Below are 230,686 nucleotides of genomic sequence, written 5' to 3'. Positions count from 1 at the left end.
AATTTTCAAGCATCATGATATTTTCATCAACATTTCTCTCGCCGGAGAAAAAAAGCTTCATTAAAAATGCGCTGCGGATTTGAAACTCGCTGTCCAGACTGCTTTCATCCAGCCATTTGTACAGCTCCGCTTTCCCCATATCGGTAATGGAATATTGCCTTTTGTTTGGCTTATCGGTTTGGAACACGATTTCCGATGTGAGCCATCCAAGCTTTTCCATAGCGTTGAGTTCACGATAGATCTGGCTTGTCTGGGCCTGCCAGAAAAAGTTGAGAGAATCTTTAAACGTCTTATCAAGCTCATATCCCGTCATCCGGCCGTAGCTCAGAAGGCCTAAAAGGCCGTGCTTCAAAGACATAGCGGCACCTCCAATTTTATATTATACAAATATTATATTACACAAGTATAATATAGTCAAGGAGATATAAAGATATCGGCAGGCTATCATATATTTTTACGCTTTTCAGCTCTTTCTGAAGCGACATAAAGCTCGTCTCTCTCAGGCGGTGTGATGGCTATGCAGTCATCCTCCGAGATCAGGAGCTTATCTTTTTTCGTGACCTTTCCTATTATAGAGGCATCGATGCCGTTAGCTGCCAGGGCCTTCAGCACTTCATCGCCTTTGGGTGCGCATATGAGCATTGAACCGCTGGAAATAAGCCCAAGGGGATCGATCCGGAAAAAGTCGCAGATAGCTCTGGTTTCGGGCAATATGGGGAGCTTCTCCTTTATTATCCTTACTCCTACTCCGGAAGCTTCGGCTATCTCATAAACAGCCCCAAGGAAGCCGCCTTCGGTTATGTCATGCATAGCTGAGGCTCCTGCTTTGGCAGCGGCAAGCCCATCCTCAACAGCTCCTATTTTTTTGATAAAGCTTTGAGCTTTATGCAGCAGTTCAGGTGACAGCTCCGCTTTCAATATATCCTCATAGTCTGATGCCAGTATTGATGTCCCTTCGAGGCCAAGAGCTTTGGTAACGATCACATCATCACCGGGCCTGGCTCCCGAAGAGGTCACATATTCGTTCTTTTTTGCTATTCCCAGGGCAGTCACAGAGATCACCGGCTTGATAACCGCATCGGTGATCTCGCTGTGTCCTCCCAATATCTCTATCCCTATCTGGCGGGAAGCATCGTGTATGCCCTCCATCAGATCCTTCAGCATAAGCTCGTCGGCACCGGCGGGCAGAAGCAACGTAACCAGTATCCCCAGAGGGTTTGCTCCGCAGGCGGCTATATCGTTGCAGGAAATGAAGACCGAAAGATATCCGCTGTTTTTATTGGCGCCGGTTATGGGATCGGTGGAAGCCACAGCCACATTTTCACCAAAGTCGATAATGCTGCAATCCTCACCAAAGCCGGAGTGAACCAGCACTTCTTTTCTCATACTCCCCAGATATGGATAAACAGAGCTCTTCAATATCTCGGGAGGCACTTTTCCTATTTTCAAGAATGATCACCTCTAAAATTTATCACTATTAACATGCGGTGCCCGCACAACGTTAAACAAAAGCAATTCATAGCAATGAAGCTTCGTTCAAACCATACAATAAAAGTATACATAGAAATCTTTATAATGTAAACAAACCATATGGAAAGATAAAGGTTTTCAATTCTCCTTAAGCATATTTAATTTGATTTTATTATAAAATCAGACAAAATCAGACAAGAAAAATCAAAAAACCTTTAAAATAGACATAATCTATATGAGTTTAGCATTAGATAGATTATATAAATTTGTATATTAAATGGTGAGATGATATATTTAATATGCAAAATGGGTTGTGTATGTAATTTCAAAAAAAGTTTGACTTAAAGTTATTAGGGGGCAGCCTGCGTGATCAAAATTGTAAATTTGCATAAACATTTTGAAGGATTAAATGTACTTAGGGGAATCGATTTAACAGTTGAGACAGGGCAAATTTATGGCCTAGCTGGACGCAGTGGTGCTGGAAAATCAACGCTTTTGCGGTGCATCAATGGGTTAGAAACCTATGATGAAGGCAGCTTGTGTATAGATGGAATAGAAGTTTGTGAATTAAAAGGGAAACAGATTCGGATTTTCAGGAAAGATATTGGAATGATATTCCAGAACTTTTCGCTTTTGGGACAACTTACTACATATCGTAATATTGCGTTTCCGATGGAGTGCTGGAGGTATAAAAAATCATATATAGATAGAAGAGTAAAAGAATTAGCAGAAATGGTTGGGATATCAGACAAGCTAAATGCTTACCCAAGTCAGCTTTCCGGCGGACAAAAGCAACGAGTTGCCATTGCCCGAGCTTTGGCTATGAGTCCTAAGCTTTTACTTTGCGATGAGGCAACTTCTGCGCTTGACCCAAATACGGCAGCATCATTTTTAAATCTCTTAAAGCAAATTAATGAGCAGATGAATATTACCATTATCATAGTAGCTCATCAGATGGCTGTTATCCGTTCTATATGTCACAGCCTTTCAATCATAGAGAATGGCCGGATTGCTGCAAGCGGCACTGTTGAACAAATTTTTCTCGAGGAACCGCTTGCGTTGAAAAATCTTATTGGAGAAGAAAATAATAAAGCACCTAAACCAAAAGGGACAACACGATTAAAGGTTATATCTTCTGGTGAGTTAGCTAATCAGCCGGTATTGGCAAAAGTGGCACGAAGCTTGAATATTGATTTCAGCATTATTAGTGCTTCGATGGAACGAGTAAATGAGGTAACTATACAATCGAGCATTATTGACGTGTCAGATTCAGATTCGGTAGATTTGACTCAGAAATTAAAAGAATATGGAGTCATTTGCAGTTGCTTAAATGAATCGGCTTTAAAGGAGAGTAGCTAATGTGAATAGTGAATTTTGGATAAATTGGCTGCAAAAATTTAATCGGCTAATGTGGCCGGCCATTGTTGCTACCATCCGTATGATGTCTATTTCTATGATTTTAGCTACCATTCTGAGCTTTATCATAGCGATTATATTGGTGATGACGAATCCGACTAAAGGGCTTAGGCCATGTAAATGGGTCCATAGCACTCTATCGTTTATTGTTAATACAGTGAGAAGCTTTCCCTTTATAGTTTTGATTGTAGCGATTGCTCCGGTGACACGCTTAGTAATGGGAACAATGATTGGAGAAGCTGCTGCAATTTTTCCTTTAACCGTTGGAGGAGCACCTTTTATGGCGCGTATTATTGAAAATGCGCTTTTAGATGTTGACCCACAACTAATAGAAGCTGCTAAAGCTTGCGGGGCCAGTGATTTACAAATTGTTTTGAAAGTCATGCTGAGAGAAGCAATTCCAAGTGTTATCAACGGGTCCACTTTATGTGCAATTAATTTCCTAAAGTCTACTACAATGGCAGGTGCTGTTGGAGCAGGCGGGTTAGGTTCTGTCGCACTCAATTATGGTTTTTATAGCTTTAATTATTCCGTTCTATATACCGGCGTAATTTTATTATTAGTCATGATTCAAGCGATTCAGCTGTTTGGTGATTATTTATACAAGCATAGTATAAAATAGCAAGTTTTATTTCATTTTAACTTAAATAATTGAATCAAAATTCTTAAGAAGTGAGGAAGATAAAAATGGGAAAAATTAAAAAGTTATTATCTCTTTTATTGGTTTGCGTATTAGCATTATCTATGTCAGCATGCCAAGTTAAACCGGCAGAATCGCCTGATGTCCCGTCTAATGGAGAAATTGCAGAAGCAAATAAGCCGGCGGAAAAGAAAACTGTAAAAATTGGTTGCGTTTCTGCTACCGAACCTGCTGCAGATTTGATGAAAACTGCGTTAGAGGGGACTGGAGTTGAAGTGGAGGTTGTTGTTTTCGATGGTAACAATCTTCCTGCAGAAGCATTAAATGCAGGAGATATAGATGGTTTATTCTGCAATAGCTTAAAATGGATGAAAACCTTTAATGATACAAATAAAGCAAATCTGACAATGCCGATGCCGTATTATTATTCTTACAGCGGTCTTTACTCTACTAAATGGAAGTCTCCTGAAGAATTTCCCAATGGAGCGAAAATTATTATTGCTCAAGGCTTAGCCAATATCGATGGATGCTTGACCATGCTGGAAGACACCGGCTTAATTAAGCTTAGTGATAAGCCTTCTGAGAACAATTTTTATTCTTTTTTAGATATCGTTGAAAATGCTAGGAATATTGAAATAATTCCCACAGAGCTAACTACTACTATGAGCTCAATTGATGATGTCGATGCCGTTATTGCCTCTGCAGTTATTGTTCGTGATTCGGGTAAATTAGATCCAAGCTCTCATATGGCAATCAGCAAAAAAGAAAATATGACACCACAGGGATTAATAGTGAGAAGTGAAGACGAGAATGCAGATTGGGTAAAATTAACTATGGAAAAAATGCAGACTGAAGCCTGTTACAAAACGTTTAATGAAGCATTTGGCGGGACTTTTATTTTGTACTCCGAAATTGATAAATATTTCAAATAAACTAATAGGAGAGTTGTATGATGTTTGATCAGAATGCGGTAAGGCGAGCAGTTATTAAAGCAAATTGTGCACTGGAATTTGAACGTTCTATTGTTGGAATAAAATTTTTATTTACTCAGAAAGAGTTTGAAATGGCAAATGCACCTCAGCTTCAATCCCAAAAGTCTTATTGTGCTATGGTTGTTCATGCCGCACATGGGAAAAAGCTTAAAGCTGACTTTTCTAATTTCGGTTGTTTTGGAGGGGCAAGAGCTTTAGGAATTGTGGCTCTTGATGAGTTTTATACTTCTGGACGCTTTTTCCAGAATAGAGGGCTTTATACTGATTTGACAACATCCAAAGAAGTAAGCAATCATATTTCGATTTGTAAGCACAGGGCATATGGTGTCCAAGTTATGCCTGTTGAAGAGTTTACAGAAGCTCCGGATGTAGTAATCATTGTATCGAATCCACGCAATATTATGCGTTTGGTTCAGGGATATACACATTTTTTTGGAACTCACAGTACATTCAAAATGATTGGTAATCAGGCGATTTGTGCCGAATGTACCGCAGAACCATATGAAACTAATGACATCAGTATGTCTGTGTTATGTGCGGGACCACGTTCGGCAGGTATGAAAGAATATGAAATGGCTATTGGTATGCCTTTTGGTAAGTTTGAAAGAATTATTGACGGCTTATGCATCACTATTACACCTGTAGAACATACAGATATTAAATTAAAGATTATTGAGCGAATGAAACAAAACGGTATAGATGATGTACCTATTATATTAAATAGAAATTATGGCGGCCCTGTATTCTATCAGCGAGATAGTGTATATTTTGAAAAACAACGGGAATTGAAACCAATGGAACAAGAGGAAAGACTTCCTGATATTTGGAATTTAGATGAAAAATAAAAAATACTGAATCTTTGCATGAAAAAGCATAATTTTTAATTACATTTCAAGAAAGGCTTCGTTGATTTTCGGAATACCTAGCATAGAAGCCTTTCTTGTTGTGTGGGAATCATGATTTGCTAAATAACGGGATGTACAAGAGCGTGGAGTTCCAGACTTTATAAAGGTTTTCAATTCTACTTAAGCATACTTAATGTTATTGCCCAAATAGCTCCTTATATTTGATATCTGGCCAATGATTTTTCTTGCCACCTCAGGCTTGTTCATCGTATATAGATGTATCCCGTCCACACCCGAAGAAAGCAAGTCTATGATCTGTTCCGTTGCATAGGCTATGCCCGCCTCCTTCAGGGCTTCCGGGTTGTTTTCATATTTATCGAGTATGCGTTTGAACTTGGCAGGTATGCTGGCGCCGCAAAGTCCTGTTATCCTCTCTATCTGCTTTTTGTTTATTACGGGCATGATGCCTGCGGATACAGGTATATTGACCTCTATCAAATCCAGCTTTTCTTTAAAATCATAGAAAAAATTATTGTCCAAAAACAGCTGGGTTATGAGGAAATCCGCTCCGGATTTGACCTTGGCCTTCAGGCTGCGCAGGTCTGAGAGGCTATCCCCGGCTTCTATATGGACCTCGGGATAGCAGGCAGCTCCTATGGAGAATCCTCCGAAATTCCGTATATGGGCTATGAGATCCCTTGCATACTCGTATTGGGCTTCTTCTGAAATGCAAGTGTCATTTTGGGGTCTGTCTCCTCTTAGTGCAAGCACATTTTCTATACTGGAGCTGCGCAGTCTTGTCAGAATATCCTCCACTTCTTTTTTTGTAGAGCTTATGCAGGTCAAATGGGCAAGGGCTTCAATGCCGTATTTGTTCTTTATGATATCTGCGATCTGTACCGTGTGGGATTTGCTGCTGCCTCCCGCTCCGTAGGTGACGCTGATAAAATCGGGCTTCAGATCGGATAATGCATCTATGGTGTTGAGGACTGTATCTATGGAAGCCTCGGGCTTTGGAGGAAATATCTCCAGGGATATTACCGGGCTTTTATTGAATAATTCTTTTATTTTCATTTCCAGTTCTCCTTTCAAGGTTTGATCAGATTTATATTGCCGAAGGCGCCCATTTTATCTCCCACTATTATGAGGACGCCTTCCACTCCGGGAATAGACATGGCTGTTTCTATCCCCTTTTCTATATCCTTTTGGTCTTTTACCGCATTGCCTGCAGCAGTAGCGGCAGCATCTGCCAGCACTGCATCCCTTGCAAGTATCACTGCCGCATCGGCTTTGCCGAAGCTTAGGGAGTGGCCTACAGTGCCGCTGGAGGTACAGATGCCCAATTCTTCATCACTGCCGGGTATTAGGAGGGCAATCTTGTTTGAAAAGGGAGAGCTTCCTGCGTATATGGAAATCCTTCTGTCTATCCTGGTCTTAAGAAATATATCTCCCCCATTTTCAATGATTATCTCCTCGGTATGCTTCAGGAGGGAAAGCCCTACATATTTGGATACGGCTCCTGCCACTGCCGCCATAGGCCCCACCTTTGCAGACTCTGCTGCGCGGCACATTTGCTTTACTATTTCGGGACTGTTTTTTTGAGGTTTAATGGAATCAAGGCTCGTAAGAAAATGCGGATTCTTACGAATATATTCATGAAGCTGGCTTCTGCATTTTATTAAAGCCCTCCTGGTTTCTTTCTCCAGATTATCCTTAGCAAAAATCTGAAGGTCCGATTCGCCTTCGGTCACATTAAAGCAGAGCAGATCCCTGGATTTCATTATTTCTCTGTAAAACCGTTCTTCATACATAAAGCCACCTGGTGGACATATCTATCGTAATGGCTCTCAAGGGGCAAGCCTTTATGCAGCTTTCACAGCCTGCGCAGCGGTCCTTATCAAAGGACAGGGTGCAATCCTTGCCTTCCATCCGGAGCGAATCGGAGCCGCATGCTGCGGTACAGGCTCCGCAATGTACGCATTTTTCTTTATTTATATATATCTTGTTCATTATATCCCTCCATCAACACTTTCCTTCAATGAATTAAGGGCTGAAACTTTTGGGAAAGCTTCTATGGGCTCCTGAAGTGTGAAGCCTTCCTCTGCCACCCATCTTTTGAGCTCCAGGGCAATCTTTCTCGCCTTATAAAGGCTGGAAAGGGGTGCGGTTTTTATTGTATTGCCGTCGAGGACCAATTCTCCGCTTCTCAATTCACCGTAGCTGCATTTGCCGAGGACGGGCTTGTTAAGACGGGACACGCTGTAGTCCACAATATTTGTATATATATCCTTGTTTTGCACCGACAGGTTATGGAGCAGATCCTTGTCGAGAACGGGTATAGGTATTCCTATGCCTACGAACAGGGAGGTGCCGTATTTTTCAAAAACCGCAGGCTTGATATATTCTGTGCTCATCTTCTTCAAATCACCTGTGACCGCAAGGGTGCAAGCTGGTGATAACGGTATGCCGTTTTCTCCCCTGGGTTTTTCGGTGACAAATTGTGTACCTTGCCAGGAGACATATCCTGCAGCGCCTGCCAGAAATATTTTTGTCCCTATGCCTATGGTCCTCAGGTAGGGATCATTCAATAAAGGGCTCAATTCCCCGGAAGTAGAGTAATTTATATTCTCCATATGGGGCTTCAGCACTCCCATATATGTGTGAAGGAGCCTGTCGGAAGTATTTATCGCTGCGGAATAGTTCTGATAGCAATTTCTGGGATTATAGAGGTAGGCTTCATTTATTAAATCCTTGGTAATATAGGTGTCTATCTCCTTCCTGGGATAGCAATCTGTCCCCGGGGAATAGGCCTTAAGATGCACAGGCTTACCATCTATCAGATCGCATATTACATGGGCTCCTCCGTATTCGATGCCCAGATCCTGTGAGGGCTCAGTGGCCCCTATATATGAATCTACTGCAGCAAGGCCGCCGTATGCATTGACATTGTTGAGCAAAATCTTAGTCATCCTTATTGGCGGGTCTGAATGGCCGAAGTTTATGAAGGCTCCGGAAGAACACATAGGGCCAAAGGTTCCGGTGGTCACCACATCAACATATTTGGCTGCATCTTGTATTCCTTTTTCTTCTGCTATGCTTATTACCTCTTCTGCCGTAACTACCACTGCCGTACCTTTCCTGATCTTCTCATTGATTTCTTCATAGCTTTTTTTAATGGACATATATGATTCTCCTCCTCTAATTTTTTTATCACTGAACTAACCCGCTCTAAGGCCCCCACCTCTATAGGCGGCGGGTGCCAAAAGCGGCTAAGTCCAGTATGGACTCGACTAACATTCAGTGGGGGTTGAATCCCCCTCTGAATGAAGTCTCGTTCAACAGAGACAAGGCGGAGCAAATTAAAAAGCTGCTCTCAGATAAGAAAGCAGCCGGCTGCAGGCTAATAAAGTACGATATACTTTATGCTATCCTTATCTCTCAGAATTTAAGCAAAATTCTGCAGGAATTGACACCGCTGCATTCGAATGAGAATGCCGGTTGTCGGGCTTCATTGGGCCAGTCCCTCCACCTCTCTGGATAAGATCTTATTCAATTATAAAGGTTTAAAAGAAATTTTATGCCAAATATGAGCATTTGTCAAGTAAAATTTTAAAAAGACCATCTTGCATTTTATATATATTAAAGTGTAATATATTCTAAACCGGAGGGATTTTTTTATGCATATAAACAGGAAAGAAGTTTTAAGATATTTGGGCCATAAGAATCAATATATGGATGAGAAGCTTGAAAAGCTTTTGACGGAATGCATTGCCGAGATGACCGAAGCTTTGAGGAAAAGCTTTGTTTATAATGTTTATGATATTGAAAGAGACGGGGATAAGATGGCTTTGAAGGATACAAACTTGATTTTTCAGAGCAAGGATTTGACCATGCATTTCCGGAATTCGGATAAATGTGCGCTGATGGCAGCCACATTAGGGCTTGAAGCGGATAGGAGGATCGCATACTATTCAAAAACAGACCTTACCAAGGGTATAGTGATGGATGCCTGCGCTTCTGCAGCCATTGAGGCTCTTTGTGATGAGGTACAGGAAGAAATAAGGATAGAGGCTCTAAAGGAAGGATACTGCTGTACTTCAAGATATAGCCCGGGCTATGGAGATCTGCCCATAACCCTTCAGAAGGGAATAATTGAGCTTCTGAAGGCATATCCGAGGATAGGGCTTACTGTTAATGAAAGCAGTATTATGCTGCCGCGAAAGTCGGTAACTGCATTTATAGGATGGCAGAGGCAGGAGAGCACCTCTGAGGGGAATAAATGCAGCAGGTGCAAGGACAGAAATTGTATATATAGAAAGTGTGGGGATATTAATGACTAAGGCTGTAAATTTTGACGGATTTCTCTTGTTTGACGGAGGGATGGGAACCATGCTCCAGGCTGCCGGAATGAAAGCCGGAGAATTGTCTGAGAGCTACAATATCCAAAGGCCGGAGGTCATAGAGCACATACATAGGGCCTATATAGATGCGGGAGCGGATGTGGTCACCACCAATACCTTCGGGGCCAACAGATACAAGCTGAAGGATATGGATTTTTCTTTGGATATGGTGATAAGAAGAGGCGTGGAGATAGCAAGGACTGCCGCAGGAGATAAGCTGGTGGCTCTGGATATCGGCCCTCTGGGCCAGCTTATGGAGCCCTATGGCAATCTGAGCTTTGAGGCTGCCTATGAAGCCTTCAGAGAGCAAATAACCGCCGGCACATCCGCCGAAGCTGACTTGATCCTTATCGAGACCATGTCCGATATATACGAAGCTAAAGCAGCTATACTGGCGGCCAAGGAAAATTCCAGCCTTCCGGTGATCTGCACCATGACCTTTCAGGCTGACGGAAGGACTCTGACGGGCACTGATCCTTTGACCATGGTAAATATATTGCAAAACCTGAATCTGGATGCCCTTGGCCTTAACTGCTCTTTAGGGCCTGAAGAAATGCTGCCTCTCATAGCTGAGGTGCTGAGGTATTCCAGATTGCCTGTGATAATCCAGCCCAATGCAGGCTTGCCGAAGATGGTAGGAAACAAAACCGTCTATGATATAAGCCCTGAGGATTTCGGCAGATATGGGCGCAGCATGGCCGAGCAAGGGGTAAGGATATTGGGAGGATGCTGCGGCACCACGCCTGAGCATATAAGAGCCTTGCAGAAGGCTCTGGAAGGGCTGAAGCCTGCCTTCACCAAGGCGGAGAGGATCACTGCCGCCAGCTCTGCTTCCTGTACGGTGGTTCTGGGCGAGGAGGTAAAAATCATAGGAGAGCGCATAAACCCTACAGGCAAGAAAAGGCTGAAGGAAGCCCTGATAAAAGGCGATATGGATTACATATTGAGGGAAGCGGTAAACCAGAAGGATAACGGAGCCCATATGCTGGATGTAAACGTGGGCTTGCCTCAAATAGATGAGAAAGCGCTGATGGTCAGGGCTATCAAGGAGATACAGGGCATTGTCAGCCTTCCCCTCCAGATAGACAGCGTGAGGCCGGAGGTGGTTGAAGCCGGGGCAAGGATCTGCAGCGGCAGGCCTATAATAAACTCTATAAATGGTGAGGAAAAGAGCATGGCAGAGCTTCTGCCCATCGCCAAGAAATACGGATGCCTGGTGGTGGCTCTGACACTGGATGAAAAGGGCATACCCAAGACTGCGGAGGAGAGGCTTCAAATTGCAGAGCGCATGATCGAGAAGGCTGCTGAATACGGCATAGGGAAGGAAGATATAATAGTGGACTGCCTTGTGCTAACGGCTTCGGCCCAGCAAAGAGAGGTGCAGGAGACCATAAAGGCTGTAAGGCTGGTCAAGGAGAACTTAGGAGTCAAGACTGCCCTTGGGGTCAGCAATGTATCCTTCGGCCTGCCGGCGAGAGGCCTTTTAAACAGGACGTTTCTGGCAATGGCCCTTGAAGCGGGCTTGGATGCACCCATCCTGAACCCTATGGAAGAGGATATGATAAGCACCATAAGAGCCTTTAATGTGCTGTCCAATGCGGATAAGGACAGCAAAGCATATATAAAAGCATATTCTGCCATAGAACAGAAGCCCGCCGATATTGGGGTCATGAGCAGCAGAGATCTGAAAAAGGTCATTATAGACGGGATAAAGGATGAAGCAGCTTCCCTGGTGAAGGAGCTTCTCAAGGAGTCAAGCGGTCTGGAGATTGTGGACAATTATCTCATACCTGCTCTGGATATTGTAGGGCAGAAATATGAAAGGGGAGAAATATTCCTGCCCCAGCTTATACAATCGGCGGAGACGGTCAAGAGAGCCTTTGAAATTCTCAAGGATAATATGGATGCAGGTTCGGGCAGTGATTCTCAGATAGAAAAAGGAAAGATAGTAATCGCTACGGTGAAGGGCGATATCCATGATATAGGGAAGAATATTGTAAAAATATTATTGGAAAACTACGGCTTCCAGGTTTATGATCTGGGAAAGGATGTCCCTATAGAAAAGGTTGTGGAAAAAACAGCGGAGGAAGATGCTCCTTTGGTGGGCTTGAGCGCATTGATGACTACAACTGTGCAAAATATGGAGGATACCATAAAAGCCTTGAGGAGCAGCTGCCCCCATTGCAGGATAATGGTGGGAGGCGCAGTGCTTAATGAGAGCTATGCGGAGATGATAGGAGCCGACTTCTATGTGAAGGATGCAAGGGAATCGGTGAAGGTTGCCCAGAGCATATTCGGAAAATAGGATCAGGAATAGCCTCTGGCTTCTGGTATTAGGGTAGGCCGTTGAGGTTATTATTGCTATGAAAGTCAAGTTCCATTGAATATTCTATCTTCATATTTCTCCAACACCTTCATAAGGGGATATCCAAAACCATAGCAAGCTATTATCTGGCCTGCAGCCACCCAGCCCATTGTGATCAGCAGAGGCAAGCCATACAGATAATTCAGTATATAGCCTACTATTATTCCGTTTACAACGACAGGCGGCAGGGGAACGAGCCATTTCTTCGGCATTTTGTAGGACAGGTACGCTGCCATGAGAGTGGCAAGGCTTCCGAATACTACATCTATTATTCCGCCTCCGCCGTATAGGTTAGCCACTATGCAGCCTACAAATAATCCGGGTATGGCAGCCGGTGTAAATGCCGGAAGGATTGTAAGGGCTTCGGCAACCCTGACCTGGATCTGGCCGTAGCTTATTGGCGCCAGTGCTATGGTTATTGCTGCATAGATAGCGGCTATAAGCGATGCCTGCATCAGAAAAACTGTTTTTTTCATTTTTTATACCTCCCTAGTTTTGTTTTAAGTCAGGATGGTTTCGAACTGACTGATCTTTGGGACTCTTCAATAATACCATTGATAATACTATGTTTTCAAGTATTGATTACTTCCTTTATCTTGTTTATTATATACCTTTTCTTTGCAAAACTAACTTCCGCCTTTCGCTTGTGTGGGTGTGGAAATTACTTTTTCAATGCAAGCATGCAAATATATTTAAATTTTCTGAAAATTAATGTATTATTTTTATTGATTATGTGATATACTATAAACAAGGAAGATGCGATACATCTTTCCTGCAGACTCTAATTCAACCAACATGTAAATTTATCAGATTTCTAGTGATAGGTCAATCTATTGGTCAGTTAGGTAAGTATATTCTGGTTATAGCAAGTTGGATAATAGTGTAAATTGGTTTAGGGTTTGTAAGGTTAGTTAGAAAGTTGTTTGGTTAGAAAGGTAACGAGGTAAACTAAGTTTGGTTGATTCAGGTATCTGTGTTGAATTAGAGTCTGTTTCATAAGCTGGCTAAATTTTTAATAAGAATTTAGCCAGCTTTTATTTTTTGACGAAGGCATGGGATAGCCATAGAAATAATAAATATCCTCCCGGGCTTTAATCGATTTTATCTATTTGGATTAGGATGATGCTATACCTATAATAGAGATGGCAAGTAACTTATTAGCTGCATAAAAATGGAGGAAGAGAAATGAAGAGAAAGATCTTAGCATGGATGCTTATTTTAGTCATGGCATTGTCTTTGACGGCTTGTGCCAACAAGAGCGGAGAAGCTGCAAATAATAACGGCGAGCCGGAGAAAAAAAGTCTGGAAGGCACTGTTTTAAAGGTGGTCGCTGCCTATGGCGGAAAAGAAATAATATTTGAGGAGTTTACAAAGGCAACAGGTGTTAAGGTGGAATTCCTTGACATGTCCTCCGGTGAGGTTTTGGCAAGGGTCGAAGCAGAAGGCGGGAAGCCTATGGCTGATCTTTGGTTCGGCGGCGGCGTTGACAGCTTTATAGCTGCAAAGGATAAGGGGCTGCTGGAGCAGCATTTTTCGCCTGAAGCAAAGAGCATACCCGACAACTGCAAGGACAAGGACGGATACTGGAACGGCATATCCTATGTGCTGGTAGGCTTTATGGTCAATAATGATGTGCTGAAGGAAAAAGGGCTGGAAGCCCCCAAGACATGGGCGGATCTTTTAGACCCCAAGTATAAGGATGAAATCCTCATGGCAGACCCGGGCATATCCGGAACCAACTATGCTATGGTGAACGGCATGCTTCAGGATATGGGCGAAGAAGAGGGATGGAAATATTTTGAGGCATTGGGTAAAAACGTGCCCTTCTTTGCCAAGAGAGGCGGGGAACCTCCCAAGAAGGTCGCCGCGGGAGAGGCTGCAATAGGGATAATCCCTATGTCCGGCGAATTCATAGCTATGGAGGATCAGTTCCCGGTGAAAACCTATTATCCCGAGGATGGAATTCCGTGGGTTCCTGCTACAATGGCAATATTCAAAAATGCGGATAATGTTGATGCAGCAAAGGCTTTTGTAGATTGGGCACTGTCTGTCAAGGGGCAGGAGATCATCAGGGATGCAGACCCCAGAGTTATGATGAGGCCTGAAGTTGCTGATCACGATATGATGAAAGATGTGCCGATGGATAAATTCTTAAAAGTAGATTTTGAACTCTTTGGCCAGCAAAGAGATGAGATCTTGAAGATATGGAATGAGAAGCTTGCTAAATAATCTTAAAAACAATAAGAGGGTATTCTTAAAAAAGGATACCCTTATTTATGATTTAATTGAGACAATACTAATTATTGGAGTTGTCTTATCGGTGCTTATTTTTATACTTGGCCCTGTGGCGGCTGTTCTGAAAGAGAGCTTTATGCATAAAGGGAATCCGGATTTAAAGAATTTCCAGTATGCTTTCAGCAGGGGAGGCAAGCTCCTGTTAAACAGCGTTTTTTCAGCAGGGCTTGCAACGGCCCTGACCTTGATTTTTGCTGTCTGCATCGCTGTTTACGGTACTTTCTCCCGGGGATTATTAAAAAAAATAATGCCTTCAATGCTCATGCTGACCATGATATCCCCGCCTTTTGTCGCATCTTTGGCTTATATAACCCTATTCGGCAGGAGGGGGCTCATCACCCATAAGCTGCTGGGCCTTACCATCAATCCCTATGGCTGGCACGGGGTTGTTTTGATGCAAGCCCTGGGAAGCATATCAATAGCCGCCTTGATAATATTGGGAACCCTCAAATCCATGGACGGAAGCCTTATTGATGCTTCCTCGGATCTGGGGGCAGGGCATTGGCATACGGTAAAAAATGTGGTATTGCCTGCTGCCCGGCCTGGAATAATCGCCGCAGGCTTTCTAACCTTTATCCGGTGCTTGTCCGACTTCGGCACACCCATAATAATCGGAGGAAAGTTTAATGTTCTGGCTACCCAGGCTTATCTCGAAGTCATAAGCAGCTCCAATCTGCCTGCTGCTTCGGCCATGAGCGTACTGCTGCTGCTGCCCGCATTGCTGGCCTTTGCCTATTATAATCACAGCATAAAAAGCCTGAAGCTTCATGGAGGCAGCAATACCAAGTCACAGCTCAGAGAAGCTTCATTGAGGCTTGACGGACCCATCGGCTTTGCGCTGAAGCTCATATGCTGGCTTTATATCGGGGCCATGCTTGCGCAATACGGCTCCATACTTCTGTCTGCCGTCTCGTATTACCGGGGAGGGAGCATAGTGTTCACCCTGGAGTATGTTAAAGCCATGAGGTACGGAAAGCTCCGTAGCTTCTTCAGAAGCTTATGGTATTCCTTTGTTGCAGGCATTACAGCAGGACTGCTGGGAAATCTCTTTGCCTATTATACTGTAAAGAGGCGGATTTGGGGGAGCAAGCTTTTAGATTTTGCCGCATCCCTGCCTTATATAATACCGGGCACTTTTTTCGGAATAGGATATATATTGGCTTTCAGGGATTATCCTCTCAAGCTGACGGGTACAGGCATGATAGTGCTGTTGAATTGTATTTTCAGGCAACTGCCGACAGCAAGCAAAGCAGCTTCTTCGGTGCTTGTGGGCATCAATCCGGACCTGGAGAACGGAGCCAGGGACTTAGGAGCGCCAAAGCTGCTTGCGCTGAAGGATATAGTATTCCCTTTGCTCAGACCGGCTTTTGCCGTGAGCTTTATAAATACATTTACTGCTACTATGACTACAGTTGGGGCGATAATCTTTATAATATCCCCGTCGGCAAAGCTGGCTACGGTGGAAATGTTTGACACCCTGAGAAACGGCGACTATGGAGTGGGAGCGGTAATAGCAAATATGATAATATATTCAACATTGATAATAAATATATTGTTTTCGAGATTCGTGCTTAAAGAAAAGTCGGTAAAGGGGGTAATGAGCAATGTTTCTTCAGATAAAAGGTTTGGCCAAGCGCTTTGATGATGTTCCGGCCGTTGACGGAATAGATTTGGATATAGAGGCCGGAAGGCTAGTATCCATCTTAGGTCCCAGCGGCTGCGGAAAGACTACGACCCTGAGGATGATAGGAGGCTTCGTAAAACCTGACAGGGGCAGCATAACACTGGATGGTGAGGATATAACCGGCATGTCTCCTGAAAGGAGGCCCCTTTGCACCGTTTTTCAAAATTATGCTCTTTTTCCCCATATGACAGTCATGGGAAACATATATTACGGGCTGCGCTTCAAAAAAAATCAAAGCAAGCAGGAGAGAATGGAAAAGGCGCTGAACATGATAAAGCTTGTAGGATTATCGGGAATGGAAAACAAAAACATCGGGCTTTTGAGCGGCGGGCAGCAGCAAAGAGTGGCATTGGCCCGCGCCTTGGTATTGGACCCAAAGCTGCTGCTTTTAGATGAACCCTTAAGCAACCTGGATGCAAAGCTCAGGATGCGGGTGAGGGAGGAAATCAAGGCCGTGCAGCAAAAGCTGGGCATAACCATGATCTTTGTAACTCATGACCAGGAGGAAGCGATGAGTATGTCCGACAAGGTTGTGGTGATGAATGAAGGGCGCATAGAGCAAATAGGGAGCCCAAAGGGAATTTATGAAAATCCCGTAAATCATTTTGTAGCGGATTTTATAGGGCGGATCAATATGATAAAAATGGGGGAAGCCTTGATAGGCGTGCGGCCTGAGCATGTAAAAATAACCTGTGATGAAGGAGCTATGCGGGGAGAAGTAATACAAAAGCACTACATGGGCTCTTATACCATATATATGATAAAAGCGGAGGACCAGGTTCTCCAAGCAGACATCCCCAACGGCGCAAATGAAGATTTTCAAGCAGGGGATAAGGTGGGCATAGCATTTCAAAGGCAAATTTGTTTTAACAGTTAATCGAAATCAATGATATGCAGGGGGCAATTATGCCCCTCTATACCAGGAATCGTCTAAGATTATGGGCTCAAGATACGGAAATTCGTATTGGGACATTTCAAGCTCTTGCAGGACCTGTATAGCTTCTGCTAAATTTCCGTGCAAGGTCAGGCTCCTTTCGGAAAGGACATGCTTCAGGCCTTCATTTTCCCAATCCAGCCATCGGGAATACTTAAGCCTTTCTTCCTCATAATTTTGAAAAAGCTCATATGATTTGGCTGCCTCTGTAATTTCCCTGCATATGAAAAAGTTGCATACAAAGGTCCTGTATCTGGGGGGCAAAGTACATCCCTGGCCTGCTTTGACGAAAGGACATGCTCTGAAAAATATGGTGTGATCTTCTATATAATCCGTCTCCGCAAGCGTTTCGCCTTCCATATACTTCTCATACTCAGCTTCATCAAAGAATCCTCTGGCCTGCATATAGTAGTTATAAATTTTGGTGTTGGGATTATCTATGATCCTGTTCAAAACCTTTAAGCCTTCCGGCGCTTTTGTCATCCTCTGAATGTCAACAAGAGAAAATTTAGGAAAGTACCAGCAGCAGCCCCTGCTTTTTACCTTGCAAAGGCTTTTGCCGATGAGGCTCCCGCAAGCACTGCAATCTGTGCAGGCATATCTCGGGACATCACGATCTGTTTCAGTATAAATTTTTCCCATGGTTTAACCTCAATTCTATATCGGATGGAAGTTCACTTAAACATTATAATTTCCTGAAAAGCAATAAAACAAACATGATAATAGTCGATTTTGGTCAATATAGATTTATATAAGGCGATGTAGGCAAGCCAGATTTTTCGTTCTTTTTGCAGCTTTATTTTTTTATCGCTGCAGCTGCATTGATTCTTTAAGCCATTTGCTGTATTATTCAAATAAGATTATGGGCCGAAAAGAAGGTGAAGATAAATGAAATATAGGGTACTTGTGGTAGATGACGATCAAAACATTGCGGAGCTTATAAGGCTTTATCTTGAAAAGGAAATGTATGAGGTCAGGATCGCCTATGACGGTAAAAAAGCTATGAGCATTTTTTATGAATGGACGCCGGATCTGGTCATTTTAGATATCATGATACCCCAGATGGACGGCTATGAAGTTTGCAAGCATATCAGGAAAGCGGGAAATATACCGATCATAATGCTTACTGCAAGGGGTGAAGTCATAGACAAGGTGCTGGGGCTGGAGCTTGGAGCAGATGATTATATAGTGAAGCCCTTCGAGCCCAAGGAGCTTTTGGCGCGAGTCAAGGCAGTGCTGAGGAGGACTCAAAACAGCGACATGATAAAGGAAGAGAAGCTGGTATTCCCGGGTATAAGCATAGATAAAAACGACTATACTGTGACATTCAAAGGCAAACGCATAGAAATGCCTCCCAAGGAACTGGAGCTTTTATATTTCCTGGCCTCCAGGCCTAACCAGGTATTTACCCGGGAGCAGCTTTTAGAGAAGGTATGGGATTATGATTATATAGGGGATTCAAGAACCGTAGATGTTCATATCAAAAGGCTCAGAGAAAAGCTTCACGACGAGATGGGAAGGTGGGATATCAAAACCGTGTGGGGCGTAGGCTATAAGTTTGAGGTGCAGAGATGAAAAAGGGGATTTTCAAAAAGCTTTTTATAACCTATGGCATCACGATCATACTGGGCTTCGGTATTTTGGCTTTGGTGCTTATGAAGCTTTTTTCCCAGTACTTCATAGACAGCAAAAAGGACCTGCTTTTGGAATATGGGCAGAAGATAACCCAGGATATTGCCATAGGCATATATGCAGGGAGGCTGGACAGACAAACCTTGAATGAAGACTTGAAGGTTTTGGATAAATTTCTTGATGCCAGGATTTGGATAATAGACAAAGAAGGGACCATATTCGGCGTATCAGGCACCAATGAAGAGCAATACCTGGGTCAAAAAGTGGACGGCAGCCGGCTTGGCGTGCTCTACAGAGGCAGAAACATAATCGAGACCGGCAACTTTGGGGGCAAATTCAAAGAACCGGTGCTGACTGTGGGATATCCCATATTTTACGAAAATGAATTTGAAGGCGGAGTATTTATACATGCTGCCATGCCCGGCATTCAGAAGACCTTCAGGGATGTATACAATATGACTGTTCTGGCTATTGTTTTTTCCGGGCTTTTGGCCTACGGCATTTTGTATTTCCAGATAAAGCGCATTTCGGTGCCTTTAGGGGAAATAAGCAAGGCTGCCAAGGTCATATCGGGGGGGGAATTCCAAAAAAGATTGGAAATAAAGACCGGAGATGAGATAGAGGAGCTGGCTGAAAGCTTTAATGATATGGCGGAGTCCTTGGAGAAGATAGAGGAAAACAGGCGGAACTTCATAGCCAATATTTCTCATGATCTCAGATCTCCCATGACCTCCATAAGGGGCTTCGTAGGGGGCATAATGGATGGGACCATACCGCCCGATATGCAGCAGCACTATCTGGGTATAGTAATGGACGAATGCCAGAGGCTTATAAAGATGACCAACGGGCTGCTGGAACTCAACAATATTCAGCAAGGCCGGGTAGAGGCCAATAAGACGAATTTCGAGTTCAATGAATTGATACGCAGAAAGCTCATCAATTTTGAAAAGGATATAACCGAGAAAAACCTGGACGTGCTTCTGAATTTTTATGATGATGCAACTATTGTGAATGCGGATAAAGCGATGATGGAAAGGATCATAACCAATCTGCTGGATAATGCGGTAAAGTTCACCGTTGAAAAGGGCAGCATAAGCCTTAAAACCCGGGAGGAAAAGAATAAGGTAATAGTGGAGATAACCAACACAGGTGTAGACATAAACAAAAATGAACTGAAAACTATGTGGGAGAGGTTTCACAAAGGCGATCCCACCAGAGGGGTATATAAGTCCGGCTTTGGTCTGGGACTGGCAATAGTAAAAGAGATGATAATCCTTCAAAATGAGGAAATCTGGGCGGACAGCTCCGATAATTATGTAAGGTTCTCTTTTACCGCAGAAAAAGGCAAATAATTTACATTTCATTCATAATCTATTCAAAAATGTATTTTAAAATAAAGACATAAGAAACCAAGGAGGGATTGGTATGGATTATGAGGACATCAGAAAAGACATAAACGAGGATGTGCCTATTGAAAATACAGAGGCGGCAGATATGACAGGAGAGATGTATGAATGCGAAGAGAGCATTGAATATGAGGTTCAGGCAGATGAAAATGAAGTAAAACCCGCATTTTACAGAGAAGTCATTGAAAAGAAGCCAAAGAAGTGGGGCAAGACGGCAATAGCTCTGGCCCTGGCAATAGGCTTAGCCTTCGGTTCTGCTTTCGGCTTTATTGCAGACAACATATTGGATGACATGAACGGTAAAAATATCGTATATGCAAGCGAAGGAGCCAAATACAACTATACCATAGACAAAACTGTTTCGCCGGTAGTGCCTATAGCTAAAAAAGTATCCCCTTCCATAGTTGCTATCAAGATAAAAAAGAATGTTCGGGATTTCTTCGGAGACAGCTATTTGAGCGAGGGCACCGGCTCAGGCATAATAATCAATGCTCAGGGCCATATTGTTACTAATAACCACGTGGTGGATGGCTCAAATGATATAATAGTTGTCCTGAAGGATGGGAAGGAATTGCCTGCAAAGATAGTAGGCAAGGATGCCCAGACAGATCTGGCCGTTATAAAGGTTGAAGAAAAGAACCTGCCCTATGCAGAATTGGGGGATTCATCAACCCTTGAAGTCGGAGAGCTTGCAGTAGCTATAGGCAGCCCTATGGGAACAGATTATGCAGGCTCTGTCACCGCAGGAATAATAAGCGGCTTGGATAGAAAGATATTTGTAGGCGACAAGAACATGACCCTTATCCAGACAGATGCAGCCATAAACCCCGGCAACAGCGGCGGCGCTTTGGTAAACTCTGAGGGCAAGGTTGTAGGCATAAACACGCTGAAGCTTATAGAGAGCAAAGTTGAGGGTATGGGATTTGCAATACCCATAAATGAAGCGAAACCGATAATACAGCAGCTTATAGAAAACAAGAAAGTAGCAAGGCCCTATCTTGGAATTCAGGGCTCAACGGTAGATGCTCAGACTGCCAAGCAGTACAACGTGCCGCAGGGAATACTGGTCAGAGGCGTTGTACAGGGAAGCGGAGCTGAAAAGGCGGGACTCAGGATTGGGGACATAATAACCAAAATAGACGACAAAAAAGTTGATACTATAGAGCAGCTGATTGAAATCATTAGAGGCCATAAGGTAGGAGATGTCCTTAAGGTAGAGGCCTATGGCGAGCTTAACAGGTATAAAACCATCCAAGTAAAATTGACCGAAAGCTCAGACTAAAGTTGAACGAGACTTCACCCAGTGTTAAAAGCAGGCAGGTTTGCCTGCTTTTTCAATATTTTAGTTTTTGATGGTCCAAAATTATGATATAATCATTACAATAAAACGAGGCTTCATTGCTATTAATGCCTGTCATCCTGAAGGCTTTGCCTGAAGGATCTTATTCAAGCTTTCCCAGGATGGCGGGAAATACTGTTTTCTAAAGCTCATATGGAGATATAGAGCAAAAATACTGTTATATTATTAGGGGGGATTGCATATGTCTTATAAAAACTGCAATGATGTAGACTTTGAGTTGGTGTACAAATGTTTTAATGAAGGCTTTTCAGACTATATCGTAAAGCTGCATCTGCCTTTGGAAGCCTTTAGAAAAAGATTTTTTGGCTGCGAAGGCAATGAACTGAAAAATTCCTTTATCGCAGTAGAAGAAAAAGGTCCCGCGGGTTTGGTCTTCGGAGGAATAAAAGATTATCAGGGGATAAAAACTATGAGGTGCGGAGCTTTATGCATAATCCCTGATTATAGAGGAAAAGGAATTGCAGATGAACTCTTTTATCTTCACAAGGAAAGAGCAATCAGCGAAGGCTGCAGTCAGATGATGCTTGAAACCATCGTAGGGAATGACAGGGCTATGAACTTTTATAAAAAGCATGGCTATGAAAAAGTCTATGATTTGCAGTACTTTAAATTGTCGGATTTGAGCAATTTGAAACACTTGGATAAAAAGCATTATATAAGACCCATTGATTTTAATGGATTGGAAGAATCAAGAGAGCTTATGGGTGATGTCCATATCAACTGGCAGAATGATTTCCCTTATATTGAAAGATCAGAAGGGCAGCATAACTACGGAGCATTTGATGGGGATAAACTGATCGGAATACTGAGCATAAATGAATTCGGCAGGATTAATTTGATTTGGGTAGATAGGAAACATAGAGGAAAAGGAATTGCAACAAGCCTTTTAAGCGATGCAGCGGAAAGATTGAATTTGATAAAGCTTGGTGCAAGCTTTCCAAACAACTATGCTCTCTACGGATTTTATAAGAAATTGGGCTTTGAAAAAGAAAAAATAGAGCAATATGAGATGTATTTACCGCTTTGATAAATTTTCATGTTGCCAATTAGATTTTTTTTTAGTATAATAACATAGTGCGAGCAGCAAACGGAGAGATGGCTGAGCTGGTCTAAGGCGCACGACTGGAAATCGTGTGTAGGCTAATACCCTACCGAGAGTTCGAATCTCTCTCTCTCCGCCATTATGAATTAAGGGTTGTAAGGTTTTATATCTTGCAACTTTTTTTAATTTTCCGTGCCTGTAATTGTGACATTATTGTGACATTTTTCATTTTTGAGAGAAATGACGTTATCAATGGCTACTGATGCTTTTTTATAAGGAGGGGGCTGTTGCACAACTAACAAATAGTTAGCTGTGTAGCAGCTGTTTTTTTATGTATTCATAATAGGTGGATGCAGCTAAGCCGACAAAGTTAAGTATCAAGGATATATCATAACCTCTGTTTATCCACCCTAATGCAATTGCAACTTTATCGGCTACCTGGGGTTTGCTCCGTGCAATGCCTGCTATTTATCTTGCATCATCACCTTGGATGGCGGGCATGATATAAGATAACTCACCATTCAGTTAACGATTTACTTAAAGCACACGGTATCCTGATGAATGATCTGGTAAAAGAAGCAGGGCGCTTTCGTTCTGGCGGTGTAGGCGTATTTAAGGGAGAAAAGGTTATACACATGGCGCCGCCAGTTGATCTGGTGTCTCAGCATATCGCCAACCTCCTGCGTTGGACAGAAACCACAAAGGTGCATTCTCTGATTAAAAGCTGTGTATTTCATTATGAATTTGAGTTTATCCATCCCTTTGCAGATGGGAATGGCCGCATGGGAAGAATGTGGAACACTCTGTTACTGTACCAATGGAAGCCAATATTTGCATGGATACCTGTAGAAACAGTCATACAAGAAAGGCAGGATGTTTATTATGCTGCTCTTAGTGAAGCGGACAGGATTGCAAATGCCACGCCGTTTATAGAGTTTTTGCTGCAAGCAATTCTCGACACCCTTATAGAGATTGAAGGCGATCAAATGCCTACTGAAAGAATCAACCCGTATATTCAGCTATTCTTAGATAAACTGGGCAATGATGAGCTATCGGCTGGCGAAATCATGAAGCGCATGGGGCTAAAAAACCGTCCGGCTATCCGAAAAACATATTTGCAGCCCGCTTTGAACTCCCAGCTAATTGAGATGACGCTTCCTAATAAGCCGAACAGTAAAAATCAATGGGCAGATCATTACCTACAATGCGAACAATACTGATATTGTCGTTGGAAAGGTTACGCTTGACGGCACCGCGCCGGAATATATTGACGGCTGTTTTTATGTTCCAAGCTATACCTTTATGCAGCTATTAGATACGACGGTAGATTTTACCTCTTGTATTGAAGATACATCCTATCTATATGACATGCAGCTGGATTATTTGCATAAGCAAACCCTTATGATCATTTACCGGCAGCTTAAAAATAGACGGCAATAAAGGTGATTAAGCCTGAGTAAAAAAATTGTTGCCAACAGAATACAGGGGAAAATATATAAAAAGGCTGCTCGGCATATCATATGATGCCAAACAGCCTTCTTATTATGATAATGATTATTTCAATCTCATCATAAAAGCCTTTATGGTGTTATTCTATCCCTGTCCCTCGGGAACAAAGCGGCTTCTCTCACATTGCCGAGGCCGATAATCTGAGCCGTCAAACGCTCGAGCCCGATAGCCAATCCCCCGTGAGGAGGCATGCCATATTTGAAAACCTCCAGGTAGTCGCGGAACTTCTCAGAATTTAACCCTTTGCTTTCAATACTCTTTTTCAGCATATCGAAATTATGGATCCTTTGTCCTCCTGTAGTTATCTCAAGGCCTCTGAATATAAGGTCAAAGCTGTGAGTAAGGCCGTCATCTGCGGGCATGGTATACATGGGCCTCTTTTCCATGGGATAATGGGTCAGGAATACGAATTCGCTTCCATATTCCTTCTTTACATGCTCATAAATAAGCTTTTCACCTTCGGGGTCGATGTCTATATCCAGCTCTTTACCATATTTGTTATTCAATATTTTAATCGCTTCCGGCAACGGTATGGACGTTATTTCCTCACCGATTTCAGGGAGTTTTGCTCCCAGGATATTCAGCTCATCGGCACACTCATTCTTAAGCTTATGCAGCATACTTTTCAGCAGCCTGGTTTCAAGCATCATTATATCCTTTTCATCCTCGATGAAACCCATCTCCAGGTCCAGGCTTACATATTCATTCAGGTGCCTGTTTGTATTATGCTTTTCAGCCCTATAGACATGGGCTGTCTCAAATACCCTTTCATAGCCTGCCCCCACCATCATCTGCTTATAGAATTGAGGGCTTTGAGCAAGGTATGCCTTTTTCTCAAAGTATTTCAGCTCAAAAAGCTCGGTGCCTCCTTCTGCACCTTCGGATACAATCTTCGGTGTGAAAATTTGCGTAAAGCCTTCAACTTTGAGAAACTCAATAAAGCCTTGAGTCAAGCAGGCCTGTATTTTAAAGATACTATTGAGCGACTGATGCCTCAAGCTCAGCACCCTATGATTCAAGATAGTATCAAGGTTTACTTCAATATCCTTTTTATTGATTTCAAAGGGAAGCTCCTCTTTGACCTCGCTGATAAGCCGAATGTTCTCCGCCAATATTTCCACATTCTCATCATTTTTCACAACGGTGCCTGTAATTTCAACCACGGATTCAAGCCTTAAGCCCTTTATATCTACTTCCCTTGTATTTACTACGCATTGGACCAGGCCGGAATGCTCCCTCAGGATCAGAAATGCTATTTTGCCCAGCTTCCTCAGCCTGTGCACCCATCCTTGAAGCTTTACGGTTTCTCCAATCTTTGAATTTAAGCCCTTTATTAATGTTCGATTCATTTTATTTCCCTCCTGATTTTGCACATTCATATATAAATTAATCCGGCCAGAATAATTTCAATAAAATAAAAAGCCCCTTAACATGAACTGCTAAGGGGCGGATCAATTCCGCGGTGCCACCCATATTGACCAAAATAGATTGATGAGCAGGTAAATACATAAAGCGGTAAATAAAAAATCCCACTCCATAAAGGAGTGAGACATATATCCCACGGTACCATCCTGCTTAACCATTCTATCGGTTCTCTTTGCTCCTGCTAACGGCGGAATTCCGAGCTATCCTACTTTTTGTTTCAGATAACCAGCTCCGGGATGTCCTTCGGCCTATGCTTGCTGTCAGGCTTTCACCATCCCTGACTCGCTTATGAGCTCGCTAAAAGCGTACTCTTCCCTTCCTTGCTTTTTATATTTGATTGAAATCATACTACTTTATTATATATATGTCAATAAGAATATTAATAAAGGTGTATTATTGGCGATTTATGGTACATAACATAAATTCATCTTAATATAGAGTAAAATGACAATATTACATAATAAAGAGGGATTATAGTGTATTTGGAGAATATTAGAAATATAAATATTATAGGAGGCTTTATAATGAAAAGGAAGACATTTATCTCTATATTGTTATGTTCCATTCTTATAGTGAGCAGCTTTACGGGTATTACATATGCTGACAAGAGCTCAATTGAGCGTGATATGAAAATACTTACATCAAAAGAATTTATGGGCAGGCTTGTTGGAACAGAAGGGAATGAAAAGGCTATAGATTATGTAACCGATAGATTTTCAGAAATTGGCTTAGAAGCATTTGATGAAGACTATCATCACGTATGCAAGCAAACTGTTTATGATCCGGAAAAACAAATTCACTGCCTTGAAGTTATATTTCAGAATGGTAACACAAAACAGTATGAATACGGTAAAGATTTTTGCGATAAAATAGCTATTAAAAAAGTAGATATTTCGGCTCCTATAACATTTGATAAAAATGATCAAGATATGGACAAAAAGATAATGGTAATAGGAGAAGATGATAAATCATTTGATTATAATAATAAATGCCAAGCTGTATTTCAAAAGACGAATTCCTTTTTTAAAGCTGCTATTGTCAGACCCAAGGGGACACCTAATATAGAAATTTCAGAAAAGCTTTATAATACATTATTAAGCGAGAAAGTAAAAGAAGTTAAGCTTATAACAAAACATATATCAGATGAAGTTGACATAAAGCAGCCTATAGGAAAAATATCCGGTAAAGATCATGAGAAGCTTTTAGTATTATCAGCTCATATGGATCATTCAGGATGGGCAGGTAAAACTATTTTTTATGGTGCAGTAGATAATGCAGCAGGAACTTCCACTATCATTGACATAGCCGAAAAGCTTAAGAAACAGTCTGAGAAGAAGCCTTTTAATATGGATATTCTTATATGTGCTTCAAATGGAGAAGATTCTATGCTTACAAATCTTGATGATTTATTAAATGAACTGAAAAGTGAATATGATGAGATTTATGATATAAATATTGATACTATTGGGAAAAAAGATGGAGGCATGATTTGCTTAAATGGGGATAAGGAGCAAAATAAGGAATTAATAGAAGATTTGATGAAGTGCTTCTCAAAAAATAACTATGAGGTGTTAGATGAATACTATGGAGCAAGCGATCATGTTATATTTAATAACCAAGGCTTCTGCGGAATAACAGTAGGTCAGAAGGATGTGTTCGGTGAAAATAATACTACCAGTATTCATACTGAAGAAGATACATTACATATAATTAACTATGATCAATTATATAAAGTAAGTGACATTATCTATGATTTTATTGTTATTAATGATGGTAAAATATATAAGCCTGATAATAAATAATTAGATAAAATAGACCGGATAGATGGTTTCTATCTGGTCTATTTTGTTCTTATGTATAAGCTAAATAATAGCTGGATACCAATTTCTTCTTTCATAACTATGAGGGGTGCATAGAATCTTGTAAATTTGCCTGCTTGTAGTTCTACTTGCTTCAGGAAGCCCTGATAATAGAAGGGAATAGAAAGTGAATGTCGAATTTAAAATCATTATCTGCCTATCAGGCAATATATTATCGAGGAGGATAGAGCATGGATTCTTTTAACGATAACCGGACTTTTATGAAAAGCGGATTTGATCTTCCTGAACGAGAGTTTGTCTCTGATCAAGAACGCGGCATGCCGCCGCCACCCCTTGGAAAAACAATTGACAACAATTTAAAAATTATTGAGCTTCCAGCCGTAGATAAAAATATAATTCAGAATAGTGACTTGTACTCTTGCCTTGATAACCGCAGAAGCAGGCGGAATTATACAGATGGTCCAATTACATTGGAAGAGCTATCCGTTTTGCTATGGTCGACTCAAGGTGTGCAAAGAATTATACCAGCATATAAAAACACAGGGCATATAACTCTGCGTCCGGTTCCTTCTGCAGGCGGCAGGCATACCTATGAAACATATCTTGCAGTTAATAATGTAACAGGCTTGGAAAAAGGCATCTATATTTATTTGCCCTTAGAGCATAAGCTTGCATTTTGGAATTCTGTTGATGACCTGCAGGATAAGCTTGCCTATGCTTACGGAGGTGAGAATTATCAAGATGAAGCCAAGTGGTTTGGACGAGCACCTGTTATATTTTTATGGTCTTGTATTCCATATCGAGGGGAATGGCGATATCACTGTGAGGCACATCGATTAATGCTGATAGATATAGGGCATGTATGTCAAAATTTATATCTGGCATGTGAGGGCATCGGATGTGGCACTTGTGCGATTGGAGCATATGTCCAAAAGGCTTTTGATGAGCTGCTTCTTTTAGATGGACAGGATGAATATGTTGTTTATATTTCTGCTGTTGGTAAATTAGAACGAAAGGATACACTCTAGCTTGCCAAAACAGCCTTAACCCAAAAAGTATATAGACTAATACATCATCTGGCTTTCCAATGGCTGTATGGGATATAAGAACTGACGTCCCAATTATTTGAAATAAGCGAAATAAGTGAAATAAATGCCAGGCTCAGAGGTTATTAGGTTATTGCATCTATTAATTTTAGTAATCTAATAACCTCTACGCACCTGACACCTTAAACCTTATCAGCTAGAAAAATTGCTGGCAGAAAACGACATATTGATTAAGCCTGGAGAGTACTCTTGCTTAAAGGGCAAGAACATAAAACTGTTTTAGCCTCTGCATATCAGGTATTCCTTAGTATTGCAATAGCTTTGAGGTTTATCAATATAAGTTTTTTATATTTTTATGATATAATATTGGAAAATGGCTCCTGTTTAAAAAACAAATATTTGATAACGGCATTATAAACAAAACACAGACAAGAGGAGATACGGCAAATGATTACAGGTGAAATCAAAAATAAAATTGACAAGATATGGACTGATATATGGGCGGGAGGAATTACTCAGCCTCTTACAGTAATTGAGCAGCTGACCTATTTGATGTTCATCCGCTCATTGGATGAAAAAGAAATTGAAAATGAAAGCCTTGAAGCGCTGGGCCTAGAGGCCGCTAAAAAGGTTTTCCCTCAGACAGACGGAGGACAGGCAATGCGCTGGTCCAAATTTAAGGATAAGGATGCAAGGGAAATATACGAGATAATCGGACAAAGGGTATTCCCTTTCATAAAAACCATGAATAATAACGAATCCTCTGCCTTTTCAAGATATATGGGAGATGCCATGTTCCTTATTCCAACACCTCAGGTATTGCAGAAAATCATTACCGGTTTGGATGAGTTGTATGAGCATGATATCAAGGATCATGATATGCAGGGAGATTTGTATGAATATATGCTAGGTAAATTGTCTGTTGCTGGTCAGAACGGACAATTCAGAACTCCTAAGCATATTCGTGATATGATGGTTAAATTATTAGCACCTACACCCGATGATAGGATCTGTGATCCGGCTTGCGGAACTGCAGGCTTTTTGGTTTCCTCTGCTGAATATATCAGGCAGAAGTATGAAAGCCAAATGACGGCAGAGCAGTGGCAAAGGTTTGAGGGAGATGCTTTTACTGGATTTGATACGGATAGGACCATGCTTCGATTGTCTGCAATGAATCTTATGCTGCACTCCATTACAAATCCACATATTAACTATGCAGACAGTGTTTCAAAGCGAAATGATATTTCTGATGTCTATGACGTTATTTTGGCAAATCCACCCTTTACAGGTACGATAGATGAAGAGAGCATACATGATAATCTGAAAGCAGTCTGCAATACTAAAAAGACTGAATTGCTATTTGTTGCCCTGTTCATCCGTATGCTCAACATTGGCGGAAGATGTGCCTGTATTGTTCCGGATGGAGTATTATTCGGCACAACAAAGGCACACAAAGCACTAAGGCAGGAGCTGGTTGAGAATCAGAACCTGCAAGCAATTATCTCTATGCCCAGCGGTGTATTTAAGCCATATGCGGGAGTTTCTACTGCAGTATTGGTATTTTCAAAGACCAATGCAGGGGGAACGGATAAGGTATGGTTCTATGATATGAAGTCTGACGGATTTTCCTTGGATGATAAGAGAAATGATTTGGGCAATGACGGGGATATATCGGATATTGTTGCCAGATTCCATAACCTTAAGGATGAAGCAGACAGAAAGAGAACAGAGCAGAGCTTTCTTGTTGATAAGGAAGAAATCAAGAGCAATGACTATGATTTATCCATTAACCGATATAAAGAGATTGAATATGAGAAGGTAGAATATGATCCCCCAGAGGTTATAATGGCTCGCCTTGATGAATTGGCTATTGATTTAGGCAGCAAGATGGAGGAACTGAGGGGGCTGTTGGAGAATGAGTAAGTGGAAGCTGGTTAAGTTGGGGGAAGTATGCGAATTTATCAGAAATGGTGCGAGCATTAAGCAAGGTAAAAATAGAAATGGATATCCTATTACACGTATTGAAACTATCTCAAACTGTATAGTTGATCGGAACAAAATGGGATATGCTGGAATTGGGGAATTGGGAAAATATAAGGAGTATGTATTAAATTCAGGTGATATTCTAATGTCACATATTAATAGCGAAAAACACTTAGGAAAAGTTGCTTATTATGAAAATAGGAATGAAGAGACTATAATACATGGTATGAATTTGCTTTGTTTGAGACTAAAACAACAAAAGGTTAGATATAAGTATGTATTCTATTTTTTAAATTCTTCATTTTTTAGAAGACAAATTCCTAATATAACAAAGAAATCTGTTAATCAGGCTAGTTTTACGGTAACTGCATTAAAAGAATTAATTATGATATTACCACCCCTTGACATTCAAAAGCATATTGCGGACACCTTAGATAAGACAAAGGAAATAATAGATTGTCAAAAAAAACAGATTGAAGAACTTGATAATTTGATTAAAGCAACTTTTTATGATATGTTTGGTGATCCGGTTACCAATGAAAAGGGGTGGAAATTAGCAAAGATCAAAGATTTGGCAAAGAAAATACAATATGGTACTAGTGAGAAAGCCACTACTGAAATATTAGAATATGCAATTTTGCGTATGAACAATATAACTTATAACGGCGAATGGGATTTTGGTGATTTGAAATACATTAATTTATCTAGTGCTGATAAAGAAAAGTATTTAGTTCATAAGGGTGAAATGCTTTTCAATAGAACAAACAGCAAAGAATTAGTAGGTAAATCAGCAGCGTATAGGAATGAATATCCGATGGCGTATGCAGGATATTTAGTGAAATTAACACCAAATGAAAGAACTAATAGTGAATTCATTTCTGCTTTTTTGAATTCCAAATATGGAAAAGCTCTTTTAAAATCAATGGCAAAGAATATTATAGGTATGGCTAATATCAATGCAAAAGAACTTGGCAATATTAAAATATATGTTCCCCCACTAGACCTCCAAAACAAATTTGCCCAAATAGTAACCAATATCGAACAACAAAAATCCCTGGTAAGACAATCAATCACAGAAAGCCAAAACCTATTCAATAGCCTTATGAGCAAATATTTCGATTAGGAAAGCAGGTGTTTATATGGCAGCAAATTTTGAATTTCTAAAAAATATAGCCGAATATCAGTTATTTGCTGATGCTTGCATTGATGCCGAAAATGTCCTGCCAATTTCTCCCGCTATGTCGGCTGTAGCAAGCAGGAAAGCCTTTGAATTAGCTGTGAAATGGGTATATTTTGCAGATTCAACTATTAATAAGCCATATAAGGACAACCTTCAGGCTTTGATTCACGAAGAGTCTTTTAGATATGCAGTAGACCCGTCCACCTGGGCGAAGCTGCAGTATATTATAAAGATTGGCAATCTGGCAGTTCATACAGAGAAATCTATCTCTCAGAGTGATGCCGTTCTTTCTCTTTCCGTTTTATTTGAATTTGTAGAATGGATTGATTATTGCTATGGCTCAGATTATCAAGAGAGAAAGTTTAATGAAGCACTGATACCAAAAGCAGCGGATAACATAGAATTGGCTAAGAGAATTAAAGCCAAATTATCAAATCAAATAAAAGAATTTAAAGAGAAGACAGATAAGCTGATAGATGAAAAGGATAAAGAAATCGCAAGACTTGTGGCAGAGCTGCAGAAAAAAAGCGCGGAGTATACTGCTAACAAGGATGAACATAAGACGGATAGGGAGTTCACACCGGAAGATTTGTCAGAATATGAAACAAGAAAAAAATATATTGATGTAGACTTGAAAGCTTTGGGTTGGAAGTTTTCCCAAAGTACAAGAAGAGATTGTGTAGAGGAAGAAATGTCTGTTGTGGGTATGCCAAAGGAATTAGGCTCCGGCAGCGGATTTGTAGATTATGTCCTTTGGGGTAAAGATGGAACGCCTATTGGTCTGATTGAAGCCAAGAGAAGCTTTAAAGATGCAAGGAAGGGCACACATCAAGCCTGGTTATATGCCAATTGTATCGAGCAAATGACAGGATATAGACCTATTATATTTAATACCAATGGTTATGATTGGTTCATATGGGATGATAAGACCGGACCGCAAAGACGTGTCAGCGGTGTATTTTCAAGAGATGATCTACAGAGAATTTTCAACAGAAGGTTTTCAAAAAAGAAACTTGATGAAATAGAAATTGATGATAAGATTACGGACAGATACTATCAGAAGCAGGCAATTAGGGCTGTATGCGATAACATAGAGAAAGGTCATATGCGCTCACTTCTTGTCATGGCTACGGGAACAGGAAAAACCAGAACTTCCTCAAGTTTGACGGACGTTCTTTCCAGAGGCGGTTATATTACAAATACATTGTTTTTGGCAGACAGAACCGCATTAGTAAGACAGGCAAAGGATGACTTCAAGAACTATCTTCCTGATATGTCCCTTTGCAACCTTTTATCCAATAAAGACGATAAGAATGCAAGGATAGTGTTCTCCACCTATCCGACAATGCTTAATGCTATTGACAGCGCCAGAAATGAGGATGGCAGCCGATTGTTTACTCCCGCCCATTTTGACCTTATCATCGTGGATGAAAGTCATAGAAGCATATTCAAAAAGTACAAGGCTATTTTTGACTATTTTGATGCCTATCTGGTAGGGCTCACAGCCACTCCAAGAGCAGATGTACATAGCAGTACCTATGAGTTTTTTGAGGTTGAAAAAAATGTCCCTACTTTTGCTTATGACTATGATACGGCAGTTAATAAGGATCATGTGCTGGTCCCTTTTCACAACATAGAAGTCACCACGAAATTCTTGTCAGAGGGCATTGCCTATGATGATTTGTCACAGGAGGATAAAGAAAGATATGAGGAAGATTTTACAGACGAGGATGGGGAAATGCCAGAGGAAATTCCTGCTCCGGAAATTAATAAGTTCATTTTCAATCAGAATACGGTTGATAATGTTATCAATGACCTGATGACAAATGGATTGAAGGATGAGAGCGGAATGAGATTGGGAAAGACTATAATTTTTGCTCAAAACAAGACTCATGCCCAGTTTATTGTTGATAGGTTCAACGCACTGTATCCGGAATACAAAGGAGAATTCTGCAAACGGGTTGTATGTGATGATGATTATGCTCAGGATTTGATAGATCAATTTAAGAATCCCGCAAAGGAGCCTCATATAGCGGTATCCGTTGATATGCTGGATACGGGTATTGATGTGAAGGAAATAGTGAATCTTGTATTTTTTAAGCGTGTACGTTCAAAAATTAAGTTTTGGCAAATGATAGGAAGGGGTACAAGGATAAGACCTGATCTTTTCGGCGAGGGAAAGGACAAAGAGTGCTTTTATATCTTCGACTATTTAGGCAACTTTGAATATTTCAGAGAGAATAAGAATGGTATTGAACCGAGCAAAAACATTTCTACACAGGCAAGTATATTTTCAAAGAGAATAAAATTGATTTTTCACATGCAGGATTCAGCCTTTACAGATGAAGAATACCAGGCATTCAGAGCTGCTCTTATTGATGGAGTGTATGGCCAGATAGCAAGGCTTGCATTGGATAGAATCGATGTAAAGATGAAAAGGAAATACGTCGATAAATATAAATCCCAGGATGCTTTTATCTGCCTTTTCGAACAGGATAAATCAGATCTAATAGGAAATATTGCCGATCTTGTAACAATGACTGACAATGATGATAAAGCAGTTGAATTTGATAATCTGATGTATGGGATCATGCTGGCACAGTTGGAGGGTTCTAAGAGCCTGACAAGATTTAAAAATGCTGCTGTTTCAAAGGCTTCTATACTTTTGAAAAAAACTACAATCCCGCAGGTTAAAGCTAAAGTACCTATACTAAAAGAAGTTATAGAGGATGAATTTTGGGATAAACCGGATATTTTAAATTTTCAAAGAATCCGTATAGAGCTTAGGGACTTAATGAAGTTTGCAGTAACCGACGGGAGAGGTATATTTTATACAAATCTTCAGGATATGGAAACAGAACGTATCGAGTGCAAGGATTTTGAAATAAAGTATGATCTGGATAATTATAAGCAGAAGGTTAATAAATATATTGAGGAAAACAAGAACAATATAGCGATTCATAAATTGAGAAACAATATTCCTCTTACCAAATCTGATTACAAGATATTAGAAAAAATCTTTACAGGAGAGCTTGGCACCAAAGAGGATTACGAAAACAATTTTAAGGATACCCCATTTGGTCTGCTTGTCCGAAGAGTAGCAAAGATGGAGAGGGATGCCGCAATGCAAGCTTTCTCCTCCTTTATAAATGAACAGAATCTAAATGCAAATCAAATCGTATTTGTAAATAAAGTTATTGATTACATCGAACAGAACGGCTATGTGGAGAATGTGGCGGAGCTGACCAAACCACCCTTTGATAAGCCGCAAAACTTCATAAAGTTATTTGATGCAGACAAACAGAAAAAGTTTGTTAACATAATTAATGAAGTTAAGGATAATGCGACGAAGATTATCAGTTAGTCTTTTTACTAAGCCGGGAATCATTAAGCAATTAGGGTACAGCCAGCAAGCGCGTATGCGGAATCGCTTAAGGCATTTCGCTTTACTCGTAGGGACAAGGCGCTCACCCTGGCATGCTTCAAAAGATCCTGCGCCTTGTCCACATCCGCATTGAATCCAAAAGGCCAGCTGCATGACCCTATCCCGTGACGGATTTCTTGAGCCTCTGAAAAGCTAATGCTCAAATTGTTCACGCCATAACTTGGTTATCAAGGCTTACATCTATGCTTATGATAAATGATGGATGATTTGAGCTAATATTGCATATGAAAAGAATAAATGTCGTATTGTTAGTACTGATAAAAAATGAGCAAGTTAGAAGCAAAATGAAAAATTTTCTTAAAGTCGCAAAATTAAATATTTTGTCTAATTTTGACGATATAGAATTTGAGAAGAATAGAGGCATAAAAGTTTTTGAAGCGCGAATAATTTATGAAGGAGATTGCTATGAGAAATTTATGGAAATCAAAATTATCTGTTAGAAGAAGCATCAAAGCTAAAATCACCATATTTTTCATAATTATTGTGTTGTCAATTACTACTTTGCTTTCGGCTATACTATATTGGCAATGCGATAAGATGGTAACAAAAGAGGCGGCAGACCGGGCATATAAAACAGTGGAAGAGGCCGGCAAAACGATTAATATTGATGAGTTTATTAAGTTGAAGAAAGTAGAAGATGAAAGCAAGACCTCATATATTCAAATGAGAAAAAATCTTGAATATATTAGGGAGATAAGCGGAGCTAAATACCTCTTTACCATGAGAAAAAATGATGAAGGCAAATTTATGTATGTGGTTGACGGCTCTCCCATTGAGGAAATATCACATATTGGAGATACTGAAGAACCTACACCGGAAAGAGAAAAGGCCTGGAGCGGTGAACCATATATTGCTGAAAAGATTCACTACGAGGAAGGATGGGGTTCATTTATCAGCTCGTATTATCCCTTGAAGGATGATCAGGGCGCAGTTGTAGGCTTTATAGGCGTTGACTATGATGTTGAAAGCGTTTATCTGGGACTTAACAAGTTCAAAAATATAAGCATTATAACACTTATGATGTTTGTTGTAATAATCTTTGTTGTAGGCCTAATATTTTCCGGCAGCATTTCAAAACCTGTTATGAATGCTGTAGAATACTCAAAGGAGCTTGCAAATTTAGACCTCCGAAACGATGTACCCCAGAAGGATTTGAAGCGGAAAGACGAATTTGGGGATTTGGCTCAGGCATTACATAGTATTGCAGACAGCTTTAGAAGTATTATAGGTAAAATCAGTACTTTTTCCGAACAATTGGCAGCAACCTCGCAGGAAATTACTGCAAACTCTCAAGAAGCGGCTACTGCAATAGAGGAAGTGTCAAAAACCGTAGAAGAGGTAGCCAACGGAGCAGCAGATCAAGCGCAAAATACGGAAAAAGGTGCTTCAAGGGCAGTATTGCTGGGAAATATTATAGATAATGATTTGGAATATGCAAGAAATATAAACAACACTGTGGGAGAGGTTATGGAAGCTGTAAATGAAGGACTCGCTGAAATTGAAAATCTTTCTAAGATCACGGAAGAAAACAATGTAGCCAGTAAGAATATTTCTGATGTGATCCTAAAAACAAATGATAGCTCAAATAAAATAAGCGAGGCAAGTAACTTTATTGCTTCTATTGCAGAGCAAACAAATTTATTAGCCCTAAATGCCGCCATAGAAGCAGCCAGAGCGGGCGAAGCGGGAAAAGGATTTGCAGTGGTATCGGATGAGATTAAAAAGATGTCCAATCAATCGGCAGATTCCACACGTGTCATCGAAGAAATCGTAAATGAACTGCAAATGAATTCACGAAATGCAGTAGATACAATGGGACGTATATCTGAAATCAAAAACCAGCAGACCCAAAGTGTTAAACAAAGCAATGAGCGATATAAACTCATAGAAAAAGCTATGAAAGAATCTCAAAATGCTATACTGAAATTAGATGCTTCAGGGAAAGAAATGTATGACATGAAAAATGAAATATTGGCTAATTTACAAAATTTATCTGCCATTGCAGAGGAAAATTCTGCAGCTACCCAGGAAGTAACAGCATCTATAGAAGAACAGGCTGCATCTATGGAGAATATTGCAACCGCCAGTGAAAATCTGTCTCAAATGGCTCAGGAACTAAGAAGTGCAATTATGAAGTTTAAAATATAAGCATTGACAACTATGAAACGGGCAGCCGAATGGCCGCCCGTTTCTGTATATAATTTAAATAATTTCTCAAATTGATACATTTCGTTTACAATTTCGATATAACCTTAGTACCCGGAACCTTAAATTTTTTTAATAAAAAACTTTCTGATATGGTTTCTATAACACTTAAAAGTGTTTAATAGAAAGTAATAAATTAAAGTATAACATTGCCGGTTAGGTAATATTATGCTTTTTTTATTGCAATGTTATGTTTATAAAGATTTAGATATACAAATATTTGATGAATTATATATTAAGATCTTTGGTATTGATAGCTTACTTGATGGAGAACGGTACTATTTAACTGGTGAGAAAGGTGCCGGAAAAACCGCTATGCTTATTTATACTGCTCTAAAAGCTGAGCAGTTATCTAAGCAGCCAATCCATCAAGTTCAGATGACGGATTCCGTTATAGTTTGTTCCGGCTCCGATTTCATCCAGTGTTAAAAGGATCTTAGGATAATGATCCGGAATTTTCTCCAATGGCTCCGATTCACGTTTTGCTACATCCTTTATAAGAATAGTGTTGTAAATTCCATCGATGTAAGGAATTATAACAGAGTCATTGTGCTCAAGTTTTGCTACATAAGGGAAGGAGCCAAAATGAAGATAATCATTGAAGTTTTCTCGTGTGCTTTTTCTATTTCCATCAACAGCTTCACAGTATTCTTTGAATGAAAGAGGCAGCATATCCACGGTAATGTATCGCCCTGACAGCAGTGTAGCAAGCTCACCGGACAGCATATAAGCATTGGAGCCTGTAATATAAATGTCTGTATTTGGCTTAATAAAAAGGCTGTCTACAGCTTTTTCAAATCCCATGCAGAAAAAAGTATAGGATTGTATAAAGTTTTTATTGAAGGGAGATTACTGCTAAGGCCAGAGCAGCAGAAAAGCATTATTGCATGAAAAATGGGGCAAGTGGTTTTCCCTTTATCGAGGACGGAAACTTCGTTGAAATATTTAGAAGGATTGCTGGACTAAGGGGAGACAATATTGTCATGTGATATGGATAAGGAGGATGTTATAGTGTGTACAAAGTTTTGATAACAAAAAATGGCCATGCTACATATATAGTAACAGGGGAATAAATATTAAGGAGAAGGGGGTGATACTTTGGAAAGAGTATACGATTCCCGAGGCAGAGTATATGGCTATGTTGATGAAGATGTTATCTATGATGGAGACAACCGTATTGCTGGCTACACCGATGGTTCTATGATATACGATGCATATAGAGTTCCTATGGCATATGTAGGTGATGGATATGTTTATACAATGGATGGTATGCCTATAGGGCAGTACAGAGGATACAATTTATATGATATGAGCGGCAGTTATTTAGGATATGGAAATCAGGGATTTAGGGGATTGTTAGGTGCCATCCTTCTTCTATTGCTTCTTAGACGAGCTTTCAGACCCAGATTTATATTCTAAATCCTATGATGTTGCATGATTAATAGGACAAAGCTGCAATAGTAGTCCCCTGCTTTGCAGCAGAAATCTTTCACTAACAAAATATACTATATAGACTTGTCCTTATTGAGATAACACCTCTGGATTTTTTCCTCGGGGTGTTATCTTAGTTTAATACCCCATTATCTATCCGGCTTTTATGCTATAATAAAATAAGCATAAATTGCTTGAAAAAGCAGGAATATGAAGACTACAAAGATTATTGATGCAATTATGAAGCTGCCGAAAGGAATTTGAGAATGAAATTAAGCGTTGAATATGGCACACAGACAATTGAGTTTGAGGTAGAGTACAAAAAGAGAAAAACCTTGGGTATCAGAATAGCTCCGCCAGGAGTTATAAATATAAAAGCTCCGGTAGGTGTCGGAGAAGATAGAGTTTTGGAAATCGTCAAATCAAAGGCAAAATGGATAGTACAAAAACTATCTGAGATAAAGCATTTGGAAGGTCAGAAAAGGAACAGGCAATATGTAGACGGCGAATCTTTCCTATATGCGGGGGCAGACTATCTGCTTCAGATTATATATGATGAAGCGTATAGGAAACCCGTGGCCAAGCTGGAAAATGACAGCCTCTGTGTTTATACCGGTGCTAAAGGCGAAGAACTAATAAAGTCAGCGTTAACAGACTGGTACAAGGATAAAGCCAAGGAAAAAATCTGCGAGAGAATAGAGTATTATCAGCCTTTCTTCAAAATTACACCTGCACAGATAAAGGTAAAAGAGCAAAAGAAGAGATGGGGCAGCTGCACCTCTAAAAGAGTTCTGCTTTTTAATTGGAGGATCATCATGGCGCCGCTGAATGTGATGGACTATATCATAGTCCATGAAATGTGCCACCTTATACATATGGATCATTCCAAGAATTTCTGGAGTCTGGTGAAGAGCATATTGCCGGATTATGAAGAGAGAAAGCTGTGGCTGAAGATTAATGGAACCGGCATGAGTTTATAAATAGCAAAGCTGGGGTAACCTTGCAATGCGGTTTTTTAATGCTTATAAACTTTGAAGGAAATGGTTGGATATTGTCGAATACTTAGTATCAGCAGATAATTTGGAGGGATAGTGAGAATGTTCAGCCTTGCAGAAATGGATACAGCCAGGCCTATAATAGATGGGTTTAAAGAAATGCTTTTGACAGGGGATTATAATATATGCATTGAGTATATCAAGCGTCAAGACCAGTTAGAGCAAATTCTTATTTCAAATTTTGATAGGAGCAAAAGAGTCAGGGAAATAATGCGCCAAATAAAGCCTTTAGAGAAGGAAAATACGGAGCATTATATATTATTCAACATGCTTATGATCAGGCACGATGAATACTGCTATCAACCCTGGATTGAAATGTACGAAGCCTTTGGAGAAGGTTCACTGCTACATTCCTTTGAATGTCTTCTAATATATCACAATTTGCGGAACAAGGAGTTTTCGCGTCCGGGCGCTGAAGAATTGAAAGTAGATCTTTTCAGGAAATGGGAAAAGCTAAAGGATTTATGCATAAAAAATAAACTATGGATAGAGGCATTTTATGCGACCTTTCAGCAGGCTTCTATTTCAGATGAGTATTTGATAAATTTTATTACTTTGATAGATTATAATATGGACAAGCTAAACAGCACTCCTGCATTACAGCATTTGGAGAAGGACCGATTTGTTGTAGAAAGCAAGAGCTTTTTAGAGAAAAGGATCGGCAATAAAAAGCTTGGCAACTGGATACAGGCTATTTTATATGAATTGGATGGAGAACTGGATAAATCTATAGATTGCAGGGTAAGGGATTATAGGAAACACAAGAATCCTATGATATTGATAAGAAAGCTTTATTCCATAAAGGAGTTTGATAGACTGCAAGCTTTTCTGAAAGAGGAATTAGAGACAGAGCCTCAAAACAACGAAATAGCAAAAAGCCTAAAAAGGTTTGAAATACTAAAGATAGCTTCCGCTCTTGAAGATGAAGAAACTGCCAGAGCTTTGGAGGAAGCAGTATTTAAAGGATCGGAGGTACCCTCAGGCGAGAAGCTGAACGAATTATGCAGCAGCTTAAACAAACCTGAAATGCGGGAATCCGGTGTCCAAATATTTAATCTGTTTCAGCAGTTATTTCCTTTGGACCATGAAGTATGCAAATACTATGGGAAAATTCTTGAGGCAGACGGTAAAATTGAGGAAGCTTTCAAAGCCTATGATTTAATGTTGATGTCTGCTTTTGATGAAAAAAGAGCAATAGCGGATATAAGGATAGTTGCAATATCGGCCCTTATAAATGAATGTCATGAATATGCGCTGAAAGTCTTTTCAAAACTGGATGAAATGGTTGAGCTGCAAGAGGAAATAGACAGGCTGAAAAAATCCGATAAGAGATATGGACTTAATGATTTGCATAAATTATACATACAGGTTAAGGCTGAGCTTTCAGCTCTCATAAGCTTATATGGAAAAGTGACTGAAGCTCAAAATGGAGAAGATCAAATATTAAAACAGTCCTTCAAATCAATTTGCGCAAAGGCAGAAGAATATGATTGCTTGGGTATTGCAGATGAGCTTCTGGGCGAGAAGCATTCAAAGCTTCTGGATTTTGAAGAGGTAAGGACCATATTGAATATAACTGCGAATTTTTCAAAAAAGGATTTTCCTTTAAAGTTCTATATTATTGATAGATTTATTAAATGCATTGAAAAAGGATGCGGCGGGTATGAACGAATACTAAATGTAGCAAGCTGCGTAGAAAGAGCCTTATCTACTGCTCTTAGCTTTGTTTATGACAACAAAGCTTCTACATTTCCATATGTTAAGGAGGCTATTGGCAAGCTAAGCTCATATAATGAGGTAAATGCCACACTAAATGCTTGTATCGACTTGCTGCATGATTCAAAGGACCATAAGGAAAGGAAATTTGTCATGCTGTTGATGACAAGTTTGTTCAACTGCAGCAGAAATATAAAAAGCATTTACGAAAGCAATTATGATAAGGAGCAAAATAAGAAGCTAATAATTGAACTAAGCAAAATATATGTTGAAGATTTAAAAAAGAATACATATTTTCATATGAAGTTAGGCTTTGATTTGCTTGGGTGCTTTTATGCGGAGGAAGCAAGATCCTACTTTGGATATGCTATGAACAATCTATCTGAGGAAGAAAAGGGAGAATCTACTTCCATATTGATGTATCATGTTTGTGATTTGCTGATGAAGATGGAGCGCGGAATGAACATAGATCCTGCAGACTATGATAAAAAGAGCTTTTTCGCAAAAGCATTATTGTCTATTGTCCAAAAAACCGAATACTCCGGTTATGTATCAAAGTATCTTTCCTGCAATGAGGATGATAAAGACAGCACCGTTGTTATCATACATGCTTATAAAGCAGCGTTGAATGGAGATTATGATAAGGCACGGAGTATGCTAAAGAGTCTAAGAGACGAATATGAGATATACGAAGCCTGCGAGATTCAAATCAGCAGCTTGTCTGTGAAGAAAAATCATAGCACAGGTGAAGCGGTCAAAGCTGATAATATAGAACTGCAAGACTCTGTTAAGAAAGAAGGGGCAGCTGCAAAAGACGAATCGGCTGAGATGCGCTTTGTAAATGAATTTCTAAAAATATTTGACAATATGGATAATGCAGAGGATGTTATAGAAGAATTGCCCCGATTTGCCCCTGTATTGGCAGAAGCATTATCCGGATGTGAAATTGCTGATAAAGATTTGGAAGGACAGTATAAAGTATGGGCAGGCGTTGTTGACAGATATGTGGGCAATGTAGAAGCTTTATCCATTCCGGAATTAAGCAGAAGAAGCGATGCAAGCTTAAAGGCCGCAGCTGCAGCCAGAATCTTAGGAATGTATAATGAATTTTTTAAATATCTTGCAGAATATTGTGAGACTGAGCTGGAGCGATCCACCAGGGGTCAAAAGATTTTTAATTCTCAAGTTGCCTTAGCCTATGAAAGTCATCTTATTTGGTATGCCAAATACAGATGCCTCATTGATAAATCCTCTAAAAAACTGAACAGCTATCATATGGCATTTTTTAAAGCTCATACCCTTATAGATGATTTTTCTGCTCTGCTGCAGAATATTCAATATGGTAAAAGAATCAATTTGCTTTTTTCCAGGCTGGGTTATAGATTCTTTACAGTGTATCAGGAGGAATATAGAGATAAAAAAGAGGGCATTTTGAATTGCTTTTACTTATTTGCAGCCGCAATAGAAAAATATGCAAATGCTGAGAATTCCAATGAAAAAAGAATATACATAGATGATGCGGTAAATCAGATTAAAAAAATGGATGAGATTGCAGAGCAGCAATTCTATAAAAGAGATAAATATGATATTAATGCATTTACAAACAACCTATTGTTTGCATGCAATGAAGAAATAAAGAAGCTGGAGAATAAGCCTGTTATCAAGGTGACTTTTTTGAACCGCCAAGATATTCATACAAAAAGGATAGATAATGGAACGCAGCAAAACAAGCTTCAAAGCAGCTTTCACTTTTTAGCAGCCAACGAGGGAAAGGCAAAGGCTGATGAGTTTGTCTGTACCTTTAAGATACTGAAGGATAATAAGCTGTTGGGGACTCCTTATGTGCAAGAAAAGCAAACTCTAAGAGAGGGCGAAAAGCTTGCGGTAGGATTTAAGTATATTTTTGAAGAAGAAGGAGATTTTGGGATTTCCGTTGAAACCAGCTTTTCTGATGGAGAATTTCAAACCTTTAATTATTGCATTGAAGTAAAGAGCCAAGAATTTGTGTTCCAAAGGATCAGCGAAAACACATATCCAACAGCCCCAATTGATGATGAACGCAAATTCTTCGGACGAAAAGCTATTTTAAACAGGATAAAGGATTGCCTCTATGATGACGGGGATCGCACCACCTTCCTCATATATGGTTTGAGAAGAGTTGGAAAAACTTCACTTCTCAATCATGTGGAAAGCATTATGAAAGACAAGTTTTATCCTATTCAATGTGATTGCCAGAATGTTTTTGATGCTGACAACACAGGTCAGCTCATCTATCAGCTTTTTGTAGAAAACATAGTTTACGGATTGTCTGATGATTACGGTATTGACATAGAGATGCCTTCTGAAGAGGCTTTTGAGGCCAGCCCTCTTCGTCAGCTGAAGAGATTTTTTATGAATGTGGAAAGAAATATAGGGGACAAGTCCCTGCTTCTTTTGATTGATGAATTTGACGAGGTTGTAAAAAAAGTAGAAGATGGTATATATTCAGATGAGTTGTTTGATTTTATTAGAACAAAAATGCAGCATTCAAATAAAACCAGATTTATCATTGCCGGAGGAGAGTATTTGCTTAATATAATGAAGAAGAAGGCTCTGAAGATATCGGATACCGCCAAACCCTTAGAAGTAGGATTCCTTGAGCCTGACGAAGCCAGGGAGATGGTAGAAAAGCCTCTTGGGCTGAAAGGCATCAAATGCCTGCCCGGTGCGGTGGAAAGATTTTTGATAATAACCTGCAGACACCCATATTTCCTAACGGCTGTAGGAAACGGAGTTGTAGAGCTGTTGAACAGGGAAAAGGAAAGATATGTAGTCTATCCCGATGACGTAGAAGCTGTTTCGGAAAAGTTGATAGATATGACACAAAAGAGCATGTATGAGCATTTCTGGAACTCTCTGGACTCCGGATACAAGAAGCTTGTGGTGGCCATAATTGCTGAACAATCACAAGCCTATGATGATTATATAGACATAGATAGATTATATGATAGGATGAAAGAGCTTCATTCTGCCGGAGGTATATCCGGCTTGTATAAGGATAAGGTAAGAGCAATTGTTAACGAGCTTATAGCAGGAAGGATTCTATCCAATGAAAATAAGGATGACCTGGCAGTTTGCATAGCCGTGGAACAATTGCGCAGATGGACAAGAAGGTGGAAGAACGCAGATGAAGTCTTGAACGAGATACAAGGGGGGACAGGGGTATATGTATAGCAAGCCGGAATTAATAGGCAGGGGAGAAATAATTAAAAGAATTTATGATAGAGTAAACGCACAAGACAGCGTGTCCATAGTAGGTTATGACGGCATGGGCAAATCCTCTTTGCTGAACTATATCATTTCATATTTTGACAAATCCGATACTCTTATGGTGGAGATATTTGATTCTGAGCCCGCAGATACGTTGGCATTCTATCAAACTCTTTTTGAAAGCTTGGAAAGAGAGGTTGAAGAAAGCAACAATATTGACATCAATATAAAATATGAGTTAAAAGAGAAGTTTTTTAAGTATGAAAACTTTCAAGAGGTACCCATTCTTAGAAAAACTTTAAATGATGCTTTTTATAGACTTAGGAGAAATGGTATATATACCGTACTTGTAATTGATGATTTTGACAGGATGACCAAATGTATAAACGAAGGGAAAAAAGAAGATGCCATAGAAAACTTTAAGTACCTGAGAAATCTGGCAAATAACAACAGAATAAAGGTCAGATATATTGTGACAAGCAAAAAAAGCATTGAGGCGATTTCTGATGAATGCAAAGTATCCGGGCTTCCCGGCATATTCAATAACCCCATAAAGCTGGAACTGTTGGAGGACATAGACATAAAGAAATATATACTGAGGTGCATATCTCAGTATCAATACAGAATAAGCAGCTATGAAGACATGCTTATCATGAGGGCTGGGGGAAGGGTGCCCGGCATTTTGAAGCCTGCTGTGGAGATTCTTTTGGACTATAAGCATTCAAAAAAAGAATTGAATAAAGAGACTGAAGCCGAATTTATGGAAAAGGCTGCAGAAAGCTGCGATTATATATTCCAGTCCTATTGGAAATCCATAACCTACGAAGAGCAGAGGCTCTTGAAGCATATAGCCTGCGGTGAAGATATTTCCGACATAAAGGAATCCTTGTTGGAGGTTGCAAGGTCTTCTTCCTTGGACATGAAGCTTCTTAATGAAGATTATACTTTTGTATCGGAGGCTTTTATGTATTATGTAAAGAATGCTGAAGTGGTACAGAAGGATTACCCGGATATGCAAACCATAATAGACAACTATAAGGCTTCTAATGATATCATGAGAGCATCCTTCGAGGAGCTTTGGAAATCCTATGATGATGCAAAGAAAGTGCTTGTGGATAGTCTATCTTCGGATGCGAAAATAAGCTCCATGGAGTTTGATGAAAGAGAAGAATACAACGAATATATAAGCAGCTTTTTTAAGGGCCAATTTGAAAAATACAGGATAGACTTGGATCAACCTGAACTTTTACAGGGTTTGAATGTCCAGAAAGTTTGGCCTAAGCTGGATGAGGATATTCGAAAACAAATTGTACAGGCTGAGCTCTTGGCCCGGGTTTACAGGGATACGGAATTCGACCAATCTCCTTCCTGCAATCCGTACTGCACTGCCTTTGAAGCCATTATAAAGAGAACGGTGCTGAAGCCTCTCTTCGGTGCTATGCAGTATTTGAGGCCGGATTTTGAAATAAGAAAACCCGGAAAACCCGGCAAAAACGAAGATGACTTACAAAACAGAATTATGATAGGCGACTTCAAAGGTATTATGAATGATTACTTCTTTTATGTGCAAAAAAACTTTCCTAACAGCTTACAATTTGATCCCATAATCACAGTATACAATCTTAAGTTCAAAACTAAGCTGGATGAAATACACAGAATAAGAAATAAGTGCATGCATTGGGAGGATACATCAGAGGGACAAAGAATAAAGGTAGAGGTTGCTGATCTGGACCTTTTGAGAAAGCAGATGCTTGATAAGGATGAAAAGCTTGGCAAGGATGACATGAGCTGTATCGAATATTTGCTGAAGCTTGCAGAAGCATGTGAGCAATGGGTAAGTAAAGTAGTGGAGGATTAATTCACCACTACTTTAAATCATTCATGGAATACTTGAATATTTTTCTTTTAGCTGCTGCAATCGTTTTATTATCTCGGCTTTGATATCTTCAGGTTCAACAACAATAGCGTGTTTACCCAATGAAAATATGCGGGATATAACCTCTTCCCTTTCGAACTCATAATAAAAAATTGACAATAAATAAGCATCACTTTCTTCAATATAATCCAACTCTCTTTCAAAGCAAGAGAACTGGAACAAGGCTCTTTCCAAAGTATTATTTACATCTTTTATTCTTAAAAGGATAGGTTTTGCAGCTTTTTTGGCATCTATTGATTTTTGAATTTCCTCAGGGGATATATTGTATTCCACTTCCAAATTCATTAGCTTAATGTCTTTGAATCCGCTCAACAGGCTCTTTATGGGCCTTTTATCTTCAAGGGAATAAGATATCAGATAAAAGCAATCTTCCTTCATGGAGTATTCTATCTTATAGGGTATGCCTCTGCAGTTTTGCAGCAATTCATTGCTTCTCGTTGTATAGGAGTATTCTATGCCTTTGTTCTCAAGGATTGCTTTTACGAGGAGCTTAAAATTTCTGCTCAGGCCCTCCTCAACTTGCTGAAGCTGGATGCAAGGTCTGTTGATAGTCAAAGCATCTTCAGAAACTATATCATCATAATCCGCCAGTAAGGCTTCTAGTTTTGTGATAGTGACATCCTCTAAGAACAATTTGAGCTTTGGATTTTTTAGTATATGCTTAAGCCACTGCTTTTGGATTTTATAGGGCTGGATGGGAACGCTGCTTTCTATATGCAGGGAGTAATCCCCATCAATATTTTTATCCAAGAGATATAGATTATAGGGCTCGTTTTCGTTCATCAGCGACTGGGAGAGATTAAATTCCGCGGAGATGCCGTATCTTTCAGCCATATCGCTTATTTCGCTGCGGGATAAAGACTTTTTGCTGCCGAAATAAAGGGAATTTATTAATTCGAGCATCAGGGCATAGTTTTTATTTTTGCCCTCAAGAAATAATTCCATAGCTTTCAAGCATTTCACCCCATTCATCATGCAGTTCTTCCCTCAAATCACATAGAGTGCTTTCAATGACTTCGGCATAATGACCAAAGCTCCGTATCCAAGGCTTGATCTCCTTAGCGTCATTTATCTTTATTGTATATATAAAGCTTTTGTCATTAATATCCGTTATGGTACCCCATTTGCCTTCCCGCTTAACCTTGTTCAGCAAAAAGGTTAGATCTTCATTGGCAGAAACACTGAATCTGATCCTTATTATTGAAGGAATGTCGCCTTTCTGAGTAGTGCCTATGCACCAGCTGTGCCGGAAGCAGTTGTCAAGCTCCTCCTTGGTATAGGGTGTATCACAGCTTGATTTCAATACCTTAAAATCTATGATTTTATCAAGCCTATATATGTTTATGGGATGCATGTCTGTGCTTCCTATCAGGTACCATCTTCCGTAGTAAATATCTATTACCAATCTCCGAGGCATGATGACTTTATGTCCGATACCGTTTTTAAAGAAATATTGGAGCTTTATTTCTATGCTGTTATTAATGCACCATAATAATTTCCACGCAGTATCCTCTTCCAGTACGGTATGGAAGTTTTTAAACCTATACAGAAAAATATTTTTGGAGGAAGCACTCTTTTCTCTATAATACTTCATATATTTCTCTATAGTATTGCTCAGGTAATAACCTGGGATGGAAGGGAACTCAATGTTGCAGAAGAATTCAACGGCAGTTTTCAGCTGCCCCAGCTCATCATCTGTCAATGCTGCAAAGAAATCCTTCTTAGGCCGGTAATATAGCTTTCCGTTTCTTTTATGCTGCACCTTTTCTATCAAATCCCATTGAGCCATTTTGTCAAGCTGCCTGGTTAAGGTTTTTATGTTGAAGTCATCGGATAGCGTAGGGATTTTACCATTGATTTCATTAACATCCATTTCCCTTTTCAAAATCTGGAGGATCAAAAAATAAAGAGATATCTGAAGCTTAGTGGAGGACTTGGCATAATAGGATTTAACCAAATAGTTTTCGGTATTTTGATAATAATTATAATTCATCCTGAACCTGGTCTGTTTGGGAGTTTTTTTCTTAAAATGCTTTGCACCGAGAATGCTTAACAAGCGCTTATAATCCTTGTCTACAAGGCTCTCACTATAATTCAGCCTTTCTACGAAATCATCCTTGGTATAGCAGCCATATAAAAAAGCATAACGAAGAAAAGTTCGCAGCTTATTATAATCTAAAACGCTGCAGTTAAAGGTTTTTCCATATTTATTACTGTTGCTCATTGAGACACCTCCTAGCGCTGTAGTTTATAGTTTCTATGCCTATATGAAAAAACCTTTATTTTTCATTATTGCATGAAAAATGGGATAGATGGATTTTAGAAGAGTCTATAATCATATACATAACGAATGAAATTTTAATTATGAAAGGATGAACGTTAATGGAAAAACTATTTGATTTTGAAATACTTAAACAGGTGATATACAACTACTTTAATGCAATTGCAAACAAACTCGAGTACAACGATTATATCCAAAAAAACATTGTGCTCATATGCGGCATTATCAAAAGCTTGCCTCAGTTCAGCCATACTGTTATAGGAGAAAGCTTCTATAATCTGATGGTGGCTATACCAAGACATAGCGGAGCAGAGGACCTTCTGCCTGTTACTATATCTGAAAGAATGCTGGACTTGAACAGCCTTTCCATTGGGCAGACCATATCCTTGACAGGGCAGTTCAGGTCCTATAATCAAGTGAATGAAAGCGGCAAGCTGAGGCTGATCCTTACCGTGTTTGCCAAAGATGCCGCAATTATAGAACCTGGCGAATCCGTCAGGTATGAAAATGAGATATTGCTTGACGGCTATATCTGCAAAGCGCCTACATACAGGCCTACCCCTTCCGGCAGGGAAATATCGGATGTAATGCTGGCTGTTAACCGAAGCTACAACAAGACAGATTATATACCCATCATCCTTTGGGGCAGGAATGCAAGATATTCCGCAGGCTCACAGATAGGGGAGAGGATGGTTGTGGTAGGCAGGATTCAGAGCCGCAGCTACGAAAAGGCTTTGGAATCAGGTGAGACTGTGAAAAGAACAGCCTACGAAGTATCGGTCTCCAGCATGGCCATCACCGGCCAGAACAACTGCAGGCTGGAGGAGCAAGACTCCCCCGGTTCGGCAGCCTAGGCTTTAGAAGGAGTAAGAAAGCCTTGTGTTTGTAATGTTACAGAAATATTCTGTCAACGAGCACTTGACAGTAAACTTCTTTGGGGTATAATCTTAATTGTCGAGACTTTTCAAATTATTATATAAAATTTTATATTTTTTTGTAAATTTAAATTGAACAGCGAAGGTACATATATGAGACATTTAGTTTTAAAAGAAAAAGCATATCAAATTATTAAAGAGAGACTCTTAAATGGTGAAATAAAGCCGGGTGAGAGAATCAGAGAAGACTTGCTTGCAGAAAGCATATCCATGAGCAGAACTCCCGTAAGAGAGGCAATCAATAGACTTTCGGCAGAAGGCTTTGTATTAAACGTTCCAAGAAAAGGCATATTCACTGCAAAATTTAATCGTGAAGAGCTTATTGATATCATTGAATTAAGGGTATTGCTGGAATCCTATGCCGCCAGAAAGTGCTGCAAGCATATTACTGACGATGAGATTGCTGAATTAGAGGATATTTTCAATAAATTAAAGGAAGCCCTTTTAAACAGGGATTCAGTTAATGCTGGAGTATATGACGGCATGTTCCATAAAAAAATTGCTGAATATTCCAGAAATAAAAAGGCTATAGCATTTGTTGATGAAATAGAGGATTTGGCTATATTTGCAAGGAGAATGGAAGTATACAATATAAGATATGAATACACAGAAGAAAAATCCATAGAGCAACATGAGGCAATTCTCATAGCTATTAAGAATAGGGATGAAGAAGCTGCAGCAAAAGCAATAGAAAAAAATACAAAAGAATTGTTGAATCGTATGATGTACTAAATATTTTTTATTTTTTTTATTTTTTTTACATTATACATTATAATTTATAAATTATAATGTATAATGTTCAGAAATGACACACAATTAAATTCAAATAAATTGTGTATGCAGCCTTGAGACGGAAAAAGGAGGTGTTTGTATGATGAATGGCAAGGCAGTTATACTAGACTACAGCTATTTAGGAGGACTGGAAAACTTTCTTATAGAAGCTGAAGAGTTAAAGAACAACAATATAGAGTTGGTGTTCGCTGAATGCAAAACTGAGGATGATATAATAGGTGCAGCTCATGATGCAGATATTATTCTCTGCTGTGGTAACCCGCCTATTACTAGAAGGGTCATCAGCTCCTTAGCAAAATGCCGGTTTATAATCAGATATGGTATTGGAGTCAATTCAGTAGACTTGGATGCAGCAACGGAGTATAAAAAATTGGTTTATTTTATGCCTGGTTTTTGTGGAGAAGAGCTAGTAATACATGCAACAGCTTTAATTCTGAATTTATTAAGAAATGTAAGCTTCTATGACACCAATATCAGAAGGGGAAATTGGCCTAAGGCAAAAGGTCCTCTCCCTGATAGGTTGTCCAATATGGTAATAGGTTTATATGGATTTGGCGGTTCAGCAAGACCTATGTCTCAGGTATTCACAAAAGGGTTCAATAGCAAGGTTATTGCCTATGATCCTTTTGTAAGCGAGAGTATATGTAAGGAATACGGTGTCGAAAGGGTTTCCTTTGATAAACTCCTGACTGATTCCGATGTTATATCTATTCATGCTCCGCTTAATAAAGATACATATCATGTGTTTAATAAAGAGGCCTTCAGCAAAATGAAGAAGACATCAATGATAATAAATATTTCAAGAGGGCCATTGATAGATGAGAAGGCTTTGATTGAAGCCTTAAGATCCGGTGATATAAAATACGCAGGCTTAGATGTGTTTGAAAAGGAACCTATTGATAGAGACAACCCTTTGCTTAAAATGGATAATGTAGTTCTTACTCCGCACTCAGCTTTTTATGGGAAAGAGTCTTTGAAAAATCAGCATTTAACTGCAGCGCGGCTGACCGTATGTTCGTTGGTCGATAGACAGATTATAGAAGAGAATGTAGCTAATAAGGAAGTTATCAAATTTTTATAAAGAGAGAGGGATACGTATGTCAAATTTGGGATTCAGAATTTTTACTGAGTTTGAAAGACCTAGCAGAGAGCTTATTGAAGGTTTTATGGACCTTCCGGTAGCAAACCTGGCAGATAATATGGGAAGAATATCCTGTGTGGATTCAGCAATTAAGCCTTTTAATAAAGGAAAGCTATTGGGCTGTGCTTTTACAGTAAAAGCCCCTGCAGGAGACAATCTGATGTTCCATAAGGCCTTAGACATGGCTCACGAAGGAGATATAATAGTTGTTGACGGCGGAGGATATATGGAAAGATCTTTATGCGGTGAAATAATGATGAGATATTCAATGATGAAGAAATTAGGGGGATTTTTATTGGATGGCTGCATCAGAGATGTAGAAGCTGCAAGAGATCTGGACTTCCCGGTATACGCAAGGGGAGTAAATCCTAACGGACCATATAAAAATGGGCCCGGAGAGATAAATGTTCCCGTCAGCATAGGTGGACAAGTAGTATTTCCCGGGGATATAATCGTTGGGGATGAAGACGGCGTAGTAATTGTAAGACCTGAAGATGCAAAGGAGCTTATTGAAAAAACAAAGAAGTTCAATGACAATGAAACAGTTATCCTTTCTAACCTTAATAAAGGGATTGGTATGGACAGAGCCTGGATAAGCAAGGCTTTATCAGAAAAAGGCTGCGAAATACTTTAATAAAAAAAGGAGATGTAAAGATGGCAAAGCTTCAACTAAAAGGTGTATTTCCTCCAATGATAACACCGTTTAAAGAAAATGGAGACGTAGATTTTGACGGTTTTGTATCCAACGTACAAAAATGGAACGAAGACAAGCTGGCAGGATATCTGGTTTTAGGCTCAAACAGTGAAACTGTTTATCTTAATGAGAAGGAAAAGCTAGAGCTTATAAGGCTCACTGTAGAGAATAAAAAGCCAGGCAGGCACGTAATTGTAGGCAGTGGAATGGAATCGCTAAGGGAGACTATAGAGCTGACCAACAAGGCTGCAAAGCTGGGAGTAGATTCGGCCCTTGTTCTTACTCCGTTTTATTATGGAAATAGCATGACAAGTGAAGCATTGATAAAATATTTCACACAATTGGCAGATAACAGCGATATTCCGATATTGATTTATAATGTTCCTAAGTTTACTCATGTAAATATAAAAGCTGATGCAGTTGCAGCATTGTCCAAGCACCCCAATATCATTGGCATGAAAGACAGCTTGGGAGATGTTCCACAGCTGGCAACATTCAAGAGAATAGTACCGGAAGACTTTAACCTGCTGGTAGGAACTGCATCCGCATGGTTCCCGGCATTGACACTGGGTATTAAAGCAGCAATATTAGCTCTGGCAAATTCAAATCCAAACGAATGCGCCTATGTACAGGAAAGCTTTGATAATGGAAATTGGGAAGAATCCAGAGCAGTATACCAAAGAGTATTTCCAATAAATACTGTTGTTACAGCAACTTATGGCATAGCAGGGCTTAAATATGCTTGTGACAAGCTGGGCTACACCGGCGGATTTGTTCGCAGTCCTTTGCTTCCAATTAGAGATGCTGACAAGAAGGCCATAGATGAAATAATCGAAAAAGCCCTCGGCGCTAAATAGATAATTAGGAGCTTGGATTATGGAGAAAATCAAAATTGTTAGTATGGACTTCGCAACAGAGGATGTTTATGAAATAATAAGAGGTCAATTGCCTGAGCAATTTGAATTAGTGACTCTTGAAACAGGAACATTGGAGGACAGGATAAACAAAGTCAAAGACTGTGAATTTATTATAGCCGCTACAGGAAGCATACCAGGGGAAGTCATAAAAGCGGGCAATAAACTCAGGATGATTCAGCAGCAGGGCGTTGGCTACGATAAGACTGATGTAGCTTTAGCAACAGAGCTGGGCATAGAGGTATGCATAACCCCCGAAGGCACCTCGGTAGGAGTGGCAGAGCATGTTGTGCTCCTTATACTTGCTGTATACAAGAACCTTATCAAGGTGTCAAAGGACATGGAAGAGGGAAGATTCCCCATGTGGGAGTACCGGACCCATGCCTATGAAATATACGGCAAAACTGTAGGATTTATAGGCTTTGGAAGGATAGCGAGAGAAGCGGCAAAGAGACTCCAAGGCTTTAAGGCAAACATAGTATTTTATGACAGCTACTTGCAAATGTCCAAGGAAGAGCAGGAGGAATTAAAAGTTACTCAGCTTTCTTCCATGGATGAATTACTAAAGGTGTCAGATATTGTGAGCGTTCATGTGCCATCTAATGAAGAAACCAGAGGCTTTATAAATAAAGACTTCTTCAGCAAGATGAAAAATAGCGCAATCTTTATCAATACAGCCAGAGGCGATTTAGTAAACGAGAAAGATTTCTTTGAAGCAATAAATAATAAAGTAATTGCAGGGGCAGGCATAGATGTTTACCCTGTGGAGCCACTGCCGGCAGACAATAAATATAAAACCTTGGAGAATGTAACATTAACTCCCCATATATCAGCTGGAACAGTTGATGCATTAAAAACGAAGATCAATCATGTTGTTATGAATATATTGAGATTTATGAATGGAGAAGAAACACTTCATTCACTAAATAAAGATCAAATCAAAAATAAAAGAAGAGAGGGAATGAAATGAAAACAAAAAAAATCTTGGCTTTCATACTGACCATTACTCTAATCATGGCCTTAGCAACAGGCTGTGCAAAACCGGCAACTGAAGATCCCAAAGCCCAGGCTGCTAATACAGCTGGAGCTGCATCAACTGATTACCCCACAAAACCGATAACCTTAATGCTTGGCTTCTCAGCCGGCGGTTCATCTGACGTTATGGTCAGAATTCTTGCTTCCACCATGGAAAAGTACATAGGACAACCAGTAGTAGTAGTTAATAAGCCTGGTGCAGGCGGTTGGGTGGCTTGGGAGGAACTGGCCAAGTCCGTAAAGCCTGATGGATATACATTTTCATTAGTTAACTCACCTAATATCAGCTTGGGTGCATATGACCCGGTAAACCCGAGAAAATTTACACTGGATGATTTTGACTTATTAGTGAACCACGTAACTGACTATAGTGTCATAGCTATTAGAAAGGACGAAACTCGTTATACAGATCTTAAATCTTTGATAGAATATGCTAAAAACAATACATTGTTATCAGCTTGCTCAGCTTTAGGCATCATATCCGATGACGCCACAGTAACAGAAAGATTTAATATGGAACTGGGAACAAAGTTTGAAATAGTTCAGACAGGCGGAGCAAAAGAAAGTGAAACCATGTTTATAAGCAAAGACAGTGATGTATTAGTAGCAAACATTGCAGATACTTTCACAGCGCACAAGAATGGAGATTTTAAAATTATAGCGGTATTTGCACCGGAAAGATCAGAAATAATCCCTGACGTTCCTACTGCTGAAGAATTAGGATTTGGAAAGATGTACGGCTTCTCTGCCAGAGGATATGCTCTTCCAAAGGGTGTGGATCCGGCTATAAGAGAAAAGCTATTGGATGCACTGAAGAAATCAATAGAAGATCCGGCTGTTAAAGACAAGCTATTAGAACTAGGTGCTCAAACTCACTTCCTTGAGGGACAGGCTTACAGAGATTTCTTAAATGAGAATATAACAAGTGCTAAGAAAATCTATGGCATTCAATAATATGGGAGTATTTTATGAGCAACATGTTTACTCATAAAAGCACACTTAAGATTAAATGCTTTAGGGGTAAGGATTTACCCCTAAAGTTACACTATTAGGCTCATAAAAAAGGAGTTGAAATAATGAAATCAAAAGTGGTAAACCAAGATGTCTATATAAGCATTGTACTATATGCAGTTATAGCCTTTTTCTTTACAGTATCCTCAAAGCTGCAAGGGGATTCGGCAATATTTCCGAAGATGATATTAACAGTCTTTACTATATTGAATACAGTGGTGCTGTGCAACGGAATCAAAAAAACCAAACTGATGAGAGACGGGGATACCTCAATAACTAACTCTATAAATTTTGCAACGATAAAGGTACCTTTAATAATCTACTCCATTCTAGTTGGATATGTAATAATATTTAAACTGACAAATTATTTTATAGCTACGACCATTATGCTGCTTGCTGTTATGTTGTACTACAGGGTGCGTTCATGGAAAGTCATTGCATCAGTAATAATTGTATATAATCTGTTTATTTATCTACTATTCGTATTACAGCTAAAGGTTCCTTTGCTATAGGGGCCTAATATGCGGAAGGAGTGAAAACATGAATATACTTGCAATGTTTAGTAATCTGTTTACATTAGATGTGTTGATAGCTTTACTTGTTGGTACAACCGGAGGCGTTATTATAGGAGCATTACCGGGCTTAAGTGCAAGTATGGGAGTTGCACTGCTCATACCGATGACCTTTGGCATGGATCCGGTAGCAGGGCTCGTAATGCTTACAGCGGTATATACATCAGCGATATATGGGGGGAGCATAACAGCAATACTCATACATACTCCCGGGACTCCCGCTTCAGCTGCCACAGCCTTAGACGGCTATGAGATGACAAAACAAGGTGAAGGATTAAAAGCAATAGGTACAGCAACAGTTTGCTCTGTAATAGGAGGTACAGTTTCGGCCTTTGCATTAATGTTCCTAGCTCCGCCTTTGGCTGCTATTTCTCTCAAATTCAGCTCTATAGAATATTTCCTCATAGCTGTTTTCGGATTATCCATAATCGGGAGCTTGGCTGGTGATTCTATGGCAAAGGGTGTCATGTCAGGACTTCTGGGACTTTTTGTCGGCATAGTGGGTCTGGACCCTATGAACGGAGTGCCTAGATTTACCTTCGGCTTTCTGCCTCTAGAAACCGGAATAGCACTTGTGCCGGCAATGATAGGAATGTTCTCTATATCCCAGGTAATGATCGGAACGGAGGATATTGTAAAGGGAAAGACCAATATACTGGATAACCCGGAAAAGCTTCTTCAAGGGAGATTTTTTCCGACGAAAGAAGAGTTTAAAAGAATTATACCCACTATTATTAAATCCTCCATCATAGGAGTGATCGTGGGAATATTGCCCGGAGCAGGTTCGGATATAGGCTCCTGGCTAAGCTATAACGAAGCTAAAAGATCCTCAAAGAATCCGGAGAAGTTCGGCCATGGTTCTATAGAAGGGATTGCTGCGTCTGAAGCAGCCAATAATGCGGTAACAGGAGGAGCTTTGATACCGCTTCTGACATTAGGTATACCGGGAAGCTCGGTAGCTGCAATATTATTAGGCGGTTTGATGATCCAAGGCCTTTTGCCTGGGTATGAGTTATTTAGCAAATATGCAGATGTGACATATGCAGTAATGGGTGGATTTTTAGTAGCCAACCTGGTAATGGGGGTCATAGGTTACTTCGTATCGAAGCAAGCGGTTAAAATTTCTATGGTTCCTATGACGGTGCTATCTCCAATAATAGTGGCACTTTCCACAATAGGCGCTTATGCCATATCAAACAGCATGTTTGATGTTTATGTAATGCTGGCTTTTGGACTTGTGGGATACTTTATGAGAAAAACAGGCTTTGGTTCTGCCCCGACTATTCTGGGAATCATTCTTGCAGTTATGGTAGAATCAAGCTTTAGAAGAGCCTTAGTGCTATCAAAAGGCAATCTTATTTCTTATTTCTTTACTCGTCCCATAGCCATGTTTTTATTTGTGCTGGTTATAGCGGCGTTATTTGCACCGGTTATTATGAAGGGTGTAAACAAGAAAATGAGCAGTGATTTAAAACTTAAAGATGATCCTAAAGCGTATGAATCTAAGGATGTAGATTAAATTTTATAGGAGTTTGCTATGAAGATATATATAACTGATCCTATTCATGATTTGCCTCTTGCTTTTGCAAAGAAAAGCAATGAAGAAATAATTACATGGAATGATCCGAGAATAAATGATTGGACGGAAGCAGAAGCGATATTGGTTCGCACCGCAAAGGTAACCAAGGAAAAGATGCTTAGCTCACCTAAATTGAGAATTATAGCTAAGCATGGAATAGGTACTGATAATATAGATTTAGATGCGGCCAAAGAATTGGGAATAATTGTAACAAACACACCTCATGCCAATATGGAGTCTGTTGCAGAAATGGCAGTAGCCCTTATACTTTCTGTGGCAAGATGCATACCCAGGTCTGTACAAATGATAAGAAATGGACTGGACAAGCTGGCTCCAAAGGAGTTAATCGGTATGGAACTGGGGGGGAAAACTGTCGGCTTAGTAGGCCTCGGCAGGATAGGCATAAAAGCGGGAAGCATCTTAAAAAATGGATTTAACATGAAGCTCATTGGCTTTGATCCATATGTTGCAAAAGAGAAGGCCATGGAGCAGGGCATAGAAAAATATGAAAATCTGAATGAGATGTTGGCCGTGTCCGATGTGGTAAGCATTAGTGTGCCATTGCTTCCTTCAACAGTAAACTTAATAGGCAAAGAACAGCTTGAGATAATGAAGGAGTCTGCAATTTTAATCAATACGTCAAGAGGAAAGATTGTAAATGAAGCGGATTTATATGAAGCTCTTGTAAATAGTAAGATCTGGGGGGCAGGCCTTGATGTATTTGAAATAGAACCACCAAGGAAAGATAACCCTTTATTCTCATTAAGCAATTTTGTAGGAACGCCTCATGTAGGAGCGGCTACAGAAGAAGCTCTTATAAGAATGGGAATGACCTCCCTTGAGGAAATATTCAGAGTAAGAGATGGAGTGAAACCATTATATTCAGTCAAATAGGAATATAGAGCCTCTAGTATATAATATAGAGTCTTGCATAAAAAGTTACTTTCCATAAGTTGTTCGAAAGAAAGGGAAGTAACTTTTATAATTTTTTGTTATTATTAGATATAACGAGGATTAAATGAAAAGAGGCGGGATTAATGAAAATAATCATAGCATCAGACTCATATAAAGGCAGCTTGAGCAGCAGTGAAGTTGCCGACGCCTGTGAGGCGGGCATTAAAAAGGTAATAGAAGCCGAAATTGTAAAAATGACCATAGCTGATGGGGGAGAAGGAACCGTAGATGCGTTGGTAGAAGCAAGAGGGGGAAGCTATGAGCATCTGGTTGTATCGGACCCCATTGGAAGAAATATAAAAGCAAAATACGGCGTAATAGGTGACGCTGCAGTAATAGAGATGGCTGCTGCTTCCGGTCTTACCCTCCTTAAGGAAGATGAGAGAAACCCTCTCATAACCACTACATATGGAACTGGTCAGCTTATAAAAGGGGCATTGGACTCAGGCTGCAGGAGAATATATATCGGCATAGGCGGCAGCGCTACAAATGACGGAGGCATGGGGATGGCTCAGGCATTGGGTGTATCCTTTACCGATATGGTGGGAAATGAGCTTGGGAACGGGGGAGGCGAACTGAGCAAATTATATGATATCGATATAAAAAACCTTGACCCCCGCATTTTAGATACGGAAATAATAATAATATCCGATGTGACAAATCCCCTGTGCGGTGAGAAGGGAGCATCCAATGTCTACGGGCCTCAGAAGGGTGCAGATAAGGAAATGATAAAGATCCTTGATAATAATTTGCTGCACTACTCAAATATAATAAGAGAAAGGCTCAATAAGGATATATTGGATGTTCCGGGTTCCGGAGCTGCAGGAGGCCTTGGAGGAGGACTTATCGCTATATTGAACGCCAAGATTTGCCGAGGCATAGAAACAGTTCTCGATCTAATCGGCATAGATGAACACTTAAAAGATTCCGATTTAGTTATAACGGGAGAAGGTAAAATTGATGGACAGTCTATATTCGGCAAGGTGCCTGTAGGTGTGGGCAAAAGAGCTATGAAATACAATGTTCCTGCCATAGCCATAGTAGGCAGCGTTGGAGAAGATTATGAAAAGGTATATGAACATGGTATAAATGCGGTAATAGATATAGTAAACAGGCCTATGAAGCTGAGTGAAGCCGTAGAAAATGCTTCTTGTTTAATTGAAAAAGCTGCAGAAAATGCTATGAGAATATACAGTATAAACAGAAGAGCCTAAAATATAAAGGGGCTGTTGCATAGCGCAATCAGCCTGTCACTCCCTTTGGTTTAAAAAGCTTCGTATATGGCCTTGATGGCTTTTTCAAAGTCGGCATTCTCAATGCCTACGATTATGTTCAACTCGCTGGAGCCCTGGGTGATCATCCTTATATTGATGCCTTCCGTAGCTAAAGCGGTAAAAACCTTGGCGGATATACCCTTGGTCTTTATCATGCCTCTTCCTACCACAGCTATGAGAGCCATATTGGGATAGCATATGATTGAATCAGGGTTGCAATAAATACGGATTTCCTCCATCACCTTTTCCAATTTGGAATTCAGCTCTAAATCAGAAATTATCAACGATACGGAATCTATTCCGGAGGGCATATGCTCCACAGCGATATCATTGGTTTCCAGTATGGACATTAGCTTGCGGAAAAAGCCTTTGTCTGCTCCCATCAAGGTCTTTTCGATGGATATAACGGTGAAATCTTTTTTTCCGGCCACTCCTGTTATTGTACCTGAGTAAGTAACCGGAGATAAATCATTGAGTATCATTGTACCCGCATCTTCCGGCGAGTTGGTATTCTTTATGCTGATGGGTATGCCCGCTTCCTTTGCGGGGAAAATAGCTTCCTCGTGAAGCACCGAAGCACCCATATAGGATAGCTCTCTAAGCTCCTTATATGTGATCCTTTCGATGCCCTTGGGATTTTTTACGATACGGGGATCTGCCATGAGAAAGCCTGATACATCAGTCCAGTTTTCATAGAGCTCTGCCTCTACTCCTCTGGCGACGATGGAGCCTGTTACATCAGAGCCTCCCCGGGAGAAGGTCCTGATCTGGCCATCGGGCATCGAACCATAAAATCCGGGAATTATTGCGTGAGATACTCCTGCCAATCTGGACTGCACTTTTTTCTGAGTGGCTTCCGAATCAAACTTGCCTCTTTTATCGAATAGAACTAATTCTGCAGCATCAATAAATTCATAGCTCAGATAATGAGAAAGTATGATTGCATTCAAATATTCGCCCCGGCTTGCTGCATAATCCCTGGAGGCGCCCCGTTGAATTTTTTCCTTAACATCATTTAGAATACCATCGATACCGAAATGCAAATTTAGATCCTCGCATATATCCTTGTATCTTTTTTCGATGATGCAATAAACCTCATCGAAGCTGAGTTCGTGAGCTGCAAGCTGCTGGCACATATAAAGCAGATCTGTGATCTTATGATCCTTTTTATCACGCTTGCCGGGTGCCGAAGGGATGATATACCTCCTTCTGGCATCGGATTCCACAATTTTTTTTACTTTTGCAAACTGCCGGCTGTCGGCCAGAGAACTGCCGCCGAATTTTGCTACAATTATATTCTTCAATTTAATTGCCCCCTAAACATCCAAATTAAAAATAATATAAAAAGCACCCATCCCGGATAGGATGAGAGCTTATATAGGCTCTTTCCAATCATTATTTTCTATTTTATGACGATTGATCCACTGTGTCAAGCTGCAAATTACATTTGTGCGCCAAAATGGACAATAACTTAGAAAAATCTGAATTTCGCAGGAAAGCAGTATGAATAAATACTAAAAAGGTAAAATATGTAATAAGTTCGGCTATATAAACAATATATGATATAATATAATCAGCAGGCGCATTGTATTTTAACTTAATTTGTTGTGCTAACTTATGTTAAGCATATAGGAGTTAGGCGGAGCTCAATATCCGTATGCCTGGCTCTTGTTTTTTAATATTGATAAATTTGGAGGATATGAAGAATGAATTTAGAATTGATATTTAATTTACAGCAGAAAGAGGCAAAGGGTATTTTGCCGACAATATTGGAAAAGATTAAAGATAAAGAGGGATTTGTAGCAGAAATACAGGCTAATGCAATCAAGGGCGATTTTACATCTTTATATATTGTTTCCAGAAACAAAGATTTTTTTGACCAGGGGTTTGTTAACAGCAATGATTTCAGGTTAAATGCCATAAGTGAAATAATAAAAATAATCAAAGATGAAGGGAGAGATGCTTCATTTCAAAACCAAATCATAAATTATATCATGCAGGTGAGAGAGAATAATTTTCTAATATATGTCTTAGACAACATATTATATAAAGAAGAATACTTTACCGCCAAAAATATTCAAGTTTTCATTTCAACCTTATCCGGTGAGTTTAAGGCTTCCAAAATAGATGATGAGCAGAAAGAAAAACTGCAATCTGTAATATATAAGCATTTCATAAATTTACAGGCGGAAACACAAGAATCACTTTTGAGAATGCTGGAAGCTTTAAAAATAGTTGACTTATATAAAACTGCAGTGCTTTTTAATACTGCCGGAGGGACTATCAGAAAGAATCTGGCGGATACTGTGAAGAACTATATACCTTATGAAAAGGGCTCCGAGATCATAAACGATTTAAATATATTGAATGCTGATTCGGCTGTAGATGAGAACAGTATGCTGATATTCATTATAGCTTTGGGCAAATATGAACCCGGTAAAATTGCCTCCATCATAAAGAAGCTTAAGATCAATAGTATTGTATACGAATATGCTGTAAAAAGGATAATAGAGCTGATGGATGAAAGGATAATTGATGAGAGCAAGTTTTCCAATGTTTTGAAAATGATTTAGCAGGAATAGAAGAGAGATTCCATTAGTTGGAATCTCTCTAAGAAACCTTTTCTTTAAAGAAATCTGTGTTTTCGATTCTGCTGAATCCTACTGATTCATAGAACTTAATGAGCCTGTTTTTTAAAGCAACCATCTTCTCGTCTTTCGGGTTCATTATATATTCTACTTTACCGTCTATTTTCTCCAAGGGGCCTGGCATAAGATAGATATATAGTATCCTTTTACTGATGCCATGCAAGAAGTCAGGAAGGACTTGAAAAATCTTTTTACCCAAGCCTTGGCCTCTGAACTCCTTTTCTATAAACAGTTCAGTAATATAAAAGGCTGTGCCTGCTGATTTATTTCTTGATAACACTTGCACAAAGAAGCTTTTGATCTCTTCTTCATCTTCCTTGTCCTTAAATTTCAGGACTTTTAATGCTTCATCACCTTTCAATTCATTGAAAATATTGCTTACATCCAGCAATACTCCCCTGATATAACCTACCTTCTGGTTTTTTTCAATGATATGAATGGTCATCTGTTTTTTATACTCCCATAGCTTTAAGATTTTCTTATCGCTATGGTCATTACTGGGGTCGTCCGTTTCCATAAAAAATTACACCTCTAATCTGATTTCTAAATATATGTTAGTAGATTTTCATCAAAAAAACAAAGCCCATTTTTTCGGAAAAGCTATCAAATATCAGAAGCTTTCATCGTTTGATTTGTAAAAATATCAGCAGGGTCATATTTATTCCGTATATCTAAAGAAAGTATAAGTTTTCACAGTAAAATATATGATAATATATAAATGAAAAGGAAAGTCATACAAAAGTGTTGAAGTATATAATATACGATAAAATGAAAGATTTTCTTGGGAAAGGAGGATTCCATGAAGAGGATTGTTGCATTTACCGGCGCCGGCATATCCAAAGCCAGCGGCATCCCTACATTTCAGGATATGGATGGAATCAGAGAAAAGCTGAGCTTAGATTATTTCATGTCAAATACGAAGGATTTCTATGATGTTTTGCAGGGGATGAAGAGGAATGTGGATAAAGCTCTGCCAAACGCGGCCCACATAGCCATAGCCCATCATGATATACCTGTAGTCACTATGAATATAGACGGGCTTCATAAAAGAGCGGGAAGCAAAAAGGTCATTGAAGTCCATGGGAATCTGGATTATGTTTTGTGCATGAAATGCGGAAAGGAATATGACTTTTCATGCATCGACAATTCTATATACTGCAGACAATGCAACGGATTGTTGAAGCCGGAGGTTGTTCTTTACGGAGAGATGATCGCAAAATACCATGAGGCCATTGAACTCATAAGCTCCGCTGACGAGCTGCTGGTGGTTGGGACATCTTTTTACACCTCTACTTCATCGATCATGGTGGAAGCGGCGCAGATGTCGGGAGCAAAGGTCACAACCATCAATATGGACGCGGAGACTGAAGTGCCCAGATATTTGCGCCGCTGCATAGAAGGGGAATAGCGATGTATAATACATTATTAATAAAATTCCATTGAAAGGCAGTGATATCATGAAAGAAATATATACCAGAAGAAGTATAAGAAAGTATGATAATAAACCTGTGACAGATGAGCAAATCCATGAGCTGCTGCGGGCCGCCATGTATGCGCCGTCTGCTGGAAACGAGCAGCCCTGGCATTTTGTTGTTATCAAAGATCGCTCCGTCTTAGATGAGATTCCGAAGCATCATCCCTATACCCAGATGCTGCTGGAGGCTCCCCTGGCTATCATCCCTTGCTGCGATTCCAGCAATCTGAAATATGACGGAGCTTTCTGGATTCAGGACATGGCTGCATCCATACAAAACATATTGCTTCAGGCAGAGTCCATGGGTCTGGGCACATGCTGGTGCGGAGTATACGCCAGAGAAGAGCTGGTGGAGAAGATCTCCGGGATGCTGAATTTGCCGGAGCACATCATACCGGTAGCGGTCATAGCTGTAGGATATCCGGGAGAGAAAAGGGAAGTAGGGGGAAGGTTCAGGCCGGATAGAGTACATTATGATAAATGGTAAGGGAAGAACATGATAATAGATAGCCTGGACAAAACCTCCCGGCAGTGTTGCTGCTCAGGAGGTTCATGCTTTTATTGGGCATTACTTGTTCACAACATTGATGGGATTCCCTGATAAAAAGCGGGCCAGGCTGTCTGCTGCCATATCCATGATCCTCTGTCTTGCTTCCTTTGAAGCCCATGATATATGAGGCGTTATTATGCAATTCTTTGCTTTAAGCAGTACATTGTCTTCTTTTATAGGCTCGGATGACACTACATCAACAGCAGCTCCTGCTACCTTTCCGCTATTCAGGGCCTCTGCCAGGTCTTCTTCCACGATGAGAGCTCCCCGGGAATTATTGATGAGTATTACTCCATCCTTCATCTTAGCTATGGAATTCTTATTTATCATTCCTTTTGTGCTTTCATTGGAAGGGCAATGCAATACGATAACATCTGAGGAAGACAGCAATTCATCCAGATCCGCATATTTCATGGTCTCATTTTCCAAGCTCTTGTTCTTGCTGGGATTGTATGCCAGCACATTCATACCAAATGCCTGAGCGGCTTTTCCCGTAGATTGCCCTATCCTGCCGTAGCCTATGATGCCCATAGTCTTGCCCGCCAGCTCAATGATGGGGTAGTGCCAGTAGCACCAATCTGGCGAGTTGGCCCAGTCACCCCTATGTACGGATTCATCATGCACTCCCACATGATGGCATATTTCCAAAAGGAGTGCGATGGCCATCTGTGACACTGTGGCTGTGCCGTAGCTGGGTATGTTTGTTACAGCAATCCCCTTTTGGGATGCAGCCTTGACATCCACCACATCGTAGCCTGTTGCCAGAACTCCTATATATCTCAGTTTTCCAGCTTTTTTTATAACATTTTCGGACAATGGGGTCTTATTGGTAAAGACTATATCCGCATCCTGGATCCTATCCAAGATCAAATCGTCATCACTTTTGTCAAATGAGGTCCTATCATATACAACCAAATTCCCGAAATTTTCGATGGCCCTCCAAGACAAATCTCCCGGGTTTAATGTATATCCATCCAATACAACTATTTTCATATATCATACTCCTCTCTAAATCAATCCGATAGCCTAGTGCCACTATAGTTATATTCAATCTCATACTAATGGTTAACAGGGATAAAATCAACCATAATATATAATATGTAAAAGAGGTTTTATGGGCTATGCATAGAAATTCTAAAAGATGGCAAAACCAAGGGTACAAATGTATCGATCAAGCTTAAGGATGAAGGTGCAAATATGAAACAGGTAACAGCAGCAATAATAAAAGATGATGGCAGATATCTCATATGCCAGCGTGGAGCAGATGACGAATGTGGACTCTTGTGGGAGTTCCCCGGGGGGAAGCTTGAAGAGGGTGAAAGCCTTGAGGAATGTATTATCCGAGAAATCAAAGAGGAGCTGGAGCTGAATATAAGAGTGCTGGGGGTTTTTACCACCAGTGTATACCGTTTCGACAGCAAAGAAATCCTCTTTACCGTTTTTAATGCGGAGATAATCGGCGGTAGCATGAAGCTTAATGTCCATAACGATGCAAAGTGGGTAACCTTGGAAGAGATGCCGCTATATGAATTTATGCCTGCGGATGTTAATTTTGTTGAGAAGCTATTAAATAGGAAGTAGAGTATAAAGATACCTACGCTTTTTCGGCGCAGGGTTTTTATGCCCCAAGTTTTGTCATATTGACGAAAGGAAGGCGCAATAGCAAATGAGAAAAAAGGATAAGATTTCTGGCATACAGTTCCGAAGAATAATTATACACATAACAATTGATGTATTAATATCAATAATGTAATATAAAAGTGTAAAGTATGATTATTGAAGGAGGTTTAAAAATGAAAGGTTATGCAATGTTAGGAATTGGCAAGACTGGTTGGATTGAAAAGGCATATCCTAAATGCGGCCCATTAGACGCAATAGTTAAGCCCATCGCTGTTTCTCCATGCACTTCAGATGTGCATACTGTTTGGGAGGGAGCCATTGGCGAGCGAAAAGACATGATTCTTGGGCATGAAGCCGTTGGCGAAGTAGTAGAAGTCGGTGAACTTGTTAGAGACTTTAAGCCCGGTGACAAAGTAATTGTTCCGGCTATCACTCCTGATTGGAATTCCCTCCAGTCCCAGGCAGGTTATTCCATGCATTCCGGCGGCATGCTGGCAGGTTGGAAATTTTCAAATTTCAAGGATGGAGTTTTCGGTGAATTTTTCCACGTCAATGATGCAGATGGGAATCTGGCCATTTTGCCTGAAGGTGTGGATGCAGCCGCCGCAGTTATGCTGAGCGATATGGTTCCTACAGGTTTTCATGGAGTTGAGCTGGCTGATATCCAGTTTGGTGATGATGTTTGTGTCATAGGTATAGGTCCTGTTGGATTGATGGCCGTAGCCGGTGCTGCTCTTCGTGGTGCATCTAATCTATATGCGGTAGGTTCACGTCCAAATTGTGTAAAGATTGCCAGGGAGTATGGGGCAACTGATATTATCAACTATCGGGAAGGCGACATTGTAGAGCAAATCATGGAAAAGACCCATGGCAAAGGTGTTGATCGCGTAGTTATTGCAGGCGGAGATGTGGATACCTTTATTCAAGCCATTAAGATGGTAAAACCGGGCGGAAGAGTTGGAAATGTAAATTACCTGGGTTCCGGTGATTATGTAAAAATTCCAAGGGCTGAATGGGGATGCGGTATGGGTCACAAAGTGATCGCCGGAGGATTAATGCCCGGCGGCAGACTCCGTATGGAAAAGCTTGTTACTTTGATGCAAACGGGCAGATTAGACACAAGTAAGCTTCTCACCCATAAATTTAAAGGCTTTGAAAAAATGGAAGAGGCATTAATGCTCATGAAAGACAAGCCGAAGGATTTGATTAAGCCTATTGTTATAATATAGGCCAGATCCGTTAAAAAAAAGACTTATCCCGGATGGAATAAGCCTTTTTTAAATTCATCAGTCGTTTTGTACCTGATCGATCTTGGCCTTGGTTTCTTCAATTTCTGCATATTTGGCACTTATGCTGTCACAGAGGGCGACGACTTGTTCGCTGGGTGAGCCTTGACCGTTGATATAGGCATTATAGACGACTTCTCCGATTTCACCCTTGAGCTTTTTGATATCTCCTTCAAGCTGAGAAATATGCATCTTTAGCTTGCCTATTTCCATCAAGTCCTGAGATTTATTGCCTACGACTTTAGCTGTGTTCAAGGCTTTGTCTCCTAAATTCTTAAGAAAGCTCATATATTTCAACTCCTTATATTGGGATTTAACTTAATATTCGCCAAAATCAAGTATTTTCCTGCTACACTTATCTATTCCACTTCGATTTTATATTCCGTCCAATTGTTGTTTTCATCAGTTTCCGATACGCCGTAATTGCTGTCCACTTCGTAGATTATGGAATGTACGCCGGGGGAGAGCTTGCCTATGCTTATATTCCAAAAACGGCAGATTTGCCCTGACTTTATAGGGCCTTTGTATGTGAAAAATATTTGCTTGCCGTCTACCCAAAGGGATAATCTTAGAGGTTTATTTGTCGATTGTCCATAATTGGTGGCTGCAAAGGCGATGTAAAGATGATCTGAGGATTTGAAATATGCATCGGTAACTATGTCGCTATATGAATCGTATATTTTGTTTTTATATATGCCCCCGCATATTTTTGTGCCTCCGAAGCGGTATACAGACAGATCCGGCTTTGGCAGCGCATTAAAGAAATCCTGGGAAAAAAACTCATAGGTAAGAGGCGCATTTTTTTTCAGCGCAGCTTTTGTATCCTCATCGAATAAGTACATTGAATAACACTCAGCAAAGTATTCGTTGCAGTGGTCTATGAAATATTGGTTGTTCTCGAATAATATAGGGGCTTCAGCCTTCCACAGCTTCTTAAAGTCATAGCCGTCACTGATCCTTGTGCTTTCTATGGCATTGATCCTGTGAGCTACCTCATGCAGCTCCAGGCATACGCTGCTGTGGCTCTTGTCCCTGCCGCCGCAGGATTCTATCCTCACCACTATGGGATTGCCTCCTATGCCGGGCACATCATCCCAGGTGCAGCCCGTATCCTCCCACCCTCTCGGAGTTTTTCCTTTAAGGTATTCATATTCAGGCTCATCGGTAAGACGGCCGTTTATAAGCTTCATTTTTTCATTCTTTGCTATGAGCCTGTCTATGAGCTTGGGGGGAAAGACCGATATTCTATCTATAATGGAATTGACTTTTTCCACATCGTATTCTTCATTGGGAAGGTTGACAAAGATCCTGTTCAAGGATATAAATTCGGATCTGTATCCGGGCGGGCTTAGGGGGGCATCGAATAAGCCTAAAGGAGCCATACACTGTATAGCGATCAGCAGCATATATGAGAGAAAGGTTTTTTTGCTTTTCACAACATGCCACCTCCTTACCACTCCACTTGAATAATGCAGCTTTATAGAGGTTGTTAAAAAATTATCGTTTATTATTATTATAGCATCAAAGAGCGTATAATGAAACATAAATGATACAGATAATAATATTGCTATAGGGGAAAATAATACATATGCTATAATAAAATAAAAAAATATTTTTCTTGCAAGGAGGGGTTAGCTTGATTGAAAGGGACATTATAAAGGATATTTTAGGGAAAGCCTTATCTACCGGGGGAGATTTCGCAGAGGTATTCATAGAGGATACTGAGAGAAGCTCTTTAGGCTTGGTCAACGGTAAGATTGAGACCGCTGTTTCAGGCAGGGATTTCGGAATAGGTATAAGGATATTAAAAGGTTTGAGAAGCATATATGCCTATACCAACGATACTTCCAAAGAATCGCTTTTGAGGACTGCCCATAATGCAGCATTGGCCCTGGGGGATATAAAAGAGGACATGGCAGTGGAGTTGATAGAGAGGGTCAATGCCAATATTAACCCCGTAGCTTATGTACCAAAGGGAATCGATATCGCCAGGAAGGTTTCAAAGCTTAAGGAAGCCTATAAGGCGGCTAAGGATTACAGCCAGGAGATAGCCCAGGTCATGTCAAGCTATGTGGATGTGGATCAGAGAGTCGTTATAGCCAATAGCGAAGGCCTATATACCACGGATAGAAGGATAAGATCCAGGTTCGCTGTTCAGGCCATTGCCAGCGACGGCAAAGAGAACCAAACAGGCTACGAAGCCCCAGGCAGGAGCATGGGCTTTGAATTGTTCGATATAATCGATCCTGCAGAGTGCGGCAGAGAAGCTTCAAGGATTGCGGTAACAATGCTCCATGCGCCCTTGTGCCCGTCGGGCAAGATGATAGTTTCCATAGATAACGGCTTTGGGGGAGTCATATTCCACGAAGCCTGCGGACATTCTCTGGAAGCTACGTCAGTGGCAAAGGGCAATTCGGAATTTGCAGGAAAGCTGGGGCAGAAGATCGCATCGGATAAGGTCACTGCAATAGATGACGGCACTCTTTCCAATGCATGGGGTTCCATAAATATAGACGATGAAGGTAATCCTTCCAGAAAAAATATCCTCATAGAAAACGGGATATTGAAGGGTTATATGATAGATAAGCTGAACGGAAGAAGAATGGGGATGGAAGCCACGGGAAGCTCCAGAAGGCAGTCTTATAAATTCGCTCCCACTTCCAGGATGACAAACACCTACATAGCACCGGGCAATGATGAGAATGACAATATAATCAAGTCCATGGACTACGGGCTCTATGCGAAAAAAATGGGAGGCGGCTCCGTCAATCCGGTGACAGGAGAATTCAACTTTGCGGTATTGGAAGGCTATATGGTCAAGAACGGCAAGATAGATACGCCGGTGAGAGGCGCTACTTTGATAGGAAAAGGCTCGGAGATACTCACCAGGATAGACATGGTGGGCAAGGAACTGGATTTGGCAGCAGGCATGTGCGGCTCAGTGAGCGGAAACGTACCCACAAATGTAGGTCAGCCGCTGATCCGGGTATCGGAAATCACAGTAGGCGGTAGAGAGTAGGAGGTGTATGGTTATGATCATTAAGGATTTTGCCGATAAGCTTTTTTCCAGGGCAAAGGAGGAAGGCTTTACAGAGTATGAGATATATTATGTGGATGGGGACAGCTTCAAGGTGACCATTTATAAAGGAGAAATAGACCAGTACAGCCTAAATTCCTATAGAGGCTTGAGCTTCAGGGGCTTGTACAACGGAAAGATGGGATATTCCTATACAGAGGTTTTGGATGATTATGCCGTAGAAATGCTGATAAAGGATGCCAAGGAAAATGCCCTCGCCATCGAAGATGAAGAGGTAGACATAATATACGGCGGCCAGGACAGCTATGCAGAGATATCAGGCTTCAATGAAGAATTATCCCGGATGAAGGCTGATGAAAAGATAAAGCTTGCGCTGCAGCTTGAGAAGGATACATTGGGCCAAAGCCAAAAGGTAAAGAACATAGAGGACTGCATGGTGGTCACGGGTGCCGGAGAAAACAGGATAATAAACTCCAAGGGTTTGGACCTGCAGTATAAGTCAAATACCATATATGCTGTAGTGGCGCCTGTTGTGGAGGAAGGGGGCAAGGTCAACACAGCTTTTGCCTTCAAGGCCTCAAATGATTCCGGCGAAATAGACACCATGGCTTTGGCAAAGGAAGCCGTGGGAGACGCATTGGCTAATATGGGAGCGGAAAGCATACCTACAGGTAAATATAAGGTTATAATAAGAAATGATGTCATGGCAGATATACTGGATACTTTTTCAGGCATATTTTCTGCTTATAATGTTCAGAAAGGCATGTCCTTGCTGAAGGGAAAAGTCGGAACGGATATCGCTTCAAAGGCTGTCACCATAATTGACGATCCGCTCATGGAAAAGGGTTTGGCTTCTGCACCCTTTGATGCGGAAGGTGTGGCATGCCATACAAAGACAGTGGTTGAGGAAGGAAAGCTCAAAACACTGCTGTATAATCTAAAAACCGCCTTAAAGGATGGAGTAAAATCAACAGGAAATGCTTCGAAGGGTTCCTACTCTTCGCCTGTAGGAGTATCACCCAGTAACTTTTATATCAAACCCGGTGAAAAAGCTTTGGAAGAATTAATAAAGGCCTTGGAAGACGGCATGCTGATCACTGAAGTTCAGGGCTTGCACTCAGGTGCCAACGGAGTATCAGGAGATTTCTCTCTCGCTGCAAAAGGCTTTGAGATAAAAAACGGCAAAAAAGTTAAGCCGGTTGAACAAATAACGGTAGCAGGAAACTTTTACGCCCTTCTCAAGGATGTGATCGAAGCGGGAGGAGATCTAAAATTCGGGATGCCTTCAGGAGGCTGTTTCGGCAGCCCCAGCTTGATAATCAGAGAACTGGCTATATCCGGAAAGTAATAAGCCAAATCTATCCGTTGACACAAAGCGCTATTGATTATATAATTTAATCTGTATCATTGATTGTTTACAGCTTGGCCGTGCTAGATGGGGAGTTTGCGGTGCCCTGTAACCTGCAATCCGCAGCAGCAGGATTGAATTCCTTTGCTTAGGCCGGCGTCTGTAAGGTCTGACCTTGATAAGTGGTGATGATGATTGGGTCCTGCGCAACAGAAATTTATGAACCCCGTCAGGTCCGGAAGGAAGCAGCGGTAAGTAAACCCTTCTGTGTGCCGCGGGGATGCCTGATTGGAGCTAACTGTCCGGGTAACGCTTGGAGATGTCCGAAGCCGAAGAAAGGTGCACGGCCATTTATATTTTAAAAAGAAAGTTCGTAATATTACGGGCTTTTTTCTTTTTCTCAGCATATATAGTTTTCCAAACCGGGAAAAATGTTATAATATATATTAGTCATAAACATGAGGAGTTGATAATATGTACACCGCATTATACCGCAAATGGAGGCCTAAAAAATTCGAGGATGTTTGCGGTCAGGAACAGATCACCACAATTTTAAAAAATCAAATCAAGGCTAATCAGCTTTCTCATGCCTATTTATTTTGCGGCACCAGGGGAACAGGCAAGACCAGCACGGCAAAGCTTCTTGCTAAGGCAGTGAATTGCTTTGACCTTGTAGACGGCAATCCCTGTGACCGCTGCGAAAGCTGCATCAGCATAAATCAAGGCAATTCTATGGATGTTTTTGAAATAGATGCGGCATCAAACAGAAGGATTGAGGACGTAAGAGACCTGAGAGAAGCGGTAAAGTTTGCTCCCGCCTTGGGCAAGTACAAAGTATATATAATAGACGAGGTTCATATGCTCACCAATGAAGCCTTCAATGCATTGCTGAAAACCTTGGAGGAGCCTCCGGCCTATGTAAAATTTATACTGGCAACAACAGAGCCTCACAAATTGCCTGCTACTATATTGTCCAGATGCCAGAGATTTGATTTCAAGCGCCTCGTTCAGGATAATATTGTGAATAGATTGGAATATATATGTAAGGAAGAAAATATTAAAGCTGATGACGATGCTTTGAGGCTCATAGCGAGAAATTCCGACGGAGCCATGAGAGATGCCATAAGCATTATGGATCAATGTGCCGTATTTGGCAAAATGAACATAAACCATGATGATGTTCTTAAAGTTTTGGGCATAGTAAATGATGAATATCTTTTCAAAATGGCAGAGGCCATATTGGAGGGGAACAGCTCGAAGGCCATGCTCCTCATTCAGGAAATCTCACGTGAAGGAAAGGATATGAACCAATTTGCCAGAGATCTTCTCAATCACTATAGAAATCTTCTTATGGCCAAACTGGTAGACCAAGCTGAGGATGTTATAGATTTATCCAAAGAGACTATCTCAATGCTGAAGGATCAAAGCAGCCGCTACGGAAGAGACAACATCATCAGGTGCATAAATATTTTATCAGAGCTGACATCGGAGATAAAATGGTCACCGCAGCCCAAAACGATTTTGGAAGTATCCATAATAAAAATGTGCAAGCTTCAGAAAGATATAAGCTCCGACGGCTTGTTGGCAAGGATAGAAAAGCTGGAGGAGGCCCTGGCAAGGGGAGAGATATCCATAACCGCCATACCGGAGGATAAAAAAACAAAAAAGGAAGAGAAGAAAGAAGAAAAGAAAGTTCCGGAAAAGATAAGAAAGGCTGATGTTAAACCACTATCACCGGAGATAATGGAGAAGTGGGACGGCTTTATACAAGAGATCAAAAACAGAAAAAAGATGAAGCTGAGGACTTACCTAGCATTATGCAAGCCCGCCATAGTTGACGGTGAAAAGATCATGCTCTGCTTTACCAGACAGGATTCCTTTTCAAAGGAAGCTGTGGAGAGAGCTGATACCAAGAAGGAAATTGAAGAAATTGCATGCGAATACTTCTCCAAGCCCATAAAAATAAAAGCCATATTTGAAGATGAAGCCGGGAAGCTTGATGATGAAGTCAAGGACGATGCAAAGGTCGACGATATAGTAAAAAAAGCTATTGAGCTATTTGGCGAAGACCTCGTTGAAGTAGTGGAAGAAGACTAAGAACTTAGGGTTACAGAAACCACTGAAATACACGGAAATTTTCACGAAAGAACACAGACGGGATGATGTATTTTAATTCATCAAGATATTCCAAAGGTTATTGTAAATTCATCAAAAAAATAATAAACTAATCATGTGCAAAGTATAATACCCTTTTCGTGAAATTTAGTGAGAGATTCAGTGACCTTCAGTGGTTAAATAATAAAGAGGAGGAATAATAATGGCGAGAGGTGGATTCCCAGGAGGAATGGGGAACATGAACAATATAATGAAGCAGGCTCAGAAGATGCAGCAGGAAATGGTGAAGCTTCAGCAGGAAATAGAACAAAGAAACATAGAAGCAAGCGCAGGAGGCGGAGCTATCACAGTGGTTATAAACGGCAAGAAGCAAGTACAGTCCATAGCCATAAAGCCTGAAGTGGTGGATCCTGATGATGTTGAAATGCTTCAGGATCTGGTAATGGCTGCTGTCAACGAGGCTATCAGGCAGGCTGACGAAATGATGGCCCGAGAAATGAGCAAATTTACAGGTGGTATGAACCTGCCCGGAGGTTTATTCTAATGAACTATTACGCAGCTCCTATTGCAAAGCTTATCGAAGCTTTTACAAGATTGCCCGGCATAGGGAGCAAAACGGCTCAGCGACTGGCTTTTTATCTTCTTGATATGCCTCAGAAGGAAGCGGAGGAATTGGCTCATGCAATAATAAATGCAAAGAGAAGCGTAAGATACTGTGAAATATGCTCCAATATTACGGATAGTGATAAATGCAATATATGCTCCGATGCCAAAAGGGATGAAAGCATAATATGTGTAGTTGAAGATCCAAGGGATGTTGTGGCCATGGAAAAGACGAGGGAATTTAGGGGCCTTTATCATGTGCTTCATGGAGCAATTTCTCCTATGGACGGCATAGGACCTGATGATATTAGGCTTAAGGAGCTGTTAGCCAGACTCAAGGACGGAAAGATAAAAGAAGTCATACTGGCGACCAATCCAAATATAGAAGGGGAAGCCACAGCTATGTATATTTCAAAACTGATAAAACCCTTAGGTGTGAAAACTACAAGGATCGCACATGGAGTGCCCGTCGGCGGGGATCTTGAATACGCTGATGAGGTCACTTTGATGAAAGCCTTAGAAGGCAGAAGAGAAATTTAGACAAGGCCTCCGTATATTTTTTCTATAATATGGGTATATTTATATAAAAATAGAAAAAATATGAGGAGGCATTTCATTTGTCCGCAAATTTAGAAGTCAAGCAGCTTTTACATATGATACCCGGTTTTGTGAAAAGCAAAAAGGACAGCAGCAATGAGGAGTTTTTTATGGCCGTTGCTAAAGCTCGCCAGGAATGGTACGATGCGCAAAACTATTTTGAAAACGTGGTTGAATCGGACTTGATCGATCATGCAATTTATAAGATGGAAGCGGCGAAATCTAAATATATGTATATGATAAAACGTGCCAGGCAATGCGGCATAAAGATGGACTTTTGATTATTGTTTGTTTTTGAAGTGTTTAAAGAAAATATAAATGGCTCTTCGGCTGTTTTTTGTGAAAGCTATGCAAAAAATCTATTGCTGGATTCTTACAAAAATAGTGGAAGAGCTATTTTGCTGCGAAAAAATATTAATAAAATATTATGTAATATTTTATTAATATTGAAATATATATTATTTAGCCAAGTTGTAGTAAAAGGAGGCGATATTGTGCCCCAGGTAGATATTTTTACCATATTGGCCGTATTTTTGGCCATTGGAGTTATTTATATCATTGGAATGCTTTTGGTGGTGCCAATAAAAATTGTAATCAAATTTATAATCAACGGTATAATCGGTGCAGTTGCTCTTTTCTTCCTCAATATATTTGGCGGATTTATCGGGATAACTATCGCTATAAATCCGGTAACTGCTCTTATAGCCGGCTTTCTGGGAATACCGGGAGTGCTGCTGCTATTGTTCCTGCAATATTTTCTATGAGTGTCATAGTGGAAATATTATCTTAAATAATAAATGGGATTATTAAAATGTTTTAATAATCCCATTTATTATGGCAGCAATTCAGTTTACTAAATTTCATTATATTAATAAATACTGAAAATTTCAACTATATGTTGAGATTTGAACGAAATTGATGTATAATAAAAAATGTTTAAACTTAAACACAAAGCAACAGATAAGTAAAAAGTTTAACAAAATGCCTCTGGTATCATTTGCAATATTAAGATGTATGCAAATATTAGCAGATGATAATGATAAAAATCAAAAAATAATATACAAAGATGGAGGGAATAAAATGAAAAAAGTTATCAGCGCGGCATTAATTATGGTAATGGTACTATCACTTATCACAGGGTGCTCTAACGATTCTTCGGGAAACTCGGCAGGTGGACAATCTCAAAATCCGGGTTCATCGTCCTCAAAAGAAATAAAATTTGCCTCACCGGTAGATGTATCCAGCCTGGACCCAAGAAATGCAACCGGTACAACTACAGCACAAATATTAGCCCATATTTATAGCAGCCTTCTAAAGACAGATGCTAATGGAGCTATAGCTAAAGATTTGGCAGAATCTTATGAATCAGTTAATGATACCACATGGAAATTCAAGCTTAAAGAAGGTATTACATTTCATGATGGTTCCAAACTTACATCAGAAGATGTAAAGTATACCATCGATACTATTAAAGATAAGGATAAGAAATTTAAGCTTGCTTCAGACTTTTCTTTTATGACAGTAAATGTAACCGATGAGCTGAGCTTCGAAATTGTTACTGACCAGCCTTTTGCAGCTCTTCCTTTAAGACTGACCTATGTTAAGATTATCCCCAAGGCATATGTTGAAAGAGTAGGGGATGAAGAGTTTGCAAAAAATCCTGTAGGTTCCGGTCCTTACAAATTTGTTGAGCGCAAAAAAGATGAAAAGGTTGCAATGGAAGCCTACGAAAACTATTTTGGCGGCAAACCGGCAGTGGGAAAGGTTACTTATTTAATTATTCCTGAAGCAGCAGCAAGGATTGCGGCTTTGGAAGCCGGAGAAGTCGATATAATAAGCAATGTAGAAACTAGTCAGGTTGAAAGACTCAAATCTGCAGACAACCTTGATGTAATAGGGAACCCGACAACTCGTGTTATTTTCATCGGTATGAATACGCTTATTGATAGTCCGTTAAAGAATGTAAAAGTGAGACAAGCACTTAACTATGCTGTTGATAAAGATGCAATAATCAAGGGAGTCTTGGATGGTTACGGGACTCAAATTGCAACGATCTCTACTCCTCAGTATGAAGGCTACGACTCATCTATTGCTCCATATGAGTATGACCCGGAAAAGGCAAAACAATTGTTAACTGAAGCAGGATATCCAAATGGCTTTGAACTAAAGTTGAGTGTTACTTCCGGATATCTTAACGGTCAGGACGTTGTACAGGCTATAGCAGCTCAGCTTGCGGAAGTTGGAATAAAGTGTACTGTAAGAGAAGCCGACAGCAATACTCAGCGTGAGCAGATAGCTGCAGGTACTGTTGACCCTCTTTATATGAATGGAATAGGCGGTCCCTACTCTAATATTGATCTGGTAACTAAACTTTCCTTCTCCACAGGAGAAAGATATTCCACATATAGCAATCCTGATTTTGATGCATTAAGGCTTAAAGCTGCTGCTACAGTTGATAAGAATGAAGCTGCTGAGCTTTTGTCTCAGCTCCAGCAAATGGCTAAGGATGAAGCGCCGGCTATTTTCTTATACCAACAATATGGCCTCTATGGATACAATAAGAGAGTTATTAATTGGACTCCCAGAGTTGATGAAATGATAGTGGTAACTGATGCGGATGTACAATAATTTACTGAGAAAATTTTAATATATCATTTTGACATTAGGGATGATGTACTGGGTTTTCTGCCTTACATCATCCCCGGTCTAATATACCCAAAAGAAAGGTGGGTAAGTATGGCGAAATACTTAGCTAAAAGACTTGGCCAATCTCTCATTGCTGTTCTCGGAATTACGCTGGTGGTTTTTTTAGTATTAAATGTTGCAGGAGATCCTGTTCAACTGATGCTGCCGCCAAGTGCTTCCCAGGCAGATATTGAAGCGATGAGAGAGGAGATGGGCTTTAACGATCCGATTATAGTTCAGTTTGGCCGTTTTTTAAAAGGGGCTGTAGTAGGGGATTTTGGTATGTCTTACAACTATAATGAGCCCGCCATGGCTGTTGTACTTGAAAGGCTTCCTGCTACTTTGAAGCTTGCCGGTGCTGCTTTATTAATATCTTTAATATTCGGCATACCTGCTGGAATAATATCAGCAATTAAGCGTAATTCGAAAACTGATGCAGTGATCCGAAGTATATCGTTGTTAGGTCAATGTATCCCTGCTTTTTGGCTTGGTATTATGCTTATAATGATATTCTCTGTTAAACTCAGATGGCTTCCGACATCAGGCAATGATTCCTGGAAATCAATTATAATGCCTGCTTTTACATTAGGAGTTTTTACCGCGGCAACCATTACGCGGCTGCTGCGTTCCAACATGCTGGAGATTATGACCAAGGAATATATAGATGTAGCTAAGGCTAAGGGATTGGGCGGATATATGATAGTCATGAAACACGCATTTAAAAATGCGCTGAGTTCTATTCTTACGGTTCTTGGTCTTCAGATTGCATCATTGATAGGCGGAGCTGTAATTACCGAGACAGTCTTTGGTTGGCCGGGTATCGGCAGGTTGGCCGTCCAGTCTATTACTAACAGTGACTTTATGGTGGTGGAGGCTATAGTATTTATAATGGCTATATCCTTTACCTTAATAAATCTGGTTGTAGATATATTATATTGTATTATCAATCCACGCATAAAGATGCAGTAAGGAGGGGAACTCGATGTGGAATAATTTAAAGGAAAGCAAGACAGGCATTTTAGGACTAAGCATAGTCCTGTTGGTCATCGTTGTTGCCTTTACTGCAACAATAATCAGTCCATACGATCCTGTGAAGCAGGATATTATCAATAAGATGAAGCCTCCAGCATGGTCCGAGGGCGGAACTTGGGACCATATTTTTGGGACCGACCAGCTTGGCAGAGACATCTTATCCCGTTTAATATATGGAAGCAGGGTGACACTTATGGTAGCATTCTCAGGTACGATTCTTGCCGGTATAGTTGGAGTTGTTATGGGAGCAATAAGCGGATATTATGGAGGCTGGATTGATTCACTTATTATGAGGATTGTTGACATCCAACTGTCTTTCCCTTTCATACTGCTTGCCTTATTTATCGCTGCAGTGCTGGGGTCCGGTTTGCAGAACATCATACTCATCGCAGGTCTCAGCGGCTGGGTTAGATATGCGAGACTTGTCCGCGGCGAAATACTATCTATAAAAGAGATGGAGTATATAGAGGCAATAAGATCTTTAGGCGGTTCAAACATGAGAATAATTTTTCGGCACATCCTGCCAAATGTTATAAGTCCGGTTATAGTAATAGCGACTCTTGAAATGGCAAAGATCATACTGATGGAGGCTTCCTTAAGTTACCTTGGATTAGGCGTCCCTATTGAGATACCTACCTGGGGAAGGATGCTTTCGGATAGTAGGGTACATCTGGTAACATCTCCATGGATGGCAATATTACCTGGTCTTGCCATAACACTGACCGTTTTGGGTGTGAATCTCTTAGGCGATTGGTTGAGAGATTATCTCGATCCCAAGTTGGATTTCTAAAAAGAATTTGAGGAGATATGGATTATGAGCAAACCTATACTTACGGTAGAGAACTTAACTGTAACTTTTGAAACAAAATATGGCAGGGCAGCAGCCGTCAATGATATAAGTTTTACTTTAAAAGAAGGAGAAAAGCTGGGGCTGGTCGGTGAATCAGGTTCAGGGAAAAGTGTGACTTCCAAGAGCATCATGAGATTGCTGCCATCACCTCCGGCAAAAGTAGAAGGGAAAGTATTTCTCGGTGATAAGAACCTTCTTGATATAAGCGAAAAGGAAATGAGGCAATATCTCGGCAACAAAATAACCATGATTTTTCAGGAACCCATGGTTTCGCTTAACCCATTATTTACAATTGGAAATCAGCTTTCTGAAGTTATACGCCTTCATCAAAACTGCACTAAAAAAGAATGCTGCAAAAAGGTTGTTGATATGCTTAAAACCGTCGGAATTCCATCGCCGGAAACGCGTTTCAGCCAGTATCCCTTTGAGCTTTCCGGCGGCATGAGACAAAGGGTAATGATCGCTATGGCTCTTTTATGCAAACCTCAGGTGCTTATTGCAGATGAACCCACTACCGCATTGGATGTTACAATTCAGGCTCAGATCATGGATCTGCTTAAGAATCTTAATAAAGAATTTAATGTATCAATAATCCTGATAACCCATGATCTCGGAGTAGTTGCTGAGATGGTAGACACTGTTGCAGTCATGTATGCAGGAAGCATTGTCGAAAAAGGGCCGGTCAGAGATATTTTCTATAATCCCAGGCATCCATATACACAAGGGCTATTGAAAGCCATCCCTACTATGAAGGATGTAAAGGGAGATTTGGAAACCATAGAAGGAAACGTGCCAAGCATATATAAACTACCAAGCGGCTGCGCTTTTAACAATAGATGCAAATATAAGAAATCTATCTGTACTCAGGAGGTGCCGCCTATGACAGTATTCGGGGAACAATGGATCAAGTGCTGGAAGTGTACCGATAGATGGGGATAGGAGGCAAGGAGTATGAATGCAGAAGTTACTTATAATGACCAGGCTTTAATGCAAGTACGCAATTTAAAAAAATGGTTTAGTGTTGGCAGCGGCTTATTTAATAGAGAGAAATCTTTCGTTAAAGCAGTTGATGATATAAATCTTACCATAAACTATGGGGAAACCCTGGGAATCGTGGGAGAGTCAGGATGCGGGAAATCCACTTTGGCCAGGACTATCATGAGGCTTATATCACCCACAGACGGAGAAGTCATATTTGAAGGAAAAGACATAGCTAAAATGTCACCCCGAGATCTTAGAAAAGCGAGAAGAGACATACAGATGGTTTTTCAGGATCCTTACGCTTCATTAAATCCAAGGATGAGAGTAAAAGATATTCTATGCGAGCCATTTATCATTCATAGCATAGCAACAAAAGATGGAGCCATGAAAAAAGCAGAAGAACTTTTAGACATGGTTGGCCTTAGTAAAGAAAGCATGAATAAATTTCCCCATGAGTTTTCCGGAGGCCAGAGGCAGAGAATTTGCATCGCAAGAGCACTGGCGGTGAACCCTAAGCTTATCATCTGTGATGAATGTGTTTCGGCATTGGATGTATCTATTCAAGCTCAAATCATCAACCTATTGGCCAAGCTTCAAAAACAGCTGGGCTTAACAATGATTTTTATTTCCCATGATTTGAGGGTGGTTCAACATATTTCAACCAAGGTTGCCGTCATGTATCTTGGTAAAATCGTTGAATTAGCATCCAAAACGGATATTTTTGAAAACCCTGTTCACCCCTATACCAAAGCATTGATCTCTGCTGTTCCTTTGGCAGATCCGGATGCAAAAAAGAACAGAATAATACTAAAGGGTGATATACCAAGTCCTATCAATGTTCCGTCGGGATGCAGCTTTTCTACAAGATGCAGTATGGCTCAAGAGAAATGTCATATCGATAGTCCGGAGCTTAAAGAGATTTCCGAAGGACATTTTTGCCGTTGCATGTCAGTACACCGATAAAGAGAATTAACACTGAACTAACATTCAGCGGGGGCTTCCATCCCTCACTGAATGAAGTTTCGTTCAATATATAAAAATAAACGACAGCAGGAGGTTATTTATATGGATAATATTATTATAGTCAGAGGGACCCCCTATGATCAGGGTGTGGCACAGGGGAAAGCTTTGGCACAAGTAATACAAAGCAACGTTAATAGTGTGAAAGATAAGATAGCCAAAGATAAGGTGGATATTCCGCGTTATGAAGCTTTTGTTGACAGAAACGTCTCTTTCATGGAGAAGAACCATTCCCATCTGATGGAAGAAATGCGCGGTATAGCAGATGGCTCCGGCATATGCCTTAAGGATATACTCATGATTAATATTCCTGCATACTTTATGACTCAGTATTTCAATCAAGAATGCAGCATGATCTTAACAAGAGGCAAGGCGACTGCCGACGGCTGTACCTATCTCATAAAAAACCGTGACATGAGGGAACCAATAGAGCAAGCGGTAATCAAAAGGATAAATGATGACGGCAGCAGCATAATTGAGGTTAATGGCGCCGGTACGGTTACTTATCCTGCCAGCGGAATCAACAGCCATGGGCTTGGAATTACTACCACCGGTTTCTGGTCAAAGCATGCTGAGCCTGACATTGATAAGATTGATGCCGCTCATATATTTGTTAATATTCGATTGCTTCTTGAAAACTGTAAAACGGCAAAAGAAGTAATAGAATATCTCAAAACATATCCGAGATTGAATGGATTGAACATCATTGCGGCGGATGAAAGGGATGCCTTTGTCATCGAAACCACTAAAGATGCTATGTATATTGAAGAAGACGATGGAAGCGGTGTACTATACAGAACAAATCATTATATGCTGCCTGAGACAAAGGGAGTAAACCCGGAGCCTGGAGAATACCAATCCACATACAAAAGATCTGAGCGCATTGGCCAAATGCTGAAAGAACGTTACGGCAAGATAAGATTCCAAGACTTGTTTAGGATAATGTCGGATCATGAAAATGGGATCAACTCTATTTGCAGACATCCTCAGGGAGATATCACGTCCAATACCGTTTCCACAACATTAGTAGTGATAGAGGATAGGGAAGCATGGACAACAATAGGAAACCCCTGCATCAGCCTGAGATATGCTTCTTTTTCGGAAAGGTAGGTTAAGGATGGATATTAGAAATTTCGTTTCTCAGAGAATTGAAAGACTAAAGAATAAATTGGCGGAAAAGGGGGTGGATACGGCGATCATCATGAAGCCGGAGAATGCATTTTATTTTAGCAATTTTAATCCGGTGATCAATAGCCATCCATGTTTTGTAATCATCAGTGTTAAAAAAGGTGTTTTCCTATTAGTTCACAGTATTAGATGTGATCATGCAAAAGTTGAAGGTGCTCTTGAAAATGTGCAGCTATATGGGAAATGGGGTGCCAATAAGTCTTTAGCTATGGATCCTATTGATGCCGTCAGGGAGATATTATCTGATGAACCTATAAGGCTTGGGCTTGAATTGGATGCCATAAGTTTCAAGCTATATCAGCAAATTTTAAAGAAGCTCAATATTGATGCGGTTGAGGATATTTCCAATGAAATAAATATGATGAAGATCATCAAGGATGAATATGAAATAAGTTGTATCAGGAAATCTGCTGATCTGGTTGACATCGGAGTTGAAGCCACTATCAAATATCTTCAGAAAGGTTATTCTGAGGCGTGTGCTTCCACAGAAGGCCAGTATCAGATGCGCAAGGCATGGAGTGAGAAGTACGGCGACACGGAGGTCTGCGGGTTTGGAACTTCCGAAGGAGGGATGATAGACAGCCTGCATGTATGGTGCCTATCTAACGAGCACATTGCGTACGGATGCGATTGCCCTAAACACTATATACCGATACAAGGCGATATCTCATTGCCCATGGCTTGGGCAAAGGTAAATGGATATCATGCAGAAAATGAGCGCACCGTCATTATTAATAAAATAGAGGGTAAAAAGGATAAGGCTTATAAATCAATGCTGGAAGCAAGACAGGCAATTTTTGATATTATGAGGCCGGGGGTAACATTTGAATCCCTTTATCTTGCAGCAGCAGATGTCTTCATAAAAGACGGATTTGGTGATATTCTCCCCGGAAGGGTGGGGCATGGGGTAGGAAATTCTGCTCATGAATTCCCTTCATTGGCCAAGGAAAATTTAATTTTGTTAGAAGCCGGAATGGTTATAACCGTTGAACCCGGCCTTATGGAAAAAACCTGGGGAGGGGCGAGACATTCCGATACTGTGTTAATTACCGATAATGGATATGAGTGCCTTACTAAGCTTAATAATGGAAGCATTACTATAAATAAATAAGTATGGTGCATATATTATAAAGTTTTCTGAAGACTGTTGAAGATACTGTTAATTTTAGTGTAAGATATATGCAGAAGGATATAATTTCCTTATAGAATTAATTGGAGGTAGTGGTACTTGATATGGTAGATTTGAAGGAACGGATAATCAGGTCGAAGCTTACAAAAAAAGAAAGTGCTATAGCTGAATATGTACTCTATAATATTAGCAAAGCATGTTTCATGTCAGCCAGCGACCTTGCCAAAGAACTGAATACAAGTAATACTTCTGTAAATAGAATGGCTAAGGCATTGGGATACAAGGGCTTTAACGAGTTGCAAAAGGATATCCAAGAATATATAGCATCGCAAGCTGATTCTCATGATAAATTTCGATTACCTCCAAATCAAAGAATAGTGAAAGTTGATGATAGAGAGTTTTCAGAAGAAAATCTCGTTACAAAATATTTTGAGCTTACCACTAGTAATATTATGAGTGTATTATCTAAAAATTCATTGGATAGGATTGAGCGTATAGCAGATATTCTGGCTTCAAGCAATCATAAATATATAAGCGGCTATAGAGGTACTGCTGACCTTGCTAATAAATTGGGGTTTTTACTTAATCTTATAACTGAAAACGTGATTTTGGCAACTGGTGAAGATTTTGATAATATAGAAAAGGTTATGAACATTAGAGAAGATGATTGTATAGTTATAATCAGCTTTAACAGATATAAAAAGAATGCGCTTGATATAATTAATATCAGTAAAGAAAGATTGGCAAAGCTTATATTGATAACTGACAGAGCTACTGCACCTTTTGCCCAATATGCGGACGAGCTTTTAATAGTGGATGTAGCAAGCATGAGTTTTTTTAATTCAAATGTGGCGCCAATGTTTCTACTAGAGCTCATATGCACTATACTGGCTCTTAAACTGGATGAACGTGCAAAGAAAAGACTTAATATGCTTGAACCTTATATGAATAGAACTCAGATATTTTAATAAATGGACATATAACAATAAAATCTGCCCTGCTAACCGGGCAGATTTTATTGTTATTGCATTATTGATATTACTTCAAATAATATTAAATAAATTTTAGGCATATAATATTCTCAGACAAATTAAAAGGAGGGACAAGAATGAAAAAGCTTATTGAAATAAGGTGGCATGGAAGGGGAGGTCAAGGAGCTAAAACAGCCGCATTGCTTTTAGCAGACGCTGCCTTCAATACAGGCAAATACATACAGGGTTTTCCTGAATACGGCCCTGAGAGAATGGGAGCACCCATAACGGCCTACAATAGGATCAGTGATGAAAAGATCACCATTCACTCAAATATATATGAACCTGATTATGTAGCTGTTGTTGATCAGACATTGATAGGGCCTATAGACGTGGCATCAGGAATTAAGGAAGGCGGTGCCATAATAATCAATTCGGACAAAAGCCCTGAAGAATTGAGAAAACACCTAAAGGACTTCAAAGGCAAGATTTGCACCATAAATGCAAGAAAAATCTCTGAGGAAACCATAGGGAAAAACTTCCCCAATACTCCTATGCTGGGCGCGGTGGTGAAAGTGAGCGGAATAATGGACGAAGGGAAATTCCTGGGTTATATGAAAGAAAGCTTTGCTCATAAATTCGCTACCAAGCCTCAAGTGATCGATGGGAATATGAAGGCTTTGGAAAGGTCATTAAAGGAGGTGGAGGGCATATGAAGGGAAATATGGCAGGGCATATGAAAGAGAATCTGACATGGAGAGAGACGACCCCCGGGGGTACCATATATGATGCAGGGAGTGCAGAAAAATTCAAGACCGGAGACTGGAGAGCGATGAAACCGGTATGGATCATAGAAAAATGTACACAATGCATGCTTTGCCCTCCTACATGCCCCGACAGTGCGATACCTGTTAATGACAGCAAGAGGCTGGATTACGACTATGACCACTGCAAAGGCTGCGGCATATGTGCGGAAGTCTGCCCCTTTCACGCCATAGATTTTGTAAGAGAAGATGCAGAGGAGGTTTGAAAATGGGTATAAGAGAAAGGTTATCCGGAAATGAAAGCATTGCTCTGGCAATGAAGCAGATAAACCCAGATGTAGTAGCCGCTTTCCCCATCACGCCTTCCACAGAAATACCCCAATATTTTTCACAGTTCGTTGCCAACGGTAAAGTAGACACAGAATTTGTGCCTGTTGAGTCGGAGCACAGTGCTATGTCTGCTTGTATAGGAGCGCAGGCTGCAGGAGCCAGGACTATGACCGCAACTTCTGCCAACGGCCTGGCACTCATGTGGGAAATGCTCTATATTGCTTCGGCCATGAAGCTTCCTATTACTTTGGCCTGTGTAAACAGGGCTTTATCAGGTCCTCTGAATATCCATAATGATCACAGCGACTCTATGGGCGCAAGAGATTCCGGATGGATACAGATATATTCAGAAACTAACCAGGAAGCTTATGACAACTTTATACAAGGAGTGAGAATAGGAGAGCATGAGGATGTACAGCTTCCGGTAATGATATGCCAGGACGGCTTTATTACAAGCCATGCAGTTGAAAATATTGAGCTTTTGGAAGATGATGCGGTTAAAGGTTTTGTAGGCAAATATGAGCCTGAGCACTATCTTCTTAATGAAAAGGAACCTATAGCTGTAGGTCCTCTATCATTGCCTTCTCACACCTTCGAACAGAAAAGACAGCAGGCTCAATCCATGATCAACGCGAAGAAGGTCATACTGGATGTTGCAAAGGATTTCTATAAGCTGACAGGAAGACAATACGATTTATTTGAAGCATATAAGCTGGAGGATGCGGAAGTAGGAATAGTTGTTGTAAACTCAACTGCCGGAACCGCAAAAGCAGTTGTAGACGAATTGCGGGAGGCGGGTATAAAGGCAGGTCTGTTGAAAATCAGGGTGTTCAGGCCTTTTCCCGCAGATGAAATCGCAGGCGCTCTAAAAAATCTCAAAGCTTTGGCAGTAATGGATAAGGCAGAAAGCCTTTCCGGCGTTGGCGGGCCCTTGGCTGCAGAGATCAAGTCAGCTTTATATGGGAAGGCGCATGATATGCCCGTTGTAAATTATATCTATGGCCTGGGAGGCAGAGACGTGAAAACCGATGACATAAAAAAGGTATACGATGACCTTATGGAGATAATGAAAAAAGGCAGCGCTAAAGATACATACAGATATTTAGGATTAAAAGAATAGGAGGGACAGTTATGGCATATAGTTTAAAGGAAGCAATGAACAAGCCGGAGAGATTGACCGGAGGGCATAGAATGTGCGCAGGCTGCGGTGCTCCCGTTGCTGTAAGAGGGGTGCTGAGAGCTTTAAAACCTGAAGATCACGCAGTATGCGGCGCTGCTACAGGATGCTTGGAGGTTTCCACATTTCTTTATCCCTATACCGCCTGGAAGGATTCCTTCATACATAGCGCCTTCGAAAATGCAGGGGCTACAATAAGCGGTGCGGAAGCCGCCTATAATGCGCTTAAAAGAAAAGGAAAGATAAAGGGGGAGTATAAGTTCATTGCATTCGGCGGAGACGGAGGGACCTATGATATAGGCCTTCAATCCTTATCCGGAGCTATGGAAAGAGGACATGACATGGTATATGTATGCTATGACAATGAGGCATACATGAATACGGGTATTCAAAGGTCTTCGGGGACTCCCATATACACAGACACCACGACGAGCCCCGCCGGTGATGTGCTGCAGGGCAAGCAGCAATTTAACAAGGACTTGACCCAGATAATGGCAGCTCACAACATTCCCTATACGGCGCAGACGACACTGACAGCGGATTTTAAAGATCTGTATCTGAAATCAGAGAAGGCCATATATAAAAAAGGACCGGCCTTTCTCAATGTTTTGGCGCCGTGTCCAAGAGGCTGGAGATATAATACGCCTGATTTGATGAAAATCTGCAAGCTTGCAGTGGATACATGCATATGGCCTCTATACGAAATAGAGGACGGAAACTGGAAGCTTACTTATAAGCCGAGAAAAAAGTTGAGCGTGGAGGAGTATTTAAAGCCTCAGAATAGATTTATGCATTTGTTCAAAGAAAAAAATCTTCATTTAATAGAAAAGATTCAAAAGCATGTGGACGAAAGCTGGGAAGAATTATTGAAAAAATGCGGGGAAGCATAAAAACAGATGTCAATTTAGAGAGGAAGGTTCAAATGAGCAAAGAGAAAGGGATCGACAAGGATAGGATCATTATAGCTGAGCCGGAGAAATATGGGAAGATTGAAATAAGAAATATAAACTTTGACAGCGGCGAAGGCTTGGCAGGCTTTGACGGAAATATGATAGTGGGAGATAGCGAAGATTCAAAGGATGTGTTCTTTTTATCCATAAGGCCGCTAAATCAATCCGAAATAAATGCTGTCTGTGACAAGGTGGAAGAAATATATCAGGATGAATCAAAACTGATAAATCTGTCTATATATGATGGAGTAAATTCTATATATAATATGAATGAAAATCCCACATAAAAAATGTAGAAAAATATAAAAAAATATTTACTCGCATATAAAATTATGATATACTATTTTTTGCACACACTATTGCAGCAAGCTTCAGAGGGGGTCAAAATTTACCATGTTGACAAGCTGAAATGCCTGTGATAATATAGGAAAGGTCGGCACGATGAGCCGACGGTAAAATGGACTTTGAAAACTAAACAGTATTAGATATGAAGAATGTAATTCTTTTGAGTAGGATTGAACAACTATTAGTTAAAAGCATTAGAAATAATGTATAAAAGCATTAGAAATAATGATTTTAAGATATTAATTAGAGAGTTTGATCCTGGCTCAGGACGAACGCTGGCGGCGTGCCTAACACATGCAAGTCGAACGGAAATGCGGAAGTAGTTTACTATTGACGGATTTTAGTGGCGGACGGGTGAGTAACACGTGGGCAACCTGCCTTAAAGAGGGGGATAACACCGAGAAATCGGTGCTAATACCGCATAACATTAGAAAGTCGCATGACTTTGTAATCAAAGGAGAAATCCGCTTTAAGATGGGCCCGCGCCTGATTAGCTAGTTGGTGGGGTAGAAGCCTACCAAGGCGACGATCAGTAGCCGATCTGAGAGGATGAACGGCCACACTGGAACTGAGACACGGTCCAGACTCCTACGGGAGGCAGCAGTGGGGAATATTGCACAATGGAGGAAACTCTGATGCAGCAACGCCGCGTGGAGGACGAAGGTTTTCGGATTGTAAACTCCTGTCTTTTGGGACGATAATGACGGTACCAAAAGAGGAAGCCACGGCTAACTACGTGCCAGCAGCCGCGGTAATACGTAGGTGGCGAGCGTTGTCCGGAATTACTGGGCGTAAAGGGCGCGTAGGCGGCCTGTTAAGTCAGATGTGAAACCCCCAGGCTCAACTTGGGGATTGCATATGAAACTGATGGGCTCGAGTGTCGGAGAGGAAAGCGGAATTCCTAGTGTAGCGGTGAAATGCGTAGATATTAGGAGGAACACCAGTGGCGAAGGCGGCTTTCTGGACGATAACTGACGCTGAGGCGCGAAAGCGTGGGGAGCAAACAGGATTAGATACCCTGGTAGTCCACGCTGTAAACTATGGATACTAGGTGTGGGAGGTATCGACCCCTTCCGTGCCGCAGTAAACGCAATAAGTATCCCGCCTGGGGAGTACGGCCGCAAGGTTGAAACTCAAAGGAATTGACGGGGGCCCGCACAAGCAGCGGAGCATGTGGTTTAATTCGAAGCAACGCGAAGAACCTTACCAGAACTTGACATCTCCTGCATAATCCGTAATGGGATGAAATCCTTCGGGACAGGAAGACAGGTGGTGCATGGTTGTCGTCAGCTCGTGTCGTGAGATGTTGGGTTAAGTCCCGCAACGAGCGCAACCCCTATACTTAGTTGCTAACATTTGGTTGAGCACTCTAAGTAGACTGCCGGAGACAATTCGGAGGAAGGTGGGGATGACGTCAAATCATCATGCCCCTTATGTTCTGGGCTACACACGTGCTACAATGGGTATAACAACGGGAAGCAAACCAGTGATGGCAAGCAAATCCCTAAAAAATACTCCCAGTTCAGATTGTTCTCTGCAACCCGAGAACATGAAGTCGGAGTTGCTAGTAATCGCGAATCAGCATGTCGCGGTGAATACGTTCCCGGGCCTTGTACACACCGCCCGTCACACCATGGGAGTTGGAAGCACCCGAAGCCGGTGACTTAACCGCAAGGAGAGAGCCGTCGAAGGTGAAGCCAATGACTGGGGTGAAGTCGTAACAAGGTAGCCGTATCGGAAGGTGCGGCTGGATCACCTCCTTTCTAAGGAGCACATGAGAAGTAACACTCTCATAATCCTATGGTCGATGGACTAGCCACTGGCTGCTAGCCACTAGCCGCTGGCAAACAAGGCAGACCCAAGAGGAATACCTAAATGCCAGAAGCAAGAGGCCAGAAGCTAGAAGCTGACCCAATATAACTACCCAAAAGAATACACATATCTGATACTGATTAGTTTTCAGAGCCCATGCTCTGAAAAGTCGCTAGTCATCAGTCACTAGTAATGAACGGTCTTGACCGTTCAATGACCCAAAAGGAATGCTCAAATCTAGAGACTAAAGACCAGGGACTAAAGACTGACCCTTGAGGAATACCAAGGGCTCGTCATAAATGGGGGTGTAGCTCAGCTGGGAGAGCACCTGCCTTGCAAGCAGGGGGTCAGCGGTTCGATTCCGCTCATCTCCACCAAATTTAGAACTCAGAGCTAAGAACTCAGAACTCAGAAGAACGGGAACTGAGAACTTAGAATGAGATAGAGCACTGAATCCTGAAATCTGAGATCTATAACCTGAGCTCAGACGGAAAAGGAATCGTCAATAATGGGCTCATAGCTCAGGCGGTTAGAGCGCACGCCTGATAAGCGTGAGGTCGGTGGTTCGAGTCCACTTGAGCCCACCATAAACGTCAGAGCTAAGAAGTCAGAACTCAGAACTCAGAAAACTGAGGGCTGGGAACTAAACTTGAGACTTGAGCTTTTAATTCCTGAAACCTGAAAACAGACCTATAAGGAATACTAAGGGCTCGTCTAAATGCACCTTGAAAACTGCACAATACTGAGAAAAAGAAGAGGTAACAGTATGTAGATACTGTACTACTACTAAAGCTGAGGAAAAACACTGATCAAGCTAATAAGAGCATATGGTGGATGCCTTGGCACCAGGAGCCGAAGAAGGACGTGACAAGCTGCGAAAAGCTGTGGTAAGCCGCAAATAGGCCATGACCCACAGATCTCCGAATGAGGAAACTCACCTAAGGTAATGCTTAGGTATCATACAGTCAATAAAATAGCTGTATGAAGGGACACCGGGGGAACTGAAACATCTAAGTACCCCGAGGAAAAGAAAGAAACATCGATTCCCTAAGTAGCGGCGAGCGAACGGGGAAGAGCCCAAACCAAAGAGGGAAACCACTTTGGGGTTAGGACCGGCATAAACCATAAGACCCTTAGCCGAATAGAGCTGGAAAGCTCAATCGCAGAAGGTAAAAATCCTGTAGGCGAAAAGGGAAATATGGAAGCCGGAATCCAGAGTACCACGAGGAACGAGAAACCTAGTGGGAAGACGGGAGGCCCACCTCCCAAGGCTAAATACTACCTGGTGACCGATAGCGCACAGTACCGTGAGGGAAAGGTGAAAAGAACCCCGGGAGGGGAGTGAAAAAGAACCTGAAACCGTATGCTTACAATCGGTGGGAGCACATTTAAGTGTGACCGCGTACTTTTTGTAGAACGGACCAGCGAGTTGCGATGGCTAGCGAGGTTAAGGACTTTTGGTCTGAAGCCGAAGCGAAAGCGAGCCTTAATAGGGCGTAAAGTTAGCTATTGCAGACCCGAAACCGGGTGACCTATCCATGGACAGGGTGAAGTTGAAGTAAAATTCAATGGAGGCCCGAACTCACCGTTGTTGAAAAAACGGGGGATGAGCTGTGGATAGCGGAGAAATTCCAATCGAACTCGGAGATAGCTGGTTCTCCCCGAAATAGCTTTAGGGCTAGCCTCAATGGAGAATCTCGGAGGTAGAGCACTGAATGGGCTAGGGGCTTTTAAGGTTACCGAACCCTATCAAACTCCGAATGCCGAAGATTTGCTCATTGGGAGTCAGACTACGAATGATAAGATCCGTGGTCAAAAGGGAAAGAGCCCAGACCATCAGCTAAGGTCCCCAAATCCAAACTAAGTGGAAAAGGATGTGTGACTACACAGACAACCAGGATGTTGGCTTAGAAGCAGCCACTCATTGAAAGAGTGCGTAATAGCTCACTGGTCAAGTGGTCATGCGCCGAAAATGTCCGGGGCTAAAGTTTGGTACCGAAGCTATGGCTTTTGAGAAGTGGGAAGTGAGAGGTGAGAAGTGGGAATGATAAAAGGCTTTAAGGATATGAGAATATATCAAAAATCCTATGAACTAAGCATAAAAGTTCACACATTAACACTTAAATACCCAGAGTATGAAAAGTATGAGATAGGAAGCCAGATAAGAAGATCAGCAATGTCAGTACCGTTAAACATAGCAGAAGGCTATGGAAAGAAAGAATCAATTGCAGACTTTAAGAGATTTCTAAGAATGGCATTAGGGTCATGCAATGAGATAGAGGTACTGATGGATATGAGCAAAGACTTAGGCTATATAGATGAAAGTACACATAAAGAAATAACCGAACAATATATAGCAGTGAGGAAGCAGATAATATCGACGATCGAAAAATGGAAGAATGGCTAAAAATCTCAAATCTCACACCTGACTTCCCACTTCTCAAAGGGGTAGGGGAGCATTCTATGTAGGCTGAAGCTATACCGAAAGGAGTAGTGGACTGCATAGAAGAGAGAATGCTGGTATAAGTAGCGAAAGTTAAGTGAGAATCTTAACCGTCGAAAATCTAAGGATTCCTGAGGAAGGTTCGTCCGCTCAGGGTAAGTCGGGACCTAAGGAGAGGCGTATAGCGTATCCGATGGACAATCGGTTGACATTCCGATACCACCTAGAATCGCATGAAGGAAGCAGTGACGCAGGAGGATAAGATGAGCACGGTGTTGGTAATCCGTGTCCAAGCACAAAGGCTGACATACAGGAAAGACCGTATGTCATAAGGCTGATGTGTAAAGGGGAGTGAAATCCAAGTAACGAAGCATCTGATTTCACACTGTCAAGAAAAGCTGCTAACGAGAAACTAGGTGCCCGTACCGCAAACCGACACAGGTAGATGAGGAGAGAATCCTAAGACGAGCGAGAGAAGCGTTGTTAAGGAACTCGGCAAAATAACCCCGTAACTTCGGGAGAAGGGGTACTCTAGAGATAGAGTCGCAGTGAAAAGGCCCAAGCGACTGTTTAGCAAAAACACAGGTCTCTGCTAAATCGAAAGATGAAGTATAGGGGCTGACGCCTGCCCGGTGCTGGAAGGTTAAGGGGAATGCTTAGCGCAAGCGAAGGTATGAACTTAAGCCCCAGTAAACGGCGGCCGTAACTATAACGGTCCTAAGGTAGCGAAATTCCTTGTCAGGTAAGTTCTGACCCGCACGAATGGCGTAACGACTTGGGCACTGTCTCGACAACGCGCTCGGCGAAATTGTAGTACTAGTGAAGATGCTAGTTACCCGCGATTGGACGGAAAGACCCCGTAGAGCTTTACTGTAGCTTGGCATTGGGTTTCGGTATTTCATGTACAGGATAGGTGGGAGACTGAGAAATTAAGACGCCAGTCTTAATGGAGTCACCGTTGGGATACCACTCTTGAGATACTGAAATTCTAACCAGTGGCCATATAACTGGTCATGGGACATAGCCAGGCGGGCAGTTTGACTGGGGCGGTCGCCTCCCAAAGAGTAACGGAGGCGTCCAAAGGTTCCCTCAGAATGGTTGGAAATCATTCGCAGAGTGCAAAGGCAAAAGGGAGCTTAACTGCAAGAGAGACAACTCGAGCAGATACGAAAGTAGGGCTTAGTGATCCGGTGGTACCGAGTGGAAGGGCCATCGCTCAACGGATAAAAGCTACCTCGGGGATAACAGGCTTATCTCCCCCAAGAGTCCACATCGACGGGGAGGTTTGGCACCTCGATGTCGGCTCGTCGCATCCTGGGGCTGGAGTAGGTCCCAAGGGTTGGGCTGTTCGCCCATTAAAGCGGCACGCGAGCTGGGTTCAGAACGTCGTGAGACAGTTCGGTCCCTATCCGTCGCGGGCGCAGGAAATTTGAGGAGATCTGTCCTTAGTACGAGAGGACCGGGATGGACGAACCTCTGGTGTATCAGTTGTCCTGCCAAGGGCATAGCTGAGTAGCTAAGTTCGGAACGGATAAGCGCTGAAGGCATCTAAGCGCGAAGCCGGCTTCAAGATGAGATTTCCCACAGAGTAATCTGGTAAGACCCCATGTAGACCACGTGGTAGATAGGTCGGAGGTGTAAGTACAGCAATGTATGCAGCTGACCGATACTAATAGGTCGAGGGCTTGATCTAAAAATATTCTTCAGACAAACAAAGCTCAGATATTGTGTAGTTTTGAAGGTGCACGCAGCCTTAAGCTGCGAGCCGCTAGCTACTAGCCACTGGCTGCTAGCTAGAAAAAAAGACCCCAAGGGAATGCCCTAATCTAGAGGCCAGAAGCCATAGACTAGAGGCTGACCCAAAAGGAATACCTCATAGCAAATTATCCGGTGACAATAACAGAGAGGCCACACCTGTTCCCATGCCGAACACAGAAGTTAAGCTCTCTAGTGCCGATGGTACTTGGACCGCAGGGTCCCGGGAGAGTAGGTCGTCGCCGGGTTCAATACTCCTCAATAGCTCAGTCGGTAGAGCATGCGGCTGTTAACCGCAGGGTCGTTGGTTCGAGTCCAACTTGAGGAGCCATTTTTTATTTTTTGGAACAATAATTATAAAACCGTAACAGAATCTATATCTTGTTACGGTTTTATTTTATTATGCTAGCAGCCCATATCGGTGATACCTCTTTTAATATGATAATACATGGCGAGGGCAGCACCATTGGCATCCCGCTGTTCAATGAAATGGGAGATGAGACGATGGTTGGTCAGGGCGTTCTCGGAAGAAAGCTCATGTGTCCCCGCATATACTGCCGTATTGATAGCATCGCTTATGGAGGCCTCTATAGCGGGCAGCATGAGCTCAATAACACTATTATGTGTTGCTTTTGCAATCGCGGCATGAAATTGCTGATCTGCTTCAGCATATGGTTCACCGGCCAGAATCAGCTCTGCAGCTTTGCGTTCATATGAAATAATTTCTCTGATCTCCTCATCGCTTGCCCGCTCCACTACAAGACGAACATTGGCAGGCTCCAGTATAAGCCGCATCTCAAACCAGTTATGCACCAGCTTCTTTTTATCCTCTAAATAAGAAATGCCAAAGGGATCATTTTGTACATATGGATTTGCCGTAACAAAAGTGCCCCGTCCCCGCTCTATTGTCAATACACCGTTTGCAACAAGCGTTTTTACGGCCTCACGTATTGTTGTGCGGCTCACTCCTAGCTCTTCGGCAAGCTGGTTTTCATTGGGAAGCTTATCATTGGGTTTATACCTTTTTTCCAAAAAGATCATATCGCTTATTATATTTGCAATGTTTTGGGAAATAGGAATAAAGTTGTTAGCCATTTATTTCTCCTTTTTTCCAAATAAATTATATAGACATTATACCACATTTGTTTTCAAAACTCAGTATTTATTTTTTATTAGCCTGATACATAGTATGTCTCTATGCATAATAATATAAAAATGTTGACATATCGCTGAATAAAGGATAAAATTTCGTTAAGACATCATACAACGTTTGCAAACGATTCTTGAAAACCCTATTAAGTGTTAAATCAAACCATATAGACATCATATGACGTATAATTTAATGTATATATACCGCATTAAATATTTTACAGCAGTAAGCTTATATTAACTGATAAAAGAGTGCATCGTGAAGGGACTTAGAATTTGTTAGTTTTGACGCAACCCTATGCAAGCTTACAAAAGTCTAAGTCTCGGAGCTTCCGCAATCGTTATCAGTCAATATAAAAGCTATGTAACGTATTTATTGCAACTTATATAGAATTTAAAATCCAAATATATTACTTGGACTTGAAACGGAGGAAAGAGAATATGAGAAGTGACCAAATGAAGGCAGGTGTGACGAGGATTCCACACAGGGCGCTGTTCAAGGCTTTAGGATTGACGGACAAAGAAATACGACAGCCTATGATCGGTATTGTAAATGCCCAGAATGATATTATCCCGGGGCATCTCCACCTGGATACCATTGTGGAAGCAGTTAAAGCCGGGGTGCGGATGGCAGGGGGAACACCATTCCAATTCCCCGCAATTGGAGTATGTGATGGAATAGCAATGGGCCATGAGGGGATGAAATATTCACTGATCAGCCGGGAACATATTGCGGATTCTATAGAAATAATGGCAATGGCACATCCCTTTGATGCTCTGGTATTTGTTCCTAACTGTGACAAAATCGTGCCCGGGATGCTGATGGCTGCATTAAGATTAAATATACCCAGCATATTTGTCAGCGGAGGTCCAATGATGCCCGGTTATAGTAACAACAAAAAGCTTACGGTTACAAGCGCATTTGAGGCGGTAGGTTCAGTGGGTGCAAACAAGATGACTGCGGAGGATGCGGCTGAGATAGAAGAGTATTCATGTCCGGGCTGCGGCTCATGCGCAGGAATGTTCACAGCCAATTCAATGAATTGTATGACAGAGGTAATCGGAATGGGCTTGCCCGGCAACGGAACTGTTCCCGCTGTCCACGCTTCCCGCATACGGCTTGCTAAGGAAGCGGGCATGAGGGTGATGGAACTGCTGGGAAAGAATATTCTTCCCAGGGATATTATAACGCCTGATGCATTGCATAATGCCCTTACGGCAGATATGGCATTAGGCTGCTCATCCAATACGGTGCTTCATCTTCCTGCTATTGCACATTCGGCCGGTATCGAAGTCAACCTGGAAGATATAAACAGCATAAGCAAGGCAACACCTCAATTAGTTAAGCTAAGCCCTGCAGGCTCCGATTGTTTAGTAGATCTATGGCAGGCAGGCGGCCTTCCTGCTGTGTTGAAGGAGCTGGACAAATACGGCCTGATACATACCGATTGCATGACTGTGACCGGCAAGACAGTTGGTGAAAATATTAAAGATGCATTTGTTAAGGATCATAGTATTATAAGAAGCCGTGAAAATGCATATTCGCCTGATGGCGGGCTTGCGATTCTTTGGGGCAACCTGGCCTTAGACGGTGCAGTAGTAAAAAAAGGCGCCGTACTGCCGGAGATGATGGTCCATAGCGGCCCTGCCAAAGTCTATAATAGCGAAGAAGAGTGCGTAGAGGCTCTTATGGCAGGCAAAGTGGCAGCGGGAGATGTAGTTGTAGTACGCTACGAGGGACCTAAAGGGGGCCCCGGCATGCGGGAAATGCTTACGCCGACATCTGTTATCGCAGGCATGGGCCTGGACAATACCGTAGCACTGATTACTGACGGGAGATTTTCCGGTGCATCCAGAGGGGCAGCAATAGGCCATATATCACCTGAAGCTGCTGCCGGAGGTTTGATCGGTATTATAGAAGAAGGAGATACCATCAGTATCGATATTCCCAACAATAAATTGGAGCTCTTAGTAGATGAAAAAACCATAGCTGCCAGAAAAGCCAAGTTTGTACCTTTGGAAAAACCTGTACCGAACGGGTATCTCAAGCGTTACCGCAAAATGGTTACCTCTGCTAACACCGGAGCAATATTTGGAGAATAGACGAAAGTATATTGCTGTTTTGAATTCTATTCCTTCGCTATATACAATAGCGAGGCAGAATATAAAAAAATTAAGGGGGCTAAGAATATGAAAAAAATGCAACGTATAATGGCTGTACTATTGACTTTAATCATGGTATTTGGTCTTGCTTCCTGTGCGCAGAAAGCAGCACCATCTTCAGGAGGAGCACCTGCCTCAGAAACACCTGCTGCTGAGGCTCCTGGCAAATCAGTTGTCATCAAATTAGGTACTACTGTCAACGAACAAGACAGCTTCCAGATCGCTGCTGAAAAGTTTGCAGAGCTGGTGGCACAACGCACTAATAATGCTTATAAAATCGAAATCTATCCCAACGCTGCTCTGGGAGACGAGCGAACCATGTTAGAGGGCATGCAGATGGGCACTCTTGACATGGGGATAATAACAAGCGGGCCTTTTGTTAACTTTGCACCTGAAATGGGTGTTTTGGACATGCCTTTCCTGTTCAGCAGCAATGAGGATGTATACAAAGTCCTTGATGGCGAGATAGGCAAGGAGTTGCTTGCTAAATTAGAAGCTGCACAGCTCAAGGGGCTTGCCTATGCAGAGAGGGGTTTCCGCAATCTCACCAACAGTGTTCGCCCTGTAGAAAAAGCAGCCGATATCAAGGATTTAAAGATTCGAGTCATGGAAAATGAGGTTTACATAGCTACTTTTGGAGCATTAGGAGTAAACACTGTGCCTATGGCATGGACTGAAGCACTTACCGCTTTACAGCAAAAGACTATTCAAGGACAGGAAAACCCTGTTAATGTAATTCATGCCTTCAAGCTTTGGGAATCGCAGAAATATGTTACTATGACTCGCCATGCTTATGCGGCTGCACTGATCACCATGAGCCTTGACAAATTCAACAGCTTGCCTGGAGATGTACAGAAAATATTCGCAGATTCGGCTCAAGAGGCTGCAGAATATGAGCGTGAATGGGTTGCACAGAATGAAGAAAAGCAAATGGCTGAACTGGAACAAAACGGGATGACAATAATCAAGGAACCGGATCTGGAAAGCTTCAAAGCAGCAGTTGCTAAAGTATATGAAAGATATCCTCAGTATAGCGAATATCTTTCAAGGATCGGGGCGGCTCTTAAATAGATAGCAATAAAGGGGGGTGCATTCTATGGCGGTTGCAAGAGCAATAAATAAAGTGAGCGATTTGCTCGATAAGATATGCAGCGTCATTTTGGTAGCAATGCTGGCCGGAATGGTGCTGACTACATCCCTGCAAATCATATGCCGTGTGTTCTTCACTGCCCTTTCATGGAGTGAGGAGGTTACACGTTATCTTTTAGTATGGTCAACCTTTATTGGTGCGGGCTGTGTATATAAAAAAGGAGGGCATATTTCAGTGACATTTGCACAAGAGAAGTTACCGCAGAAGCTGCAAAAGGGTGCACAGATTTTGGTACATCTATTGTGCGGAGCGTTATTTGCAATTGCTGTATACTATGGTTTCAAATATATGGACAAGCAAGGCACCCAGCTTTCTGCAGCACTGCGTATTCCTATGAGCCTGATGTACATGGCCATACCTCTTGGATGTGGTGTGATGCTGCTGCATGCATTTAATGCAATAATCCAGATATTTGTTAAAAAGGAGGCGGCGGGGGAATGACTGCATTGCTATTTTCTGTTTTCATAATCGGACTTTTGATAGGCATACCCATTGCTTTTGCCATAGCCATCGCAGCTATCGCGGTACTCGTTAAGGGAGATGTAAGGCTTCTTATAGTAGTGCAGCGCTTATTTGCCGCCACTGACTCCTTCCCGCTTACCGCAGTACCTTTTTTTATACTCGCAGGTGATTTGCTTGCACGCGGGACCATGTCACGAAAACTGGTTACCTTCGCCGAGTCCCTTACCGGCAGAATAAGGGGCGGGCTATCTGTGGTTTCTATTATAGCCGGTATGTTTTTTGCGGCTATTTCAGGCTCCGGTGCTGCAACAACAGCTGCTGTGGGTGCTACACTCATACCTGAGCTCAAAAATAGAGGATACAAGGAGGATTCATCTACTGCGCTTATTGCTTCTGCAGGCTGTATTGGCGTAGTCATTCCTCCTTCGGTGCCTATGGTGTTATATGCGGTTATTGCAGACCAAAGCGTGACACAGCTCTTTAAAAATGGCTTTTTGCCGGGAGTTATGATGGGAGGCATCTTAATCGCCATTTCCCTTCTCCAGGCATATAAATATAATTATCCCTTGAGTACAGCATTTTCCTGGAGAAACGTGCTGGTAACTTTTAAACAATCTATCTGGGGTTTGCTGATGCCCTTGATTATTCTCGGCGGTATATTTTCAGGCTATTTCACGCCCTCAGAGGCGGCAGCAGTAGCGGTGGTATATTCCATGGCGGTTTCAATGTTCATATACCGTGACCTCACTTTGAAAGAGCTGGGAAAGATCATGTTGGGAAGTGCAAAGACCTCAGCTATTATTATGATTATCATAGCGTGCAGCGGAGTGTTTGGATGGGTTCTTGCCAACTGGAAGATACCAGAAGCCGTAGCACAAGGAATACTATCCGTATCCAGCAGCAAATACGTTATTTTATTATTGATTGCTGTTATTATATTAATAGCAGGCGTTTTTATGGAGACATCATCTGCAGTTATCTTGCTGACACCGGTGTTCTTGCCGTTAGTGCGTGCCCTTGGGATCAATTTAGTACATTTTGGGATCATATTCACCGTGGGCATCTCTATAGGCATGATCACTCCGCCAGTAGCAATCAATTTGTTTGTTGGCTCCAGCATTACAGGCATGCCTATTGAGCGGATAGCCAAGGCAGTATGGCCATATTTGTTTGGCTTGATTGCTATGTTTCTTGTTTATGTCTATTTGCCGCTGTTTATCCCAGGACTGCTATTATAGCAAGAATCAATATGGAATACAATATGAAGAAACCCCGGATTTAATCCTATCCGGGGTTTCTTCTATTTAAACCTGGGCAAAATGCCTGCATTTTGGGAAGCTTTAATAGTTACTGCCACTGTAGGGCCAATTATTACTCCGCCGGCTCCCATAACTTTGATGCCTATATACATAGATATGAGAGAAATAAGCGGATGAATGCCCAACTGCTGCCCTACGATCTTTGGCTCTATCATATATCTTATTGTAACAATTATGCCATATAATACGAGAAGGGATATGCCCAATTTATATTTCCCGGCTATGATAGATATTATCCCCCAAGGCACATAAACGCTTCCGGTTCCTAAAATAGGAAGTATATCAACCAATGCTACGAATACGGATATGATAAAGGCATATTTTATGCCTATGATATTAAGCCCTATCAATGATTCCGTAAAGGTTATGGTGAGAAGTATCAATTGGGCCTTCAAAAATCCTATGAGGGCATTGAGCAGATTTTTTTTGAAGTTGAACAATTTCTCCTTCCATGCAGGAGTGAATTGTCTTAATAAGAAGTCTCCGATTTTCTCTGAATCCTTGGCAAAAAAGAAGGTTGCAACTGTGGTGATCAGGAATAATATTGCGAACCCCGGCAATTTATAAAGTGTATTCACAGCGGATTTAGCCGTGCTGCTTAACAAGATGCCCAATTTATCCAGAATGCTCTTTGCTATATCCGTGGCATAGGTAGTGACCTCTTTAGGAAGCTGAAAATATAGGTTTTGGGCTTCCTTTGACAAATTCGAAAAGAAATCATACACATCATTTGAATAAGCAGGAAGTCTATAAGTCAGATCTACAAGCTCCGATACACCCCTTGTTATGGCTAATGCAAGCAGTGCGGCCAGGCCGCCGTATACAAGTATTATTGATATAGCCATGGAAACTCCTTTGCCGATTTTCATAGACTGGAAGAATTTCGCTATAGGCTTGATCAAAAAGGACAATAATATTGCGAATATAAATGGGGACAGATAGCGGAAAATCAATTTCAGGCTCAGGACGGTTGCCAGAAATATTAAGGCATATGTAGCAATTTTTAAGAGTATAGCTGTGGTTTTTATTATATAGTTTTTATATTCATCTATTTCGTTTTTCATGTAACGATCTCACCTCTTGTTATGATTATAGCCATATTTGATTGAGCGCAATCAGCAGCATTCTTAATTCAAATTATATTCGAAAAAGGTGAAATAATCAATTTATATCCATTAAATCCTTTATTAAGAACGAATATATATGTATAATAGAGCTAAGAACTCAGAACTATAAACTTTAAGCTTAGGGGGAACGGGAATCACTGAAGGATATGATTATAGATTCTAGTTACAAAGTGAGCTTTATAAAGCTGTGATATGTTAGTATAACTTTATTTCCGTGTTTTTCCGTGAAATTCAGTGCCTTTTAGTGGTTGCAGCAACCCAGACCCCAGAGGGATACCTTGAAAGGAAAATACTATGATTTATGATGATATGCCCGTTTTGAAATCCTTGAAAGGATATGCAGCTTCCAAAGCGCTGCCCTTTCATATGCCGGGTCATAAGAGAGGCAGGATTTTTCAAAGGCTGGGCTTAGAATATTTGATGGATAATATCATAGAGATGGATACCACTGAAGTCCCTGGGGTAGATAACCTTCACAGCCCTCAAGGGGCCATTGCGGAGGCTCAAAATCTTGCAGCCGGGGCTTTTGGAGCAGATCGTACTTTTTTTCTTGTAAATGGGACCACTTCAGGCATATATGCCATGATAATGGCGGCTACAAAGCCGGGAGATAAAATATTGATACCCAGAAATGCCCACAGGTCTGCAGTAAGCGCAGCCGTTTTAGGAAAGCTTCACCCTGTATATATGATGCCCGAGGTAGATCCATACATGGAGATACCTATGGGGATCGAGCCTGAAACAGTTGAAAAAACGCTGGAGCAGCATCCTGATGCTAAGGCGGTTCTTGTTACCAGTCCTACATACTACGGGGTTTGTTCCGACTTGGAGGAAATTGCCCGGATCGTACACGATAAGGGAAAGCTGCTTTTGGTTGATGAGGCTCACGGCTCTCATTTTGCTTTTCATCCGTCGCTTCCCATATCAGCTATGGAAGCAGGAGCGGACATGGCAGCTCAAAGCACCCATAAGACTTTGCCTTCTATGACGGGAAGCTCCATGCTTCATGTAAAAGAGGAAAGAGCAGATATAGAAAAGCTGAAATTCTTTTTGCAGCTCGTTCAGACCACGAGTCCTTCTCACGTTATGCTGGCCTCCCTGGATGCTGCCAGGTACATCATGGAGAAGTACGGGCATATGCTTCTTGATGACTGCATAAAATACAGCAATAAAGTAAGAAAAGAGATAAATGCTAAAACATCTTTCTATTGCCTGGGAGCTGATAAAAAAGGTAGCTTTGGCATATATGATATAGATCCTACAAGGATAACGGTGAATCTGAAAGGAGGAGGAATCAGCGGTATTAAAGGAGAACAAATATTGAGGAGCAAATATAGTATCCAAGTTGAGATGAGTGATATTTGCAATATAGTGGCCATAGCTTCTGCAGCAGATGATGAAGCATCATATATAAGACTTCTGGAAGCCATATCTGATATGGAGCGGTGGAGTAAAAAGGAAAATATCGGCTGCAATCAGGCAAAGCCGCCGAATTTCATTCCCGTATGTTTGATGCCTCCCCATGAAGCGCTGTATCATGAGGTTGAAAGCATAGAGGTAGAAAAAAGCCAGGGCCGCATATCTGCAGAGATGGCGGTACCATATCCTCCGGGCATACCTGTTATAATGCCGGGAGAGCAGATCGGCAGGGATGTCATTGAGTACCTAAGGAAGTGCACTGATATGGGGATTAAAGTGAGCGGTATTACAGACCCTGAATTTAAAAAGATAAAAGTGATAAAATAAGAGGAGATGAGAAATATGGCAATGAAATTAGTATTTGCAGTTGTACAGGACGATGACTCCGGAGAATTGATAGAAAGATTGGTGAAAAATAAATTCAGCGCTACAAAGCTGGCTTCTACGGGAGGTTTTTTGAAGGAAGGCAATACTACCTTGATGGTAGGGGTTCCGGTAGATCAGGTTGAAGAGGTCATAGGAATCATAAAAGAAGTTTGCCGAAGCAGGAAGCAAACCTTTACAACACCCATACCTCCAACAGGATCGGCGAGTGTTTTCATACCCTATCCCATTGATGTAATGGTAGGAGGAGCAACAATCTTTGTATTGGATATAGACCGTTTTGAAAAGGTATAGGAGAGCACAATGGTAAGTATGGACTTTAAAGATATAGCGGGACAGGAAGTTCTGATCCAAAGCCTCAAAAATGCCATAAGCAGTAATATGGTTGCCAATGCTTATATATTCAACGGCCCTGCAGGCTCCGGCAAAAGGACGCTGGCAGAGATCTTCGCCAGAGCTGTAAATTGCAAGGACCTTGATAATAAGCCTTGCAACCTTTGTTCTTCATGCAAAAAGACTATAGCAGGAGCAAATCCTGATATAATATATATCAAGCCTTCCGGTAATTCAATAAAGATCGACCAGATAAGGCGGCTTATCGGGGATATTTCTGTTAAGCCCTACGAGAACAACTGCAGGGTTATTATTGTTCAAAATGGAGATAAACTGACCTCAGAATCTCAGGATGCATTTTTAAAAACCCTGGAGGAACCAGAGGGAAACAATATATTTATATTGCTTACAGAAAACTATAATACTCTTTTGCCCACCATAATATCACGCTGCCAGGTACATAATATACTAAGAGTCAACGGGGAAAATGCGAAATCTGTTTTGAGCAGGCTAGGCTTTGGGAATGCTGAAGAAATTGATTTTGCAATTGCAAAATCCGATGGTATAATAGGGAGAGCAATAGAAATACTTAAGGATAAGGATTTCAGGCGTAATCCTAAAGAATATGAGGAGCTTTTGAAAGTGATTTTGGAAGGCGGCAGAGAAGAACTGTTCAGCTTTAGTGAAAAAATAATAGAAAACAAGGATGATGGAATTAAATTACTGTTATTTCTTTTAAGCTTCTTTAGAGATATACTTGTTATTAAGGATGATAAAAGCAATGAATATATGATCAATCAGGATATTTCCCTTAATATCATGGAGAGATATGATAAAAGGCTGAGGGAAGAGAGCTTGTTTGAAATAATTGACTTGATAAAGCAAATAATGAGATCCGCAGATTTTAATGTCAACATGAAGAATTCTATCGATAGTTTGCTTTTAAGGGTTTTGGAGGTATAACATAATGATAAAGGTTGTAGGAGTGCGGTTTAAAAAGGCAGGTAAGATATATTACTTTGATCCTGACGGATTGGATATAAGAAAGGGAGATAATGTAATTGTCGAGACCATAAGAGGAATAGAATTCGGTAATGCTGCAGTGGGAATAAGGGAGGTTCCGGAGGAAAATATCGTAGCCCCTCTCAAAAAGGTCCTTAGAGTTGCTACAGCGGAAGATTGCGTGAAGTATGAAGAGAATAAGTCAAAGGAAGGGGAAGCCTTTAAGATCTGCCTCGAAAAGATAAAAAATCACGATTTAGGCATGAAGCTTATTGATGTGGAGTACACTTTTGATAATAATAAAATAATATTTTATTTTACTGCGGACGGCAGAGTGGATTTCAGGGAATTGGTCAAGGATCTGGCTGCAGTTTTCAAAACAAGGATTGAGCTCAGACAAATCGGGGTAAGAGACGAGGCAAAGATGCTTTCAGGAATAGGGCCTTGCGGGAGATCCTTGTGCTGCGCGACTTTTTTGGGAGAGTTTGAACCTGTTTCCATCAAGATGGCAAAGGAACAAAGCCTGTCTTTGAATCCGACAAAAATATCGGGAATCTGCGGAAGGCTCATGTGCTGTTTGAAATATGAACAGGATGTGTATGAAGAGGTGAGGAAGGTCCTGCCTAAAGTAGGGGCATTGGTTGAAACCGGTGAAGGCAAAGGAGAGGTCATAGAATCCAGTGTATTATATGAAAGCGTGAAGGTGAAGATGGATTCTTTGGAGAACAATATGAAGACTATAAAGGAATTTTCCATGCACGATGTAAAAGAAATAGTCCCGGGGAAGGATATAGAACCGGAGCTAGAGCAAGAGGAGATAATCGAATTGGAGTTCTTGGAAGAATAATGGCGTTTAAGCGAAAATTTTAATATATTTATAGGGTTTTCAACAGCTTGTTTTAGTGGTAAAATGGAAAAAGAGATTTTAAGGAGGTGGCCAGGGATGGCATATAAAATAACCGATGCTTGCATAAGCTGCGGAGCTTGTGAGGCAGAGTGTCCTGTTAGCTGCATAAGCGCAGGCGATGACAAATATGTTATAAATCCTGAGGAATGCATTGAGTGTGGAGCATGTGCAAATGTTTGTCCTGTTGATGCTCCTGTACAGGACTAATCAATACTAAAAAAAAGACCCTTGGGTCTTTTTTTTATAATGCATATAATATAAAAATTGCGAAGCATTTTTTATGGCTGCGAGGCACGGGGTACGGGGCACGAGGGTTAGGGTATTCCTTTTGGGTCAGACCCCAGAGCTCTGCTATAACACTCGAACCTCGTACCAAGACCACATAGAAGTGGCCCTAGGCTACGCACCTCGTACCCGAAGAAAATTGCGAAGCAATTTTCTTACTATTATGATATATATCCCGGAGGTAGAATGTTGGAAAATTTGATAAAGCCTGATGAGACTCTGGATGATTTGCAAAATGGGTATTATTTGATACAAAAGAAGGAAGGCTTCCGCTTCGGTGTAGATGCTGTTCTTCTGGCTGATTTCGCTGCATTGAAAAAAACTGACAGGGTATTGGAGATGGGCACCGGTACAGGCATAATATCTATACTTCTCCATGCCAAGAAAAACCCTGGAAGCATCACAGCCATCGAAATACAAGAGGAGATGGCTGAAATGGCACAGCGCAGCGCAGCATACAATGGGCTGGAGGACCGCATCACCATATTGCATATGGATTTGAAGGATGCTTCCGAAAGATTTGGAAAGGCAAGCTTTGATGCGGTTGTGACGAATCCTCCTTATATGAAATTGGGAAGCGGCATAATCAACCCCTCACAGAAACAAGCCACCGCCAGATTCGAGCTAAGCTGCAGCTTGGAGGAAGTTATACATTCAGCCTATGAGATTTTGAAACCCGGCGGCAGATTTTTTATGGTGCATAGGACGGATAGGCTGGTGGATATAATAACTGCTATGAGAAACAAGAAGATTGAGCCTAAGAGAATACGGTTTGTCCATTCCGGCATAGGCAAAAAACCGCATTTGCTGCTGATAGAAGGGATGAAGGGCGGAAGGCCGGAGCTTAAGTTTATGGACCCTTTATATATATATGACGACAAGGGCGAATATACAAATGAAATACATGATATTTACGGGAGGATTAAATGATGGCTTCCTGTCTTTACTTGCTGGCTACTCCGATAGGAAATCTTGAGGATATAACCTTAAGATGTCTCAGGATATTAAGAGAAGCTGATATGATTGCAGCGGAGGATACCCGCCAGACAGCCAAGCTTCTCAATCATTATGAGATAAAAAAGCCCATGATCAGCTATCATGAGCATAATAAGAAATCCAAGGGCGGTGAGATCATCGATCTGATTCTTGAAGGCAAGACTGTGGCATTGGTTTCGGATGCAGGAATGCCTTGCATATCGGATCCCGGCGAAGACCTGGTGAGGCTCTGCGTAGAGAGGGGTATAGAAGTCATCGCTATACCCGGGCCTTCTGCATCTTTGACGGCTTTGTCAATATCGGGACTCTCTACTTCACGCTTTGTATTCGAGGGTTTTTTGCCGGTGAAAGGCAAGGATAGGCGTGAAAGGCTTCAAGGCTTATCCAGGGAGGAGAGGACCATCATATTGTATGAAGCGCCCCATCGTCTTTTATCTACATTGAAGGATCTGAGAGAGCATTTGGGCAATCCTAAGCTCAGCATATCCAGAGAATTGACAAAAAAATTTGAAGAGACCGTAAGAACTGACCTGGACGGAGCCATAGAGGAGTTCAAGAACAGGAGCATCAAGGGAGAGTTTGTACTTATTATAGAGGGCAAAAGTCTTGAAGAGCTTAAGGCGGAGGAAGGCCGGTTCTGGGATGATATGAGCGTTTTGGAGCATATACTGGCATATATGGAAAGGGGCATGTCAAAAAAAGAGGCTATAGCTTTGGTAGCAAAGGAAAGAAATCTGAGCAAAAGAGAAGTATATAATATAGGCATTGAAATTTAACGCTTTATCTAATATAATTTTTATGAAGGAGGGATACTATGGCATTTACTAAAGATATGACTATAGCACAGATACTGAGAGCAAACCCAAAGACTGCAGAAGTATTTATATCCTACGGCATGCATTGTCTTAGCTGCCCGGGAGCAACAGGAGAATCTGTGGAGCAGGCTGCAATGGTTCATGGCTTTGATGCAGACAAGCTTCTCGAAGACCTTAATAAGGTTGAAGAATAAAAGATAAATCATAAAAGGTTAGGGCTAAAACCCTAACCTTTTATTTAATAATTATTTTCCAGATCTCAGCTCTTCCATGCAAGCAGGGCAAATATTCTTGCCTTTGTAGACCTGAACATCTTTTGCATTTGCACAGAAAATGCAAGCGGGTTCATACTTCTTAAGAATAATATGCTCTCCATCCACATATATCTCTAGGGAGTCCTTTTCTTCTATGTTAAGAGTGTTTCTTAACTCCTTTGGTATTACGATTCTCCCTAATTCGTCAACCTTTCTAACAATACCTGTAGATTTCACAGTATCCCTCCTTCCCTAATTATACAAAATTCGACAATGTTCTCAAATTAAATGTTAACAGATATGCCAATTAAAGTCAATAGGTTATTTTAAAAAATTCTCAGGAAAGTTTAAATTTTCTAAGTATCGCTTTTAAGTTATATATCTATTTCAAAATATAGTATAATTACTAATAATATGATTATGACTTGAGGTGCAATGAATGCTTTTATCAGCTTTTATAATTGCAAATGCGATTACCCTATTATATCTTTTGCATAAAGGACATCCCTTGGGGAGGCTCATTCAGATTGCATGGAAGGCTTTGAAAGAGTGCAGTTCTTTATTTGTCATCATAATTCTTATGGGGGCCACAATATCTGTATGGTTGTCTTCGGGAATAGTTCCAAGCCTTATTTATTATGGCTTCGGCTATTTGAAGGGAATCAACCTGATCCTTGCAGCTTTCTTATGCACAATGGTTATTTCCTATGTGATGGGTACTGCCTGCGGAACCTTGAGCACAATCGGCATTGCGCTTCTGGGAATAGGCAAGGGTCTTATGATCCCGGCGCCGGTGCTTTTGGGAGCCATTGTCTCAGGGTCCTTCGTTGCTGACAAGATAGCACCCATATCCTCCTTGACAAACCTTACCATCCAAATCACGGGGACCAGCTATAAGGAATATATAAAATCTTCCATCAGGACCTTGATTCCTTCTATTGCTTTGTCTGCAATCGTATATCTTATATTAGGCAGTTCCTATGGAGGAACAACGGATTTATCCTTGATACAGCAATACCGGAGCTTTATTGAGGGGAGTTTCGTCATCTCTCCTTTTCTCCTGTTCTTTCCTATATTTGTAGTTATTCTGGCTTTCAGCGGTATAAAGACGGTTTATAATATGAGCCTCAGCGTTGGAGCGGCCTCCCTCATAACCTTGTTTGTCCAGAAGGAGAATCTGGGGCTAATGATTAAATCTGTTCTATGGGGTTATAAAGCCAATACAGGGATGGCTCAACTCGATTCCTTGATCTCCGGAGGCGGAGCCATACCCATGATAGAGGTGGTTCTCATCGTTATGGGCAGCATTACTCTGAGCAGCTTTTTTGAGGAGGCTGACCTGCTTAAACCAATGACGGATTATTTTTACAAAAAAGATGATAGAGCATTTGCTTTGATAGTAAAAACAGGCTTGCTGAGCATTTTGCTGAATATTGTAACCTGTGATCAAACCGTTGGAATACTTATACCTGCCAAGTTTGGCGCCGGCAGGTTTGATGAGGCGGGCCTGGACAGACGCATCCTGGCGAGAACTATATCGGATACGGGCACTATAATAGCCCCTCTGCTGCCATGGAATGTAAACGCTTTGATCATCTATGGCATAACAGGGATATCAGCAGTTAGTTATGCACCATATGCAGTATTCTGCTATATTTGCCCTCTTGTGACTATTTTGAGCGGTGTATTTTTGGAGATAAAGGATACTGGTATGGTGAATTCAAATAAATGCAGCAAATTGTAATGGTAGGGATGAGAGTTGCATTTTATAATATTATGTTTAGGTAGTGCTTGAAGTTATAAAAGAAGCTTATGGAAAATCATAGTTCCATAAGCTTCTTTTATAACTATATAGCAGAATAGAAGCTCTTAGTCTAAGTAAAGTTTCAAGACTTTTCTGAGTATTTATATAAAATATATTGCATTTTTTTAAAATAGGTAGTAATATAAAAGTGGTAGTACCAATTATACCAATAGCGAACTTTTTTAATGACAGTATGCATCATAAAATTAGAACTTCATCTTGTTAATGTTGTACTAAGTCATTTGTATTATGTCCGAGAAGGCTTTGGATTAGAGGCTTTAGAAAAGGATGCAAATAATGAGGCTTCTAGTATTAATGATAGCCGCTTATATAATACAATAGCAACTCTATAAGGTTGGAACTACCAATTTGGAATAATGTTTCTATTATCCCAAGAGGAAAGGAGAAATGCAATGACTATCAGGATACTTGGTATTAACGGAAGCCCACGGAAAAACAATAACTCCTCCATCATGCTTGAGAGGGCTTTGGCAGGTGCACGTAAAGTTCAAGGTGTAGAGACTGAGGTTTTTAATTTTACGGGCAAAATGTTTCACGGCTGCAAAGCTGATTGTATGGCCTACTGTATGAAAAATGGAAAGTGCTCAATCAAAGATGACCTCAATGATTTATTTGAACGCTATATGGGGGCAGATGGCGTAATTTGGTCTGCACCAGTGTATCATGTAGGTCCTCCCGCACAGGTTAAGGCTGCTTTGGATAGGATGGGCAATATAATGTTTTCTTATCTGAAGGGCAAAGTACCTCGCTTGAACAAGCCCTGCGCGGCAGTTGTGCAAGGTTCATCACGCTGGGGTGGACAGGAACTTACTATACAATTTTTCTTAGAATCTTTTCTATTGATGTCTTGTATTCCTGTGACTGGCGATATGCCAAAATCATACTTTGGTGTGGCTGGTTATGCTCCAACTTGGCAATACGGCAGCATTGAGGAAGATCAGATTGCATTGGAAACTGCTGAGAACACCGGTTTGCGTGTGGCGGAGATGACCAAGATCATAAAAACGGGTATAGCTCAGTGTGCTGGTGAGCTTCCTGATTTATATTATCCTGCACAGATTTTTGAAGAGAGAAGAAATCATAAAGATGAAATATCCATGAGTTGGCAAAAGGAGTGAAGCAAAATATGAGAATAACAATTTTAGGTGCGGGAAACGGAGCTGTCGCGGCAGCCGCGCATATGACACTTTTAGGTCATGCGGTTACGATGACCAACCGTAAAGCCTCTTCTCTGGCGGCGTTGATGGAAGATGGACATATTGATATTAAGGGTGATGCGCTGGTGAATCAGCGCGTGTGTATTCATAAGGTAGAGACGGATATTTGCCAAGCAATCCGCGACGCGGAAGTTATTATGGTATGTGTGCCTTCTATCGGACATGAGTTCTATGCAGCTGCAGTTGCCCCAGTGCTTTCGGAAAAGCAGCTCGTCATGCTCAACCCGGGCCATATGGGTGGTGCGCTTCAATTTGCAGGCTACTTGCGCAAGAACGGCTATACACAGAAGTTGAATCTTTGCGAAACAAATACACTTACTTATGTTACTCGGTTAGTGGATGCTCATACGATCGGCATTCACAACATTGTTGGAAAAGCGTATTTGGCATCTATTCCGGCGAACAATAAAGACGTTGAAAAGATTATGAAGATGTACCCTTCTTTAGAGCGTGTGCCAAACGTATTATACACTGCTATGGCTGATCTCAATGCTGTTATGCATCCGCCGGCTATGCTGCTTAATGCTGCATTGATAGAGCGTACGGGCGGTGACTTTACAATCTATAACGAGGGTACCTCGCCCGCTGTAGCGACTTTGATCCGGGCTTTGGATGAGGAGCGTTTACAGGTTGCTTCTGCTTTAGGAATACATATAGATAGTTTTCTTGATATGTTCTATAACTGGGGTTTTACCACAAAGGAAGCATTTGACCAGGATTCGATCTATTTGGCATTGAAGCAGTCAAAACCCAATAAGGATATTAAGAGCCCATCCACTCTACAGGATAGATATATCAGTGAGGATGTTGGCAATGGTTTGGTTCCTATGAGTCTTATTGGTGATATCGTAGGTGTCCCCACGCCTATTATGGATAGCTTTATCGAATTGTGCAGCCGAATAAATGGTATAAATTATATGGCCGAAGGTCTTACCCTGGAAAAGTTAGGCATTTCAGGGGCGAAGAATGCGGAAGGACTGAAGCAAATCATAGCTGATATCGAATAACTCCTTACAGGGGATATGAAAGAGGGTATTCACATGAATATGTTTTGTTATCATTTACCGTGTTCTATGGACGAAGCTGTTGCGCTCCGTGCGCAATTTGGGAACAGCTGTGTTGCTGTGGCAGGAGGCACGGATATTGTGCCTGCACTGCATGAAAGGCAGGTTTGCCCTGAACATGTAATGGATATCAGCAAAATTTCTGAGTTTAAGGGTATCTCTGTACAGGATGGGTATTTGAAAATCGGATCCCTTACCACATTTACCGAATTGCAAAATGAGCCGTTGATTTGCCAGCATGCTCAAGCCCTTTATGAGGCTGCCTGCAGTGTAGGATCTCCGCAGATACGCAATCTGGGTACTCTCGGCGGCAATATTGCCAATGCTTCGGTTGCAGCTGATTCCATAGCTCCGCTGATGAGCCTGGATGCTGAATTGACGTTGGTGAGCATGCTGGGCCTGCGGAATATGGCGGTATGCGATTTTTTTGCCGGTGAGAGAGCCACTGCCCTGAGGGAGCATGAGCTTATACGGGATATACGCATCCCATGCAGTAAAATGGCCCAAGCCAGTACATATGTCAAGCTTGCGAAGCGTAAGGCTTTGGCTATAGTGGTCCTGGGTCTGGCGATTATGTTGCGCTGCGATGACGATGGCATTTGTACGGATGCCCGCGTAGTATTAGGCGCAGTCTCTCGTTTCCCAAGGCGCATAATTAATGCTGAGCAGATGCTTATTGGACAGCCGGTCGGTGAAAAAGCTTTTGATGCTTGCATTCCTGTTTTATCGGAAACTGTTAAGCAACTGATCCCTAACCGTGCATCGGTAGGCTATAAGAGCGAAAGTGTGCGTGGGGCCGCCAAACAGGCGTTTAATCAAATTATTAGTGCGCTTTTATAAAGGAGTAAATGGCATATGCAAAAGATTCATATTAAATTTGTTTTGAATGGGAAGCACATGGAAATAGACACAGATCCAAACAAGCGATTACTAGATTTATTGCGTGAGGACTGTAGATGCAAGAGTGTCAAAGAAGGCTGCTCAGAGGGAGAATGCGGGGCATGCACCGTTATTCGCAATGGTTATGCTGTGACTTCTTGCTGTATCTTAGCCGGGCAAATTCAGGGCGATACAATTATAACAACAGAGGGCTTATCCAGTGACGGAAAGCTGGATAAACTCCAAAATGCATTTATGGAAAGCGGTGCGGTGCAATGCGGCTTTTGCACTCCCGGAATGCTGATGTCAGCCAAGGCACTCCTTATGCGCAATCAATACCCTACTGATGAAGAGATAAAAATAGCGATGTCCGGGAATTTATGCAGATGCACGGGATACGCAAAGATTGTACAAGCAGTAAAAATGGCAGCGGAGAGTCAGGGTGAGGTGTAATAAGATGAATAACAACTTTTTTACAGTCGGGAAAAGTTTTGTAAGGAAAGATGCTTTGAAGAAAGTTACAGGTGATGCTGAATATGCGTGCGATATTGACTTCGAGGGACAATTGTATGCAGGTGTAGTCAGGAGCATACATCCTTTTGCCAAGATATTAAGCGTAGATACCCAAGAAGCTAAAGCCATGCCGGGAGTTCATGCCGTCATGACATCGGCAGATATTCCGGGCAGCAACAGCATAGGCATTATTGTGAAAGATGAGTTTGTGCTGGCTGAAGATGTGGTCAGGCGCATTGGTGATGCCGTTGCAATAATTGCAGCTGAAACGCCTCAGCAAGTCCAAGAGGCTATGCAGTGTGTGCATGTAGAATATGAAATACTTGAGCCCGTCTTTTCTGTCGAAAAGGCAATGAAAGAAGATGCGCCCAAGATCCATCCAGATGGCAATATCATGATACGCAAGGACTTTTCGCATGGGGATGTTGATGCGGCTTTTGCTCAGTGTGATGTCATAGTTGAGAATCGATATACGACACCAATGCTTTCCCATATGTTTTTAGAAACAGAGGCAGGTATTGCCCGCATGGAAAATGGTATCATGACCATATATTGCTGCACTCAAAATCCACATTACTGCCGTAATGAGATCTCACGTGTTCTGGATTTGCCTATGAACAGAGTTAGGGTAATACAAACCACAACCGGTGGAGGCTTTGGAGGCAAGCTGGATGTTTCTGTGCAAGCGCACATTGCACTTCTTGCACAGCGTACCGGTCTCCCAGTCAAGATGGTGCGTTCGCGTACGGAATCCACACTTGTTTCCTCAAAGAGGCATCCCTTTTATATAGATGCAAAAACAGGTGCAACAAAGGATGGCAAGGTATTGGCATTTGAAGCCAAAATGGTTTCTGATACAGGTGCCTATGCTTCTTATGGGCCTTCGGTCGCCAGTCGTGCAATCATGCATTTTATGGGTCCTTATGAGATACCTAACGTGCGAGGCGAATGTGTCTTAGTGTATACTAACAATCCTGTGGCAGGAGCATTTCGTGGGTTTGGTGCACCACAGGCAGCTTTTTGCCATGAAGGACAGATGAATGCACTGGCGCGTGCGCTTAAAATGGATCCTATTGAACTGAGGTTGCTCAATGCGCATAAAGTTGGAACAATCACATCGACCGGGCAATTGCTGGAAGATAATGTTGGATTTATTGAAACCTTGGAACAAGCCAGAGATAAAGCCAATGAGGTTATGATAAGCAAAACAAAAGACACAACTGTTAAGAAGAACGGAAAGGGCGTAGGATGCATGTGGTATGGCATTGGCAATACTGGTTCTGCGAACCCAGGCGCTGCTTTTTTAGAGGTATTACCGGATGCTACTGTGAATTTAATGATTGGGAGTGCTGATATAGGGCAAGGATCATCAACCGCAATCGCACAGATTGTGGCTGAGGAACTGGGTCTTCCATATGAATCTATCCATGTGATTGCAGCTGATACTATGGTAACACCTGATGGCGGTGCAACCAGTGCCAGCAGACAAACTTTTGTATCAGGCAACGCTGCGCAGCAAGCGGCAAAGCAGGCAAAAGCAACAATTGCTGAGGTTGCTGCAAAATATTTAAATGTATCACAGGACGAGCTCGTTTTCCGTAATGGGCGCATAAGCAACGCATGTGATCCTAAGGTAGGCATATCATATGCTGATTTAATGAAGATGGCAGCAGCACAAGGCCGCATTCCTGTGGGGGCAGGTACATATAATCCTCGAACGATACCTATTGATCCTGCAACAAAGCAGGGGAGTCCTTATGAAGTCTATTCTTATGCTACAGCTATTGCCGAAGTAGAGGTAGATACAGATACCGGTATTATAACATTGATAAATGCGGTTAGTGCGCATGATGTAGGCACTGTGATCAATACGGCGATGGCGGAAGGACAAATTGAGGGCGGTGTGGTAATGGGGCAAGGCTTTGCGTTGATGGAAAAGGTGGAGTATAAGAATGGCTTGATTACTAATCCTATATATTCCAAGTATTTGATTCCGACATCAATGGACATGCCCAAAATTTATCCGTTGCTCATTGAGACGGATTGTAAAACCGGACCTTTCGGAGCCAAGGGCATTGGGGAACCTTCGCTTATACCGATAATCCCCGCTATAGTGGATGCTGTGGAGGATGCGATAGGGATACGTTTTAATGATTTACCTATTACTCCCGCAGATGTGCTCAGAGCGCTGCGCGAAAACAAGGCAAATAAAAACGAGGAGGATAAAAAATGAAAAAGATAAATATGAACCGTATGATATCTATATGCTTAATAGTATTGATGATGGTTAGCATTGCAGGATGTTCCAATGGAAAGGCCCAGGGAGATTCTGCTGGAAATAGTGCTGCTGGTGCAAGCGATGCACAAGCCGGCAGTAAAACGTCAGATGAAGCCATAACTATGCGATTGGCAACTTCGGTGCAAAAAGATCACCCAATGAATCTTGCAGCTTTGGAGTTTGCCCGCCTGGTAAATGAGAAAAGCAATGGTCGTATTAAGGTCGATGTCTATTCATCTCGACAACTTGGTCAGGATAACGAAGTAGCTGAGATGGTTATGCAGGGTTCATTGGATATGGTTGAGATAAGTTCTATAATGTTCTCCAATTATACTAAGCTCACCAATGCTTGGCAGATTCCATTTTTATTTTCTGATATGGAGCAATATAGGAAAACTATCAAGAGTGAAGCTAATAAGGCATTACTAGATGGAATTACCGAATTGAATCTGGGTATCAAAGCATTGGCGATATATAATACGGGCTTCCGCCACATTGTTGTAAACGGAAAAGATGTTAACTCCATAGATGGTATGAAAAATTTGAAGATCCGTACTGCTGAGTCTGATTTATTCTTAGATATGTTTAAAGCACTTGGTTCTGCTCCTACACCCATGGCATATGGTGAGGTCTACAGCGGCTTGCAGAACAAGGTCATCGACTCCTGCGAAGCTGACTTCAGCGCAATATACCTTGAGAAGTTCTTTGAAGTTTCCAATAGCATGACCGAACTGAAGCACTTTATGTGGCCTGGCCTGCTGGCAATAAACAAAGCTCGTTTTGATTCCTTTTCTCCTGAAGATCAGCAGATAATACTGGAAGCTGCAGAAGAAGCAGTAGATTACAATGTCGATAATATTATTGAGTGCGAAGATCACTACCGCAATCTGCTGACTGAAGCTGGGTTTAAGATCAATACTTTGAGTGAAGAAGAAGTTAAGCGTTTTAATGACGCAGTAGCTCCGGTAGTGGAGAAATACAGCAATCTGGACAAGCGTATTGCTGATTTTGTAGCTGAAGCGAAAGCAAATAAGTAGGAGATTTTGTGAAACTAGTGAAAAAACATTCTGATAAGCAGGATACTGTTCTTATTTTTACCTGAAAGGAGATTATAACATGAAAGTAATCAAGACTTTCGGAGATATTTTAGATAAAGTTTTTCGCATTTTCCTACAGATTCTTGTTGCCGCTATGGCTATTGTGATATTGATGCAAGTTGTTTTTAGGTATTTCTTTCACAGCCCGCTTTCATGGTCGGAAGAATTAGCGCGTTTTTCTATGATTTGGATAACCTTCTTCGGTGCTTCCATCGCTTTTAAAGAAAATAGCTTGTCTCGTGTAGATTTGCTGGTTGAGATGATGCCCAAAACAATTAAGAAAGCTCTGTTCATAATCACTGATCTAATAATGTTGGTGATCACCACAATGTTGTTTAAATACAGCGTAGATCTGGTAAAACTTCCGGGTACAATAATGCAGAAGTCTGCAGGGCTTCATTTACCAATGCCGATTGTGTACATTTGTGCCCCGATTGGTCTTGGAATCTTGATGGTTCAGATCATAATACGCTGCATCTGTATATTTGATAGGCCGAGTGAGGAGGTATCCAAGTGATCATTGTATTGCTCGTATTTATTATAACCATTGCAATCGGTCTTCCGATAGCCTATGTTTTAGGATCTACGGCTATAACACATGCAATTTTAATGGGTGATGTTAAATTGTTTGCTATGCTTCCACAACGCATGTTTGCCGCAGTAAATAATTTTAGCCTTATGGCTATTCCATTGTTTATCCTAGCCGGTGAGATAATGGGTTTTGGAGGAATTACGGAGAAACTGGCGAACATGATGCGTGCCTTCATAGGCCATATCAAAGGAGGGATAGCTTATACGACTGTTTTGGTCGGTACCGCGTTAGGCGCTTTGCTGGGTTCTGCAAATGCATCTGCGGCATTGCTGGGCGATACTATGTTTGAGGAGATGCGCAAGGATGGTTATGAAGATGGCTTTAGTGCTAGTTTAATAGCTGGGACATCGCTGCTTGGCCCGATTATTCCGCCTAGTATGGTATTTATTGTTTTCGGCGTTGCAGCGAATGTATCGGTTGCAAAACTGTTTTTTGCAGGAATAATTCCTGGCCTTATGATGACATGCGGGTATTTTGCGCTGATCGGCATTTATGTAAAAAATAGGGATATACCCACCCACCCGCGTATAAGGCTCAAAGATGTCATTAAAAATGTTTTGGAGGCTGTGCCGGCTCTGATTGTTCCGGTTGTAATACTAGGCGGAATTTTAGGCGGAATAACCACACCGACGGAGGCCGCCGCAAGTGCATGCTTTACCGCATTGATTGTCGGCGCATTTATATACCGTAAGTTAAAATGGTCGCAACTGCCACATATTCTCGAACGTACAGGAGTAATAAGCGCAAGTATCCTATTCATAGTAGCTATGTCTAATATTTTGGGTTGGACACTGGCACTGGATCAAATTCCTACTATGATAGCAGAGGCTTTACTTGCTATAACTACCAACAAATATATCTTATTGCTGCTGATTAATATATTGCTGTTTATAGTAGGTATGGTAATGGAGACTACTGCGGCAATCATCATTTTGGTGCCGGTTCTTCTGCCCGTTATAAACGCTGTCGGCATAGATCCGCTGCATTTTGGAATAGTGATGTGCATTAATCTGATCATTGGCATGCTTACACCGCCGGTTGGTATTACTCTGTTTACTACAGCACAGGTTACCAAAGTGCCTTCAAATGTTCTTGTTAAGCAAATTTGGCCATGGATTGGTATTGCAACGTTAGTCTTGATAATCATCACATATGTGCCGGCTATAGTTACATTCTTGCCAAATCTGCTCTTAAAATAGGGGCGCAGATTTTTGCAGTATGATATTTACATACTACAAGAAGAGGCTCATAATAGAAATTGTAAACCAGTATATTCCAATTATGGGGGTGGAGGGAAAGGATGCCACTAAAATATTTAAAGAAAGATAATGTATTGCTCAATCGTTTTCTTGAATATCTCAGAGAAGGCAACTATCAGCAGGGAGATCGAATCATGTCTGAGCGTGCTCTTGCGAAGGAATTTGGTTGCAGCCGCAACTCTTTGCGTGAGGTTATTAAAGTACTGCAGACAATGGGCGCTTTGGAAATCCGCCAATGCAGCGGTATCTATATCAATTCAACAGATATATTAGAAAGCGGTAATTCGGTAAAATGGATTGCTTTGCACAAGGATCAGGCCATAGATTTGCATAATGTTCGAACAGCACTGGAAATCAAGGCTTTAGAATTGATCCCCACAGGCCAGCTTGCTGATGTTGGGGAAAAGTTAAAACATTGTGTGGAACAGCTTGATATTGAGCATTGCTCGGAAGTAGAGTTTATCGAGCATGATATAATGTTCCATGATATTATTTGGCAAGCCTGTGGCAACAAGGTATTGTGGAGCATATGTTCCGACGTCACTAACACTATTTACGATGAGCGTGTAGCTATTGCAGCTGATGAATCCAGAAAAAAGGCTTCTTATGCTGAGCATGTGATAATTGCCGATGCTTTTTCCAGCTGTGATTTGCCCTTTATTCGTAACATTTGTGCAGCACATTATGCTAGCGTTAATAACTATCTGATTGAGATCTAATCAGAAATACAGATGCGTTAGGAATTTCATAACTGAAAAATAATGAATTTCTAGATATGTATGAAAATAATTAGTTTTGAATAAGTCTTTTATAAAATTAAAGTATTTTATTTATTTTTAAAATACTAATCATTTAAAATATGCATGCTTTTAAAGGAGGAAAACAATGCACGAAGTAATAAAAGCGCAACAGGAATTAATGCGGGAGTATAATCTAGATGGATTAGTAGCAATGACTCCAGAAAATTTTGGCTATGTATCAGGTGTGATGGTGCCAACACAAGTAACCGTAAGAAGCAGACATGCCATCCATATTTTAAACGCACAGGGACAAAGTAAAACTGTAGTTGTCAACATTGAAGAGGGCTTGGTCAAATCATCCAGTTGGCTTGATAGTGCACATATAAGTTCGTACAACGAGTTTACACAAGATCCAATAGTAATTGCGGGTCAAAAGATGTTAGATCTTGGACTGGATGGTAAAAGGGTAGGAATTGAGATGAATTATTTACCTTACAAGGATTATCTTAAGCTTGTAAAAGCTGTACCCTCAATTGAATTAGTTGATGCCCAAGAGCTTTTTGAGAAATTGCGTAAAGTTAAATTGTTTTTTGAAATAGAGCGTATAGAGGCATTCGGCAGTCAAGCAGAAGATGTAATTTACTCAGCCTTTTCCGGCGTTCATGCAGGCATGACTGAAAATGATATTAAAAATATCATTGTCAAAGGCTTCAGCGCAATAGGCGGCGATAAACTGACTGTTTTAACCGTTGCTTCCGGCGAGCGCAGCTGCTTCCTGAATGCACCTGCTACGGACCGTGTGCTCAAATCCGGTGATGTAGTGCGTATAGATTTGGTTGGTGTAGACAAAAAGGGTTATTACTGTGATGTTTGCAGGTCGGCAGTGGTAGGCGAACCTACAGATGAACACAATCTAATTTGGTCTAGATTGGTGCAATCCCATGATGAAATAGTTTCTAAGATTCGTCCCGGCGCAGATACTAAAGATATTTATGACGATTTTCTCCGTCAGTTTGAAGAATGGAATTATCCAGCGGTAGATTTTGTGGGACATGGTCTTGGTTTGTCTCTTCACGAAGAGCCTTATATTGGTCGTTATGCTCGAAATATTCTACAGGCTGGTATGGCTATGTGTGTAGAGCCTATTATGATCAAACCCGACTGTTTCGGTTTTCAATTGGAAAACGAAGTATTAGTAACTGAAAGCGGTTGTAAAGTAATCTCGGCAAATAAACCTTATGATAAGCTTTTTAAAATAGCAGACCGTTAAGGAGGATAAAATGATTAAAAGAATTGCAATATTGGGGGGAGGTGCTAGCGCAAGAGCCTATGCTGCAGAATTGTCGCTGCGTGGTTTTGACATTGGAATCTATGAAGCACCAAACTACTATGAAAAGATGGATAGAATCATTGAAAAAGGTGGAATACAGGTTAATATAGCGCCTAAGGTAGATAAGCTGCAAAGTGGATTTGCCTTTATACATAGTGTTACCAGCGAAATGAGTCAGGCTATTAAAAACGCAGAAGTTATTATAGTTGCAGTGCCTTCACATGTCCAACTGCACTATGCTAACGCGTTAGCTTCTATTTTGCAAGATGGTCAGGCGGTGATATTCTCACCTACAATCATGGGTATTTCAGCATACCTACATAAGAGTATGCGAAATAATGCTAATTTGGCAGATGTATTGCTGATAGAAGCAGAGTATATTCGTCATATGAGTACCGTAACTAAGGATTTTGATGTAAACATTAACGGTATGAAGAACGGTTTGAGTTTTGCTGCCTTTCCTTCGGCACATAATGGGCGTGCACAGGTCCTTGTGAAAGAACTGTTTGAGGATTGGCAGATATGCAGTAACATTTTTGAAGTAGCTTTACGCAATACTAATGCAATCTTTCATGTACCATTGGCGGTCTTAAATGCCGGGCAAATTGACAGGCAATCGACCTTTGCTTTTTATGCCCAGGGATGTACCGAAAAAGTTGCTAATGTTGTGGATATGGTTGAAAAAGAGCGTATTCAAATTGGTTGCGCACTAAACATAGATATGACTCCTTTAGAAACAGTTTTAAAAGGATGGTATGGTGTGGGAAGCGGAGCTTGGCATACATTGGGTGAAGCATTAAGGCTAAATCAAGCTTACAAATCGATTATGGCACCAACTACTCTGAAACATAGATTTTTAATGGAGGATGTTCCTTATGGCTTGGCAGCAATAGAATCGCTAGCAAAAGCTGTAAATGTGGAAACTCCTGCTATTTCTTCGCTGATTATTCTAAGTGATATACTTTTAGACGGCAAATTGCATGCTCAGGCACATACGCTTGAAACGATAGGTTTAGCGGATTACGATGGGGATGGGTTGACTCAACTCGTGACTCATGGATTTTAATAATGCAAGAAAAGGGAGATATATAAGACTATGAAAATTATAGGTTATGAACTTTACGAAGTAAAAATACCCAGCAGGCGTGAGCATAAATGGGCGACAAGTACCGTAGATATCGGCGCCGGTTACCTGCTGGTTAAGTTGATTTCAGATACAGGAGTTGAAGGTTGGGGAGAATCTACCGCTATGGCGGAATGGGGTGGAGATTTCGGCGTCTACTACGGAGAAACAGCAGCCACTACCCGTGTTATAATCGAGAATAACCTATTCCCAGCCATTAAAGGTATGGATCCATTCGACATAGGATTGATCCACCGTAAGATGGACCAGGCGGTGCGCGGCTATCCATATGCTAAGACCGCCATTGATGTTGCAATCTATGACATGTGGGGAAAAGAAATAGGTAGGCCTGTAAACCAACTGCTAGGTGGTTGCCATCGCAAACGTATACCTATAGCACATAGTCTAGGCTTGATGCCAGTGGATGATGCGGTTAATGAAGCAATTCTGGCAGTGCAAGAAGGCATCAAACACATTAAGATCAAGGGCGGTTTGGATTTTGAGCGTGACTTGGAGCTCGTAAAAAAATTAAGAGAAAACCTTGGACCGGGTATTTCATTAGTTATAGATCCCAATCAGTCATATCCCTCTGCCAAAGAGGCGGTCCAATGGTGCACACGTATGGATGAATATAAAATGTTCTATATTGAACAGCCTGTTGAGGGGCTTGAAGCTATGGCACGGGTCACCAGTTTACTAAAAGTTCCGGTATGTGCAGATGAGAGTTGTTGGACGCTAGCTGATGCAATCAAATTGATCAGCCAAAAAGGTTGTGATTTCATTTCCATCTATTCTGCTAAGCCGGGCGGTTTATATCCTGCTCGTATGATCGCTGCGGTTGCTGAGGCTTCAGGTATACGTTGCAATGTGAATGGCTCTGGGGAGTTTGGCATAGGCAATGCTGCCAATTTGCATCTTGCTTCATCTGCTCGTAGCATTAATCTTCCCTCAGTTATTCCGATAACAAGTACTTTGGAATGTGAACGCACCAAGACTGCAGCAAGGTTCTTCAAAGATGACATCATTAAAAATCCTTTTGAATACGAAGATGGGTGTTTATTAGTACCTGATGGGCCAGGTCTCGGCATCGAAGTTGATATGGCAAAGTTAGAAAAGTATAGAATCGGCTAAATTAAAACTGCTTGCTTTATTTATCTATAAATATATTTTAAAGATATCAATCTTTTGCTAAGGTTGGTATCTTTATTTTATGCCTAATATCAGTAGAGCCTAATTAGCGAAAGCCGGATATATCGTTTATAATATAATTGGGATTGGGTAAGGATATTTGCTTTAGAGCACTCATGAAAACTTATTACAAAATTGTTACAAAAAAATTATGCTATTGCTAAAATAAAATATTAGGAATATAATTGTAATGGAAATAATATGGAAGGAGGTCGTGATCATGAAAAGAATAACAGCTGGATTTAATAGAATAGCCGTAAACGGCATAGTATTTTTTGCACGACCTTTAGCCTTAAGCCGGAGCGCTATGTAGACATATAGCGTTACATCCTGATTAATAGGCCATAGGTATGTGCATACCTGTGGCTTTTATATTTTTATGCAACTCGTTTGCTATTTATTGAGCCACAGTAAGTATTTTATCTGTGGCTTTTTTAATGACTTTTTAGAAGGTGGGGTAGATAACTTGAAAAATTTTAAACTATTATGGTCTTTTATGAAGGGCAACAGACTCCTTTATTTGGCATCCATAATAAGCATTGGCTTTGCCACTGTATTCTCATTTATGTCTCCATTGATCATCCGGTATACAATAGATTCGGTGATAGGCGGCACCGTCATGGACGCGCCGTCATGGGTAATGAACATTATTGAGGCTGTGGGAGGGCAAGATACATTAAGACAAAACATCTGGATGTGCAGCATTGCTTTGGTATTATTGGCTATTATAAACGGTATATTTACTTATTATAAAGGAAAATGGTCTGCAGTTGCATCCGAATCCATAGCGCAAAACATGAAGGATGCCCTTTATGACAGATTGCAAAATGTAAGCTACGGATATTATGTCAAAGCCGAAACAGGGGATTTGATACAAAGATGCACGTCTGATGTAGATACGGTAAGAAGATTTTTGGCAATGCAGTTTGTGGAGGTAGGCAGGGCAATTTTCATGCTGGCAATGGCTATAGGCATAATGTTTTCTCTGGATGTGCGTATGACCTTTATAGCCATGTCGGTAATACCTGCAATATTCCTGTTTTCCACCCTTTATTACATGAAGATAAAGGAATCATTCCTGGAATGCGATGAGTCCGAAGGAAAGCTGACCTCAATCCTACAGGAAAATCTTACAGGAGTAAGGGTGGTAAGGGCATTTGCCAGACAGCCTTACGAAAGAGATAAATTCGATGAAATAAATTGGGACTTCAGGAATAAAGTGTCCCATCTGATCGAGCTATTAGCCTGGTACTGGTCTTTCTCAGACTTATTGTCTATGCTGCAGATGGGGATTCTGCTGGTATCTGGTGTGTATTGGACGGTGTCAGGGCACATGACCCTGGGGACCTTAGTAGTATTCACCACTTATGAAGGCATGCTGCTGTGGCCTGTCAGACAGATGGGCAGGATTCTCACTGATATGGGGAAGACCGCTGTAGCTATTGGCAGGATAAAGGAGATATTGGATGAGCCGCTGGATAAAGACGGGGAAGAGGGCTTGAAGCCCGAGATACAGGGAAACCTTGAATTCAGCCATGTTCATTTTCAGTATGAGGATGGCAAGGAAGTGCTTCGAGATATAAGCTTCAGCGTCAATAAAGGGCAGACCATCGCCATACTGGGGCCTACAGGCTCAGGCAAATCTTCATTGATGCATCTTCTCCACAGGCTTTACGACTATGATAGCGGCTCTATAAAGATCGACGGAGTGGAGCTTAGAGATATAGACAAGAAATGGATAAGAGAAAAAATAGGCATAGTGCTTCAGGAGCCTTTTCTATATTCTAAAACCATAAAAGAAAATCTGAAGATGGCTCAGGAGGAAGAGGATGAAGAAAGGATCTATCAATCTGCCAGGATAGCCTATGTCCATGATGTAATAACAGGATTTGATAAAGGCTATGACACATTGGTGGGGGAAAGAGGGGTAACCCTGTCCGGAGGACAAAAACAGAGGGTGGCAATAGCAAGAGCTCTGATTAAGGATTGCCCGATCATGATCTTTGATGACTCCCTGAGCGCTGTTGACACAGAGACGGATGCAGCCATAAGAAAAGCTTTGAGGGAGAGAAGAAAGGATGTAACCACCTTTATCATATCCCATAGGATAAACACCTTATCCGAAGCAGATGTTATATTGGTAATGGAAGATGGCAGAATAACAGAAATGGGCGATCATGAAGCTCTGGTAGCCAAGCCCGGACTTTACAGAAGGATATGGGAGCTGCAAAACTCCAAGGAGGATACGCTTACAGCCTAGAGCTTACAGCATAGATATGGACTAAAACAGGAGGTGACATTATGACAGCCAATCAAGAACAGGATTATACTAAAAAATTGGATTTTGGACTTTGGCGCAAGCTGTTTCAATATATAATACCTTATAAAAAGTATGTAATAAGGCTTACCTTGGTCATGATGGCGGTAGGAGGCATTGACGTAATCTTTCCCATCATGACGAGATATGCCATAGATAATTTTGTATTAAAAGGCCATTTGCAGGGTTTATGGATCTTTGCAGGAGTTTATGCCCTGCTTGTATTGTTTCAATCTACAAATGTAAGGCTTTTAGCCCTCAATGCGGGCAAGATCGAAACAGGGGTGGTTTATGATATCAGGCATAAAGGCTTTGATAATTTGCAGAACTTGTCCTTTTCCTACTATGATAAAACTCCCGTGGGGTGGATGATGGCGAGGATGACTTCAGACGTGCAAAGGCTTGGAGACACTATAGCCTGGGGTTTGGTGGATCTGGTCTGGGGCTTCACCATGATGACGGGCATAGCTATAGTAATGCTCTTTATGAATCTTAAGCTTGCATTGATAAGCTTGTCTGTAGTGCCTTTTCTGGCAATAGCCAGCGTATATTTTCAGCAAAAAATATTGAAGGCGCACAGGAAGGTGAGGAAAATAAATTCCAGAATCACCGGAGCTTTTAATGAAGGCATAATGGGTGCCAAGACTACCAAGACTTTGGTAAGGGAAAAAGAGAATCTTAAGGAATTTAAGGAATTGACCCTGGATATGTATAATTCATCCGTGAAGGCGGCTATGTATTCGGCCGTTTATCTCCCTCTTGTGGTCACATTGGGGAGCATAGGCACCGGCCTGGCAATGTGGTATGGGGGCAAAGCGGTAATGCTTGAGAGCATCAGCTATGGTACTTTAGTGCTCTTCATATCCTATACCATCCAGTTTTTTGAGCCGGTTAGAGACCTGGCCAGGATATTCAGCGAATTTCAATCAGCTCAGGCCTCTGCAGAAAGGATAATGTCTCTCATAGAGACTGAACCGGAAATAAAAGACACGCCTGAAGTCTTGGAAAGATATGGAGATGTCTTCGATCCTAAGCCCGAAAATTGGCCGCCTATAAAAGGAAATATAGTTTTTAAAAATGTGAGCTTTTCCTACAAGAATGGGGAAAAAGTGCTGGAGAACTTCAATCTCAACATAAGAGCAGGCCAGAGCATAGCTCTGGTAGGAGAGACCGGTTCGGGGAAAAGCACCATAGTAAACCTTCTTTGCAGATTCTATGAGCCTGTTAAGGGAGAGATTTTGATAGACGGCGTTGATTATAAAGAGAGATCACAGGCCTGGCTGCAGTCGAACCTTGGCTATGTGCTCCAAGCACCTCATCTGTTCAGCGGTACTGTGAAGGACAATATCAGATACGGCAAGCTTGATGCATCTTCAGATGATATCATAAAAGCAGCAAAGCTGGTCAATGCACATGATTTTATAATGAAGCTTGAAAACGGCTATGAGACAGAGGTGGGAGAAGGCGGCAGCAGGCTGTCTACGGGAGAAAAGCAGCTCATATCCTTTGCCAGGGCAATCCTTGCAGATCCCAGGATTTTTGTGCTGGATGAAGCAACTTCCTCTGTTGATACAGAGACTGAGAAGATCATTCAGGATGCCATTCAAAAGGTGTTAAAAGGAAGAACCAGCTTTATAATCGCTCACAGACTTTCTACTATAAGGTCTGCAGACAGGATATTGGTAATAAGCGATGGAAAGATAATCGAAGACGGCAACCATAACAAGCTTATGGAAGAAAAGGGTCATTACTATAGGCTCTACACTAATCAATTCATGGAAGAGCAGGAAAACGAGATATTGGGCAAATTATCTTAGTCTCGAAGCATAAGGTGAATTGTTCCACAGGAGCAAGAGAGGATGCCCTGGGGCATTCGCAATCGTTATCAGTCAGCACAACTAAGGTTAAAACATAATTTATACAGTAGAATCAACGGGGTCTTGGCATAAAAAAGAAAGAATGACGGCACTGCCGTCATTCTTTCTTTCCCCCCTCGACTTCTTCTTCGTCTTTCAACTCTATATATCTCCGGGCACCTTGATACTTGCCCGTATATGTGCGTAAATCACTGATCACAATCTTTTTCTGAGATGAACTGGCGTGTATGAATTTGTGATCTCCTATGTATATTCCCACATGTCCTATGGTTTTGCCCCTATTGGAGAAGAAAACCAAATCCCCGGGTTCTAAATCCTTTTTATCTATGGGTGTTCCTTTTTTAAACTGCTGAGTGGCTGTTCTTTCCAGCTTTATGCCATAATTCTTCATCACATAAGTTGTAAAGCCGGAGCAGTCAAAAGCTTTTCCTGAAGAGGCACCATATACATATGGAGCGCCTAAGTATTTTCTGGTGAAATCAACGAAAGCACGACTGCTTACAGAAGTTTTATCTGATTTTTCCTCTATTTTTTTCGGAAATAGCTCATTCAGCTTTGCTATTGTAGCATTATCGGCTTCGCCGCTGACATTCAATCCTTCTTTTTCCTGAAACGCTTTTATGGCTTCTTGGGTAGCCTCATCTATAAGCGAGGTTATTTCACCATTATAAAGCCCGGCGGTCTTGAGATCCTGCTGTATCGATTCTGCGAGCTTTTTCTCCGCAGCTTCTTTTTCTTTTACCACTTCTATTTGACGGATTCTAGCCTTTATATAATCTATGGTCTGCTTGCCTGCGATGCCGTCAACCTTAAGGCCGATTTCCTCTTGAAACTTTTTTACTGCGATTTCCGTCTTATCTCCATAATAAGTTGTATATTCATCATTTTTAAAGTATCCCAAAAAATCCAGGTTCTTTTGAAGGGTTGTTATATCTTTATGTGTCATGCCCCTCTTAAGCGTTATATCGCCTAGATCAGCATAGGTTTTTGCGCTGAAGCAAATTATAAACAATGCGGTCAATAATACTAATTTCCTCAGAAAAGCACCTCCTTTTACGAGGGTTGGGAATTGTAACACATTTGTAATAATTATAAACCATGTCCCAAATAAAAGCAAATATTTTTCGTATAAACTATCTGACAACCGGAGTCCTGTTGATGTATAATAACTATATAATGCGTCATGCCGGTACAAAAATGCGATGGGGAACGGCGATCAGAAAAGAGAGGAAAATTCTATGAAAAAATTAAAACTGCTATTTTTTATTTTATTAGTTTCAATATTGATTTTTAAGCTTCTTCCCGGGCTTACCATAACGCCTACTCTTGGTATGGACAACCCTGGGGAACAACTCCCTGAGAATGATAAAGATAAAGAATCCACACCTGATAAGGAATTGCTTCCCTTTACTTTATCTTATACGGAAGTTCCGGGAGTGTTAACTTTTAGGGGCAACAATTTTAGAACGGCACCTGCTTACGGTACTGTGGATATAAAGGACAATAAGATCGAGAAGCTTTGGCAGGTCAAGGCTGAAGCAAAGGGGCTCTGGGGCGGGGGAAGCGGCTGGACAGGCCAGCCTGCTCTGGTCAAGTGGAGTCCTGAAGTAAGAAAGATTATGAATATAAAAGAAAAGTTCAAAGAGGATGAAAACTTTGTTGAAGTAATCATTGCATCTTTAAACGGCAAGGTTTACTTTATCGATTTAGCTACCGGAGAGCTGACAAGAGAGCCTATTGATACAGGCAGCCCCATAAAAGGCAGTGTGTCGGTGGATTCAAGAGGGTACCCGCTTTTATATGTAGGACAAGGCATCAAAGAAAAGCCTGATTTCGGCTTTAGATTATACAGTCTAATTGATCAAAAGCTGCTCTTTCTCCAAGACGGAGAGGACAAGGATGCACCAAGGCTGTGGCCGAATTTTGATTCCTCTGCATTATTCAGCAGAAGCGAGGATGCCCTTTATGTGGGCGGAGAAAACGGCCTTTTCTATAAGCTGAAGCTTAACACCGTCTTTAAGCCCGAAGAAAAGCTGTTGACTATAAATCCGGAAGTAAAAAAATATAAATACGAAAAGGAAGATGACAGCACAGATCCGCTGTACAGCACTTATGGCATTGAAAATTCCCCTGCCGCATGGGAAGATATGATTTTCTTTGCAGACAACGGCGGATTGGTCAAAGCCATCGATAAGGATTTAAAGGAACTCTGGACTGTGGATAACTTTGATGACACAGACGCTTCCATAACCTTAGACATAGAAAATGAAAATCCTGTATTATATACTGCCAGTGAAGTGGACAGGCAAGGCAGCCAGGGCACTGCAAGGATATTAAAAATCGAAGGCAAAACCGGTAAAATACTCTGGGAGAAAGGATATAAAGCTTTTTCCAGAGATGGTGCCAGCCCTTCTAATGGAGGTGCTCTCTCTACCAACATAGTAGGAAAGAAAAGCATCGATAATATGGTTATATTTACCCTATCCAGAACAGAGAATGAAAGCAAGGGAATAATGGTGGCCCTTGATAAAGCCACAGGCCAAGAGCTATGGAGATGGGAAATGCCGACCTATGCCTGGTCATCCCCTGTAGATGTCTATGACAGCCAGGGCAAGGCATATATATTGCAAGCTTTGCGAAACGGCACCATGTATATAATCGATGGGGCAAACGGGAAGATACTTGGAAAAGCGCCAATAGATTCATATATTGAAGCTTCACCTGCTATATTCAATGATTATGCGGTTATTGCTTCGAGAAATGGCTATATCTACGGTTTAAAAATCAAATAGACATGCATAAATCTCTTCTTGCTGTAAACCATAAAGGTGATTAGCAGTAAGGAGGGATTTTTTTATGGATAGAAACACAATACCCTATTGGATCGGCACCGCGGAAGATACTAACTATCCGGAATTAACGGAGGATGTAAGCGTAGATGTAGGGATAGTAGGAGGAGGATTGGCAGGCATAACTTCTGCCTATTTATTAAAAAAAGAAGGCTTCAAGGTAGCCGTCATCGAGGCCGACAAGATATGCAAGGCCGCCACAGGCCATACTACTGCGAAGATAACCTCACAGCATACATTGACATATGATAAAGCAATAAAAACCTTTGGTAAAGAGCTGGCTCAGCAGTATGCAGATGCGAACCAGCAGGCTGTAAAGTTTATGACGGATATGGTCAAGAGCGGCAATATTCAATGCAATTATGAGCTAAAGTCTGCCTATGTCTTTACACAGGATAAAAATTCTGTAGAAAAAATAAAAAAGGAAGCAGAGGCTGCCGCAAGTCTCGGAATACCTGCAGAGTTTGTACTGGAAACTCCTCTGCCTTTTCCGGTGCTTGGAGCAGTCAGATTTACCGGTCAGGCTCAATTCCACCCGAGAAAATATGTGCTGGCATTAGCCAAAGGTATACCAAGAGACGGCTCTCATATATTTGAACATACCAGAGCTGTAGATATTGATGAAGGAGAAACCTGTACAATTAAAACCCTTAGCGGCAAAAAAGTGAAAGCTCGATATGTGATAATAGCGTCGCATTATCCTTTTTATGACGGAAAAGGAATGTATTTTGCCAGAATGTATCCTTCCAGATCCTATCTATTGGCTTTTAAGGTCGAGGAGAATATTCCGGATGGTATGTTTATAAATATTGATACACCCGGTATGACCCTTCGCAGCCAGTCTCACGAAGGAGGCCGGATACTCATTTTCGGCGGAGAAGCCCACAAAACCGCTCACGGAGAACAGACCTCCACTCATTATGAGAATCTGAGAAAGCTTGTAAGAACCATGTTTACCGTAAAAGAGGAGCTTTATCATTGGTCCACGCAGGATTATTACACATTGGACGGAATACCTTATGTAGGAAGACTCACTTCCAATACTCCTAACATATATGTTGCAACAGGATTCAAAAAGTGGGGAATGACGAATTCAACTGCTGCAGCTATAATCATTAAGGATTTGATAATCAAAGGGAAAAGCTCCTGGGAGGGTATCTATAGTCCTCAAAGAGCCGCTACTGGTACTGCTGCTGCAACCTTCATCGCACAAAACGCAGATGTGGCCATGCAGCTCATATCAGGTAAAATTGAAAATCCTGATGATGAAATAGATATTGAAAAAGGCGAAGGCAAGGTCGTAGAATATAAAGGCAAAAGGACAGGTGTCTATAAGGATGAAGTCGGGAAGCTTTACCTTCTGGATATAACCTGCACCCATATGGGCTGCGAGCTTCAGTGGAACGATGGAGAAAAATCCTGGGATTGTCCGTGCCACGGCTCGAGGTTCAGCTATGACGGAAGCATAATGGAAGGCCCTGCCCTGTATCCCCTGAATCACCCTGATAAAGGAAGGAATCAGGTGGAACCTAATGTGTTCAAATAGCAGCCTTCCATTTAGGCTGTTGATACAGCAGCTATAAGAAGAATGGTATGTATATCTGAGCAGGCCGGGGGACGGAAACCACTGAAAGACACGGAATTTTGCACTGAAAAACACGGAAATGTTTTTTTAATGCCATATCACCACAGGAATGCGAGTTGCGAACCGGCTTAGATATGGAATTAGTTAAAATAGACAGTTATAATCCGTGTTCTCCGTTCCCATATGACCTCAGCGGGCTACCTTAGCTCTCGTAACTTTTATATATTGCGCTGCAGTGAAATAGCATCCATGTATAGACTAAGTATGCTTATATAAAAATTGTCAATGACCCTTATGAGCTGAGCCTTAGAAAAGCCGTAGGCGAGGCACGGACGCCGAGCAAGCTTTCCAGGCCACGGATGACCTTTGGGAAGCGTAGGATTTTCTTAGGCTCAGTGAATTAGTGTCATCAATTTTTATATACTATACGTGACTATACATGGATGCTATGGCTTATCAGTGCTATGCCTAAAAAAAGTAAAATGCACATAAGCCTTCTATTTTATTGCCTTGCACAAATATAAATAACTATAGTAGAATATAGTTGTGAAAAGTTCGGATTACAGGATAAAATCTCTAAGTTGATGTATTATTATAGGACGTGCTTGGGGGATTTAGAGAGGAGGCTATATTATTTGAATTTACTGCTTCAAAAATTTAAGGAGGTCTTATCATCCGTTTTACCGATAAGCGTGTTGGTGCTCATACTGAACTTTACTTTGGTGCCTATAGAAACAGATATGCTGATCAGATTTATTATCGGCTCAGTATTGGTTATTATCGGATTGGGAATATTCTTATTAGGAGCTGATATTGGCATAACCTCTATAGGAAGCCTTATGGGAGAAGAAGCGGCAAAGACTAATAGAGCTCATTCCGTTGCTATTCTCGGGCTTATTTTAGGCTTTTTCATTACCATAGCTGAGCCAGACCTGCAGATCCTTGCCAATGAAGTGAGCAGCGCCAGCGGAGGGACCATTCCTGCTTCTCTGATCCTTGTTGTTGTTTCTTTAGGAGTAGGTATTATGGTAGCTATAGGACTATTAAGAATTTTATATGAAAAACCGTTGAATAAGCTGCTTACACTGGTGTATTTTATCATTTTGATTCTGGGCCTATGGGTTTCGGAGGAGTTTCTGGCTATTTCTGTTGATGCGTCAGGAGCTACAACGGGAGCTATGACTACGCCTTTCATTTTGGCATTAGGCTTGGGTGTTTCCCAGCTAAAAGGCGGCAAAACATCTGAGGAAGACAGCTTTGGGCTGGTAGGCATCGCATCGACGGGACCTATTCTTGCAGTCATGATAATGAATATAATCGCAGGTGCAGATAAAATTGTAGGGGAAGCGGAAGTCTTCCGCGCCCACAGCGGAATTTTGGGACCTTATTTAGAGGAATTTCCCAAAATCATGAGGGAATCGGTCATCACTTTGCTGCCCTTGCTCGTATTATTTTTGATTTTTGATTTTCTGAAATTTAAACTGAATAGAAAAAAAAGAAACAGAATATTAAAGGGTCTTGCCTACACTTACGCAGGTCTTGGACTGTTTTTGACAGGAGTCAATGCAGGCTTTATGGAGGTTGGCAGAGTTATGGGATACGGCATAGCCAGCCTCCAATATGCCTGGGTGGTTCCCGTGGTAGGATTTCTTTTAGGTATGATGGTTGTGCTTGCTGAGCCTGCCGTACATGTTCTGACAAAACAGGTTGAAGATGTGACAGCAGGACATATTCCAAGGAAAATAATATTGTTTGCATTGTCAGCGGGTATTGCTTTCGCCGTTTGCATGTCTATGCTGAGGATAATGATACCGGGATTAAAGCTATGGCATTTCTTGCTGCCCGGGTTTGCATTAGCTGCATTTTTGAGCTACAGGGTGCCGCCTATATTTGTCGGTATAGCTTATGATGCCGGCGGGGTTGCATCAGGCCCTATGACAGCTACCTTTATATTAGCCTTTGCACAGGGGGCTGCCACTGCCATTCCGACAGCCAATGTATTAGTGGATGGGTTTGGCGTTATAGCGATGGTTGCGATGATGCCGTTAGTAGCTTTGCAATTGCTGGGGCTTATGTTTAAAGTTAAAGCAAAAAAGGAGGGCATTGATCTAAATGATGCTAAAAGATAGGGAGTTCTCGTTATTCTGTGTGATTGTGAACTTTGGAGAAGGAAGCAAAATATTAAAAGCATCTAAAGAGCTAGGAGTAACCGGGGGCACTTTTCTTGTAGGTAAGGGAACGATAAAAAATCAATTGCTTAATATCTTAGGCCTTGATGAAGTGAGAAAAGAGATACTTATAATGGTCGTCGAAGACAGCCTGGTGGAAGTCCTTCATGATCAGCTCACAAAAAAATTTAATTTGGATAAGCCCAATCACGGGATAACCTTTTCCGTTCCAATAAGCAATTTGGCTGTTTTTAACAGATGCGAATATGTATCAAAACCAAAAAGGCGAGGTGTAGATAAGATGGAATATGAAGCCATATTTATTATAGTAGAAAAAGGACTGTCGGACGAGGTTATAGAAGCGGCGGAATCCGCAGGCTCCACAGGAGGAACAATAATTCACGGCAGAGGCTCCGGCACTCAGGACACGGCAAAATTGTTCAATGTCGAAATAGAACCGGAAAAGGACATCATATTGATTTTATCGGAATCAGAAAAGACAACAGCAATAGTGAATTCAATAAAAGAGAGGATACACATTGAAGACCCGGGCAAAGGTGTAATATTTGTAATAGATGTGAACAGAACCTCCGGGCTATATAAAAGCTAAAAACTGAAATAATGGCGTTCAGCTAAAGATAGAAGAGGCTTCCTGATATAAAAAAGGAAGCCGCTTTTCTTAGATATCATATGATAAACAAGCGGGGAGGGGATATGATGAAGATAATCCATACAGGTGACTGGCATATAGGAAAGATAGTCAACGAATACCACATGACAAAAGATCAGGAGTACATACTGGATCAGTTTTTACATATAGTCTGCGAAGAGAAACCGCAGGCGGTAATAATTGCCGGCGATATCTATGACCGCTCCGTCGCACCGGTGGAAGCTGTGGAGCTCTTAGATAAGATTTTGGCAAAGATAGTCCTGGAGCATGGCATTCCGGTCCTGGCAGTGGCAGGCAATCATGACAGCCCGGAAAGGCTGAACTTCGGCAGCGGCATACTTAAAACCAAGGGCTTATACATAGAAGGGGTCCTGAAAAAAGATGCAACGAAGATTACCCTAAATGATGAATACGGGCCTGTGAACTTTTATCTCCTGCCCTATGCAGATGCGGCTGTGGTCAGAGATATATTTGAAGACCCCGGCATCAGGAGCCAGCAGGATGCCATGAAGGCCATGATAGAAAGAATAGGGGCTGCCATGGACAAGGATGAAAGGAATATAATGATAACTCACGGATATGTCAGGGGTTCCGAGGAGCCCGAGACTTCCGAATCGGAAAGACCCCTTTCCATAGGCGGCACGGATATGGTAAGCTATGAGCTCTTCAATGATTTCTGCTACACTGCCTTGGGGCATCTCCACAGCCCTCAAAGGGCCGGAAATGAAAATATCAGATATTCGGGCTCCTTGCTGAAATACTCATTTTCTGAGGTAAAGCAGAGAAAAGGCGTAAACATAATCAATATAGATGAAAAGGGCATTGCAGATATAGCCTTCAGGGAGCTGGTTCCTATGAGGGATATGAGGATAATAAGAGGAGAGCTTAAGCACCTGACAGACCCGGTTGTATATAATGCTGCAAACAGAGAAGATTACATAAAGGCCATATTGACGGACAAAGGCGAGCTATTGGACCCCATGCGCAAGCTGAAATCCGTATACCCCAACGTGATGCTGCTGGAGGTAGAGGATAGAGGCAGCAAGGGTGACTATTTTCTTTCAGCCAAAACCTCAAGAAACAAATCAAAGCTGGAGCTTTTTTCAGAGTTCTATAAGTACATAAACGATACGGAGCTGGCCCAGGAGAGCTCAGGAGTGTTGGCCAAGATAATTGAAGAAGTGGAAAAGAGAGGTGAGGACCTTGAAGCCAATTAAGCTTATCATGTCGGCTTTCGGACCCTATGCGGGGGTTGAAACCATAGATTTTTCGCTTTTGGAGGAGCAAAACATATTTGTAATAACCGGGCCTACGGGAGCGGGCAAGACCACTATATTTGACGGCATATGCTATGCCTTGTACGGCAGCGCTTCGGGAGAGGGCAGAGACGGCGAAAGCATGAGAAGCCACTTTGCCAAGGATGATGTCCTTACCTTCGTTGAACTGGAATTCCAGCTCAGAGGTAAAAGCTATTATGTAAAAAGAATCCCAAAGCAGCAGAAAAGGAAGGAAAGAGGAGAAGGCTATACGGAGCAGAAGGCAGAGGCCGAACTTAAGGCCTTGGGAGAGAAAGTAACAACAGGGGTCAGGGAAGTAAATGAAAAGATAAATGATTTATTGGGAATAAGTTATGAGCAGTTCAAGCAAATAGTGATGATACCTCAGAATGAATTCAGAAAGCTCCTCTTGGCTGAAAGCAAGGAGCGGGAAGTGATACTGAGGAAAATCTTCGGAAGCTGGCAGTTCCAGATGATCCAGGAGAAGCTGGAGGATAATGCAAGGGAACTGAGAAGGGCTATTGAGGCTTTGACTCAAAAGGAAATCGCTTATATCAAAGGCATAGACTGGGGCAAGAAGGAAGAATTAAGAGCGAAGGCAGAAAAAGATGATGTTAACCATTATGAAATAATGGAAGACCTGAAGAATTTGATCAAGGAAGATGATGAAGAAGAGAAAAGGCTGGAAAAAGCAGCCGAGACAATGAGCAATGAACTGGAGAAGCTCCAGGAAACTCTGGTAAAGGGTATCGAGGTAAACAACAGATTTGAAGAAAGAAAAATCGCCGAAAATGACCTAAATATATTAGAGAGCAGTAAAAGCCTCTGGGAGGAAAAAGAAAAAAGGCTTCAGAAAGCGAGAAAAGCTCTGCTCATAAAATCTGTTGAAGAGCAATGCAAAAAGTCCGGGGAAGATTTGAATAAAGCCATTCTTGAATATGAGGAATCCAAATCTGCTCTTGCAGCTGCTGCGGAGAGCTTTAATAAATGCAGGGACTCCCTGAAGGAAGAGGAGGGCAAGGAAAGCGCAAGGAAAGAGCTTGCGTATAAAGCCGCAGAGCTCAAGAAGGATATCGATAAGGTAAAAGAGTATGGAAGGCTTTCATCGGAACTGGAGAAACTGAACAAGGAGCTTGGAGAAAAAGAAAGCACAAGGAAAAAGAACAGCGGGGAAATAGAAGCTTTAAAGGAAGAGATCAAAAAGCTGAATCATGGCATCGATATCGCCAATAAAGCGGCCCTGGAATATATAGAGCATGCAAAGGATATAGCCCAGAAGGAGGAAATCTTAAAAAAGCTGAAAGGCTTGGAGGCGGAGAATAAAACACTTCAAAGCTTAAGGCAGCAGTACGGAAAGAAAAAGGCTTTATATGAAGAACTGAACAAAGGTTATGAAGAAAGCAAGAAGAAATATGAAAAGCTGAGCCAATTATTTTTCCAAGGCCAGGCGGGGCTTTTAGCAAAAGGCTTAACTTTGGGTGAACCCTGTCCCGTTTGCGGTTCTCTCCATCATCCCAGTCCGGCGCAGCCTCTTTCGGGCATGCCTTCAGAGGGAGAATTGAAAGCAGCTAAAGAAGCTTATGATGATCTCAACGAAAAATTGAGGAAAGCAGCCGATGAATTTGCGGATGTAAGAGCTAAAGGGGAAGCTCAAAGGGATAGCGCAGATAAAATAAAACTGGAATTGAGAGAAGTGCTGGGAGAAATAGAAAATTTAAAGCTTGTCACTGAAGCTTATGAAGGAACACTTCTGAGCTTGAAGTCTAAAAGGGAAGAGGCGGATAAGAAGCGTAAAGAAAAGGATAAGCTTGCTGAGAAATTGGATCTGGCGGAAAAAGCCCAAAAGGAAAAGGAAGATACGGCTCTAAGCCTGGATGGGGAATACAGGGATATATATGCTGAGCTTCAAGGCACAAAGGCCTTGCTGTCCAAGGTGGAGAGCGAGCTGTCTTTGGGCATAAAACAAGAGGATGAGCTTTTGATGAAAATAAAGAGCTGTGAAGAAGAATGCAAAGCTATGGAAGAAAGCTATAAAAATGCTCAGGAAGCCTACAGAAGATCAGAGATCGAAATGACCAAAAAAGAAGAAAATAGAGCATTCAAGGGAAAAAACCTGGAAACTGCAGAGGAAGAACATAAGGGAGCAGAAAAGAGGTTTACAGATGCCCTTTTAAGGGTAGGATTTGGGGATAAACAGGAATATGATTCAGCAAAGCTTGAGGAAAAGGAAATGGAAGCCCTTGAGGAGGAAATAAGAAGATATAATGAGGAGCTGAAATCTGCAGGAGACAGGCTCCACAAGGCCTTAAAGAGCATAGAAGGTTTGAAGCCTGTCAATACCGGAGAGCTGAACGAGATGATGGAGTCAAAGAAGCTCAGCAAAGCCGGCCTGGAAAAAGAAATAAAGCAGAATTTTGCCAGGCTGATGCACAACAAAGCCCTGCTGAGCAATATGAAGGATACAGGAGAAGAGATAGGAAAACAGGAAGAGATCTACAGAGTGGTTGGACATCTGGCTAATATGGCCAAGGGAAATAACAGAGAGCGGCTGAGCTTTGAGAGATATGTTCTGGCAGCCTATTTTGACGACATAATCCATGCAGCCAATCAAAGGCTTGTGAAGATGACGGACGGCAGATTTGAATTATCGCGAATAAAGGAAAAGCAGAAAGGTGCTGCACAGCAGGGCCTTGAAATAGAGATATATGATTATTATACGGGGCAGCCCCGCCATGTCAAGGTCATATCAGGAGGAGAGAGCTTCAAAGCATCCCTGTCCCTTGCCCTGGGTCTGTCTGATGTGGTACAGTCCTATGCAGGGGGCATAAGCCTGGATACCATCTTTATAGATGAAGGCTTCGGCAGCCTGGATGAGGATTCTCTCGAAAAATCTATACAATGTCTTTTGGAGCTCCAAAAAACAGGCAAGCTGGTTGGTGTAATATCCCACGTGGGAGAGCTTAAAGAAAGAATAAGGGCAAGGATCGAAGTAACGCCTGGCATGACAGGCAGCAAATCGAGAGTCGTAGTAGCGTAAACGAGGTGAAAGAATGGAAAGTTTGATGATGATAGGAAGCCTTATAGCCGGTGTGCTGGTATTGATACTGGTATTTGCCGAGAGAAGCAGCGCCGCTAAAAGGGCGGAAAAGCTGAAAGAGAGCCATCTGTCTATAGAAAACAAAATTGCATATTTAGAAAAATTATTGGATAGAACAGAAAAGACTGTAAGGGATGAAATGGGCCTGAGCAGAGCGGAAGCATCCAATTCAGCGAGGAACCTGAGCGACTCATTGATCTCAAGGATCAATGAGATGTCCAAGCTGCAGCATATGCAGGCCGATTCAATAGATGCCCGCATGGCGAGGCTGGCGGAGAGCAACGAAGAGAAGCTGGAGGCCATGAGGAAGGAACTGGAGCTGAAGCTGAACAGCATAATGAAGGATAATGGTGAAAAGCTGGAAGCCATGAGGGCTACAGTTGACGAGAAGCTTCATGATACACTGGAGAAGAGATTGGGAGAATCCTTCAAGCTTGTCAGTGAGAGGCTTGAGCAGGTACATAAGGGCTTAGGGGAAATGCAGAGCTTAGCCTTGGGAGTGGGGGACTTGAAGAAGGTTCTCACCAATGTAAAATCCAGGGGCATATGGGGTGAAATCCAGCTTGGGAATATACTGGAGCAGATACTGACTCCCGAGCAATACCTTACAAATATTTCTACGAAAAGGAATACTCAGGAAAAGGTGGAGTTTGCTATTCGCCTTCCCGGTAAAGGAGGAGAAGGGGAGGAAGTGCTGCTTCCCGTAGACGCCAAATTCCCTCAGGAGGATTTTCAAAGACTGGTTGAAGCGGCTGAAATAGGGGATGCTTCTGCAATGGAGGAAGCCGCAAAGCAGCTTGAGAACAGGATAAAGGCTGAGGCCAGGAGGATAAGCGACAAATATATAAATCCCCCTGTTACCACGGATTTTGCCATCATGTTTTTGCCCATAGAGAGTCTTTATGCAGAGATAGCCAAGAGAGCCGGCCTCATAGAGCATATCCAGGAAAAATACAGGATAAACATTGCAGGCCCTTCCACTATGGCAGCCTTTTTAAACAGTTTATCCATGGGTTTCAGAACCTTGGCTATACAGAAGCGCTCTTCTGAGGTATGGGGACTTTTGGGAGCAGTGAAAAGCGAGTTCGGAAAATTTGGAGATATATTGGAAAAGACTAATAAAAAGCTTCACGAAGCCAGCAAGACCATTGAGGACGCTACTAAAAAATCCAGAACCATCGAAAGAAAGCTGAAGGATGTGGAGGCCCTGCCGGTGGAGGAAGCCGCACCGGCTCTGGATTCCGGTGACCCCTCAGATACCGCAGATCATACAGAATAAGCATATGTGCAGTTTACAAATGTTTTTCTTTTTTTCTATGACAAATATGTTGCTGTTATTGGTGATATAGTAGACTCAAAAAAATAAAAGAGCGTAAATAAAGCACTGAATAATGCTGAGTTCTATTCCTATAAATCTGCAATGGACACAGTTAACTTTTTTTAAGCAAGGGAAGGGAAGAGCTTGATGGCTAAGGTTGTTTGACTTTGTTTTTAATGGGACATGCATTAGGTGATTTCTATTTACAGTACTCTGAATTGGCAATAGGCAAGGATGAATCAATCAAGAAATTATTGAAGCATGGTGTAATATACTTGTTTTCAATGATGTTTGTAATTATTCTGGTGTTTAGCCTTAAACTATTAAAATGGACTGTTATCATTTCCATAGCTCACTTTATAGTTGACTTACTGAATTTTTTTATAAAAAAGAAAATAACTATAGATGATAAATTAGATGCATTAGCATACTCTCTTGATCAGATAATACATATTCTTGTAATTGTTTTTACTGCGGCAATTATATATTTCCTATCTGAACCTATTAGTTATATTTATTGTATTTAATATATTTTGAATAGGTCACAGATTGATGTTATGAGTATTTTTTCTTGGATGTTAATTTTACTTATTATAATCCAGCCCTTTAGTATAACAATTAAGAAAGTGCTATATCGCTACAAACCGATGACCAACAATGAAGAAGAAGGAATCTTTGAAATCGGTAGGAGCTTTGGAGCTTTCCAAAGATAAGCAATATCCCTTCAAAATGCTATACCATTCTAATTATGCATGCTGCAGCACATATGCTTATTCTATATATTGGCTTGTGTCAATATTATATTCTTTTATTTTGTTGAATAAGCCTTTTAGGCTTATTCCCAGCTGTTCAGCGGTAGCTTTGCGATAGCCCTTATTTGCCTGAAGCGCAGATTCAATCGCTTTTTTTTCGACTTCCTTTAAACTAAGGTCGGAGAGCTCATCCTTATCTATGATTTTATTCCCGCTATTATAGCTTATTATGTCTGCCGGAAGGTCTTCCTCTTCTATCGTATTTGTGTTTGCCATCACTGCCGCATATTCGAGAATATTGGCCAATTGGCGGATATTACCGGGATAATTGTATTTCAAAAGCTTTTTTTCGGCTGCATCTGATATTAAAGTAATATTTTTTTTGAAGTCTATATTGTATTTCTTAATGAAATAATTTATCAGCAGGGAGATGTCTTGCTTTCTTTCTCTTAATGGTGGAAGATTGATCTCTATGACATTCAGCCTGAAGTATAAATCTTCTCTGAAGGTCTTTTCTTCAATGCATTTTTTTAAGTCCTTATTTGTGGCTGAGAGCACACGAATATTTAGAGAAATCTTTTCGTTGCTTCCGACAGGCGAATATTCTTTATGCTGAAGGACGCGCAATAGCTTTGCTTGAAGATTGTATGATAATTCGGCTATCTCATCTAAAAAAATTGTCCCGTTGTTTGCTAAAGCAAATTTGCCTTTTTTGTTTTCAATCGCTCCTGTAAAAGCTCCTTTTTTGTGCCCGAAGAATTCCTCTTCCAGCAATCCTTCCGGAATTGCAGCGCAATTGACCACCTCAAAGGGATATTTAGCCCTTTTACCTGAGTAATGTATCTCACGCGCAATAAGCTCTTTTCCCGTTCCGCTTTCACCGGTTATAAGGATGCTGCTGTCGATATCCTTCACTTTGTCTACAAGCTTGAGTACATCTTTCATCAGAGGGCTTTTGCCTATGATGCCGTTGCGATCATATCTGTCCTCCAATTCGCTTTCCAAATAGCCCACACGGTAATTTAAATCCTGATATGCAAAAGCTTTTTCCAAGACTATATTCAATTCTGAAATGCTTAAAGGCTTTATCAAATATGTGTATGCGCCTTGCTGCATTGCCTCTACCGAAGTTTCAATCGTGCCGTATGCCGTCATCATAATGACTACCATATCAGGAAGTCTATTCTTTATTTTTTTGAGCAAGTCGATCCCGTTATCTTTTCCCAGCTTGAGATCCAGCAGGCAGAGGTCTATTTTTTCCTTATTAAGCATTTTCAACGCATTATTGGAATTTGTTGCTGACTTTACATCATATTTCGAATTCAATGCAAATTCTAAGGATGTGCATATTCCAATTTCGTCATCAATTATAAGAATGGTTTTCTTCATGTTACATGCCCTCCTTAATCCTAAATCAATTGGAATTTTAAAAATATTTTTGTGTATTCACCCTTTTTGCTCTCGATGGACATTGTTCCGTTGTTTCTTTCTACGTAGCGCTTGGCGATATACATGCCCAATCCGGTTCCATTCCATTTTGTGGAGTAGAATGGTTCCATGCAATTTCTAGCCTCTTGTTCTGTCATCCCGATACCGAAGTCTGTAACCGATATATATGCATAAGCTTCATCACTGGAGGCTTTTATAATGATCTGCCTGTCCTCTGCCTTTTCGCTTAAAATAATGGCGTCCAGGCTGTTGATCACAAAATTGATCAAGATTTGCTTGAGCTGTTGTTCGTCTACATTAATAAAAATATTTTTATCGCATTCATAGGAAAGGCTTACATTTTTTTGTTCTACTGAATGCTTCAGCAGCTCAATGGTATCTTGTATTATTTCTTTGAGGTTTGTCCGTCGGTATTCTATTTTTTCCGGTTTCGCATACTCTATCAGATTTGTAATAAGTGAGTTTATCCGTTCGATTTCCCTCGGAACTATTTCAGCCAGCTTCTGCTGGAATAATTCGTCATCCTTTTTATCCTGGAGCAATTCAATAAATGTTTTGATCGAAGTCAAGGGATTTCTTATTTCATGAGCCATTCCCGCAACGATTCTGTTCAGGGATTTACTCTTTTCCTTTTCATGCAGCTCTCTCTCCAGGTTCTGCTGTTCAGTGATATCATCAAATATTAAAGTTACCGCACGCACTTTATTATCCGATGTAAAAAGAGGAAAAATGTTATAATCGTATGTTTTGACATTGCCCAGATCGTCTGTGATACTTTTTATCTGATTAAGCAAATTGATGCTTTTATCGAACATATTTTCTTTGATGTCCTCTAAAAGATGGTTAAAAAGGCTGATCTGAAAGATGTCTAAGCCGGTAGGAGTAAAATTAAGGCCGATAATTTTTCTTGCCCTATCATTGAATATAGTGATCCTGCGCTCTTTGTTGAAAACGACGACCCCCTCATTATGATTCTCAATAAGGCATTCTTTCAGCTCATTTGCATTTCTCACCTTTAATATTTGCTCTTCCAATTCTTTGTTCAAAACCTGCAAGCTCTTTGTTTTGGCATCGATCTGTGATTTCAGATAAACACTTAGCCGCAGCGAAACGAAGATGATTATTAATGCTATGACGCATATAAAAATAAAAGTTATTATATAAGTCCTGAATACTGTTTTTGAAATATTTTCATTAGGTATCCATTTGTTAAGAATGCGGTCCATATTGCCTGAGATTTTTAGCTTAAAAATCTCATCGTTGATGATTTGAAGCACATTTTTATTGTTGCTGTTCATTGCTATGCCATAGTCGATCGTAGCGATATAGTTATCTGAAATAGTATATTTCTTAGAATCCTTGCTTTCGGACATCAATTTTTTGAGCGAGGCGCGAGGTCCGATCAACATATCAAGATCTTGATTTTTAAATACATTGTAGGCTTCCTGGGTAGTGGATGAAATCCAGCAGGGCAGGCTGATGATCGGTGTTATTTCATTGATATCGGCAACGCTTCTTTCTGTTGCGGCAGAATAAGCGTATGAATTTAGCGGATAGTTGGTAATATCCACTTTGTTTTTGTAAGACATAATGCTTATGTTGTCTTGGGATATAGGGGCAGAATATATCAAATTGTATTTGTCCTTTTGGTTCAGGGGTATGCCGAGTATCAGGCTGACATCATTATTTTTTAATGCTTTGACAGCTTCTGTATAGTTATCATATGGGATATACTTAAATTCTGTTTTAAGGACAGCTCCTATTTTATTTAGAATTTCAACATGTGCTCCGACTATTTTGCCATCCTGTATATATTGATAGGGAGGAGCAAAAGGAACTACAGCAGCATTGTATGTTTTATTTGCCGCGTATGCTTTGTTTAATGCATAAGCAGCCGATGGCATTGAAAGAAGCAACAAAAGGGCTAATAACAGCATTATTATGCTTTTTCTATTGTTTATGTTCATTTTAGACCTCCCAGCTATTTGGACTTCTGATAAAGCCGGAGAAACCGTTTTCGTTCGGTAGAATCGATATAGGAGATTGAACCAATATAAGTCAGAGGCCAAGCCTCTGGTTTTATTAATTATATATCATATCCGGGAAAATGTCACTCAAATATCGGTAAATTTTACTGGCTGCGTAAAATTTACATGCTTGTAACGGCGCTTATTTGCAACAGGGGACGGTCGGAACATAGCAAAATGAGGCTTTCTGACTTATGGCATAATGTTTGCACTATAAAAGGCAAACAATTAAAATTGGAGGTCTAAAAATGGCAGGTGAAATTGCATTAAAGAGTATCGACAGGCAGCGAAAAGATTTGGAAAATCTGGCTCAGAATATATGGCTGAATCCGGAGCTGGGTTTTGAAGAAGTAAAGGCAAGCAAATGGATATCCGAGGTACTTGAAGAAAATGGGTTCGAGGTAGAGTTAGGCGTGGCAGGAATACCTACTGCAATAAAAGCCTCCTGGGGCGAAGGTCATCCCAAGATAGGTTTATTGGGTGAATATGATGCTCTGCCTGGTCTGAGCCAAAAAGTGCAGAGTACTAAGGAGCCTTTTGTTGAAGGAGCGCCTGGTCATGGCTGCGGCCATAATCTGCTGGGTGTGGCTCATTTGGGCGCCGCTATTGCAGTAAAAGAAGAGATGGAAGCAAGGGGGCTGAAAGGAACAATAGTATATTATGGGTGTCCCGCAGAAGAAGGTGGGAATGGAAAGTGTTACATGGCAAGAGAAGGAGTTTTTGATGACTTAGATATAAATGCTCATTTTCATCCCGGGCTTTGTAATACTATTGGGATTACATCTATAGCAATTTGCCAGGGTAAGTTCCATTTTAAGGGTATAACCGCACATCCAGGTCAAAATCCTCAAGATGGAAGAAGTGCATTGGACGCTGTAGAGTTAATGAATGTAGGTGCTAATTATCTTAGAGAGCATGTAGGCAAAGATACAAGCATTTCCTACATCATTACAGATGGCGGCAAAGCACCTAATATGATTCCTGATACTGCGACGGTATGGTATTCATTGCGTGCTGATGAAAAAGAAGACGTTGAGGAACTTTACGAAAAGATTAAGAAAATAGCGGCTGGAGCTGCTTTGATGACAGAAACTGCCTTCGAAGAAGAATTCTTGGGCTGCGCATATAATGCATTGAATAATAGAGTGTTGCAAGGAGTATTATATGAAGCATTCGGAGCATGCCCTCCAGAACCTTATACGGATGAGGAAATTCAATATATCGAAGAAATAAATGCAATATATCCGGAAATCACAGCCAGCAACAGGAAAAAATATAAAACTTCCGAAGATGCATTGTATCAAGAGGGTATATTCCCATTGTATTATAACCGAGGATCAACGGATGTTGGTGATGTAAACCATATTTGTCCGGGTGTATCGTTTAGAACAGTATGCTTCCCCCTTGGAGCGCAGGTACATAGTTGGGTTACAACTGCTATGACCAATCACGCTTTCGCGAAGAAGGGAATGATACGAGGAGCAAAGATTTTAGCTTATTTTTCAATTAAGATATTAGAGGACAATAGCATTTGTGAGCGTGCAAAGGCGGAATTTTTGGAGGATACGAAGGGGAGGCCTTATAAATCAAATTTGCCTAACAAAAGTCCTAGAAACATTTTTTAAAGCTTAAGGAGAATATCGATATGTCAAGAGTTCTATACAAAAACTTTGATTTAATTGACGTAAAAAGTTCCAGGGTTATACCTGATAGCTACTTTATAGTTGAGAATGATATATTTATTGAAGTTGGACGTGTCAATGAGCTTTCGGATAGAATTAATAAATGTTCATTTGATGTAGTTGAAGATCTAACTGGCAAAACAGTGATGCCAGGAATGTTTAATATACACATACATTGTTTATCTACTCCTATAGGACATCCAGCAAATTTGAATCATGAAAGTGCCGCAAAGTTTGCAATTCGCGGGATGGTTCATCTGCAACAGCATTTAAAATCAGGTGTAACTTTTGTCAGAGACATGAATGGCAGAAAGCTAGTCGAAGTTGAATTGAAACAGGCACTGAAAGAAGGAATATTTGAAGGCCCGGATATGTATATATGCAGACAATGCCTGTGCATGACAGGTGGACATGGCTGGAACCTTGGGAGAGAATGTGACGGTGTTGACGATGTTATGAAGGCCGCCAGGGAACAAATAAGGGGCGGCGCGGATTTCATTAAAATAATGGCAACTGGAGGGATTATGGCTGATGGTGAGCAACCTGGCCAGGAGCAGCTTACCGAAGCTGAGATAAGGGCAGCTGTCGAAGCTGCGCATAGGGCAGGTAAGAGGACAGCGTCTCATGCACAGGGGACACAGGGAATAAAAAATGCATTACGGGCAGGGATTGATTCTATTGAGCATGGTATTATGCTGGATGATGAAGCCATTGAAATGATGCTAAAAAATAATACCGCATATGTGCCTACATTGGCTGCACCATATTTTATTATAAAGGCTGGCTTGGAAGCAGGAGTACCAAAGTTTGCACTTGATAAGGCAAAAGCATGCAGAGAGCATCATTTAAGGAGTTTTGAAAAAGCAATGGAAGCAGGAGTAAAAATAGGGCTGGGAACAGACGCCGGCACGCCTTATGCTTTGCATTCCGAAACATATATGGAATTGGTTTTAATGGTGGAGGCTGGAATGGCACCTATGGAAGCTATCTGCACAGCTACAAGGAATTCTGCAGAGATTGTCGGTGTAGATCGCATTATGGGAACAATCGATAAAGGCAAGAAGGCTAATTTTTTGGTACTTGATACAAGCCCGCTATCTGATATTAGCTCTTTACGTGATGTGAGAAGGGTTTATAAAAACGGAAAGCTGATCTATTTATAAAAGATCTTTGCTTAATAATAGGAGGAGGTGGTATTACTTTACTAACTATTGAATCTTCTAAAAAACAGTTAATGAAAGGGAAGGGATATAAGCATGAAAAAATCAAGATTAATTTCCTGTCTATTACTAGTAGCAATGTTATTTACACTTACTGCTTGCACCGGTAATTCGTCGCAGCCAAGTAATGTAGGTTCCGCTAGTGGTTCCGGAGAAAATGCTGCAGCATCAGAAAAACGTGATGATTTAATATGCGGTATTCAAAAATTACCTTCAACTCTAGATACTGTTAAAACAGCAGATATTATGCCTCCTCAATTTCAGATTTTTGATGGGCTTGTAAGAGATTATAACGGTGAGATAGTATCTGCACTTGCTGAAAGCTGGACATTTGCTGATGACGCTAAATCAATTACTTTTAAATTACGACCTGATATCAAGTTCCATAATGGAGATCCCATTACAGCTGAAGATGTTGTATTCTCAATTAATAGAGCCGCAGTATCTCCGTTTGTAACTATTATGACATCTGCAATTGATAAAGCTGAAAAGGTTGATGAACAAACAGTATTGGTTAATTTCAAATATCCTTACGGTCCTGGATTAAAATGTTTTACTACTACTGCTTTATATATTATGAACAAAAAGGCTATCGAAGCTGATGAAGATGGATATGGAAAGAGTCCAATCGGATCGGGGCCATATGTACTTAAAGAGTGGATACCTGGTGAAAAAATAGTAATGGAAGCATTCAGCGGCTATTATGCCGGTGAGCCTGCAATTAAAAAGATTACTTATATACAGATTCCTGACCCCAGTACTCTTCTTATTGCATTAGAGAAGGGTGAAATTGATATCATTGATAGTAATACCCCTGAAGAAGCACGTCAATCACTTATCGATAACAAGAAGCTTCAATATGCAGAGTGTGATTCAAATGCGTTCTTAAATATTATGTTTAACAACACAAAAGGACCATTTGCAGACAAGCGAGTAAGGGAAGCAGTAAGCTACGCAATTGATAGGCAGGAATTAATTGATGGAGCTAAGAATGGAATGGCTTCACCATTGGAGGCCCCGCTGCTAATGTCATGCCCCGAATATCCGACTGACTTCAAGGCCAATCCATATGATCTTGAAAAAGCAAAAACATTGCTTGCAGGGGCAGGATATCCCGATGGATTTACTGTAAAGATGAAGACTATTGATTCTCCTACATACACTAAGCCTACAGAAATCATTCAGGCACAGTTAAAAAAGATTGGAATAAATATTGAAATAGAAATTATGGAACGTGGCAAATATATGGATGATGTAACAAATAAGAGTGATTTTGATATTACATTCTGGGCAATAGTAGCTAAGGTTCCCGATGCTGATTTTTGTCAATATTCTTTTTTCCACAGCGAAAACCTTAAAGGCAAAGGAAATTACATGGGGATCAATAATCCGGAATTGGACAAACTCCTAAGTGAAGGGAGAGCTTGTCTGGATCTTGAGAAAAGGAAAGAAATATATGCTAAAGCTTGCGAAATCATAAAGGAAGAAACAATGCTTGTTCCATTGTTTATGGCTAAAAGAACATTAGCGGCTAATACAAATTTAACAGGGTTGGAATTAAGGCCTGATAATCTGCGTAGATATATTTACGCAGATTGGAAATAATTAACAAGAACTGATGCAAAAATGTTGCAGGCATTTCTATGCCTGCAACATGTTAGGAGGCAAAATGTTTAGGTATATTTTGAAGAGGTTATTCTTAATGATACCGGTAATGGTGGGAATATCTTTTATCTTATTCTCTATTTTAAATTTAACTCCGGGTGATCCTGCCAGGCTCATGCTTGGTGAAGGCGCAACGGAAGAAGCTGTTGCAATGTTAAGAGAAGAGATGGGATTGAACGAAAACTTCTTTATCAGATATGGCAAATATGTTCTCGGGATATGCAAGGGTGACTTTGGCATCTCTTATGTATCCAAGGCTCCCACTTCTCAAGAGATACTGGTTCGTTTCCCAGTTACTGTAAAACTGGCATTATGCGGTATCTCATTTGCGATAATTCTGGGAATTCCGATAGGAATTATATCGGCTGTGAGGCAGTATACGATAATAGATACAGTTAGCTTGATCACAACATTAGTATTAACATCAATGCCGGGATTTTGGCTTGGATTAATGCTTATATTGATATTTTCACTAAAGCTGGATTTAATGCCTACTACAGGAGCTGACACATGGATACATTTTATACTGCCTACAATAACATTGTCTTCCATAACCCTTGCTACACTGATAAGAATGACACGCTCAACCATGCTAGAGGTGATAAGGCAAGATTATATAAGGACAGCTAAATCAAAAGGGGCTTCTGAAAAAAGGATAATATTTAAGCATGCATTAAGAAATGCGTTGCTGCCAGTTGTTACAGTAATAGGTATAAACTTTGGAATTTTATTGGGCGGAGCTGTAATTACAGAGAGCGTTTTTGCAATAAATGGCCTAGGAACATTAGTTGTAGAAGCGGTAAAAATGAAGGATGCACCGGTAGTTATAGGTGCAGTGCTGCTAATTGCTTTTGTTGGTGGTCTTGTTAACCTATTGGTCGACATTTTATATACCTATATTGACCCTAGGGTTAAGACACAGTTTTCGAAAGGGTAGGTGGCTATGGAGGTTAATTTTGAAAAGGGAGTAAATTTTAAAAACATTAAAAAACGCAGCCAACTTAAAGCAATATGGTTTAGGTTTAGCAAGAATAAACTCGCAATGTTCGGCTTGATCCTATTTGCTATAACGATTATTTTTACTGTTGGGGCACCAGTGTTTATAAGTTATGATGCTGCAATTGAGCAGAACATCTCAAAAAAGCTAATATCCCCGGGAAAAGAATACATATTCGGGACAGATATGTATGGGAGGGACATGTTTGCCAGAGTGATTTATGGCGGAAGGATATCGTTGTTAGTCGGTTTATCAACGGTAATCATTTCATTGTTCTTTGGCTCGTTAATTGGGTCTTTGGCAGCTTATTACGGTGGCAGGATTGATAATATCCTGATGCGTATTATGGATGTTTTTTTGGCAATCCCAAGCATTTTGATGGCAATAGCTGTTGTTGCGGCACTTGGACAAGGCATTGTAAACATTTTAATTGCGATGAGCATGTCAAGGATACCACAGTTTGCCCGCATAGTGAGATCGGCAATATTGTCGATCAAGGGGCAAGAATTTATAGAAGCAGCAAAAGCCTGTGGAACAAGTGATGCAAGAATAATTGCAAGGCATATTTTACCCAATGCTATCGGACCTATTGTTGTACAAGCTTCATTAAATGTTGCTGGTGCAATTTTAGGTATAGCGGGTTTGAGTTTCGTTGGTTTGGGAATCACTCCGCCTACTCCTGAATGGGGATCATTGTTATCTGGTGCGCGCAGCCAAATGAGATATTATCCATATTTGGTTACAATACCCGGGCTAGCTATTATGGTAGCTGTCTTATCACTCAACTTGATAGGCGACGGCTTAAGGGATGCATTAGATCCAAGATTGAAAAATTAGCTTGAATTGGAGAAAAGTTATGGATAAATTGTTGGAAATAAAAGATTTGAATGTCACATATAAAACTGATGAGGCTTTGATTTATGCAGTTAACGGCCTCAATTTAGCTTTAAATAAAGGTGAAACATTGGGAGTTGTTGGAGAAACCGGAGCTGGTAAAACAACAACAGCTTTAAGCATTATGAGACTGTTGCCTGATAAGGTAGGGAGAATTACTAGAGGTTCAATATACCTGGATGGAATGGAGATAACAAAAAAAACTGAAGCTGATATGAGGCTCATAAGAGGGAATACGGTTTCAATGATTTTTCAGGACCCGATGACCAGTTTGAATCCAACAATGACTATTGGCAGTCAAATTGCAGAAGTATTGCAATTGCACAGTAATGATAATAAAGCAAACATTAAAAACAGGGTCGACGAAATATTAAGGCTTGTAGGTATTTCCACTGAAAGGCAAAATGATTATCCACATCAGTTTTCAGGCGGGATGAAGCAGAGAGTAGTAATTGCAATCGCGTTGGCATGTGAGCCGAAGCTATTATTGGCAGATGAGCCTACCACAGCTTTAGATGTTACTATTCAAGCTCAAGTTTTACAGATGATGCGTGAGCTTAAAAGCAAATTAAATACTTCAATGATACTTATAACTCATGATTTGGGGGTTGTTGCCCAAAACTGTGACAAGGTCGCAATTATGTATGCGGGTGAAATCGTAGAAAACGGAATAATCGAAGATATTTTTGAAGGTGTTAATCATCATCCATACACAGAAGGGTTATTTGGTTCAATACCTGACTTAACAAGGTCTACAAAGCGATTGAATCCGATTGATGGGTTAATGCCTGATCCCATAAATCTTCCTGCTGGATGTACATTTCATCCTAGATGTCCTAAATGTATGGATATTTGCAGGACGAAAAAGCCAGAGCCTTTCTCATTTGGCTCACATGTCATTAAGTGCCATTTTGTACAGAATTCCAATCAGTAGCAAACAAAAGGAAGGATACAAAATATGAATATGCCTCTTATTCAAACAAAAAATCTAAAGAAATATTTTAGAACACAAAAAGGTGATTTGCATGCTGTCGATAATGTGAATATTGATATTAATAAAGGAAAGACACTTGGTGTAGTGGGAGAGTCAGGATGCGGAAAGTCTACTTTAGGACGTGTTATTCTGAGATTGCTGGAGCCCACATTCGGTGAAGTCATATATAACGGAAATGATATTATACATTTAAACCAGAAACAAATGAACAATATTCGCCAAAAAATGCAGATAATATTTCAAGATCCATATGCTTCATTGAATCCAAGAATGACTGTAAGTGAGATAATAGCTGAACCTATAAAAGTCTGCAAAATAATTAAAGATAAAGAGGAACTTAACCAGCGTGTATTTGATTTAATGAAAATAGTTGGATTAGACTACCGGTTTATAAATACCTATCCCCATGAAATGGATGGAGGAAGGCGCCAAAGGATTGGAATAGCAAGGGCACTTGCATTAAACCCCGAATTTATTGTGTGCGACGAACCGGTTTCTGCTTTAGATGTATCTATACAAGCACAAATATTAAATTTAATGATGGATTTGCAGGAAGACCATGGCTTGACGTATATGTTCATTACACACGATCTAAGTGTCGTAAAACATATAAGTGATGAAATAATGGTTATGTATTTAGGACAGTGTGTTGAAAAAGCACCATCGGAAGAGCTATTTGCTAATCCGCTGCATCCATATACCCAAGCTTTGCTGGATGCAATACCCATAGCAAGCTTAAAAGAAAGAGATAAACTAAGAAAAATAATCAAGGGAGAAGTCACCAGTCCTATCAATCCGAAGCCCGGATGCAGGTTTGCAAGCCGGTGCTTCCATGTGACGGCAGAATGTAAAAATGATGGTCTGGGATTGGTTGAAGTATCGCAAGGACATTATGTTTCTTGCATATTGCATAAATAATATTGCGAAAGATAGGAGTTTTAGAAATGAATATAACAAAGTATGAATTAGCAAAAATGACATGGAAAGAAGCAGAGTATATCTTTAAACAAGACAAGGTTTTCTTAATACCGCTAGGATCAATGGAAGAGCATGGACCTCAGTCTGTTTTAGGAGATTATATGGCCGCAGAGGAAGCAGCAAAAGAAACTGCTAAAAGATCAGGAGCTATAATGGTTCCTATTATACCCTTTGGATACTCCGAATATTTTAGGGATTATCCCGGAACGATCTCATTTTCTCCAAGGACAATGTATAGAGTTATTGAAGATATCTTTGAATGTCTTATGGAGCATGGTGCAAAAAAGTTTCTTATTGTCAATGGGCATGGAGGTAATATGCCTATTATTGAGATGTTTGGTCGTGATTTAAGGCGAGAAAAGGGAATTATGATAGGCAAGTTTGACTTGTGGCAAGTGTTATCACCTCAAATGAAAGAGGAACTTTATGGTGAGAATGCAAGTAGGTGTATGGGACATGGCGGAGAGCCCGTTACTTCCGTAATGAAATATTTGCGTCCTGATGACATCAGAATGGACTTGGTGGATGAAATGGATAGAGTATATAAATGGCAGGACTTTGAACTCGCAAACATAGGTAAGACAAATATTGCTGGAATGGAAGCAAGCATTTATTTCAATATTAAAGATGCTACAAATCAGGGATGCCTCGCTGACCCGCGTTATGGCAACGCAGAAATAGGCAAAAAGATATTTGAGCGCATGGTTGAAGTCGGCTGTGAGTTTGTAAAGCGAATGGAAAATTCCGAAATGAAAATTTAATGTGAGGTTACGGATATGTATATGATTAATAAATCTAATAGAAAAGCCAGTCAAGAGTTGATCAACGAATTCTCAAAATTTGGTGTTGCTTTGATTGCAGATTCGATGGGAAGATATGGTGCAATGAAACCATATATAAAGCCGATTGCCTATGGAAGGAAAATGAAGGGCAGGGCTGTTACGGTCCAGACATACCGTTCCGATAATCTTATGCTTCATGTCGCTTTGGAAATGGCCCAGAAAGGCGATGTGCTTGTAGTAGATGCCGGAGAAATAACAAATGCCGGTTTATGGGGAGATCTTATGACGCAGATGGCATGTATAAAGGGGCTTAATGGCGTTGTTACAGATGGGGCGGTACGGGATATAGAAGAACTTATTAAATCAGGGTTACCAATTTACAGTAAGAGTATAAGTCCATTAGGAGGCTTTAAATCTGCTGGGGGATCTGTTAATATACGGATTTCATGTGGTGGGGTTGTGGTTTTACCAGGGGATATTATTATAGGCGATGACGATGGTGTGGTAGTAATACCTTTGGAAAAAGCAGAAGAAGTTTTGGAATTATGCAAAAGCAATAAGAAAAAGGAGAATGCAATTTCCAAAAAAATGAAACAAGGAATAACACTATTTGAACAGTTAGGATTACCAGAACAACTGGGAAAATTGGGATTGGCTATTCCGGAAGATGAAGAATAGTAGAATTCACGCAGTTGATATCTTATGTGGAGCAGAGGTGAAAATATGGGGGAAATTATATTATTTGGGAGCAAATACTGAGGCGGATGTGAACCTATGAAAGAGTTCCTTTCAAAAAACGAAATTAAGTTTGTTTATTTAGATATATCAGAGAGCCTTTCTAACCTGAAAGCTTTTCTTAAATATCGGGATAGTCGACCGGAATTTGATGATATAAGAGAAAGTGGCCGAGTGGGCATACCCTGTATAGTTGTTAACAAAGGGGAAAGAGTTTTCTTTTATGAGATTGATATTGAACAATTAAGAGATCAGATATGAATTTCAAGTCAGTATATAAAGACAATTTTATAATTTTTTAAATGCTGTGAAGTTCAAAACTATTCAAAGATAAAAGAAAATTTATTTAGATAGAGAGGTAAGAATATGACAGATTTATTAAAAAAAGCAGAATCTTTAAAAGAATACTATACAAGCATACGTCACAAGATACATCAAAATCCGGAAATATCATTCAAAGAGTTTGAAACGACGAAATTTATAAAAAAAGAGCTTAATAACATGGGTATAGACATCTTGCCATTAGATATTCCTACCGGTGTTGTAGCAATAATAGAGGGCACAAAAAATGGTCATGGAACAGTTACTGCTTTACGCGCTGATATAGATGCTTTGCAGATGGAGGATTTATCTGGCAAGCCCTATGCGTCAAAAAATCCCGGAGTTGCACATGCCTGCGGACATGATGGACATGTTGCCATACTATTAGGTGTCGCAAAGCTGCTCAATGAGATGAAAGATAAGTTTTCTGGGATGGTGAAACTAGTATTTCAGCCTGCTGAAGAAGGTTTGGGAGGCTCAATGATTATTATCAATTCCGGAGCTTTAAAAAATCCGGATGTTGATGCAATCGTATGTTTACACGGATGGCCTTATTTTAAGGTTGGTGAAGTTGGAGCTTGGTCAGGCCAATATATGGCATCAGCAGATAAATTTCTTGTCAAGATGATAGGTAAAAGCGGACACGGAGCACGCCCTTATAAAGCCGTTAATCCTATAATGGCAGCATCGAATGCAATTAATGCTATTCCTAATATTGTTTCCAATGAAATAGTAACCGCAAAACAGGCAGTAGTAACAGTATGTACCATACATGCAGGAACGGCTTTTAATGTAATACCTGATTTGGTTGAATTTGGGGGTACGGTTCGCTGCCTTGATCCTGTAGTTAGAGATGAGCTTGAGACTAAGATTAAACGTGTAGTTAAAGGTGCGGCACAGATGTTCGGATGCCAAGCTGAAATAGAATATAATAGGGGAGTGCCATCGTTAATCAATGATCCGGAATTAGTAGATCAAGTTATTAAAGCAAGCGCGGATGTTTTGGGAAATGAAAGCATTCGTGAACTCGACGGGCCTGTTATGGGCTCGGAAGACTTTTCTTATTATATTGATGCTGTTGGCAAGGGTGTATTCTATAGGCTTGGAATCGGTACTGGAGAAGAAATTGAGCCGATTGCTCTGCATAACAGTGAATTTGATTTCAATGATGATGCAATTCCATATGGAATTGCGACGATGGTTCAGCTTATCCTCAATAGGCACAATTAGATCTAAGCCTATTTTTCCTTGTTGAGTCATGAAAATGGGGATGAGCTTTATGCTCATCCCTTGATTCCAAAGAAATACCCTAAAACTAGAGACTAGCGACCAAAGACTGGAAGCTATTCTCCCATATATCCTAAGCTGATGGACAGCTCTTTTGCAATATCCATCACATTTTTTATTATGACGGAGGTTTGTTTTTCCTTAAGCCTGTAAGTAGGTCCGGAAATGCTGATGGAAGCAATAGCCTCACCATAGCAGTCAAAAACAGGAGCAGCTATGCAGGTTACCCCTTCTTCTCTCTCTTCATTGTCCAGGGCATAGCCCTGCTTTTTTATGATCTCAAGCTCTTCCATCAAATCCTCTGCAGAAGCCAGGGTATTTTGTGTATATCTTTGAAAATTGCTTTTACTCAAAATCAGATCCTGTATTCTCTTAGGCTGATAAGCCAGCAGAATCTTTCCTCCGCCAGTACAGTATAGAGGAACTTTTGCCCCTAATTGAGTGAACATTTTAAGGAGCTTAGTGCTTTCAGATTGAGCTATATAAACAATTTCGCTGCCGTCTAAAATCACAAGGTTACTGGTTTCACCCACTACTTCCCTAAGCTTATCCAAGTATGGCTGAGCCAGGTTTGCCAGCACATTTTGCCTTTTCGCCATGCCGCTTATCCGGAATAACGCAAAGCCTATCCTATATTTTTTTGTCTTTTTATCCTGCTCTATAATATTGCATTGCTTCAAAGTATTGAGAAGGTGATAGGTTGCGCTTACGCCATAATTGAGCCTGCTGCTTATTTCGGTAACACCGAGCCCTTCTTCGGACTTCGCCAGTTCTTCCATAACTTCGACAGCTTTTATGACAGAACCTATGGTCTTTGTATCCTTTTTTATAGAAGTATCCACGATGATCAACTCCTGTAAGACTATTTTACCTATGTTAAATCATATTATATTGCAGGTAAGTATGTCAAACAATTTAATATAGTCCTGGATCCCTGAGAAAGAAAATGGTGCTCCTGATATGACAGCAAATCATAGCTCAGGAGCACCATAAAATATTTACATAATGATTAAACTACTTTATTAGTCATAATTTTTAAGATCGCACCGTCCATATCCTTCATTCCCTCGCTGGACAATACACCCAGGTTTTTAATAGTATCTTCCACATCATCTCCGACAATGCCATCAAGCTTAGATATTACTACACCATTGACGGCAAGATATGCCTGAATAACAGCTTCGCTTGCCGCAGTAGACAGCTTATATGCACAGCCGCCCTTTGCCCCGTCGCATACCATTCCCGATATGGCACCTACCATATTATTTATAGCGCCTACTACCTGATCATAACCTCCGCCCAGGAGCCATGCGATAGAAGCAGATGCTCCGATTCCGGCTGCTACACTGCAACCGCATACGGGAGATAGCTTACCTGTATATTCTTTTATATAGGCAGTTACTAAATGGCTTAGTACCAATGCTCTGGCAAGCTTCTCGTCATCATAGCCCAAATACCTGCAGACCACCGTAGGAGGTATTATTGCCGTAATTCCATGATTGCCGCTGCCCGCGCTGCTCATTACGGGCAAATTAATACCGGCCATTCTTGCATCGCATGCGGCCGATGTCAATATTCTTACCTGATTTACAATATCATCCCGCAATATTCCCTTTTGCAGCAACTGGCTCATTCCTGCGCCAAGTCCTATTTTACCTTCTAAGCCTTTATTGGCCATGTTGATATTCAGCTCTACGCCCTCTAATAAAAACTTGATATCCTCAAATGAAGAGCCTTCTACAAAATCCATGATCTCTCTAACGCTTACATTTATTAAGGAAGCTTTGTTGCCGTTGAAGCCTTCATTAAAAGAGCATTTTTTATCCTCTGCATTATAGATTATTTTATCGTTAGCCTCTAAATAAACAACATTCGTATGGCTGTCCTTAACAATACAGCAGGCCTCGCCTTTATCGGTCTTGATCTTTGCTTCTATAAAGAAATTGCCCTGGTTATCAGCAACTTCAAGGCCTATTTTATTCTTGCCCACCAAGCTTCTGGCCTCATCTATGCAGCAATCGTTAACATTTTTGAAAAGCTCCAGTCCTAACTTCGGGTCCGCACATATAACAGATAAGGCTACAGCGAAAACAATACCCTTTTCCCTTGTGCCCGGTATGCCTACCCTCATACCATTTTTGTATATATTAGGGCTGAGTTTGACATCGATCGCTTCAATATTCCCCTTTATTTCTTTATAGGCTGTTGACACTGCCAAAGCGACCGCAACCGGCTCAGTACAGCCTAGAGCAGGCTTCACTTGCTGCTTTAAAATATTTAAAATATCCTCTCTGCTCAAGCATAAAACTCCTTTCAATCAATTATTGACATGACAATTATCTATACATGACTTCTAATTGCAATTATTGTGCCAAATCAAAGGCCGTATTATTTTTCTTCATTATTAATAGCTGAAAAAAATAATATATGCCTATTTGCTGACATCAAATGGCAAGCCATAAAAAGCATATGAATCAACCGGTTGTGCTATTTTGATGAAGGTTTACTTTGCGAAAGCTCTAAGCCTTGCGTCATCAGCAAGCAGAAGCAATTGGCATAACAGATTATATGTTGCATCTATACATTGGCACAAGTGCATATAAAATATCTATAATTGATTCCGGATCTTATACAAGTCGATAAATTATGCATTTCTACTCGAAAATTTTCATATTTGAAAAAAGTATTATCATAAATGAAAATTTAACTAAAATCAATGTGCTTTTACTAAAGGTATAACATATGGATCATCTAATCTTATGAGCTATAGATCAAGGAAAGCAAGTGGGGATATATAACATATATGACGTTAAATGTTTTTCATATTTGCAATTTGTATGTTCTACTACTAAGTTTAATAAAGATTTAATCATTTAACAACCACAAATTTTGGAAGGGCTATCCAGATATGGCTCTTATTTTTGTTATTTATTAAACAATACAGAGCTTCACAATCTTTTTATCGTGGCATGGATATTGCATTATATAAAAATCGTATTTGTTACTCAATAAAAAATACAAAATGATTGAGGAGGAAGAAGAATGTTAAACAAAAAAAGTAAGTCTATCATTGCTTTATTACTCGTCGCTTTAATGTGTTTCGCTGCTGTTGGCTGCGGCTCACCTGCCAGCAAGGAGCCGGCCGAAACATCTAACGAGATAGCAGCACCTGCCTCCGGCCTAAGACCTGAAGGTGTGCCGAAAGACTTCCCCAACAAGGAAATCCAATGGATTTATGCTTTTGGCCCCGGATCACCAATGGATGCTTATTTCAGAATTTTAGCCGATAAGATTCAGAAGACAGAAGGCTGGAAACATGGCTTCGTAGTTACTTATAAAGAAGGAGCCAGCGGAAGAATCGGATGGAATGCATTTGCTCAGGCCAAGCCCGATGGATATACACTTGGATTCGCTCCCAGCGCTATGTTGATATCCGCTGTTTCAGAAGACGTATCCTACGGTGCCGACAAGATAAGCTATATCATCAATACTATGTCTGACCCCGGTGCTATAGGTGTTGCAACTGGCTCTCAATACAAATCATTAAAAGATTTGGTTGAAGCTGCTAAAGCAAATCCCGGCAAAGTAACTATCGGTGTTACATCTACAATCGGACAAGAAGGCTTGACTGTAAAGCTTATAGAGAAAGCTTCAGGTGCTAAATTCAACATGGTTGCTTTCGACGGTGAAGCTGAAATATTTGCCGCAGTTATAGGAAAACACTTGGATGCATTCTGCCTCAATATCTCCGATGCTACTACTTTTATCGAAGAAAAACAGGTTGAAATACTTGCTACAGGTGATGAAGAACGTTCGCCATTCCTGCCGGATGTACCCACATATAAAGAAGCAGGTTATGATGTTACACAGCTTAACATGAGAGGAATCGGCGGACCTGCAGGTATCCCTGAGCCTATAAGACAATATCTTGAAAACTGCTTCATAGCTGCTGCAAATGATCCTGAAGTAAAAGCAAAAGCTGCTGAAATGAAGATCCCTGTTGATACTTTGACTGGTACTGAACTACAGTCCATGTTTACTTCTATAGCCGACACCTATAAGAAACTTTATGAAGAAGATCCCTGGAACTAATAGCATAAGCATTAAATTAATTTAACAAATCAATATGATTCAAGGGGTGGCTAACGCCCCTCGGATCATAAATAAGTAAATGTGCAGGTGGTGCGCTAATGGATAATAAAACTACAAAAAAATCCTTTAATTTTAATTATTTATCGGTTGTACTGATCTATATATGGGCTTTTGCATTTTTAATGTGGACTCCTAAAATAAAGGACCCGGGCTCAAGACTCTTTCCTGTAATGATAAGTATTTTTGCAATAGTACTGGCAACAATCCTACTGCTGAAAACTTATTTTAAATGGGGCAAACAAGAAGAAATCAGCTTTGCCGGCGGCAAAATGGCTTTGCTTATGGCAGTATTCCTTGTTGTATATGTTGCAGCCATAGAAGTTGTTGGTTTTTACTTGGCTACACCCTTTTATCTCTATCTTACTATGCGGGTATTGGGACAGAAAAATAAGAAGCTCATGCTTACTATTTCTGTGCTTATGTCTTTGGGAGTATTTTTATTCTTTGATCTGCTCTTGGGCATGGAGATACCGGAAGGTTTGCTGCTTCCCATGTTTCTAGGATAATTTTCTTTAACGAGGAGTGTAACGTATGGATTTTTTTCAATATGCTTTGGAAGCATGTACCCTGACAAATTTATTGTGGCTGACCATAGGCGCTCTTATCGGTTCCATCCTGGGTGCGCTGCCTGGAATGTCTGCTGATACAGGGATAGCCATATTCTTACCTTTGACATTTAACCTTGAGCCGGTAACAGGGCTTATAACTTTAGGCGCCATATATGTAACAGGCTCTTATGGTGGAAATATTACAGCGGTATTGATAAATACCCCCGGAACTTCAGATTCTCTGTTTATGACCCTTGACGGATATCCTATGACGGTGCAGGGCAAAGGTTTAAGGGCTATAGGTATTACGACCTTCAGTGCATTCATAGGCGGAATGATAGGCTCTATTGCATTGCTCTTTATTGCGCCTCCCCTTGCCCAGATAGCAATAAAATTCGGTCCCTGGGAATTGTTCCTGACAACCCTTATGGGATTGATCATCATATTAGGCTTGGTAAAAGGCGGTATGCTCAAAGGCTTAATAAGTGCTTCATTAGGTTTTCTGTGCACCATGATAGGAATGGACGGCATAACAGGCTTAAGCCGATTGAACTTCGGAATAAAACCAATATATGACGAAATGCCTTTATTGCCTGTTGTATTGGGTATGTTTGCTGTTTCCCAGGTGCTTGCGCTGGCGGGAGACAAAACTGAAACTATTTCTATTGATAAATCTGCAATCAAGGGTAGTCCCTTCTTATCGATGAAGGATCATCTATCCATGTTGTTCAACAATATAAGATCATCAATAATAGGGACCATCGTTGGTATTATCCCTGGAGCGGGGACGACTGTTGCAGCAGGTATAAGCTACAACCTTGCAAGAAAAGGAGATCCCCATCCTGAGACCTTCGGTAAGGGAAATGATCAGGGCCTGGCAACAGTATCTGCGGCCAACAACGCTGTGGTTGGCGGCTCTTTGGTACCGCTTTTGACTTTAGGAATTCCCGGCAACGGAACTTCCGCTCTTTTCTTAGGAGGCCTGTTGATTCACGGTTTGGCCCCGGGAACACAATTGTTTAACAGAAACCCTCAAACAGTTTATGGATTGTTCTTTGGCTTGATAGTCGCACAGTTCTTCATTTTGCTCATTGGCTTGTTTGGAGCTCCTATTTATGCCAAAGTAACTAAAGTGCCTACAAATATTTTGATACCGATAGTAGGCTCCTTATGCATACTGGGTGCTTATACTTACAGGAACCTGGCCTTTGATAACTTCCTGATCATATTCTTCGGTATCATCGGCTACTACATGACCAAGGCCAATATACCTATGGCACCCTTTGTACTGGCATTTGTACTGGGCAAAAATACCGAGATACATTTTCGAAGGAGTATGCTGTTGACCGGTGGAAACCTCAGTTCGGTAGCCTTTACGCCTTTGGCGATTGCTTTGCTGGCTGTAGATTTAATCTTCTTGATTTCACCTTTCTGGGGAGAGATCAAGGGATTGATCAAAAAAGATAAAGATAAAGGGGCAGCCAGCTGCTAATATATAAATTTTTATAACTGTGGAAAGGAGTACAGATATGAATAAGATGACAAAAAAAGAGAGGGTTATTGCAGCAATAAATAAGCAGGAAGTTGATAGGGTACCCTTTAGCATTTGGTATCATATACCTCAGGTAGATCAGGATCCTGTTCAGCTGGCCGAGGTTCAAATTGAACAAGCTCACTGCTATGACTTGGATTTCATTAAAATGATGCCTTTCGGCAATTATGGTGCGCATGACTATGGACTAAGCTGCACTTTCTTCTGCACTGAGACACAGCCTGTTTTAGAAAGAAAGTTTGCAATTGATGATGTAAAAGAATGGACAGAGATTGAGCCATTGCCCGGCTATTTTGGATCTCACGGCAAGCAGCTGATGCTGACCAGGCAGCTTCAAAAACAGCTCAAGGGTGAAGAAATACCCTATGTACAGACTATTTTCAGTCCGCTTACTACTGCTAAAAAACTGGCCGGCCCTCGTGTATTTGAAGATATGAGGTCTCATCCGGAATATTTGCACCAGGCATTGGCTGCCATAACTGAGACCACTATAAATTTTGTTAAGCTCAACATTGAGGCAGGCGTAGCAGGATTCTTCTTCGCAACTCAATGTGCAAATAAAGAATGGGTTACTGAGGCTGAATACGATGAATTCGGTGTAAAATATGACCTTCAGGTGATCAATGCCTATAAGGATATCACCTACTTTAATATTGCACATATTCATGGGGACAACACTATGTTTGAAAAGGTTGCAAGCTATCCGTGCAATTGCATCAACTGGCATGACAGATGGGTAAGCCCCAGCATGTCGGAGGCTAGAAAAATATCCGATAAATGCTTCCTGGGCGGCATAAATGAAAAATGGCTGTCAAAGGCAAAGCCTGAGGAAGTTAGAAGCCATATCAGAGAAGCCGTATTGGCAGCAGGCCGTACAGGCTTGATGGTTACCCCGGGCTGCGTAGCTGAGCTTACTACGCCGCAGGTTAATTTTTATGCAGCCAGAACAGCTGTTGAAGGTCTATAAGAGATTTGATTTAAATTAATATATTTTTTCCAGGACTCATAAGGAAACTCCCGATGGCGGCTTTTGGTACGACAGCATAACACCGGGAGTTTCTGATGAACCGGAGAATTATAATTTGCTTGTAAGAAGGAGTTGGTAGCCTCATGGACGATGACAGTTGGATACAGATTATCCTTCTGGTATTGTTAACTATTGGTGCAGCGTATTGTGCCGCTTCAGAAATAGCTTATGCGTCATTAAATAAGATCCGATTAAAAAATTATGCTGATAATGGGGATAAGCGTGCAAAGACAGCGATGTATATTTCGAATAATTTCGATAGAGCACTGACCACTATTCTCATAGGCAATAATATTACACATATTGGATTCGCATCGCTGGCAACCTTGATTTCAACTCAGTTATGGGGTATGAGATCAGTTAAATATACCACTATTGTTTCTACTATTGTAGTGTTTCTTATTAGCGAGATGATTCCCAAAAGCTATGGAAAAGCAAACAACCTGAAGTTTGCTCTTGCTGTATCAGGTTCATTATGCGCTTTGATGAAAATATTCTCACCGGTTGCCAATTTTTTTACATTGGTAAGCCGGAGCATATCAAAGCTTTTTCCTGAAAGGCAGGAACCAGCCATTACCGAAGAGGAGTTTTACGATATTATCGAGACCGCCGATGAAGAAGGCGTACTGGATAGAGGCAAGCAGGATTTGGTTAATTCTGCATTGGATTTCGATGATATCACAGTCGGTGATATTTTCACCGCCAGGGAAGATATTGTGGCATTGGATATAGATTCCACACAGGAAGAAATCCTGGAAAAAATAAAAACTCAGAAATATTCCCGCCTACCCGTTTATCGGGGCACTATAGACAATATTATAGGCATCCTTCAAGTTAGAAAATTTCTTAAGCTCTACATCAAGCATGATGTGTTTGAGATTCAGGATCTGCTTTTAGAGCCTCATTTTATCAAGAGAAAAGAGCCCATCGATGATATGCTCAGAAGAATGAGCAGCAAAAAATTTCACATGTCCATTGTCGTCGATGACAGCGGTAAAACTCTTGGGCTTGTAACTGTAGAAGATATTTTGGAAGAGCTTGTTGGTGAGATATGGGATGAAGACGATGTCGTAAATGATGAATTTCTCAAGCTGGGAGGAGAACGCTATGAAATAAGCGGTGACCTCACAGTGTCAGAAGTCTTTGAACGCATCGGACTCCAATGCGGGGATAATGAAATCGGGGCAAAAAAAATAAGCCAATGGGCACGGGAGCATTTTGATTGTGAACCCTGTGAAGGGAATAGCTTTCGCGATAAAAACCTTGAAGTATCTGTTTTGCATAGTGACAGCGGAAGGATTACGAAGGTGATTCTGAAGCTGCTGGAGTGAAAATGCATATGCAATTTACTTTACTACAATGTGAAATAGGAGTTGGTTTTATATTATGGACAGTTGGCCCTATATAGGCATTGTTCTTTTAATCATGCTTTCTGCTTTTTTTTCCGGGTCGGAAATTGCTTTTGCCTCGGTAAACAAAGCAAGATTAAAAAAGGCATCCCAAGCTGGGAAATCCAGTGCAAAGATTGCCTTATACATTACCGAGCATTTTGAAGATGCTTTATCGACAATACTGATCGGCAATAACCTTGTAAATATTGCCGCATCTTCTATCTCTACAGTAATAGCCATTGGCTTGATGGGAGAATCAGGGACTATTGCTGCAACTTTGATCATGACAGTCGTAATACTGACCTTTGGAGAAATAACTCCTAAAATCATAGCTAAACAGCAATGCGATAAATTTGTGCTGCTGGCATCCTATCCGCTGCGCTTTTTAATGGTCATCATGAAGCCTGTTATCGCCGTTGTAGTCTGGATTGTGAACCTGATTTCAAAGATATGGGAAAAGGATGGACAAAAGGAACCGTCGGTAACAGAAGAGGAACTGGTCTCTATCATTGAAATCGTCGAGGATGACGGTATAATCGATAAGGATAGAAGCGAGCTGCTGCAATCGGCCTTGGAATTCTCGGATATATCGGTGGAAGAAATACTGACACCCAGGACGGACATGGTTGCTATTGATATTGACGATGACATGGATACCATAGTAGATATTGCATTAAACTCACCCTATTCAAGGATTCCTGTCTACGAAGATACTATAGACAATATTATCGGCGTTTTATACCTTGGCCGCTTTTTGAAAAAACTGGTGGACGAAGAGCCGGTTAATATACGCTCCATGCTCATTGAAGCTTGCTTTGTCCACAAGACGATGAAGCTTCCTGCTATCTTTGCTGAGCTTAAGCGCCGCAGGCTCCAGCTGGCAATCGTCACTGACGAATACGGCGGAACCATGGGATGCATAACTATGGAGGATGTGCTTGAGCAGCTGGTAGGAGATATATGGGATGAGACGGATGAAATAATCAACGAATTTGTCATCATCGGAGAAAACACCTATGAGGTTAGTGGTGATTTAACGATTCGTGATTTTTTTGAATATGTAGATATAGATGACCGTGACTTCGAAAGCGAATATAGCACGGTAGGCGGTTGGACTATAGAAATGCTCAATGGACTGCCGAATACAGGAGATACTTTCAGATATAAAAATCTGACAATAAAGGTTATAGAGCTGGATGGCATGCGTATTACAAGGCTTTCCGTGGTTGTTGCACCGGAAGCTGATGAGGACTAGACATGCAGGAAATCAAGGGAGTCTGCCAAGCAGAATATTAAAAAAATATAAGTATTTAGCAAATAAAGTATTTGCATGAAATGGAGGAATTGTACATGAAACCTATAGAGAGGATAGAAGCTTTATTAGCCGGCAAGAAGCTGGACACACCTGCTATCAACCTTTGGAAGCATTTTCCGCCTTATGATGAAGATCCGAAAGAGCTTGTGAAGAAAACCATACAATTCCAAGAGAGATTCAACTGGGATTTTGTAAAGGTTACCTATCAAGGTTTATATTCAATCCAGGATTGGGGCTCAAAAATTCAGTGGCCTGAAAGAGACTGCCAATGGCCTAACACCTGTTCAAAGGTTGGTGTAGTAACCGATTTCTCGATTAAAAAAGCCGAGGACTGGAAGAACTTAAATGTGCTGCCTATGGATCAAGGTTCGATGGCAGATTCCATTCTGGCTGCAAAAGAAATTGTAAAGAGATTCAAGGGTGAAGCTCCCGTAGTGGTTACGGTATTTAATCCTTTGACAACTGCAGTAAAGATGAGCGGAGACAAGATGTTCGTTCACATGAGGCAGCATCCTGAGCTATTTAAAAAAGGCCTGGAGGTTATCACACAAACCACTGTCAATTACGTCAAAGAGTTGGTTAAGAATGGGGCTGACGGATTATTCTTCGCAAGCCAATTGGGAACCTATGACAAGATGAGCGTCAAGGAATACGAAGAATTCGGACGTCCTTATGACTTGCAGATATTAGATGCTATTAAAGACAATACCTGGTTCAACATAATGCATATGCATGGTGCTGCACCTATGTTTGAAATAATGGAAAAATATCCTGTACAAGCAGTTAACTGGCATGACAGACTAGTAGATTTAAGCTTAAAAGAGGGCAGAAGCAAGACGGACAAAATCCTGATAGGCGGTGTAGACGAGTTTAAGGTTCTTAATGACGCCAATGAAGAAGAACTCTTGGCTCATCTCAAGGATGCATTAGATCAGGTTGAAGATAAGAGGCTTATCTTAGGACCGGGATGCTGCGTTCCTTTATATGTCAATGAAGATAGATTTGAAGTTGCAAAGAGGCTTCTTGAAAAAGCGGCTCGATAAAGCATCAGGTAAATTCTGGCACTGGATTTAGAGAATCTATTGATTGTATAGGATAGCTTGCTGTCCTATACAATTAATTATATAGGATATAAAAAGACAATATACCCCAGGGCCTTAGCGGGATAGCTGGCCATCAGATGAAAATAAGGAATATTAGTGGTATAGGAGGATTAGAAATATGAATTTGCCAGAAAATGCAAAGGCTGGAGAGAACACAAAAAAGAATCTGGAGGGCAATTCGAAGCATGATGAGGATTTTAAAACTGCTGAGAAATGGGCCATTATTGGAGTTGTTGGTAATTTAGTATTAACAGCATTTAAAGCATTTGCAGGGATTGTGGGAGGCAGCAGCGCTATGGTAGCAGACGCTATGCACTCCGCTTCGGATATTATAGCCTCAGCTGTGGTGTATATAAGCCTAAAAATTGCAAAGAAACCTGCTGATGAGGAACATCCCTTTGGTCATGGAAAGGCAGAAGCCATATCGGCTGCAATCGTAGGCTTGATGCTTATAGCTGCAGGTATTCAAATACTAAGGACTGCTTATGCTTCAATATCCAGCGGCTCATTGCATGCCCCGGGCATAATTGCCTTATATGCAGCGGTTATTTCAATAGTTGTAAAAGAAGCCATGTATAGGGTTACTTATAAAGTAGGCAAGAGAATAAATAGCCCCTCAACTATTGCTAATGCCTTAGACCACAGGTCTGATGCCTTCTCTTCCATAGCAACCTTCATCGGAATAGGCGGAGCTATATTAGGCTATCCCATAATGGACCCAATAGCCGGCGGACTGGTAGCCTTATTTATATTAAAGATGGGCTACGATATAGTTGTCGATGCAACAAATCAAATTATGGACAAGTCTCCCGAAAAGGAGAAGATAGGACTGATAAAGGAAGCTGTATTAAATACACCAGGAGTTGAGAGTGCTCATGGCATTCGAATGAGACAGAGCGGCCCGTTCTATTTAATAGATCTGGACATATGCGTAGATAAGGGCGTAAGCCTTGATGAAGCTCATAAGATAGGCGATATAGCAAGGGATAATGTTTATAAGGCATTGGATAAAGTATATGAGGTAAGGGTTCATGTAGATCCCCATCAATAAATTACGTTCAATTTTATGTAATAAATTTAGCAAGTATTGTTAGCAATCTAGTTAAGAAAGCAGGTGGAGATAAAATGCTTACAAAGGAAGCATATGAAAATTATATTTTGATACTAAATAGTGAATTAATAGAGGCTCTGGGTTGTACGGAACCTATAGCAATCGCCTATGCAGCAGCTAAGGCAAAGGCTGTTTTGGGCAAGCAGCCTGAAAGAATGGAAATAGGATGCAGCGGAAACATTGTAAAGAATGTAAAGGGTGTTGTAGTGCCGAATACAGGCGGTCTTATAGGTATTGCAGCAGCTGCTGTTGCAGGAGTAGTTGGAGGAGACCCGGACAAGGGGCTTCAGGTATTAGAAAGCGTTAAGAGCGAGGATCATGATGAGATAAGAAAGCTGCTGAAGGAAGACTATTGTTCTGTATATCACCTTCAAGGAGTAGAAAACCTTTACATTGCGGCCAAGGTTTTTTCAGAGGGCGAATCCGCAGAGGTCTACATCAAAGATTCCCATACCAATATAATCAAAATAGTTAAGAACGGCAAAATCATTTACGAAAATAAAGAAGGCGCTCAGAGCGATTCGGTGCCAACGGGAGATAGATCCCTTCTTAGCATAAGAGGAATTATAGAATTTGCAGACACTGTAGATTTGGGAGAATTGCGGGACCTGCTTGCAAACCAGATTAGGATGAATACGGCAATTTCAGAAGAAGGCTTAAAAAACAATTATGGTGTCAGCGTAGGCAAGACGCTTTTAAGATATTACGGCGATGACATAAAGGTAAGGGCTAAAGCTAAAGCTGCAGCGGGAAGCGATGCCAGAATGAGCGGCTGCTCTCTTCCTGTTGTCATTAACTCAGGCAGCGGAAACCAGGGTATAACTGCATCCATTCCGGTCATTGAGTATGCCAAGGAGCTTAAGGTCAGTGAAGAAAAGCTCTTCAGAGCATTGATAGTGAGCAATCTTACAGCCATTCATCAAAAAGAATTGATAGGAAAGCTTTCGGCTTATTGCGGTGCTGTGAGTGCTGCGGCAGGAAGCGGCGCCGGTATAACTTATCTTCATGGGGGAGGCTACGAAGAAATTTCCAGAACAATTATAAACACAATAGCCAATGTAGGCGGTATGGTGTGCGACGGAGCAAAACCTTCCTGTGCCGCAAAGATTGCTTCAGCTGTAGATGCCGCAATTCTTGCACATCAGCTCAGCTCACAAGGCAATGCCTTTAAAGACGGAGAAGGATTAGTAAAAAATGGAGTAGAAGCTACTATCGAGAGCATCGGAAGATTAGGCAAAAAAGGCATGGAAGGCACTGATATAGAAATAATCAATATAATGCTCAATAAATAGGCGGGATAATACGGTCAAAATTCGACAAAATACCCAAAAAGGTTTATACTTATATATATACCTTTTATGCACATTAAATCAAAGTAATAAACGCTGCAGCAGCAGTACTACTTTGGGTTGAGGAGGTTTTGTATGTCCTATTTAAAGCTTATAGATGATAAAATTCAATCTTTGGCCGAGTCTCTATCATCCATACTGAATGTTGAAACCACGGTGGTAGACAGCAGTCTTTTGAGAATTGCAGGCACGGGAGATTTTTATCACCGCATCAACGAAAGCAGTCCGGAAAATTCGCTGTTTGCGAAGGTACTGAAAAACGGCAAGCCTGAATTCAATATATATGAAAAAGATAATGCTGTATGTCGTTCCTGCAGCTATGGCGACACATGCAAAGAGCGCAAAAGCATGATTTATCCCATTAAAGTTGAAGAAGAAAATATAGGGGTGGTGTGCTTTGCCTCCTTCAACCCGGTGCAAGACCAGCTGATGCTCAGCAAAAAAGAAGAATATATGGAAATGCTGAAGCATTTTGCAGAGAGCATTGAAAAAGAAATAATAAGCATAAAAATGATAAACAAGCTTAATATGGGTATAGCTGAAATAAATGGTGTAATTAATTCCATAAACAGATGCATAATTATTTTAAACAAAGAACAAAGAATAATTCACATCAATTCCAAAGCCATAAGGATACTCAATATCAATTTTTCAGCCAATAAAATCATCAACAGAAAAATAAGCGATATAATAAAAAACTTTAAGGTTGAAGACACAAATAACAAGGAATTGGTAGGAAACTGGACAATTGAGAATAGGATATTAAAGGTTCTATATAAGGTAAATTATATTATACTTGATCAGAAAAACATATCAACCCTTATAGACTTTGATGCTTTAGATGAAATAATCAACATAGCCTTGACTTATAACAATGATAATGTAATAACCTTTGAGAATATTGTGGGATGCAGCCAGGTTATGCAGGACGTGATAGATAAGGCCAAAATAGCTGCTAAATCCGACTCCACAATATTTCTCTATGGTGCCAGCGGTACAGGGAAAGAGCTGTTTGCCAGATCCATCCATAATGCAAGCTTCAGGAAGGACGGACCTTTTATAGCGATAAACTGTGCTACCTTGCCCGAAAACCTTATCGAGTCGGAGCTTTTTGGTTATGAGAAGGGCTCCTTTACGGGAGCAAGCCCCAAAGGTAAGATCGGAAAATTTGAGCAGGCAAACAACGGCACATTGTTTCTTGATGAAATTGCGGACCTTCCACTGCATCTTCAGGCAAAGCTGCTCAGAGTCCTGCAGGAAAAAAAGATAGACAGGATAGGCAGCACCACACCCACGGATATAAATGTTAGGATAATATCTGCCACTCATAAAAATCTGCAAGAACTGGTAAGGAAAAACCAGTTCAGAGAGGACCTATATTACAGACTGAACGTTATACCTCTATCTCTGCCTTCGCTGAAGGAAAGGGATGAAGATGTACTTTTATGCACTGAATATATAATCAAGAAACTATGCAATAAAATGAATAAGCCTCAAAAATATATATCCAAAGATATTGAGAAAAAATTCCTGAACTATAGCTGGCCCGGCAATGTGAGAGAGTTGGAGAATGTATTGGAATATGCCATTAACTTTTCAAATGATGATGAGATCGGCGAGGAGGATCTGCCGGAATATTTCTTAAGCGATATTGCGAAGGCGGAAACAAAATATGAATATGTTGATGTAGAAGCCATAGATATAAATAGCCTGAGAAGCTTGGATGAAATGACAAGAGATTATGAGAAAAAAATACTCAAAAGGCTTTTGGACTTATATGGCGATACAACGGAAGGAAAAAGGACAATAGCAAAGAAGCTTAATATGAGCATTACCACATTATATAGAAAGCTTAATGATTATTAAAAAACATTTTAGTTCAGGCGGTTCAGCTGAAAAGACAGAATGAGCAGACTATAAGGCCGCATGATAATAATAGAGATGTTATATAGCAGCAGTGGCGAAATCAATACCCCTATGGAACTTATAAAAGCCCATAGGGGCACATTGTTTAAATATAACAAAAATACAATACTTTTACTTGAAAACCTATGATACCCTGTATTATGCCATAAAGATCTGACAAAATCAAATAGATAATCAAACATAAAGTGAAATATTTAACTACAGTGAAGAAAATAATCAAGAAAGTTTTCAAATTTGAAATAGTTTTTCATTTATGGAAAATTTACAACTATAGTAAATTGTTTTTTACTATAAGTACATAATTAGAAGCTGTATTAAATCAAGCATAGTCAATATATCTTAATGTGATAAAATTTTATGAAGCTTTGCTAACTTTTTTCAATTATGAAATATGTCTCTCTGACTCGATAGATAAAAGCACTTCTAATACAACTTATTATTAATTTTTCAGGATATTATTTATATTATTTTCCATTTATGCCAGATAATCAAATACATTTTTAGAATTTTATCATTCTTATTATGGTATAGATATTGCATAGATTAATTATACGGAGTCAGGTATAGTGGTTTTTATGACTTTGTGAAAAAAATAATGAAGGGAGGCAGACCTCATAGAACCATAGCAGCTAAAGCATGATAGAAAAATTATTAGATGCATATATAGAAAAATACACACTTGAGGCTGCGTTGACTTTGCTCTGATACTATTTAGAACAAATAAATCGCCTAGTGATTATGATGATTTATGAATGAAAGAACAGAAAGGAATGATTTTACTATGAAACCTATAGAGAGGATAGAAGCTTTATTAGCCGGCAAGAAGCTGGACACACCTGCTATCAACCTTTGGAAGCATTTTCCGCCTTATGATGAAGATCCGAAAGAGCTTGTGAAGAAAACCATACAATTCCAAGAGAGATTCAACTGGGATTTTGTAAAGGTTACCTATCAAGGTTTATATTCAATCCAGGATTGGGGCTCAAAAATTCAGTGGCCTGAAAGAGACTGCCAATGGCCTAACACCTGTTCAAAGGTTGGTGTAGTAACCGATTTCTCGATTAAAAAAGCCGAGGACTGGAAGAACTTAAATGTGCTGCCTATGGATCAAGGTTCGATGGCAGATTCCATTCTGGCTGCAAAAGAAATTGTAAAGAGATTCAAGGGTGAAGCTCCCGTAGTGGTTACGGTATTTAATCCTTTGACAACTGCAGTAAAGATGAGCGGAGACAAGATGTTCGTTCACATGAGGCAGCATCCTGAGCTATTTAAAAAAGGCCTGGAGGTTATCACACAAACCACTGTCAATTACGTCAAAGAGTTGGTTAAGAATGGGGCTGACGGATTATTCTTCGCAAGCCAATTGGGAACCTATGACAAGATGAGCGTCAAGGAATACGAAGAATTCGGACGTCCTTATGACTTGCAGATATTAGATGCTATTAAAGACAATACCTGGTTCAACATAATGCATATGCATGGTGCTGCACCTATGTTTGAAATAATGGAAAAATATCCTGTACAAGCAGTTAACTGGCATGACAGACTAGTAGATTTAAGCTTAAAAGAGGGCAGAAGCAAGACGGACAAAATCCTGATAGGCGGTGTAGACGAGCATGGCATTCTGTATAACGGAAGCGATGAAGATATTAAAGCTCAATTGAAGGACGCTGTAGGCCAAGTTGAAGACGGCCGTCTTATCCTTGGACCCGGTTGCTGCGTACCGCTGAATGTCAATGAAGATCGCTTAGAATTAGCTCAGAAATTGCTTGCGACCATCTAAGACTAGGAAAACTTTAATGCACAATCTTATGATGCGTGGTAAAAGATAGATTGTTCGATAAGTTTAAAATAGGAGGTTAAATATGCAGTGCAAAACTATTGTCAGTGATATTTTGGTGGTAGGCGGCGGAGGCGCCGGTGTTATGAGTTCTGTAATGGCCGCCCGCGAGGGAGCCACGGTTGCAATTGCGGTAAAAGGCAAAATCGGGAAAAGCGGAAACTTAATGATGCTGGGAGGAAGCTTTGGGGTAGATGGGCCTAGTGCCAGGGAGTATTGCAACGAACCTGAAGCCAGTCAGGAATACACCAAAGAAGCTCTGTTCGACAAGTTAGTTTCCAGTGCTTTCTATATAGGGGATCAGAAGCTTCAGAAGCATTTTGTGGAGGAAGGGCCTAAGGCGCTTAAAGAGTTTTTTCAATGGGTAAGAGACAGCGGACAAAAGTTTCTCTTTAATCCCAAGGCATGCCGTTGGCGTACGAGCGGTACCGCATTTGGCAATGTGCTTAAAAAAGGGCTGAGGAATCAGCAGAAAGAAACCGTTATTGATACCTATGAAGATACCATGATTACCGAACTGCTGACATGTGATGGTAAGGTCTGCGGTGCGTTAGGCATGAATATGTATACCGGTGAATTAATTGAATTCAAGGCAAAAGCAGTTATTTTAGCTACCGGAGGCTATCAGCCAATGCCCTTGAAAAATACTTTCAGCGACATGACAGGTGATGGTATTGCCATGGCATTACGCGCCGGTGCTGAAGTCAAGGATATGGAATATTTGTTGTTTATTCCTACTTTGATCGAACCTGCTTATGCAAAAGGTTCCATTCTTCCTTTCCAGATGACTATGCCAAACCTGTTCCCATTGAAGCAGAAGGCAACTGATTTGGATGGTGTAGAGCTTATATATCCACAAGATAGTAAATACAAGACAACAGCTTCCAGCAGCAAGGTTAAAAAGCTGCTCATACATTATTTCTATGGTGAGGGGATATATAAGAAATGGGATAAGTATGGAAACCGTTTCTATTTCGATTACTCTGATTACACCGATGATGAAATACGTGAGGCATTCCGAATTATTGCAGATAACATGGAGCATTGGTATAAAAAGGGCATGTATCATCATATTGACCTGATGGATCTGGCTGAAAGAATTATCAAGAACGACAAACGCCTGCTGGTAGGTTTGGGTAATGAGTATAGTATGGGCGGAGTAGTTGTCGACGAGACTTTTGCAACAAGGGTGCCTGGATTATATGCAGCAGGAGAGGTAACCAGTGGTGTGTTCGGTGCTTTCCGTAGTGCCGACGGCCTTACTGAGATGCTGGCTCACGGCTTGACTGCAGGGAAAACTGCTGGCGAATATGTCAAGTCAGCCGCACAGCTTGAACCGGAAGATCTGGATGAGAAAGTGGCAGTGCTGACAGCACCTCTCAACCGTTCAAAAGGCATCAGCCCCATTGAGGCTCTCAATAAGCTGGAGAGCATCTGTGATAAGGGATTTAATTTCTTCAGGGATGAAGAGCGTCTTGTAAAAGCTTATGAAGAGATTTGTTCGCTTAGAGCATCGCTGGACCAAATGGCAGCTCCAGGAGGAGCAGTTTACAACCTCGAATGGATGAACTCTGTTATCGTCCGTAATTTGGCTCTCTGCGCCGAAATCGGTATCTACTCTGCTATGCAGAGGAAGGAGACTCGTGGCTGTCATGTGCGCAGCGACTATCCGCAAGTCAATAATAAAGAATATATGTTTAGCTATACAGCTTCATTGAAGGATGGGGACATTAATTATGGTAAAAGTTATCCCGAGGCGGTTTACATGCCAATAGATAACAATATTTATCCTAATATTGCCGAATGTATTTCAAAAACTATCCTGGAGGTTATATGATGAAAGTTGAAATTGTAAGAAGCAACGGTGTACAAACCTATGAAGTGCCAATGCTGTCAGATACTATGACTGTAATGGACATACTGGATTACATTTACAACAATCTGGATCATACACTGGCCTACTATAGGCACAGCTCCTGCAATCAAGCGATCTGCGGACGCTGTCTGGTAAAAATGGATGGAACACCTGTGTTGGCTTGTGCTAAACGAGTAGAACCAACTGCAAAGTCTGTCAGGCTTTCTCCTGCACCAGGCACTGTTGTACGAGATTTAGTCGTAGTAAAACAGTAAAAACAGGTCGTTTTTTCAGATAAAATATTTGCAAGATGTATTAGTTATAATTTAATTCCGGTATATTATCATTCCGTAGTTTTACTATATTGACATTAAAGGACATGACATTTGTCTATTGGCAAATGTTTTAAATACAACGGCAGCAAATATTAGCTTCGATAAAATACTTGCTTCCCAAAAATATTTTTAAAACCTTTTCGTTTTGATGAAGAAACGATAAAAAGTCAATATAAAAGGCTATTTTGCGGGATGATTTGTAAGAATCTACTCCTTAATTAATAATTTACAGATAAAAATTTCTAATAAGAAAGGAAGTTTACTATGAAAAAACGAATTCTCGTATCCTGTTTAATACTCATTATTCTTACAACGGCTATAGCTGGCTGCAGCAAGCCTGCTACTCCTCCAGCCGAAACTCCTCCTGCCGGTGGCGGTTCCGATAAGGCTCTTACAAGTCCGGTAAACCTTGACTTGGCAACCATGAAGATGGGCAGCGGTTGGTATAGCTATGGCTCTGTTCTAAGCGAGCTTATGATGAAGGAGCTTCCGAGTGGCTCTAAAGTAAACATAATACCGGAATCCGGTGCTGCGGCAAACCCTACACTGGTTTCAAAGGGAAAATTTCCTATAGGTCTTGGCTACAACCAGTCTTGCAGTTGGGCCTATAACGGTAAGTTCATCTATGATAAACCATTGGAGAATCTCAGAGGGCTGGTGGGATATCTTGACACTTATTATTATGCGGCAGTAGTAAGCAAATCCTTTGGAGTTACTGACCTTGCTGAGGTCAAAGAGAAGAAGCTTCCTATCCGTGTATCGACTGTTCCCGTCGGTGGTATGGGTGAAGTCGTTACAAGGCTTGTTTTCGAGTATTACGGCTTTACCTACGATGACATCATATCCTGGGGAGGAAAGGTAGAGCACAATGATTTTGCCACAATCGTAGATATGTTCAAGGATGGCCAGACAGATTTCTTCTTGCAGAATATAACTCAAGGCCATGCATCTGTTACCGAGCTGTCAGTAAGCACTGACATTATATTCTTGGAGTTCCCTGAAGATATGATCAACAGCTTTGTTGAAAAGTATGGATTCAGCAAGGAGGTTCTTCCTGCCAATTCATACAAAGGACAGACCAAGGATATTGTCAGTATGGGCCTGACCACCAACATATTTACTAATACAGATATGCCTGATGCTGTTGCATATGCTATCACAAAGGCTATTGTTGAGAATCCCGATACTTTGCATAAAGGACATGTTGCTCTGGAAAGATTTACCCGTGAAGGGGCTTGCGATCCAATTGGCTTGGGATTGCCCCTGCACCCCGGCGCTGAGGCATACTACAGGGAGGTTGGCTTGCTGAAATGATTGAAAACAAGCTCGTAAAAAGGTTTTTAAGACCGGCGAGTGTTTGGGCTATAGTTTGGACTTTGTTCCAGATATGGATTGTAATACGCGGAGCATATCCTTCAATGGTATTACGCCCTATACACGTCTGCTTCGGCATGGGTTTAGTCTTCTTGACTAAACCCATGTTCAAGAAAAATGCGGTGCCCAAAGGACAGAAATACACAGCTAAATGGTATGAATATATCTTTGTTGCGGCTGTTGTTTTCTGCGGAATATATTTCATTTTAAACGGAAACCGCATGATGACACGTATGGCTTATGTAGACGATCTGTTAACCATGGATTACGTTGTCGGCTTATTGATGATCGCTTTGCTTCTGGAGTGCTCCAGAAGAGCTGTTGATACAGCTTTTACTATTATAGTCGCTGTTTTTATTGTCTATGCTGTTTGGGGAGGATTTTTGCCGGGCATCTTAGGTCACGGAGGGCAGGATCTTACCACATTGCTGGAGAGCCAGGTATTTTCAACCGCCGGTATATTTAACTCACCGGTCAGCGTATCTGTCTCCATGGTTTTCTATTTCCTGCTGTTCGGTGCTTTTTTGACCGCTACCCCTGCGGCACAGCTGTTCATTAATATATCCAATGTGATGACCCGCAAGACGATAGGCGGTGCCGGTAAGGCCAGTGTTGTTGCTGCTGCGTTATTCGGTATGATCAGCGGAAGCGCACCGGCTAACGTAGCATCTATCGGTACCATCATGTATCCTTCGATGAAAAAACAAAAATTTGACCCCATGTTCTCAGGCAGCATGCTATCCATCGAAGGTACTGCCGGTCAGCTGATTCCGCCTGTTATGGGAGCCGCTGCTTTCATCATGGTTGACATGACCGGCCACAGCTATGCGGAAATTATGAAGGCAGCTATACTTCCTTCCATTGTATTCCTTGCCGGGCTGTACTTTTTGATTCATTTATATGCACGAAAGCATGATATGCGGCCCATCAATGAAGACATGAGCCAAACGAAGAAGGATATATTTAAGCATATTCATTTACTCGTGGGTGTAGTCGTTTTAGTTACTCTTATAATAAAGGGTTATTCTATGATGAGATCTGCGACCATTGCCAGTGCATGCTTATATGTTATATGCTTATTCAGGAAAGATACCAGGCTTTCTCTGTATGATGTCCTTGAAGCTTTTGAGTCAACCGCAAGACAAGCAGTTGCCGTAGCTATGCCCTGTGCGCTGGCCGGAATTATAATCGGTGTCATCGTAAACACAGGCTTAGGCATCCGATTCAGCAGCATAATAAATTCTATTGCTCAGAGCAATTTGTTATTGGCGCTGTTTGCGACCATGCTTATGGCTCTGGTTCTAGGCATGGGTATGCCTACCAGTGCCGCTTATATTATGTCGGCTACATTGCTTTGCCCGACAATCGTCGGATTGGGAATACCGGTGTTGGTGGCACATTTCTTCGTATTCTACTATGCTAATTTGTCCGCCATCACACCTCCGGTAGCATTAGCTTCCTATGCTGCGGGCGGAATTGTTGAAGTCGACCTATGGAAGCTTGGTTTAGAGGCGTTTAAATATAGTGTGGTCATATTTACTATACCTTATATCTTTGTATACTATCCGGAGCTTCTTGGTATCGGCTCAATAGGGAAAGTTATTTTCGTTGCTGCTATAACTCTTATGAGTGCTTATGAAATCAGTGCTGCTTTGATAGGCTTCAGCTTGGTTCCTATTTCGGTTATCGAAAGACTACTTTTTGCTGCTTCTGCTGTTATGATAATTTTCCCGGAAATAATAACTACGATAATCGGCATAGTTATCTTTGCTGTGACTATACTGATGCAGTACAGTCGTAAGAAAAAGGCTCTATTAAGCACCTCAGACAAATCCATATAGAAACTGTTTTAGATGCGCCTTTATATACGGCTCCAATAGAAAAGCCTCCAGCGTAGAAATTAAACTACGATTGGAGGCTTTTCCATTAAAAGCTACTTGTTGGCTAGACGATGGGCATGACGATTCACCGTTAGATTAATAGCGAAGGCAACGCCCTCTGCAGTATCAAAAAAGCTCACCGGTAAAATATTGTCCAGATGGTTTCTTATAGCTTCCCTTAACTGATTATCAAAGTAATTCATGAAAACCTCGATGGCCTTTTCGTTGACTCCGCCTTTAGTAGCGTGGTTCTTTGTGGAGATTTCAAGCTCTTCTCTTGTAGCCAGCTGAATAGTTAGGTTCCATGTTTCAAAGTTGGCGCCATGGAAGTTCCTCGCCAGATCTGGTTCACAGCCTGTACTGATGATGTATTTAAGGATCCCTTCAAACCAGGATATGGAGAGCTTTTCAATAAAACCGCGGATTTCCTCCGGGACGTCCTGCAGAGAAGAAGGATACAAACCTTCGCCCTCCAAGCCCAGGTGCTTGCGGAAGGCCGCACGCATTGCACTGCCTACCTGAGAGGTGGATACCTCATATCCGCGTTCAGCCATAACATCAGAAACCGCATAGCATATCTCATAACAGGTATGTGCAGTGTTTTTAGCAGAAAGCCCCACAAGTGACATTTCGTGCGATACTAAAAATGTTAGGCCAAACATATTGGAGAAGTCTATGGCGCGCTGGCGTCGATCCTCCGGAAAAGGATGATCCGGCACAAAGCTTAAAAAACTTCCTCCGCGCTTTTGCAGGGGAATGCCTTTAAAAGGTTCGGCCATACTGGGAAGAAACTTAACGCAATTAATATCATTGCCCAGTAAGTCATAATAGAATTTTGGATCAGGAGAAGGACCAAAGGTATAAATATCGGGGAGAGATATACCTTTTTCTCTCGCTTCATTAAAATAAGGCAACAGAATTTCCTGCACAATTATAGGGATTTGTTTGGGCGACGGACACATTATTACGATATCAGGTGTCGTCTGGCGTAAAAGCTCCGCTGTATTGTTAACAGAGACTGCAAAGGGTAATCTTGAGCGTAATTCATCTATACCGCGGTCGGTGGCTTTTACCCCAAATACATTTGTGGCTACTTTATCGCCAAGAAGCATTTGATATCCAGGAAGAAGATGCTTACTACCAATATAACCCATACCAACAACTACAATATTGTAATCTGTAGAAATAGACATGTAAATCCTCCTTTTTAATAAGCAGGAAATACTAGCTTCGATAAAATTATTGTATCATTATAATATTATGATGGCAAGGCGTGGTTTTATTATTGCGAAAAATCGACAAAACTCGTCAAATAGTATATAATGCTTATTACAATGTATTTAAATATCTTTAAACAAAGCATTATAAATAGTAAAAATGATGCTCTTACAGAAACAGCCCTAAATTATGTTAAGGAGGTTTTTGTATGTCCTACTTAAAGCTTATAGATAATAAAATCCAATCTTTGGCCGAGTCTCTATCATCCATACTGAATGTGGAAATTACGGTGGTAGACAGCAGTCTTTTGAGAATTGCAGGCACGGGAGATTTTTATCACCGCATCAACGAAAGCAGTCCGGAAAATTCGCTGTTTGCGAAGGTACTGAAAAACGGCAAGCCTGAATTCAATATATATGAAAAAGATAATGCTGTATGCCGTTCCTGCAGCTATGGCGACACATGCAAAGAGCGCAAAAGCATGATTTATCCCATTAAAGTTGAAGAAGAAAATATAGGGGTGGTGTGCTTTGCCTCCTTCAACCCGGTGCAAGATCAGCTGATGCTCAGCAAAAAAGAAGAATATATGGACATGCTGAAGCATTTTGCAGAGAGCATTGAAAAAGAAATAATAAGCATAAAAATGATAAACAAGCTTAATATGGGTATAGCTGAAATAAATGGTGTAATTAATTCCATAAACAGATGCATAATTATTTTAAACAAAGAACAAAGAATAATTCACATCAATTCCAAAGCCATAAGGATACTCAATATCAATTTTTCAGCCAATAAAATCATCAACAGAAAAATAAGCGATATAATAAAAAACTTTAAGGTTGAAGACACAAATAACAAGGAATTGGTAGGAAACTGGACAATTGAGAATAGGATATTAAAGGTTCTATATAAGGTAAATTATATTATACTTGATCAGAAAAACATATCAACCCTTATAGACTTTGATGCTTTAGATGAAATAATCAACATAGCCTTGACTTATAACAATGATAATGTAATAACCTTTGAGAATATTGTGGGATGCAGCCAGGTTATGCAGGACGTGATAGATAAGGCCAAAATAGCTGCTAAATCCGACTCCACAATATTTCTCTATGGTGCCAGCGGTACAGGGAAAGAGCTGTTTGCCAGATCCATCCATAATGCAAGCTTCAGGAAGGACGGACCTTTTATAGCGATAAACTGTGCTACCTTGCCCGAAAACCTTATCGAGTCGGAGCTTTTTGGTTATGAGAAGGGCTCCTTTACGGGAGCAAGCCCCAAAGGTAAGATCGGAAAATTTGAGCAGGCAAACAACGGCACATTGTTTCTTGATGAAATTGCGGACCTTCCACTGCATCTTCAGGCAAAGCTGCTCAGAGTCCTGCAGGAAAAAAAGATAGACAGGATAGGCAGCACCACACCCACGGATATAAATGTTAGGATAATATCTGCCACTCATAAAAATCTGCAAGAACTGGTAAGGAAAAACCAGTTCAGAGAGGACCTATATTACAGACTGAACGTTATACCTCTATCTCTGCCTTCGCTGAAGGAAAGGGATGAAGATGTACTTTTATGCACTGAATATATAATCAAGAAACTATGCAACAAAATGAATAAGCCTCAAAAATATATATCCAAAGACATTGAGAAAAAATTCCTGAACTATAGCTGGCCCGGCAATGTGAGAGAGCTGGAGAATGTATTGGAATATGCCATTAACTTTTCAAATGATGATGAGATCAATATAGAAGATTTACCTGAATATTTCTTGAATAATATCATGAACAAGTGGAATGAAGAAAACTTAATAAATCTGGATATTTTAGACCTAAAAAACTTAAGAAGCTTGGATGAAATGACAAGAGATTATGAGAAAGGAATACTAAGGAAGTTTCTGGAGCTGCACGGTAATACTGTGGATGGAAAAAGAGCCGTAGCAAAAAAGCTTAATATAGGCATCACAACGCTATATAGGAAAATCAATGATTATTAATCACATAGTGCAGAAGCCCTTGACTTAAATATTTCAGAGCGGTATAATTAGAATATAGGTAAAACATTATTTACTAATAGTAAAAAGGGGTGTTTTTATGAAAACAAGAAAGCTTTTGATGATACCAGGACCAACTCCCGTTGCGAGATCGATCCAGGATCAGATGGGAAGAGAGACAGTAGCATTTGGCGATCCGGCTTTTGTGAAGGATTTCAAAGACCTTTTGGAAGACCTGAAAGTGTTGTTCAAATGCAGCGGAGAAGCTTTTGTTGTTGCCGGCACCGGAACTATGGGCATGGAAATGGCCATTGCCAACACAACAAAGAAAGGCGACAATGTACTGATAGTATCTCACGGATTCTTCGGTGATCGCTTTATAGATCTATGCAATAGAAAAGGCCTGAATGCTGATGTGATTTCCAGCGAATGGGGCGAGACAGTACCCGTTGAGAAAATAAGAGAGAAGCTTAAAGAGAAAAAGTATGCAGCTATGACGGTTACTCATGTTGATACTTCTACAGGGGTATGTGCATCGGTTGCTGAAATAGGCAAAATGATGAAGGAATTCCCTGAGACTATGTACATAGTCGATGGAGTATGCGCTACAGCAGGAGAACCGGAATATGTGGACGAAATGGGAATCGACGTGCTTCTTACAGGCTCACAGAAAGCTTTTGGAGTGGCTCCGGGCTTGACAATGCTATGGGTAAGCCAAAAAGCCATGGATAGGCGCAAGAGCTTGGGCACTATTCCGGAGTTCTATATAGATTTTGAAAAATGGCTTCCAATAATGAAGGACCCTTCCAAGTACTATGCTACCCCGGCTGTTAACCTAGTATGGGCATTGAAGGAATCTGTCAGGATCATAAAAGAAGAAGGAATAGAGAACAGATATGCAAGACATAAGAAGTATGCAGCTGCTATGCAGGATGCATTGGAAACTTTAGGATTTAAAGTTCTTGCAAAGGAAGGCTGCAGGGCCGTTACATTATCCAACTTAGTCTATCCTGAAGGAACCGATGATGCAAAATTCAGAGGACTTCTGGCAGAAGAGGGCATCATGGTGGCAGGCGGTTTAGCCGCATATGCAGGAAGAATGTTCAGACTGGGCCATATGGGCAATGTTGATAAGCATGACCTTGTATCTGTAATAGCGACTATAGAAAGAGCATTGTACAGAGCAGGTATGCCTGTAGAGCTTGGTAAAGGTGTAGGAGTAGTTCAAAAGCATTTGATGGAATAGAATATAAAAAAATAGAGACGACCTAGGTTAAATAAAAGCCTAGGTTGTTTCTATTTTTGCTTAGACAGAAAAGACTATTGGTAGAAAGTATAAATACATCTATACTCCTGCATCCCTTGGCACTGCAAATAACATTATTCCTCCTCCCACTATAAAGAGGAGCATTACGCTTAACACGCCGTAGCGGGATTGACCGGTAATCTGGCTGAAGAAAGCGTAGAGGGCAGGGCCCATAATGGCGGCAAATTTACCGAATATATCATAAAAGCCGAAGAATTCATTTGCTTTTTCCTTGGGTATCATTTTGCCGAAGTACGAACGGGACAATGCTTGTATGCCGCCTTGGGAGGTAGCGACCAAAAAGGCCAGAATCCAGAATTCCACTGCCGATTTCATATTATAGGCCACAAAGCATATTATTATATACATTACGATTCCGATAAGCAGCATATTGCGGGTTCCCACTTTTTTAGCCAGCTTTCCATATATGATGGCGAAGGGAAAGGCTACTATCTGAGTCATCAAAAGTGCCAGAAGCAGCGAGTTGCTTCCAACCCCTACAGAATCTCCGTAGACCGTTGCCATGCGTATTATGGTGTTGACCCCGTCAATATAAAAGAAATATGCCAATAGAAAAATAAATACGGATTTGTATTCCTTTATATTCATGAAGGTCTTATAGAGCCTCAAAAAGCTTTTCCCTATTATATTCTCTTCACTTTCAATATAATAGAGCTGTTTTACATTTTTCAGCATGGGTACGGCAAAGACCGTCCACCACACAGCGGTAAGCATAAATGAGATCTTCACTGCAAGGCTTGAACCTATACCTATTTTGCTTCCGAAAAGTATGAGGCCTATGGATATTATAAAAGGTATGGTACTGCCACCAATATATCCGAGGGCAAAGCCGTAGGTTGAAACAAGATCCATTCTTTCTGCACTGGTGACGTCGATCAAAAATGCATCATAAAAGAGATTGGCTGCGGAGAAGCCAACTATGGTTATCATATATATTATTAGTATCAATGCCCATTGATCGGTAAAGCTCAGCGCTGCGGTGGACAAAACGCCTATGATAAAAAAGAAACGGAATAATTGCATTTTCTTGCCCTTATAATCTCCTATGGCTCCAAGGATTGGAGCCAAGATAGCTACTATTAATGTGGCTGCTGAATTGGCATATCCCCAATAGGAGTCTGCCATATTAGGATTTATGCCGCCGGCTTTAGCCATAGTCTTAAAAAATATGGGAAGTATGGATGCGGTGATGACCACCGAGTATGCAGAATTGGCCCAATCATAGAATATCCAGCTTTTTTCTTCCCTGGTGAAGCTTTTAAACATATTACCCCCCCTATTATGCATTTGATTTCATTGTAACCCAGATAAGATAATAGTGAAAGATGTCCCATGTAAAATTATTGTAAAGTCCTTTGACTTTTTTGATCAATAGTGCTATATAGAAAACATAAAGATGCTTTAAAGGAGGTGCCCTTATGCCGGCTCTACTCACTCACTGCCTGTGCGGAGATATGGTATTTAAATCAATAGAGGCCCCTGAGGCTACGGATGTCATCAGTCATAATAGGAACCTATTTAATCTTGGAACTCAAGGCCCTGATATATTTTTCTATCATAACGCTTTGCCCTGGGTGAAAGGAGAAAGCCTGAGCAGATTAGGCGGGAGGCTTCATAGTGAAAAGGTCGGAGCTTTCTTTCAATCCGCCCTGGCAATCATTGACAGCATACAGGATGCTGTAAAGGAAATGCTTCTTTCCTATGTTTACGGCTACATATGCCATTATTCTCTGGATGTCCATGCTCATCCCTATGTATTTTATAAAACAGGATTTGAAATAGATGAGACGGAGGATATTAAAAAGTATGATGCCTATCACAGAAGATTTGAGGCAGAGATAGATGTGCTGATGGCAGATAAGATATTAAATACAGATGCAAATAAAATAGGAAGCCATGAGCTCATAATGGTTGGGAAGAAAGAGGCTTTGGCAATAGCTGATATGTATCATCGCATTTTTAAGAAAATATTTGATCTGGATATCCCTATAGAAGAAATACAAAAGGCTCCTGATCATATGCGGCTTATAACAAAAGCTTTTCGGGACCCCCTGGGGATAAAGAAGCCTGTAGTCGCTTTTGCAGAAAAGCTCATGGGCAAGCATAATCTCATTTCCAATATGATATACCCGCCGAAGGTTGACAGCGGCTTGGATCAATTGAATATCAAGCATTCCTTATGGTACTGTCCCTGGGATAAAGAAATACCGCGGAATTCTTCCTTCATGGATCTTTTTAATGAAGCAGCAGCGGAAGCAAAGCTCATGTGTGAAAGCATTAATGGATATATAAACGGGAATATTGGTATTGACGAAGTGCTGAGGATTATAGGCAACAGGTCTTTTTCATCCGGGCTGGACTGTTGTGAGGATATTAAGTTCAAATACCATGATTTGATATATAGGTGATTTTGTCAAAACTTGATAAGGCATGGCGAAAATGATAAGATAATCATGGAGTTTAGTAAGCTAAATGATATTATATTAGTTGGCAATTATGTAAATACTATAATGATAGAAATTAATGATTAAATTTTGGAGGCTTATATGGATTCAAACATTATAATAGGTTTGCCTGCCTACAACGAGGAAGGAGCGCTGCCGAAGCTCTTCGAGAAGCTGCTTTTCCTGAAAGATATATACGGCCAAAGGTTCCGTATACTGGTGGTCAATGACGGCAGCAGTGACAATACGGAGAATATATTGAAGGAGTATAAAAAAAGCTGCGGCTTTATTGATTATATCAATCATGATGTGAATCAAGGACTGGGAAGGGCTATGTATACTCTTTTTTGCCATGTCGGCCAAAACTATGGACAGGGCGATATATTGATAACTCTGGATGCGGATAATACTCACAATCCCAACATTATACCCAACATGGTAGATAAGCTGGTGAAAGAAAAGCTTGATGTGGTAATTGCATCCAGATTTGCTGAGGGAGGCAAGGAAATAGGTCTTTCCATAGAAAGAAAGATATACAGCAGAGGAGCTGCTGCTTTTTTAAAACTATTCTTCCCCATAGAAAATGTCCATGATTATTCATGCGGTTTCAGAGCTTATGACATCGGATACCTTGATAAGGCTATCAAGGCTTATGGGGGAAAGCTTGTAACTTCAAAGGGTTTTGAATGTATGGCAGAGATATTGGCCAGGTTCAGCAAAATCGGAGTAAGGGCCGGTGAATATCCTTTGGTTCTGGAATACAATTTAAAGGAAGGCCGGAGCAAAATGAAAGTACTAAGGACTATAAAGGGGTATTTCAGCCTTGTTCGCAGGGTTAAGAAGCCTGAAAGAGGAGAATGCTATGAATAGAAATTTGATTGAGATACTGGTTTCAGTGTTCATGGGTGCCATAGGTCAAACCGTATTGAAGCTGGGAGCAAATAAATTGGATAATTTGTCCTTATCCTTCAGAACGATTTTTAAAGATATCATACATATATTGATGGTACCTGAGATACTTGTAGGTCTGGTTCTTTTCGGGAGCAGCTTCTTGCTGTGGATCAAGGTTTTGACGAAGTCGGATTTGAGCTATGCCTATCCCATGGTGAGCCTTGGCTATGTTTTGGTGGCTTTGCTGTCCAAATTTCTGTTCAATGAGCCCTTTACTGTAAATAAGGTCATAGGAGTGGTTATGATAATATCAGGAGTATTCGTACTTAACAGGTAAGGATGATAGAAATGAAAAAAGACCGGTGGACTGTCGCAGTTACTATACTAGTATTTCTTTTTATTTTAGCTATAAGGCTCCCTCATATAAACAATTCTCCCTGCGAGCATGGGGATTTCTGGAGGCAGAGCGATACCGAATCCATAGCGAGGAATTTCATTGAGGATAGATTCAATATTTTTTATCCCCAATTTTATTATGATGGAGCCAAGCCCAATTATGTTCAACTGGAGTTCCAGATAACTACCTTTATTATTGCGCTTTTATATAAAGCCTTCGGCTATCATTATTATCTGGCCAGGCTAGTGCCGATAATATTCTTTATGGGTTCAGCTCTATATGTTTATCTTATAGCCAAAAGATATTACGGCAACCCGGCAGGTTGGTTTGCGGCTATAGCTTATGCTATCATGCCTATTAATATTTTTTACTCAAGGGCCATAATGCCTGAATCTGCAGCTTTGTTCTTCTTTACCGGAGCCTTTTATTATTTTGTCAGATGGTATGATGATGAAAAGCTTTCATTTCTGTTTCTTTCTGGGGTATTTACATGTCTATCCATATCTCAGAAAACTCCTACGATTTTTATTGGCTTGGCAATGATCTTTATGTTGATCAGGAAATATAGGTTCGGATTTTTAGCGAAATGGGAGCTTTGGGCTTTTGCAGCCATATCTCTGCTGCCTAACTTGCTATATTTTATATGGTCGAAGAGCATTGCCGAATTTGCATTTGTAAGCAATATCGGCTTAATACATATAGTGCCGAAAAGTGCTAAGGCTTTTTTTCAGTTATATTCTTATAAATTTGCAGCAATTGAAATTTCTACTGCTGTATCCTTAGGGCTTATACCTTTGGTTACTATAGGTTTTATAGATGCAGAATGGAAAAAGGATTATGCCCTGCTGATTTGGACTATAACTATGCTTATTGAGGTTATAGCTGTGGCGGCGGTAATAAAGCTCAGGTACTATTTTATATTCATAACTCCCATAACAGCTGTATGGGCAGGCAAAACCTTGGGGAAGCTGGGGAAAAGCAAAAGAACAGTGATTGGGGTATTCTTGGGATTATTAATAATAACTCAATGGAATTATTTTTGGGCAGAGGCGTACTTTAATGAAAAGGATAATATACTAAAGCAAGCTGAGGTCATTCAAAAATATTCAAGCAAGGATGATTTGATAGTAATCGGTACTTTGGAGCCGGCTCTGCTGAACCAATCCGGCAGAAGCGGGTGGCGGGCGAATATTAAGTACTATGAGAATATACCTTCGGGTCCGGAAAAAGAAATACAATATTATATAAAAAACGGTGCCAAATACTTCAGTCCGTTGGGAGGTTACATCTATGGAGATGACGGCAGCTATAGGAAGTACTTGGATGAAAACTTTGAAAAGCTTGGTGAAGGGCAATATTTTATATATAAGCTCAGATAAAAAAGCCCTGAGTGAAAATAATATTGTACATAGCGGAAATGTGATTTAATATGAAGTTAAATACATATAATCGTAAGCGGAAATAATTTTATTTTAGGAGGGGTCTTATGAAAAAGGCGCATGAGGTGGATTTTCAGCTTTATGGAGATGACATGCAGTTTGTGGAAATCCAGTTGGACAGCGGGGAAAGCATAGTGGCGGAAGCAGGAGCCATGATGTATATGGAAAACGGCATAGAGATGGATGCAGTATTCGGGGACGGCTCGGATGAAGATTCTAAAAAAGGTTTTATGGATAAGATGCTGGGAGCCGGTAAGAGAGTGCTTACAGGGGAGAGCTTATTTATGACTATGTTTACAAATAGAAGTCCCGATAAAAAAGCATTGGCCTTTGCGGCGCCATATCCCGGTAAAATAATTGCCAAGGACCTGGGTGATATGGGCGGACAGCTTATATGCCAGAGGGATGCCTTTTTGTGCGCAGCCAGGGGAATACAGATAGAAATTGCCTTCCAGAAAAATATCGGTGCAGGCCTGTTTGGCGGAGAGGGCTTTATAATGCAGAGACTCATAGGGGACGGTTTAGCCTTCATGCATGCCGGAGGCACCATAATAGAAAAGGAATTAAGACCGGGAGAGGTCTTAAAGCTTGATACAGGATGTCTGGTCGCTATGACACCAAGCATAAACTACAATGTAGAATTTGTAGGAAATGTCAAAAGCGCTTTCTTCGGAGGAGAAGGATTGTTCCTGGCGACCTTGAGAGGGCCAGGGCATGTATGGCTTCAGTCAATACCCTTCAGCAGGCTTGCAAACAGGATATATGCAGCAGCCGCAAAGGGCGGGACCAAGGCAAAGGATGAAGGAAGCCTGTTGAGAGGCATAGGAATAGGAGATTTGTTCGGAAAAGATTAGACAATATTGTAAGCCCTGCAATTTGCAGGGCTTATTTGTTTATTTACAAAGCATCCATGTATAGTCACGTATAGTATATAAGCATACTTAGTCTATACATGGATGTTATTTTATTGTAGTGTAATCATCAATCCCCGTTCCGTGTCTTTTCGTGAAAATTTCGTGTCTTTCAGTGGTTTCCATCCCCTTATCTGGTATTTGCAGCAGGCAAATATAATTTTTTGCCCGATTCATAATGGGAGAAGCAAAGCCATAGAGTTTATTAATGCAAATAAACTGGGATGGTGGTTTTTATGATAAACAAGATATGGTTTTTTATTATCGCTTTTTCCGTGGCCTTTGCGGCAACTAATGGGAGACTGGAGCTTTTAAATCAGGAGATATTCGCATCCTTGAAATCCTCTCTGGACCTATCCTTGGGGCTGTTGGGAAGCATGATGCTATGGTGCGGCCTGCTGAAGGCTGCAGAAAAGGCGGGATTGGTTGAAAAATTAAGCTCTATCATCAGGCCTGCCGTAGGATTGCTGTTCCGGGATATACCGGCCGGGAGTGCCGCAATGGGGGCTATGATAATGAATATAACCTCTAATATGCTTGGCTTGGGCAATGCTGCTACCCCATTGGGATTGAAGGCTATGACGGAATTACAAAAACTAAATAGAGGAAGGGACACTGCCACAAATGCCATGTGTCAATTTCTTGTCATAAACGGAGCCCCTATATGCCTTATACCTTCTACGGTTATTTCTATAAGGGCTTCTCTGGGCTCCAGCAATCCGGGGGCAATAATCATACCCTCCATAATTTCTTCTGCAGCGGCAATAACTGTGGGGGTGATTTGCTGCAAGGTGATGGAGGGGATAGGAGGCAACACCCGATGAGTATAGTTATACCCTTTATCATATTGTTCATACTGACCTACGGATATGCCAGGGGTGTAACTGTTTATGATGCTTTTATAGAAGGAGCCAGAGAAGGCATGGACATAACTCTTAAAATATTTCCATATATAGTTGCTATGCTTTTGGCCGTCGGTATGCTTAGAGCTTCTGGGGGGCTGTCTCTCATTGCTTTTATTATGAAGCCTATAACCTTCGCTTTAAAAATACCTGAAGAAATATTGCCTCTTATCATAATGAAACCCTTGTCCGGCAGCGGTTCCCTTGGTGTGCTTGCGGATATACTGAAAAAAGTGGGACCGGACAGTTTGATAGGCATCATAGCTTCTACTATAATGAGCAGCACGGAGACCATTTTCTATACCATAACAGTTTATTTTGGCTCAATAGGAATAAAAAACATCAGGCATACATTATGGGCCGCGATCATTGCCGATATTGCCGGAATAATCGCGGCTATAGCAATTTGCAGCAGAATGTTTCAATGAGCCGTCGGGGACGATTCTTTGCAGCTGTAACGTGATTTTTTATTTAATATTTGAATTTAGAAATGCCTATTTGCATTTCTTCCGCCAGCTTTGCCAAAGCCTCACTGGCATGGGCTATCTCAGCCATAGCTGCAGTTTGCTCCTCCACGGAAGCAGAGGCTTCTTGGGCCCCCGCAGCATTTTCTTCAGATATGGCTGAAAGGTTTTCTATGATGCTAATAATCTGGATTTGCTTTGTTTCCATTTCTTCTCCGGACTGATTTATTCCGTTTATTACCTCTTTCATTTTTTCAATTGCGGTGGCGATTCCTTCAAATTTTTCATTAGTCATCTCTACACTTTTTGTTTGGGATTCTACAATTTTGCCTACTTCTTTTATTGTTTCTACTGCAACTCCTGTTTTGCCGGTTAACTCTTTTATTACAACAAATATTTCCTCCGTAAATGCATTTGACTGCTCTGCCAGTTTACGAATTTCATCAGCGACAACAGCAAAGCCCCTCCCCGCTTCTCCTGCTCTAGCTGCTTCTATGGCTGCATTAAGGGCCAGGAGATTGGTTTGAGACGCTATGTTTTTGATCATTTCGCTTGCAGTTACAATTTTTTCTGCACTATCGTTAGTATTTATTATAATATTTTTAATTTCTTCGGAAGCTTTTGTACTTTCATTAGTTTTGTCAACAAGGTATTTTAAGATTTCAAAGCCTTCATTTTTTAAGGTATCCACTTTTCCCGCAGAAGAATTCAACTCTTTAATATATTGCTGATCCTTATCAAGTAATCTTCCCAATTGATTTATATGTACTGCTCCTTCTTCTGTATTCTTAGCTTGGTCGGCTGCCCCCTGGGCTATTTCTTGTATTGCCCTGGCCACTTCATCTGCTGTTATAGAGGATTGCTGGCTGGTTGAGGTCAATTCCTCCGAGGATGCCGCCAATTGTTCCGAGGTAGTTAAAATATTCTTGAGGATTGTTACAAAACTTTCTTGCATCTTAATAATAGCTTTAGTCATAATGCCTATTTCATCAATTCTATTTAAAGATTTCTTGCTTATACTATTTTGCTGAAAGGTAAGGTCATACTTTGAAAATTTATCAATAATTTGGGTCATGCTTTGTATGGGTTTTAATAAAATGCTCCTGAATATAAATATCAATAAAATGATTGTAACTATGCTTGTTATAGCAAAAGATATATTTATTTTTAGCAGGCTGGTGCTCAGTATTTGATTAACGGTATTAACATCTACTGGTATTCCGATATTAAGGGCCCCTACGAGCTTATTGTTTTCATATATGGGCTTTAAAACATCTAGCACAGGCGAATTTGTGATAGACCAAACAAACAAGTCGGCATATTCTTTGCCATCCTTGGCGGCAGCTATGCTCCCCGCATCATCTAATTTGATTCCTATTCTGCTTTTATCAGAATGGGCTGTTGCATTTAAATTGCTGTCAATAAATAATGCATAAGCAAGGGTATTTTCCGAGTAAATTTTATCTATAAAATCTTGAGCATTATCTTTATCAAAAGATTGAGAATAAACATTGACTAGTTTTAAGTTATGGGTTTTCCATTGGGATATTACTTCATCCTTAATAATGTCTCTGACAACTAATAAAGTTATTGAAAAGGATAGCATTAATACCAGCAAAATTATTCCAATCAGCTTTAACATAATGCTGCTTCGCAGCTTTCTGATTATTCTTTTCATAACTGTTCCTCCTTGCAAAATTTGATATTTTTTTGCAGCTTTTGTACTAAATTGTCATTGTAAATTCTGTCAATAGATTCAATATCTAATGGCTTGGAAAAGAGATATCCTTGGATGCAATCACAACCCGCTTCCTTTAAACGCAAGTATTGCTCTATGGATTCTATGCCCTCTGCTATTACTTCTAAGCTTAAACTGTGAGCCAAAGAAATGATACTGCTGATAACCATAATATCATCCATAATCAAGAATTTATCGTTCAAAGTTTTATCAAGCTTAATTTTGTCTACCGGTAAAAACGTTAAGTAGCTGAGAGAAGAGTAGCCTACTCCAAAATCATCCAAAGCAATTTTTATGCCTAAATCCTTTAACTTATGCAAGAACGTGATGGTTTCGTCTTTTTTGTCTAGAAATATACTTTCAGTGATCTCGATGCTCAAATATTCACCAGAAATTTTTTCTTTCTCCAATAGCGCTTTTAAAAACTCAATATATCCTGAATCATGCAATTGTTGTGCAGAGAAATTAATTGCTATAGGCTTAAGCTCACCTCCTTTTTCCTTCCGGGTTTTAAGCTGCTTGACTACCTCCTTTGTTACCCATCTGCCAATTTCGATTATAATTCCTATTTCCTCTGCCAGAGGAATAAAGTGTATGGGGGATATTTCATGGGCTTTTAATCTTAAGAGCGCTTCAAAGCCCAAAATATTGCCTGTTAAGGTAGAAACTTGAGGCTGGTATAGCAATGTGAATCCATTTTCCTTAAGGGCATCTCTTAAAAGCTTTTCAATTTTTATCTTTTCCTTCAACTTATCTGCCATCTTATTGTTAAAAAATACATAGTTGCTCCCCGCTAGGTCCTTAGCTTTATACATGGCCACATCTGCATTCATAATCAGTTTATTCACATCAATGCTGTCAAAGGGATACAAAGTAATGCCTATGCTGCAGTTTACATGGGCGTCATATTCCTCAATCATTATATTATCCTTGAATACTTCGATTATTTTTTTTGCATAGTTTTCAATTTCATTTATATTTTCTTCCCTCTTTATGAGAATAAGGAATTCGTCTCCGCCAAACCTAGATACTAAAAGCCTGCCTCTCTCAATATTTAAAAGGCTTTCAGCAACTTTTTGGAGTATTTTGTCTCCACAGGAGTGACCCATGGTATCATTTATCCTTTTAAAATCATCGAGATCTAAAAACATTATTGCTCCCGGCTGACTATCATTAACCTCTTTTTCAAGGGCTTCAATAAATTTTATCCGATTGGGTAAGTTGGTTAAAGGATCATAGTATGCAATATATTCTATATATTTTTCCTGTTCTTTTATCTTTGTTATATCAAGGATGATGCCGCTGACTAGCTTTAAACCGTTGTTTCCGTCAAAAATACCACGCCCGCGGATCAATATGCACTGAATTCTATTAAAGCTATTTTTTAAGTTTACCTGGCAGTATATCTCTTCTCTTCCGCCGCTCATGAACCTTGCTATTTCATTTTTCAATTTTTGCCGTTCATTTTCTGCTAATAATTCATTTAAAAGAGAATTATAATCTTTTCCATTTTTCTCAGTTATGCCAAGGGCGTTTTTAAAGTCTTCTGATAAATAAAAATTTCTGCCGGATACTTCATACTCCCATACACCGCTATTGGTGCCTTTTATTGCAATATCATATTTTTGTTTTAAATCTTCAATTTTTTCCGTGTAGTCTTGTATCGTAGCATATTGAATTTTAAATTTTTCTTCTGAGTTTGCCAGCTGCTCATATGCTGAAAAAATTTTTTTGTTGTTTTCCAGCAGCTCTTTTTCCTTTATTCCAAGCTTTTCATACAGCTCATTTAGCTCTTTGAAATTATTGCTTAACCGAAACATAATAGCAATAATAATCAAAATAGTTGTGAATGACCCAAATATAATAATCCTCATGGTATTTAATTGGTTCATTTGAGCATTGATTTCTGATTTTGGGATTATTGCAGCAATTCTCCAATCGTTGGAGGCCATTGAGTTATAAAATAAATAGTATTCTGTGTTGTTTTCTATGTATTCATAAAACTCTGGGCTTTCACCGAGAAACTTACTGTCAGTTTTTTTAATTTTTCCTCCAAGCTCTTCTATTTTCATTAGAGCTTCCAGGCTCATATTTGGATGATATATTATTGTGTCGTTGCTGCTTATTAAAATAGGAAAGCCTTTTAGGCCTATAGAATAAGAATCTATAAAGGATATGAGTTCTTCCATATGTATATCTATGCCAACACTGCCTGCCAAGCGGCCATGCTCATATATGGGCGATACTATAGATAAGGTAAATTTCCCGGTAATACCATCTATGTAGGGCTGTGTATAGGTAACCTTTCTGTTGCTTTGATTCATTTCAATATACCATGGGCGGGTTTCCATATCATAATCATAATCCGGAACCCAAATGCCTTCATTGGTCGCTAAGCAGTTAAGCTCTTTCATTCCAAGCCATGCAAGGGCTATATTATTACTGGTGCTTTTGATTCTTTCCAGTGTAGCTTTAACCTTCTTGTAATCAGGGCTGGATGCAATTGTCTCACTAGATTCATTTTCTTTGACAAAGCTTACTATTGCATCATTAGTCAGCATCTGAGCAACCAGTTCGCCGTAGCGGCACAAATATTTGTCTATTTCCATTGAAATTATCTGAGTATCTTTTTTCAAGTTGCCTAAAATGCTTTTCCTCAGATTATTCTTGATATGAATAAGCAAAAAAACACCTGATAAAGTGAAAATTAGAACCAAGACTAAAAAGCAGACACCAATCCAATTAGAAGTATTGTATTTTTTTTCACTTTTCATAATAAAAACTCCTTAAAGGCTTATTTTCATTGATCAAAAGCTGTTACCACAGGTAAACCTTAAAAGAAGTACACATATTTGGAATAAAAAGTTTACATAATACTACAAAATACTACAAAATTCAACAAAAAAGGTTGTTTATATACATGTTACTACAATATATAATAATTATCAATTAATAATTCGCACATTGACATAGCGAATCTGTTATCGAAATGTACAAATTTGAAAAAGAACTTTTCATGGCTAAAAACAAAGCAATGAATTCACAATCATAAATATTTTTTAATTAGTAGGAATAGAGTTCAGAAAATGAAATAGGGATTACAAAAATCAGATTGACTAAATATTTGATTTATTGTATATTCTATATTATATAAGAACTTTGGGTTCAGGACTCAGAAGAGCGGGGAGCAAAAATCACGAAAAGATATGAAAAGTTAAAAAATAGCCCTTTCGTGAAGTTTAGTGATTCATGCACTATTGCCCCCAATGTAATACCATAATACCAGAGACCAGCGACTGACCTTAAAGGAATCCCCAAAGCGTGCAAATATAAAAGTGATGATGGGAAGAGTAGTCTGGAAATATGTCAAAGAGAGCCGATGTCAGGTGAAAATCGGTACAAAAAGCCGGATGAACATGGTCCTTGAACTGTGTAGGTGAGGTATATGCTTAGCCTGCACCGGAAACCTCCGTTACAGGGTAAAGTGATGATAGTCACTTATTGAGGTTTTTACTGTGAAGTAAAAATAAATTAGGGTGGTAACACGATGCTCTCGTCCCTTTGGGGATTGAGGGTTTTTTTATTTTTTAAAAAAGGAGAGAAAGATATGGAGAAGAAAAAATATTATATCACTACACCAATTTATTATCCAAGCGACAAACTGCATATAGGCCATTCCTATACTACAGTGGCGGCTGATGCGGCTGCCAGGTATAAAAGGCTATCCGGCTATGATGTAATGTTTCTTACGGGTACTGATGAGCACGGGCAGAAAATACAGAGAAAAGCGGAAGACAAGGGTGTCACTCCAAAACAGTATGTTGATGAAGTAGTGGCAGGCATAAAGGAGCTGTGGAAGCTTTTAGATATCTCCAATGATAGATTTATCAGAACCACCGATGACTATCATGTAAAGATTGTGCAAAAGATTTTCAAGAAGCTTTATGATCAGGGGGACATATATAAAAGCGAATACGAAGGCTGGTACTGTACACCTTGTGAATCCTTCTGGACAGAACATCAATTGGTCGACGGCAAATGTCCCGACTGCGGGAGGGATGTGGAGCTCACAAAGGAAGAGAGCTACTTCTTCAAATTATCAAAGTATGCAGACAGATTAATAAAATACATTGAGGATAATCCGGACTTCATACAACCTCAATCCAGGCAGAATGAGATGCTCAACAATTTCCTGAGGCCCGGCCTTGAGGACTTGTGCGTATCCAGGACCTCCTTTGACTGGGGCATACCTGTAACCTTTGACGAAAAGCATGTAATTTATGTATGGATAGATGCATTATCAAACTATATAACTATTTTAGGCTATCTCACGGAGGATGACAGCGACTATAAAAAATATTGGCCTGCGGACGTGCATCTGGTCGGCAAGGAGATCGTAAGATTCCATACCATCATATGGCCTATCATGCTCATGGCGCTGGATCTGCCTCTTCCGAAGCAAGTATTCGGTCACGGCTGGCTAATATTGGAGGGTGGCAAGATGTCCAAATCCAAGGGCAATGTGGTAGACCCTGTGGTCTTAGTAGAAAAATACGGTGTAGATCCCATAAGATATTTCCTTCTCAGAGAGGTGCCCTTTGGTTCAGATGGGGTTTACTCGGAAGAGGCTTTGGTAAACAGGCTCAATTCGGATTTGGCCAATGACCTTGGGAATCTGCTATCAAGAACCATAACCATGATAGAGAAATATTTTGACGGGCTTATACCCTCGCCGAAGGCCGGGGAGCCTATAGACTCGGAAATTGAAAATATGGCATCTGAACTGCCGGGGAAGGTAGATGAGCTTATGAACAAGCTGCTTTTCTCCAATGCTCTGGCAGAGATATTCAAGCTGGTAGGAAGAGCAAATAAGTATATAGATGAAACTACACCCTGGACTTTGGCAAAGGATGAGAGCAAGAAAGACCGATTGGGAACTGTCCTGTACAATCTGGCGGAGGCCTTGAGATATATAGCGGTGCTGATAACTCCCTTCATGCCCAATACCCCGGAAAAGATATTCTCTCAGCTGGGCATAAAGGATGGAGAGCTTAAGACATTGGAGAGCCTTAATGATTATAGAGGGATCAAAGCCGGGACTAAGGTGGAAAAGGGCGGCGTCATATTCCCAAGAGTTGAATTCGAGAAGGAGGAGGCTGCGCCAAAAGCAAAATCCGCATCTGAAGCTAAGGCTGCCGCTGAAGCCAAGCCTGCAGAGCAGCTTAAGCCGGAAATAACCATAGAGGATTTTGCAAAGCTGGACCTTAGAGTGGCAAAAGTTTTGGGCTGCGAAAAAGTAAAAGGGGCAGATAAGCTGCTGAAGCTTGAGCTTCAGGTCGGGGATGAGACCAGGCAGGTGGTTTCAGGCATAGCAGAGTATTACAAGCCCGAGGATCTGATAGGCAAAAGCATGGTGGTTGTAGCCAACCTGAAGCCTGTGAAGCTTCGCGGTATAGAGTCCAAGGGTATGATACTGGCAGCATCAAATGATCAGGAGCTCACCGTAGTATCACCTTTAAGCGAAATAGCTTCAGGGTCAACAGTAAGCTGATGGGGATACGGAAACCACGGAAAGACACGGAGGGAGATAATGACGATGCTTTTTGATACACATGCTCATTTGGACGACAGCAAATTTGATGAGGACAGGGACGCTGTCATAGAAAAATGCAGAGAAGAAGGCGTGGTTCTCATTCTAAATGCTGCCAGCAATTTGGCTGCCTCTCTGAAAGCCATAGAATTAGCCGGAAAATATGACTTTATATATGCATCGGTGGGGGTCCATCCCCATGATGCTTCCGAGATGGATGAGAAAAGCTGCCTGGCATTGGCCGGGCTGGTTGAGAAGAATCAAAAGGTGAGAGCCATAGGTGAGATAGGATTGGATTATTATTATGATTATTCTCCCCGGGAGGTCCAGAAGAAGCGTTTCATGGAGCAGATCGATCTGGCCAAGCAACTGAAGCTTCCTGTGATAATCCACGACAGGGATGCTCATGAGGATACCATGAACATACTCAAAAGCTCAGGGGTGAAAGAAGTGGGCGGTGTGCTCCACAGTTTCTCCGGAAGTGTGGAAATGATGAGGGAATGTCTGAAGCTCAATATGTATATATCGCTATCCGGGCCGGTGACCTTCAAAAATGCTAAAAAGGCGGTGGAAGCAGCTAAGGAGGTTCCCTTAGACATGCTTTTAATAGAAACAGACAGTCCCTATCTCACCCCGGTGCCTCACAGGGGTGAGCGGAATTACCCTTCTTATGTGCGGTATGTGGCGGAGAAAATAGCCGCGTTGAGGGACATGACTTTTGAAGAGATAGCAGAAAAGACACTTGAAAACGGAAAAAGATTATTTAATATATAAAAGATACTGGGTATGATTTGATATTCCCCCTTTACAGATCTGTAAGGGGGGAATATCATGATGAGAGATCAGTTTTACTTTTTCGTTAGTATCATAGCTACCATAAACAAACCCTATTGCGGCCATACCTTTTTGCCTGGTATAGGGCAATATCAGCATGACTAAATAAAATCTCAGGCATTGCGTCTTTTGTAGGAATAGTTGATGTCACACCTATACTCACTGTTTGATATTTACTTACAGCAGAATAGTCATGGGGAATTCTGAGTTCTTCAACGGTTTTTAAGATATCCTCTCCTGCTTTTTTAGCCTTAATAATATTAGCATCAGGAAGCAGTATCACAAATTCATCTCCTCCAAAACGTCCGGCGAATCCTTTGTATTGTTCGGCTTTAGTCTTAAACAGTCTGGCTAGCTTTTTTAATAGCTCATCCCCTTTAAGATGCCCATAATTATCATTAAATTCTTTAAAATAGTCTATGTCGATAAAAACCATTGAAAGCTCTTGATTATTTTCTATGGCATTTTCCCAACTGCCCTCGACTATCTCTCTAAATTTGCGCCGGTTGAAGATTGATGTCAAATCATCAATTGATGAAAGCAAATATTTCTCGTGAGCCTGCATTTTTTCATATTTTGCTTTAATGCCAAGATATATTGCCAGTATTCCAACTATTAGATTAATGAATATAAACCCTGCTATTACTAACAAGTAGTTTTTTAAAGATTCGTTATACTTTTCTATAAAAATATCTACTCCTAACAACCCTATATAATTTCCGCCGCTATCATAAAAAGGAGCATAGCCTGTTATGTAATTTCCCCATCGGTTTTGAGAAATGTGAAAAGAAGGTGTCTTGCTTTTATATGCAGCAAGGAATGACTTATCCATCACAGTATACCGATCCTTGTCCTCATATCCTTTGCCGGAGGTGTCCTCTAGCCGGACTGCATCGCTTACAACTGCGTCCAATAAATATACAACGCTCAGCTCTGTACCTGCTTTTGCGTTGTATATTTCTTCTTCTCCCCGCTCCACAATATATTTTGATTTTGATAATGGAGCTTCAATATAGACATATTTAATATCAGAGCCTTTAATGACAAATCTTACAGCATCTTCGAACTTAATGTTTAATGGATCTTTCAGTAATTGGTTAAAATCTAATTCAAGCAATCTCTTAACTTCATTTTCTTCTATAATAAGCTTTTGTGAAATATCTAAAGCCAGCAGCATAGCTTTATTCCCCAATTCATTTCTAATGCCGTTGGAAAGCGTATTATATGTAAAAAAGGACAATGCTCCAATTGAACAAATCCAAATTATAGGCAGCACCATGAAAATTTTTGTTAAGCAATTCTTTCCTTTACGACAAGTTGACTTTATCATAATTTTACTATTCCTTTCCCATGATTCTATCGATTTAATCATGCATAGCAACCTGAAGACAGTCAAACTTGCGAGTCAACCTTGCATTTTTTACTAGTAACGATACATAATTACATAATACAACAAATTATGACAGCATTCAACATATTGCGGCAATTCTCAACATGATGTTATGAAATTTGATCATGCAGCTCATATATAGTACAGATGTAATTTATTCAAGTCATTATTAATATAATGGTATATAACCATTAAAATTAGTAAAAAATATATAAGACTATGTATATAAAAATATGCAAAGTTTGACAATACGGAGAAAAAAATATAAAATATGCTTATCGATTAAAAAGGAGGGTAATTAATGGAAATAAACTTTCCCCGGTTAAAAAGTTTATTTTCCTTAGGAAAGGAATGGCGTTATGAGAATGGACATCTTAAACTCAGGTATAAGAAGCCCGTTTGCATTGGAGTCAGTATAACGGCCGTTCTTGTTTTGCTTTTGACTACATCGATTATATTTAATATATTGAAGAAAGACATAGTTATTGCAGATGCGGATGTAGAGAGCAATATAAGCACCTTTAAGTCTACAGTGGCTGAGGTGCTGAGCGAAAGAGGCATCCAAATCGGTTCGTACGACAGACTTGATATTGACCCTGAGCAAAAGCTTAGGGATGACATGAAGATAGTGATAAAAAGAGCAAAACCTATAATGATAATTACTAAGGAAAGAGATATACTCATACATACCCTTGCTCAAACTGTAGGGCAAGCAATAGAAGAAGCAGGAGTATATCTGGGGGCATTGGACAGGATACAGCCCGAAAAAGACGCTTTGACAAAAGACATAGACAGTATAAACGTCATAAGAGTAGAAGAGCAAATTGTAAGTCAGGTTGAGAAGATTCCTTTTGAAAATGAGGTAAGAAAGAATGAAAGTTTGGAAAAAGGCTTTGTAAAGGTAATAAACAAAGGCAAGGAAGGCAAGAAAGAAACTTCGGTGAAGATAGTTTTCGAGAATGGAATCGAATCCATGAGGCAGATCGTTGCGGAGAAGATCATTCAAGAGCCTGTTGCAGGAGTTATTGAGGAAGGCGCCAAAACAACCTTGGTTTCTTCCAGAGGTACAGTTACGCGATTTGTAAAAGCTATGGAAATGACTGCTACAGCTTATGATGCAACCTTTGCCAGCACGGGCAAGAATCCCGGCCATCCTCAATATGGGGTGACCCGCTCCGGCCTTAAGGTAAAGCCGGGAATCGTAGCGGTAGATCCCAAGGTCATACCTTTGGGGACCTGGCTCTATGTAGAGGGCTATGGAGAAGCTCTGGCGGCAGATACCGGCGGAGCAATAAAAGGCAATAGGATAGACCTGTATTATGAATCTCCTAAGGAGGTTGCCAAATACGGAAAAAGAAAAGTAAAGGTATACGTACTGGATAAGCCTAGACATAAGTTCTGAGAATAATGCGACATAAGGATAACGGAAACCAGGTCAAATCACTGAGGGGTTGATAATAGTTGTTATTGTTCGCAATTAGAAAGGCGTATGCCGTCATTCTGAGTATAGCGAAGAATCTTATCCGGATTCTTCGCTTCGCTTTGTTTCGCTCAGAATGACGGCTGTGCAGAATATTTAGTGCCTTCTGTGTTTTTTCGTAAAAATTCCGTGTCTTTCAGTGGTTTTCGTCTCCTCTTGCTTCGCATATACTCGCAATGATGGGATGATGAGGGGGAAAATATATGATCAAGGAATGTATCGTAGTAGAAGGGAAAAATGATGCGGCTGCCGTGAAAAGGGCAGTGGATGCTGATGTGATAATAACCAGCGGTTTTGGGATTACGGGAGATACTCTCAAGCTTATAAGAACGGCCGTTGAAAAGCGCGGAGTCATAATACTGACTGACCCGGATTTTATGGGAGAAAAGATAAGGAAAATAATCGGGGATAGGATTCCCGGAGTCAAGCATGCCTTCATACCCAGAGAAGAGGCTACCGATGAAGGTGATGTAGGAGTGGAAAATGCTTCCCCCCATAGTATTATAAAAGCCTTGACGATGGCGAGGTGTGAAACCAAAGAAGAGCGGGCTGAGTTCAGCCGGGATGATATGATGGCATCCGGGCTGTCAGGCTGCGATTCTGCAGCGGATATGAGAGCTAAAGTCGGAAGGGCTCTGGGAATCGGGTATGCCAATGCAAAGCAGTTTCTAAAAAGGTTGAATAATTATGGGGTTACCAGAGAAGAATTTGATAGAGCGATAGAAAAGGCCGGGAGGCGCATGTGATGAGAGATTATACTTTGGCTGATGCCACAAGAGACGCTATGAAAAAGTTTGATATAAGAGCTTCAAAGAAATACGGACAGAATTTTTTGATCGATCCCGGCGTACTGGGGAAAATAGTGGAAGTATCCGCCATAGATAAAGACTCCATGGTTTTGGAAATCGGACCGGGCCTCGGCACTATGACAAAGCAATTATGCGAAAGAGCAGGCAAGGTTTTAGCCATAGAGATTGATAAGGACCTCATAAAAGCGCTGAGCATCAACATGTCGGGATACGATAATTTCAAGCTGATAAATGATGATGTGCTGCGGCTGGATCTGAAATCGCTGCTGAAAGAATATTTTGGAGACATAAAGGCCAGGGTGGTAGCGAATCTGCCATACTATATAACCTCTCCGATAATAATGAAGCTTTTGGAAGAAGGCCTCAATCTGTCATCCATAACCATCATGGTACAAAAGGAAGTGGCCCAAAGGATTGCGGCGGCTCCCGGAGGCAAAGACTACGGGGTATTGTCGTTATCGGTTCAATATTATGCAATACCGGAAATAGCAGCTATAGTACCGGCAGAGGCTTTTATGCCCATGCCTGGAGTGGATTCGGCTGTAGTCAATCTGAAAATCAGGCAGGAAGCCCCCGTGGCTTTGAAAGATGAGGCTTTGTTTTTCAGAGTTATAAAGGCCGCTTTTGCTCAAAGGAGAAAAACCCTGTTGAATGCACTGTATGGAAGCGGTCTCAATCTTGAAAAAAGCCAGGTTGAGGAGCTGCTTTCGAGCTGCGGAATCGATGCCAGGAGAAGGGGAGAAACCCTAAGTATCAATGAATTTGCCGCTTTAAGCAACAAAATATGGCTTTTTTTAAAAAAGTAGTCTACAATTGCCCCTCTCAGACATATATTAGTAATGACAATTTTTGAAGGGAGGGGTTTTTTGTGCCTTTGGGATATGAATATAAAAGGTACTTCATAATATTGCAGGAAGAAGATAAGGGCTATGAGATGACAGCCGGGAAAATACCCACCGGTTATGTAAAAATAGAAATAAAGAAAAACAGAGTTAAGGTCGGCGGGTTTATCCAGAACATGAAATCAGACACAAAATCCAAGTATAAATTGAATCTTTTGGCTGCAAGGCAAAAGCTGGTGCTGGATATAGGACTATTTAGAATGGATGGTGCAGGAAGAGGAGAATTTTATGCTGAATTTGATTCGGACAATGTTTCGGGCAGCAATTTATCCATAAGTGAATTTACCGGTGCTTTGGTTGTGGCAGGTTCAGGTATTCCCCTGGTAGGCTACGCGGGCAGGGACAGCATACCATGGAGGGATTGGTATGGCAAAGAGGATAAAGAGGAAGCAGAGCAAATACGGGAAGAAGAAATGCTTGAGAAAGAAAGCATTATAGAGGAACCACGTATTGAAAATATAGAAGCAGCAGACGATATAGAGGAAGCAAGAGAAATAGAGGATATAGCCTGTCAGGAGGAGACAAGAGAGCCAGTGGAAGTTCAAGAAGCGGAAGAAGTAGCCGAAATAGAAGAAGCACGGGAAGAGGATGCTGAAGAAATATGGGAAGCACAGGAAGTCCATGAGTCCTTGGAAGAAGAAAGAATGGAGGAAGAGGACGGAGCAGAATCAGCCGAAGTGCTTGAAGCTGCAAGAGAGGAAAGTTTAGAATCCGAGCCTCAGATAATAGATATGGAAATGAGAGCCGAACCGGCGCCTTTATATTATGAAGAGCCTGAGTATGCGGAACAGCAATCCTTCCATGGTTGGGATACGGGAAGGCTAACAAATGAGGGTCAGGAGCCTGAGCGACATAAGAAAGAGCATAAGGAAAGCCAAGAGAAGACCCATAAAAAATTGATCGATGCTCTAAAATGTATGGAGAGATTTGGCGGTTTCCATGACGAATACGGGATCAGGTGGTATAGAATAGGCCAGGAGCTGCCCCTTCTGAATGATGTCATGATACCGATAAATGGAGCCATGATGCCTTTATCCTATCCATATATAGTAGAAAGCACAGGAAGAAGCATAGAGAGCTGCGTTTTGGGCGTAGAACACAGAAAGGGTGAGATAAGGTATGCTTATATAGGCATACCGGGGGCATACTATGAAGGCTGCAAGGCATGCTATGAATATAAGGGATTTACAGCCTATAAAAGAACCAAGGACAATAAGAGAGGCTATTGGATCATGTGCATGGATATAATGAAGGGAAAAATATGCAGAATTTAAGCTTCAGGGAATTAAAAGGCTTCATCTATTTTAAAGTGCTTCGATTAAGAAGCCTTTTTTATTTTTTGATATAACAAGGGTTAAATAAAATAATGGATGAAACTTCCTTGATTAAATTTGTAGATTTTAATAGAATATAGTTGAATATTGTCGAAAATTGAAGTATTTTCTATTATAATTTAAAGGGGTGTGATTCCATGAAATTTAAAACAAAAACCCTATTAATGATCTTAACACCAATATTCCTGATATTTACCCTAGTTTTTGCAATGGTTGGATTTGATGTTTATCAGGGGCAAAAAGAAAATGCTACTCATTTAGCAGAAGCCATAGCTAAAGACTATGCCAGTACAATTAAAGCCGAATTAGAAATATCCTTGGATTCTGCCAGGAATACTGCATACATGATGGAAGGTCTAATTAATCAAGGCTCTCCTGATAGAGAAAGCGTAAATGCAGTTTTAAAAAGTATTCTTTCCGGAAATGAAAATTTTTTTGGTGTTTGGGTTTGCTTTGAACCCAATGCTTTCGATGGAAGGGATAATGAATATGCAGGCACTAGCGGTCATGACCAGACCGGTAGATTTACTCCATACTGGTATAGAGACGGTTCAGGCATTAATACAGAAGCTTTACATAACTATACAACAGAAGGAGAAGGCGATTATTATCAATTGGCTTTCAAATCTGGTATAGAAACTGTTTTAGAACCTTTTGAATATGAAATCGGCGGGGCCAAAGTGCTTATGACTACCTTTGCCGTGCCTATCAAGCATAACGGAAAAACAATAGGTGTATCAGGGGTTGATGTGACCTTAGACCAACTTCAGGAAATAGGCGATAAAGTCAAATTATATCAAACGGGTTTTGGCAGGCTGATTTCTCCTAATGGAGTAGTAGTTACCCACCCCGACAGGACGAGCATAGGCAAACCCGGAGGCGAATTTGTAACCGGAGATGCACATATTTTGCTGGATAAAATTAGGACAAGGGAGGTTTTTACACAATCTTTATATTCAAACGTATATGATAAAGATGTGCTTAAATCCTTTGCACCGGTAATAATAGGCAATACTGCGACCCCATGGGTTTTTAGTACAGTGGTGCCCCGGGAAGAAGTTTTTGCAAGCGTCTATAAGCTATTATCAAAGATAATTATAATTTGTATTATTGGACTGTTAGTTATTGGAGCGGCTATTTTTATAGTTACATCAAGCATTGTTAAATCAATTGTTTCCATAACGGAAAGAATAGAGGAAATAGCAAATTATGATTTTACTCATAGTGAAAATACAAAGGCTGCAAAGTATTTGAATAGAAAAGATGAAATTGGTCAAATAATGAGAGCTATCAGAACCATGCGGGATAATATTGTTCATTTGATCACAGAGATTTCCAATGGTGCAGAAAGCGTTGCGGCAACTGCAGAGGAACTGACGGCCACCTCTCAGCAGACAGCTTCAGCCTCCGAAGAGGTTGCCAGAACTATTGAAGAAATTGCCAGGGGAGCCAGTGAACAAGCAAGTGATACGGAAAAATCATCTGAGAGTGTTGAAGAAATGGGTAGATTTATAGAAGAAGCAGGGGGATATATTCAAGATCTTAATAAGGCTTTGATAGAGATCAATCAGCGAAAAGAAGAAGGCTTTGAAATTATTCATATTTTGACCGGAAAAACAAAAAGGAGTAGTGAATCTGCTAAAGAAATCTATGAAATAGTTATGAATAATAATAAAAGTGCAGAAAAAATTGATAGTTCCAGCACCATGATTCAAAGCATTGCAGACCAGACTAATCTTTTAGCTTTAAATGCTGCCATCGAAGCCGCCAGAGCAGGAGAAGCCGGCAGAGGCTTTGCAGTTGTAGCAGGAGAAATAAGAAAGCTGGCTGAACAGACCAATAGCTTTACAGATGAGATAAAGCAGGTCATAGAAGAACTAAAAACAAGGTCTAATGCTGCAGTGCAAACTATTTATGAAGTTAAAGATATAGTAAATGCACAATCGGATAGTGTAGAAGAAACTAGGCATAGGTTTGATCTGATAGCTGATTCCATAGGAGCAACGGAGGTTGTCATCCAAAAGCTCACTGAGGGCACCAAAACACTAAATATGAACAAGGCTAAACTAGTAGACTTAATGCAAAACTTATCAGCCATAGCTGAGGAAAATGCAGCGGGAACAGAGGAAGCTTCTGCAGCCACAGAAGAACAAGCAGCTTCCAGCATGGAATTGTCCAGAGCAAGTGAAGGCCTTGCAGAAATAGCCGGAAAGCTGCAAGAGCTCATTAGAAAGTTTAAGATTTAGCAATTAGAGGAGGTTTTACCTCCTCTTTTTATGCGTGCGTCCAGCGAAGCTGGACTGCACTTATAGTTTAAAGTAAGGGAACGGAGAAAGACAGTTAGACGTACCTATTATCAAAGATAGGGTAATACAAATGGCGGGAAAGTATAATTCTCCATTCTTTTTTTGGATTAAAGTTACAGTGTGGTAAAATCATTTTTTTGTGGTAAAATTGAATATGAAATAAAATAAGAGGGAATGAGCCTATGAAATGGGATAACATTTTTGATAAGAAACTATTAAAAAATATAGACGTTGGAATAATAATTTCTATGATACTGCTTTTTGCAGGCGGAATCGTTGCCATAGCCAGTGCAACCGGAGTTACACATGGCGGATCCCTGAACCATATAAAGATTCAAAGCGTAGCTTTTATTTTAGGGATGATAGCCATCATCATAATACTTTTTTTTGATTATAATACCTTCGGGGACATGAGCAAATTAATTTATGCGGTAAGCATAATACTTCTGGTCGCAGTATTGATATTCGGAAAAGAAGTAAAGGGGTCTAAAAGCTGGTTTGATTTAGGCCTTGTAAACTTTCAGCCTTCAGAAATTGTAAAAATCGGTTTTATATTATCCTTTGCCAAGCTTTTGGAAAAAAGAGAAGGAACTCTGGATACTATAAAGGGTATAATTCCGATAATACTATACATTGTCCCTATAATAGGCTTGATACTTCTTCAAAACGATTTTGGGACAGCTCTTGTATTTATTTTTTTTATTGCCTTTATGGTGTTTGCTGCAGGTATGAGCTATAAATTCATATTAGGTACGGGAGTTTTAGCTGTGCTTAGCTTGCCTTTGCTTTGGTTTAAATTTTTCGGAGACTATCAAAAAAAGAGGATATTAGTTTTTTTTAATCCGGAGCTGGATAAGCTGGGCAGCGGGTACCACGTCATCCAATCAAAAATAGCCATAGGCTCAGGTCAATTTACGGGAAAGGGCTTGTTTCGCGGCACTCAAAACAATTTAGGCTTTATACCAGAGCGGCATACAGATTTTATATTCTCTGTTATAGGAGAAGAGCTTGGCCTTATAGGTTCTGTGATTATCATATTTCTATTTATGCTTCTGATCACGAGGTGCATATATATTGCCAGAATATCAAAGGATAGCTACGGTAAATATATTTGCATCGGTATTATGGCCATGCTTCTGTTCCATGTCCTGGAGAACATAGGCATGACAATCGGGATTATGCCTGTTACAGGCATTCCGCTTCCTTTTGTAAGCTATGGGGGGAGTTCCCTTTTAACAAATATGATATCTGTAGGTCTGGTTTTAAATGTAGGAATGAGAAGGCAGGTTATCAGGTTTTAGAAACTTCATATATTTTCCTTCAATATTTTCTACTTACGGACAAAAGTAGTATACTGTATTATTTGTGAGAAAAATGGCATATTTACGCTAAAAAGGTTGAATTTCAGTATTGTACTTATCTTTCTATACTAATATACTTATGATGGTATATTTTTTGTTGGAGGTGTAATTTTGGGTTATAGTATGATACTCGGCTTATTTGCGGGCTTAGCCATATTTCTATACGGCATGAAGGTTATGTCCGATGCTTTGCAGAAAGCCGCAGGCGACAGGATGAAAAAGCTGCTGGAGGTCCTTACCCGAAACAGATTTTTAGCTGTTTTAGTAGGTACGGCAATAACTGCAATAATCCAAAGCAGCAGTGCAACTACAGTAATGGTAGTGGGTCTTGTCAACGCAGGCATAATGAACTTGAGCCAATCTGTAGGTGTTATAATGGGAGCTAACATAGGTACTACCATGACAGCTCAATTAATCGCCTTTAAGTTCAGCAATATTATTCCTTATGCTTTGATAGCAGGAACAGCCTTGGTGCTGTTTGCAAAGAAGAAATCCAACAGGCAGCTTGGAGAGCTTCTTCTTGGTTTTGGCTTGCTTTTCTTAGGAATGAATTCTATGAGTGACGCTATGAAGCCTCTAAAAGACATTCCTCAGTTTACACAGTTCATGGTTGATTTGCAGCACAACCCTTTATTGGGAGTTCTTGCAGGCTTTATATTGACGGCTGTAATTCAAAGCAGCAGTGCTACTATAGGTATTCTTCAGGCACTGGCTCTGCAGGGACTTGTTCCTATAGAAGCCGCATTGCCTATTTTGTTTGGAGACAATATAGGAACCTGCGTTACTGCATTATTAGCCAGTATAGGAGCAAACTTCACTGCTAAGAGGGCAGCCATGATGCATCTTATATTCAATATAGTAGGTACAATAATATTCCTGCTGATACTCGGACCGATGGCACAATTGGTCAAGATGACCTCCTTAAGTGAGGTAAGGCAAATAGCTAATGCACATACATTCTTCAATCTGGTAAATACAGCAATACAACTGCCCTTTGCAGGCTTCCTGGTAGCCTTTGTTACTAAGCTTATACCCGGTAAAGAAGCCGAGGATCCTACCAAACTTGTATATCTGGATAAGAGAATACTCGAAACCCCCTCTGTCGCCGTTGTGCAGATAGTGAAGGAAATAATCAGAATGGCTGAAATAGCAAGATCAAATGTTAGAAAATCCATAGATGCCATATTGACCGAGGATGAGAAGCTTATAGCAGAGGTTTATTCCAATGAGAAAGCCATAAACGCGCTGGAGAAAAAAATTACAGAATATCTGCTTGCTGTTTCTAGTACAGCCATAAGCTCTGAGCAATCAAACCGTGTTGCGGCGCTGTTCAATACTGTTCATGATGCTGAGAGGATCGGGGATCACGCGGAGAATCTGGTTGAGCTTGCCCAGTTTAAGATTGACAATAAGATTGTTTTTTCAAGCACTGCTATTGAAGAACTGAAGGAAATATACGGCGTTGTGGACAAAGCTATAGAAACTTCCTTAACAGCTTTAGAAAATGAGGATAAGGAAAAGGTTAAAGAAGTAAATGAATATGAGGAACGGGTCGATGAGTTGAGGGACGGACTGAGAGAAAGCCACATAAGACGTCTGAATAATAGCGAATGCAATATAAATGCAGGGGTAATATTTTTGGATATTGTAACAAATCTTGAAAGAATAAGTGACCACAGCGTAAACATTGCAGGTATTGTAAGCCCTGCTTCCGTAATTCATAAGACTAAGATATAAAGGCCATTCGGGAACCAGTGTCATAAAGAGCCAAGTTTGCTCACAAGTGATGCGGGGGCCTGTTTTTTTGCAGGGGATTTTAAGCATTTTTGCCTGCTTGGCACTGATTTTTCATAATAATGTATTATTTCCCGGGAAATATTGTCGATATTTATATAAGGTGTTTATTATTGATGTCGTTAAATGTATAATATAATTGATGTTAGTAAGATATGGGAGGAATGATTATGACAGGTCTTTGGTTGGGCTATATATTGTTCAGCATAATACTGGGTGTTTTTGCAATCATTATGAGAGATAATATAATCTTATTGTCAGTATTTGTGGCCGCACTGGTAGCTATGAAAATAATTTTCATATATGTTATCAGCAGCGGAGCAAAGCGCATGCATGACAACCTGGGTAAAATCGTTAGCGGTCAGCTTAATATAAACATAAAAAAGTCCAATATAAAGGTCATCAATAGAATCGGAGATAAGTTTAATGAATACCTGGACAAGATAAGAAATCTGACAGGCCAGTATGTGAATTTATCGGAAAAGACTACTAAGGAATCTCAAACTATGAAAAGCCAGGCAGAGAGCTTGAGAGTCACATCCGGAGAGATAGCTTCCACAGTGCAGAATATATCTGAAGCAGTCAACAATCAAGCGCAGTCAACAGTCAGCGTCAAGGAAAGCATAGAGACCTTTTCCTATGGCGTGAACGATATTTATGAAAATGCCAAGGCATCCCTGAATGCGGCTAAGAATTCCAAAACAGTAGTCGATGAAAGCTTTGAGACTTTTAGAGAAGCTTTCAAAAAAATAGAAGAGGTAAAAGAATATAACGATAAAGTATTAAAAGATATAACGGAGCTTAATGATTCGATACGGCAGGTAAGTATAATAACCGAAGCGGTAGAAGCCATAGCATCTCAGACTCACCTCTTGGCCCTGAACGCATCCATAGAGGCTGCAAGGGCAGGGGAGGCCGGGAGAGGTTTTGCAGTAGTTGCGGGAGAGGTGAGCAAGCTGGCGGATGACTCCTCAGGTTCTGCCAAGAAGATAAAGACCCTCATCGAAAGCATAATAAAAGAAATTGAAGGGCTGTCGTCGAGTATAAGGGTTGAAACTGAGGTTGTAGAGAATAATGTAGCCTATGCGGTAAAGGCTTTAAAGAAATCTGAAGATATAAACAAGGCTGTTGAAAAAAATATGGATGCCGCAGAGGCTATAGTAAACCTTACTGAAGGGCAGAAAGCAAAAATAAATGAGATAACCTATGCTGTTGAGGTAATAAATGATGCCACTCAGCAAAATGCGGCAGTGGTTGAGGAAATAACGGCCTCCACACAGGAGCAGCTTTCGATAATAGAAACCATGTATGATTCCATAGTAAATCTTAGTGATGCCATCGAGTACAGCAATAATATAATAGGAAACTTTATGAAGGGCTTTGTGATTACCGATGCGATGAAAGCTAAAGTGGAGACCGTAAAGAAAATGCTCATTGAGACCAGCAAAATTGACAGGCTCCTGCATATGGATGAAGATAAAGGAAATGAGCTTTTAGCCGGCAGGGGAAAGGAACTGGACTATGTCGAATTAGTGGCATTGGTGGATAAAAACGGGGTCATTAAATTTGCCAGCCCGGTAGTTCCGAAAGAGCAAAGAGACTGCAGCGCCAGAGCATTCTTCCAAAGAGCCATGGCCGGAGAAACATATGTGAGCAAGGAGTACATATCAGTACTTACCAATCACTATAATATTACTATATCTATTCCGCTATACGAGGAAGGAACGGTTCAGGGAGTGCTTCTGGCAGATATTAACCTGAACGAATAAATTGGTGAACGGGTTTTAGAACTCAGGATTCAGAGTTCAGAACTCAGGGGCTAGGGTATTCCTCTGGAGTTTAGGAATACGGGGAACACGGATTGGCACGGATTTTTTCACGGATTAACACGGCGGATTATTTTTTCTTTGGATAAAAATATCCTTCCGTGTTTTTTTGTGAAATTTCCGTGTCTTTCCGTGGTTTCCGTTCCTCCATTTTCCTACTTTTCTCCGTGCAAATCTGTGTTCATCGTTCTCCATATTTCGTTTTTTTGTAACAAACACGAAATATAATACGTCCAACTTTAATGGTACAATAGAATAGAATCATTGAAGCACAGGAGGTAATTTATATGAAGAAAGGATTTACAGCAAAGAAGGCTCTGTGTTTGCTTCTGGCATTTACCCTGCTTTTTTCCACAATGCTTTATGCGGATGGGGAAGGGGGCTACTCGGAAAGCAGCCAGCAGATAGGGCCGGGCACTCATTACAAGAGGGCTGCCTGGGTGACTCCAAAGGGTATATTCAGCATCAATATGGTTGAAACCCTGATAGGGACTGAATATATAAAAATTGAGGCTTCAGACAGCGGCAAAGCCGTAGGTACTGAAACCGTATCAAAGCAGGCCCAGAAAAAATACAGCGATGATACCAGAGTCTTAGGGGCTGTAAATGGTGACTTTTTTTACACCAATGAGCTTAGAGGCTTGACTTCGGGGACCAGTATCATTGATGGAGAAATAAAAACCGCTTTATCGGAAAGCACGATCTTTGGAGTCAGTGACCAGGGCAATTGCTTTATAGATCTGTTGATGATGGAAGGGTCGGTCCAGGTCAAAGATGTCAGCTATTCTATAGCAGGAGTGAACAGGGTAAGATGGGATAACCAGCTTATATTATACACATCGGCTTTCGCAGGTCTTACCAACACGAAAGGCAATGGAACGGAAGTCGTGGTCAAGGGGATTGAGCTTCCTATCAAAGGCAATCAAGAATACAAGGGCTATGTACATACAATATATAAGGATGTAAAGGATGCTCAGATCCCGGAAGACGGAATCGTACTGTCAGGACAAGGCATGGCCGCTGATTTTCTTAATTCACTGGAGGAAGGCGATGAAGTAAGCTTCAGTGTAAACTTCAGCAGGAATAATATAAAATATGCGGTATCCGGCAATACGCAACTTTTAAAAGGCGGCCAGCTGTCAGAAGAGATAGCCAAGGCAAGCGATGCAAAGGTAAGACATCCCAGGACTGCCATAGCCATCAAAGGCGGTTCGGTGGTCATGGTGACGGTGGACGGAAGACAGAAAAACTTCAGCGATGGGATGACTCTTTATGAGTTCGCTGAATATTTGTCCAGCCAAGGCATGGAAAATGCAATAAATCTGGATGGCGGCGGCTCTACATCTATGGTAGTGAGAACTCAAGGCCGTTTTGAACCGGCTTTGGTGAATTCACCCTCAGACGGAAGAGAGAGAAGCATTTCCAATTCCATACAGATACTGTCCTATGCACCTAAATCAAAGCCGATGCATGTAAGATTTAATCAGGATACTCTGAAAATATACAAAAACAGTACCTTTACACCAAGCGCATATGCGCTTGACCAGTATTTCAACAGGGTGGATATTCAAGCCGACGCTATAAAATACACCCTGAGCAAGGGCATAGGCAAGATAAATGAAGATGGCATGTTTACAGCGGCTTCAAAAGCAGGAAAGGGCTTTATAGATGGCTCTTCGGGAGGCACAAAGAGCAGGATAGAAGTGCAGGTATATGATAAGGCTGCTTCCCTTAAGATAACAAATGACTATGTCAGCCTGGACCCGGGGCAGAAGGTTCAGCTGGAGGTGGAGGCTTATGATGAGAACGGACAGCAAATCGTGATAAGCCCTTCTGCGGTGAAATGGTCTGTCAGCGGTGAGATAGGAACAGTCGATAAGGCTGGAGTATTTACCGCAGGCCAGAATAAAAAAGAAGGAAAGATAATCGGTAAACTGGATAAGGTAGCGGCGGATGTCCAGGCACGGGTAGGAAATACGCCTGTAGTACTGGAAAGCTTTGAAAAGACAGATAATATCGAGATAAGCAGTATAAGAGCTGAAGCATCCGGAAAGACCACTGCTGATAAGGAACCTGTAAAGCAGGGCAAAGCAGCCTTAAAGCTGGCATATAATATGGCAGTTGGGCAAACCGGCACTGCTGCGGCCTATGTTAACCTGAAGACACCTGTGAAAGCCCCGGGCAAGCCATTGGAGATAGGCTTGTGGGCTTATGGAGATGGCGGTGCACACTGGCTCAGAGGCGTTTATACTAACAGCGCAGGCGAGAAAAAGCTTGTAAACTTTACGAACCAGGGCGGCTTCAACTGGAAGGGATGGAAGTATGTATATGCTGAAATTCCAAAGGATGAGAAATTCCCAATTGCATTTGAGCAGATATATATAGCAGAGCCTCTGGAGGAGAACAAGACGGAGGGCGCAGTTTATTTCGATAACTTGATCGCACTATATGAACCGGGACCGGATATCTACAATCCTGAAGCTTTGGAATTGAATCCTGCAGCCGGTGCGAAGCTTGAGGCTCAGCCTTCGGAGATCAATATAAAGGTAAAGGATAAAGGTGAGGGCATCGATCCTAAATCTATAAGATTCCTGCTCAATAACGTCCAGGTAAAAGCAGTGTATAATCCGGAAACAGGGATGATCACTCATACAATAGATTACAAGCTTTACAAAGGAGAGCATAATATAAGGCTGTTCCTCAAGGATAAAGCCGGAAACCCCATAAATCCGGAATTGAAATATACATTCACAATAGAACAATAATGTTAAAAAAGAAGTTAACAAATAAAGTTAACTTCTTTTTTGATGATACTATTGACGGGATGCGGCATTGCAGCAAATTTATGCCTATTTCATAACTTTTTTAAGCAAATTATCATAATTTTTGTAAGATATTAAATCCACTTCTTCTTGGGTATATCCTCGTTCCTTCATCCGATTGATGAGATTTAATATATCGGCTTCTGATGATAGCGCTTTTACGGTGATAGAGTTGGTTCTTGGGTCCGGCAGCCCTACATATGACACAGGCAGAAAATCGCAAAAATCAAAACCAAATCCAACATGCTCTATCCCTATTATTTCTTTTATATAGCTGATTTGATCGATTAGATCATCTATTCCCTGCTTATTTTTATCATCATTGACAAAGGCGCTGCATGCGTTGATCCCTACTAATCCGTCGCTTTTAGCGATAGCTGATAGCTGGTTGTCATCAAGGTTCCTCTTTACATCTGCAAATTTTTTAGAATTTGAATGAGAGGCAATGATAGGCCCTGAAGCTATATTGACTACATCCCAAAAAGACTTTTCATTCAGATGCGATACATCTAAAAGGATGCCCAGCTTCTCTATTTTTTCTATAGCTTTTTTGCCTAAGTCGGTGACCCCGTTTGCGGCATCATTCACTCCGGAAGCTAACATATTTCTTTCATTCCATGTTAAGGAGGCATGTCTTAAACCTATGTCATTATAGTAAGCTTCTATCAGGTCTATATTATCCTCGATATGAGACAAGCCTTCCATACCAATTAAAATGTTTATTTTATTTTCTTTTAGCCCTCTGCCAAAGTCGCTATACTCTTTAACAATATTTAGTATATCAGAAGCTTCAGCAAATTCTTCTGACATGGATTTTATAATTTGTTCTGTTCTTTCTTTCGGATTATTAAGATGCTCAGGATCGGTCCAGATCACCCATATGGCTCCTTTAACCCCTGACTTTAGAAAATTTTTATAATGGTATTTTCTAAAAACGTCTTTTTCTCCCTTTAACCTCTTTAAGTTTATATCAGATAATATGTCTGAATGTCCATTAAATATCATTATCAGTATTTCCTCCTAAAGTTACATCTGTTCGTAAAATGTTTTAAATCAGAATATTACCAACTATAATACCGAAATAATTGCCGATAATATATCCAAACACTGCAACCAATATTGATGGACCTACTAAAGGTGTCCAACCTTTAGCACTTGCCATGGCGGGAGCGGTTGCCGGGCCTCCTACATTAGCGTTGGAAGCAATGATTGCTTCCTCTAAACTGAATTTGCAGATTTTAGCCCCAAGAAGTGTTGCCAGCAAGTTTATAAGCACCATAATGGCACAAAATACTAAGAGTAAAGGTGCTTTATAAATTATTTGAGATAAAGATGCAGGAACACCGATTACTGCCATAAAGACTGCCATAAAAAACATGCCTATTTCTTGGGCTCCTCTCAATGAAGAGAAAAATTCGGACTTAAAGGTTGCCAGCAGCATTGTTATTGTAGTTAATACTAAGTACATATTTCCCAACAATGAATTCAATGCTTTTGAAAAGGCATTGCCGGTTGGAATAATTTTTGAAAAAAGACCGGCAACCTCTGCGGATACAGCTACTATTATAAATGAGCTGGCAATAACAAATGCGATATCTTTAATTGTAATTTCAGTTTTCTTCGATATGCTTGGATTCTCGGATGCTAAAGCTATCATTCCTGAAGACTCAACTTCATCAACTAAAGGATGAGAAAAATGCTTTTTGAAAAAAGGCATTGACGGCATCGCCAGCAATACAAAAAAATATAGAGCCATTAATAAATTATCCGCTACTGTTGCAGAAGCTATAATATCACTTGGGACATTAAAAGCATCAGATAGGGCAACAAAATTTACACCGCCGCCTATATATGACCCGGTCATTATTGCTGCAACATATCCTAAGTCGGGTACATATTTATGTAAAGCAAAGTATCCTATAAATGCACCTAATGCGGTCCCAAATGAACCAATAATAAAAATCCCCAGTAATCTGCCGCTTTCCTTCCATATTTTTTTCATGTTGCAATTGAAAAGAAGCATTGGAATTGCTAAAGGAATAATATAGCTCCAGACAGTATCATATACTGGAGATTCCGTAGGAATAATATGAAGGTTGGATAAAATTAGAGCTCCTGCTAAAGCGATGATGGAACTTGTGACTTTTGAGGCCCATCTGTATTTTCCCTCTAAGTAAATGCTCCCGGCAGCCAATCCGGTTAAAATAGCCCATAATATCCAGGTTTGATCCGGTCTAATCAAGCTTCCCATAATTATACCTCCTTATATTTTTATACTACAAGCATATAATAAAAACTTTGAATCGTCAATATATTAAATATTTTATTAATATATTGAATTTTAAATCAATATATTTTTACAGGTCAAAATGGTATAATATTATTTAAATAAATCTTGGAGGGCAATTATGACTGGTATAGGTCCTAAGATAAGAGAATTAAGAAAATCAAAAAAAATGAGCATTGCTGATCTCGCTAATACGTCGGGGTTAAGTACCGGACTGATTAGCCAGATTGAAAGAGATAAAGTGGTGCCTTCGATTGTTGCGATGTTGAACATAGTCAATGCACTTGATGTAACAATGGGATATTTTTTTGATGAAGAAAAAGAGGTCTCCACTCTAATAAGAAAAGATGAAAGGCGAACATTGGTAACCAATGATAGGTCAAGGATATATGAGTTCTTAACTCCCACATACAACAAAAAAATCGAATTTATTTTAATCAGGCTCAACGGATGCACTCATAAGGCTGAAGAAGCGATTTCTCATGATGGCGAAGAATGCGGATATGTGATAAAGGGAAATATGGTTGTAATCATTGCAGGCAAAAGGCATATTTTGCACGAAGGAGACAGCATATATTTTGACAGCTCTAAAGCTCATGTTTATGAAAACTATGATGATGATGAATGTATCTCCATATGGGCTATGACGCCGCCTAGCTGGTAGTTATACCGCGATCAATGACGCAGGGCATAAAAGTATGTCAATTTAAATAATCGTATGTGCAGTTCGCATTTACTTGCACATACGATTATTCTCTATATAAGTTGCAATAAATACGTTACATAGCTTTTATCATTTAATATAAGCTTACTGATGTAAAATAATTAATGCGTTATATATAGTCATAATAGCGCCTAATGAATTTAGCTTCCGTATCAATTTGTATCCCTCATTTTCGTTGACCCTGGACTCGTGACCCTTATACTAGGGGCTAGAAGCCAGCGGCTAGAGGCTAAAAAGGAAATTATATAAACAAATTCACGTTTGAGTCTTCAGCTTCACCCAGGTAATAGCCGACTCCTCCGATTTTTACTCCGTCTATAAGCTCTTCTTGCTTCAGGCCCATCACATCCATGGACATCTGACATGCCACTATTTCTATGCCGCTTTCCATGGCTGCTTTAATCAAGTCTTCCAGCGAGGTTACATTCTTGCTCTTCATAACGCTTCTTATCATCTTCGGACCCATACCCAGCATGTTCATCTTTGACAGGCCTAATCTCTTGCTTCCTCTCGGCATCATCATGCCGAACATATTATCCATGAAGCCCTTTTGCACAGAGACCTTATCGTGCTTTCTAAGGATGTTAAGCCCCCAGAAGGTGAAGAACATAGTAACTTTTTTACCCATTGATGCAGCACCATTTGCTATTATAAAAGATGCAATTGCTTTATCCAGATCCCCGCTGAATACAACTATGGTTTTATTATCCTTTACAGGTATGGGTGCGGTGGTGCTATTTAATGCGGGGGCAACTTCCATGCCTTTTTTTATATGTGCTACTATTTTACCTCCGTCTTTTTGTACATTCATAAGCTCATTATTGGTTCTTTTGGTCCACGCCTTTATATCTTCATAAAAGCCCGGGTCGGTAGCTGTAACCTTAAGCACCTGGCCTTTATTGAGCTCTTCAATACAAGATTTTACCTGCATCAATGGTCCCGGGCAGCACAGTCCGCAGGCATCAAGCTCCCTATCCGGCTGCCCTTGACTAAAAGACTTTACGGCTTCTCCTCTGTCATTTACGGCTGCGCTTTTCCCCGGCTCGAATTTTTCTGTGAAAAAGCTCTTATAGCCTCCTGTGATATTTACTGCCTTAAAGCCGTTTTGCTTTAATATTCTGCTTGCGATATAGCCTCTCAGGCCGACCTGACAATACTCAATTATAGCTTTTTCCTTGTCCAGCTCATGGAGCCTGTCTCTCAGGCTGTCAACAGGGATATTCACAGCTCCGTCTACATGACCGTTTTCAAACTCTTCCTCAGTTCGCACATCGAGGAGGATGTAGTCATCCTTATCCATGGCTTTGAACTGTGAAGGAGTGATGACGGAAGTCATATCGTTTAAAATGTTCTGGGCCATAAAGCCTGCCATATTTACAGGATCCTTTGCGGATGAATAAAGAGGGGCATAGGCTAATTCAAGCTCAGCCAGGTCGTTTACAGTACCTTTAAGCCTTATCACCGCAGCTATGACATCTATTCTCTTATCCACACCGTCATAGCCGATTATCTGAGAACCAAGCACTTTCCCTTCATCGTTGAATATAAGCTTTATAGTCATGGGAAGGGCGTCAGGGTAATATCCCGCATGGGAATTGGGATGAAGGAATATTGTCCTGTAAGGTATGTTAAGCCTTTGCAGGGTTCTTTCATTGGCGCCTGTGCTTGCTGCGGTCAAGTTAAAAATTTTGAGTATCGAGGTTCCCTGGCTCCCCTTATATACGCTGTTTAAGCCTGCTGCATTATCTGCTGCTACCCTGCCTTGCTTGTTGGCAGGTCCCGCCAAAGGTATGGCTGTTTTCTGCCCGGTGACGAAATCCACAACCTCTATAGCATCTCCAACTGCATATATGCCTTCAATATTTGTTTCCATCCTATCGTTTACGATTATATGACCCTTAGGCCCTAATTCTATGCCGGAATCCTTTAAGAAACCCGTATCAGGCGTGACTCCTATCGCTAATATGATCATATCGGCAGACAGAGTATTGTCACTGTTCAATGTCACCTGGACAGATGAATTTTCTTCTGAGAAGGCTTTAACACCATCGCCCAGCATAAGCTTTATGCCCTTTTGCTCCATCTCTTTTTCTGCGATGACAACCATATCGGAATCAAAGGGAGCCAGTATATGGGGAGCTGCTTCTACAAGAGTTACTTTTATGTTCCTCTCAACGAGGTTTTCTGCCATTTCAACTCCTATAAAGCCTCCGCCGATTACTATAGCTGAGCGGATATTCTTATTGTCCACATAATCCTTGATTCTATCGGTGTCAGGTATATTTCTCAAGGAGAATATTCTGCTGCTGTTTATCCCCGGTATATTAGGTCTTATAGGCTTTGCGCCCGGAGATAGTATTATATAATCGTAGCTTTCTTCATAAAGTCCCCTGTCCGCACTTTTTACCATAACCCTTTTATTTTTTGCATCGATGGAAGTGACTTCACTGTTGATCCTCACGTCTATGTTGAATCTCTTATTCATGGCTTCGGGAGTCTGGACCAGAAGCTTCTCCCTTTCCTTGATGACTTCGCCTATATGGTAAGGCAGGCCGCAGTTTGCAAAGGAAATATATCCGTCCCTCTCAAACATTATTATTTCTGCATTTTCATCAAGCCTCCTAAGCCTGGCAGCGGCAGATGCCCCACCGGCTACTCCGCCTACTATTAAAACTTTCTTGCCCATCATTTTGCCTCCTAAATTTTCAAAATAAAAATTTCGTTATTCATTGAACAGGGAATTAATAAGCTTGCCTACTCTTTCATCAGCTATGCTATAGGTTATCTCAAGGCCGTTCCTTTCTCCCTTTACTATTCGGGCAGCCCTAAGCTTCTGAAGATGCTGCGATATAGTGGATTGGGGAAGTTCAAGACAGCCCTGCATATGGCTCACATTGCAGGAGCCCTTCTCTATAAGGCCTTTCACTATGCACAGCCTTACGGGGTGAGCCAGTACCTTCAGCAACTCTGCAGTATCTGCATATTGCTTGAAATCTCCTTCCATATCTTCACCTCAAATCTTTGATTATTTATCCTAATATCTATATATTCAAATTTTACGATATAATGATATCATTTTGTGCACCAAAAATCAATAGGCAAATGGGCAAATAGGAGAGGGAAACCGCTGAAAGACACGGAATCCTGAGCTCTAAACCCTATAAATTGCTTTCAGCCTGTTGATTTTTACTCCTCTTTCCATAAACTTTGTTTCATATTCTGTCGGAACATTTTCCGGATCATTTTCTGCTGCTAAGTCATATGTGATATCTGTGATTTCAAAATCAGCCGCCTTGAATTCATCGATGCTGTAATCAAAAAGGGGTCTGTTGTCCGTCTTAAAAATAATTTGCGCACCATCCTTAAGAAACAGCTTGTATTTTTCAAGAAATCTAATGTTGGTGAGGCGTCTTTTGGCATGCTTGGACTTTGGCCATGGGTCGCAAAAGTTTATGAAAAGGCAATCCACTTCGTTTTTATCAAAGGCCTGTTCAATATTTTCAATGTTGAAAGGAAGAAAAGCCAGGTTGTTTGTTTCCCTCTCAAGCGCTCTCTTTAACGCCATATATATCACTTCATACTTTGAATCTACTCCTATGAAGTTTTTATCCGGATACCTGCAAGAATTCTCGACTATGAACTTTCCTTTACCTGTTCCAAGCTCTACATGCAAAGGATTGCTATTGCCAAAGTGATCCTTCCAGCAGCCCTTTTTCTCTTCCGGTTTGAATATGATCAAATGCTTATTCTCTTCTAATGTGCCCAGTGCTTTAGGCTTTTTTCGCAGTCTCACTCTCTATACCTCCAGTGCTGATAATATTATCTGAATAAATCGATATAAGCCTTTCTTATTATATTATTAATTTGCTCTTCAGTACATATCCATTATACAAAATTAAAGAGTTCGGGCAGAAAGCAATGTATAAATATTAAATAATGAGAATAAATATAACAATATACATAAACAGACATATCTCGACAAAACCATAGAAAAAGCGGCATTATATAATATATGGACAAACATTTTATTATATATCATAATATAATTGACGGATATATATACTTTATATGAGAGTAAAATTATTAATGGAGGTGTCTTAATGAAAAAGCTGGGTCTTTCTACCAAGATACTGATCGCTTTGATAGTTGGTATTGTGGCGGGTATATTACTGCAAGGCTCCCCTGCCATTGCCGGCACTTATATCAAGCCTTTCGGGACATTATTTTTAAATCTTATCAAGCTCATAGTTGTGCCCTTGGTGCTGGCTTCACTGGTTGTAGGAACTACCGGTTTGGGGGACGTAAAGAAAATAGGGAGGGTAGGCGGAAAAACTCTGGCATATTATCTTTTGACCACTGCTTTTGCAGTAATCATAGGACTTATACTTGCTAATGTATTGAATGTGGGCGCGGGTTATTCAATACCCGTAGATGCTGTTGCAGAGGCTAAGGAAATGCCTAAGTTTGTGGATACCCTATTGAACATTATTCCTACAAATCCCTTGAAAGCACTTGTGGACGGAAATATGCTGCAGATAATAGTGTTTGCCTTAATGCTGGGCGGGAGCATAATGGCTATTGGGGAAAAGGGAGCATCCTTGCAGAGGGGCTTTGAATCCTTGGCCGAAGCCATGTACAAGATGACAGGCGCTATAATGAATTTCGCACCTTATGGTGTGTTCGCTCTCATAACTCCGGTGGTGGCCGTAAACGGGCCAAAGATTTTATTGCCGCTGCTTAAGGTGATTGTCGTCGTATATTTGGGATGCCTGCTTCATATGCTCATAGTATACTCAGGTACCTTGAAGATTCTCGGCAAATTCAGCCCTATCAAATTTTTCAAATCCGTAGCTCCTGCCCAAATATTTGCATTTACTACAGCAAGCAGCAGCGCCACACTTCCGATAAATATGAAATGCGCTGAATCTATGGGGGTGCCAAACTCCATAAGCAGCTTCGTGCTTCCTCTGGGAGCTACGATAAATATGGACGGAACTGCATTATATCAAGGAGTTTGCGCATTTTTCATAGCTCAGGTCTACGGAATCAACCTTACCATTGCGCAGCAATTTACAATAGTGCTTACGGCAACCTTGGCTTCCATAGGTACCGCCGGTGTTCCGGGCGCAGGGCTCATAATGCTCACCATGGTTCTCCAATCTGTAGGCCTTCCTCTTGAAGGCTTGGCTCTTATTGCAGGAATAGACAGGGTGCTGGATATGGCAAGGACAACTGTCAATATAACAGGAGATACTGCTTGCTCAGTAATAATCGCAGCATCGGAAAACGAGTTGGGCAGAGGATCTGCAGTCGATAGAAGTGCATCTATGTAAGCTACCGCAGGAGCAATCCTGCGGTTTCTTCAGCTGATGCTTTGCGTCAGCACATCGCTATCAAGCCTTTCTATTTGCCGATAAACATCTGAGTATACGTATTGCTGCCGTCCATGGAAGCAATACCTACTCCTAATTCAGTAAAGTTAGGATTCATTATATTCTTTCTGTGGCCTTCAGAGTTCATCCATGCCTGGAAGGCTCTGTCGGCTGTTGTATTTTGCGCCAGGTTTTCTCCTGCATACATATAGGATATTCCATAGTTTCTCATCATATCAAAGGGTGATCCGTAGGTCGGAGATTGATGGGCAAAATAGCCCTTGTCAACTATATCCTTTGATTTCATACGAGCCAGCTTCGTCAGATCATTATTTGCCTTCAGCGCACCTAAGCCTGATTTCGCTCTTTCAGCATTGCATAGCTCAAGGATTCTTTTCTCCTCGGCAGTCATTACACCTGTTCCGGTCGTATCCTGGCTTGGAGTGTTCGGTGCAGTCGGGGTGCCTGGCGTAGTCGGAGTGCCTGGTGTTGTAGTTCCCGGATTAACTGTTCCGGGTGTGCTCGGGTTTAACGGACCTCCCGGAGAAGTAGGAGACCAAGGTGTTGTACCGGGTGTAGTGGTTCCGGTTACTGGTGGAGGAACGCTTGGGATTTTCTTTGCACCGGTTCCGGAAGGATAAGGCTGCACATACTTGCCTTCTATACAACCTATATCATTTTTGCCCGGCATTTGAACTATATACCAATTATTGACCTTGCCAAGAACATTTATTTTATCATTGGCTGTGACAGTGCCAATGGTCCCGAAATTTGTTCCTGGTCCTGACCTTACGTTGCAGTTTGGCACAGTCACCTTCCCAAAGCTTATATCAGCTTTTTCAGAGCTTGCCGATATTCTTCCGTTTGGATTGGTGTTTCCCCATATACTGTTAGGCGTCTGACTTCGGTTTGTATTAGGAGTGTTGGTAGTATTGGGGACTTGACTCATATTCTTCTGTTGAGCATTGGGCGTGGCTATCCTCCTGGTATATTGGTTAGTACAGCCCGAAAATACTCCTGCAAGAAGCATTACACATAAGGTAAAGGCGAGTGCTTTCCTATATTTTAACATAAACAACCTCCTTAGTATTTTGTGATGAAAACTTGCAAAAAATAATGCAGCTTTCATATTTATTTTGCATATTAAAATGAAAAATATAAAAGCTGACGAGCATCAAATTAAGGCTTAGATGGATTAAAATTCTTAGGGCAATCGATGCAAATTTTATTTAATCATGAAGGAAAATCACAAATCAGATAGAAGTATATACAGTGGAACATATTTTTGCGAAAGCAGGAGGAATAAATGACCATATTAATACAAGCATTATTTATTTTTTTTGCCAGAATACTTGATGTATCGATAGGCACACTAAGAACAATACTTTTAGTAAAAGGTAACAGGCGCATAGCGGCAGTTTTAGGCTTTTTTGAAGTCATGATATACCTCATAGTTCTCGGAAAAGTGGTTGGAAACATAAACAAGCCTGTCTTAATAATCGCATATTGCTTAGGTTATGCATGCGGTAATATCATTGGAGGGAAGATAGAAGAGAAGCTGTCCTTGGGCAGAGTCTCGGCAGGAGTTATTTTGAAGGAAAACTATGAAGATGTTGTTCAGACCTTAAGGGATGAAGGTTTTGGCGTAACAATATTTGAAGGTATGGGTCTGGAAGGCAAAAGCTATATGCTCAATATAATTCTGGAAAGAAGGCATATACAAAAGCTATATAAAGCGGTCTATAAAATTGATCCTAATGCATTTATTACCGTTACTGATATACGTTCTTCCATGGGGGGGCATTTTGTACCTAAAAAGAAGTTTTAACCGCCGGGAATGCTATTAATATCTATTGACATTAGCTTTTTTCAAATATATAATTAAGTTCATAAAGGCGATGACGAGGAGAAGTAACAGAAAAGATGCCTCAAAGAGAGCCGGCGGCTGGTGCAAGCCGGAAGGCACAATCTGTGAAATACACCTTTGAGCTGCAGGCTGAAATTTTCAGTAGGCCGGGACGGAGTCTTCTACCGTTATATGGGAAGGGGATATTATTTGTATCCTGTTGAGCCGGGCATTTATTTTGCCAATTAGGGTGGTACCGCGAGCCATTCGTCCCTACATGGGATGGATGGTTTTATTGTTTTTGTCGGAGCTTCCGCAATCGTTATCAGTCCGCATAATAGAAATGAAAGGATGATTAAAATGGAAAAGAGAAATGTTTTTGATGTTTTGAAAGAAAGGGGATTTATCCAGCAGGTAACTCACGAAGAAGAGGTAAGAGAATTATTGGGCAAGGAATCCGTTACTTTTTATATAGGATTTGACGCTACTGCGGATAGCCTTCATGTAGGTCATTTTTTACAGATGATTGTCATGGCCCACATGCAAAAAGCCGGTCATAGGCCAATAGCTCTGCTGGGAGGGGGTACTACAATGGTAGGAGATCCAAGCGGCAGGACCGACATGAGAAAGATGCTGACTCAAGAGGAGATTCAGCAGAATGCTGAAAGATTTAAGGTACAGTTTGAAAAGTTTTTGGATTTCAGCGACGGCAAGGCCATAATGGAGAATAATGCAAATTGGCTGCTGAAGCTCAACTATGTAGATTTCTTGAGAGAAATAGGAGTGCACTTCTCTGTAAACAGGATGCTGACGGCCGAATGCTACAAAAACAGGCTGGAGAAAGGGCTTACCTTTATAGAGTTCAATTACATGCTGATGCAATCCTATGACTTTGTAGAGCTCAACAGAAGATATGGCTGCAAGCTGCAATTAGGAGGAGATGATCAATGGTCCAATATAATATCCGGAGCCGATTTGATCAGGAGGGTAGACAACGTGCCTGCTTTCGGGATGACATTTACGCTTTTAACCACCAGCGACGGCAAGAAGATGGGAAAAACCCAGGCAGGAGCTGTATGGCTTGACCCTGATAAAACCAGCCCCTATGATTTCTACCAGTACTGGAGAAACGTTGACGATGCAGATGTTGAAAAATGCCTGGCGTTGCTGACGTTCCTGCCTATGGATGAAGTAAGAAGATTGGGAGCACTTCCCGGAAACAAGATAAATGAAGCAAAGAAGGTTCTTGCCTTTGAAGTCACAAAGCTTGTTCACGGAGAAGAAGAGGCAAAAAAAGCCGGTGATGCGGCAGAAGCTTTGTTTGGCGGCGGCGGAAACCTTGACATGGTGCCTGCAACAGAAATAAGCAAGGAGCAGCTGGGAGCCGGCATGAACATTATCGATATGTTGGTTTTTACAGGCCTGGCACCATCAAAGGGTGAAGGCAGAAGGCTTATAAACCAAGGCGGACTTCTTCTGAATGATGAAAAAGTGGATTCTATTGAGCTTACAATCACTTTGGATGATTTTAAGGAGGCAGCCCTGATGCTGAAAAAAGGCAAAAAGACATATCATAGAGTGGTTGTTAAATAATAGATGAAGTATTATTAATATCTTTTTCGTATAAAATATAAAATGAGATTTTGTCGCATTTTTAAATAAAATTAATTGATATGGAAAGATATAATATGTATCAAGAAATTATGAGCGTTGCTTTATCAAAGATAATGGGGATCATATATCATATGCAAGGGCATAGCTATTTATATGCAGGGCTTGCAATGATTATGGAAGGCGCTTCCGTACCTTTTCCCGGCATGTATATATTGATTTTCAGCGGCTTTGCCATCAAGCAGCTTGGATTGAATTTTTGGGTGCTGGTGGGGATCTGCAGCGTCTGCTATACTGCGGCCTCCCTGATACCATATTACATTGGAGGACATATAAATAACATTGCCACTAAATTTTACAAAAAATATTACAGCAATAGAATGGATAAGATAAAAAAGGTGAGCGATATATTCAATAAATACGGGGAATGGACCGTATGCCTTTCGCGGCCTACCTTCCTGGGAAACTATTTTTCCTATATAGCGGGGATGAATAGTATGAACATAGGCAAGTTTTTGCTGTATACCTTCGCAGGCATTTTTCCCTGGACTCTGTTCATGTGCTACCTGGGCTATGGAGTGATAAGCAGTACGGATGAAATAGTGAATATAATTGCAAGCATGAAACCCCTGTTCTACATTGTCACTATAGCCGTAATAATTTATGGAGCATACCAAATATATAAGTTATTAAATAAGAAAAAATATTAAATAAAAAGCAGATGCCGATATCGGTATCTGCTTTTTATGCATTACTTTGTATTTTTATACTATTTTGCCTGGCTTAAAGCCTTTTCTGCCAAAGCTTTGAAGCTTTCGCCTGAGTGACTTGCTCCGCCTGTTGCATCAACCTTTGATATGTCCTGGGCTGCAACAAGATCTGCACCGAATTTCTCGTATGCCGCGACTAGGTCAACATTTTTAACCTGCTTGAAGGTTGCCTTGTAGCCTTCGTCCTGTGTCTTGTTCACAAATGCTTTTGATGAAACCTCATCATAAGCGGCAGCTGTTATTTTGCCTTCCGCAACCGTGATTGAAACGAAAGGTGTCCAGCCTCTTTCATCTTCTTTTCCTGCTGCTTTGAAGTTCCCGTCTTTGAGCTTGTCTCCGTCTTTTGCTTGTGCGATAGCTTCAGCAGCCAATGTTTTGAAATTAGTGAAGGAGCCTGTAGCGCCTGTGACAGCAGCAACTTTCTCTGAATCCTGAGCGGCAACAAGTCCTTCGCCCATCTGCTTATAAACTGCAACTATGTCAACATTTTTAGCATCTTTGAATGCCTTGTGATATTCTGTATCTTCTGATTTGTACATGCCTCTTACTTCATCATATTTCACTTCGGAGATTTTACCGTCTTTAACTACTACGGTAATTTCAGGTGTCCAGCCTCTTTCGTCTGTGTCACCCTTTGCCGTATAAGTACCATCTTTGTAAGCAGCCTCATTGATTGCCGGTGGAGCTGCTGCAGGTTCGGTCTTTGGTGCGCATGCTGCAGCCATAGCTACTACTAAGACTGCTATAAGGGCTAATGATAATAACTTTTTCATTTCGAATTCCCTTCCCCTTTCGAGAGTTTGTTAATAATTTTACATTTTTATTATATCATAACAATAAAAAAAATAAATAGTTTTATTACAAAATTTATAGATATTTCATAAATAATATTGGCATAGAAAATACTATGAATATAAAATCAGAAAAACTGCTTCTATTATAAGTCCACAATGATATAATAATAATATTAAGCAGTAACCACAGCTGCTCAGGGCGGCTGTATTTTAAAATTATGGGGGGTTGTTATGCATACGCCGTTATTAGAAATTGATATGACAAAAATCAAATACAATGCCCAAAAAATTAAAGATCTTTGTCAAAAATCAGGCATTGATATTTGCATTGTAACAAAAGGGTTTTGTGCTGAACTGCCTGTTGTTGAAGCCCTCGTTGAAGACGGACATAATTTTTTTGGCGATGCAAGGATACAAAATATTGCAAAGGTTAAAAGGAAGTTCCCTGATGTGAAGTATATGATGATCAGGATCCCCAAAATAAGCGAAGCGGAAGAAGTCATCAGATACGCTGATATCAGTCTTCAATCCCAGATTGAGGTCATAAAAGCTTATTCGGACAAGGCAGAGAGCATGGGGAAAGTGCATAGCATCATACTGATGATAGATGTAGGCGACCTGAGAGAAGGGGTATTGCCGGAAGATTCAGGGACGCTGGTGGGGGAGATCCTCGCGATGAATGGAGTAAAGCTCATAGGGATAGGTACGAATGTCGGCTGCTACGGAGGAATTCTGCCCACAGCAGAAAATACAACAGTTTTGGTGAACTTGAGAGATAGCCTGGAAAAGGATCATAAAGTAGAACTGCCCATAATATCCGGAGGCTCTACCTGTGCTCTAAAGCTATTGAGAGAAGGAAAGCTGCCGAAGGGAATAAACAATTTGAGGATTGGGGAGGCTGTACTCCTTGGAGAGGACAGCACCAACGGATTGTTTATTGAAAATCTCCATCAAGATGCTTTCATATTGAAAGCGGAAGTGGTGGAGCTCAGGCAAAAACCCTCTGTTCCAATAGGCCGGAGCGGCTATGATGCCTTCGGAAACCCGCCTGTGTTCCTGGACAAAGGAATAAGGAAGAGAGCTATACTGGCTGTCGGACGCCAGGATGTAAGAATAGAAGCTCTCACTCCGATTTCTGAAGGCATGGAGATATTGGGAGGAAGCAGCGATCATTTGATAGTGGATGTAACGGCCAGCAAGGAGAAGGTCGAGCCCGGAAGCCTGATCTCTTTCCGCTGCGCCTATTCCGCCGTACTGAGCCTTACCACATCCTCCTATGTGGAAAAGGTTTTTACGCCTCTGGCTTCTGGCCGCTAGCCTCTGGTATTAGGGATTCCTTATGTGATAGAACTCAGGATTCAGAGCTCAGGGTGCATGTATTTCTTACGGGCCGCAGGAGACTGAGAACACGGATTAGCATGAAGGCAAATAGGCAGATAGGCAAATGGGAGAAGGCGGAAACCACTGAAGGATCTTTCGTGTTAATTCGTGAAAAATTCCGTATATTTCAGTGGTTCCCGTCTCCTCTTTTTTGCACTTTCTTGCTATTGAGGCTTAAGCTTTGCCGCCTTCCCATAATAAATTATATAAACTATAAGAAATATGGATAAGGCTCCGAAGAGCGGGTAAAAGAAAGCCACGAGGGATTTGAAATCAAAGAGAGACAGCGGAATGGAGCACAATACTATAGCAGTGCATACAGCTTTATAGCTGTATTTTTTTTTGTTTGACAATCTGTTTGCCAGGCTGAACACATCCGAAACAGCAGTGGAATATATTTCTCCCCAGATGCATAAAGCCAATGCATATCTGAAATAAGGATGGAATCCTCTGGTTATGTATATCATAGGCAAGGACTTATCCAACACTTGAGGCATATCGGTTAAAATCAGAGCATTAAGCAAAAAAGCCAGCACCATTAAGCCGAAACCGCCCATGAAAGCCCCCATAGACAATGATTTTCTGCTTTTTATATCCTGAGGAAAAGCTGTCAAAACTCCTAAAGAAAGCATAAGGTTATAGGCGCAATAAAAAAACATAAAGAAAAAAGCCTTAAAAGCGGATGCGTTTTCAGGAATACCTATATGAGGCCACAGAACTAGCATATTTTTATCCTTAAACGATGCTATAGATGCTAATATCACAACGGCAGAAATAGCCGGCAC

General features: G+C 40.8%; 185 protein-coding genes, 4 tRNA genes, 3 rRNA genes, 1 other RNA gene, 1 riboswitch and 3 other annotated features (2 of these 197 only partly in view). Of the genes, 155 read left to right on the top strand and 38 right to left on the bottom strand.

All coding sequences use genetic code 11. From position 1 onward, the window contains the following. Both AC4HCY_RS01230 and AC4HCY_RS01225 read right to left on the bottom strand, forming a co-directional pair. Positions 1–358 carry the 5' portion of a PadR family transcriptional regulator gene (locus tag AC4HCY_RS01230; RefSeq protein ID WP_491095214.1) on the bottom strand. 194 nt of this gene lie to the left of the window's left edge, so only the first 358 of its 552 coding nucleotides appear in the window; its start codon is at positions 356–358; the stop codon falls past the left edge of the window. Between the two features lie 86 nt (positions 359–444). Next, a complete protein-coding gene (locus AC4HCY_RS01225; RefSeq protein ID WP_323431885.1) occupies positions 445–1,449 on the bottom strand; it encodes an AIR synthase family protein in 1,005 nt (334 codons plus the stop codon). Positions 1,450–1,836: 387 nt separating this feature from the next. Between AC4HCY_RS01225 and AC4HCY_RS01220 the strand changes: the two genes are divergently transcribed. The 4 genes from AC4HCY_RS01220 to AC4HCY_RS01205 all read left to right on the top strand — a co-directional run bounded on the left by AC4HCY_RS01220 (position 1,837) and on the right by AC4HCY_RS01205 (position 5,363). Then, positions 1,837–2,829 (top strand): methionine ABC transporter ATP-binding protein, encoded by a 993-nt coding sequence (locus tag AC4HCY_RS01220; RefSeq protein ID WP_323431886.1) that lies wholly within the window; start codon positions 1,837–1,839, stop codon positions 2,827–2,829. A 1-nt stretch (position 2,830) separates the two neighbouring features. Next, the gene (locus tag AC4HCY_RS01215; RefSeq protein WP_323431887.1) at positions 2,831–3,508 is read left to right on the top strand and encodes a methionine ABC transporter permease; all 678 of its coding nucleotides are present in this window, start codon (positions 2,831–2,833) and stop codon (positions 3,506–3,508) included. A 65-nt stretch (positions 3,509–3,573) separates the two neighbouring features. After that, on the top strand, positions 3,574–4,458 hold the full coding sequence (locus tag AC4HCY_RS01210; RefSeq protein WP_323431888.1) for a MetQ/NlpA family ABC transporter substrate-binding protein: 885 nt from the start codon (positions 3,574–3,576) through the stop codon (positions 4,456–4,458). A 17-nt stretch (positions 4,459–4,475) separates the two neighbouring features. Then, a complete protein-coding gene (locus AC4HCY_RS01205) occupies positions 4,476–5,363 on the top strand; it encodes a DUF169 domain-containing protein (protein WP_491095213.1) in 888 nt (295 codons plus the stop codon). Positions 5,364–5,543: 180 nt separating this feature from the next. On the opposite strand, the gene metF is transcribed toward AC4HCY_RS01205, so the two are convergent. Genes metF through AC4HCY_RS01185 form a run of 4 tightly spaced genes read right to left on the bottom strand, consistent with a single transcriptional unit; the run spans position 5,544 to position 8,545 of the window. Then, on the bottom strand, positions 5,544–6,437 hold the full coding sequence (gene metF / locus AC4HCY_RS01200) for a methylenetetrahydrofolate reductase [NAD(P)H] (protein ID WP_323431890.1): 894 nt from the start codon (positions 6,435–6,437) through the stop codon (positions 5,544–5,546). Positions 6,438–6,451: 14 nt separating this feature from the next. After that, positions 6,452–7,174, bottom strand: coding sequence for a UPF0280 family protein (locus AC4HCY_RS01195; RefSeq protein WP_323431891.1), 723 nt, complete (start codon positions 7,172–7,174; stop codon positions 6,452–6,454). Beyond that, entirely contained in the window at positions 7,167–7,373 is a 207-nt protein-coding gene (locus AC4HCY_RS01190; RefSeq protein WP_491095212.1) for a DUF362 domain-containing protein, read from the bottom strand. Before AC4HCY_RS01190 ends, AC4HCY_RS01195 begins: the two co-directional genes overlap by 8 nt. Beyond that, the gene (locus tag AC4HCY_RS01185; RefSeq protein ID WP_491095211.1) at positions 7,373–8,545 is read right to left on the bottom strand and encodes a homocysteine biosynthesis protein; all 1,173 of its coding nucleotides are present in this window, start codon (positions 8,543–8,545) and stop codon (positions 7,373–7,375) included. Before AC4HCY_RS01185 ends, AC4HCY_RS01190 begins: the two co-directional genes overlap by 1 nt. 246 nt (positions 8,546–8,791) lie before the next feature. Next, a riboswitch (SAM riboswitch) is annotated at positions 8,792–8,907 on the bottom strand. A 133-nt stretch (positions 8,908–9,040) separates the two neighbouring features. Between AC4HCY_RS01185 and AC4HCY_RS01180 the strand changes: the two genes are divergently transcribed. Together AC4HCY_RS01180 and AC4HCY_RS01175 are read left to right on the top strand one after the other, a co-directional pair. Beyond that, complete coding sequence (locus AC4HCY_RS01180; RefSeq protein WP_323431894.1) at positions 9,041–9,703, top strand: vitamin B12 dependent-methionine synthase activation domain-containing protein; 663 nt, start codon at positions 9,041–9,043, stop codon at positions 9,701–9,703. Next, positions 9,696–12,068, top strand: coding sequence for a homocysteine S-methyltransferase family protein (locus AC4HCY_RS01175; RefSeq protein WP_491095210.1), 2,373 nt, complete (start codon positions 9,696–9,698; stop codon positions 12,066–12,068). The genes AC4HCY_RS01180 and AC4HCY_RS01175 overlap by 8 nt, the downstream gene beginning before the upstream one ends. Before the next feature lie 65 nt (positions 12,069–12,133). Here AC4HCY_RS01175 and AC4HCY_RS01170 read toward each other — a convergent pair whose 3' ends face one another. Beyond that, entirely contained in the window at positions 12,134–12,604 is a 471-nt protein-coding gene (locus AC4HCY_RS01170; RefSeq protein ID WP_323431896.1) for a QueT transporter family protein, read from the bottom strand. A 709-nt stretch (positions 12,605–13,313) separates the two neighbouring features. Here AC4HCY_RS01170 and AC4HCY_RS01165 point away from each other — a divergent pair. From AC4HCY_RS01165 to AC4HCY_RS01155, 3 genes are read left to right on the top strand one after another with little or no spacing between them, the layout of a single operon-like run. After that, on the top strand, positions 13,314–14,357 hold the full coding sequence (locus tag AC4HCY_RS01165; protein WP_255227790.1) for an ABC transporter substrate-binding protein: 1,044 nt from the start codon (positions 13,314–13,316) through the stop codon (positions 14,355–14,357). Next, a complete protein-coding gene (locus tag AC4HCY_RS01160; RefSeq protein WP_323431901.1) occupies positions 14,338–16,065 on the top strand; it encodes an ABC transporter permease in 1,728 nt (575 codons plus the stop codon). Before AC4HCY_RS01165 ends, AC4HCY_RS01160 begins: the two co-directional genes overlap by 20 nt. After that, complete coding sequence (locus AC4HCY_RS01155) at positions 16,028–16,984, top strand: ABC transporter ATP-binding protein (protein ID WP_255227788.1); 957 nt, start codon at positions 16,028–16,030, stop codon at positions 16,982–16,984. The genes AC4HCY_RS01160 and AC4HCY_RS01155 overlap by 38 nt, the downstream gene beginning before the upstream one ends. Positions 16,985–17,011: 27 nt before the next feature. On the opposite strand, the gene AC4HCY_RS01150 is transcribed toward AC4HCY_RS01155, so the two are convergent. Then, positions 17,012–17,683 carry a hypothetical protein gene (locus AC4HCY_RS01150; RefSeq protein WP_255227787.1) on the bottom strand — a complete coding sequence of 224 codons (672 nt, stop codon included), beginning with the start codon at positions 17,681–17,683 and terminating at the stop codon, positions 17,012–17,014. A 246-nt stretch (positions 17,684–17,929) separates the two neighbouring features. Here AC4HCY_RS01150 and AC4HCY_RS01145 point away from each other — a divergent pair, with 246 nt between their 5' ends. From AC4HCY_RS01145 to AC4HCY_RS01120, 6 genes are all read left to right on the top strand, one after another. Beyond that, positions 17,930–18,616 (top strand): response regulator transcription factor, encoded by a 687-nt coding sequence (locus AC4HCY_RS01145; protein WP_323431902.1) that lies wholly within the window; start codon positions 17,930–17,932, stop codon positions 18,614–18,616. Then, positions 18,613–20,025 carry a sensor histidine kinase gene (locus tag AC4HCY_RS01140; protein WP_323431903.1) on the top strand — a complete coding sequence of 471 codons (1,413 nt, stop codon included), beginning with the start codon at positions 18,613–18,615 and terminating at the stop codon, positions 20,023–20,025. The genes AC4HCY_RS01145 and AC4HCY_RS01140 overlap by 4 nt, the downstream gene beginning before the upstream one ends. A 73-nt stretch (positions 20,026–20,098) precedes the next feature. Next, on the top strand, positions 20,099–21,361 hold the full coding sequence (locus AC4HCY_RS01135; RefSeq protein WP_323431904.1) for a S1C family serine protease: 1,263 nt from the start codon (positions 20,099–20,101) through the stop codon (positions 21,359–21,361). 259 nt (positions 21,362–21,620) lie between these two features. Beyond that, complete coding sequence (locus AC4HCY_RS01130; protein WP_491095209.1) at positions 21,621–22,466, top strand: GNAT family N-acetyltransferase; 846 nt, start codon at positions 21,621–21,623, stop codon at positions 22,464–22,466. A 62-nt stretch (positions 22,467–22,528) separates the two neighbouring features. Next, positions 22,529–22,620, top strand: a tRNA-Ser gene (locus tag AC4HCY_RS01125). A 418-nt stretch (positions 22,621–23,038) separates the two neighbouring features. After that, positions 23,039–23,701 (top strand): Fic family protein, encoded by a 663-nt coding sequence (locus tag AC4HCY_RS01120; RefSeq protein WP_491095208.1) that lies wholly within the window; start codon positions 23,039–23,041, stop codon positions 23,699–23,701. 360 nt (positions 23,702–24,061) lie between these two features. Here AC4HCY_RS01120 and aspS read toward each other — a convergent pair whose 3' ends face one another. Then, complete coding sequence (gene aspS, locus AC4HCY_RS01115) at positions 24,062–25,339, bottom strand: aspartate--tRNA(Asn) ligase (protein ID WP_323434105.1); 1,278 nt, start codon at positions 25,337–25,339, stop codon at positions 24,062–24,064. 188 nt (positions 25,340–25,527) lie between these two features. Next, positions 25,528–25,745, bottom strand: a binding site (T-box leader). 296 nt (positions 25,746–26,041) lie between these two features. Between aspS and AC4HCY_RS01110 the strand changes: the two genes are divergently transcribed. The 6 genes from AC4HCY_RS01110 (at position 26,042) to AC4HCY_RS01085 (ending at position 37,037) form a co-directional block, all read left to right on the top strand. After that, the gene (locus AC4HCY_RS01110) at positions 26,042–27,217 is read left to right on the top strand and encodes a M28 family metallopeptidase (protein ID WP_323434106.1); all 1,176 of its coding nucleotides are present in this window, start codon (positions 26,042–26,044) and stop codon (positions 27,215–27,217) included. 248 nt (positions 27,218–27,465) lie between these two features. Then, entirely contained in the window at positions 27,466–28,263 is a 798-nt protein-coding gene (locus AC4HCY_RS01105) for a SagB/ThcOx family dehydrogenase (RefSeq protein ID WP_491095207.1), read from the top strand. 465 nt (positions 28,264–28,728) lie between these two features. Then, a complete protein-coding gene (locus tag AC4HCY_RS01100; protein WP_323434107.1) occupies positions 28,729–30,204 on the top strand; it encodes a type I restriction-modification system subunit M in 1,476 nt (491 codons plus the stop codon). Further along, positions 30,197–31,387, top strand: coding sequence for a restriction endonuclease subunit S (locus AC4HCY_RS01095; protein WP_491095206.1), 1,191 nt, complete (start codon positions 30,197–30,199; stop codon positions 31,385–31,387). Before AC4HCY_RS01100 ends, AC4HCY_RS01095 begins: the two co-directional genes overlap by 8 nt. A 16-nt stretch (positions 31,388–31,403) precedes the next feature. Continuing rightward, entirely contained in the window at positions 31,404–34,808 is a 3,405-nt protein-coding gene (locus tag AC4HCY_RS01090) for a DEAD/DEAH box helicase family protein (RefSeq protein ID WP_491095205.1), read from the top strand. Positions 34,809–35,294: 486 nt separating this feature from the next. Then, entirely contained in the window at positions 35,295–37,037 is a 1,743-nt protein-coding gene (locus AC4HCY_RS01085) for a methyl-accepting chemotaxis protein (protein ID WP_323432930.1), read from the top strand. A 405-nt stretch (positions 37,038–37,442) separates the two neighbouring features. On the opposite strand, the gene AC4HCY_RS01080 is transcribed toward AC4HCY_RS01085, so the two are convergent. Continuing rightward, positions 37,443–37,898, bottom strand: coding sequence for an AAA family ATPase (locus tag AC4HCY_RS01080; protein ID WP_323432929.1), 456 nt, complete (start codon positions 37,896–37,898; stop codon positions 37,443–37,445). 294 nt (positions 37,899–38,192) lie between these two features. Here AC4HCY_RS01080 and AC4HCY_RS01075 point away from each other — a divergent pair, with 294 nt between their 5' ends. From AC4HCY_RS01075 to AC4HCY_RS01060, 4 genes are all read left to right on the top strand, one after another. Beyond that, complete coding sequence (locus AC4HCY_RS01075) at positions 38,193–38,513, top strand: 4-fold beta flower protein (protein WP_255227756.1); 321 nt, start codon at positions 38,193–38,195, stop codon at positions 38,511–38,513. A gap of 278 nt (positions 38,514–38,791) precedes the next feature. Further along, a complete protein-coding gene (locus AC4HCY_RS01070; RefSeq protein ID WP_491095204.1) occupies positions 38,792–39,505 on the top strand; it encodes a M48 family metallopeptidase in 714 nt (237 codons plus the stop codon). Between the two features lie 117 nt (positions 39,506–39,622). Then, entirely contained in the window at positions 39,623–44,509 is a 4,887-nt protein-coding gene (locus tag AC4HCY_RS01065) for an ATP-binding protein (protein WP_491095203.1), read from the top strand. Further along, positions 44,502–46,403 carry an ATP-binding protein gene (locus tag AC4HCY_RS01060; protein WP_491095202.1) on the top strand — a complete coding sequence of 634 codons (1,902 nt, stop codon included), beginning with the start codon at positions 44,502–44,504 and terminating at the stop codon, positions 46,401–46,403. Before AC4HCY_RS01065 ends, AC4HCY_RS01060 begins: the two co-directional genes overlap by 8 nt. A 21-nt stretch (positions 46,404–46,424) precedes the next feature. On the opposite strand, the gene AC4HCY_RS01055 is transcribed toward AC4HCY_RS01060, so the two are convergent. Beyond that, entirely contained in the window at positions 46,425–47,456 is a 1,032-nt protein-coding gene (locus AC4HCY_RS01055; RefSeq protein ID WP_491095201.1) for a WYL domain-containing protein, read from the bottom strand. Next, a complete protein-coding gene (locus AC4HCY_RS01050) occupies positions 47,410–48,705 on the bottom strand; it encodes a helix-turn-helix transcriptional regulator (RefSeq protein ID WP_491095200.1) in 1,296 nt (431 codons plus the stop codon). Before AC4HCY_RS01050 ends, AC4HCY_RS01055 begins: the two co-directional genes overlap by 47 nt. A 158-nt stretch (positions 48,706–48,863) precedes the next feature. On the opposite strand from AC4HCY_RS01050, the gene AC4HCY_RS01045 reads away from it, so the two are divergent. From AC4HCY_RS01045 to AC4HCY_RS00995, 11 genes are all read left to right on the top strand, one after another. Next, complete coding sequence (locus AC4HCY_RS01045) at positions 48,864–49,616, top strand: single-stranded DNA-binding protein (protein WP_491095199.1); 753 nt, start codon at positions 48,864–48,866, stop codon at positions 49,614–49,616. 174 nt (positions 49,617–49,790) lie between these two features. Then, a complete protein-coding gene (locus AC4HCY_RS01040) occupies positions 49,791–50,429 on the top strand; it encodes a GntR family transcriptional regulator (protein ID WP_491095198.1) in 639 nt (212 codons plus the stop codon). Between the two features lie 139 nt (positions 50,430–50,568). Continuing rightward, the gene (locus AC4HCY_RS01035; RefSeq protein ID WP_491095197.1) at positions 50,569–51,570 is read left to right on the top strand and encodes a C-terminal binding protein; all 1,002 of its coding nucleotides are present in this window, start codon (positions 50,569–50,571) and stop codon (positions 51,568–51,570) included. Positions 51,571–51,586: 16 nt separating this feature from the next. Further along, positions 51,587–52,264, top strand: a complete 678-nt coding sequence (locus AC4HCY_RS01030; RefSeq protein ID WP_491095196.1) for an RraA family protein — start codon at positions 51,587–51,589, stop codon at positions 52,262–52,264. Between the two features lie 20 nt (positions 52,265–52,284). Next, entirely contained in the window at positions 52,285–53,181 is an 897-nt protein-coding gene (locus AC4HCY_RS01025; protein ID WP_491095195.1) for a dihydrodipicolinate synthase family protein, read from the top strand. Between the two features lie 19 nt (positions 53,182–53,200). Continuing rightward, entirely contained in the window at positions 53,201–54,208 is a 1,008-nt protein-coding gene (locus AC4HCY_RS01020; RefSeq protein WP_491095194.1) for a 2-hydroxyacid dehydrogenase, read from the top strand. After that, complete coding sequence (locus AC4HCY_RS01015; protein ID WP_491095193.1) at positions 54,205–55,227, top strand: tripartite tricarboxylate transporter substrate binding protein; 1,023 nt, start codon at positions 54,205–54,207, stop codon at positions 55,225–55,227. Before AC4HCY_RS01020 ends, AC4HCY_RS01015 begins: the two co-directional genes overlap by 4 nt. A gap of 122 nt (positions 55,228–55,349) precedes the next feature. Further along, entirely contained in the window at positions 55,350–55,796 is a 447-nt protein-coding gene (locus AC4HCY_RS01010) for a tripartite tricarboxylate transporter TctB family protein (protein WP_491095192.1), read from the top strand. Between the two features lie 28 nt (positions 55,797–55,824). Beyond that, positions 55,825–57,375: a tripartite tricarboxylate transporter permease gene (locus AC4HCY_RS01005; protein ID WP_491095191.1), complete on the top strand. Its 1,551-nt coding sequence runs from the start codon at positions 55,825–55,827 to the stop codon at positions 57,373–57,375. A gap of 18 nt (positions 57,376–57,393) precedes the next feature. After that, entirely contained in the window at positions 57,394–58,329 is a 936-nt protein-coding gene (locus tag AC4HCY_RS01000; RefSeq protein WP_491095190.1) for a hydroxyacid dehydrogenase, read from the top strand. 143 nt (positions 58,330–58,472) lie between these two features. Beyond that, complete coding sequence (locus AC4HCY_RS00995; protein WP_491095189.1) at positions 58,473–59,603, top strand: glycerate kinase family protein; 1,131 nt, start codon at positions 58,473–58,475, stop codon at positions 59,601–59,603. A gap of 50 nt (positions 59,604–59,653) precedes the next feature. Here the strand turns inward: AC4HCY_RS00995 and AC4HCY_RS00990 are convergent, their stop codons facing one another. Then, positions 59,654–60,967, bottom strand: coding sequence for an aspartate kinase (locus tag AC4HCY_RS00990; protein WP_323433380.1), 1,314 nt, complete (start codon positions 60,965–60,967; stop codon positions 59,654–59,656). A 402-nt stretch (positions 60,968–61,369) separates the two neighbouring features. On the opposite strand from AC4HCY_RS00990, the gene AC4HCY_RS00985 reads away from it, so the two are divergent. Further along, the gene (locus tag AC4HCY_RS00985) at positions 61,370–62,236 is read left to right on the top strand and encodes a hypothetical protein (RefSeq protein WP_491095188.1); all 867 of its coding nucleotides are present in this window, start codon (positions 61,370–61,372) and stop codon (positions 62,234–62,236) included. Between the two features lie 37 nt (positions 62,237–62,273). Here AC4HCY_RS00985 and AC4HCY_RS00980 read toward each other — a convergent pair whose 3' ends face one another. After that, positions 62,274–62,828, bottom strand: a complete 555-nt coding sequence (locus AC4HCY_RS00980; RefSeq protein WP_323433382.1) for a GNAT family N-acetyltransferase — start codon at positions 62,826–62,828, stop codon at positions 62,274–62,276. 282 nt (positions 62,829–63,110) lie between these two features. On the opposite strand from AC4HCY_RS00980, the gene AC4HCY_RS00975 reads away from it, so the two are divergent. Further along, on the top strand, positions 63,111–63,719 hold the full coding sequence (locus AC4HCY_RS00975; protein ID WP_323433383.1) for an SIR2 family NAD-dependent protein deacylase: 609 nt from the start codon (positions 63,111–63,113) through the stop codon (positions 63,717–63,719). A gap of 49 nt (positions 63,720–63,768) precedes the next feature. Next, positions 63,769–64,272, top strand: coding sequence for a nitroreductase family protein (locus AC4HCY_RS00970; protein ID WP_491095187.1), 504 nt, complete (start codon positions 63,769–63,771; stop codon positions 64,270–64,272). Between the two features lie 81 nt (positions 64,273–64,353). On the opposite strand, the gene AC4HCY_RS00965 is transcribed toward AC4HCY_RS00970, so the two are convergent. Continuing rightward, positions 64,354–65,328, bottom strand: coding sequence for a D-2-hydroxyacid dehydrogenase (locus tag AC4HCY_RS00965; RefSeq protein ID WP_491095186.1), 975 nt, complete (start codon positions 65,326–65,328; stop codon positions 64,354–64,356). Between the two features lie 204 nt (positions 65,329–65,532). Between AC4HCY_RS00965 and AC4HCY_RS00960 the strand changes: the two genes are divergently transcribed. Both AC4HCY_RS00960 and AC4HCY_RS00955 read left to right on the top strand, forming a co-directional pair. Next, positions 65,533–65,916 carry a (deoxy)nucleoside triphosphate pyrophosphohydrolase gene (locus AC4HCY_RS00960; protein ID WP_491095185.1) on the top strand — a complete coding sequence of 128 codons (384 nt, stop codon included), beginning with the start codon at positions 65,533–65,535 and terminating at the stop codon, positions 65,914–65,916. A gap of 212 nt (positions 65,917–66,128) precedes the next feature. Further along, positions 66,129–67,184 (top strand): NAD(P)-dependent alcohol dehydrogenase, encoded by a 1,056-nt coding sequence (locus AC4HCY_RS00955; RefSeq protein WP_491095184.1) that lies wholly within the window; start codon positions 66,129–66,131, stop codon positions 67,182–67,184. A 57-nt stretch (positions 67,185–67,241) separates the two neighbouring features. Here the strand turns inward: AC4HCY_RS00955 and AC4HCY_RS00950 are convergent, their stop codons facing one another. Both AC4HCY_RS00950 and AC4HCY_RS00945 read right to left on the bottom strand, forming a co-directional pair. Then, the gene (locus AC4HCY_RS00950) at positions 67,242–67,529 is read right to left on the bottom strand and encodes a hypothetical protein (RefSeq protein ID WP_323433388.1); all 288 of its coding nucleotides are present in this window, start codon (positions 67,527–67,529) and stop codon (positions 67,242–67,244) included. A gap of 71 nt (positions 67,530–67,600) precedes the next feature. Further along, positions 67,601–68,677, bottom strand: a complete 1,077-nt coding sequence (locus AC4HCY_RS00945; protein ID WP_491095183.1) for an anthrax toxin lethal factor-related metalloendopeptidase — start codon at positions 68,675–68,677, stop codon at positions 67,601–67,603. A 200-nt stretch (positions 68,678–68,877) separates the two neighbouring features. Between AC4HCY_RS00945 and AC4HCY_RS00940 the strand changes: the two genes are divergently transcribed. The 27 genes from AC4HCY_RS00940 (at position 68,878) to AC4HCY_RS00810 (ending at position 94,704) form a co-directional block, all read left to right on the top strand. Next, positions 68,878–70,260 (top strand): TldD/PmbA family protein, encoded by a 1,383-nt coding sequence (locus AC4HCY_RS00940; protein ID WP_323433390.1) that lies wholly within the window; start codon positions 68,878–68,880, stop codon positions 70,258–70,260. 13 nt (positions 70,261–70,273) lie between these two features. Next, a complete protein-coding gene (locus tag AC4HCY_RS00935) occupies positions 70,274–71,626 on the top strand; it encodes a TldD/PmbA family protein (RefSeq protein ID WP_491095182.1) in 1,353 nt (450 codons plus the stop codon). Positions 71,627–71,704: 78 nt separating this feature from the next. After that, positions 71,705–71,973: signal recognition particle sRNA large type (ffs, locus tag AC4HCY_RS00930), an RNA gene on the top strand. A gap of 127 nt (positions 71,974–72,100) precedes the next feature. Next, positions 72,101–73,723, top strand: a complete 1,623-nt coding sequence (gene dnaX, locus AC4HCY_RS00925) for a DNA polymerase III subunit gamma/tau (protein WP_491095181.1) — start codon at positions 72,101–72,103, stop codon at positions 73,721–73,723. A 220-nt stretch (positions 73,724–73,943) separates the two neighbouring features. After that, positions 73,944–74,285: a YbaB/EbfC family nucleoid-associated protein gene (locus AC4HCY_RS00920; protein WP_323433393.1), complete on the top strand. Its 342-nt coding sequence runs from the start codon at positions 73,944–73,946 to the stop codon at positions 74,283–74,285. Then, positions 74,285–74,884: a recombination mediator RecR gene (recR, locus tag AC4HCY_RS00915; RefSeq protein ID WP_323433394.1), complete on the top strand. Its 600-nt coding sequence runs from the start codon at positions 74,285–74,287 to the stop codon at positions 74,882–74,884. Before AC4HCY_RS00920 ends, recR begins: the two co-directional genes overlap by 1 nt. 77 nt (positions 74,885–74,961) lie before the next feature. After that, positions 74,962–75,222, top strand: a complete 261-nt coding sequence (locus AC4HCY_RS00910) for a YaaL family protein (RefSeq protein ID WP_491095180.1) — start codon at positions 74,962–74,964, stop codon at positions 75,220–75,222. A 282-nt stretch (positions 75,223–75,504) separates the two neighbouring features. After that, the gene (locus tag AC4HCY_RS00905) at positions 75,505–75,705 is read left to right on the top strand and encodes a pro-sigmaK processing inhibitor BofA family protein (RefSeq protein ID WP_491096061.1); all 201 of its coding nucleotides are present in this window, start codon (positions 75,505–75,507) and stop codon (positions 75,703–75,705) included. Positions 75,706–76,021: 316 nt separating this feature from the next. After that, the gene (locus AC4HCY_RS00900; protein ID WP_491095179.1) at positions 76,022–77,569 is read left to right on the top strand and encodes an ABC transporter substrate-binding protein; all 1,548 of its coding nucleotides are present in this window, start codon (positions 76,022–76,024) and stop codon (positions 77,567–77,569) included. A gap of 108 nt (positions 77,570–77,677) precedes the next feature. Beyond that, complete coding sequence (locus tag AC4HCY_RS00895) at positions 77,678–78,595, top strand: ABC transporter permease (protein WP_323431729.1); 918 nt, start codon at positions 77,678–77,680, stop codon at positions 78,593–78,595. A 13-nt stretch (positions 78,596–78,608) separates the two neighbouring features. Next, a complete protein-coding gene (locus tag AC4HCY_RS00890; RefSeq protein WP_491095178.1) occupies positions 78,609–79,448 on the top strand; it encodes an ABC transporter permease in 840 nt (279 codons plus the stop codon). A 24-nt stretch (positions 79,449–79,472) separates the two neighbouring features. Next, a complete protein-coding gene (locus AC4HCY_RS00885) occupies positions 79,473–80,447 on the top strand; it encodes an ABC transporter ATP-binding protein (protein ID WP_323431731.1) in 975 nt (324 codons plus the stop codon). A 12-nt stretch (positions 80,448–80,459) separates the two neighbouring features. Then, positions 80,460–81,452, top strand: a complete 993-nt coding sequence (locus tag AC4HCY_RS00880) for an ABC transporter ATP-binding protein (protein ID WP_491095177.1) — start codon at positions 80,460–80,462, stop codon at positions 81,450–81,452. Between the two features lie 102 nt (positions 81,453–81,554). Continuing rightward, positions 81,555–82,619, top strand: coding sequence for a C45 family peptidase (locus tag AC4HCY_RS00875; RefSeq protein WP_323431733.1), 1,065 nt, complete (start codon positions 81,555–81,557; stop codon positions 82,617–82,619). A gap of 7 nt (positions 82,620–82,626) precedes the next feature. After that, positions 82,627–83,808 (top strand): M24 family metallopeptidase, encoded by a 1,182-nt coding sequence (locus AC4HCY_RS00870; RefSeq protein ID WP_491095176.1) that lies wholly within the window; start codon positions 82,627–82,629, stop codon positions 83,806–83,808. Positions 83,809–83,930: 122 nt separating this feature from the next. After that, on the top strand, positions 83,931–84,794 hold the full coding sequence (locus AC4HCY_RS00865) for a MurR/RpiR family transcriptional regulator (protein ID WP_323431735.1): 864 nt from the start codon (positions 83,931–83,933) through the stop codon (positions 84,792–84,794). A 140-nt stretch (positions 84,795–84,934) separates the two neighbouring features. Then, positions 84,935–85,513 (top strand): 2-oxoacid:acceptor oxidoreductase subunit gamma family protein, encoded by a 579-nt coding sequence (locus AC4HCY_RS00860; protein WP_255229325.1) that lies wholly within the window; start codon positions 84,935–84,937, stop codon positions 85,511–85,513. Beyond that, the gene (locus AC4HCY_RS00855) at positions 85,510–85,827 is read left to right on the top strand and encodes a 4Fe-4S binding protein (RefSeq protein ID WP_323431736.1); all 318 of its coding nucleotides are present in this window, start codon (positions 85,510–85,512) and stop codon (positions 85,825–85,827) included. The genes AC4HCY_RS00860 and AC4HCY_RS00855 overlap by 4 nt, the downstream gene beginning before the upstream one ends. 2 nt (positions 85,828–85,829) lie before the next feature. After that, the gene (gene porA, locus AC4HCY_RS00850; RefSeq protein WP_491095175.1) at positions 85,830–87,011 is read left to right on the top strand and encodes a pyruvate ferredoxin oxidoreductase; all 1,182 of its coding nucleotides are present in this window, start codon (positions 85,830–85,832) and stop codon (positions 87,009–87,011) included. 11 nt (positions 87,012–87,022) lie between these two features. Further along, the gene (locus AC4HCY_RS00845; protein ID WP_491095174.1) at positions 87,023–87,958 is read left to right on the top strand and encodes a thiamine pyrophosphate-dependent enzyme; all 936 of its coding nucleotides are present in this window, start codon (positions 87,023–87,025) and stop codon (positions 87,956–87,958) included. 32 nt (positions 87,959–87,990) lie between these two features. After that, positions 87,991–88,305 (top strand): hypothetical protein, encoded by a 315-nt coding sequence (locus AC4HCY_RS00840; protein WP_323431739.1) that lies wholly within the window; start codon positions 87,991–87,993, stop codon positions 88,303–88,305. Positions 88,306–88,603: 298 nt separating this feature from the next. Further along, positions 88,604–90,126: ribosomal RNA gene (locus AC4HCY_RS00835) — 16S ribosomal RNA — on the top strand. Positions 90,127–90,476: 350 nt separating this feature from the next. Beyond that, positions 90,477–90,552 (top strand) — tRNA-Ala (locus AC4HCY_RS00830). A gap of 133 nt (positions 90,553–90,685) precedes the next feature. Further along, positions 90,686–90,762: transfer RNA gene (locus AC4HCY_RS00825), tRNA-Ile, on the top strand. A 220-nt stretch (positions 90,763–90,982) separates the two neighbouring features. Continuing rightward, a 23S ribosomal RNA gene (locus AC4HCY_RS00820) occupies positions 90,983–94,311 on the top strand. A gap of 193 nt (positions 94,312–94,504) precedes the next feature. Then, positions 94,505–94,621, top strand: a 5S ribosomal RNA gene (gene rrf, locus AC4HCY_RS00815). Together the 16S, 23S and 5S rRNA genes with 3 tRNA genes alongside form the textbook arrangement of a ribosomal RNA operon. Positions 94,622–94,628: 7 nt before the next feature. After that, positions 94,629–94,704, top strand: a tRNA-Asn gene (locus AC4HCY_RS00810). Between the two features lie 74 nt (positions 94,705–94,778). On the opposite strand, the gene AC4HCY_RS00805 is transcribed toward AC4HCY_RS00810, so the two are convergent. Then, positions 94,779–95,468, bottom strand: coding sequence for a FadR/GntR family transcriptional regulator (locus tag AC4HCY_RS00805; protein WP_255229398.1), 690 nt, complete (start codon positions 95,466–95,468; stop codon positions 94,779–94,781). 495 nt (positions 95,469–95,963) lie between these two features. Here AC4HCY_RS00805 and ilvD point away from each other — a divergent pair, with 495 nt between their 5' ends. From ilvD to AC4HCY_RS00785, 4 genes are all read left to right on the top strand, one after another. Continuing rightward, a complete protein-coding gene (ilvD, locus tag AC4HCY_RS00800; protein ID WP_491095173.1) occupies positions 95,964–97,625 on the top strand; it encodes a dihydroxy-acid dehydratase in 1,662 nt (553 codons plus the stop codon). Positions 97,626–97,712: 87 nt separating this feature from the next. Then, positions 97,713–98,756, top strand: coding sequence for a TRAP transporter substrate-binding protein (locus AC4HCY_RS00795; protein WP_491095172.1), 1,044 nt, complete (start codon positions 97,713–97,715; stop codon positions 98,754–98,756). Between the two features lie 25 nt (positions 98,757–98,781). Beyond that, the gene (locus AC4HCY_RS00790) at positions 98,782–99,276 is read left to right on the top strand and encodes a TRAP transporter small permease (protein WP_323433021.1); all 495 of its coding nucleotides are present in this window, start codon (positions 98,782–98,784) and stop codon (positions 99,274–99,276) included. Continuing rightward, positions 99,273–100,535: a TRAP transporter large permease gene (locus AC4HCY_RS00785; protein ID WP_491095171.1), complete on the top strand. Its 1,263-nt coding sequence runs from the start codon at positions 99,273–99,275 to the stop codon at positions 100,533–100,535. The genes AC4HCY_RS00790 and AC4HCY_RS00785 overlap by 4 nt, the downstream gene beginning before the upstream one ends. Before the next feature lie 62 nt (positions 100,536–100,597). Here the strand turns inward: AC4HCY_RS00785 and ytvI are convergent, their stop codons facing one another. After that, positions 100,598–101,680 (bottom strand): sporulation integral membrane protein YtvI, encoded by a 1,083-nt coding sequence (ytvI, locus tag AC4HCY_RS00780; RefSeq protein ID WP_323433019.1) that lies wholly within the window; start codon positions 101,678–101,680, stop codon positions 100,598–100,600. Positions 101,681–102,037: 357 nt separating this feature from the next. On the opposite strand from ytvI, the gene AC4HCY_RS00775 reads away from it, so the two are divergent. From AC4HCY_RS00775 to AC4HCY_RS00740, 8 genes are all read left to right on the top strand, one after another. Beyond that, positions 102,038–103,489: an aminotransferase class I/II-fold pyridoxal phosphate-dependent enzyme gene (locus AC4HCY_RS00775; protein ID WP_323433018.1), complete on the top strand. Its 1,452-nt coding sequence runs from the start codon at positions 102,038–102,040 to the stop codon at positions 103,487–103,489. Between the two features lie 21 nt (positions 103,490–103,510). Further along, positions 103,511–103,840, top strand: coding sequence for a cyclic di-AMP receptor DarA (darA, locus tag AC4HCY_RS00770; RefSeq protein ID WP_323433024.1), 330 nt, complete (start codon positions 103,511–103,513; stop codon positions 103,838–103,840). Between the two features lie 9 nt (positions 103,841–103,849). Beyond that, the gene (locus AC4HCY_RS00765; protein WP_323433017.1) at positions 103,850–104,842 is read left to right on the top strand and encodes a DNA polymerase III subunit; all 993 of its coding nucleotides are present in this window, start codon (positions 103,850–103,852) and stop codon (positions 104,840–104,842) included. A 4-nt stretch (positions 104,843–104,846) separates the two neighbouring features. Then, the gene (locus AC4HCY_RS00760) at positions 104,847–105,728 is read left to right on the top strand and encodes a PSP1 domain-containing protein (protein WP_323433016.1); all 882 of its coding nucleotides are present in this window, start codon (positions 104,847–104,849) and stop codon (positions 105,726–105,728) included. Positions 105,729–105,824: 96 nt separating this feature from the next. Further along, positions 105,825–105,995 carry a 4Fe-4S ferredoxin gene (gene fdxA, locus AC4HCY_RS00755; protein ID WP_255229383.1) on the top strand — a complete coding sequence of 57 codons (171 nt, stop codon included), beginning with the start codon at positions 105,825–105,827 and terminating at the stop codon, positions 105,993–105,995. 264 nt (positions 105,996–106,259) lie between these two features. Then, complete coding sequence (locus AC4HCY_RS00750) at positions 106,260–107,003, top strand: tRNA1(Val) (adenine(37)-N6)-methyltransferase (RefSeq protein ID WP_491095170.1); 744 nt, start codon at positions 106,260–106,262, stop codon at positions 107,001–107,003. Next, a complete protein-coding gene (gene rsmI, locus AC4HCY_RS00745; protein ID WP_323433014.1) occupies positions 107,003–107,845 on the top strand; it encodes a 16S rRNA (cytidine(1402)-2'-O)-methyltransferase in 843 nt (280 codons plus the stop codon). Before AC4HCY_RS00750 ends, rsmI begins: the two co-directional genes overlap by 1 nt. A 38-nt stretch (positions 107,846–107,883) precedes the next feature. After that, positions 107,884–108,078 (top strand): DUF1858 domain-containing protein, encoded by a 195-nt coding sequence (locus tag AC4HCY_RS00740; RefSeq protein ID WP_323433013.1) that lies wholly within the window; start codon positions 107,884–107,886, stop codon positions 108,076–108,078. Between the two features lie 51 nt (positions 108,079–108,129). Here the strand turns inward: AC4HCY_RS00740 and AC4HCY_RS00735 are convergent, their stop codons facing one another. Then, positions 108,130–108,375, bottom strand: coding sequence for an AbrB/MazE/SpoVT family DNA-binding domain-containing protein (locus tag AC4HCY_RS00735; RefSeq protein WP_255229378.1), 246 nt, complete (start codon positions 108,373–108,375; stop codon positions 108,130–108,132). A 202-nt stretch (positions 108,376–108,577) separates the two neighbouring features. Between AC4HCY_RS00735 and AC4HCY_RS00730 the strand changes: the two genes are divergently transcribed. The 15 genes from AC4HCY_RS00730 to AC4HCY_RS00660 all read left to right on the top strand — a co-directional run bounded on the left by AC4HCY_RS00730 (position 108,578) and on the right by AC4HCY_RS00660 (position 127,377). Next, positions 108,578–109,882, top strand: a complete 1,305-nt coding sequence (locus tag AC4HCY_RS00730) for a Na+/H+ antiporter NhaC family protein (protein WP_323433012.1) — start codon at positions 108,578–108,580, stop codon at positions 109,880–109,882. Between the two features lie 473 nt (positions 109,883–110,355). After that, positions 110,356–111,081, top strand: coding sequence for a flavodoxin family protein (locus tag AC4HCY_RS00725; RefSeq protein WP_323433011.1), 726 nt, complete (start codon positions 110,356–110,358; stop codon positions 111,079–111,081). 8 nt (positions 111,082–111,089) lie between these two features. Then, a complete protein-coding gene (locus AC4HCY_RS00720; RefSeq protein WP_323433010.1) occupies positions 111,090–112,187 on the top strand; it encodes an NAD/NADP octopine/nopaline dehydrogenase family protein in 1,098 nt (365 codons plus the stop codon). A gap of 33 nt (positions 112,188–112,220) precedes the next feature. Then, positions 112,221–113,084, top strand: coding sequence for an FAD binding domain-containing protein (locus tag AC4HCY_RS00715; RefSeq protein WP_491095169.1), 864 nt, complete (start codon positions 112,221–112,223; stop codon positions 113,082–113,084). Between the two features lie 15 nt (positions 113,085–113,099). Next, on the top strand, positions 113,100–113,576 hold the full coding sequence (locus tag AC4HCY_RS00710; RefSeq protein WP_323433008.1) for a (2Fe-2S)-binding protein: 477 nt from the start codon (positions 113,100–113,102) through the stop codon (positions 113,574–113,576). Between the two features lie 4 nt (positions 113,577–113,580). Continuing rightward, positions 113,581–115,869, top strand: a complete 2,289-nt coding sequence (locus tag AC4HCY_RS00705) for a xanthine dehydrogenase family protein molybdopterin-binding subunit (protein WP_491095168.1) — start codon at positions 113,581–113,583, stop codon at positions 115,867–115,869. After that, entirely contained in the window at positions 115,866–116,951 is a 1,086-nt protein-coding gene (locus AC4HCY_RS00700; protein ID WP_323433006.1) for a TRAP transporter substrate-binding protein, read from the top strand. Before AC4HCY_RS00705 ends, AC4HCY_RS00700 begins: the two co-directional genes overlap by 4 nt. A gap of 79 nt (positions 116,952–117,030) precedes the next feature. Further along, positions 117,031–117,528, top strand: coding sequence for a TRAP transporter small permease (locus AC4HCY_RS00695; protein ID WP_323433005.1), 498 nt, complete (start codon positions 117,031–117,033; stop codon positions 117,526–117,528). Continuing rightward, positions 117,525–118,802 (top strand): TRAP transporter large permease, encoded by a 1,278-nt coding sequence (locus AC4HCY_RS00690; RefSeq protein ID WP_323433004.1) that lies wholly within the window; start codon positions 117,525–117,527, stop codon positions 118,800–118,802. The genes AC4HCY_RS00695 and AC4HCY_RS00690 overlap by 4 nt, the downstream gene beginning before the upstream one ends. A gap of 101 nt (positions 118,803–118,903) precedes the next feature. After that, a complete protein-coding gene (locus AC4HCY_RS00685) occupies positions 118,904–119,581 on the top strand; it encodes a FadR/GntR family transcriptional regulator (RefSeq protein ID WP_323433003.1) in 678 nt (225 codons plus the stop codon). A 166-nt stretch (positions 119,582–119,747) separates the two neighbouring features. Beyond that, positions 119,748–120,872, top strand: coding sequence for a Xaa-Pro peptidase family protein (locus AC4HCY_RS00680; RefSeq protein WP_323433002.1), 1,125 nt, complete (start codon positions 119,748–119,750; stop codon positions 120,870–120,872). Positions 120,873–120,882: 10 nt separating this feature from the next. Next, on the top strand, positions 120,883–121,998 hold the full coding sequence (locus AC4HCY_RS00675; protein ID WP_323433001.1) for an NAD/NADP octopine/nopaline dehydrogenase family protein: 1,116 nt from the start codon (positions 120,883–120,885) through the stop codon (positions 121,996–121,998). Between the two features lie 30 nt (positions 121,999–122,028). Further along, positions 122,029–123,186 (top strand): mandelate racemase/muconate lactonizing enzyme family protein, encoded by a 1,158-nt coding sequence (locus tag AC4HCY_RS00670; RefSeq protein ID WP_491095167.1) that lies wholly within the window; start codon positions 122,029–122,031, stop codon positions 123,184–123,186. A gap of 523 nt (positions 123,187–123,709) precedes the next feature. Then, entirely contained in the window at positions 123,710–125,503 is a 1,794-nt protein-coding gene (locus AC4HCY_RS00665) for an ABC transporter ATP-binding protein (RefSeq protein ID WP_491095166.1), read from the top strand. Positions 125,504–125,544: 41 nt separating this feature from the next. Next, the gene (locus AC4HCY_RS00660) at positions 125,545–127,377 is read left to right on the top strand and encodes an ABC transporter ATP-binding protein (protein ID WP_323432630.1); all 1,833 of its coding nucleotides are present in this window, start codon (positions 125,545–125,547) and stop codon (positions 127,375–127,377) included. Between the two features lie 157 nt (positions 127,378–127,534). Here AC4HCY_RS00660 and AC4HCY_RS00655 read toward each other — a convergent pair whose 3' ends face one another. After that, a complete protein-coding gene (locus tag AC4HCY_RS00655; protein WP_323432629.1) occupies positions 127,535–128,383 on the bottom strand; it encodes a C40 family peptidase in 849 nt (282 codons plus the stop codon). Between the two features lie 292 nt (positions 128,384–128,675). Between AC4HCY_RS00655 and AC4HCY_RS00650 the strand changes: the two genes are divergently transcribed. From AC4HCY_RS00650 to AC4HCY_RS00615, 8 genes are all read left to right on the top strand, one after another. Then, positions 128,676–130,229 (top strand): outer membrane protein assembly factor BamB family protein, encoded by a 1,554-nt coding sequence (locus AC4HCY_RS00650; protein ID WP_491095165.1) that lies wholly within the window; start codon positions 128,676–128,678, stop codon positions 130,227–130,229. Between the two features lie 64 nt (positions 130,230–130,293). Next, positions 130,294–131,832, top strand: a complete 1,539-nt coding sequence (locus tag AC4HCY_RS00645; RefSeq protein WP_491095164.1) for an FAD-dependent oxidoreductase — start codon at positions 130,294–130,296, stop codon at positions 131,830–131,832. A gap of 674 nt (positions 131,833–132,506) precedes the next feature. Continuing rightward, positions 132,507–134,000, top strand: coding sequence for a DUF1538 domain-containing protein (locus AC4HCY_RS00640; RefSeq protein WP_491095163.1), 1,494 nt, complete (start codon positions 132,507–132,509; stop codon positions 133,998–134,000). Then, positions 133,984–134,649 (top strand): P-II family nitrogen regulator, encoded by a 666-nt coding sequence (locus AC4HCY_RS00635; RefSeq protein WP_255226431.1) that lies wholly within the window; start codon positions 133,984–133,986, stop codon positions 134,647–134,649. The genes AC4HCY_RS00640 and AC4HCY_RS00635 overlap by 17 nt, the downstream gene beginning before the upstream one ends. 104 nt (positions 134,650–134,753) lie before the next feature. Next, positions 134,754–135,926, top strand: coding sequence for an exonuclease SbcCD subunit D (locus AC4HCY_RS00630; protein ID WP_491095162.1), 1,173 nt, complete (start codon positions 134,754–134,756; stop codon positions 135,924–135,926). Continuing rightward, on the top strand, positions 135,883–139,023 hold the full coding sequence (locus AC4HCY_RS00625) for an SbcC/MukB-like Walker B domain-containing protein (protein ID WP_491095161.1): 3,141 nt from the start codon (positions 135,883–135,885) through the stop codon (positions 139,021–139,023). Before AC4HCY_RS00630 ends, AC4HCY_RS00625 begins: the two co-directional genes overlap by 44 nt. A gap of 13 nt (positions 139,024–139,036) precedes the next feature. Further along, the gene (locus tag AC4HCY_RS00620) at positions 139,037–140,362 is read left to right on the top strand and encodes a DNA recombination protein RmuC (protein WP_323432623.1); all 1,326 of its coding nucleotides are present in this window, start codon (positions 139,037–139,039) and stop codon (positions 140,360–140,362) included. A gap of 215 nt (positions 140,363–140,577) precedes the next feature. After that, positions 140,578–140,928, top strand: a complete 351-nt coding sequence (locus AC4HCY_RS00615) for a DUF3307 domain-containing protein (protein WP_491096060.1) — start codon at positions 140,578–140,580, stop codon at positions 140,926–140,928. Positions 140,929–141,171: 243 nt separating this feature from the next. Here the strand turns inward: AC4HCY_RS00615 and AC4HCY_RS00610 are convergent, their stop codons facing one another. After that, positions 141,172–142,542, bottom strand: coding sequence for a sigma-54-dependent transcriptional regulator (locus tag AC4HCY_RS00610; RefSeq protein WP_255226437.1), 1,371 nt, complete (start codon positions 142,540–142,542; stop codon positions 141,172–141,174). A 20-nt stretch (positions 142,543–142,562) separates the two neighbouring features. Next, positions 142,563–144,569 (bottom strand): ATP-binding protein, encoded by a 2,007-nt coding sequence (locus AC4HCY_RS00605; protein ID WP_491095160.1) that lies wholly within the window; start codon positions 144,567–144,569, stop codon positions 142,563–142,565. A gap of 308 nt (positions 144,570–144,877) precedes the next feature. Here AC4HCY_RS00605 and AC4HCY_RS00600 point away from each other — a divergent pair, with 308 nt between their 5' ends. The 11 genes from AC4HCY_RS00600 (at position 144,878) to AC4HCY_RS00550 (ending at position 156,127) form a co-directional block, all read left to right on the top strand. After that, the gene (locus AC4HCY_RS00600) at positions 144,878–146,254 is read left to right on the top strand and encodes an amidohydrolase (RefSeq protein ID WP_323432620.1); all 1,377 of its coding nucleotides are present in this window, start codon (positions 144,878–144,880) and stop codon (positions 146,252–146,254) included. Between the two features lie 20 nt (positions 146,255–146,274). After that, on the top strand, positions 146,275–147,474 hold the full coding sequence (locus tag AC4HCY_RS00595; protein ID WP_323432619.1) for a metal-dependent hydrolase family protein: 1,200 nt from the start codon (positions 146,275–146,277) through the stop codon (positions 147,472–147,474). Positions 147,475–147,567: 93 nt separating this feature from the next. Further along, positions 147,568–149,136 (top strand): ABC transporter substrate-binding protein, encoded by a 1,569-nt coding sequence (locus AC4HCY_RS00590; RefSeq protein WP_323432618.1) that lies wholly within the window; start codon positions 147,568–147,570, stop codon positions 149,134–149,136. A 64-nt stretch (positions 149,137–149,200) separates the two neighbouring features. Continuing rightward, positions 149,201–150,133 (top strand): ABC transporter permease, encoded by a 933-nt coding sequence (locus AC4HCY_RS00585; RefSeq protein ID WP_255226440.1) that lies wholly within the window; start codon positions 149,201–149,203, stop codon positions 150,131–150,133. Between the two features lie 6 nt (positions 150,134–150,139). Further along, positions 150,140–151,030, top strand: coding sequence for an ABC transporter permease (locus AC4HCY_RS00580; RefSeq protein ID WP_255226441.1), 891 nt, complete (start codon positions 150,140–150,142; stop codon positions 151,028–151,030). Positions 151,031–151,049: 19 nt separating this feature from the next. Further along, the gene (locus AC4HCY_RS00575) at positions 151,050–152,021 is read left to right on the top strand and encodes an ABC transporter ATP-binding protein (RefSeq protein WP_323432617.1); all 972 of its coding nucleotides are present in this window, start codon (positions 151,050–151,052) and stop codon (positions 152,019–152,021) included. Between the two features lie 24 nt (positions 152,022–152,045). After that, positions 152,046–152,999, top strand: coding sequence for an ABC transporter ATP-binding protein (locus tag AC4HCY_RS00570; protein WP_323432616.1), 954 nt, complete (start codon positions 152,046–152,048; stop codon positions 152,997–152,999). Positions 153,000–153,025: 26 nt separating this feature from the next. Then, positions 153,026–153,820 (top strand): creatininase family protein, encoded by a 795-nt coding sequence (locus AC4HCY_RS00565; protein WP_323432615.1) that lies wholly within the window; start codon positions 153,026–153,028, stop codon positions 153,818–153,820. Between the two features lie 15 nt (positions 153,821–153,835). Further along, positions 153,836–154,519, top strand: a complete 684-nt coding sequence (locus AC4HCY_RS00560) for a 4-carboxy-4-hydroxy-2-oxoadipate aldolase/oxaloacetate decarboxylase (RefSeq protein ID WP_323432614.1) — start codon at positions 153,836–153,838, stop codon at positions 154,517–154,519. A gap of 96 nt (positions 154,520–154,615) precedes the next feature. Further along, positions 154,616–154,837 carry a glutaredoxin domain-containing protein gene (locus AC4HCY_RS00555; RefSeq protein ID WP_491095159.1) on the top strand — a complete coding sequence of 74 codons (222 nt, stop codon included), beginning with the start codon at positions 154,616–154,618 and terminating at the stop codon, positions 154,835–154,837. Between the two features lie 105 nt (positions 154,838–154,942). Further along, on the top strand, positions 154,943–156,127 hold the full coding sequence (locus tag AC4HCY_RS00550; protein ID WP_323432612.1) for a M20 metallopeptidase family protein: 1,185 nt from the start codon (positions 154,943–154,945) through the stop codon (positions 156,125–156,127). 113 nt (positions 156,128–156,240) lie between these two features. Here the strand turns inward: AC4HCY_RS00550 and AC4HCY_RS00545 are convergent, their stop codons facing one another. Further along, positions 156,241–157,026 carry an IclR family transcriptional regulator gene (locus AC4HCY_RS00545; protein WP_323432611.1) on the bottom strand — a complete coding sequence of 262 codons (786 nt, stop codon included), beginning with the start codon at positions 157,024–157,026 and terminating at the stop codon, positions 156,241–156,243. Positions 157,027–157,193: 167 nt separating this feature from the next. Next, positions 157,194–158,483: an L-cysteine desulfidase family protein gene (locus AC4HCY_RS00540; protein ID WP_491095158.1), complete on the bottom strand. Its 1,290-nt coding sequence runs from the start codon at positions 158,481–158,483 to the stop codon at positions 157,194–157,196. A gap of 743 nt (positions 158,484–159,226) precedes the next feature. Here AC4HCY_RS00540 and AC4HCY_RS00535 point away from each other — a divergent pair. From AC4HCY_RS00535 to AC4HCY_RS00465, 15 genes are all read left to right on the top strand, one after another. Beyond that, positions 159,227–160,276 (top strand): Bug family tripartite tricarboxylate transporter substrate binding protein, encoded by a 1,050-nt coding sequence (locus AC4HCY_RS00535; protein ID WP_491095157.1) that lies wholly within the window; start codon positions 159,227–159,229, stop codon positions 160,274–160,276. Positions 160,277–160,374: 98 nt separating this feature from the next. Then, complete coding sequence (locus AC4HCY_RS00530) at positions 160,375–160,842, top strand: tripartite tricarboxylate transporter TctB family protein (protein ID WP_491095156.1); 468 nt, start codon at positions 160,375–160,377, stop codon at positions 160,840–160,842. A gap of 25 nt (positions 160,843–160,867) precedes the next feature. Beyond that, the gene (locus tag AC4HCY_RS00525; protein WP_491095155.1) at positions 160,868–162,376 is read left to right on the top strand and encodes a tripartite tricarboxylate transporter permease; all 1,509 of its coding nucleotides are present in this window, start codon (positions 160,868–160,870) and stop codon (positions 162,374–162,376) included. A gap of 37 nt (positions 162,377–162,413) precedes the next feature. After that, positions 162,414–163,403, top strand: coding sequence for a uroporphyrinogen decarboxylase family protein (locus AC4HCY_RS00520; protein WP_491095154.1), 990 nt, complete (start codon positions 162,414–162,416; stop codon positions 163,401–163,403). Positions 163,404–163,546: 143 nt separating this feature from the next. Then, entirely contained in the window at positions 163,547–164,794 is a 1,248-nt protein-coding gene (locus AC4HCY_RS00515; RefSeq protein WP_323432605.1) for a hemolysin family protein, read from the top strand. Between the two features lie 55 nt (positions 164,795–164,849). Further along, on the top strand, positions 164,850–166,109 hold the full coding sequence (locus AC4HCY_RS00510) for a hemolysin family protein (RefSeq protein ID WP_491095153.1): 1,260 nt from the start codon (positions 164,850–164,852) through the stop codon (positions 166,107–166,109). Between the two features lie 95 nt (positions 166,110–166,204). Beyond that, positions 166,205–167,212 carry a uroporphyrinogen decarboxylase family protein gene (locus AC4HCY_RS00505; RefSeq protein WP_491095152.1) on the top strand — a complete coding sequence of 336 codons (1,008 nt, stop codon included), beginning with the start codon at positions 166,205–166,207 and terminating at the stop codon, positions 167,210–167,212. Between the two features lie 178 nt (positions 167,213–167,390). Then, on the top strand, positions 167,391–168,323 hold the full coding sequence (locus tag AC4HCY_RS00500) for a cation diffusion facilitator family transporter (protein ID WP_323433431.1): 933 nt from the start codon (positions 167,391–167,393) through the stop codon (positions 168,321–168,323). Positions 168,324–168,397: 74 nt separating this feature from the next. Next, positions 168,398–169,675, top strand: coding sequence for an L-cysteine desulfidase family protein (locus AC4HCY_RS00495; protein ID WP_491095151.1), 1,278 nt, complete (start codon positions 168,398–168,400; stop codon positions 169,673–169,675). Positions 169,676–169,807: 132 nt separating this feature from the next. Then, positions 169,808–171,598, top strand: a complete 1,791-nt coding sequence (locus AC4HCY_RS00490) for a sigma-54-dependent Fis family transcriptional regulator (protein WP_491095150.1) — start codon at positions 169,808–169,810, stop codon at positions 171,596–171,598. A gap of 808 nt (positions 171,599–172,406) precedes the next feature. Further along, positions 172,407–173,441 (top strand): uroporphyrinogen decarboxylase family protein, encoded by a 1,035-nt coding sequence (locus tag AC4HCY_RS00485; protein WP_491095149.1) that lies wholly within the window; start codon positions 172,407–172,409, stop codon positions 173,439–173,441. Positions 173,442–173,523: 82 nt separating this feature from the next. Further along, positions 173,524–175,335, top strand: coding sequence for an FAD-binding protein (locus tag AC4HCY_RS00480; protein ID WP_323431812.1), 1,812 nt, complete (start codon positions 173,524–173,526; stop codon positions 175,333–175,335). After that, positions 175,332–175,628, top strand: coding sequence for a 2Fe-2S iron-sulfur cluster-binding protein (locus AC4HCY_RS00475; RefSeq protein WP_491095148.1), 297 nt, complete (start codon positions 175,332–175,334; stop codon positions 175,626–175,628). Before AC4HCY_RS00480 ends, AC4HCY_RS00475 begins: the two co-directional genes overlap by 4 nt. Before the next feature lie 324 nt (positions 175,629–175,952). Continuing rightward, complete coding sequence (locus AC4HCY_RS00470) at positions 175,953–177,002, top strand: TAXI family TRAP transporter solute-binding subunit (RefSeq protein ID WP_323431814.1); 1,050 nt, start codon at positions 175,953–175,955, stop codon at positions 177,000–177,002. Then, positions 176,999–178,903 (top strand): TRAP transporter permease, encoded by a 1,905-nt coding sequence (locus AC4HCY_RS00465; protein ID WP_323431815.1) that lies wholly within the window; start codon positions 176,999–177,001, stop codon positions 178,901–178,903. Before AC4HCY_RS00470 ends, AC4HCY_RS00465 begins: the two co-directional genes overlap by 4 nt. Positions 178,904–178,995: 92 nt before the next feature. Here AC4HCY_RS00465 and AC4HCY_RS00460 read toward each other — a convergent pair whose 3' ends face one another. Continuing rightward, positions 178,996–180,135 (bottom strand): hypothetical protein, encoded by a 1,140-nt coding sequence (locus tag AC4HCY_RS00460; protein ID WP_323431816.1) that lies wholly within the window; start codon positions 180,133–180,135, stop codon positions 178,996–178,998. Between the two features lie 233 nt (positions 180,136–180,368). On the opposite strand from AC4HCY_RS00460, the gene AC4HCY_RS00455 reads away from it, so the two are divergent. Both AC4HCY_RS00455 and AC4HCY_RS00450 read left to right on the top strand, forming a co-directional pair. Further along, the gene (locus AC4HCY_RS00455) at positions 180,369–182,159 is read left to right on the top strand and encodes a sigma-54-dependent Fis family transcriptional regulator (protein ID WP_491095147.1); all 1,791 of its coding nucleotides are present in this window, start codon (positions 180,369–180,371) and stop codon (positions 182,157–182,159) included. A 97-nt stretch (positions 182,160–182,256) separates the two neighbouring features. Beyond that, positions 182,257–183,402, top strand: a complete 1,146-nt coding sequence (locus AC4HCY_RS00450) for a pyridoxal-phosphate-dependent aminotransferase family protein (RefSeq protein WP_323432700.1) — start codon at positions 182,257–182,259, stop codon at positions 183,400–183,402. A 99-nt stretch (positions 183,403–183,501) separates the two neighbouring features. Here AC4HCY_RS00450 and AC4HCY_RS00445 read toward each other — a convergent pair whose 3' ends face one another. Beyond that, entirely contained in the window at positions 183,502–184,749 is a 1,248-nt protein-coding gene (locus AC4HCY_RS00445) for an MFS transporter (RefSeq protein WP_323432701.1), read from the bottom strand. A 152-nt stretch (positions 184,750–184,901) separates the two neighbouring features. Here AC4HCY_RS00445 and AC4HCY_RS00440 point away from each other — a divergent pair, with 152 nt between their 5' ends. From AC4HCY_RS00440 to AC4HCY_RS00410, 7 genes are all read left to right on the top strand, one after another. Next, complete coding sequence (locus tag AC4HCY_RS00440) at positions 184,902–185,891, top strand: zinc dependent phospholipase C family protein (protein ID WP_491095146.1); 990 nt, start codon at positions 184,902–184,904, stop codon at positions 185,889–185,891. Positions 185,892–186,029: 138 nt separating this feature from the next. Continuing rightward, entirely contained in the window at positions 186,030–186,797 is a 768-nt protein-coding gene (locus AC4HCY_RS00435) for a glycosyltransferase family 2 protein (protein WP_323432703.1), read from the top strand. Continuing rightward, positions 186,790–187,155 carry an SMR family transporter gene (locus AC4HCY_RS00430; protein ID WP_323432704.1) on the top strand — a complete coding sequence of 122 codons (366 nt, stop codon included), beginning with the start codon at positions 186,790–186,792 and terminating at the stop codon, positions 187,153–187,155. Before AC4HCY_RS00435 ends, AC4HCY_RS00430 begins: the two co-directional genes overlap by 8 nt. A gap of 11 nt (positions 187,156–187,166) precedes the next feature. Continuing rightward, on the top strand, positions 187,167–188,594 hold the full coding sequence (locus AC4HCY_RS00425) for an ArnT family glycosyltransferase (RefSeq protein WP_323432705.1): 1,428 nt from the start codon (positions 187,167–187,169) through the stop codon (positions 188,592–188,594). 107 nt (positions 188,595–188,701) lie between these two features. After that, a complete protein-coding gene (locus tag AC4HCY_RS00420) occupies positions 188,702–189,508 on the top strand; it encodes a TIGR00266 family protein (RefSeq protein ID WP_323433562.1) in 807 nt (268 codons plus the stop codon). Positions 189,509–189,801: 293 nt separating this feature from the next. Further along, positions 189,802–190,389, top strand: a complete 588-nt coding sequence (locus tag AC4HCY_RS00415) for a nucleoside recognition domain-containing protein (protein ID WP_323433561.1) — start codon at positions 189,802–189,804, stop codon at positions 190,387–190,389. Then, a complete protein-coding gene (locus AC4HCY_RS00410) occupies positions 190,386–190,895 on the top strand; it encodes a spore maturation protein (RefSeq protein ID WP_323433560.1) in 510 nt (169 codons plus the stop codon). The genes AC4HCY_RS00415 and AC4HCY_RS00410 overlap by 4 nt, the downstream gene beginning before the upstream one ends. Positions 190,896–190,938: 43 nt before the next feature. On the opposite strand, the gene AC4HCY_RS00405 is transcribed toward AC4HCY_RS00410, so the two are convergent. Together AC4HCY_RS00405 and AC4HCY_RS00400 are read right to left on the bottom strand one after the other, a co-directional pair. Continuing rightward, positions 190,939–192,609, bottom strand: a complete 1,671-nt coding sequence (locus tag AC4HCY_RS00405; protein ID WP_491095145.1) for a methyl-accepting chemotaxis protein — start codon at positions 192,607–192,609, stop codon at positions 190,939–190,941. Further along, complete coding sequence (locus tag AC4HCY_RS00400; protein WP_491095144.1) at positions 192,606–195,443, bottom strand: EAL domain-containing protein; 2,838 nt, start codon at positions 195,441–195,443, stop codon at positions 192,606–192,608. The genes AC4HCY_RS00405 and AC4HCY_RS00400 overlap by 4 nt, the downstream gene beginning before the upstream one ends. Positions 195,444–195,998: 555 nt before the next feature. Next, positions 195,999–196,233: a binding site (T-box leader), on the top strand. A gap of 43 nt (positions 196,234–196,276) precedes the next feature. Here AC4HCY_RS00400 and metG point away from each other — a divergent pair. Continuing rightward, positions 196,277–198,220: a methionine--tRNA ligase gene (metG, locus tag AC4HCY_RS00395; protein ID WP_442916750.1), complete on the top strand. Its 1,944-nt coding sequence runs from the start codon at positions 196,277–196,279 to the stop codon at positions 198,218–198,220. A gap of 45 nt (positions 198,221–198,265) precedes the next feature. Continuing rightward, complete coding sequence (locus AC4HCY_RS00390; protein WP_323433563.1) at positions 198,266–199,033, top strand: TatD family hydrolase; 768 nt, start codon at positions 198,266–198,268, stop codon at positions 199,031–199,033. Between the two features lie 97 nt (positions 199,034–199,130). Here AC4HCY_RS00390 and AC4HCY_RS00385 read toward each other — a convergent pair whose 3' ends face one another. After that, complete coding sequence (locus AC4HCY_RS00385) at positions 199,131–200,423, bottom strand: GGDEF domain-containing protein (RefSeq protein ID WP_491095143.1); 1,293 nt, start codon at positions 200,421–200,423, stop codon at positions 199,131–199,133. A 361-nt stretch (positions 200,424–200,784) separates the two neighbouring features. Here AC4HCY_RS00385 and AC4HCY_RS00380 point away from each other — a divergent pair, with 361 nt between their 5' ends. From AC4HCY_RS00380 to AC4HCY_RS00340, 9 genes are all read left to right on the top strand, one after another. Beyond that, complete coding sequence (locus AC4HCY_RS00380; protein WP_323433555.1) at positions 200,785–201,885, top strand: resuscitation-promoting factor; 1,101 nt, start codon at positions 200,785–200,787, stop codon at positions 201,883–201,885. Between the two features lie 281 nt (positions 201,886–202,166). Continuing rightward, entirely contained in the window at positions 202,167–202,709 is a 543-nt protein-coding gene (gene rnmV, locus AC4HCY_RS00375; RefSeq protein WP_323433554.1) for a ribonuclease M5, read from the top strand. Further along, complete coding sequence (rsmA, locus tag AC4HCY_RS00370; protein ID WP_323433553.1) at positions 202,709–203,578, top strand: 16S rRNA (adenine(1518)-N(6)/adenine(1519)-N(6))-dimethyltransferase RsmA; 870 nt, start codon at positions 202,709–202,711, stop codon at positions 203,576–203,578. The genes rnmV and rsmA overlap by 1 nt, the downstream gene beginning before the upstream one ends. Positions 203,579–203,640: 62 nt before the next feature. Then, a complete protein-coding gene (locus AC4HCY_RS00365; RefSeq protein ID WP_323433552.1) occupies positions 203,641–204,948 on the top strand; it encodes a hypothetical protein in 1,308 nt (435 codons plus the stop codon). A 197-nt stretch (positions 204,949–205,145) separates the two neighbouring features. Beyond that, complete coding sequence (locus tag AC4HCY_RS00360; RefSeq protein WP_323433551.1) at positions 205,146–207,254, top strand: methyl-accepting chemotaxis protein; 2,109 nt, start codon at positions 205,146–205,148, stop codon at positions 207,252–207,254. Positions 207,255–207,496: 242 nt separating this feature from the next. After that, positions 207,497–208,615 carry a rod shape-determining protein RodA gene (gene rodA, locus AC4HCY_RS00355; RefSeq protein WP_323433795.1) on the top strand — a complete coding sequence of 373 codons (1,119 nt, stop codon included), beginning with the start codon at positions 207,497–207,499 and terminating at the stop codon, positions 208,613–208,615. 171 nt (positions 208,616–208,786) lie between these two features. Continuing rightward, positions 208,787–210,412 carry a Na/Pi cotransporter family protein gene (locus AC4HCY_RS00350; protein WP_323433796.1) on the top strand — a complete coding sequence of 542 codons (1,626 nt, stop codon included), beginning with the start codon at positions 208,787–208,789 and terminating at the stop codon, positions 210,410–210,412. A 227-nt stretch (positions 210,413–210,639) separates the two neighbouring features. Next, positions 210,640–212,238, top strand: coding sequence for a methyl-accepting chemotaxis protein (locus AC4HCY_RS00345; RefSeq protein WP_323433797.1), 1,599 nt, complete (start codon positions 210,640–210,642; stop codon positions 212,236–212,238). Between the two features lie 344 nt (positions 212,239–212,582). Then, positions 212,583–215,060: a phosphodiester glycosidase family protein gene (locus AC4HCY_RS00340; RefSeq protein WP_491095142.1), complete on the top strand. Its 2,478-nt coding sequence runs from the start codon at positions 212,583–212,585 to the stop codon at positions 215,058–215,060. Positions 215,061–215,144: 84 nt separating this feature from the next. On the opposite strand, the gene AC4HCY_RS00335 is transcribed toward AC4HCY_RS00340, so the two are convergent. After that, complete coding sequence (locus tag AC4HCY_RS00335) at positions 215,145–216,122, bottom strand: dipeptidase (protein WP_491095141.1); 978 nt, start codon at positions 216,120–216,122, stop codon at positions 215,145–215,147. A gap of 43 nt (positions 216,123–216,165) precedes the next feature. Further along, positions 216,166–217,368 (bottom strand): DUF819 family protein, encoded by a 1,203-nt coding sequence (locus tag AC4HCY_RS00330; protein WP_323433800.1) that lies wholly within the window; start codon positions 217,366–217,368, stop codon positions 216,166–216,168. Between the two features lie 157 nt (positions 217,369–217,525). Between AC4HCY_RS00330 and AC4HCY_RS00325 the strand changes: the two genes are divergently transcribed. Then, on the top strand, positions 217,526–218,068 hold the full coding sequence (locus tag AC4HCY_RS00325) for a helix-turn-helix domain-containing protein (RefSeq protein WP_323433801.1): 543 nt from the start codon (positions 217,526–217,528) through the stop codon (positions 218,066–218,068). 301 nt (positions 218,069–218,369) lie between these two features. On the opposite strand, the gene AC4HCY_RS00320 is transcribed toward AC4HCY_RS00325, so the two are convergent. From AC4HCY_RS00320 to trmB, 3 genes are all read right to left on the bottom strand, one after another. Continuing rightward, on the bottom strand, positions 218,370–220,814 hold the full coding sequence (locus AC4HCY_RS00320) for a DsrE/DsrF/DrsH-like family protein (protein WP_491096059.1): 2,445 nt from the start codon (positions 220,812–220,814) through the stop codon (positions 218,370–218,372). A 36-nt stretch (positions 220,815–220,850) separates the two neighbouring features. Continuing rightward, positions 220,851–221,132: an ArsR/SmtB family transcription factor gene (locus AC4HCY_RS00315; RefSeq protein ID WP_323433803.1), complete on the bottom strand. Its 282-nt coding sequence runs from the start codon at positions 221,130–221,132 to the stop codon at positions 220,851–220,853. Between the two features lie 147 nt (positions 221,133–221,279). Further along, complete coding sequence (gene trmB, locus AC4HCY_RS00310; RefSeq protein ID WP_491095140.1) at positions 221,280–221,921, bottom strand: tRNA (guanosine(46)-N7)-methyltransferase TrmB; 642 nt, start codon at positions 221,919–221,921, stop codon at positions 221,280–221,282. 307 nt (positions 221,922–222,228) lie between these two features. On the opposite strand from trmB, the gene AC4HCY_RS00305 reads away from it, so the two are divergent. Then, positions 222,229–223,461: a dicarboxylate/amino acid:cation symporter gene (locus AC4HCY_RS00305; protein ID WP_323433805.1), complete on the top strand. Its 1,233-nt coding sequence runs from the start codon at positions 222,229–222,231 to the stop codon at positions 223,459–223,461. Between the two features lie 70 nt (positions 223,462–223,531). Here the strand turns inward: AC4HCY_RS00305 and AC4HCY_RS00300 are convergent, their stop codons facing one another. Next, positions 223,532–224,572 carry a CAP domain-containing protein gene (locus AC4HCY_RS00300; RefSeq protein WP_491095139.1) on the bottom strand — a complete coding sequence of 347 codons (1,041 nt, stop codon included), beginning with the start codon at positions 224,570–224,572 and terminating at the stop codon, positions 223,532–223,534. 234 nt (positions 224,573–224,806) lie between these two features. Between AC4HCY_RS00300 and AC4HCY_RS00295 the strand changes: the two genes are divergently transcribed. The 3 genes from AC4HCY_RS00295 to AC4HCY_RS00285 all read left to right on the top strand — a co-directional run bounded on the left by AC4HCY_RS00295 (position 224,807) and on the right by AC4HCY_RS00285 (position 227,667). After that, complete coding sequence (locus tag AC4HCY_RS00295; RefSeq protein ID WP_491095138.1) at positions 224,807–225,328, top strand: DUF2179 domain-containing protein; 522 nt, start codon at positions 224,807–224,809, stop codon at positions 225,326–225,328. Positions 225,329–225,389: 61 nt separating this feature from the next. Continuing rightward, positions 225,390–225,624, top strand: a binding site (T-box leader). Positions 225,625–225,706: 82 nt separating this feature from the next. Beyond that, positions 225,707–226,939 carry a tyrosine--tRNA ligase gene (tyrS, locus tag AC4HCY_RS00290; protein WP_323433808.1) on the top strand — a complete coding sequence of 411 codons (1,233 nt, stop codon included), beginning with the start codon at positions 225,707–225,709 and terminating at the stop codon, positions 226,937–226,939. A 95-nt stretch (positions 226,940–227,034) separates the two neighbouring features. Then, positions 227,035–227,667, top strand: a complete 633-nt coding sequence (locus AC4HCY_RS00285) for a DedA family protein (protein WP_323433809.1) — start codon at positions 227,035–227,037, stop codon at positions 227,665–227,667. A 59-nt stretch (positions 227,668–227,726) separates the two neighbouring features. Here the strand turns inward: AC4HCY_RS00285 and AC4HCY_RS00280 are convergent, their stop codons facing one another. Next, complete coding sequence (locus AC4HCY_RS00280; RefSeq protein WP_323433810.1) at positions 227,727–228,500, bottom strand: FMN-binding protein; 774 nt, start codon at positions 228,498–228,500, stop codon at positions 227,727–227,729. Between the two features lie 252 nt (positions 228,501–228,752). Here AC4HCY_RS00280 and AC4HCY_RS00275 point away from each other — a divergent pair, with 252 nt between their 5' ends. Then, on the top strand, positions 228,753–229,838 hold the full coding sequence (locus AC4HCY_RS00275; RefSeq protein WP_491095137.1) for an alanine/ornithine racemase family PLP-dependent enzyme: 1,086 nt from the start codon (positions 228,753–228,755) through the stop codon (positions 229,836–229,838). A gap of 227 nt (positions 229,839–230,065) precedes the next feature. Here AC4HCY_RS00275 and AC4HCY_RS00270 read toward each other — a convergent pair whose 3' ends face one another. Beyond that, on the bottom strand, positions 230,066–230,686 hold the 3' portion of the coding sequence (locus AC4HCY_RS00270; protein WP_491095136.1) for a YkvI family membrane protein. It continues 441 nt past the right edge of the window; only the last 621 of its 1,062 coding nucleotides appear in the window; its start codon lies beyond the right edge, outside the window; it ends in the stop codon at positions 230,066–230,068.

The organism is Lutispora sp. QWL-02 (assembly GCF_058315355.1).
This window is presented reverse-complemented; position numbering and strand designations above follow the sequence as displayed.

Bases quoted from the DNA above. Each gene is read 5' to 3' on its own strand.
- AC4HCY_RS00430 (WP_323432704.1), top strand. From the start codon at position 186,790: ATGAATAGAAATTTGATTGAGATACTGGTTTCAGTGTTCATGGGTGCC.
- AC4HCY_RS01010 (WP_491095192.1), top strand. From the start codon at position 55,350: ATGAAATCAAAAGTGGTAAACCAAGATGTCTATATAAGCATTGTACTA.
- AC4HCY_RS00460 (WP_323431816.1), bottom strand. From the start codon at position 180,135: ATGTCTATTTCTACAGATTACAATATTGTAGTTGTTGGTATGGGTTAT.
- AC4HCY_RS01005 (WP_491095191.1), top strand. From the start codon at position 55,825: ATGAATATACTTGCAATGTTTAGTAATCTGTTTACATTAGATGTGTTG.
- AC4HCY_RS00565 (WP_323432615.1), top strand. From the start codon at position 153,026: ATGAATATAACAAAGTATGAATTAGCAAAAATGACATGGAAAGAAGCA.
- AC4HCY_RS00360 (WP_323433551.1), top strand. From the start codon at position 205,146: ATGAAATTTAAAACAAAAACCCTATTAATGATCTTAACACCAATATTC.
- AC4HCY_RS00765 (WP_323433017.1), top strand. From the start codon at position 103,850: ATGGTAAGTATGGACTTTAAAGATATAGCGGGACAGGAAGTTCTGATC.
- AC4HCY_RS01070 (WP_491095204.1), top strand. From the start codon at position 38,792: ATGAAATTAAGCGTTGAATATGGCACACAGACAATTGAGTTTGAGGTA.
- AC4HCY_RS00320 (WP_491096059.1), bottom strand. From the start codon at position 220,814: ATGGGCAAGAAAGTTTTAATAGTAGGCGGAGTAGCCGGTGGGGCATCT.
- AC4HCY_RS00860 (WP_255229325.1), top strand. From the start codon at position 84,935: ATGAAAAAGCTTATTGAAATAAGGTGGCATGGAAGGGGAGGTCAAGGA.
- AC4HCY_RS01120 (WP_491095208.1), top strand. From the start codon at position 23,039: ATGAATGATCTGGTAAAAGAAGCAGGGCGCTTTCGTTCTGGCGGTGTA.
- AC4HCY_RS00315 (WP_323433803.1), bottom strand. From the start codon at position 221,132: ATGGAAGGAGATTTCAAGCAATATGCAGATACTGCAGAGTTGCTGAAG.
- AC4HCY_RS00730 (WP_323433012.1), top strand. From the start codon at position 108,578: ATGCTTTTATCAGCTTTTATAATTGCAAATGCGATTACCCTATTATAT.
- AC4HCY_RS00445 (WP_323432701.1), bottom strand. From the start codon at position 184,749: ATGTTTAAAAGCTTCACCAGGGAAGAAAAAAGCTGGATATTCTATGAT.
- AC4HCY_RS00885 (WP_323431731.1), top strand. From the start codon at position 79,473: ATGAGCAAACCTATACTTACGGTAGAGAACTTAACTGTAACTTTTGAA.
- AC4HCY_RS01105 (WP_491095207.1), top strand. From the start codon at position 27,466: ATGGATTCTTTTAACGATAACCGGACTTTTATGAAAAGCGGATTTGAT.
- AC4HCY_RS00600 (WP_323432620.1), top strand. From the start codon at position 144,878: ATGGCAGGTGAAATTGCATTAAAGAGTATCGACAGGCAGCGAAAAGAT.
- AC4HCY_RS01165 (WP_255227790.1), top strand. From the start codon at position 13,314: ATGAAGAGAAAGATCTTAGCATGGATGCTTATTTTAGTCATGGCATTG.
- AC4HCY_RS00420 (WP_323433562.1), top strand. From the start codon at position 188,702: ATGAAAAAGGCGCATGAGGTGGATTTTCAGCTTTATGGAGATGACATG.
- AC4HCY_RS00715 (WP_491095169.1), top strand. From the start codon at position 112,221: ATGAATATGTTTTGTTATCATTTACCGTGTTCTATGGACGAAGCTGTT.
- AC4HCY_RS01015 (WP_491095193.1), top strand. From the start codon at position 54,205: ATGAAAACAAAAAAAATCTTGGCTTTCATACTGACCATTACTCTAATC.
- AC4HCY_RS00585 (WP_255226440.1), top strand. From the start codon at position 149,201: ATGTTTAGGTATATTTTGAAGAGGTTATTCTTAATGATACCGGTAATG.
- AC4HCY_RS00660 (WP_323432630.1), top strand. From the start codon at position 125,545: ATGACAGCCAATCAAGAACAGGATTATACTAAAAAATTGGATTTTGGA.
- AC4HCY_RS00575 (WP_323432617.1), top strand. From the start codon at position 151,050: ATGGATAAATTGTTGGAAATAAAAGATTTGAATGTCACATATAAAACT.
- AC4HCY_RS00480 (WP_323431812.1), top strand. From the start codon at position 173,524: ATGCAGTGCAAAACTATTGTCAGTGATATTTTGGTGGTAGGCGGCGGA.
- AC4HCY_RS00890 (WP_491095178.1), top strand. From the start codon at position 78,609: ATGTGGAATAATTTAAAGGAAAGCAAGACAGGCATTTTAGGACTAAGC.
- AC4HCY_RS00325 (WP_323433801.1), top strand. From the start codon at position 217,526: ATGACTGGTATAGGTCCTAAGATAAGAGAATTAAGAAAATCAAAAAAA.
- AC4HCY_RS00495 (WP_491095151.1), top strand. From the start codon at position 168,398: ATGCTTACAAAGGAAGCATATGAAAATTATATTTTGATACTAAATAGT.
- AC4HCY_RS00530 (WP_491095156.1), top strand. From the start codon at position 160,375: ATGGATAATAAAACTACAAAAAAATCCTTTAATTTTAATTATTTATCG.
- AC4HCY_RS01205 (WP_491095213.1), top strand. From the start codon at position 4,476: ATGATGTTTGATCAGAATGCGGTAAGGCGAGCAGTTATTAAAGCAAAT.
- AC4HCY_RS00950 (WP_323433388.1), bottom strand. From the start codon at position 67,529: ATGAGCTTTCTTAAGAATTTAGGAGACAAAGCCTTGAACACAGCTAAA.
- AC4HCY_RS00465 (WP_323431815.1), top strand. From the start codon at position 176,999: ATGATTGAAAACAAGCTCGTAAAAAGGTTTTTAAGACCGGCGAGTGTT.
- AC4HCY_RS00685 (WP_323433003.1), top strand. From the start codon at position 118,904: ATGCCACTAAAATATTTAAAGAAAGATAATGTATTGCTCAATCGTTTT.
- darA (WP_323433024.1), top strand. From the start codon at position 103,511: ATGAAATTAGTATTTGCAGTTGTACAGGACGATGACTCCGGAGAATTG.
- rnmV (WP_323433554.1), top strand. From the start codon at position 202,167: ATGATCAAGGAATGTATCGTAGTAGAAGGGAAAAATGATGCGGCTGCC.
- AC4HCY_RS01050 (WP_491095200.1), bottom strand. From the start codon at position 48,705: ATGAGCAACAGTAATAAATATGGAAAAACCTTTAACTGCAGCGTTTTA.
- AC4HCY_RS00505 (WP_491095152.1), top strand. From the start codon at position 166,205: ATGAAACCTATAGAGAGGATAGAAGCTTTATTAGCCGGCAAGAAGCTG.
- AC4HCY_RS01100 (WP_323434107.1), top strand. From the start codon at position 28,729: ATGATTACAGGTGAAATCAAAAATAAAATTGACAAGATATGGACTGAT.
- AC4HCY_RS01190 (WP_491095212.1), bottom strand. From the start codon at position 7,373: ATGAACAAGATATATATAAATAAAGAAAAATGCGTACATTGCGGAGCC.
- AC4HCY_RS00280 (WP_323433810.1), bottom strand. From the start codon at position 228,500: ATGAAAAAGTTATTATCATTAGCCCTTATAGCAGTCTTAGTAGTAGCT.
- AC4HCY_RS00425 (WP_323432705.1), top strand. From the start codon at position 187,167: ATGAAAAAAGACCGGTGGACTGTCGCAGTTACTATACTAGTATTTCTT.
- metG (WP_442916750.1), top strand. From the start codon at position 196,277: ATGGAGAAGAAAAAATATTATATCACTACACCAATTTATTATCCAAGC.
- AC4HCY_RS00960 (WP_491095185.1), top strand. From the start codon at position 65,533: ATGAAACAGGTAACAGCAGCAATAATAAAAGATGATGGCAGATATCTC.
- AC4HCY_RS01060 (WP_491095202.1), top strand. From the start codon at position 44,502: ATGTATAGCAAGCCGGAATTAATAGGCAGGGGAGAAATAATTAAAAGA.
- AC4HCY_RS00645 (WP_491095164.1), top strand. From the start codon at position 130,294: ATGGATAGAAACACAATACCCTATTGGATCGGCACCGCGGAAGATACT.
- AC4HCY_RS00880 (WP_491095177.1), top strand. From the start codon at position 80,460: ATGAATGCAGAAGTTACTTATAATGACCAGGCTTTAATGCAAGTACGC.
- AC4HCY_RS00845 (WP_491095174.1), top strand. From the start codon at position 87,023: ATGGCATATAGTTTAAAGGAAGCAATGAACAAGCCGGAGAGATTGACC.
- AC4HCY_RS00875 (WP_323431733.1), top strand. From the start codon at position 81,555: ATGGATAATATTATTATAGTCAGAGGGACCCCCTATGATCAGGGTGTG.
- AC4HCY_RS00335 (WP_491095141.1), bottom strand. From the start codon at position 216,122: ATGATATTTAATGGACATTCAGACATATTATCTGATATAAACTTAAAG.
- AC4HCY_RS01160 (WP_323431901.1), top strand. From the start codon at position 14,338: ATGAGAAGCTTGCTAAATAATCTTAAAAACAATAAGAGGGTATTCTTA.
- AC4HCY_RS01085 (WP_323432930.1), top strand. From the start codon at position 35,295: ATGAGAAATTTATGGAAATCAAAATTATCTGTTAGAAGAAGCATCAAA.
- rodA (WP_323433795.1), top strand. From the start codon at position 207,497: ATGAAATGGGATAACATTTTTGATAAGAAACTATTAAAAAATATAGAC.
- AC4HCY_RS01185 (WP_491095211.1), bottom strand. From the start codon at position 8,545: ATGTCCATTAAAAAAAGCTATGAAGAAATCAATGAGAAGATCAGGAAA.
- AC4HCY_RS00515 (WP_323432605.1), top strand. From the start codon at position 163,547: ATGGACGATGACAGTTGGATACAGATTATCCTTCTGGTATTGTTAACT.
- AC4HCY_RS00650 (WP_491095165.1), top strand. From the start codon at position 128,676: ATGAAAAAATTAAAACTGCTATTTTTTATTTTATTAGTTTCAATATTG.
- aspS (WP_323434105.1), bottom strand. From the start codon at position 25,339: ATGAATCGAACATTAATAAAGGGCTTAAATTCAAAGATTGGAGAAACC.
- AC4HCY_RS00610 (WP_255226437.1), bottom strand. From the start codon at position 142,542: ATGAAGAAAACCATTCTTATAATTGATGACGAAATTGGAATATGCACA.
- AC4HCY_RS00905 (WP_491096061.1), top strand. From the start codon at position 75,505: ATGCTTTTGGTGGTGCCAATAAAAATTGTAATCAAATTTATAATCAAC.
- ilvD (WP_491095173.1), top strand. From the start codon at position 95,964: ATGAGAAGTGACCAAATGAAGGCAGGTGTGACGAGGATTCCACACAGG.
- AC4HCY_RS00975 (WP_323433383.1), top strand. From the start codon at position 63,111: ATGAAGAGGATTGTTGCATTTACCGGCGCCGGCATATCCAAAGCCAGC.
- AC4HCY_RS01080 (WP_323432929.1), bottom strand. From the start codon at position 37,898: ATGGGATTTGAAAAAGCTGTAGACAGCCTTTTTATTAAGCCAAATACA.
- AC4HCY_RS00435 (WP_323432703.1), top strand. From the start codon at position 186,030: ATGGATTCAAACATTATAATAGGTTTGCCTGCCTACAACGAGGAAGGA.
- AC4HCY_RS01000 (WP_491095190.1), top strand. From the start codon at position 57,394: ATGAAGATATATATAACTGATCCTATTCATGATTTGCCTCTTGCTTTT.
- AC4HCY_RS01150 (WP_255227787.1), bottom strand. From the start codon at position 17,683: ATGGGAAAAATTTATACTGAAACAGATCGTGATGTCCCGAGATATGCC.
- AC4HCY_RS00655 (WP_323432629.1), bottom strand. From the start codon at position 128,383: ATGACACATAAAGATATAACAACCCTTCAAAAGAACCTGGATTTTTTG.
- AC4HCY_RS00475 (WP_491095148.1), top strand. From the start codon at position 175,332: ATGATGAAAGTTGAAATTGTAAGAAGCAACGGTGTACAAACCTATGAA.
- AC4HCY_RS00955 (WP_491095184.1), top strand. From the start codon at position 66,129: ATGAAAGGTTATGCAATGTTAGGAATTGGCAAGACTGGTTGGATTGAA.
- AC4HCY_RS00805 (WP_255229398.1), bottom strand. From the start codon at position 95,468: ATGGCTAACAACTTTATTCCTATTTCCCAAAACATTGCAAATATAATA.
- AC4HCY_RS00970 (WP_491095187.1), top strand. From the start codon at position 63,769: ATGAAAGAAATATATACCAGAAGAAGTATAAGAAAGTATGATAATAAA.
- AC4HCY_RS00700 (WP_323433006.1), top strand. From the start codon at position 115,866: ATGAAAAAGATAAATATGAACCGTATGATATCTATATGCTTAATAGTA.
- rsmA (WP_323433553.1), top strand. From the start codon at position 202,709: ATGAGAGATTATACTTTGGCTGATGCCACAAGAGACGCTATGAAAAAG.
- AC4HCY_RS00775 (WP_323433018.1), top strand. From the start codon at position 102,038: ATGATTTATGATGATATGCCCGTTTTGAAATCCTTGAAAGGATATGCA.
- AC4HCY_RS00710 (WP_323433008.1), top strand. From the start codon at position 113,100: ATGCAAAAGATTCATATTAAATTTGTTTTGAATGGGAAGCACATGGAA.
- AC4HCY_RS01110 (WP_323434106.1), top strand. From the start codon at position 26,042: ATGAAAATACTTACATCAAAAGAATTTATGGGCAGGCTTGTTGGAACA.
- AC4HCY_RS00630 (WP_491095162.1), top strand. From the start codon at position 134,754: ATGATGAAGATAATCCATACAGGTGACTGGCATATAGGAAAGATAGTC.
- AC4HCY_RS00330 (WP_323433800.1), bottom strand. From the start codon at position 217,368: ATGGGAAGCTTGATTAGACCGGATCAAACCTGGATATTATGGGCTATT.
- AC4HCY_RS00520 (WP_491095154.1), top strand. From the start codon at position 162,414: ATGAATAAGATGACAAAAAAAGAGAGGGTTATTGCAGCAATAAATAAG.
- AC4HCY_RS00695 (WP_323433005.1), top strand. From the start codon at position 117,031: ATGAAAGTAATCAAGACTTTCGGAGATATTTTAGATAAAGTTTTTCGC.
- AC4HCY_RS01130 (WP_491095209.1), top strand. From the start codon at position 21,621: ATGTCTTATAAAAACTGCAATGATGTAGACTTTGAGTTGGTGTACAAA.
- AC4HCY_RS01090 (WP_491095205.1), top strand. From the start codon at position 31,404: ATGGCAGCAAATTTTGAATTTCTAAAAAATATAGCCGAATATCAGTTA.
- AC4HCY_RS00550 (WP_323432612.1), top strand. From the start codon at position 154,943: ATGACAGATTTATTAAAAAAAGCAGAATCTTTAAAAGAATACTATACA.
- AC4HCY_RS00340 (WP_491095142.1), top strand. From the start codon at position 212,583: ATGAAGAAAGGATTTACAGCAAAGAAGGCTCTGTGTTTGCTTCTGGCA.
- AC4HCY_RS00680 (WP_323433002.1), top strand. From the start codon at position 119,748: ATGCACGAAGTAATAAAAGCGCAACAGGAATTAATGCGGGAGTATAAT.
- AC4HCY_RS01065 (WP_491095203.1), top strand. From the start codon at position 39,623: ATGTTCAGCCTTGCAGAAATGGATACAGCCAGGCCTATAATAGATGGG.
- AC4HCY_RS00985 (WP_491095188.1), top strand. From the start codon at position 61,370: ATGAATTTAGAATTGATATTTAATTTACAGCAGAAAGAGGCAAAGGGT.
- AC4HCY_RS00720 (WP_323433010.1), top strand. From the start codon at position 111,090: ATGAGAATAACAATTTTAGGTGCGGGAAACGGAGCTGTCGCGGCAGCC.
- AC4HCY_RS00635 (WP_255226431.1), top strand. From the start codon at position 133,984: ATGATGCTAAAAGATAGGGAGTTCTCGTTATTCTGTGTGATTGTGAAC.
- AC4HCY_RS00865 (WP_323431735.1), top strand. From the start codon at position 83,931: ATGGTAGATTTGAAGGAACGGATAATCAGGTCGAAGCTTACAAAAAAA.
- AC4HCY_RS00840 (WP_323431739.1), top strand. From the start codon at position 87,991: ATGAGCAAAGAGAAAGGGATCGACAAGGATAGGATCATTATAGCTGAG.
- AC4HCY_RS00345 (WP_323433797.1), top strand. From the start codon at position 210,640: ATGACAGGTCTTTGGTTGGGCTATATATTGTTCAGCATAATACTGGGT.
- AC4HCY_RS00285 (WP_323433809.1), top strand. From the start codon at position 227,035: ATGTATCAAGAAATTATGAGCGTTGCTTTATCAAAGATAATGGGGATC.
- metF (WP_323431890.1), bottom strand. From the start codon at position 6,437: ATGAAAATAAAAGAATTATTCAATAAAAGCCCGGTAATATCCCTGGAG.
- AC4HCY_RS00725 (WP_323433011.1), top strand. From the start codon at position 110,356: ATGACTATCAGGATACTTGGTATTAACGGAAGCCCACGGAAAAACAAT.
- porA (WP_491095175.1), top strand. From the start codon at position 85,830: ATGGGTATAAGAGAAAGGTTATCCGGAAATGAAAGCATTGCTCTGGCA.
- AC4HCY_RS00615 (WP_491096060.1), top strand. From the start codon at position 140,578: ATGGGACATGCATTAGGTGATTTCTATTTACAGTACTCTGAATTGGCA.
- AC4HCY_RS00500 (WP_323433431.1), top strand. From the start codon at position 167,391: ATGAATTTGCCAGAAAATGCAAAGGCTGGAGAGAACACAAAAAAGAAT.
- AC4HCY_RS01170 (WP_323431896.1), bottom strand. From the start codon at position 12,604: ATGAAAAAAACAGTTTTTCTGATGCAGGCATCGCTTATAGCCGCTATC.
- AC4HCY_RS00385 (WP_491095143.1), bottom strand. From the start codon at position 200,423: ATGATAAAGTCAACTTGTCGTAAAGGAAAGAATTGCTTAACAAAAATT.
- AC4HCY_RS00590 (WP_323432618.1), top strand. From the start codon at position 147,568: ATGAAAAAATCAAGATTAATTTCCTGTCTATTACTAGTAGCAATGTTA.
- AC4HCY_RS00490 (WP_491095150.1), top strand. From the start codon at position 169,808: ATGTCCTATTTAAAGCTTATAGATGATAAAATTCAATCTTTGGCCGAG.
- AC4HCY_RS00855 (WP_323431736.1), top strand. From the start codon at position 85,510: ATGAAGGGAAATATGGCAGGGCATATGAAAGAGAATCTGACATGGAGA.
- AC4HCY_RS00535 (WP_491095157.1), top strand. From the start codon at position 159,227: ATGTTAAACAAAAAAAGTAAGTCTATCATTGCTTTATTACTCGTCGCT.
- AC4HCY_RS00790 (WP_323433021.1), top strand. From the start codon at position 98,782: ATGGCGGTTGCAAGAGCAATAAATAAAGTGAGCGATTTGCTCGATAAG.
- AC4HCY_RS00895 (WP_323431729.1), top strand. From the start codon at position 77,678: ATGGCGAAATACTTAGCTAAAAGACTTGGCCAATCTCTCATTGCTGTT.
- AC4HCY_RS00410 (WP_323433560.1), top strand. From the start codon at position 190,386: ATGAGTATAGTTATACCCTTTATCATATTGTTCATACTGACCTACGGA.
- tyrS (WP_323433808.1), top strand. From the start codon at position 225,707: ATGGAAAAGAGAAATGTTTTTGATGTTTTGAAAGAAAGGGGATTTATC.
- fdxA (WP_255229383.1), top strand. From the start codon at position 105,825: ATGGCATATAAAATAACCGATGCTTGCATAAGCTGCGGAGCTTGTGAG.
- AC4HCY_RS00440 (WP_491095146.1), top strand. From the start codon at position 184,902: ATGCCGGCTCTACTCACTCACTGCCTGTGCGGAGATATGGTATTTAAA.
- dnaX (WP_491095181.1), top strand. From the start codon at position 72,101: ATGTACACCGCATTATACCGCAAATGGAGGCCTAAAAAATTCGAGGAT.
- AC4HCY_RS00920 (WP_323433393.1), top strand. From the start codon at position 73,944: ATGGCGAGAGGTGGATTCCCAGGAGGAATGGGGAACATGAACAATATA.
- AC4HCY_RS00760 (WP_323433016.1), top strand. From the start codon at position 104,847: ATGATAAAGGTTGTAGGAGTGCGGTTTAAAAAGGCAGGTAAGATATAT.
- AC4HCY_RS01175 (WP_491095210.1), top strand. From the start codon at position 9,696: ATGACTAAGGCTGTAAATTTTGACGGATTTCTCTTGTTTGACGGAGGG.
- AC4HCY_RS00595 (WP_323432619.1), top strand. From the start codon at position 146,275: ATGTCAAGAGTTCTATACAAAAACTTTGATTTAATTGACGTAAAAAGT.
- AC4HCY_RS00605 (WP_491095160.1), bottom strand. From the start codon at position 144,569: ATGAACATAAACAATAGAAAAAGCATAATAATGCTGTTATTAGCCCTT.
- AC4HCY_RS00785 (WP_491095171.1), top strand. From the start codon at position 99,273: ATGACTGCATTGCTATTTTCTGTTTTCATAATCGGACTTTTGATAGGC.
- AC4HCY_RS00570 (WP_323432616.1), top strand. From the start codon at position 152,046: ATGAATATGCCTCTTATTCAAACAAAAAATCTAAAGAAATATTTTAGA.
- AC4HCY_RS00510 (WP_491095153.1), top strand. From the start codon at position 164,850: ATGGACAGTTGGCCCTATATAGGCATTGTTCTTTTAATCATGCTTTCT.
- AC4HCY_RS00965 (WP_491095186.1), bottom strand. From the start codon at position 65,328: ATGAAAATAGTTGTATTGGATGGATATACATTAAACCCGGGAGATTTG.
- AC4HCY_RS01030 (WP_491095196.1), top strand. From the start codon at position 51,587: ATGTCAAATTTGGGATTCAGAATTTTTACTGAGTTTGAAAGACCTAGC.
- AC4HCY_RS01140 (WP_323431903.1), top strand. From the start codon at position 18,613: ATGAAAAAGGGGATTTTCAAAAAGCTTTTTATAACCTATGGCATCACG.
- AC4HCY_RS01195 (WP_323431891.1), bottom strand. From the start codon at position 7,174: ATGTATGAAGAACGGTTTTACAGAGAAATAATGAAATCCAGGGATCTG.
- AC4HCY_RS01040 (WP_491095198.1), top strand. From the start codon at position 49,791: ATGAGACATTTAGTTTTAAAAGAAAAAGCATATCAAATTATTAAAGAG.
- AC4HCY_RS00670 (WP_491095167.1), top strand. From the start codon at position 122,029: ATGAAAATTATAGGTTATGAACTTTACGAAGTAAAAATACCCAGCAGG.
- AC4HCY_RS00390 (WP_323433563.1), top strand. From the start codon at position 198,266: ATGCTTTTTGATACACATGCTCATTTGGACGACAGCAAATTTGATGAG.
- AC4HCY_RS01180 (WP_323431894.1), top strand. From the start codon at position 9,041: ATGCATATAAACAGGAAAGAAGTTTTAAGATATTTGGGCCATAAGAAT.
- AC4HCY_RS00980 (WP_323433382.1), bottom strand. From the start codon at position 62,828: ATGGAAACGGACGACCCCAGTAATGACCATAGCGATAAGAAAATCTTA.
- AC4HCY_RS00305 (WP_323433805.1), top strand. From the start codon at position 222,229: ATGAAAAAGCTGGGTCTTTCTACCAAGATACTGATCGCTTTGATAGTT.
- rsmI (WP_323433014.1), top strand. From the start codon at position 107,003: ATGGCTTCCTGTCTTTACTTGCTGGCTACTCCGATAGGAAATCTTGAG.
- AC4HCY_RS00870 (WP_491095176.1), top strand. From the start codon at position 82,627: ATGGATATTAGAAATTTCGTTTCTCAGAGAATTGAAAGACTAAAGAAT.
- AC4HCY_RS00275 (WP_491095137.1), top strand. From the start codon at position 228,753: ATGCATACGCCGTTATTAGAAATTGATATGACAAAAATCAAATACAAT.
- AC4HCY_RS01095 (WP_491095206.1), top strand. From the start codon at position 30,197: ATGAGTAAGTGGAAGCTGGTTAAGTTGGGGGAAGTATGCGAATTTATC.
- AC4HCY_RS00705 (WP_491095168.1), top strand. From the start codon at position 113,581: ATGAATAACAACTTTTTTACAGTCGGGAAAAGTTTTGTAAGGAAAGAT.
- AC4HCY_RS00675 (WP_323433001.1), top strand. From the start codon at position 120,883: ATGATTAAAAGAATTGCAATATTGGGGGGAGGTGCTAGCGCAAGAGCC.
- AC4HCY_RS00740 (WP_323433013.1), top strand. From the start codon at position 107,884: ATGGCATTTACTAAAGATATGACTATAGCACAGATACTGAGAGCAAAC.
- AC4HCY_RS00415 (WP_323433561.1), top strand. From the start codon at position 189,802: ATGATAAACAAGATATGGTTTTTTATTATCGCTTTTTCCGTGGCCTTT.
- ytvI (WP_323433019.1), bottom strand. From the start codon at position 101,680: ATGAAAAACGAAATAGATGAATATAAAAACTATATAATAAAAACCACA.
- AC4HCY_RS01055 (WP_491095201.1), bottom strand. From the start codon at position 47,456: ATGATGAATGGGGTGAAATGCTTGAAAGCTATGGAATTATTTCTTGAG.
- AC4HCY_RS00525 (WP_491095155.1), top strand. From the start codon at position 160,868: ATGGATTTTTTTCAATATGCTTTGGAAGCATGTACCCTGACAAATTTA.
- AC4HCY_RS01045 (WP_491095199.1), top strand. From the start codon at position 48,864: ATGGAAAAACTATTTGATTTTGAAATACTTAAACAGGTGATATACAAC.
- AC4HCY_RS00560 (WP_323432614.1), top strand. From the start codon at position 153,836: ATGTATATGATTAATAAATCTAATAGAAAAGCCAGTCAAGAGTTGATC.
- AC4HCY_RS01155 (WP_255227788.1), top strand. From the start codon at position 16,028: ATGTTTCTTCAGATAAAAGGTTTGGCCAAGCGCTTTGATGATGTTCCG.
- AC4HCY_RS00300 (WP_491095139.1), bottom strand. From the start codon at position 224,572: ATGTTAAAATATAGGAAAGCACTCGCCTTTACCTTATGTGTAATGCTT.
- AC4HCY_RS01145 (WP_323431902.1), top strand. From the start codon at position 17,930: ATGAAATATAGGGTACTTGTGGTAGATGACGATCAAAACATTGCGGAG.
- AC4HCY_RS01020 (WP_491095194.1), top strand. From the start codon at position 53,201: ATGGAGAAAATCAAAATTGTTAGTATGGACTTCGCAACAGAGGATGTT.
- recR (WP_323433394.1), top strand. From the start codon at position 74,285: ATGAACTATTACGCAGCTCCTATTGCAAAGCTTATCGAAGCTTTTACA.
- AC4HCY_RS00380 (WP_323433555.1), top strand. From the start codon at position 200,785: ATGGAAATAAACTTTCCCCGGTTAAAAAGTTTATTTTCCTTAGGAAAG.
- AC4HCY_RS00455 (WP_491095147.1), top strand. From the start codon at position 180,369: ATGTCCTACTTAAAGCTTATAGATAATAAAATCCAATCTTTGGCCGAG.
- AC4HCY_RS00580 (WP_255226441.1), top strand. From the start codon at position 150,140: ATGGAGGTTAATTTTGAAAAGGGAGTAAATTTTAAAAACATTAAAAAA.
- AC4HCY_RS00400 (WP_491095144.1), bottom strand. From the start codon at position 195,443: ATGAAAAGTGAAAAAAAATACAATACTTCTAATTGGATTGGTGTCTGC.
- AC4HCY_RS00795 (WP_491095172.1), top strand. From the start codon at position 97,713: ATGAAAAAAATGCAACGTATAATGGCTGTACTATTGACTTTAATCATG.
- AC4HCY_RS00900 (WP_491095179.1), top strand. From the start codon at position 76,022: ATGAAAAAAGTTATCAGCGCGGCATTAATTATGGTAATGGTACTATCA.
- AC4HCY_RS00750 (WP_491095170.1), top strand. From the start codon at position 106,260: ATGTTGGAAAATTTGATAAAGCCTGATGAGACTCTGGATGATTTGCAA.
- AC4HCY_RS01135 (WP_323431904.1), top strand. From the start codon at position 20,099: ATGGATTATGAGGACATCAGAAAAGACATAAACGAGGATGTGCCTATT.
- AC4HCY_RS00405 (WP_491095145.1), bottom strand. From the start codon at position 192,609: ATGAAAAGAATAATCAGAAAGCTGCGAAGCAGCATTATGTTAAAGCTG.
- AC4HCY_RS00485 (WP_491095149.1), top strand. From the start codon at position 172,407: ATGAATGAAAGAACAGAAAGGAATGATTTTACTATGAAACCTATAGAG.
- AC4HCY_RS00995 (WP_491095189.1), top strand. From the start codon at position 58,473: ATGAAAATAATCATAGCATCAGACTCATATAAAGGCAGCTTGAGCAGC.
- AC4HCY_RS00935 (WP_491095182.1), top strand. From the start codon at position 70,274: ATGATCATTAAGGATTTTGCCGATAAGCTTTTTTCCAGGGCAAAGGAG.
- AC4HCY_RS01035 (WP_491095197.1), top strand. From the start codon at position 50,569: ATGATGAATGGCAAGGCAGTTATACTAGACTACAGCTATTTAGGAGGA.
- AC4HCY_RS00295 (WP_491095138.1), top strand. From the start codon at position 224,807: ATGACCATATTAATACAAGCATTATTTATTTTTTTTGCCAGAATACTT.
- AC4HCY_RS01210 (WP_323431888.1), top strand. From the start codon at position 3,574: ATGGGAAAAATTAAAAAGTTATTATCTCTTTTATTGGTTTGCGTATTA.
- AC4HCY_RS00470 (WP_323431814.1), top strand. From the start codon at position 175,953: ATGAAAAAACGAATTCTCGTATCCTGTTTAATACTCATTATTCTTACA.
- AC4HCY_RS00620 (WP_323432623.1), top strand. From the start codon at position 139,037: ATGGAAAGTTTGATGATGATAGGAAGCCTTATAGCCGGTGTGCTGGTA.
- AC4HCY_RS01025 (WP_491095195.1), top strand. From the start codon at position 52,285: ATGGCAAAGCTTCAACTAAAAGGTGTATTTCCTCCAATGATAACACCG.
- AC4HCY_RS00450 (WP_323432700.1), top strand. From the start codon at position 182,257: ATGAAAACAAGAAAGCTTTTGATGATACCAGGACCAACTCCCGTTGCG.
- AC4HCY_RS00555 (WP_491095159.1), top strand. From the start codon at position 154,616: ATGAAAGAGTTCCTTTCAAAAAACGAAATTAAGTTTGTTTATTTAGAT.